The following is a 230,686-nucleotide window of genomic DNA, read 5'->3' as shown; positions in this document are numbered from 1 at the left end:
TTCGCGCTGATCAGCCACGCGCAGATCCGCAACGATATGAGCAATAAGAAGAAGGCCGAAGCGAAGCGGAAGCAGGAGGAAATGAGCCGACATTCAGCGAAGAGCGGAAAATGTGACGGGTAAATTGTTCATCTTCCAGGCAAACGGACCGCCAACCCCTTAACCTGCCTCGAAAAGCGGGTATACTACGCCCGCCGCGTTCCCTTAGTTAAATGGATATAACGAGCCCCTCCTAAGGGCTAGTTGCAGGTTCGATTCCTGCAGGGAACGCCATTATATTTCACCTTTCTGCTCTGCCTTTCTTTCAAACTCGTCATTAAAAATACCTTCTGCTATCAATGCAGTGAGCTTTGCATATCCACAGCATGGAATCACCGGAAGCATTAAGGATATAATCCCGTCAACGATCCCTCAGCAGTCGAAAAGAACATGACAAAACTTACGTTACAAGAGCAGATGCTCAAAGCAGGCCTGGTCAGCAGCAAAAAAGTGGCTAAAGTGCAGCGCACCGCGAAGAAATCACGCGTGCAGGCTCGTGAAGCTCGGGAAGCCGTGGAAGCCAACAAACAGGCTCAGGTTGAGCGCGATAAAGAACTCAGCGAACAGCAAAAGCAGGCCACTTTAGCCAAAGAATATAAGGCGCAGATCAAGCAGTTGATCGAAATGAACCGCATTGTTATTTCGAAGGGTGATATCGGCTATAACTTCACGGACAATAATTTAATTAAAAAAGTGTACGTCGATAAGGTGGCCCAGACGCAGTTGATCAAAGGCCGCCTGGCCATTGCCCGCCTGATTTCAGATAAAAACCCTGAAGGTGAATACGCCATTATTCCCGCAGGCGTTGCCGATAAAATTAAACAGCGCGATGCCAGCTTTATCGTGCTGAGCAGCGACCTGGCGCCAGAAGACAAAGACGAAGACGATCCGTATGCGGACTTCGTGGTGCCTGATGATTTGATGTGGTAACGATTCATTGCGTTAAGGCAGCCTGGTTTTGCCGGGCCGCCTGGTTAATTTTTTTCAATCATATTGAGGATCAAATCAAGCGGGAAGATTATTTCACTGGTCTGTCTGAGTTCTTCCGTTGTCCACCAGCGGTGCTCCCGAATGACTTTCTTTTCGTTGTCAGTCCACCTCGCACGGTCAATATCTGATTTATCCACATGAAGGGTAAAGAAACGCTCTGCCGCAAGAACCGTTTCACCGCTGGGCAGCATCATTTCGAAGTTTCTGGCTGCTACCTGCTGCCCTGCCGTGGTTCTTGTTAACCCCGTTTCCTCAAAGAGTTCTCGCAAAGCGGCCTGTTCATATGATTCACCGTGTTCAAGCCCTCCGCCCGGCGTTGCCCAGTATGATTTTCCACGCAAAGCATCCTCTGTATGGCAGAAATTAAACAGCAAGACATGATTTTCTGGGGAAATAACTATCCAGCGAGAGGATGGTCGAATACGCACAAAACCCCCTGATACAGGTTATTCATCATTATTTGAAAGTGGACTTAGAATCGTGCATAGATTTACGGCAATATAATATCAGAAATGAGGCAGTTAGCCGGAAATCATCCCGTTCCCCCCGCCCTTACATATTTTTATATCCAGTGATTTTACTGTTACGGCGGTCTGCTGACTGAATACCTCTTTCTGCATAAAGCGGGGGAAAGCACTGCCGGACGGGATCAAAGAGGCAGATCCGCACCCGGTCGTTTTAAAATTGACTACAAAACCTTATGTTTGAAGCGAGCAGGACGATAGCTTGCAGGAATCTCTTCGCGCCTGCCGTCGCGTATTTCTTCAGCAACCAGTCGTCCTATTGTCGCCGCGCAGGTCACCGCCGGATGCATAACAGCGACATACACTCCCCGGCTCTCGTCAGTAAAACCAAGCACTGGATGCCCATCCTGAGGCACAGGGCGCTCTCCCACCGAGTAATGCATCAAAGAGGCCGATTCTGCCCCCCGGAGATGCTTTCTGACTGAGGCCTGAGCGGCGCTCACGGTTTCTGTCACCTGGCCGCTTTCCGGATAATCCTCGGCGGCCAGGAGATCTCCGTTGTGGGCATGCCTGACTTCTATCTCGTTCCCGGCGATTAGCGTGTTGACTACCCGTTGAGGGACGGCAAACCGCAGCAATATAGCGGGGGATGTCAGAACGGGGACGGGAATTCCCACCCGCTGGGCCAGCTCGGGAATTCCCGCGCCACAGGCCAGTACCACACAATCTGCCTCCCATTGTCCCTGACTGGTCTGAACGCCTGTTACTTTACCTTCGGTGGTGCAGATAGCCGTCACGGTCGTTTGCTTGTGCAGGACGACGCCCATCCTACAGGCATGTTCCAGTATGGCACGCGTCGCCTCGGCGGCATCCACGGTTCCGTCTTTTGCTGCATAGCGGGCTTCAGGGGGAGGACATACCATCGCAGGTTCAAGGCTGGCTATTTCAGACCTGTCGACCAGGCGTTCTCCCGGTAAGCAGGCCTGAGGGGCTGAGTCGTATTTCAACGAACCACTCCAGCTAATCTGCAGGTCAGGAATTTGGGCCTGCAGTCTGCGCCAGTCGGCAAATGCGGCTCGCCGGAGAAACACATCCGCCGCATCATCACTGACCGCACCGGTCAGCCAGCCAAACGCGCTGCCTGTCGCCCCGGAGGCAGGCTCATTTTGTTCAATCAGAGTGACGTCAAATTCAAGACGGGCCAAATGCCATGCGATTGAAGCCCCGACGATCCCGGCCCCCACTACAACTATTCTTTTTTTGCTTCCGACCACGCCGGCCTTCTCCTGAGGGTAAGAAATTCAGGCCATGATGCGAAATTTAGGGGGTACGGGCAAGCTACCAGAATTGCGGCCCGTTACCCTCGAGATAAACCGGGCCTGAAAACAACAGCAAATTAAAGATTCGCGCTGCGTAAAGCGGTGCAAAAGGCGCAATTGCAGCCCGCAATCGGGATGATTTTGGTGATGTCGTAATTGGCTTCGGAGGGAATCGCATGCCCATTGGCGGCGTTATTGTTCACATTCGCCGTCTGTTCAGGGTGAACCGAGGAACTAGAAACGAATGCCGAGGCATGGAATGAGGTCGCTAACAGCGTTGCACCGACGATACTTAATACTTTCATTTTGCCACCCACGCTAAAAACCAGACCATCACTCTAACGTGGGCAGATTTTGAACACCAGATGCCACGACTGAAATAAAGTGTGCATATTTATGTCTAAACGCCCAGCCCTGCACCACGTCGATTAATACCATTAATATTAATGACTTACCATAAAAACAACTCATCACATTTCTGCAAATAAGCGCTGTCAGCTGCGTAAATCCCGCCGCAGCGGGAGTTTTAATATCATGCTGTTTTTATTCGGCAAATTTCAATAATGCCTCACCATCCAGGCGGTAACGAACCCATTCCGATTGCGGCAACGCCCCGATGCTCAGATAAAAATCGATCGCGGGCTGGTTCCAGTCCAGGACAGACCATTCCAGACGACCACACTGCCGCTGCACCGCACACTGCGCGATATATTTCAGTAACGACCTTCCCGCGCCCCTGCCGCGATACTCAGGAGAGATGTATAAATCCTCCATGTAGATACCGTTCCGCCCAAGCCAGGTTGAGTAGCTGGTGAAGAAAACGGCGTAACCGATAATTTTGCCTTCTGTCTCGCAGATCAACGCTTCAGTTTTACTGCCTGCGTCAAACAGCGTCGCCCGGATCTCCTCTGGCGTGGTGATCACTTCCTGGGGGGCTTTTTCATACACGGCCAGCTCATAGATCATGTCGTAAATAGCCTGAGCGTCTTCCGGGCGGGCCTGACGAATCGTCATACTCATTGGTTTTCCTGTTATTTCTGAATGGCGTTAACGTTGCTGGCCCCAAGCATAAAGGTTATTGTCAGGCGAATTAAGTGCAATGAAATCACCAGATGATGAATATTATGCATCCAACCTTAAGGCGGCTGGATTTAAACCTTCTGCCTGTTTTTGACGCAATTTATCGCCATCGATCCGTCCGTCTGGCGGCGGATGAACTGGCGATGAGCACATCGGCGCTTAGCCACGCGCTGTCGAGACTGAGAGTCTCACTCAATGACCCGCTGTTTTATCGGGAAGGGCACCGGATGTGCCCCAGCGTGTACGCCACGCAGCTCGCCCCTGCTATTGCTTCGGCGTTGAAATATCTGGATCACGAGCTGACTCAGCAGCCGGAGTTTGACGCTTCCCGTACGACAGAGCGCCTGCAGATAGCGATTACGGATTTTACCGCTTTTTGCATTTTCCCTGCCCTGATGCACAAACTGCAGCATGAAGCGCCCGGCCTGAGCTTCGAGTTACTTTACTTGCCTCATACCCCGGCACTGACGGAGCTTCTGGCGGGCGAAGTGGATTTGGCGCTGGGGTTCAGTACGTCTGAAGACATCCGGCATCCGGAACTGGAAGAAATCGGATGGTTTACAGATGAGTATGTCGTCATCAGTCACCCAAGCCGGACACGGCTGACATTTGAGGATTATCTCGCCGCAAGGCACATCGTTGTCACGCCGTGGAATGAGAAGCAAGGTGTGTTGGACAGGCAGCTTGAGCAAATGGGTTACACACGGCAAATAGCCATCAAGACGCCATCTATGCTTAGCGCGCCGTTTATTGTGGCAGAAAGCAATCTGCTAATGGCGCTGCCGCGCTTTGCCGCTGAAAAACTGATGCCGGCCACGAATATAAAGATTTTTTCATTACCGTTCGAAATACGTCCGTTTGAAATAAAAATTTATTCACACAAACGAAGCGGGAAGCGGAGCGCGACCAACTGGCTGAAATCGAGGCTGCAAACGCTGGCGAAGGAGATAAACACCGGGCAGTGAAAGCTGTTCGGCGTTTAGCTCATCCCGCTTTACGCAGTCGGGTTACCAGGGCCTGAACCGCCGGGGACGTTTTTCCTGCCGAAGAACACACCAGGCCAAACTCGCGATGAAGCCCCGGCGTCAGAGGCACCACGCACAGGCCGCGCATATCTTCAGGCAGCGTGGACGCAGGCACTATTGCCACACCCATGTCTTCGCGCACCAGCATACAGGCGCTGACCCAGTCCCGGACCGTGACGCGAACGTCAGACAAGCGCAAACCGGCCTCTGCCATTAAACTGCCGCCGTTTACCACACAGCCTCCAGTCGCCAGCACGAAGGGCTGTCCCGCCAACGCTTCAAGGGTTATTCCCCGGGATCTGGCCCCACGCGCCATGGCGTGGCTGGCAGGCAGCACCGCCATCCAGGCATCCTGTCCGAGAATAACGTCAGCCCGGCCGGGAGCGGGGTTCATCACCACACCCAGTTCGACGGTATCTGCGGCAATCCACTGCTCGACTTCTTCATCAATGCCTTCGAGCACCACGACCTCAATGCCGGGATGCAAACGCCTGAAGTCCCGCAGCAGGCCGGGCAGCAGCGTCGATGTCACCGACGGGAAGCTGCCGAGGCGAATACGGCTCCCGCTTAAGTCCCGACACGACTCGGTCAGCGAGCGGATCTCCTCGAGATGCCGCTGCATACTTCTGGCATGAGCGATGACCTGCTCCCCCAGCGCGGTAACGCCAATGTTCCTGCGCTCGCGGGTAAAAACCGGGAACCCCAGGGAAGCTTCAAGCTGCGCGATGGCCTGGCTGGCACCTGACTGAGTCATGCCCACCTCCTCCGCCGCACGGGAAATGTTGCGGGCATCGGCCACCGCGACCAGCAACCGCCAGTGCAAAAGGTTCATCATCGTTATCAGTAGCTCAACTAATAGTTATTTAATGAATGATTAATTTTACAGAGATAATGGGCTAAATCATAGTGCATCCAGGCGCCGGGTCGCGCGCTGTACAGCTGTTTTTAATTTGTAGGAGATGCCATGAAACTGTATTACGCCCCAAAAGCTTGTTCGCTCTCGCCCCACATTGTCCTGCGTGAATTAGAGCTGGAATTCGAACTCATCAAAGTGGATAACAAAACTAAGCTCACCGCCGACGGGCGAGACTTTTTCACCGTCACGCCCAAAGGCTATGTTGCCGCGCTGGAGCTGGACAACGGGGAGATCCTGACGGAAGGCACGGCTATCGTGCAGTACCTGGCCGATCTCCGGCCGGAAAAAGGGCTAGCGCCTCTGGCAGGAAGCTGGGCACGGGTGAGATTGCAGGAGTGGCTGAACTTCATTACCAGCGAACTTCATACCGCGTCTGCCCCGCTGTTCAACGCTTCGCTGCCGGAAGAGGTTAAAGCCATCTTCCGCGAAAAATTCTTCAAGCGGCTCGATTTTGTTCAGGATGCGCTCTCGAAAACTGTGTACCTGACCGGCGCCACTTTTAGCGTGGCTGATGCCTATCTTTATACCGTCCTGAGCTGGGGCAAAATGTTATCAATCGAACTAAACCAGTGGCCCGCTATTGCCAGCTATATGGCCGCAATAAACGCGCGGCCAGCGGTGCAGGAAGCCCTGCGTGTGGAAGAAACTCACTGATTCTTTTCGGCGGGTTAACAGCCCGCCTCAGCCTTAAAGCCCTTCTGATTTTCGTTCTGCAAAATACTGCGCTGGCGTGCTGCCCATGGTCTTTTTAAACATGGTGATAAACGCATTCACGGATTCGTAGCCCAACTGCGCCGCTACGTTTTGCACAGCTACGCCGCTGGCCAGCTCCTTAAGCGCAATAATCAAATGCAGCTGCTGTCGCCAGCGGCCAAAAGTCAGCCCTGTTTCATGCACCATCAGCCGGGCCAGGGAGCGTTCACTGAGCGCCAGCCGTTTTGCCCATGCTTTTAAGGTGCTTCGATCCTCAGGCTGGCTGACCAGCGCGTCAGCCATTGCGCGTATTTTGAGATTAGCCGAAACGGGTAGGCTGAAATTCTGCTGCGGCATCGTCGCTAATTCATCGAGTGTTACTCTGGCAAGGCGGGCTGCGTGGCTGTCGGGGGCATATTCCTCGCTCTCGCTGGTTAAGCGCCCAACCAGGGCTTTGATCAGCGGGGAAATCGCTAAAGTGCAGCATTTCGCCGGCAGCGCAACGGCTCCCGGCTCTACGAACAAATAATCCAGATGTGCGTTCCAGGTCGCTTTGGCGCTGTGGGGGACCCCATCGGGGATCCAAACCCCGCAATCGGGCGGTACTATCCATATCTCATTTTCAGCCCGGCAAATCACCGCCCCATAAAGCGCAATAATGAGCTGCCCCTTCCGGTGGACGTGAACCGGCACCTCCTCTCCGTAATCAACAAAATCGAGACGGCGCGCTATCGCCGGGCTTTGCGCGGGATCGGGATCGTACAGGCTCGTGGCGGGCAGTGGCTTCATGCTGATTGGCAACATTTAGGGATTTTTTGACAGAATAGGATATTTAGCGATAGCTGTAACGCGGCAATAATGGCCGCCATGAACAAAATAAACGCCTGCCACCTTCCTCCTATGTGGGGAAAGCATGTGGCCCCTGGTCTGGTGAATGACGCTAACGCCCTGCTTTATGCAGCCAAAAGCTTCGCGGCTGCCATGCTGGCTTATTACCTCGCTTTGTCTAACGGGCTGGGGACGCCTTCCTGGGCCATCGTTACCGTCTACATCGTTTCACAAACAACGGTGGGTGCCTCGCTGAGCAAAGGGGTTTATCGTCTGGCGGGCACGGTTGTCGGTGCCGCAGCGACCGTTTTAATCGTGCCGACGTTTGTGAATATGCCGATTCTGTGCAGCGTGGTACTCAGCGGCTGGATCGCCCTGTGTCTTTATTTCTCGCTGCTTGAGCGCACACCCCGCGCCTACGCCTTTGTGCTAGCAGGCTACACGGCAAGTCTGATCGGCTTCCCTGCCCTGCATGACCCCGGTTCAATTTTCGATACGGCCATCACCCGCGTGCAGGAGATTTCGCTGGGCATACTCTGCGCGAGCCTCGTTCACCGCTATGTTTTACCGAAGCGAATCGCCGGGCTGTTTAACGCCAAAGTCTTAGAAACGCTGAGCTCGGCGCGGCTGGCCGTGGCGACTTCATTGAGCGACGGGCCGTCTTCAGGCTTTAAACATCTGCACATGGCCCTGCCGCTACAGCTTTTGCAGAGCCTCAACCACCATGTTCCCTTTGACTTTGCCCTTTCCGCGCCCATCGGCCAGGCCAGAAAAAAACTGCACGATAAGTTTGCTCGTCTGTTGGTGGTGAACAGCGAACTGAGCGAACGCCGGCAGATGATAAACACTCTGCATCCGCAGTTGCTGAGGCTGGAGGAAAAAGTCCGAAGCTGGCTGAACGGTGAGCCTGAAATCACGGGCGAAGCACTGGAAAAACAAAGCTCGGCGTTAGCGAAAATGTTATCTGCAGCAGCGCGCCAGCCAGAAGATATGCTGCAGGCGAGTTTTGCCGCCTACCTTTGTGAAGCCATCACTCTTCTGCTGCAGTGCGAGAGATTGCACCAGGCGCTCGCACAGTCACCCCAATCCCAGGTGCTGGCAGACGAACCGCCAGCCAAAGGCTATGTGCTGCATCGCGACGGTCTGGCCGCGGCTAAGACCGCGCTGGGCGCTTTCACTCTGGTATTAGTCGGATGCCTGGTGTGGATTTATTCTGCCTGGCCGGACGGGGCCACGGCTGTATCGGTAATTGGGGTCTGCTGTACGCTGTTTGGCAGTTTCGATACGCCCGCGCCTCATCTCATTAAATATGTCATTGGTTCGCTCTACGGCGTGGCGATAAGCCTGCTCTACAGCTTTGCGATTTTGCCGCAAATCACCACTTTTAGCGTGCTGGCCGCCGTGCTGGCACCCGTCTATTTGCTGGCAGGATCGCTGCAGGCCAGGCCCCCGACGACGTTTATGGCTATGGGCATCACGCTCACGCTCCCCATTTTATCTGGTCTGGGCCCTTATTACGGTGGTGACTTCGCTGTGGCGCTCAATACAGCCACTGCATTATTCATTGCTATCGGCTTTGCCGTATTCGGCATGAGTCTACTGCAAACCGTGCAGGCCGACGCGGCGATAGATCGCCTGCTTCAACTCTGCCGCCGCGACGTCAAACTCAGTGCCAAAGGCGCTTTCATCCCGGATGAAGTGGCGTGGACCAACCTGATGATCGACAGAACGGCGCTACTGCTGCCGCGCCTGCAGCGCAGCGAACAGTCCGCAGAGCAAATTCTTAACAAAATGCTGCACTACCTGCGTGCCGGGCTGGCCACAATGCACCTGAGACAGTTGCTGATTCATCTCCAGCGAGAAAGCGCCGCACAGGTTCATGAAGTGCTTGGCATGTTGTCCCGCGAATCAGACGTTCAAAAAATTCAGGCAAAGGTTTTATCGCTGATAAACGCGCATTCTCCGGCGTCGGATGCTCTGACCCAGCGTCTTAATCGCGGGCTAATAGATTTGTACTGTGCACTGAATATTTCAGGTAAGGAGTCGGCCGATGATCGGTGACGTGAATATTGGCGGGGTTTATCTCCCTGGCCTGCTGGTCATCGCGCTTGTCGCGTTGCTCTGCACTCTTTTTCTGCTTTCGCGGCTGATGCTCAGCGGGGTTTACCGCCGCCTGCCCTGTCGGCCACTGATTGATTTCGCTGCTTATATTTTTACCGCATTCCTGCTGCTGCAGGGGCTGAACGCCCAGGGGTTTATCGTATGAAATCATTACTGGCTCTGACAGGCCGCTACGCGCTGACGTTTCTCGCCACCGCCGCGGCCCTGTTTATCGCTTTTACGATGTGGAAGCATGAATCACAAAAGCCCTGGACCAGAGATGGCCGGGTTCGCGCCGACGTGGTGCAGATTGCGCCGGATGTCTCTGGCCCGGTGAGCAGCGTGACCGTGAAGGACAACCAGTGGGTGAACCGCGGCGATATTCTCTACGCCATTGACCCACGCTGGCTGAAGCTCGCTGTCAGCAGCGCCCAGTCAGAAGTTGAGGTAAAGCGTCACGAAATGCTAATGCGCCAGGATTCTGCCGCGCGGCGCACCCAGCTGCAGAGCGTGATATCTAAAGAAGATTTACAGCAAACCCGCAGTGCGGCAAACGTGGCCGTCGCCAACTACCAGGGGGCGCTGGCGGCGCTGGAGCTTGCGCAGCTCAATTTAGCTCATGCCATTGTTAAAGCCCCGGTGGCGGGCTACGTGACGCATCTCAGGCTCAGCCCTGGAGACTACGCCAGCGCAGGCGTGACGAAAGTTGCCATCATTGATGCAAAAAGCTTCTGGATTGTCGGTTATTTTGAGGAGACAAAACTGCGACACATCCGCGTGGGAAACCGCGCGCAGATAGCGCTGATGGGCTTCGACGCAGTGATACCCGGCCATGTGGAAAGCATCGGCCACGGTATCGGCGACAGCAACGATGATACCGGCGATCTCGGTCTGCCGGACGTTAGCCCTACCTTTAGCTGGGTGCGCCTTGCTCAGCGGGTTCCGGTACGCATTCATATCGACAGGCTACCGGCAGGCGTTGAGTTAGTGGCAGGCTTATCCGCGAGTATTTCCGTCACGCCTTAGCGCGCTGAATCTGGCTGAACAATGCTATTATCGCGGCCAGGCTAACAAACCCAGAGATAACCATGAACAACGAAATCGACCTGAAATATTACGACATCGCGGACGAGTACTCGACGGAAGCGGCAAAACCCGTTGCCGAGGATGAGCGTGATGCCGTGGCGCACTATTTCCAGCTGCTGATTACCCGCTTAATGAATAACGAAGAAATCAGCGAGGAAGCGCAGGGCGAGATGGCCGTTGAGGCTGGCCTTGCCGAACAGCGGATTGACGAAATTGCTGAGTTTCTGAATCAGTGGGGCAACGAGTAATTTCTGCCGCGATGCATTTCCCCGTCAGAACGGGCTGCCGCATCTGGCAGCCACCGGTTCGCCGCTGACGGGGTGAACAAAATGCAGTTCGCTGGCATGCAGCATCAGCCGCGGTGCTCGTTCAGTGCCAGGCAACGCCAGCCCGCCATACAGATCGCAGCCCAGAATCGGGTGGCCAAGATATTGCGCATGGATGCGCAGCTGGTGGGTTCGCCCGGTTTCAGGCGCAAGCTGTACCCTCGTTAACGGCAGCCGAGCACCATTTTCAAGTTCCCGATAAAACCGCTCAATCACCTTGTAACGCGAGCGAGCAGGTTTGCCGCTGACGGCGCAAATAGACATCAGTGGAAACAGTGCCGGATCTTTGGCAATCGCCGCGTCGATTATCCCTTCTTCTTTTTCAAGATGCCCGCAAAGCAGCGCGGTATACACCTTGGCAACAGATCGCTGGCTGAACTGCTGGCTGAGCAACGCATTGATCGCCTTATTCAGCGCAATCACCATCAGCCCGGACGTGCCGAAATCCAGACGATGCACCAGCGTGCAACCGGGGAATATCTGCACCAGCCGATGATGTACCGAGTCAAGATTCTGCGGATTTTTCCCTGAAAGGCTGAGCAAGCCGGAAGGTTTATTGATCAACGCCAGATGCTCGTCCTGATAAAGAATCTCTATCTCATCAAAGCAAGGCGGGGCAATAAACGTATCAATAATCGTAGACATTGGGCTGCCCGGCTGGAGAGTGGAGCCGGATGATAGCGAATTTCACGAAGTATTGCTCAATTATGGCAGCCTGTGCTGCCGGATTATTGCTCCATGGAAACGAGAAAGAGATAATTTTTATACATTCAGGAAAACGTGAAGCCCGAGCATGGAGTGCTTATTTATGCCTGTCATACTAAGAATTAAAGGGTATAGTTTCTTCTTCTATTCGAATGAAGGAGCGCCTCTCGAGCCGCAACACATTCATGTGCGAAACTCAGAGGCCGAAGCTAAATTCTGGCTATGTCCTTTTATTACGCTTGCACGTAATGATGGTTTCAGTTCCAGACAACTTACTGAACTGGAAGGTTACGTTAAACATCACCGGAAATTATTTACAGAGGCATGGTATGGCTATTTCGGCTAAACACCTGAGCTTTGATGAGCAAAAAATGTGGGTTGAACTGAGCGATGGGCGCACATTAGGCGTGCCATTGGAATGGTTTCCAAAGTTGCTCCATGCCGATCGGGTGCAGCGTGCCAATTATGAATTAAGCGCACGCGGTATTCATTGGGATACGCTAAATGAAGACATCTCGATTGAAGGGCTGCTCGCCGGTCGCGGCGATACAACCTTTCGCCCTCATGACGCGGCCTGAAAAGAAATGAAATTCAACTTCACGCGCCAAAAATATGGGGCCATTAAGGCCCCTGTTTAAACTTATCTGGCTGAACTATTTGCCCTCGCCGGTTATCTTCTTCACCTCAGCTTCGGTTGCCGCAGGCGCACCGTTACCCCAGGAACCACGCACGTAGTTCACCACGTCGGTCATCTCTTTTTCCGACAGCACGCCTTTGTAGCCGGGCATCATGAACGGGATAGTGCCCTGGGTTTGCGGCGTATGCGCCCCGTCGGCGATCACGCGGATAAGCGAGGACGGATCTTTCGCCATCACCGCCGAGTTGCCCACCAACGATGGCACGTTAAAGTCAGTCCCCTTCCCGTCCGGGCTGTGGCAGGTTGAGCAGTAGCGCATGTAGAGGGTTTTACCGTCGGACGGCTGAGAAACCACGGCAGCATTCACCGGCGTGGCGGCTGGTTTTTGCGGCTTGAAGTTGGCGATATACAGCGCGATAGCTTCCAGGTCGGCATCCGTCAGGTACTGGGTACTTTGGGTGACCACTTCCCCCATTGGCCCGGCAATAGCGTGATGCTGGCTGCGGCCTTTGCTCAGCAAGTCTTTCACTTCCTGGGTGGACATATTCATGCCGCGCAGGGAAGGCGCATACCAGCCGTCGATCATCGCCCCGCTCAGGAATTCCGGGCTGGAATCATCGTAGCCTTTCTCCTGCATCGCCATGCCGCGCGGAGTATGGCAGGCACCGCAGTGGCCAGGCCCCTGCACCAGATAAGCCCCACGTTTAATTTTCTCCGCGTTATCCCCGCGGGCCTCAACCACCACGCCGCCGGATTTCACGTCATCCACGAACAGGCCGTTCCACACGCGCAGCGGCCAGCGGGCCGACAGCAGCAGCGGAATATCATTCTCTTTATTGGCGATCGCCGCCGGGGCAACGTCCTTCATAAAGTAGTCGTACAGCGCCTTCACGTCTTCATCGGTCATCCTGGCGTAGGAAGGATAAGGCATCGCCGGGTAAAGGGCATGGCCATCTTTGGCTATCCCCTGGCGAACCGCCTTCTCGAAATCTTCGTAGCTGTAATCGCCAATGCCGTGGGTTTTGTCCGGCGTGATGTTGGTGGAGTAGATATCCCCCACCGGCGTGGAAAACTTTTTGCCTCCCGCCATCGGCTGGCCGCCGTCTACAGTGTGGCAGGCGACGCAGTCTGACGCGCGCGCCACATACTCACCTTGCGACACGGCAGCGTAACCGCTGGCAGAAAAGAGGATCGAGATAGCCGCTAAAATACGTTTCATTTCCTGGTTACCCCATCGCCACAAGTTCGTTGACCGCACGCCATGCCTGGTCGATAGCCGCGTGGGCGTAAGCGCTCCAGTCTGAGTCAGAGTTAGCAATCGTGATGCGGCCTATCGGCTGGCGGGCACGGTTGATAATTTCCGGCATTTTCTCCATGTCATCGCTCAGGGCGTTAGCATAGTAGGCATAGCCGTGCGCCCAGCGGTTGACCGTGATGGCCGCAATATCGCGTTCGTGGTCAAAGCCGGTGTGGCCCAGCATCTCCTGCAGCTGAGAGCGGATCATCTGCTCGTGGGCTTCAAAGGTAGAACCCAGCAGGAATGCACGGCCCCGGCGGAACTGCTCGCGCGGAGACATGTTGCTGCCCGGATAAGTCGGCACATAGACCATGTGGATACACATCGGGTCGTCCGGCGTTTGCGGGTGATGGTAGTCGCCCATGCTGACCGGGTAATCAAGCTTCACGCGGCTGTACGGCGCTGCCGGGGAATAGAATTCATGCACGCCGGTGTTTTTGAAAGCACGCCAGTTGTTGACCACCACGTTGGTGTAGACCAGCGGCGCTTTGACGTTGAGACGCAGATCTTCTTTCTGCTGCTCCGGCGCCTCCGGCACGATGTACGGGATCATCATGTTGTAGCCCGCCATGATGGCGTTACGGCTCTTCACGCGGTGCAGCTTGCCGCTCTGATTGTTGATATAGCTGACCACCACGCCGTTATCGGCATTGGCGGCGTTAATCACGCTGCTGTTGAGGCGAATGCGGGTACCGTTTTCCGGCCTGTCCAGCAGCTCGTAGTGCAGCCTTGCGGTGACGGAATCTTCCATCGTACTGCCCGGCAGCGCGTCAGGAATCAGTTTGCGCACCATCAGGCGCGTCAGCCCGGCGTTGCCGTCCGGGAAGTGGTAGGTGTACGGCTCTTCAAGGTCGGCCAGCGCTTCGCCATCCAGCGGCGGCAACCCCATTGCCTCCATGCCCGGCAGCGCACAGGCGCGCGCGTCGCTGCAGCTCACGCCTTCAATCCCGATGGCAAAAAAGTCGTTGGTGCGCTGCTGGAAGTACATCAGCGCCATTTTGCTTAAGCCAACTTTCTGCTCGAGGAACTCATGATAGCTGTGGACATCCAGCCATTCGCTTTTCTGCTCGACCGTCATGCCCGGCAGGTAATCGGCAGGGTTGACGTGCAGATCCAGCAGCGCCTTGCGGTCTGCCTCGCTCAGCGGGAAGTTATTGATAAAGGCTTCGATGCTGCGGCCATTGAGCCTGTCCGGCGGAATATCGTCCGACACCGCGCGCCCCGGGTCGCCGCTGACGATTTTGGTTTCACCGAAGTTCTTTTTGTCGAAGAACACGCCGCGGCTCAGGTTCTGGTCCGGGTAGAAAGTGGCGTCAAAGCTGCTTTTCATTCGCGTGATGCTGACGCCCAGGGAATCCATCAGGCCGTGAACCACCGGGCTGAAGTTGCTGTTCGGCGACTGGAATGATTCGCTGCCGCCGTAGCCCAGCAGCGTTTTGCCGCCGACGTTGAACTGATTGCGCTTGGCGTGCCCGCCGAAGTCGTCATGGTTGTCGAGGATCAGGATTTTGGCCTCCTTCCCCATTTTTTCGCGCCAGAAGCAGGCTGCCGCCAGGCCGCTGATCCCGCCTCCAACCACCACCAGGTCGTACTCTTCTTCTACCGGCAGCTTCCCGAAGTCGAATTTTTCGTGCTCGCGCCCAAGGGCGTGCGCCATTTCGAACGAGCCAGGGTGGTTGCCGCGCAGACCCGTTAGCCCCGGCGGATAGTAATCTGCATTTATCACGGCGCTGCCGGGTGCTTTGCCGTTTGCCCTCACCAGTTCCAGAGGCGTTAAACCAGAGACAATTGCAATTGCCATCCCGTTAAGAAAGTCACGTCGGGTAATAGACATAGATAACCTTTTTTATCAGTCTGTTAGACATATTATTCACTAAATGATAACAAACTCACTGCCGCTTCGCTACGCGATAAGCCTGTTAACTATAGTGTCTTTTCTGGTAACGGGTTGCCGGTGTGCCGCCCGCTGGTAACGACCAGCAAGCGACGTGCTGCGGGCTATTGCCGAGGTTTGAGCTCTTCGTCGAGTTTCTTCGAGTCGTAGTAATCGCCCTGCCAGGTAATTTTGCCGTGGCTGACTTTGATAAAGCTCACGCCTTCAAACTTGATCGGGTTGTTGGTTGCCGGGCTGCCGCCCCACTCGCCGCTGTTGGTGCCGGTGAACGTCCAGCGGAAAGCGATGGTGTCGTGGTTATAAACCGGCTCGCTGGTCATCTGCCAGTGCAGATCCGGCACCGCTTTAATAAACGCGCCAATCACCTCTTTCTCGGCTTTTTCTTTCCCTTCAACCGGTGTGCCGACGGCGGCGTCGTAATAAACCATGTCGCTGGCAAGATACTGGGCCGCCTGCCCGGCCTGATGGGCATTCCATGCGGCCATATAATTTTTCACGACGGAAAGCGGAGCGCTTTCGGCCAGCGCCAGGGTTGAAAAGAAAAACAGCGACAGCGCAACAACATTAACTCTTTTCATCGCAGGGATCCTTATTCAGTGATATCGCACATGATGTGTTTGATGCGGGTGTATTCGTCGAGGGAGTAAGACGAAAGGTCTTTGCCGTAGCCGGACTTTTTAAATCCGCCGTGGGGCATTTCCGCGCACAGCGGGATATGGTTGTTGATCCACACGGTGCCGAAATCGAGACGGGTGCTAAAACGCTGCGCCCGGCTGTGGCTGCTGGTCCAGACGCTTGCCGCCAGGCCGTATTCCACGTCGTTGGCTCTGCTGAGCGCCTCTTCTTCGCTGCTGAATGACTGGATAGTCATCACCGGGCCAAAAACTTCATGCTGGATGGCCTCATCGCGCTGCTTCAGCCCGGAAATGATCGTCGGCTCAAAGTAGTAGCCGGGACCCGCGCCCTTTTTGCCGCCGGTTTCAATTTTTGCATGGGCAGGAAGCCGTTCAATAAAGCCCGTCACCTGCTCCAGCTGGTTGCGGCTGTTGAGGGCGCCATACAAAGCCTCGCGATCGTCCGGCTCGCCGAAGGTGATTGATTTGGTTTTCTGAATCAGCTTTTCAAGGAAAGCGTCGTAGGCGGAGGCTTCAACGATGATACGCGTGGCAGCGGTGCAATCCTGCCCGGCATTAGAGAAACCGGCAGCGGTTATCACCTCGACCGCTTTGTTCATGTCCGCATCGGCAAACACCACCACCGGCGCTTTGCCACCTAATTCGAGGTGCGCTTTGGTCAGGTTGGCAGCAGCAGAGGCGGCAACCTGCAGCCCGGCGCGAACGGAACCGGTGATCGACACCAACGAGGCTTCCGGGTTGGATACCACCAGCGAGCCCGTCCCCGCTTTGCCCAGCACCACGTTGAATGCGCCTTGTGGGAACAAAGGTGCCGCAATTTCGGCCAGAATCAGCGTGCTGATAGGCGTCGTATCGCTCGGTTTCAGCACCACGGTGTTGCCCGCCGCAAGCGCCGGAGCGATTTTCCAAACAGCCATCATGAATGGGTAGTTCCAGGGCGTCACCTGCCCGACAATCCCCAGCGGTTCACGGCGAATGGTTGAGGTAAACCCGGCGGCATATTCGCCGGAAGCTTTTCCCTCAAGGCAACGGGCCGCCCCGGCAAAGAAGCGGATAGCGTCGCAGGACGCCGCGATTTCATCGCGCTCGATAAAGTGTTTAAGCTGCCCCGTTTCCTGACTTTGCACCTCCACAATCCGCGCGGCATTACGTTCAATTTCATCGGCAAGTTTCAGCAAGGCACGCTGCCGCTCGGACGGCAGGGAATGTTTCCATTCCGCGAACGCCGCTTTTGCCGCCGCGTAAGCCAGGTTAACTTCTTCCGCGCCGCCGTCAGGGGATTGCGCATAAACCTCGCCGTTGACCGGGCTGACCAGGTCAAACAATGTGGCTGGCTGGCCCGCCACATAGTGCCCGTTGATAAAATGCTTCAGGGTTTGCATCGCCTTCTCCTCAGATTAAACATAAACAATATTATGTAATATCTTTTGAGTGACGACTTTTCAATCTGCGCTTGATAGCAACATGATCAACCCCACAATTTAACAACATTTTTACATTGCAATGCCGGACAAGCGGTGAAAACCGCCGTTTCTGGTAGCCCGTCGATGCCTTTCTTAAAGGCCCGGGCTGTGCTATCAATAACCGTTGATTCAGGGAATTTTAATCAGAGAGCACTATGATTACTCATGCAGTAATATTCGCACCTATAGGACAGGCAAGTCGATCCGATCAAATTGTGCAGCGGCTTTCAAATGCAATTATTACTGGTTTGCTTGAGGCAAATGAGCAGCTTCCTAATGAAGCCGACCTTGCCAAAATGATGGGCGTTTCCCACATAACAATACGCGAAGCCTTAAATACTCTGCGCGCGAATAATTTAATCCACACCGTTCGTGGGCGAAATGGCGGCAGCTTTGTTTGCGAAAATAGCGGCGAATTTCAGACGCCGCTCCACCCTTTTAAGACCATCAGCTCAGACTATATTTCTGACCTCGGCGAAATGCATTGCGCCATAATTAGCCACAGCGCAAAGCTGGCTTCCAGACGCATGACCAGCGCGGATATCACCCGGCTACGGGAGTTTGTTGCCGCACTGAAATCGGCCAGCACGCCGGAGCTAAAAACTCAGGCAGATATGCGCTGCCTGCTGGCACTTTCCGCCAGTTCTCAGTCCGCAAGGCTTGCCAACCAGGAACTGCTGCTGCAGGCCGAATGGGCTTCACTGGTGGCCATTCTTTACCGTGATGAAGCCATTCATCGGGAAGTGATTGATGTTTATACCGAATTGATCGCCGCGCTAGAAACCCATCACGAGCAGGAGGCGGTGCGATTAGCCACGCAACTCATCGATACCTTCACCTTCTATCTCATTGAAAGTAAATTAAAATATAAATAAAACTGACACAACAACACGGGCATCGCCATGAATGTACCTGCAAGCCTCATCCCTTTTACCCGTAAGATTGACGACATCATTACCACCACCATCCAGGCAACCATTGCGCTTGCCGGGCAGGTTGAGTCCACGCTGGCAGCGTTTCACGGCGGCGATCATAAATTGCTGCTGGATCCCGCGGTAAAACGAGCCATCCAGGAACACATCAAAGAGACGCTGAACGAAACGCCTTACTGCTCAGGCTCTGGCTTTGCCAGCCACATTGCAGGCAGCACGGAAGAGAAAGAGTACTGGCTGCTGGAGTGGTGGTACAAAAAGGCCGACGGCGTGAAAAAGGTGAATCTCGACCTGGATCAGGCCACCCAGCAGCGGCTGGATTTCAGGACCTTTGAGTGGTTTAAAGATGCTCAGGAAAACGGCCAGGCGTATATTCACGGCCCTTATGTCGATTACGTTTGTAATACGTCTTATACCTTAACGTCTGCGATGCCGGTTTATTTGCACCAGCGTTTCATCGGCGTGGCGGCAATTGATGTGCTGGTCAGTGAAGTCGAGGAAGAATTACTTCCGCTGTTCAATAACCACAGAGTTATGCTGACTAATTTAGATAAGCGGATTATTTTCTCTACTTATCCTAAATACCGCGTCGGTGAATTACTGAATACCGCTGAGGCGGCTGAAGTCTATAACACAGAATACTGCACGTTATATGAGCTGATTAAAAAAGGGTCATAAGACCCTTTAATACTGTGGATAAATGCATACAAAAAAAAGGGCCATAAGGCCCTTTGGATTAATACTCGCGGGAAAGATTTAGCCGTTTGGCGTATTCAATGGCGTCATTTTCAGGCGCATCAGAATGGCCGAACGGTCTGGCAATCGTCATGTAAACCAGCCCCGAGCCGATGACCAACGCCAGGCCAATCAGCACCGTCCAGCGGTCAATAAAGGTTGCGCTGTCCGCAGGCTGGGCCAACAGCCAGATCCCGCCGATACCGTAGGCCAGCGCCAGCACGTTCACCAGCGTGCCCCATGCCCCCAGCGTCCATTCTCCCGCAGGCTTCCAGCCCTTAAGGCGCTGGCGCAGCGCGGCCAGAACCACCATCTGGAAGGAGACGTATATCCCTATCACGGCAAACGCGGTGATGCGAGCAAGGTTATCCGGCTGGAAGTAGACCCAGACGCAAATCACCATCGGCAGCAGGCAGCTTACCAACATCGCGTTGTCCGGCACGCTATGCTTCGAGATCTTCGCCATCCACTCGCTGCCAGGCAGCATTTTGTCGCGGGAGAACGAGAAGATCAGGCGGCTCAGCGCGGCCTGAAGCGACAGAATGCAGGAGAGCATCGCCACAATGGCAATCACGATAAACAGCGTGGCGCCCTTCTCGCCCAGCGCATCGTTCAGAATCGCCGGGATCGGATCGGCTATTTTGCCGTTCACAATGTTCATCAGATCCGGGGATGACAGCAGGTAACCCAGAATGGAGATCACCGCAGAGATCGCGCCGAAAACGATACTAAGGATCATCGCCACCGGGATCTTACGCCCCGGGTTTTTCACCTCTTCCGCCACGTTGCCGCAGGCTTCAAAGCCGAAGAACATAAACAGCCCCATCAGCGACGCCGACATAAAGGCCGTGCCGTAGCTGCCGTCTTTTGCCAGCGCGCCCATGGCGTCAAACACCACGGAGAAAGGCTGATTGCGGTGGAAAATCAGCAGATAAATACCGAGCGCAATCACGCTGATAATTTCGCACCAGAAGCCGAAGCGGGCGACCCTCGCCAGATTTTTCGTCCCGGACATGTTGACGCCCATCATGATGGTGAGCAGCACCACGGAAGTGAGCAACATCGCAAACGGCGTATCGCCGTAATGGAAAAGCGAGGCGACGAAGGTGGAGGTGTATTCCACAATAGACGTGATGGTCACCACCAGCGCCCAGAGGTAAATCCACGCGGCAATCCAGGCGTATTTCTTCCCCCACAGCCTTCTGGCCCACGGATATAGCCCGCCGGTGATGGGATATTGCGAAGCCACCTCGCCAAACACTAAGGCAACCAGCAGCTGCCCGCAGGCGGCAATCAGGATCCACCAGATGGCTGGCGGCCCGGCGAGGGTTATCGCCAGCGCAAACAGGGAATACACGGCGGTCAACGGCGAGAGGTAGGTAAAGCCGAGCGCAAAGTTAGACACCAGGCCGATGGAGCGGTTGAACTGCTGGCCCTTCTCCGGCTGGGAATCGGTACTTTTTGTAGCAGATGTCTGTTCCATATGTCTTTCTCTTTAGGGGGCATAGTTGCAGGCAATAGCTACATTTTATAAAACATATTAAGTTATATGTATATTGTACTTTGTCACAATTTTGTTAGATACAATGTTATTGTATTGTTAATAACAAAAGGCGGAAGAAGAGCGAATGACAGCAATTTCAGAGGTGGAAAAAGCGCCAGCCACAATGTTCGCGGAGAGCCGGTCACCCCGCACTCCGCCTGCAGCGCAAAACGCGTTTATCTGGCAAAAGCCTGCACCTCTATTTCCTGAGAAATAAACAGATTGCGGATTGCCTGCGCCATAGCAAGCGCCCCCGCGCTATCGCCGTGCACACAAATGGAGTCGGCCTGGATGGGGGTAAATACGCCTTCGATTGACTCCACGCCACCCTCAGTAATCAGCTGCAGCATACGTGCGGCAACCTGTCCGGCATCGTGTAACACGGCACCAGGTTCACGTCTTGACACCAGAGAACCATCAGCATGATAGGCCCGGTCGGCAAAGGCTTCGCTGACGGTCGCCACCCCTTTTTGCTGTGCCCATGCCAGCAGGGGCGAGCCCGCCAACACCACCAGCGGCAAGGAAGCGTCAAACGCCAGAATGGCATCCAGCACCGCTTCGGCCTGGCGCTTGTCATGCGCGATGGTGTTATACAGCGCCCCATGCGGTTTCACATACCGGACGCGCGTACCCACTGCCTGTGCCAGCCCCTGTAGCGCGCCAATCTGGTAAATGACGTCCGCCGTCAGTTCGTCGCTGGCAATATCCATATTGCGCCGCCCAAACCCGACGAGATCCGGATACGCCACGTGCGCGCCCACGGCAACGCCCTGAGCTTTTGCGGCGCGAAGTGTTTCGAGTATGCCCGCAGGCGATCCGGCGTGAAAACCACAGGCCACGTTGGCACTGCTGACAATTTGCAGGATCGCGGCATCATCCCCCATTGTCCACTGCCCGAAGCTTTCACCTAAATCACTGTTTAAATCGATGTTTTTTTTCATAGTCAGCCTTTACGCAGCGGCTCATTTTTCATCAGCAGCGCGAGGACAAAGCCCAGCACCACAACGCCCGCCGAAATTATAAACACGGAATGAATCGCTGAGCCAAAAGCCTGCAGATAATCGTTACGGATCGCCACGGGCAGTTCGTGTACCGCCTGCGCGCCAAGCTGGCGCGGCAATTGAGTCCCCTCCGGGATCAACGTCTCAAGATTACTGCGCAGCACGGAGGTAAAAACCGCGCCAAACGCAGCCACGCCAATTGAACCACCGATGGAGCGAAACAGCGTCGCGCTTGAGGTCGCTACCCCGATAAGTTTTATTTCCACGCTGTTCTGCACGGCCAGCACCAATACCTGCATCACCATGCCGAGTCCCAGTCCTAAAAGACCAACGTACAGATAAAGCGTGGTCAGCGGCGTCTCCAGCTTTAGCGTACCGAGCAGCGCCATCGCAATAAAACTTAACAGCGTTCCGATAATGGGAAAAATGCGGTAGCGGCCTATTTTACTGATAATGCGCCCGCTGATGATTGAGGTCAGGATAAGTCCACCCATCAGCGGCAGCATTTGCATCCCCGCCTGGGACGGCGTTGAGAACTTTACCACCTGCAGGTAAAGGGGCAAAAAGGTCATCGAGCCAAACAGCGACATGCCGATAATAAACCCAATCAGGCAGCTCAATAAGAAAGTGCGGTTACGGAACAGGTGCAGCGGGATCATCGGCTCAATCGCCAGCCGTTCTTCATAGATAAATCCCATCAGCGCCACGACAAAGAACGCGAAGATGCACCACAGCTGCGGATCGGACCACGCCATGACCGTGCCGCCTTCGCTGGTGAATAAAATCAGGCAGGTCAGTGAAATTGTCAGGTAGCCCGCGCCAAGAAAATCAATTTGATGCCTAATTCGCGCCGTCTGGGATTTCAGCACCGCGCCGATAACCAGCAGGGCAAAAATCCCCAGCGGCAGGTTGATATAGAAAATCCAACGCCAGGAAAAATGTTCAACCAGAAAACCGCCAATCAGCGGGCCAATGACCGTCGCCAGGCCAAAAACACCGCCAAAAAGCCCCTGGTATTTACCGCGTTCGGCGGGCGGGATCACGTCGCCCACCGCCGCCATGGTGACCACCAGCAGCCCGCCGCCGCCCAGTCCCTGCAGCGCGCGCATTAAAATAAGCTGCGTCATGTTTTGCGCGAGGCCGCACAGCGCGGAGCCAAGAAGAAAGACCACAATCGCCGTTTGCAATACAACTTTGCGCCCGAGCAGGTCGCCAAACTTGCCGTAGAGCGGCACGACTATCGTGGAAGCCAGTAGATACGCAGTGACAACCCAGGAAAGCCTGTCCAGGCCGCCCAGTTCACCCACAATAGTCGGCAAAGCCGTAGAAACGATGGTTTGGTCCAGCGCGGCCAGCAGCATGGCTAGCATAAGCGCCGCGAACAGCAGGCGGACGGAGGTTGTTTGCGGCGAGCCAGATGAAGCAGTTTCGGTCGTTGTCATGGTCGTTTTCATTAAGGGGAATAAGTTCGCCCTGGCGATTTGCTGAAAGTGTAAAGATACCTGCTTAATCGCCGCCTGAATTGCATCCAAACTCTGAAAAGCGCGATTAATCCGTTACTGGCAAATTCACCCTGTCGCCTCGGGTCGTCGGCTGCGAGATAACAAGAAATTCAACCTCGTTATCGGAATCATTGCGAGCCTGATGTTTTGCCTGCGGCGGAATCGGGATCCCCTTCCCCGCGGGCACAACGTAGCGCTCTCCTTCCAGCTCCATCGTCAATGCCCCGGTTAACACAAAAAAGAATTGCTGCGCCACGGAATGGTAGTGCCTTTGTTCCGTCCGCCCCGGCGGCATACGTTCATGAATCACGCTTAAAGCAGGATCTTTTAACAGATGCCATCCATCACAGTCTGTTCCCCACAGATAGTGTTCCGCATTTTCTTTTGAGACGATCATCTTTCCCCCCTGTTCAGCGAAAAAAATTAATAAAATTTAGCGTAAGCAAAAATACTTATTTTTAGACGAAAAATATCACTAAAAATGCGATATATCTTAATGTTTTTAATAAAGTAAATAAGGGATCACCCACACCTAATTAAAGTTCAAAAAACAGACAACTGTCACAATTTTGAGACACTTGTTTTCATTTTTAATTTGGGAGTACATTAGCGCCGTCCGGGTAAGGTTTTACCTCCGAATACCAGATGAAGCGGCACCCTAAAAGCAGTTTGCGGCTTCAGCTTATTATGTACCTGTTGAGATGCGCGTCAGCGCGGAGCGATGTGAAGTGAAATATTTTCTGATGGGTATTTCTGTGATTGTTGTGTTGTGGGCCGGCACCTTCTTCCTGATGGTTGAATAAGCCTTCACAAACAGCAGCGCAAAAAGAACAGGAGCCAAAGGGCTCCTGTTTTCGTTTCATTATTCGGCGTTTTCCGCAGCGTTTTTCGGCAGCGGTGGCAGCAGCCCGTCAGCCCTGAACATCGCCTTAATACCGCGCACGGCCTGACGGATACGATCCCGGTTTTCAATCAGCGCGAAGCGAACGTGAGTGTCGCCGTAGTCGCCGAAGCCAATCCCCGGTGAAACGCAGACTTTCGCTTCCTGCAGCAGCTTTTTGGCGAACTCCAGCGAACCCATCGCCGCATAGTGTTCAGGAATTTTTGCCCATACGTACATGGACGCTTTCGGGCATTCCACCATCCAGCCCGCTTCATGTAACCCTTTTACCAGTACGTCCCGACGGCGTTTGTATTGCTCTGCGATATCACGCACGCACTGCTGATCGCCTTCAAGGGCAGCAATCGCCGCCACCTGCAGCGGTGTAAAGGTGCCGTAATCGTGGTAGCTCTTAATACGCGCCAGCGCGCTGACCAGTTCCTGGTTACCGACCATAAAGCCGATCCGCCAGCCCGCCATGTTGTAGCTTTTTGACAGCGTGAAGAACTCAACGGCCACGTCGCGCGCGCCGGGCACTTCCATAATGGAAGGCGCTTTCCAGCCGTCATAGACAATATCGGCGTAGGCCAGATCATGAATCACCAGCACGTCGTACTGCTTCGCCAGGGCAACAACCTTCTCGAAAAACTCCAGCTCCACGCACTGGGCGGTTGGGTTAGACGGAAAGCCGAGGATCATCATCTTCGGTTTCGGGTAACTTTCGCGAATCGCCCTCTCCAGCTCGGCAAAGAAGTCCACGCCTTCCACCAGCGGCACGGAGCGAACCTGCGCCCCGGCGATCACCGCCCCGTAAATATGAATCGGGTAGCTTGGGTTCGGCACCAGCACGGTATCCCCGTGATCCAGCGTCGCCAGCATCAGGTGCGCCAGCCCTTCCTTCGAGCCAATGGTCACAATGGCTTCGCTTTCCGGGTCAATATCCACGTCGTAGCGATCTTTGTACCAGCGAGAAATGGCGCGGCGCAGACGAGGAATACCACGCGAAGTGGAATACCCGTGCGTGTCTTCACGCTGGGCCACGGTGCAAAGTTTCTCGACGATGTGCGGCGGTGTCGCTCCGTCCGGGTTGCCCATGCTGAAATCAATAATGTCTTCGCCGCGGCGTCGCGCAGCCATTTTCAGCTCGGCAGTAATGTTAAAAACGTAAGGGGGTAAGCGATCGATACGCGAAAAACGACGTTTTGGACTGGAGTCAGCCATAAATTCCTCAGAGTAACGTGAGCGCCCGGACCGTCCGAGCGACGCTGCCACGTGATGTGGCCTGTTTTGAACATAGCCTGAATAAAAATCGCCTGTCGAGGGGGAAATGAAAATATTTTTTCCGCGACATAAAACGGGAAGTTTCGAATGAAACATATCACTATTTCATTTAATAATTCAGGCATACATTAACCAGGTAGCAACAACTCAGTAACTTATTCTCTGAAAGAGGGCGTCACCTATGCACCTGGACATTAACGATCTGCCAAAAGCTATCCGCGAGATAAAACAAAAGCTGCGCCGCGATCTGCCCCACTATCAATCGGCGTTTACCGAACTTGAAGCCAATATTCGCCAGCAGATCGAAACGATCCGCGAAGAAATGGCGCGCGGCGAGAACCCTGTTCCGCAGCTCGACGCCGACGACATTCTTCAGGGCCGCGTGAGCGAGCAACAAAAAGCGCTGATTCGCCAGCGCGGCTGCTGCACGATCCGGGGCGTTTTCCCGCAGGAACAAGCTCGTGGCTGGAATGAAGAGATCGGCAATTATCTGGCACGAAATCATTTTGTTGAACGCCTGAAAAATGCGGCGGAAGACAACTATTTCGGCACGCTTACCGACAGTAAGCCGCAGATTTACGGCATTTACTGGTCTAAACCGCAAACCGAAGCCCGCCAGCATGAGCGTATGAAAGCGGTGCAGGTGTTCCTCAATAATCTGTGGCAAACGGAAAGCCACGGCAGGCAACACTTCGATCCAAATCGCGTCGTTTCTTACGCGGATCGCACTCGCCGCCGCCCGCCCCGCTCAAGCTCGCTGGGGCTTTCTCCGCACGTTGACGGCGGCTCGGTTGAGCGCTGGCTGGACGAGAACTTCCGCCACGTTTACCGCCACGTATTTTCCGGTAACTGGAAAGATTACGACCCGTTTGCCGCCGAAGGCAGAACGGAAGTAAGGGAGTTCCCGTCCCCTGCGGTCTGTTCGATGTTCCGTACTTTCCAGGGCTGGACGGCGCTCACGCCCCAGCGCAAACACGGCGGCACGCTAAATTTGCTGCCGGTGGCTAATGCCATGGCCTGGATCCTGCTGCGGGCGCTGCAGGACGATGTACCAGAGGAATCGTTGTGCGAAGCTAAGCCAGGCAGAGCATTATCCATTAACAAAGAGTGGCATCCCCTTTTACTGACTGGGATTTCCTCAATTCCCGATATGGAGCCGGGCGATACCGTTTTCTGGCACTGCGATGTGATTCATGCCGTCGAAAACGAGCACCTCGGTGAGTTCGATAGCAACGTGATGTACATCGCCGCCGCGCCGTGGTGCGAGAAGAATGCCGGGTATCTGCCGCGCCAGTGGGACGCGTTTGTTGAGGGCAAAACGCCGCCGGATTTCGCAGCAGATGATTTTGAGGTGGATTTTGCTGGCCGTGCGACCACGCAGGATTTGACGCCTGCTGGGCGGGAACAGCTTGGCGGGAAGTAATGCCCCTCCTCTGGAAGGACTGCCTCCTGGTCATAAATATCGACGATTATGCAGGCCTGGATAATATTCCGTTCACTTCCAGCCCTGTTTTATATGTCATCACAGAGTCAGTGAACGTCTCAGGGGAATCACCGTCATTCCCCTGAGAACCCGGACTCCCGGCCAAATAAATCGACCGCTGAAGCGGCAGACCTCCGTTTTATCTCCCAGTCCTGGGTCGGCTGAGATGCGTTCCCGACGCTCTCAGCCTCCGGCCGTTCCCGATGCCCGGCCCCTGGCCAGTCGGAGAGAAAACGGAGGCGATTTAGCCGGAACCGTGCCTCGCTGTATTTCCTGGCCTGACTTAACCTGCAGAATGGCTTCCGGTTTTTTACCCTCACCCTAACCCTCTCCCTGGAAAGGAGAGGGAATAGATTGTGTTTTGTTCTGACCTGGTATTTTCTCCCTCGCCCCCCTGGGGAGAGGGCCGGGGTGAGGGGTGTCCTCAACTGGAAACCCCCGCCAAATTTCCTTATCATTGGCGCTTCCCCTCTGAGCCACGCGAGTGACCCGTGCACGAAATTTTTACTATGCTGCTGGCGGTGTTCGATCGCGCGGCGCTGATGCTTATTTGCCTTTTCTTCCTGATTCGAATTCGTCTGTTCCGCGAATTGCTGCACAAAAGCGCCCATACGCCTAAAGAGCTGCTGGCGGTCACCGCTATTTTCTCAATGTTTGCGTTGTTCAGTACCTGGTCAGGCGTGCCGGTTGAAGGCTCGCTGGTCAACGTGCGTATTATCGCGGTGATGTCCGGTGGGATCCTGTTTGGCCCCTGGGTGGGGATTATTACCGGGCTTATCGCCGGGACACACCGCTACCTGATTGATATCGGCGGCATCACCGCTATCCCCTGCTTTATCACCAGCATCCTGGCCGGGATAATGTCCGGCTGGATCAACCGCAAAGTGCCGAAAGAGAAGCACTGGCGGGTCGGTATCATCGGCGGCATGATCTGTGAAACGATGACCATGATTCTGGTGGTGCTCTGGGCGCCAAGCACCGCGCTCGGCCTTGATATCGTGTCCAAAATCGGCGTGCCGATGATCCTCGGCTCGGTGTCAATCGGCTTTATTATCCTGCTGGTGCAAAGCGTCGAGGGCGAGAAAGAGGCCAGCGCCGCCCGACAGGCCAAGCTGGCGCTGGATATCGCCAACAAAACGCTGCCACTGTTTCGCAAGGTTAACAGCGAGTCGCTACGCCAGGTTTGCCAGATTATTCGCCACGATATCGATGCGGATGCGGTGGCCATTACCGATACCGAAAAAGTGCTGGCCTACGTCGGGCTGGGGGAAAATAACTATCACGAGAACGACCAGGCTTTCAGCCCGCGCACCCGTCAGGCACTGAAAGAGGGGCGCATCATCATTCGCAACGATGACGAAGCCTGGCGAACGCCGGAAATTCACTCCTTAATCATCATCCCGCTGTGGGAAAAAGGCGTGGTGACCGGCACCCTGAAAATCTATTACCGCCATGCCCACCAGATCACCTCCACGCTGCAGGAAATGGCGGTTGGCCTGTCGCAGATTATTTCTACCCAGCTTGAGGTTTCCCGCGCGGAGCAGCTGCGCGAAATGGCCAACAAAGCCGAACTCCGGGCGCTGCAAAGCAAGATAAACCCGCATTTCCTGTTCAATGCGCTGAATGCGATATCCTCCTCAATCCGTATGAACCCGGACACTGCCCGCCAGCTTATCGTCAACCTGTCACGCTACCTGCGCTATAACATCGAGCTGAACGACGACGAGCAGATTGATATCCGCAAGGAGCTGTATCAAATCAAGGATTACATTGCCATTGAGCAGGCGCGCTTTGGCGACAAGCTGACGGTGATTTATAACATTGATGAAGAGGTCAACTGCCGCATTCCCAGCCTGCTTATCCAGCCTCTGGTGGAAAATGCCATTGTGCATGGCATTCAGCCCTGTAAAGGTAAGGGTGTGGTGACGATAAGCATTGAAGAGAGCGGCAACCGGGTGCGCATTGCCGTGCGCGATACCGGCCACGGGATCGATCCTAAAGTGGTCGAGCGCGTGGAGAATAACGAAATGCCGGGGAATAAAATTGGGCTGCTGAACGTGCATCACCGAGTGCAGTTGCTCTACGGCGAAGGGCTGATCATCCGCCGCCTGGAGCCGGGGACCGAAATCGCCTTTTACGTGCCGCGCTATGTCCCCACCGCCGCGCCGCGCCCACTGGAAGGGAGAGAAGCATGAAGGTCATTATCGTAGAGGATGAGTTTCTGGCGCAGCAGGAGCTGAGCTGGCTCATCAAAAACCACAGCGAAATGGAGATTGTCGCCTCTTTCGACGATGGTATGGATGTGCTGAAGTATTTGCAGCACCATGAAGTGGACGCCATTTTCCTCGACATCAATATTCCGTCGCTGGACGGCGTGCTGCTGGCGCAGAACATCAGCAAATTTGCCCACAGGCCATTCATCGTGTTTATTACCGCCTGGAAAGAGCATGCGGTGGAAGCTTTTGAGCTGGAAGCGTTTGACTACATTCTGAAGCCGTATCAGGAGTCACGCATTATTGGCATGCTGCAAAAACTCGAGGCGGCTTATCAGCAGCAAACCTCTCAGCCTGCCGCCAGCCATGAAAACCGCGACGCCACGACGATTAACCTGATCAAAGACGAGCGAATTATCGTTACCGACATCAACGATATTTACTACGCGGAAGCTCACGAGAAGATGACCTTCGTCTATACGCGCCGTGAGTCTTACGTCATGCCGATGAACATCACCGAATTCTGCAGCCGCCTGCCGGAGAGCCATTTCTTCCGCTGCCACCGCTCTTATGTGGTGAACCTGAGCAAAATCCGTGAAATAGAGCCGTGGTTTAACAATACCTATATTCTGCGCCTGCGAGATCTCGATTTTCAGGTGCCGGTGAGCCGCAGTAAGGTGAAAGAGTTCCGGCAGCTGATGCGCCTGTAGAGAAGGGAAACTGGCGGGCGCAATCGCAGTGCGCCCGCGCGGTATTACAGGACGTGGCCCAGCGTCTGACGCAGGTGTGCCCCGGCGCCCAGCAGCCCAGGCTGATCGTGCACGATGAGATAAACGGGAATATCCTTCACGAACGCTTTGAAGCGGCCTTTGTCTTCAAACCCGCCGCGGAAGCCCGAAGCCTTAAAGAACTCCAGGAAGCGCGGCACGATACCGCCGGCGATATACACGCCGCCAAACGTACTCATGTTCAGCGCCAGGTTGCCGCCGAAACGCCCCAGGATCACGCAGAACAGCGACAGCGCGCGGCGACAGTCGGTGCAGGTATCGTCCACGGCTTTCTCGGTGATGTCCTTCGGCTGGTAGTTTTCCGGCTCACGGCCATCGGCCTTAACGATGGCGCGGTAGAGATTCAGCAGACCTGGCCCGGAGAGAATGCGCTCGTTGGAGACGTGCCCAAGTTCATTGCGCAGCTGCTCCAGGATAATGCCCTCTTCTTCGCTGTTCGCCGCGAAATCTGAGTGGCCGCCCTCGCCCGGCAGGCTGATCCAGCGTTTGTCGACGTGCACCAGGTGAGAAACGCCCAGTCCGGTGCCCGCACCGTACACCACCACCGGTTTGCCAGCCACAGGCTCGCCACCGCCGAACTGAATCAGATGCTCTTTTTTCAGCGCCGGGATGGCCATGGAAACGCCGGTAAAGTCGTTGATAATTTCCAGATGATCGAAGCCCAGGTTTTGCTTCATTTCGGCGGTGGAAAACGCCCAGGTGTGGTTGGTCATTTCCACCCAGTCCCCGTTTATCGGGCAGGCAATCGCCACGCAACCTGACTGCACGCTGATATTATGTTCTTTGAGGTAGTGCTGAATCACCGCTTCCAGGCTTGGAAAATCAAGGCCGGAGTAAGTCTTTGCCTGTGAAATATCACCCGTGTTCAAATCGCATAGCGCCAGACGTGCATTGGTGCCGCCGACATCTCCCACCAAAGCATATTTTGTCATTCTCAAACAGCTCCGCTAAAGTCAGAATAAGTTCTGGCAACACTGTAAAATTAGCCAGCCGAAACAACAACGACCATCATCCAGGTGCGGCGCGATTGTTGAACCAGGTCACATTCTGGCTTTACCGTTTCAGCTCTATTTGCAATGCGGCTTAAGACTTTCCGTTTTTGCGCCGTGCGACTTCCTATTGTAAGGATTGACTATGCTCCATCCGCGAGCCAGAACAATGCTGGTACTTTCCATTCCGGCTCTGATTATCGGCGTCTTATCCAGCCTGGTATTAATTGTCGTTATGAAGGTTGCCGCTGCGCTGCAGGAATATCTGTGGGCCACACTGCCAGCGGCGCACGGGTACGATCCCCAGTCCCCGTTTTGGATACTGCTTATTTTGACCCTGACCGGCGTCGCGGTTGGGCTCGTTATCCGCTATTTACCTGGCCACGGTGGGCCCGATCCCGCGACCGAACCGCTTATCGGGGCGCCCGTGCCAACGATGGCTATTCCTGGCCTGGTGATGGCGCTGGTGATTGGCCTTGCCGGCGGCGTGAGCCTGGGGCCGGAGCACCCGATTATGGCGGTGAATATTGCGCTCGCGGTGGCGCTTGGCGCCCGCGTTTTGCCGAAGGTCAGCCCGCTTGACTGGACTATTCTCGCCGCTGCGGGCACCGTCGGCGCTTTATTCGGCACGCCGGTGGCCGCGGCGCTGATCTTTTCGCAAACCCTGGGCGGAAATAATGAAGTCCCGCTGTGGGACAGACTGTTCGCGCCATTGATGGCCGCATCCGCCGGGGCGCTCACCACCAGCATTTTCTTTCAGCCGCACTTTGCACTGCCTGTTGCCAGCTATCCCGAAATGCACATTGAAGACCTGTTCAGCGGGGCGGTTGTCGCGGCTATCGCCATTGCGATGGGCATGGTGGGCGTCTGGTGTCTGCCAAGGCTGCACCGCCTGATGCACCAGCTCAAACATCCGGTGCTTATACTCGGTGCAGGCGGTTTTTTGCTAGGCCTGCTGGGGGTAATCGGCGGTGAGGTGACAATGTTTAAAGGCCTGGATGAAATGCGGCAGCTGGCTATAGCCGACTTCTCGGTGTCGTCGCTGCTGCTGTTTGCCGTGGTGAAGCTGGCCGCGTTGATTATTGCGGCCGCCAGCGGTTTTCGGGGCGGGCGTATTTTCCCGGCAGTGTTTGTGGGCGTGGCGTTAGGCATGATGCTGCACCAGCACGTTGAGGCGGTCCCTGCCGCGATTACCCTCTCCTGCGCCGTCCTTGGCATGGTGCTGGTGGTCACGCGCGACGGTTGGCTGAGCCTGTTTATGGCGATGGCCGTGGTACCGGACGTCAAACTCCTGCCCTTGCTGTGCATCGTGATGTTACCCGCCTGGCTCCTGCTGGCGGGTAAACCGCTGATGATGGCCGGGCGGCCAAACCGCTAATTAATGTTCCATTTCCGAGTTGCGTTTACCCAGCGAGGTGGTGACGGCTCTGAGCAGCTCGGGAATGTCCTGCTTAGGCAGCACCACTTCCACCAGCGCCAGCCTCTCCGGGCTGGCCAGTTTTTCCAGCACGGCAGCAAGCTGTGATGTTTCGGTGACGCGCCAGCATTCGGCCAGGCTATCCACGTTCATTGCCTGCGGCAGGCGGGTCCAGTCCCACGCGGCGATATCGTTGTAGCGCTGTTCAGGGCCATGGATCGCGCGCTCAACCGTGTAGCCATCGTTATTCAGCACCATGACCACCGGCTTCTGGCCGTCACGCTGCATGCTACCCAGTTCCTGAATAGTCAGTTGGGCGGAGCCGTCGCCTATCAGCAGAAGCACACGCCTGTTCGGCCATGCGGTTTGCGCGCCAAATGCCGCAGGCAGCGTAAAACCAATCGATCCCCACAGCGGCTGGACGATAAAGGTCACACCTGCGGGCAGCGTTAAGGCCGCGGCACCAAAGGCCGCCGTGCCCTGGTCGGCCAGAATGATATCGCCGGGCTGTAAGGCGTCCTGCAGGGTTTGCCAGAAAGCGTGCTGGTCCAGTCGGTCGGTGTCGCAAACGGGAAGCTGCGGTGGCCTTTGCGTGGCCTCCGGCCAGGACGCAGCCTGTTGAGCACACATCGGCTGCAAAATGGCGATGGCCTGCGCCATCGAGATCCCGCTAAACCAGCGCTCGCCTACCCGCACCGCCTCCGGCTGAACCTCAATTGTCTGCTGCTGACTTAGCTTCTGGCTGAAACCGGCGGTGATGGTATCGGTAAACTTCACGCCCACGCAGATAACCAGCTCCGCGCTCTCAATCCCCTGCTTCACCTGCGGCGGGCTGGCCGCCCCGCTGTAGGTACCCAGAAAACCAGGCTGGCTTTCATCAAACAACCCTTTCCCCATCAGCAGCGAAGCGTGGGGGATGGGCGTGCTCACCATCCACTGCTGGAGCGTTTTTTGCTGCCCATAACGCAGGGCTAGAAAATCGGCCAGCAGCGCTACGCTTCGACTTTCGGCAATTTTTGCCTGCGCACAATGACGAAACGCTTCCAGCGTTGCCGGTTCAGCCACCGTTTCAGGAGCCATTAGTCGTTTTGAAGGCCGCGTTGCTGGCGCCTCCGCCACATCACTCGGCAATAACAGGTAACCGGGGCGCTGCTGCTTGAGCGCTTCAAGAATTACGCGATCAATTTCGCTGCAGGCATTGGCGGGGGTGAGCGAAGCCTGTGCCACGGAAACTTCTTCGGCAATACGCAGGAAATGGCGGAAATCCCCGTCGCCTAATGTGTGATGAAGCAGTTCACCGCGCTGCTGGGCGCGGCTATTCGGCGCGCCAACAATATGAATGACAGGAAGATGTTCGGCATAGCTGCCCGCTACGCCATTCAGCGCGCTCAGTTCGCCCACGCCAAACGTGGTCAGCAGCGCCGCCGCGCCTTTGCAGCGGGCATACCCGTCGGCGGCGTAGGCTGCGTTCAGTTCGTTGGCGCAGCCCACCCAGGCAAGCCTCGGATGCGCAATCACGTGATCCAGGAAAACAAGGTTGTAGTCACCGGGGACGCCGAAGAGGTGCTCGATCCCGCCTTCGTTGAGCCGGTCAACAAGATAGTCTGCCACACTGTAGCGCATAGGATTTTCCTTCTATGAGGGCTTGCTGTGAGTATTAAGTAACCGGGATCGGTGTCGAGAATATATCCGATTTAAGGGATGGCACGTGGAATTTACAGTGAAATACGGCGTATTCTGGGCTGTGAAAACGTATACACTGATTTCTCTGTTACCTGTAAGGATGACAATAATGAACTGGCAGCCCAACCCTGAACGCTATTCGTCTATGGAGTACCGTCGCTGCGGCCGCAGCGGCCTGAAACTGCCCGCCATCTCTCTTGGCCTTTGGCACAATTTTGGCGATGAAACGCTGCTGGAAACCAGCCGCCAGCTGCTGAGAAAGGCTTTCGATCTGGGCATTACCCATTTTGACCTTGCCAATAATTACGGGCCACCGCCTGGGTCAGCGGAAGCCAACTTTGGGCGCATTTTGCGGGAAGATTTTCAGGCCTGGCGCGACGAGCTGATTATCTCCACTAAAGCGGGTTACACCATGTGGGACGGGCCTTACGGCGACTGGGGTTCACGCAAATATCTGATTTCAAGTCTCGACCAGAGTCTGAAGCGCACGGGGCTGGAGTATGTCGATATCTTTTATCATCACCGCCCGGATCCTGACACGCCGCTGGAAGAGACCATGCGCGCCCTCGACCATGTGGTGCGCCAGGGCAAAGCGCTGTATGTCGGGATCTCAAACTACCCGGCCGATCGGGCGGAGAAAGCCATTGATATCCTGAACGATCTCGGTACGCCTTGCCTGATCCACCAGCCGCGTTATTCCCTGTTTGAGCGCTGGGTTGAAGGTAGCCTGCTGGATCTGCTGCAGGAAAAAGGCGTAGGCAGCATCGCTTTTTCCCCGCTTGCCGGGGGCCAGCTAACCGACCGCTATCTGAGCGGCATCCCTGCGGATTCACGCGCTGCCAGCGGCAGCCGTTTCCTGAACCCCGATCAGATTACGGCAGAGAAGCTGGCAAAAGTACGGCAGCTCAACGCACTGGCGGAGAAACGCGGGCAAAAGCTGTCGCAGATGGCGCTGGCCTGGGTACTCCGCGATGAAAAAGTGACTTCGGTGCTTATTGGCGCGAGTAAAACCAGCCAGATAGAGGACGCCGTGGGCATGCTAAGCCAGCGCCATTTCAGCGAACAGGAACGAGCAGAAATCGAGGCGATCTTAGTGTAAACGTTTAACTTTCCCTCCGGGTTCACGCCAGGACTTGTGCAAAAAGTGCGATGGCCGATGATTTAGGAATTGTGTAATTCATCAGCCCGGTTGTCGGTTTGTAAGATTGTGTTAACAAGCCGCAACACGGCTCTGAGAACCAGGGAGAGAAAGTATGTTCAGGTCACTAATGCTTGCCCTTGCCTTACTGGCCGCGGCGCCGATGGTCGCAAACGCGGGTGAAATCACCCTGCTGCCGTCGGTGAAATTACAGATTGGCGATCAAGATTATCGCGGTAATTACTGGGACGGCGGCAGATGGCGCGACCGTGATTATTGGCACCGCAATTATGAATGGCGCGATCGCGGCTGGCATCGCCACCGTGGCTGGGATCGAGGCTGGGACCGCGGACGAAATAGCTATGAACGCGGCTATCGCGAAGGCTGGAACGACCGCGACGACCATCGCGGCAGAGGTCACGGACACCGTCATTAAATAAAAAAGGGCTGGATAATCCAGCCCTTCTCACTTTCTTTGGCAAGATTAGTTGCCAAACAGCGTACTAAAAATCAACCACAGGTTGAGCGCCACCACCACCGCGACTATCGCCCAGCCAACCAGCTTAACCCAGCGCACGTTAACCAAATCACCCATCAGCTTTTTATCGCTGGTAAACACCAGCAGCGGCACCAGCGCCAGCGCAATCCCGAAGCTCAACAGCACCTGGCTCATGACCAGAATACGCGTTGGGTCGAGCCCCATCATGATGACCACGAAGGACGGCGCCATGGTAATCGCCCGGCGAACCCACAGCGGAATATAAAAACGTACAAACCCCTGCATCACCACCTGCCCGGCAAGCGTGCCCACCACCGTGGATGACAAACCGGCCGCCACCAGGCTAAGCCCGAAAATCGTGGCTGCGGCATGGCTCAACAGCGGTTCCAGCGTTTTATAGGCATCTTCCAGCTCGGCAACGCCGGTATGACCGGTGAAGTGAAACGCCGCTGCGGCGGTGGCCATCATCGCCAGGTTGACGAAGCCGGCAATCGTCATCGCTATCGCCACGTCCCATTTAGTGGCGGAATAGCGTTCTGACCGGTTGCCCGCATGCAGGTGCTGAGTCAGAGAAGAGTGCAGGTAAATCACGTGCGGCATGATTGTCGCGCCCAGAACGCCAGCGGCAAGGTAGACCGCCTCGGACGTCGGCAGACTTGGGATCAGCATCCCTTTGCCCAGCTCAGCTACCTTCGGCTGGGAAAAAATAAGCTCAACGATGTAGGCCGCCGCCACAAACAGCAGCAGCCCGCCGATAACTTTTTCCAGCGGCTTTTGCCCACGGCTTTGCAGCATCAGAATCAGGAAAGTGGCTATCCCGGTGAGCACCGCTCCCTGGAGCAAAGAGACGCCCAGAATCAGCTTGAAGCCAATGGCCGCCCCGATAAACTCCGCGAGGTCCGTCGCCATGGCGATAATTTCCGCCTGAACCCAGTAAATCCACACCAGCGGGCGCGGGTAATGATCGCGGATTTGCTCGGCGAGGTTCTTGCCGGTGGCGATCCCCAGCTTGGCTGAGAGTACCTGAATCAGCGCCGCCATCAGGTTTGCCCACACCACCACCCACAGCAGTTGATAGCCATAACTCGCCCCGGCCTGGATATTGGTCGCGAAGTTACCGGGGTCGATGTAGCCGATAGCGGCGATAAACGCTGGCCCCATCAACGCCAGCCGCAGCTTACGCGCGGTGCGTCCGGTATTGCTGTCAATGCGACTGCTTGTCATCTTCTGCCTCTGAGATATAGCCTTTGCTATGTTTTATGCTATCAAAATGAGAATGGTTATCAAGTTCATTTAGTGCGGGGAAATTGATTTCTCTGATAGCTGAAAACGATGTGCAGGAGGCGTGAGATAGTGAATCTGGATGCCGGTTAACGGATTAACATTTGGCCAACGTGTAAACTGCCGATGAGCCATCTTAACGTAACTTTTAGCTTCTTTACTTAACATAGCAGAAATGTATGGTGGATCACTATTTTTGCGTTCCGTCACAGCTCATCACTATAGTGTGGAATTGATCTCGTTTTCTTATTGCTTGTTACATAGAATGTGCAACGAAATTAAACCTGCCTCATATTTGGAGCAAATATGTCCCGCGTTTTGCACTTTGTTTTAGCGCTTGCTGTGGTCGCGCTGCTGGCTTTGCTGGTTAGCCCTAACCGCAAGCAAATTCGTATTCGCTTTGTCATTCAGCTGTTGGTGATCGAAGTGTTACTGGCCTGGTTCTTCCTGACCTCCGACGTCGGCCTGGGCTTCGTAAAAGGTTTCTCCGAAATGTTCGAGAAACTGCTCGGTTTCGCTAACGAAGGGACAAACTTTGTCTTCGGCAAAATGAACGATGAAGGCCTGGCTTTCTTCTTCCTGAAGGTGCTGTGCCCTATCGTGTTCATTTCTGCGCTGATCGGTATTCTGCAGCACATTCGCATTCTGCCTATTGTTATCCGCGCTATCGGTACCGTGCTTTCTAAAGTCAACGGTATGGGTAAGCTGGAATCCTTTAACGCCGTAAGCTCGCTGATTCTGGGACAGTCAGAAAACTTCATCGCCTATAAGGATATTCTCGGCAAGATGTCGCGCAACCGCATGTACACCATGGCGGCGACCGCTATGTCTACCGTGTCCATGTCAATCGTAGGTGCGTACATGACGATGCTGCAGCCAAAATACGTGGTTGCCGCACTGGTGCTGAACATGTTCAGTACCTTTATCGTGTTGTCGCTGATCAATCCGTACCGCGTGGATGAGAAAGAAGAAAATCTGCAGATGACTAACCTGCATGAAGGTCAAAGCTTCTTCGAAATGCTCGGCGAGTACATTCTGGCAGGTTTCAAAGTGGCGATTATCGTTGCCGCCATGCTGATCGGCTTCATCGCCCTGATTTCTGGCCTGAATGCGCTGTTCGCTGCCGTGCTGGGTATCTCCTTCCAGGGCATTCTGGGCTATATCTTCTACCCGGTTGCCTGGGTGATGGGCGTGCCGTCCGCAGAAGCGCTGCAGGTCGGCAGTATCATGGCGACTAAACTGGTGTCTAACGAATTCGTTGCGATGATGGATCTGCAGAAGATTGCCGGCAGCCTGTCACCACGCGCCGAAGGCATCCTGTCCGTGTTCCTGGTCTCCTTCGCTAACTTCTCTTCTATCGGTATTATCGCCGGGGCCATTAAAGGCCTGAACGAAGAGCAAGGCAACGTGGTTTCCCGCTTCGGCCTGAAGCTGGTTTACGGCTCTACGCTGGTGAGTATCCTGTCGGCATCTATCGCCGCGCTGGTTATCTAATTTTTGCGTATTAAAAAGCCGGTGCTGGTCACCGGCTTTTTTTATGCCTGCGATTCAGCCTCGCCGCCCCAACACACTCTGTTTCTCCCCTGCTGTTTCGCCCTATACAGGCGAATATCCGCCTGACTCTGGATGTCTTCCAGGTCACCGTCTGGGGCTTCTTCATGGGAAGCCACACCCAGCGAGGCCGTCACCAGCAGTTCAGACTCGTCCTCCAGCCTGAGCGGCGTGTTCACCAGCATTTTGCGCACCCGCTGCGCCACGGCAATCGCCGCATGCAGATCGGTATCAGGCAGGTAGATACAAAACTCTTCGCCGCCGATACGCCCGACAATGTCCTGGGTGCGGATCGCCTGCTGGATGCAGCGCGTGGCGTGAATAAGCACCCGGTCGCCAACCTGATGCCCGAAGCGGTCATTCACTTTTTTGAAATGATCGAGATCCAGCTGAATCAGGGAGTAATCCACGTACTGCGGGCTGATACGCCCGGTAGTTTCAAAGAAGCCACGGCGATTTAGAACGCCGGTCAGATCATCGTGCAGCGCATGCCTGTGCATTTCCTGCTGCAAATGGCCCATGTTGCGAATCAGCCGGCAAATCATGCGGTGTGAACCAAACAGAATGAGAATCACCGTCAGCCACATCACTACCAGCAGCACGCTAAAACGCCCAAAGTCCTCGTGTAGCCCCTGCCGGATGGTCTGGACGCTGACAAGGATTGCCCCCGTCCCCGTGACATGGCCGAAAGTGGCATAAGCATAGCCAAAACGTAAGGTGCCCCGGGATTCATCGACCAACTTTTCAAGAATTGCCTGTCGCTGCTTCTCGCTGAGGCGATAGCCATTCTGCGAGCCAACGGGGCGAGTCAGCGGGTTCATCTGCTCATCAAAAAGCAGATAGGCGCTTTGCGTGTCCTCTGGCAAAGCGCTGGAGAGAAACAGCCGAAGCGTTTCGGTGGTGACCGCGATACCAAACAGCCCAATCCACCGATCGTCAAAGTCCACCGGAAGAGAGCCATTAATCAGCGTTTTGCCGGTATCTGCGATATTTTGCCGGGTCCAGAACGGATCGCGGCGCGGGTTCAACAGCGGAGAACCAAGCACAAACGATCCCTGCATCGCCAGCGGGTTAGCACTTTCGATAAGCAGTTTGTTCACATCAGGGGAGAGCGACGCAATAAATGCCCCGGAGCGCGACATGTAGTAAATGCTGGACGAGAGACGGTTGCTCCCGCCTGCCAGCGGAAAGAGATCCTGAATGTCGCGCAGGGCCTGATATTCCCGCTGCGTAAGTTTTTCCCTTTCCTCTTTCGGCTTGTTTTTAAAAGGCTGAACGCTGTCGGGGATCGGCAGGCTTTGGATATGCAGCGGCGACAGCATCTCTTTATTGCTGGCCCGGGAAGCCAGCTGCGAGATCGGCGTGAACTGCGGCTCATTCAGCGTTTCAATGAACATGCGGCGGAGATAACGCAGGTTATCCATCTGATATTCAGATTTGCTTTCAAGCCTGGCGATCACGCTTTCGAGGTGGCTAAGTTGGCTGGTGCGATAGCCGTGATTGAACAGCTCCCCCTGCTGCCAGAAAAGAAAGGTGATCAGCAAAAAGAGCGACAGAAAGCACACATGGGTGATGCGCAGTGTTTTTACCATCGGCAGACGAATATGGCTAATCAGCGACGTGCTCACGGTGATTCCTTTTTAGGGTGCAAAGGAGAGCGTCAGTGCTTAAGCTGCTGCAAAGGCTCGGGTCTCCCCACCAGATACCCCTGCAGGTATTGGACGCCAAGCTGCAGCAGGATGTCGCGCTGCTCTTCCGTTTCGACATACTCTGCGACGACGCTGAGCTCTCTGGCCGCCGCCAGTTCGCAAATGGACTTCACGATAAGCTTATCCATCACATCGCCGGTGATATCGCGGACAAAGCAACCATCTATCTTAATGATATCCGCCTGCAGCTTCTTCAGGCGCTCATAGTTAGCGTAGCCTGTTCCAAAGTCATCAATAGCAATCTTAAAACCTTTCTCACGCAGCAGGGCAATATTTTGGTTAGAGGTTTCTGAGTTTGAAAATGCCTGCTCTTCCGTCACTTCAATGACGACCGCGCTGGTCGGCACCTTGTAAACGTCAAACAGGGCAATAATCTGCTGGGCAATCTCTTTTTGCATTAGCGTGAGCGGCATCAGATTGACCGAAAAGCGCGTCTGCTGCACGTTGCCAGGGTGCTTTGCAAGCCAGGTCAGCAGCATCTTCATCACCATCATGTCAAAACGGGTGCTGAGGTTAAATTCGGCAACAATCGGAATAAATTTATCCGGGGTGATGTGTTGCCCATCAATCACCAGGCGGCTGAGGATTTCGTGATAGCCCTTCCCTTCGCAGTCGACAATGGGCTGCGCGTAGAGCTGAAAGGCTTCTTCGTCTATTGCCTGCTTAATCTTTTGCAGCAGCAGCACCCGCTCGGTTGTTTGCCCGGAGACTGCCTGCAGCCTGGCATCAAGGCCAAGTACGCGCTGCGTGTCGCTGGCTTTTTCAGCCAGATAGCTTAATTGCCCAAGCATGCGCTGCAGCTCTTTCGGTGAATCCACAATGCCCCAGGAGGCCCCATATTCAATTTCAAGGGTAACATTGTGCCAGGGGATTTTCTTATTATTCAGGTGTTCAACAAAATAGGTAAGCCGGGCTTCTGTTTCGCCTTCCCGTAAAAACAGAAGCAGCTCACTGCCCGGCAGCTGAAATATTTTTTCCCCTTCCAGCAGCCAGGGTTGTAATTCTCTGGCAATGGTTTTCTTGCAGTAAACACGCATCATCATGCCGTAATGTCGGCTAAGAAACTCAAAGTTCGCCATTCTCAGGCAGCAAAGTGCACCGGTTGGCCAGGTCTGAATATGTTCTTCAAGCGCGCGTAAATTTGGTAATTGCGTTAATGGATCGGTCTGCGCCTGGAGATGATAAACACGCTTCATCCATTCATTTTTATGGTATGAAGTGGCCATATACAACAGACACACGGTAAAGGAGATAAAGACTGACAGAATAAAGGAAAGAGCATATTGCGTATTTACGCCCTGCAAAAAACCCGTGTTGTAAGTCAATAATACCCATGCCGAAATCCCCCACAACAGAGAAACAGGCCTCGCTCCAAGGCGACGGATCCCCAGGGTAAGCAGCACAAAGACCAGCGGAACCAGATAGCCGGCAATCAGTTCGCTATGCCACGGCGAACACATCAGCAGCAAATACACCATCCAGACAACCAGCCAAATCGGCGTATAGAAACGGTTTTTATCCTGCCTGTAGTGCCGGACACAGCGCCGCCAGAAACCGACCGCAAAATGCGGGTTCAACAGCATACGCAGCGGGTAATAGAAAAGCGTTGTAAAGATGAGCGAGGCCACGACAAGGTTCAGCACATCAACAATCATGTAGATAACGGAACCGCCACCAAAGAATGGCGCCAGTTCAGGTGGGTACTCAATCAGATTGCCTGTGAGGTACATCAGCAGTTTGATGGTAAACGGGGCGACAAAACCAAGCCAAAAAATACGCTGCCCCATGCCTCTATTGGGCAACCCAAAACGCCAGCGATGGCCCACGTAGCGGCGGGTAATTAAACTGGCAATCAATAAGGGGAATAGCAGACAGAAAATAAAAGCAACCAGCGGCACAACGGCTAAATCAAGCAGCCAGCTGTAAATAACCAGCGACCCTAGCGTGAGCGGAATAATCGCAGACCGGCCATAAATAATAATCATTGCCATTATAAAGCTGAGGGGCAGATAGGCGAGGTAGGTTTTATGTCCATCAACAACGGTTGTCGGTGAAATATAACGAGAAAAGGGAATGAGAAGTAAACACAGCGCCAGGGCAACCGCTATTTTTTTTATCATCTTGTAAATAATCATAGGCCCTGGTGTTAATTTTATGTGATTGCTTAAAAAGGGTTTTTCGCTGGCAAGGTTACGTTTATTTATTGAGCGAATCAAGTTTCAGGCCTGCACAAAAGCAGAACTTACCCTACAGCAGAAATAATAGAACAAGCGGACATAAGTTGAGGTTTTTTTACCGAGGGTAGCCAAAAGCAGGTGTGCTGGAGTCTGAAAAGCAAAAACCCCCGCCGAAGCGAGGGTTCAAATTTTGGTGGAGCTAAGCGGGATCGAACCGCTGACCTCTTGCATGCCATGCAAGCGCTCTCCCAGCTGAGCTATAGCCCCACTGACAGGTGCTGATTTTACGGTACCAAATCTGCTGGTGAAGATTTGGTGGAGCTAAGCGGGATCGAACCGCTGACCTCTTGCATGCCATGCAAGCGCTCTCCCAGCTGAGCTATAGCCCCAAACCGTAAAGACCTTGTCGTGTTGACGGGCGGCATAATATGAAACCCCACATAGCGTGTCAACGGCAATTTGTTCTTCCGCGATCAATCGCCTAAAAAGCCATCGCCTTCGGCAATTCTCGGTTGCATATCATCCCGTTGTAGTTAATTCTGTCACAGTTTCGCGTTAGTCAGTTCAATAAAATGAACCACTAATAAAGCCGTTTCGGCCGCAATGAAAAGGAATCACTGTGCTCAAGGAAAGAATGACACCAGAAGAACTGGCCGTGATCACCGGCTACAGCCGCCAGACCATCAATAAGTGGGTGCGTAAAGAAAATTGGGAGACCTCACCTAAACCCGGCGTTCAGGGAGGAAAAGCGAGGCTTATCCATATAGATGAGCAGGTCAGGGAATTTATCAATAGCACCCGACGAGTGACGGAAAATACAGCCCGCTACAGCACAACGGACGCCTCCCTGGAAAATCTACTGCTCAACTCAGTTCAGCAAATGTCCGACAGCGAACAGAAAAAGATGTCTGCCATGCTGCTGCGGGACGGGATTGCCGGTTTACTTGCGCGGTTGGGGATCAGCGATAGCGAATAATTGCCCGGCTATTGTCTGTCGGCGTCAGGAAAAATAAAGGATTACTGATGTTCAAGGAAAAAATGACCGCCGATGAACTGGCGGAGATGACGGGTTACACCCGCCAGACAATTAATAAATGGGTACTGAAACATAACTGGGAAACCAGTAAGAAACGAGGCGTACCGGGTGGTAAAGCAAGATTTGTTTATATCTCCGAGCCGGTGAAAACGTTTCTCTCCAACACCAGCAAAATGAGTGAGAGAGTGGCATCTTATAGCGTCCTTCGAACGCCGCTGGAACAGCTGATGCTCAACACCCTGCGTACCTTATCCGAAGAAGAACAGCATAAAATGACCGAGATCCTTGAGAGTGAAGGCAGCGAAGGTCTGCTCAAGCGACTCGGAATTCAAAAGAATAAGTAAATAAAAAAGCCGGTGACTGAGCACCGGCTTTTTGCATCTACATTTGCGATGTTTACTGCTGAGCTTCACGCTCGCTGATGAAATCGAGCGCTTTATTAATGCGCGCCACGGAGCGCTGTTTGCCAATGGCATGCACCGTAACATCAAGGCCAGGAGACTGACCAGCCCCGGTCACGGCGACACGCAGTGGCATCCCCACTTTCCCCATCCCAACTTCCAGCTCATCAGCAGTAGCCTGTATAGCGTGATGAACGTTTTCTGCAGTCCAGTCGCTCAGCGCTGCCAGCTTGTCACGCACCACTTCCAGCGGCTGACGCGCTACCGGACGCAGGTGTTTCTTCGCCGCATCGGCATCAAACTCGCTGAAATCTTCGTAGAAGTAGCGGCAGGTCTGCGCCATCTCTTTCAGGGTTTTACAGCGTTCGCCCAGCAGTTTCACCAGCTCAGACAGCTGCGGGCCGTTACGGGTATCAATATTTTCCTGCTCGATGTGCCATTGCAGGTGCGTTGCCACGTACTCTGGCTCCAGCGTATTGATGTAATGGTGGTTCAGCCACTGCAGCTTTTCAGTATTGAAGGCGCTGGCAGACTTGCTTACCGCGTTCAGGCTGAACATCTCAATCATCTCTTCGCGGGAGAAGATTTCCTGGTCACCGTGGGACCAGCCCAGACGCACCAGATAATTGAGCAGCGCTTCCGGCAGGTAGCCGTCGTCGCGGTACTGCATCACACTCACCGCCCCGTGACGTTTAGACAGCTTTTTACCGTCGTCGCCGTTGATCATAGAAACGTGGGCATAAAGCGGAACCGGCGCGTTCAGCGCCTTCAGGATGTTGATCTGGCGCGGCGTGTTGTTGATATGGTCTTCACCACGGATCACGTGGGTGATCTCCATATCCCAGTCGTCCACCACTACGCAGAAGTTATAAGTTGGGGAGCCATCGGTACGGCGAATGATCAGATCGTCCAGTTCCTGGTTACTGAATTCGATCGGGCCACGGATCTGATCATCAAAGATGACGGAACCTTCCTGAGGGTTGGCAAAACGCACAACGCACGGTTCGTCATCAGCATGGTGCTCATGGCTATGGCGGCAGCGACCGTCATAACGAGGTTTCTCGTTATTGGCCATTTGCTCTTCACGCAATGCCTCAAGGCGCTCTTTAGAGCAATAGCACTTATACGCCGTGCCCGCAGCCAGCATTTCGTCGATGGCCTGGTTGTATCGATCAAAACGCTTGGTCTGATAGTACGGGCCCTCATCCCACTGCAGGCTCAGCCAGTTCATCCCGTCCATAATCGCTTCGATGGCTTCCGGAGTTGAACGCTCGAGGTCGGTGTCTTCTATACGCAGCACGAACTCGCCTTTGTTATGACGAGCAAACAGCCAGGAGTAGAGAGCAGTACGGGCACCGCCAACGTGCAGATAGCCTGTTGGGCTTGGCGCAAAGCGAGTTTTGATTTTCATTAAACGGCCTTAGTTACACATATTTGCCGGCAAAGCGGCAATTGCCAGGGAAAATTAACAGGCAACATTCTATCACTGTGCGCTAATTCCTCAATGTTGATGCCTGTAGATAGCGGTAAAGCAGAGAATTTGATGATAAATCAAACGCCAATGCCTGTTTCTTGATCGCATCGTTTAATTTTAAGACGAACGAATAAAAACTTTAGAAAATGCGTTGACTCATTTTCAACTGTCCCTATAATGCGACTCCACAAACCGGGGGTGATTAGCTCAGTTGGTAGAGCATCTCCTTTACACGGAGGGGGTCGGCGGTTCGAGCCCGTCATCACCCACCACTCTTTAGAGTGACCCGGAATGTGAAGTAAGAGATTTAGAGATGGGTGATTAGCTCAGTTGGTAGAGCATCTCCTTTACACGGAGGGGGTCGGCGGTTCGAGCCCGTCATCACCCACCATCTCCTCTTACGAAATTAGCAGTACCGAAGTTTGGGTGATTAGCTCAGTTGGTAGAGCACCTCCTTTACACGGAGGGGGTCGGCGGTTCGAGCCCGTCATCACCCACCATCGGGTCGTTAGCTCAGTTGGTAGAGCAGTTGACTTTTAATCAATTGGTCGCAGGTTCGAATCCTGCACGACCCACCAATGTAGAAAGGCGCCCTAAAGGCGCCTTTTTGCTATCTGCGGTATCTGAAAATCCCATCGTCAAAAAATTATCAACTTCCTCGCCGCCAGGCCGATAACTCCCTTACCATTCCATCAAAGGAGTTATGATGACTACAATATCCAGTAATGCTCTTCAGGGCTCTCAGCTGACCACCGGCACAGCTACCGGGTCCTCTTCTGCCTCCGGCGGCACTGATAACAGCACAGCCTCACAGATTGCCCAAATAAGCAAAAAAATTACCCAGCTGACGGAGAAACTGAGAGAAGTCTCCAGCACGCCGGATCGTCCAGCGGAAGAGAAAAAGAAACAGGTCGAGTTACTTCAGACCGAGATTAAAATGCTGCAGGCCCAGCTGGCGCAGCTTCAGCGCAAGCAGGCTGAAGAAGCCCAGCAGAAGCAGGAACAGCAGCAGATCAAGGCCACAGGCGTGAACAAACCTTCCGACGATCACCAGATTGATATTTATATCTAGTCGTCCATAAATAGCGGGTCGCCAATCCGGGCCAGGGTTAACAGCCTGGCCTGTTCCCGCACCTCCTGCCAGATAGCTTCCGCCGCACGGGAAAGCGATCGATTCTTTCGCCTGACCAGCATCAGCTGTCGGTTTATGACCGGCGTTAACCGCTTCACCACCAGCGGTCTCCCTTGTGGCAAAGGCAGCGCCAACGCGGGCAACACGCTTAAACCAATCCCAGCTTCTACCATCGGGTACAGCGTTGCTGGGTGCCCAATCTGCTGAACAACGTTCACCTCGATCCCCTGCCGGACAAAAGCCTCATCAATCAACGGGCGGCTGCCCGAGGCATAATCTTGCAGCACCAGCTTTTGCCCCTGTAGCGCCTGCCAGTCAACCTGTTCCACTTTAGCAAATGGATGATCGCTGCGGCACAGCAGCAGAAAAGGCTCAGCCAACACCGTTTCACACTCCAGATCGCTAGCCTGAACCGGATCGATTACTACGCCAAAATCAACTTCGCCCTGGCGGATACTCTGCAAAACCCACTGCTGGGAAGCATCATGCAGCATAAATCGAATATTCGGATAAGCCTCCGCACTGACAGCGATAGATTGCGGCATCAGGTGCGCGGATAGCGTCTGGCTGGCGGCCACGCGAACCGTACCGCTAAGCTGATGCCCAACCACGCGAGCATCCAGTAACGTTGTGGTCAGCTCTTCCAGCAGCCGCTCAAGGCGAGGAGCCAGCAACTCTCCCGCAGGCGTAAGCACCACTTCCCTGGTAGTACGGTCAAGCAGCTTCACGCCCAGCTCGGCTTCCAGCTCCTTCAGGCTGTGGCTTACGGCTGACTGGCTAAGACCAATACTCTCCCCTGCCCGACTGAAACTGCCGGCATGGGCTACGGCCACGAACACGCGAAGCTGACGCAGGGAATAATTCATCTATTTTCTTCATCAATGCATTTAATAAATCAATTTTATTTCTGAAATTAGCAGAAACACAATAGCGCCCTTCACCTTTGAGGAATGGCTATGAAATTGCTCCGCATTGTCGACCCCTTTACGTTAACGCTGGTTTGTACCGTCCTGCTGGCCTCTTTCTTCCCGGCACAAGGCAGTTTTGTCGGTTTCTTCGAGGGGCTGACCACCGCCGCCATCGCCTTATTGTTCTTTATGCATGGCGCCAAACTGTCTCGCGAGGCGGTGATCTCCGGCGGCAGCCACTGGCGGCTTCATCTGTGGGTGATGTGCAGCACATTCGTCCTGTTCCCGGTGCTTGCCGTGTTGTTTAGCTGGTGGAAACCGGTCAATGTCAGCCCCGAACTTTACAGCGGGTTCCTTTATCTTTGTATTTTGCCCGCCACGGTACAATCGGCCATCGCTTTTACCTCTATTGCCGGGGGCAACGTCGCGGCGGCTATTTGTTCAGCCTCGGCATCAAGCCTGCTGGGCATTTTTCTTTCGCCATTGCTGGTTGGCCTGGTGATGCACGTTCAGGGTGCAAGCGGCAGCCTGCATCAGGTGGGCAGCATTATGCTACAACTCCTGGTGCCGTTCGTGGCCGGGCATCTGATGCGGCCCTGGATTGGTGCCTGGGTGGCAAAAAACAAGAAATGGATCGGCAAAACTGACCAGACTTCGATTCTTCTGGTGGTCTATTCCGCCTTTAGTGAAGCCGTGACGCACGGCATCTGGCATAAGGTTGGCGCGGGTTCACTGCTGTTTATCGTGGCTTCCAGCCTCGTGCTGCTGGCCATTGTGATAGCGGTAAATATCTTTGTGGCGAGGCGCTTTGGCTTTAGCAAGGCGGATGAAATTACGATTGTTTTCTGCGGATCGAAAAAGAGCCTGGCCAACGGGATCCCGATGGCTAATATTCTATTTCCGGTTGCTGCCGTGGGAATGATGGTGCTGCCACTGATGATCTTCCATCAGATCCAGCTGATGATATGCGCCGGTATGGCCCGGCGTTACCAAAGAAAAGCGGCTGCAGCCGGTGAAACACAGGCCGCAGCCATCAGAACCTAGTGCCGCTTGAGGGGCCGGACCAGGTTGTCCAGCCCTTCCACTTTAATCAGCAGCGTCAGGGCCATCAGCTCACCGAGATGGCCCGCGGGGAATTCCCCTTTGCGGGAAAACCACAGCAAATACTCTTCCGGTAAATCAATCAGCATCCGGCCTTTGTATTTACCAAAGGGCATGGCCGTGTTGGCTATCTCAATAAGCTGTTCTTTGTCCATTTAGTCACCCAGCAAACGAATCATTTCCGCTTCGTCAATAACCTGAATGCCCAGCTCCTGCGCCTTGACAAGCTTGGAGCCGGCCGCTTCCCCGGCTATGACAAGATCGGTTTTTTTCGACACGCTTCCGGCCACTTTTGCACCGAGCGCGGTCAGCCGGTCTTTGGCTTCGTCACGGGAAAGAATGCTCAGCGAGCCGGTGAGCACCACGGTTTTCCCGGCAAACGGGCTGTCGATCTCTTCCGCTTTGACGACCACTGGCGCAGGCCAGTGAACCCCGGCCTCTTCGGTAAGCTGACGGATAACATCCCGGTTGCTCTCTTCGGCAAAGAAGTTAAAGGTATGCGTCGCCACAACAATGCCGACATCCGGCACTTTTTGCAGCTCCTCAATGCTGGCCGAGATAAGCGCATCCAGCGTGCCGAAGTGCGCGGCCAGCCCTGCGGCGGTGGCTTCTCCGACTTCACGAATACCTAAGGCATACAGGAAGCGAGCAAAAGTTGTCTCTTTGGCTTTTTCCAGCGCATCCACAACGTTTTGTGCCGATTTAGGCCCCATGCGATCCAGTCCGGTAAGCTTACCCGCCGTCAGCTTGAACAGATCGGCTGGCGTGTGAACGTACTCTTTCTCCACCAGTTGATCGATGATTTTGTCGCCCATACCGTCAACGTCCATCGCACGGCGGGACACAAAGTGCTTCAGCGCCTCTTTGCGTTGGGCGCCGCAGATCAGGCCCCCGGTACAGCGGGCCACGGCTTCGCCTTCCACACGCTCAACGTCTGAACCGCAAACCGGACACTGCGCAGGAAAGATAATTTCCTGGGTATCTTCCGGGCGTTCAGACTCCACCACGCCAACAACCTGCGGGATAACATCCCCGGCGCGACGGATCACAACTCTGTCACCAATGCGCAGGCCAAGACGCTCTATTTCATCGGCATTGTGCAACGTCGCGTTGCTCACCAGCACTCCGGCAACCTGCACCGGCTCCAGGCGAGCGACGGGCGTAATTGCGCCGGTACGCCCTACCTGGAACTCCACGTCTCGCACGGTGGTCATCTGTTCCTGCGCCGGAAACTTAAACGCAACGGCCCAGCGCGGCGCTCTCGCCACAAAGCCCAGCGTTTCCTGCAGCGCAAGCGAGTCAACTTTGATAACCACGCCGTCAATATCAAAGCCCAGCGTTGGGCGATCGGCCTCTACCTGATGATAAAACGCCAGCACTTCTTCCGGGGTGCTGCACAGACGGATGCGGTCGCTGACCGGCAGTCCCCAGGCCTTAAACTGTTGCAAACGCGCCATGTGGCTGGCTGGCAGCTCACCGCCTTCGAGCAGCCCAACACCGTAGCAGAAGAAGGTCAGCGGGCGTTTAGCGGTAATGCGCGGATCTAACTGGCGCAGCGAGCCTGCCGCCGCATTGCGAGGGTTGGCAAACACTTTCCCGCCAGTACGGCGAGCTTCTTCGTTGATTTTTTCGAATCCTGCCTGCGGCAAGAAAACTTCTCCACGCACCTCAAGGCGACGAGGAATATTGTCTCCGTGGAGTTTAAGCGGTATCGCACGAATGGTTCGGACGTTAGACGTGATATTTTCACCGGTTGTGCCGTCACCGCGTGTCGCGGCCCGCACAAGAACACCGTCTTCATACAGCAGGCTTACCGCCAGACCATCCAGTTTTAGTTCACAGCAAAACGTCAGAGCATCGCTGCTTTTCAGCCTGTCCAGCACGCGTTTGTTGAACGCCAGGTAGCTTGCTTCATCGAAAACGTTATCGAGGGACAGCATCGGCACTTCATGGCGTACCTGGGTGAACTCGCTCAGCGGCGCAGCACCGACTCGCTGGGTCGGTGAATCCTGGGTAATCAATTCCGGATGCGCTTCTTCAAGCGCACGGAGTTCGCGCATCAGCCTGTCGTATTCCGCATCGGGAATTTCGGGATTATCCTGCACATGGTACAGATATTCATGATGGCGAAGCGTGGTTCGCAGGTGGTTAAGTTGTTGTTCGATTGAGTCCATATCGCACCATCAATGATAAAAAACCCCCGACAGGCGGGGGTTTAGGGGGAAGATTCAGGCCGGGATTCAGGCGTTGGCTTCAACAACCTCGCGGATCCTGTCCTGGTACTCGCGCAGCTTTTGCGGAGTCATCATGCGACGCTGATCGTCGAGCACCACGCCACCGACTTCATCGGCGATGTGCTGCGCAGACTGCAGCATCAGCTTAAAGTTTTGCGCTGCATTGCCGTAGGACGGCACCTGCATAAAGATAGTCACGCCTGGCGTAGCGAAATCTGCCATGTTCTCAGGATCGAAAGACCCAGGTTTAACCATATTCGCCAGGCTAAACAGAACCGGACCGCTGCCATCAGGGCTAAGATGGCGGTGGAAAATATTCATTTCACCAAACTTGAAACCGGCCTGCTGAATGCTGTTCAACAGCAACTCGCCGTTTAACATCGTGCCAGCGTGGGCAGCGACGTTCATCACGATCACTGTCTCTTTTTTCACCGGTGCAGGCTGCGGCACTGGTTCAGCAGCCACAGGCTCTGGCGTTGGTTCCGCAGTGAGCTGTGGTGCAGGCTGAACGGGAGCGACCGGCTGTGGCTCAGGCACTGCCGCCGGTGCTGGCGCAGAAGGTGCGACAGGACGCACTGGTTCCACATGCTGAGGCGCGGGCTCAACGTGGTGCTGAGTAACCGGCTCAGGCTGTCGCGATTGCGGGGCAGGACGAGGTTCTGCTGACGCATACGGCGGCTCATAGTTGTGCTGAGGTGCCTGAGGCTGACGTGGCGCATTCGCTTCACGAGAGGCAGATTCCGGCACGGGCGCAGTACGACGCACGCGCACCTCACCGACGCCTTCTTCTTCCTCATCATCCTCTTCTTCGTATTCGTCACGCTTCGACTTCATACGTTTCAAAGGGCGATCGCGGAACACGGAAGAGCGTTCCTTACGACTGGTCCACAGACCGTGAACCAGTAAGGCTATTATGGCGATTGCGCCAACAATGATTAATATCAGACGCAAATCCTGCATCATTATATTCTCTGTTGTTCTAACACCTTGCCACCGCGGCAAACATTTACTCACTAAGAGTATTTGCCCATCTGCTCAAGTGCAAGTGCGAGCACGGTTTTCTCACCATAAAGATAGCGTAAGCGCACCTTTTAGCTGATTTTTCGACCAATTCCTGGCAAGTTTTTCTGAATGCAGTCAGTTATGATAGCGAAGCAGCTAACTGCATTGACCTGATAAGGAGTCTGCTCAGATTATGGTTTCATCTTCCGGAACCCCGCCGCGCAGTGGCGTGTATTATTTTTCCCAGGGCTGGAAACTGGTCCGCGAACCCGGCATCAAGCGTTTCGTCGTGCTTCCGCTGTTGGTCAATATCATCTTGCTTGGCGGCGCTTTTTGGTGGTTATTCGCGCGTCTTGATGTCTGGATCCCGTCGATGATGAGCCACGTGCCAGACTGGCTACAATGGCTAAGTTACGTACTCTGGCCACTGGTAACGCTCTCGGTGTTATTGGTGTTTGGTTACTTCTTTTCGACAATCGCAAACTTGATTGCCGCGCCGTTTAGCGGCCTGCTGGCAGAGCAGCTTGAAGCTCGCCTTACGGGCGCAACGCCGCCGGATACGGGCGTGCTCGATATAATGAAAGATCTGCCACGCATCATGAAGCGTGAGTGGCAAAAGCTAGCCTGGTATCTGCCGCGCGCGCTAGTCCTGCTTCTGCTCTACTTTATTCCCGGCATTGGCCAAACCGTCGCCCCGGTCTTGTGGTTCTTATTCAGCGCATGGATGTTGGCGATTCAATACTGCGACTACCCTTTTGATAACCATAAAGTGCCGTTCAAACAGATGCGAGTGGCGCTTCGCGAGCAAAAGGTCGTCAACATGCAGTTTGGCGCGCTGGTGAGCCTGTTCACGCTGATCCCGGTTCTGAACCTGTTTATCATGCCAGTTGCCGTCTGCGGCGCGACGGCCATGTGGGTGGACTGCTATCGGGCAAAACACGCCATGTGGAAATAATGTTCTCAGGAAGGGAAGCGGCTTATGCCATGGCTTATTCCATGTTGCATTGGCTTATTTCCCTTCCACATATAGATATGCTATTTCCTTACTTCCGCATATTTCCTGAGCGGGTATGCTGGACCGGTATCCCAAAATTCAGACAGTTAAGGACGAGCCATGAGCAAAATTTATGAAGACAACTCCCTGACAATCGGCCACACGCCGCTGGTTCGCCTGAACCGTATCGGCAACGGACGCATTCTGGCTAAGGTGGAGTCCCGTAACCCAAGCTTTAGCGTCAAATGCCGTATTGGTGCCAACATGATTTGGGATGCCGAAAAACGCGGCGTGCTGAAGCCTGGCGTGGAGTTAGTCGAACCTACCAGTGGCAACACCGGTATCGCTCTGGCCTATGTCGCGGCTGCGCGCGGCTACAAGCTGACGCTGACCATGCCGGAAACCATGAGTATCGAACGCCGTAAGCTGTTAAAAGCGCTGGGTGCAAACCTGGTGCTGACCGAAGGCGCTAAAGGCATGAAAGGTGCCATCCAGAAAGCCGAAGAAATCGTCGCCAGCGACCCGGCTAAATACTTACTGCTTCAGCAGTTCAGCAACCCGGCAAACCCGGAAATTCACGAAAAAACCACCGGCCCGGAAATCTGGGAAGATACCGATGGTGAAGTGGATGTGTTTATCGCCGGCGTCGGTACCGGCGGTACGCTGACGGGCGTCAGCCGCTACATCAAAAATACCAAAGGCAAAACCTCGCTCATTAGCGTGGCGGTAGAGCCAACGGATTCTCCGGTAATTACTCAAGCGCTGGCGGGTGAAGAACTGAAGCCTGGTCCGCATAAAATTCAGGGTATCGGGGCCGGATTTATCCCTGGTAACCTCGATCTGAAGCTTATCGACAAAGTGGTCACGATCAGCAACGACGACGCCATTGCGACCGCTCGCCGCCTGATGGATGAAGAAGGTATTCTCGCGGGTATCTCTTCCGGTGCCGCCGTGGCTGCCGCACTGAAACTTCAGGAAGACGAAGCCTTTACCAATAAGAATATTGTGGTTATCCTTCCGTCCTCCGGGGAGCGCTATTTGAGTACTGCTTTGTTTGCCGATCTGTTCACTGAGAAAGAACTGCAACAGTAATGCCAGTATTTGATATATGCTTAAAAAAGCACCCGTGAGGGTGCTTTTTTGTGGCCTGCATCAAACTTTCACCCTCATCGGCATTGCGCTTACCCCCGCAGGTCTGGTATTTAACCAGCAATTATTTTGATGCGCGAAATTAATCAAGCTGTGAGATGCGCCTGCTGAATCGATTTAACGATTTGGTGCCTATCTGGTTTTCACGGCATAATGATGAAGAATCTGTGAAACGCTGTTGGCGTTTTTTTCACGGTTCCCATGCATCCAGTGCCTCGTTCCTTTGACGATGGCGCTAACGATACAGGCTAAAGTGTGGCCGCCAGGCTAGACTTTAGTTCCACAACACTAAACCTATAAGTTGGGGAAATACAATGTTCCAGCAAGAAGTAACTATTACCGCTCCGAACGGTCTGCATACCCGCCCTGCTGCTCAGTTTGTTAAAGAAGCTAAAGGCTTCACTTCCGAAATCACTGTGACTTCCAACGGCAAAAGCGCCAGCGCCAAGAGCCTGTTCAAACTGCAAACTCTGGGCCTGACTCAGGGTACCGTAGTGACGCTCTCCGCCGAAGGTGAAGATGAGCAGAAAGCCGTTGAGCATTTAGTAAAACTGATGGCTGAACTCGAGTAAGTTCTGGGTTCTTCGTAAATATCAGTCACAAGTAAGGTAGGGTTATGATTTCAGGCATTTTAGCATCCCCGGGTATCGCTTTCGGCAAAGCACTTTTGCTGAAAGAAGATGAAATTGTCATCGACCGGAAGAAAATTTCTGCCGACAAAGTTGAGCAGGAAGTTGAACGTTTCCTCAGCGGACGCGCCAAAGCATCCGAGCAGTTAGAAGCGATCAAAATTAAAGCTGGCGAGACCTTCGGTGAAGAAAAGGAAGCTATCTTCGAAGGCCACATTATGTTGCTGGAAGACGAAGAGCTCGAGCAGGAAATCATAGCCCTTATCAAAGACAAGCTGGTCACGGCGGACGCTGCGGCGTACGAAGTGATTGAAGGCCAGGCAACGGCTCTGGAAGAGCTGGATGACGAATACCTGAAAGAACGTGCGGCTGACGTACGTGACATCGGTAAGCGTCTGCTGCAGAACATTCTCGGCCTGAACATTATCGATTTAAGCGCAATTAAGGATGAAGTTATCCTGGTTGCCAAAGATCTGACCCCGTCTGAAACCGCACAGCTGAACCTGAAAAAGGTGCTGGGTTTCATCACCGACATCGGCGGCCGTACCTCCCACACCTCCATCATGGCGCGCTCCCTTGAGCTGCCAGCGATTGTGGGCACCGGTAGCGTCACCTCCGACGTGAAAAACGACGACTATCTGATCCTCGACGCGGTTAACAACAAAGTTTACGTTAACCCAACCAACGAGCAGATCGAAGAGCTGCGCGCCGTTCAACAGCAGGTTGCCTCTGAAAAAGCAGAGCTGGCTAAGCTGAAAGACCTGCCAGCCATCACCCTCGACGGCCACCAGGTCGAAGTGTGTGCCAACATTGGTACCGTGCGTGACATCGACGGTGCTGAGCGTAACGGCGCTGAAGGTGTGGGTCTGTATCGTACCGAATTCCTGTTCATGGACCGTGACTCACTGCCAACCGAAGAAGAGCAGTTTGCCGCGTACAAAGCCGTGGCTGAAGCCTGTGGCTCTCAGGCGGTTATCGTCCGTACCATGGACATCGGCGGCGACAAAGAGCTGCCGTACATGAACTTCCCTAAAGAAGAGAACCCGTTCCTGGGCTGGCGTGCCATTCGTATCGCCATGGATCGCAAAGAGATCCTGCGTGACCAGGTTCGCGCTATTCTGCGTGCCTCTGCTTTTGGCAAGCTGCGCATTATGTTCCCGATGATCATCTCTGTTGAAGAAGTGCGTGCCCTGAGAAAAGAGATTGAGATCTTCAAGCAGGAACTGCGTGACGAAGGTAAAGCATTCGATGAATCTATCGAAATCGGCGTGATGGTCGAAACCCCTGCGGCCGCGACGATTGCTCGTCATCTGGCCAAAGAAGTCGACTTCTTCAGCATCGGCACCAACGATTTAACTCAGTACACCCTGGCAGTTGACCGCGGTAATGATATGATTTCACATCTTTACCAGCCGATGTCACCGTCCGTACTGACTCTGATTAAGCAAGTTATTGATGCTTCTCATGCAGAAGGTAAATGGACCGGTATGTGTGGTGAGCTTGCGGGCGACGAACGTGCTACACTTCTGTTGCTTGGGATGGGCCTGGACGAATTCAGTATGAGCGCCATTTCTATCCCACGTATCAAGAAGATTATTCGTAACACGAACTTCGAAGATGCGAAAGTGTTAGCAGAGCAGGCTCTTGCTCAACCGACAACGGACGAGTTAATGACGCTGGTTAACAAGTTCATTGAAGAAAAAACAATCTGCTAATTCACGAGATGCTGCCCAAATTACTGCTTAGGAGAGAAGGCTAATGGGGTTATTTAGTAAACTGTTCGGTGACAAAGGCAATAGCGACACCGGAACCATTGAGATCGTTGCTCCACTGTCTGGCGAAATCGTTAACATTGAAGACGTGCCGGACGTCGTGTTTGCTGAAAAAATCGTTGGTGATGGGATCGCTATCAAACCAACCGGCAACAAAATGGTTGCTCCGGTTGACGGCACCATCGGTAAAATCTTTGAAACCAACCATGCCTTCTCTATCGAATCCGATAGCGGCATTGAGCTGTTTGTTCACTTTGGTATCGACACCGTTGAGCTGAAAGGCGAAGGCTTTAAGCGCATCGCTGAAGAAGGCCAGCGCGTGAAGAAAGGCGACGTGGTTATTGAGTTCGACCTGCCGCTGCTGGAAGAGAAAGCCAAGTCTACCCTGACACCGGTTGTTATCTCCAACATGGACGAAATCAAAGAGCTGATCAAACTGACAGGTAGCGTGACCGTGGGCGAAACCCCGGTTATCCGCATCAAGAAGTAAGATTCATGCAGAGAAAAAGGCACCCTGGGGTGCCTTTTTTATTGGCTGCGATTCAGCGAGGAAGTATCAGTTCATCTGAGCGCTGCCCCTGAGTCCAGGTCATCACTTCAAACACCCGATGCGCGGCTTCTCCTGCGGCAACCGCCACCTGCTTGCCTGCAAGTATTCGGCTTACCAGCTCGGCGCAGAACAAATCCCCGGTGCCTTTCAGGTCGGTCACCACGCGAGCGTGGCTGGTCACATCGGCTTCATCAGCGGTCACCGTCACCACGGAAATAGTATCCGCGCAGTTCCCCGGCGCACTGGTTATTACCACCCAGCGCAGCGTTTCAGAGAGAAGACTTCTGGCCGCCATCACCGCCTGCTCCAGCGTATCGCAGGGCATTCCGGTCAGAATATGCAGTTCAAAGAGATTAGGCGTGATCCCCTGTGCATGAGGCAGCAGCGCCGTGCGATAAGCTTCAGGAATACCCGCCTTGACGTAAACACCGCTGTCGGTGTCCCCCATTACCGGATCGACAAGTATCAACAGCTCAGGATGGCTTTTGCGTCTTTGGCGCAGCCACTCCGCCAGCAGATGGATTTGCTCCGCACTGCCCATGTAACCCGTCGTCACGGCCTTCAGTTCGCGCAACGCATCCCGTTCTTCGAGTGCTCGCAGATAGCCGCTAAACCAGTCCGCCGGGATCACGCCGCCATAAAACGTATCGTAATGCGGCGTGTTGCTGAATAACACCGTTGGCACCGCCATCACCCGCCAGCCATGCTGCCGAATCGCCGGAACCGCGATACTGTTCCCGACGCTGCCGTAAACGACCTGAGATTGCACCGCCACAATATCGGCCTGCAGCGCCCGGCCTGCATCGTGGAACAGTACAGACTGTATATCGTTATCCTGACTCATATTTTCCCCTTGCCCGCCAGACAGCTAAGGTCTGAATTGCGAAGCGGCCATTATAGCCAGACCCGGGCGGTACAACCATGCTCAGAGCGCCCTCTTTATTCCGGCAATAGCAGAGATACAGCTACCATCCTTCAGATTTATCGAATGAACGATAAAAGTAATATTTTCTTTCAGCCGTTACACCTTGAAGATGTATCACCTGAATGATGAAGAAAACATTATTACCGATTAGTGCTGGATACCTGGAAATTAATAACCACCACTTAAACATTGCATCAACGAAATATCCATTACATTATGAGGATATATCTTCACCATCCTCTGTTTACATTGTCGACTCATGCCTGCCTTACAATTCCACAAGGTCAAACTCCATAAGTTCACCTATAACAAAAGTTCCCTCCGGAGAATAAACCTCACTCTGCATGAATATAAGGAAGCTATTATATGAAAGATATATCCAGAAGAAGCTTCATGGCCTTTGCCGCAGGCGGTACCGTCGTATTAGCCGCTGGGCAGGCCCATGCCCACGATGACAAAGTAAAATCCTACCCGGCAAGCGTGCGCGATCCGGGCCCTCACGACCCCATCCGGGAAGCTGAAAACCCTGACATTGTTAACCCGCCCGCTACCGACAGCGGCACGTTGCCGAACCTGCGCTACTCCTTCAGCGATGCCCATGTCAGAAAAGGCACCGGCGGCTGGACCCGACAAGTCACCAAGCGGGAGCTGGGGATTTCAACCACCATCGCCGGGGTGGATATGCGCCTTAATGCCGGAGGCATCCGCGAGCTTCACTGGCACAAAGAGGGTGAATGGGCCTACATGACCTACGGCAATGCGCGGGTAACGGCCTTCGATGCAAAAGGAGGCTGGTTTGTGGATGATATCGGCGTCGGTGATTTATGGTATTTCCCGCCCGGCATTCCTCACTCCATTCAGGGTATCGGGCCAGACGGCTGTGAATTTCTTTTGGCCTTCGACGACGGCGGATTTGATGAAGACAGTACGTTCCTGTTATCCGACTGGTTTAAACATATCCCTCCGGAGATATTAGCAAAAAACTTCCAGGTGCCCGTGTCTACATTTTCTAAACTGCCTTCACCTGCTGATGAATATATTTTCGCGGGTACAGTACCCGGTAGCCTTGCCTCAGACAGTATTAATGGCGCAGCTAAATCAGAGATTAATTTCACCCACCATATGCTGGCTCAGGATCCGATCAAAGCCCCTGGCGGCACCGTCAGAATAACGGATTCATCTAATTTCCCGGTGTCGAAGACTATTGCGGCAGCCCTGGTGGAAATAGAGCCCGGCGGGCTGAGAGAACTTCACTGGCACCCAAATAACGATGAATGGCAGTATTATCTTGAAGGGGAAGGCAGAATGGGCGTTTTCGCCTCTTCGGGCCAGGCCAGAACCTTCGATTACCGCGCCGGGGATGTCGGCTACGTTCCCTTTGCGATGGGGCATTATATCGAGAATACCGGCACCACAACCCTGCGTTTCCTGGAACTGTTTAAAAGTGACTATTACGCGGATATTTCGCTTAACCAGTGGCTGGCCAGCACGCCGCCTGAGCTGGTGAAACAGCATTTACAGCTTGACGATACCTTTATGAAGGCGTTGAACCTGCATAAAAACCCGGTTGTGAAGTAAGCCTGCTCTCAGGAAAAGATCGCCTCAGGCGACCTTTTCCTGGCTTACAGCGTCAGATGCCTGCGCCCTGAACGTAGCTCTCTTCCCCGAACACGCCGGTAGAAAGATAGCGATCGCCTCTGTCGCAAATAATAGCGACCACTACGGCCCCCGGATTTGCTTTGGCTACGCGCAACGCACCCGCCACTGCCCCGCCGGAACTTACGCCGCAGAAAATCCCCTCTTCCATCGCCAGGCGGCGCATCGTCTGCTCAGCTTCGGTCTGTGCCATGTCGATGACTTCATCCACCAGTGTCGGATTGAAAATTTTCGGCAACCACTCTTCTGGCCAGCGGCGGATCCCCGGGATGCTGCTGCCCTCTTCCGGCTGCAGCCCGACAATTCTCACCGGCTTGCTTTGCTCGCGCATAAAACGACTCACGCCGGTAATCGTGCCCGTCGTGCCCATGCTGGAGACAAAATGCGTGATTCGCCCTTCGGTTTGCCGCCAGATCTCCGGCCCGGTCGTCGTGTAATGCGCCAGCGGGTTATCCGGGTTATTAAACTGATCGAGGATCTTGCCTTCGCCACGGTCGGCCATTTGCTGAGCCAGCTCACGCGCGCCTTCCATGCCCTGAGCTTTACTGACCAGAATCAGCTCCGCGCCGTAAGCCTGCATCGCCGCCTTGCGCTCCATGCTCATGTTGTCCGGCATCAGCAGCTTAATACGGTAGCCTTTGAGCGCAGAGATCATCGCCAGCGCAATGCCGGTATTGCCGCTGGTTGCCTCAATCAGCGTATCGCCAGGTTGTATTTCCCCTCGCTTTTCCGCCTGAACAATCATCGACAGCGCCGCGCGATCTTTAACCGAACCTGCCGGGTTATTCCCTTCAAGTTTGACCCAAATCTCGCTGCCGTTCGTCAGCCCGCTGCGCTGCAGCCGGACCAGAGGAGTATTGCCAATAGTGCTTTCTAAAGTGATCACTTGCCTGCCCGCAATAAATGAAAAAGCGGCCTCGGTGGGCCGCTAGTGCGTGTCCTGTCGGGGTAAATTATCAGGCGGACTGCGCCAGGTCTACACCCTGAATACGGTTGGCACCTTCATACAGGCGCGCGTTTTGTAATCCCACAAACAGACGCTCACCGCGCTGCGGAATTTGCTGTTCCTTCAGAACCACCGTCAGCGGTTCGTCATACCAGCCCAGCGGCTGCACAACCAGCTGCATGTAATGCCCGCGAGGGCTGACTTCCAGCACCTGCACCGGCAGAGGTGAATCTAGATTCGTGCGGCGGCTGACGTCCACTTCCCACGGACGCAGGAACAAATCAACATCCCCCTGATGGGCCGGAGTGAACCCCAGCGGCCAACGATGCGCGCCGACGTGGAACTGGCTCCCACGGATCACGCCTTTCAGGCGGTTAACTTCGCCGAGGAACTCCAGCACGAAGCGGGTCGCGGGCTCACGCCAGACCTGCTCAGGCGTATCGACCTGCTCGATATTGCCCTGGCTCATCACCACCACGCGGTCGGCAACTTCCATCGCTTCTTCCTGATCGTGCGTCACAAACACGCTGGTGAACTTTAACTCTTCGTGCAGCTCGCGCAGCCAGCGGCGCAGCTCTTTACGAACCTGTGCGTCCAGAGCGCCAAACGGTTCATCCAGTAGCAGGATTTGCGGCTCCACCGCCAGCGCACGCGCCAGGGCAACGCGCTGCTTCTGCCCGCCGGACAACTGCGCCGGGTAGCGGTCGGCCAGATGGGAAAGCTGCACCATTTCCAGCAGTTTCGTCACTTTCTGTTTGATCGCAGAGGCGGAAGGCCGTTCGCGACGCGGCAGCACCGTTAAGCCAAAGGCGATATTGTCGAATACCGACATATGGCGGAACAGCGCATAGTGCTGAAACACAAAGCCGACTTTGCGATCGCGGGCATGCATCCGGCTGACGTCGGTGCCGTGGAAGCTGATGCGACCGCTGTTCTGGTGCTCCAGCCCGGCAATAATACGCAGCAGCGTAGTTTTACCAGAGCCGGACGGACCAAGCAGCGCCACCATCTGACCAGAAGGGATATCCAGCGAGATATCGTTCAGCACCTGGGTGCGTCCAAATGACTTCTTAATATTCGCAATATCAATGCTCATGATTTTCCTCCTGCTTCAGGCGTTTTTCCTGATTATTCAGACGCCACTGCACCGCACTCTTTAAGAACAAGGTCAGGACTGCCATCAGGGTCAACAACGCCGCGGCGGTAAACGAACCAACGGTGTTGTAATCCTGCTGCAGTAACTCAATCTGTAACGGCAGCGAGAACGTCTCGCCGCGAATCGAACCGGACACCACCGACACCGCGCCAAACTCGCCGATGGCGCGGGCATTGGTCAGCACCACGCCATAAAGCAGCGCCCAGCGAATATTGGGCAGCGTCACTCGGCGGAACATCTGCCAGCCGGAAGCGCCCAGTAAAATCGCGGCTTCATCTTCCTGGCTGCCCTGGCTTAGCATCACCGGCACCAGCTCACGCACCACAAACGGGCAGGTGACGAAGATAGTCACCAGCACCATGCCCGGCCAGGCAAACATGATTTGCAGGTTGTGGGCATCCAGGAACCCCGCCAGCGGGCCGTTAGAACCATAAAACAGCAGGTAAACCAGGCCTGCAACCACCGGGGAAACGGCAAACGGGATATCCAGCAGCGTCAGCAACAATTGGCGGCCAGGGAAGTTAAAACGCGTCACCAGCCAGGCCAGCAGCGTGCCGAACACCAGGTTTACCGGCACGGTAATCAGGGCAATCATCACCGTCAGCCAGATGGCGTGCAGCATGTCCGGGTTAGCGATATTTTGCAGCGCGGGCATCAGCCCTTTGGAAAAGGCTTCTACAAAAATAGACGCGACCGGCACCACCAGAATCAGGAAAGAGACGAGCACACCGATGGCGATCAGCGCCCATTTTCCCCAGTTAATGCGGGAGCGGGTATAGTTTTTCAAAGCAGTGACGTCCGTCATCAGTGACCTACCACGCGTCGACCAAAGCGACTCTGCAACGTGTTAATGGTGAACAGCAGCAGCAGCGATGCCGCCAGAATCACTGACGCAATGGCGCTGGCCGCCGGATAATCAAACTCCTGCAGGCGCACGAAGATCATCAGCGAGGTGACTTCCGTCTTCCAGGCGATGTTCCCGGCGATAAAGATAACCGCGCCAAACTCCCCCAGACTGCGGGTGAAGGAGAGCGCCACGCCCGCCATCAGCGCCGGAGAAAGCTCCGGCAGCACCACGCGGCGGAAGCTCTGCCAGCGAGTCGCGCCGAGCGTTTCAGCGGCTTCTTCGTATTCTGGCCCCAGTTCTTCCAGCACGGGCTGAACAGTGCGCACCACAAACGGAATGCTGGTAAACGCCATCGCGACGGCAATCCCCAGCCAGGTGTAAGTCACCTTAATGCCAAACTGCGCCAGCCACTCGCCGTACCAGCCGTTGACAGAAAACAGCCCGGCGAGGGTTAAACCCGCTACCGCAGTGGGCAGCGCAAAGGGTAAATCCATCAGCGCATCTAGCAGGCTGCGCCCCGGAAACTGATAACGCGTCAGGATCCACGCCATTAACAGGCCGAACACGCCGTTAAACACGGAAGCCAGCGCGGCGGAAAGCAGCGTGACTTTATAGGCAGCTACCACCTGCGGGTTGGTAATCACGTCCCAGTACTGGGAGAACGACATTTGTGCCAGCTGCATCACCAGCGCGCTCAGCGGCAGCAGCAGGATCAGGCAAACAAACAGCAGGCTGGTGCCGAGGCTTAGCGTAAACCCCGGTAATACGCGTTTTGAACGGCTGGCAAACATCAACTACGCCCCGCCGCTAACAGCTTGTCCAGCTCCCCGCCGGTGGCAAAATGCGTTTTCATCACTGCCGGCCAGCCGCCGAACGCATCTTCCACGCGGAACAGCTCGGTCTGTGGGAATTTATCTTTCAGCTTATCCATTACCTGCGGGTTATTCACGCGGTAGTAGTAATCGGTAATGATGGTCTGCGCCTGAGGGCTATAGAGATAGTTCAGGTAGGCTTTGGCCGCTTTTTCCGTGCCGTTGGCCTTCACGTTTTTATCCACCCAGGCAACCGGGAACTCGGCCAGAATGTTGACCTTCGGCACTACGACTTCATAACCGTCTTTGGCGTACTGGTTGCGGATATTGTTCACTTCTGATTCAAAAGAGATCAACACGTCGCCCAGCCCACGCTCGACAAAGGAGGTTGTCGCCCCGCGGCCGCCGGTATCAAACACTTCGACGTTTTTCAGGAATTGCGTCATGTACTGCTCGGTTTTGGCTTTATCGCCGCCGTCAGCTTTGTCTGCCGCACCCCAGGCTGCAAGATAGGTATAACGAGCGTTACCAGAAGTTTTCGGATTCGGGAAAATGAGCTTCACGTCCGGGCGCACAAGATCGCTCCAGTCGTGGATGTTCTTCGGGTTGCCCTTGCGCACCAGGAAAGCCATGGTGGAGTAGAAAGGCGAGCTGTTGTTCCCCAGACGGCTCTGCCAGTCCGCAGGGATCAGGTTGCCTTTGTCGTGCAGGATCTGCACATCGGTCACCTGGTTATAAGTTACAACGTCAGCTTTTAAGCCCTGCAAAATGGCCAGCGCCTGTTTTGATGACCCGGCATGAGATTGTTTTATCGTCAGCTTGTCGCCGTTATTCTCCTGCGCCCACTGTTTTTCAAACGGCGGGTTAAGCGCGGCAAACAGCTCGCGGGACACATCATAAGAGCTATTCAGCAGCTCGGTTGCATGGGCAGAGCCTGCCAGCAGCAAAGAGACAGCGAGCGCGTTCCATACTTTTTTAACTGACCTGATTGCCATGCTTCGCCCTTATAAATGTGATGAATGCCATAAAGTCATGACAGTCAGTGTATTTATAACGAGCGATAAAGCTGTAACGCTTTTATATACCGTTTGGCGATTTACAAGAAGAAAGGGATATAAGAAAGCGGCGTAGCAAACGCTACGCCGGAGGGGATTACAGGCTCAGTAATTTATCGAGCGACGGCGCAAAGTAGTAACCGCCGGTGACCGGCTTAGTGAAGCGCAGCATACCGTCACGCTTCCCGTCAGCGTCGCCAAACATGCTCAACAGCTGCTGTTCAATGTTATGCAAACGCGCGCAATAGGCGATGAAATAGAGACCGTGCACGCCGCTGGCGGTGCCATAAGGCAGGCTCTGACGCACAATTTTCAGCCCCTTGCCGTCTTCTTTCAGATCGACTCGGCTCAGGTGAGAAGTGGCTGGCCGCGCGTCGCCGTCAATCTCTTCGTTTTCCTGTTTGGTACGGCCGAAGATCATCTCCTGGTCGTGCACGCTCAGGCGGTTAAGCTGCTTGAGGTTGTGTTCCCAGCGCTGAACCAGCACATAGCTGCCCCCGGCATCCACACCTTCGTTGATCACCGCCACCTGGCGACGATTCTCTTCGCCCTGTGGATTTTCGGTCCCGTCAACGAAGCCGCTGAGATCGCGCTCTTCTACCCAGCGGAAACCGTGAATCTCTTCTTCAATTTTCAGCGCATCGCCAAACGCGGCCAGCGCGGCCTGAGCCACGGAGAAGTTCACGTCATGGCGCAGAGAAAGAATGTGGATCATCACATCGTGCTGGGTCGCGGGCGCCAGGCCTTTGCCTAGTGGCGTAAAGTTTTTCAGCTCTGCGGCACCTTCGCCTTTGCTGAGGTCGCGCCACAGGTCGTGCCCGAAGCCAACGGTGGCACCCAGCATCGCGTCAGGGAATTGTTCCTGGAAAGCATTCAACGCTTCAATAAAGGTTTTGCACCCTGCGCTCAGCGCGCTGAAGTCGCCCTGGACAGAAGCTTCCAGCCAAACGGCGGCACGACAATGTTCCGGCAGAATGCCGCTTTGAACCCGAGACATGATTCCTCCTGAAAAAAATGCCACCAAAGGTGGCACATAACTATGATGACTCCGAACGGAGGCATTTATCGGGCTATTCTAACCTGATTTATTCACGCCGACTTGCGACGGCGCAAACCCGGCGCAAATTTTATCGACGCCAGATAATTTTGTTAAGCGTCCATTTCTTCAGCGTATCATCCGACGGCATCAATCCTTCCGGCCCGTGCCACTCGCCTGTAAACAGATAGCTGATGTGCTGGCTGTTCGGCGCCTGGCAGAGAACGCCTGCCGCATCGTCGCCGGTCGCTTTTTCGCAGACCCCAAACGCTTTCTGATACAGATCGCTGAAAGGCGTGCCGATTTTCACACCGCTGGCGGTTTTGATGTCAGCATCCATCACATCTACGCGACTCACGGTGCCTTTTTCGCCGTTCACCACCAGCTTAACGTCTTTGTCTTTCATCGCCTCAAAGTAGCGCACGATGGTGCCGTTTTCAGTTTTCATGCCGCTGCGCAGACGATAATTGTCATTCAACCCCTCGCTCACGGCCTTCTCATCCATCGCGGTGGCTGAAGTCAGTTTCCCCACGCCCTGCTCGCTCACCTCAACGGAAGAGCCAAACCAGTTCCACGGATAAGCTGCAGACCAGTTAACGGAGGACAGCGTGGAACACCCGCTCAGAACCAGCGACAGGCCTAGCATCATCAGGCGTAGAAATTTCATTGATCATTCCTTTTCAAAAAATGGTAACGGCCCTTGGAGTGCGGGGATGTCAAAAAGTGCCGCTTAACTCGTTTTTCAGGGCAAAGTAATCCCGCAGCCGGCGGTTAGTCAGCAGCCACCAAAGCGCGAACAGATCGATAATCAGCAGAACAAGGGTGGTACCGGTTAGCGTTTCATCCCCGGCCAGCAGCGCCAGTTGCCACGCCAGCAGCCCAACCTGGGCGGCAATCAATATCCAGCGAAACGCCCGCCAGAACCGGGGCCAAAGGTGGCGACGTCCGCTGAGCAAAAAGGCCAGCGCAGCCGGAATACCGAGGATCAGCCCCAGCCAGAAGTTATCGCGATCGGGATAAAACAGGCCCAGCAGCGCATCGCCCTGCTGACGAGAAGCCCCCGCCAGCACCAGCAAAACCCAGGTGCGGGCCTGTAACAACAACACCGCCCAGAACAGCAGCGGTGCTTTTAAGTTGCCCTGTGAATCATAATCAGCAGGCAAATACATGGCATGAACACATTTGAAAATTAATATTCCTGATCTTCTATCAGCCGTTTGCCGAGCAAAATGGTGTCCTGATGCTCGTAATCGAGCTTTTCATAAAGGCCGATAACCAGATCGTTCTCTTCGCGCACCATGATGTGGATCTTCGGGCAACCGCGGGCAATCAGCTTCTTTTCCAGCCGGTTCAGCAAGGCGTTAGCAATGCCGCGGCCCCGAAACTCCGGGTGCACGCCCAGGTAATAGGCTGACCCCCGATGGCCGTCATACCCGCCCATCAACGAACCGACGATCTCGCCGCCCACCTCAGCGACTAAAAACAGGTCCGCATCGTGATGCAGCTTACGTTCAATGTCCATTTCCGGGTCATTCCATGGGCGCAGTAAATCGCAGCGCTCCCAAAGGGTAATGACCTCTTCGAAATCTTCCTGGCGAAAAACGCGAATTTCCATGGTATTAGCCACCTTAAGCCGTAAAAGGTTGATTATGGCGTTAACCGTCCGTTAAGCCAATAACTGCCGCAAAAGCGCGAAAAAAATGGCATAATCTCCGACCAGTCATGAAATGAAACGAATGGATATACATTTCTGACGCCAGAGTGTCGTTTGCATGAAGCCGATACGTTATAACTTCCCATCTGGACTCCATAAGATAAATAATTCATCCGCATGAGCAAAATTAAATCGCTAACGCAACTTACGACGCGCCGCCAGGTCCTGCTCACAGGTTTAGCAGCGTTGACGCTAACCGGTATGAACCAAGCGCTGGCAAAGGAAGAAGCCAAATCGCTGAAAACCACCAATTCCCACAGTAAAGTGGCCAAAAAATCCGGGGCAAAACGCATTGTTATGCTCGACCCGGGCCACGGTGGGATTGATACCGGCGCCATCGGCCACAACGGATCGAAAGAAAAACACGTGGTGCTGGCCATTGCCAAAAACGTGCGCAGCATCCTGCGCAGCAACGGGATCGATGCCAGGCTGACCCGCACCACGGACGAATTTATTCCGCTGTACGATCGCGTTGAAATCGCCCACCAGCACGGCGCAGATCTGTTTATGTCGATCCACGCGGATGGCTTCACCAGTCCAACCGCCGCAGGTGCCTCCGTATTCGCCCTGTCTAACCGAGGCGCAAGTAGCGCCATGGCGAAATATCTTTCAGACAGAGAGAACGCCGCGGATGACGTAGCGGGCAGCAAAGTGAAAGACAAAGATCACTACCTGCAGCAGGTACTGTTTGATCTGGTGCAGACCGACACGATTAAAAACAGCCTGACGCTCGGCTCGCATATTCTGAAACAGATAAAGCCGGTGCATAAGCTGCACAGCCGCAACACGGAACAGGCAGCCTTCGTCGTTCTGAAGTCGCCGTCTATTCCGTCCGTGCTGGTTGAAACGTCGTTCATCACCAACCCGGGCGAAGAAAAGCTGCTCGGCACCACCGCCTTCCGCCAGAAGATTGCCACCGCCATCGCCTCCGGCGTGATGAGCTATTTCAACTGGTTTGATAACCATAAAGTCCACGGTAAGAAGCGTTAATTTTTATGACTGAGCCCGATATCCACGCCGTAAAACAGTTCCTGCTCTCCCTGCAGGACAAAATATGCCAGCAGCTTTCCGCCCTTGATGGCGCCGTCTTCCAGGAAGACAACTGGCAGCGAGAAGGCGGCGGCGGCGGGCGCAGTCGGGTTTTACGCGGCGGCGCGGTGTTTGAACAGGCTGGCGTGAACTTTTCTCACGTTCACGGCGACGCCATGCCGGCATCGGCCACGGCCCACCGTCCGGAACTGGCGGGCAGAAGCTTTCAGGCCATGGGCGTTTCGCTGGTGGTACACCCGAACAACCCTTATGTGCCGACCAGCCACGCCAACGTACGTTTCTTTATTGCTGAAAAACCGGGTGCCGATCCGGTCTGGTGGTTTGGCGGCGGCTTCGACTTAACGCCTTACTACGGCTTCGAAGAAGATGCGGTGCACTGGCACCGCACCGCGCGCGACCTGTGTCAGCCGTTTGGTGATGACGTTTTCCCGCGTTATAAAAAGTGGTGCGATGACTACTTCTTTATCAGACACCGCAACGAGCAGCGCGGTATCGGCGGGCTGTTCTTCGACGATCTGAACAAGCCAGACTTTGACTACGGCTTCCGCTTTATCCAGGCCGTCGGGCAGGGATTCCTGGACGCTTATCTGCCGATTGTTGAACGCCGCAAGGATCATCCCTTCGGCGAGCGCGAGCGTGACTTCCAGCTGTATCGCCGTGGGCGCTACGTTGAGTTCAACCTGGTGTGGGATCGCGGCACGCTGTTTGGCCTGCAAACCGGTGGACGCACCGAATCGATTTTAATGTCGATGCCGCCGCTGGTGCGCTGGGAGTATGACTATCAGCCAGAAGAAGGCAGCCCGGAGGCTGCCCTGTATTGTGATTTCCTGCCAGTGAAGGAGTGGGTGTAGCTTTCGCGTTTTTACCCTCACCCTAACCCTCTCCCTAAAAGGGAGAGGGGATTTTTAGTGCTCGCTGTACCCCATATCCCTTTGGGGAAAGATGACTCTATTATCCGCTTTACTCGGTTTTCCCCCTCGCCCCTCCGGGGAGAGGGCCGGGGTAAGGGGGAGTTCAATCACAGCGGCGCGGTTTGCGCCTCCACAACCGCCAGCGCCACCATATTCACAATGCGACGCACAGAGGCAATCGGCGTCAATACGTGAACTGGCTTCGCCACGCCCATCAGGACCGGCCCAACGGTTACTCCTTCAGAGCTCGACACGCGCAGCAGGTTATAGCTAATACGCGCCGCCTCAACGTTCGGCATGATCAGGATGTTGGCAGAGCCTTTCAGCGGGCTGTCCGGCATACGCTCATGGCGAATACTTTCAACCAGCGCGGCGTCTCCGTGCATCTCCCCGTCAATTTCCAGGTCAGGCGCACGCTCGCGCACCAGATCCAGCGTTTTGCGCATTTTGCAGGCGGCTTTGCTGTTGGAAGAACCGTAGTTGGAGTGGGAAAGCAGCGCGACTTTCGGCTCAATGCCGAAGCGGCGCACCGTTTCCGCCGCCAGCAGCGTGATTTCCGTCAGTTCTTCCGGCGTAGGGTCATCGTTCACATAGGTATCCGCGATGAAGGTGTTGCCGCTCGGCAGCAGCAGCGCGTTCATCGCCCCGGCAGCCTTCACGCCTTCGCGGTAGCCAAACAGCTTCTCTACCACGTCAAAGTGCTCGTGATATTCGCCGATTGTCCCGCATATCAGCGCATCCGCTTCACCACGGTGCACCATGATCGCCCCGATCACAGTCGTGTTGCTGATCACCGCCCGCTGCGCCTGCTCCTGAGTGATCCCACGGCGCTTCATGATGTTGTAGTACTCGTGCCAGTACTCTTTGAAACGCGGATCGGATTCGTTATTCACGATCTCAAAATCTTTGCCCGGCTGAATTTGCAGGCCCAGCTTTTTGATACGCATTTCGATAACGCTTGGACGACCAATCAGGATAGGCTTCGCCAGTCCCAAAGTGATCAGCTCCTGTGTGGCATGCAGCACGCGCGCTTCTTCCCCTTCACTTAACACCACGCGCTTCGGCTCTTTGCGCGCCTGGGAGAAGATCGGCTTCATAAACAGGTTAGTTTTGTAGACAAACTCTTCCAGCTTCTCGCTGTAAGCATTGAAATCCTGAATCGGGCGCGTGGCAACGCCGGAGTCCATCGCTGCTTTGGCTACCGCCGGGGCAATTTTCACGATCAGGCGCGGGTCAAATGGCTTAGGAATAATGTATTCCGGGCCGAACGTCAGTTCCTGCTCGCCGTAGGCAGAGGCCACCACATCGCTTTGTTCGGCGTGAGCCAGTTCGGCTATCGCATGCACGGCAGCCAGCTTCATCTCTTCGTTAATCGCCGTGGCGCCCACGTCCAGCGCGCCACGGAAGATGAACGGGAAGCACAGCACGTTGTTCACCTGGTTCGGGTAGTCCGAACGGCCGGTACAGATAATGGCTTCCGGACGCACCTCTTTCGCCAGCGGCGGCAGAATTTCAGGCTCAGGGTTAGCCAGCGCCAGAATCAGCGGCGCTTTGCCCATTTTCTTCACCATTTCCTGGGTCAGCACTTTCGGGCCGGAGCAGCCGAGGAAGATGTCCGCGCCTTCAATCACGTCGTCCAGCGTCCGCTTGCCGCTGTCTTCTACGGCATAGGCGGCTTTGGTTTCGGCCATGTTCTCTTCGCGGCCTTTATAAATAACGCCCTTCGAGTCACAAACCACGATGTTGTGTTTTTGCATTCCCAGCGCGACCAGCAGGTTCATACAGGCGATTGCCGAAGCCCCCGCGCCGGAAACTACCAGCCGTACATCGGTAATGTTCTTTTCAACCACGCGCAGGCCGTTCAGCACCGCGGCGGTACAAATAATCGCGGTGCCGTGCTGGTCGTCGTGGAACACCGGAATGTTCATGCGCTCGCGCAGCTTCTGCTCTATGTAGAAACACTCCGGTGCCTTGATATCTTCCAGGTTAATGCCGCCGAAAGTGGGTTCCAGCGCGGCCACCACGTCGATAAGCTTGTCCGGATCCATCTCATCAATTTCGATATCGAAGACATCGATACCGGCGAATTTTTTAAACAGGACGCCCTTACCTTCCATGACCGGCTTGCCTGCCAGCGCGCCGATATTGCCTAGCCCGAGCACCGCGGTACCGTTAGAAACCACGCCCACAAGGTTGCCGCGCGCGGTGTATTTGTAGGCGGCGAGCGGGTCCTTTTCAATTTCAAGGCAAGGTGCCGCTACGCCCGGCGAATACGCCAGCGCCAGGTCACGCTGGGTAGCAAGGGGTTTGGTCGGAGAAACCTGGATTTTCCCCGGAATTGGAAACTCATGGAAATCGAGGGCACTTTGCTTCAGTTGTTCATCCATTGCATCGTTCCTTTTTGGGTCTTCTTTATTGTTACGTCAGCCGCCTAGTATCACGCGGGCACGTTTCGCAAACTTTGAAGGTAGCCATACTATTAAGATTAGGCGTGATTATTGTTAGCTAACTATAGAACCAATGTTAGTGGCTGCCCCGTCATCGCCCCCATCTGCTATGCTTTTGGGTTATGCAAAGCGTAAATTTTCACGGCGAGCGACACGGAACGCTCAGGTAAGACGTTGCTTTTTCAAGGAGATAGTAATGAATCAGCTAGACAGCATTAAACAGTACACCACCGTGGTTGCCGACAGCGGTGATATCGACTCTATTCGCCACTACCAGCCTGAAGACGCCACCACCAACCCTTCATTGTTGTTAAAAGCCGCGGGGCTTGAGCAATATCAGCCGCTGATTGATGACGCGCTGGCCTACGGCAAACAGCGCGGCGGCAGCAGGGAACAAATTGTGGCCGAAGCCAGTGACAAACTGGCGGTCAATGTCGGTGCGGAAATTCTGAAAAGCATTCCAGGTCGCGTGTCTACCGAAGTGGATGCCCGTCTCTCCTACGACAAAGAAAAGAGCATCAGCAAGGCTCGTCGCCTGGTGGACCTGTACGCCGAACAGGGGATCGATAAATCCCGCATTCTCATCAAGCTGGCGTCAACCTGGGAAGGCATCCGCGCGGCGGAAGAGCTGCAAAAAGAAGGCATCAACTGCAACCTGACACTGCTGTTCTCTTTTGCTCAGGCGCGTGCCTGTGCGGAAGCGGGCGTTTTCCTGATTTCCCCGTTCGTGGGCCGTATTTACGACTGGTATCAGGCGCGTAAACCGATGGATCCGTATATCGTTGAAGAAGATCCGGGCGTGAAATCCGTGCGCAATATCTACGACTACTTCAAGCAACATAACTATGAAACCATCGTCATGGGCGCCAGCTTCCGCCGTAAAGAACAAATCCTCGCCCTGGCGGGCTGCGACCGGCTGACCATCGCCCCTAACCTGCTGCAGCAGCTGCAGGACAGTGAAGAAGAAGTTATCCGTAAATTGATCCCATTCTCACAGGGCTTCCGCCGTCCGGCCCCCATGAGCGAAGCGGAATTCCGTTGGGAACATAGCCAGGATGCTATGGCCGTGGAAAAACTGGCCGAAGGGATCCGCCTGTTCGCCATAGATCAACGCAAACTGGAAGACCTGCTCGCCGCCAAACTTTAACAAGACCTGGAGTGAAACATGTCATCACGTAAAGAGCTTGCCAACGCCATTCGCGCCCTCAGTATGGATGCGGTCCAGAAAGCCAATTCCGGCCACCCCGGAGCGCCCATGGGCATGGCCGATATCGCCGAGGTGCTGTGGAATGATTTCCTCAGCCATAACCCGTCTAACCCGCACTGGGCCAACCGCGACCGCTTCGTGCTGTCGAACGGCCATGCGTCGATGCTGCTTTACAGCCTGCTGCACCTGAGCGGCTATGACCTGCCGCTGGAGGAGTTGAAAAACTTCCGCCAGCTTCACTCCAAAACGCCCGGCCACCCGGAAGTGGGCTATACCCCCGGCGTGGAAACCACCACCGGCCCGCTGGGCCAGGGGTTAGCCAACGCCGTGGGGATGGCGATTGCCGAGCGCACGCTGGCCGCGCAGTTTAACCAGCCGGGCCATGACATCGTTGACCACTACACCTATGTGTTCATGGGCGACGGCTGCCTGATGGAGGGCATTTCCCATGAGGTATCTTCCCTTGCCGGGACGCTGGGTTTAGGCAAGCTGATCGGCTTCTATGACCATAACGGGATTTCCATCGACGGGGAAACCGATGGCTGGTTTACCGACGACACGGCCAAACGCTTCGAGGCCTATCACTGGCACGTGATCCATGAGATTGACGGCCACGACCCGGCAGCGCTGAAAAAAGCCATCAAAGAAGCCCAGAGCGTGAAGGACAAACCGTCCCTCATCATCTGCCGCACCGTGATCGGCTTTGGTTCGCCAAACAAAGCGGGCAAGGAAGAGGCTCACGGCGCACCGCTGGGTGAAGAAGAAGTCGCCCTGGCGCGCAAGCAGCTCGGCTGGAAATACCCGCCGTTTGAGATCCCAAAAGAGGTCTATCACGCCTGGGACGCCAAAGAGGCAGGCGAAAAAGCGGAGGCCGCCTGGAAAGAGAAGTTTGCCGCTTACGCAAAGGCTCACCCTACCCTGAGCGCCGAATTTAAACGCCGTACGGAAGGTAAACTGCCGGATAACTGGCAGAAAACAGCCCAAAGCTACATTGAACAACTGCAGGCGAACCCGGACAAAATCGCCACCCGCAAAGCCTCGCAGAATACCCTTAACGCCTTTGGTCCGTCGCTGCCGGAACTGCTTGGCGGCTCCGCCGATCTGGCCCCAAGTAACCTGACCATCTGGAAAGGCTCGAGGTCGATTAAAGAGGACACCGCCGGGAATTATATCCACTACGGCGTACGCGAATTCGGTATGACCGCCATTGCCAACGGCATCGCCCTGCACGGCGGCTTTATCCCTTACACCGCCACTTTTCTGATGTTTGTGGAATACGCCCGTAACGCGGCACGCATGGCGGCGCTGATGAAGGCGCGGCAGATCATGGTTTATACCCATGATTCCATCGGCCTTGGGGAAGATGGCCCGACACACCAGGCCGTCGAGCAGCTAGCCAGCCTGCGCCTGACGCCCAACTTCAGCACCTGGCGGCCTTGCGATCAGGTTGAGGCCGCAGTGGCCTGGAAATCCGCGCTTGAGCGCCAGACCGGCCCAACTGCGCTGATCCTGTCTCGCCAGAATCTGGCCCAGATGGACCGTACGCCTGAGCAACTGAAAGCGATCGGCCGAGGGGGTTATATTCTGAAGGACAGCGACGGCAAACCAGACCTCATCCTGATTGCCACAGGCTCTGAGATTGAAATCACCGTCGAGGCCGCGGCAGCATTGAGCAAAGAGGGGCATAAGATTCGCGTCGTGTCGATGCCGTCCACCGACGTTTTCGATGCTCAGGATGAGGCGTATCAGGAATCCGTCCTGCCTTATGCCGTGCGGGCTCGAGTGGCGGTAGAGGCCGGTATTGCCGATTACTGGTATAAATACGTCGGTCTCAAAGGCGGGATTGTGGGTATGACCACTTTCGGCGAATCCGCCCCTGCCGGGAAACTGTTCCCGTTCTTTGGCTTCACGGTAGAAAACATCGTAGCCGTAGCGAAAAAATCACTCGGCAAGAAATAGCCCACGCTGCCAGCCCTCTCCTTGCGGGGAGAGGGTTCTCTTTTATTCAGTGAATCCCAACTATTTGGTAACCCACAGCGTCGGCCAGCCACCCGCTTTATGCCAGCTATCACAGGCAGATTCAGCGGCATAACGCACAAGCCGGAAGCGCTGTCCGTCATAGCGCCAGCGCGTGGCCACGCCGCAGTCGCCAGGCCCACGCCCTTTCGCCAGGGTAGTTAACACTTTATCGTGCTCATCAAATCCCGCGTTCATTAGCTCCAGCTCAGCGCTGCCGCCGTCCGGTATAAAGGGTAATCGCAGGTGAATCGTCCTGGCGACAAACGGCTTTTGCCGGGAGATGACCCAGGCCAGATAAACCACGTTATAGGCACCTGCTTCACAGCTGGTAAGCATCAAGGCTTTATCGTCAGTCAGAGGGAAAACGCGCACTTCCCGGCGCTGCGGATCGAGCGAACACTGGCTGTTATTCATCCGCCATGTGCCGTAATCCAACAGGTCGTTCAGTTCATCGTGTGAGAGCGGCGTTGATGGTGCCGTAGCTGCAGCCACTTCTTTGAGCGGTGGAGCCGGAGGCACGCTGAGCGGAGGTCCGTCGCCTTTTTTAATCCATGCGGTTTCGCTGCCGATACGCTTTTGCTGGCTGTCGATAAAGAGCAGCGCCGCTTTGAGCCCGCTGAGTGAAATGATGCCCCTGCCGTCGGCAAGGGTAATTTTATCGCCGTTCATAACAGCGTCTAGCAGGCCGTTTATCGCCTCCGGATTATTGGTCATCAAATGATGAGGCGACACTTTCCAATCGCTGGGCTGGATAGCAAGTGGCGCGTCGTCGAGCCGCAGCCTCGGTGCTACAGGCGAGACTTTAACGTCCGCACTCTCCATATTCCCCAGGTCGATGCGCAAACTGGCGTCAGTGCGGGCCCCGGCACCCCGGGTAATCGTCATCACCAACCCCTGATGCAGTCCGGTATTTCTGGTGCTGCAAAAGTTCTGGTTATTGCAGGTCACCTGCCAGTCGGAAAACTGCTTTTGCGCTGGCGCGGCAAATGCAGAATTGGCTACCAGCAATGCAAGCATAAGCAAGGAAGATGTCCGATAGAACATTGAAGGCTGCCCTAAAAAGCGAAGCGTGAAAAACGTACGATGGTGCGACGTATCTTCGGCCCACGAGACAGCCTGCTCAATCGGATTTGTCGGATAGCTTTATATCAATATTAAAAATCGCAATAACATGATTTTATGGATTTTTACCCCATAATATTGCGCAACTGTAGCTGTTGAAGCAGGATCACTGTCTTCCCGTCGCGAATGTCCCCATTCTTCACCATCGCCATTGCCTGGCTAAACGGGATTTCCAGCACGTCGATATCTTCATCTTCCACGCCGCCGCCGGCGCCTTCTCGCTGAGAATCACTGTATTCTGCCAGATAGAAGTAAATGATTTCGGTCACGCCACCGGGCGACATATACAACTCAAAGACTTTCTCAACCTCTCCTACCTGAAAGCCCGTTTCTTCCATCGCCTCTTTGCGGGCGCAGACTTCTGGCTCGTCGGCATCCAGCAGCCCGGCACAGGCTTCTATCAGCATGCCATCTTCATTCCCGTTAACCCAGGTCGCGACGCGGAACTGGCGTGTTAGCACCACGCTTTTCTTTTCGCGGTTATAAAGCAGGATAGTTGCGCCATTGCCCCGGTCATAAACCTCACGCTTATGGCGAACGCTTTCAGCCCCGTTACGAGACAGGTCATAGGTAATATTGCGCAGGATGAAGTAGTTATCAGACAGGACTTTATCTTTGATGACTTCGATATGTAACGACATACGGTCTCCACAAGGCGGTAAGGGAGCCGACAATCATATGCCGTTCTGTGAGCGTTGTCGCGTGGCGTTAAGTTTGTTTTTTGGGTGTGATTTTATTTATGTTGACCAGATGGTGGTTCCGTTCACTTCCAGCCCTTTTTTATATGCAGCCCCCGCACCGGTGAACGTCTCAGGGGAGTCACCGTCACTCCCCTGAGAACCCGGACTCCCGGCCAAATAAATCGACCGCTGAAGCGGCAGACCTCCGTTTTATCTCCCAGTCCTGGGTCGGCTGAGATGCGTTCCCGACGCTCTCAGCCTCCGGCCGTTCCCGACGCCCGGACCCTGGCCAGTCGGAGAGAAAACGGAGGCGATTTAAGCCGGAACCGAGCCTCGCTTCAAGCTCATAGCCACACGGAACGTTAACGTTGCTGCAAGTCCTACAGCCATGCCCTTGTTCCCGGCTCTCATCGCCCCCGGGTATGACCCAACTCAGGCGGGGTTGAGCTGTCGGGAACAGCGAAAGAGAGCGATCGTCGGGAACGAATCGCGAACGACCCCGAATGTTTGGGTGATAGCCGGTGGGTTTACCGCTTCTGCGGCGATGAGCTCGCCGGGCGCCAGGGTTGTCAGGGAGATGGCGTTATCTCCCTGACACGTTCACCGTGCTCTGAACGTGCAGGGAAAATCGATCTACGGGTGAACGGAAATATGCCTGGCTTACAGAAGTAAGAAATCCAGAACATTGATCAAAACCCCGCCTCAACCTCTCGCATATCCGGCAGCTTATGCGCTATGCCTTTATGGCAATCAATACAGGTTTTTCCGTCTTTGATCGCCTCATCGTGCATTTTGGCCGCCACGGTTTTCTGCGCGGTGAAATCCATATAGTCGAAGTTATGGCAGTTTCGACACTCCTGGGAGTTATTGTTTTTCATCCGCCGCCACTCGTTTTGCGCCATCGCCAGGCGGTGATCGTCAAACTTCTGCGGCGTGTCTATCAGTCCAAAGGCCTTGGCGTACAGCTCCTTGCTGGCCTGAATTTTACGGATCATTTTCGGCACCCATTCGTGCGGCACATGGCAATCCGGGCAAGTCGCACGCACGCCACTGCGGTTGTTGTAATGCACCGTGCCCATGTATTCCTCATACACGTTATTGCGCATTTCATGGCAGCCGATGCAGAACTCTTCGCGGTTGGACATTTCCATCCCGGTGTTGAAACCGCCCCAAAAAATTATCCCGGCAGCAAAGCCAATCAGCAGCAACGTGCCTAGCGCTAACCGGCTCGGCCTGCGCCACCACTGCCACACGCGTTTAATGATGCCGGGTCGACGAGTTGATTTATCCATAACTTATTTCCCAAACCCTTTGGATGGCTCGAAGGTATTTTCAACAATCGGGGCAACATCCGCCTGGGGCACGTGGCATTGCAGGCAGAAATAGCGGCGAGGCGCCACGTTCGAAAGCACCTTGCCGTCGCTATCCATAAAGTGCGTTGGGCTGACGCGCGGAGCCCCCGTGGTGCGGTAACTTTCAACGCCGTGGCACTGCAGGCAGCGGTTGCTGGTCGTCGTGACCTGGTAGCCGTCCACGCTATGCGGGATCATCGGCGGCTGGTTAACGTAGTTCAGCGCCATCCGCTGCTGCTGCTTTGGCATCAGCACAGCCCCTTCCGGGGTGCCGGACACTTCAGGCGATTGCTTAAGATCCACGCCGGTTGCCGCCCAAAGCGCACCGCTGACCACCAGAGTGAATGCCGCTCCCCATTGAAACAACGCCTTCATCAGGCCTTGGTTATTCATGATTTAGCTCCCAGGCTCCATCGAATTGTTATTCTGAAAACACCCTCCGGGCACTTAGCGATGCCGCGACCAAAGGGCATTGCGCGTTACACCTTCGCCAGCTTTACGGCGCACTTCTTGAAATCCGCCTCTTTGGAGAGCGGGTCGGTGGCGTCGAGCGTCAGGTTATTCACAAGCTGCGCGGCGTCGAAGAACGGCATGTAGACCAGGCCTCGGGGCGGCTTATTGCGGCCACGGGTTTCGACGATGGAAACCACTTCTCCACGGCGAGAAATCACCTTCACCTTGTCGCCACGGCGCAGGCCGCGCGCCTGGGCATCCAGCGGATGCACAAACGTGACGGCCTCGGGGAAGGCACGATGCAGCTCCGGCACGCGGCGCGTCATGCTGCCGGTATGCCAGTGCTCGAGCACACGCCCGGTAGATAGCCACAGGTCGTACTCCTGGTCCGGGGCTTCTGCCGCCGGCTCGAACGGCAGTGCGAAGATCACCGCTTTCCCGTCCGGTTTACCGTAGAACTTGAAGCCTTCCCCGGCCTTAACGTACGGATCGTGGCCCTCGCTGTAGCGCCACTGGGTTTCTTTCCCGTCGACCACCGGCCAGCGTAAGCCCCGGGCTTTGTGGTACTCATCAAACGGGGCCAGATCGTGCCCGTGCCCGCGGCCAAAGCTGGCGTATTCCTCAAACAGGCCTTTTTGCAGGTAGAAGCCCAGCTCGCGGGATTCGTCGTTTAGCTGCTCTGCTGCCAGTTCGGTCACCGGGAACTTGCGGACCGCATCGCTGGCAAACAGCACGTCGAACAAGGTTTTGCCCCGGTATTCTGGTTTTTTCTCGAGAAGCTCAGTAGGCCAGACATCCTCGACCTTGAAGCGTTTCGCGAAGGTCACAAGTTGCCAGAGATCGGACTTCGCCTCGCCCGGCGCGCTCACCTGCTGACGCCAGAACTGCGTACGGCGCTCGGCGTTACCGTAGGCGCCCTCTTTCTCAACCCACATTGCCGTCGGCAGGATCAGGTCCGCCGTTAACGCGCTGATGGTCGGATAAGGATCGGAGACGATGATGAAATTACGCGGATCGCGCCAGCCCGGCATACGCTCTTCGGTGATATTCGGCCCGGCCTGCATGTTGTTGTTGCACATCACCCAGTACACGTTGAGCTTGCCGTCTTTCAGCGCCCTGTCCTGCGCCACTGCGTGTAAACCCACTTTGGCTGGAATGGTGCCGGCAGGCAGTTGCCAGGTTTTTTCGACGATCTCCCGGTGCTTTTCGTTAGTGACAACCATGTCTGCCGGTAAGCGGTGAGCAAAAGTGCCCACTTCACGCGCGGTGCCGCAGGCGGACGGCTGCCCGGTCAGCGAGAATGGCCCGCAGCCTGGCTGAGAGATTTTCCCGGTCAGAAGGTGCAGGTTGTAAACCAGGTTATTCGCCCAGACGCCGCGCACGTGCTGGTTAAAGCCCATCGTCCAGTAGGAAATCACTTTCTTATTCGGGTCAGCGTAGAGCTTCGCGAGCGCTTCAAGCTGGTCTTTCGGCACCCCGCTCATTGCAGCGGTTTTCTCCAGCGTGTACTCGGCGACAAACGTTTTGTATTCGTCGAAGCTCATCGGCTCGGAAGCGTCAGATCCCGGATTCTTCGCGGCCTTTTCCAGCGGGTGCGTCGGGCGCAGCCCATAGCCAATATCCGTCACGCCACGGCGCAGGTTAACGTGCTGCTTAAAGAACGACTCGTTCACCGCGTTGTTCTGAATAATGTAGTTGGCGATGTAGTTCAGGATCGCCAGATCGCTTTGCGGCGTGAAGACCATACCGTTGTCCGCCAGCTCGAAGCTGCGGTGCTGGAAGGTCGAAAGCACGGCAACCTTGACGTTTTCATCGGACAGGCGGCGGTTAGCGATGCGTGACCAGAGCACCGGATGCATCTCCGCCATGTTGGAGCCCCAAAGCACAAAGGCGTCCGCCTGCTCAATATCGTCATAGCAGCCCATCGGCTCATCCATGCCGAAGGTGCGCATAAAGCCCACTACGGCAGACGCCATGCAGTGACGAGCGTTCGGATCGATGTTGTTAGAACGGAAGCCCGCCTTAAACAACTTCGCGGCGGCGTAGCCTTCCCACACCGTCCACTGGCCGGAGCCAAACATGCCGATGCCGTCCGGGCCTTTCTCTTTCAGGGTGTTCTTGAATTTATCTTCCATCACGTCGAAGGCTTTTTCCCAGCTTATCGGCTGGAACTCGCCCTCTTTGTGGTACTGCCCGTCTTTCATGCGCAGCAGCGGCTGGGTGAGACGATCTTTTCCGTACATGATCTTTGGCAGGAAGTAGCCCTTAATGCAATTCAGCCCTCGGTTGACCGGCGCTTCCGGGTCGCCCTGGCTTGCGACGACGCGGCCGTTTTGGGTCCCCACCAGCACGCCGCAGCCGGTACCGCAGAAGCGGCACGGCGCTTTGTCCCATTTAATGGCATCGGGTTTGCCGACCACAGCACGAGCCACGCCCGGAGCGCTGAGGCCCGCCGCCGCGGCAGCTGCGGCAACGGCATTCGCTTTCATAAAGCTACGACGACTGAGTTTCATGGTGCTTCCTCACCTTGTTCATTCTGCTGGTGATAAACCAGCGACACCGCCAGCACGCCGGAGATATTGCGTGCCCGCTCAATTTGTTCCAGCAGCGTGTTGCTTTCGGCGGCTTCAATAACCACCGCAAGTTTGCCGCTGTCGATATCGTCAACCGCAACCTCGCTGCCGGGCAGCGAGTTGATCGCGCTGCGTACGGCAGCAACATGTTCAGGTCTGGCCTGAACCACCAGGCCGCATACGTGCCAGTCAGTGTGCATTTTGTGGCCTCAGGGTGATGGCTGACGTTGGGCACCCGGCAACACAAGCGCCGCAGCCGTGACAGGCAGACAAAGAAATCTGTGGACGGGAAACATCCTGCAGAGTGGGGATGAACCGGATGGCCTGCGGTTCACAGGCATCTTCGCAGCTGCGACATTCCACCTGATGCCAGGCCAGACAGGTTTCGCCGAGCTGTAAAGTCAGTGCCCAGGGTTGCGCTGATTGCGGTGCAAAAAGCCGCTGAGGGCAGGCGTCCGCGCACGCGTAGCAGAAGGTGCACTCGCCCCGGCTAAAGTCGATTTCGGGGTAGCCGCCCTGGCCACGGCGAAGCACCCGGCTCTGACAGGCGGTCACGCAGCTATCGCAGCGCGTGCAGTCCAGAAGAAAATGGTTTTCATCGCCGCTCCACGGAGGGCGAATAGCGGGAGTAGAACTGTGCCAGCCCCCGGTCAGCAGGCCGCGACGGGTCAGTTTAGCCATTGGGCAGATCCTTGCTCAAAATGCCCGGCCAGGTCGCCACCGGGTAGAAACGTCATTCTTTTTATCCGCGTGTTCTCTGCGGTTTTTACGGCACTTAAGGTATGTGACGAGGGGTTACAAAAGCATCCCCATAAAGGGGTAAATGCCGTTGTCGGATCAAAGAGGTGCACGGTTTCGGCGTGACGAGGAGGAATCAGCAGATGTAAGGCAGACGTTATGCTGTCGCAAAGCTTGCGTTAAATACGACTGCATTTTTCGCGCTGGGGCGAAAAAGTCACCGCCAGGCGTTTGCGTCTCAGGCAGATTCTGGTAGGTTTCGCTCCACCGCATACTTTAAAGGGTTATTCCCCCGTGACAGTCAAACGCTCGGTCTCCACCAGCCTTGCCCGCGCTTTCTTTTCGATTGTTTTACTGTCATTGCTTTCCACCGGCATCGCGATGCTGACGCTCGCCAGCAGCCTGAAAGACGCAGAAGCGGTGAATATTGCGGGCTCGCTGCGTATGCAGAGCTACCGCCTGGGCTACGATCTTCAGAGTGACCCCAGGGCTATTGCGGTACATTTACAGCAGTATCAACAGTCGCTGAACGCCCCAACATTGCAGCAGCTTAACCGGTTTTGGGTGCCTGCTGAGGTGCAAGCCCGCTATAACGCCCTGCAGCATGCCTGGCAGCAAATGCAACAGCATATTCAGAACGAAGACATCGACTGGTACCGCTATAACATTGCCGCCTACGTGGAACAAATCGACCTGTTTGTGCTGGCGCTGCAGCATTATGCCGAGCGAAAAATGATGCAGGTTGTCGCGGCTTCGGTGGTCGGTTTTATCGCTATTTTTACCCTGGTATTCTTCACTTTGCGCCGCATCCGCCAGCAGGTGGTCATGCCGCTCAATACCATGGTGGAAGCGAGTAAAGCTATTGAGCGCGGCGAATTTACCCTCCCGAACCTTGACCGCTCTCTGCCCAATGAGCTGGGCGCCCTGGCACAGGCATTTATCCGCATGGCGGATGAGCTGCAAAAACTTTATCGTTCCTTAGAGCAGCAGGTGGAGCAAAAGACCCTGCGCCTGCAGGAAGCCAACCGCATGCTCGAAGTGCTGTACAGCTGCTCCCAGGCGCTGAACGTCAGCACCATCAATCGCGACTGCTTCGTGCAGATCCTGCAGATCATCCACCAGCATGAGGCGGTCAGCGCCCTGGAAATGCAGGTGGGTGAAAACTGGCGGCTGACGGAAGGCTCCCCGGTGGCGGACGAAAAATGGCATACCCTGCCGCTGGTTCAGCAGGACAGCGCTTTTGGCACGCTGCGCTGGCAGTCACAGGGGAAACCCCCTTCCCCACAGCTGATGAAAAGCGTGGCCACCATGCTGGGGCGAGGCGTGTACTTTAATCAGGCACAAAAACACTACCAGCAACTGCTGTTGATGGAGGAACGGGCTACGATTGCCCGCGAGCTGCATGACTCTCTGGCCCAGGTGCTCTCTTATCTTCGTATCCAGCTGACGCTGCTCAAGCGCGCGGTGCCTGAAGAAAGCCATCCCGCACAGCGAATTGTCGGGGATTTTTCCCAGGCCTTAAACGACGCCTATCGCCAGCTACGCGAGCTGCTCACCACCTTCCGCCTGACGCTGCAGCAGGCAGATTTACCCGCCGCGCTGCAGGAGCTGCTTGAACCGCTGCGCGAGCAAACCCAGGCAGAAATTAGCCTGAAATGCAGCATGCCGACTCAGGTTCTGGACGCTTCGCAGCAAATCCACCTGCTGCAAATCATCCGGGAGGCGGTACTGAATGCGATTAAACACGCCAATGCGAGCCATATTGAGGTGGTTTGCCGCTCAGAAAGCGGCGGCGAGCATTTCGCTTCGGTATTTGACAACGGACACGGGATTGCCAGCCTTGAAGAGCCGGAAGGTCACTACGGGCTGAATATCATGCACGAACGCGCAGGCCGGCTTGGCGGCCAGCTGACAATATCCCGTCCGCCAGAGGGCGGAACGCGAGTAGAAGTCCACTTTACCTCTGCGCCTCCGGCTGACGCCGGGAGCCATAACAATAATTAGCTTTATTCAGGAGTTAGCAATGTCTGAGAAAACGGTATACCAGGTTTTAATCGTGGACGATCACCCGCTTATGCGGCGTGGAGTGCGCCAGTTGCTTGAGCTGGACAGCACGTTTACGGTCGTCGGTGAAGCCAGCAGCGGTGCGGAGGCCATCAGTTTAGCGAATCGCCTGTCACCGGATTTGATTCTGCTCGACCTGAACATGAAGGGCCTGAGCGGCCTCGATACGCTCAACGCCCTGCGCCGGGACGGGATCAGCGCCCGCGTGGTTATCCTGACCGTGTCAGACGCCCGCAGCGATATCTTTACGCTGATTGATGCCGGGGCCGATGGTTACCTGCTGAAAGACAGCGATCCGGAGGTTTTATTACAGGACATTCACCGCTGCCTGACGGGTGAAAAAGCATTTAGCGAGCAGGTACGCGAGTACCTGACCAACCGTGGGAGTGAGCGGCAGAGCAGCGATCCGTTTGCTATTCTCACTGAGCGTGAGCTGGACGTGCTGTCAGAGGTGGCCCGTGGGCTGTCAAATAAGCAAATTGCCAGCGGGCTACATATTTCAGAAGAGACGGTAAAAGTGCATATCCGTAACCTGCTTCGTAAGCTGCAGGTGAGGTCACGCGTCGCGGCCACGGTATTATTTTTGGAAAGCCGGGGTTAAAACGACCCAATAAACGGTATGGTTACAAATCCTGCCAATTCCAAAGCATATTTACACTATCTCCTAGATTTCTCCACGTTTGACTAAGCGGTTAAAGCTACAGTGATGCGGTTATTGATAACAATTAGAAGCTTTTAAGGGGTCCTGACCGCATGGCGAATTTTTTCATTTCTCGCCCCATTTTTGCCTGGGTGCTGGCAATTTTACTTTGCCTGACCGGGGCACTGGCTATTTTTTCACTGCCCGTCGAACAATATCCCGATCTTGCGCCACCCAACGTAAGGATCACCGCCAACTATCCAGGCGCTTCCGCGCAAACTCTGGAAAACACCGTCACGCAGGTGATAGAGCAAAGCATGACCGGCCTGGACAACATGATGTACATGTCGTCCCAAAGCAGCAGTGCCGGTCAGGCCACCATTACCCTGAGCTTTAAGGCCGGGACGGACCCGGACTCTGCGGTACAGCAGGTGCAAAACCAGCTGCAGTCTGCGGTAAGAAAGCTGCCGCAGGACGTGCAGACTCAGGGCGTCACGGTGAACAAAACCGGTGACACCAATATTCTGATGGTGGCCTTTGTTTCCACCGACGGCAGCATGGATAAGCAGGACATCGCTGACTACGTGGCCAGTAACGTACAGGACCCGATGAGCCGCGTGAACGGCGTCGGCAGCGTCGATGCTTACGGCTCGCAGTATTCCATGCGTATCTGGCTCGACCCGAATAAGCTCATCAACTACCAGATGACCACTCAGGACGTAGTCACCGCCATCAAATCCCAGAATGCGCAAATTGCCGTGGGCCAGCTTGGCGGCACGCCGTCGCTGGACAAACAGGCGCTGAACGCCACCATCAACGCCCAGTCGCTCCTGCAAACACCGCAGCAGTTCAAAGACATTACGCTGAGGGTGAATCAGGACGGTTCGCTGGTCACGCTGGGGGACGTGGCAGACGTTGAGATGGGAGCGGAGAAGTATGACTTCCTGAGCACCTACAACGGGCAGCCCGCTTCGGGGCTTGGCATTAAGCTGGCTTCCGGTGCCAACGAAATGGAAACCGACAAGCTGGCCCGCGCCAAAATCGAAGAGCTTTCGCAGTTTTTCCCACACGGTCTGGAAGCTAAAGTTGCCTACGAAACCTCCCCGTTCGTTAAAGCCTCAATCACCGACGTGGTGAAAACGCTGCTGGAAGCGATTCTGCTGGTGTTCCTGGTGATGTACCTGTTCCTGCAAAACTTCCGCGCCACGCTTATCCCGACGATTGCCGTGCCGGTGGTGCTGCTCGGCACCTTTGCCGTGCTGTATGTCTTCGGCTATAGCATTAACACGCTGACGATGTTCGCCACCGTACTGGCTATCGGCCTGCTGGTGGATGACGCCATCGTGGTGGTAGAAAACGTCGAGCGAATTATGAGCGAGGAAGGTCTCTCCCCTCGGGAGGCGACACGCAAATCCATGGGCCAAATCCAGGGCGCGCTGGTCGGCATCGCCATGGTGCTCTCCGCCGTGTTCGTGCCGATGGCGTTCTTTGGCGGCACAACCGGGGCGATTTACCGTCAGTTCTCGGTCACTATCGTCGCCGCCATGGTGCTCTCGGTGCTGGTGGCGATGATCCTCACCCCAGCCCTGTGTGCAACCATTCTTAAGCCGCTGCATAAAGGTGAGCATCACGGCCAGAAAGGCTTCTTTGGTTGGTTTAACCGCACCTTTAACCGCAGCGCCGAACGCTACGAAAACGGCGTGGCAAGAATCCTCTCCCGCAGCCTACGCTGGATGCTGATTTATGCCCTGCTGCTTGGCGGCATGGTGTTCCTGTTCCTCAAACTGCCGACGTCATTCCTGCCCCAGGAAGACCGCGGCGTGTTCACCACCTCAGTACAGCTTCCGAGCGGCGCAACGCAGCAGCAGACAACCAAAGTGGTGCAGCAGGTGGAGCAGTATTACCTCACCAAAGAGAAAGACAACGTCGTGTCGGTGTTCTCCACCATTGGCGCAGGCCCAGGCGGGAACGGGCAAAACGTCGCGCGCATGTTTATTCGCCTGAAGGACTGGGACGAACGCAACGCCGACGGCAGTTCGTTTGCCATCATTGAACGGGCCACCAAAGCCTTTAATAAGATCAAAGAAGCGCGCGTCATTGCCAGCAGCCCGCCAGCGATTAACGGTTTGGGCAACGCCGCAGGCTTTGATATGGAGCTGCAGGATCATGCCGGCGCTGGGCACGATGCGCTCATGCAGGCGCGTGACCAGCTGTTGGAAATGGCCGGCAATAACCCGCAGCTCACGCGAGTGCGCCACAACGGCCTGGACGACAGCCCGCAGCTGCAAATCGATATCGACCAGCGTAAGGCTCAGGCGCTGGGCGTCTCCATCGATGATATCAACAACACCCTGCAAACGGCCTGGGGCTCAAGCTATGTGAATGACTTTATGGATCGCGGGCGCGTGAAGAAAGTGTATGTCCAGGCTGCGGCCAAGTACCGCATGCTGCCGGACGATATCAATAGCTGGTACGTGCGTAATAAAACAGGCGGCATGGTGCCGTTCTCCGCCTTTGCCACTTCCCGGTGGGAAACAGGCTCGCCTCGCCTGGAGCGATACAACGGCTATTCCGCGCTGGAAATTGTCGGGGAAGCGGCACCTGGGTTAAGTACCGGTACCGCCATGGACATTATGGAAGATCTGGTCAGCAAGCTGCCGAACGGCTTTGGTCTCGAGTGGACGGGCATGTCCTACCAGGAACGCCTCTCCGGCGCGCAGGCCCCTGCCCTGTATGCCATTTCATTGCTGGTCGTATTTCTGTGCCTTGCGGCGCTGTACGAGAGCTGGTCCGTGCCGTTCTCTGTCATGCTGGTGGTACCACTTGGGGTGATTGGCGCCCTGCTCGCCACCTGGATGCGAGGCCTTGAGAATGACGTTTACTTCCAGGTCGGGCTGCTAACGGTGATCGGGCTTTCGGCGAAAAACGCCATTTTGATCGTCGAATTTGCCAACGACCTGAACGCCAAAGGCCAGGACCTGGTTGCCGCCACGCTTGAGGCCTGCCGCCAGCGACTGCGCCCGATATTAATGACGTCCCTGGCGTTTATTTTCGGGGTTCTGCCGATGGCGACCAGTACCGGGGCAGGCTCCGGCAGCCAGCATGCGGTAGGCACCGGCGTGATGGGCGGGATGCTCTCCGCCACCGTGCTGGCCATCTTCTTTGTGCCGCTGTTCTTTGTCCTGGTACGCAGACGCTTCCCGCTCAAAGAGCACCACGACTAAACTCTCGGGCAATAAGCCACAAAAAAGGCGGCCTTTTCAGGTCGCCTTTTTGCTGATGTTCGCAGAGTATTCAGTACCAGAATATCGCGCCGTTGCTTTTTATGCCGGAACGCTTATTTGCGCAACATACCTTCGATGAAGTCTTTCCACTGCCCTAATTCGTGCTCGATCATAACCGCCTCTCTTGATGTTGGCGCAAGTATACGCGGATATATCCTGCAGTTGAACCTTTTTTGAGCGGTCAACTATTGAGCGCTATCACAAATATATCGTTAGCAGAATAACGGTTTAGCACTGAATCGTGGCTCGATAATTCCCCTCACCTGCGGCAGAATGGTTCCCCTCTGGCAAACTAAAACGGAACAGACCGCCACTATGATCACCATGTACGGCATTAAAAATTGCGACACCATCAAAAAGGCGCGCCGCTTTTTAGAAGCTCAGGGCGTGGAATACCAGTTTCACGACTATCGAGCTGACGGGCTGGATGCCTCGCTGCTGAACAGTTTTATCTCTGAGCTTGGTTGGGAAGCGCTGCTAAATACGCGGGGCACAACGTGGCGCAAGCTGGATGAGGCCCATCGCGCATCCATTAATGACGCACAAAGCGCGGCGGCGCTGATGCTGGAGATGCCGGCAATCATCAAACGCCCATTGCTCTGCGCGCCCGGTCAGCCTATGCTGCTGGGTTTCAACGAAACTCATTATCAGCAGTTTATCAACGAGGTATAGTCCTATGTCCTGCCCGGTTATTGAGCTGACGCAACAGCTTATTCGTCGTCCTTCCCTGAGCCCCGATGATGCCGGTTGCCAGGCGCTGCTGATTGAGCGCCTGCGCGCGATTGGTTTTACCGTTGAACACATGGATTTTGGCGACACCCAGAACTTCTGGGCCTGGCGCGGGCAGGGTGAGACGCTGGCGTTTGCCGGGCACACCGACGTGGTGCCATCAGGGGATGCCGATCGTTGGATTAACCCGCCGTTTGAGCCCACAATTCGCGACGGAATGCTGTTTGGTCGTGGCGCGGCGGACATGAAAGGTTCGCTGGCGGCGATGGTGGTAGCGGCTGAACGTTTTGTCGCCCAGCACCCCAATCATAAAGGCCGTCTGGCATTCCTGATTACCTCCGACGAAGAAGCCAGCGCAGCCAACGGCACCGTGAAGGTTGTGGAAGCGCTGATGGCGCGCCGCGAGCGTCTGGATTACTGCCTGGTTGGCGAGCCGTCCAGTACCGAAATCGTTGGCGACGTGGTGAAAAATGGCCGTCGCGGCTCCCTGACCTGTAACCTGACCATTCACGGTGTCCAGGGCCACGTTGCCTACCCGCATCTGGCTGATAACCCGGTACATCGCGCAGCGCCAATGCTGGCAGAGCTGACGGGTATTGAGTGGGATAAGGGCAACGAGTTCTTCCCGGCCACCAGCATGCAGATTGCCAACGTGAAGGCCGGCACCGGCAGCAACAACGTTATTCCGGGTGATATGTTTGTGCAGTTTAACTTCCGCTTCAGCACCGAGCTGACCGATGAAGACATCAAGCAGCGCGTCGTCGCCCTGCTGGACAAACACGATCTGCGTTATACCGTTGAATGGTGGCTCTCCGGCCAGCCGTTCCTGACGTCACGCGGTAAGCTGGTCGATGCGGTAGTGAACGCCGTTGAGCACTATAATGAAATTAAACCGCAGCTGTTAACCACGGGCGGTACATCTGACGGGCGCTTTATCGCGCGCATGGGTGCTCAGGTTGTTGAGCTGGGGCCGGTGAATGCCACCATTCATAAAATCAATGAATGCGTCAACGCCGCTGACCTGCAGCTGCTGGCCCGGATGTATCAGCGCATTATGGAACAGCTTGTCGCCTGACGGGCAGTCAACTGAAGAGGTATCAGCATGGAATGGCTATCGCATTACTGGTGGATTATCGTCCTGGTGTTATTGCTGGGGATTTTTATTAACGTCATTAAAGACCTGAACCGAATCGACCCGAAGAAGTACATGGCAGACAAGCCTGAGCTTCCGCCACATCGTGATTTTAACGATAAGTGGGATGACGAGGACGACTGGCCTAAGAAGAAATAGCAGTCTGCCTCACTCCGGGCGAGTCCGGAGTGAGGCAGATATTTACAGCAGCTCTATCAGATCATCATCTTTCGGTGCCGCGCCACCGCTCAAAGCCTCATCGAAATAGTGCTTCGGCACGGTGTAACGCAGGTGATCCAGCGCCGCCTTCATGCTGCGGTCATCGATCGCATGCCCCAGATCGTCAATCAAATCCAGCGTCACGTCCCCGCCCAGGCTAAGTAACTTCTCTGCGGCGTCCACCGCATGTGTCGCATGGATCACTTTGTCGTTATCGCCGTGGATCAGATGGATCGTTGTGCTGGTAGAGGCCTGCTGCGGCAGCTCTGCATAACGCCCGCTAAAAGCAACGACCCGAGCCGCAAGACCCGGCTGAGCCTTAATGCTCTCCAGCGCCATAATGGCCCCCTGAGAGAAGCCAATCAGCGCCGTCGCCGTGGGCGGTACACCGCTTTGCCGCTGCCAGCCACGCACGGCTTCAATAAATCCAGGCATAGCGGCATCCACCCGCTGCTGACGGTTTTCTTCCGTTACGCCTGCCACCGAAAACCACTCCCGACCTGCGCCACTTTGATTCGGCCCGCTAATACTGACCACCAGAGCATCAGGAAATTCTGGTGCAAACCAGCTCCCGATTTCGCCCATGGCTTGAGCCGTGTCGCCTACGCCGTGGAACAGCAGTATCAGCTGGCTGGCTGGCGCGACGGGGCTTTGGACAACAAAATGGTCATGTTTCATGGTTTTCTCCTGGTTAATGGAGATAACTATACGCCGCTGCATGGGGATGACCATGCCGTTTCATTGAACAAGTTAGTGGAATTTTTGCAATTGCATAATGCCGTGGTGCAGCTCAGCCGTACGATCCCGATCGAGATTTTCCAACGCACTTTGGGCTTCCTCACGCATCAGTGCAAGCAAGGCTTTTTTGCCAGAAAGCCCCAGCCGCTGGCTGAGCGTCTCGCTGTTCTCACGTTGCTGCAGCCGCCCGCGAAGCGCATGCAGCGGTAAAACGGACGCCAGCAAAAGGCGATTCAACGTCCCCAGACAGGCTTCCAACGGACGATGGGCAAAGGTAAAACCGGATAACTCTTCCCAGTCTTCGGCCAACAGTTCTGTAGGACAATCCTCGGTAAGAGGCAAAGACAATTCCAGCCAGTCTTTTTGCCACGGCCAGTCTCGCCGTAGCCGCCGCCGCTCATTTTCTGCCAGCAACCTGCCTTCGGGCGTCAGAGGCAAGAGTGCCATAGCGCTGTAGCAGCCGCTGCTGGCCTCTTTGTGGCTTCCGATTCGCACCAGCTCAAAACCACAGCGTTGCCAGAAGCGCCACAGTTCATCGGTATAGCCGAAGCTGACCGAAAGATAATCACATTGATGATTCACCGCCTGCCGCGCACGTTCAATCATGCTGGCACCAATATGCTCGCGCTGACGCAGAGGATGAACCGCAATGCGGCTGATACGCAGCCCGCGAAGCGTAGCGGCCAATGGGCTTCCGCCATGTGCCGCCAGCGATTGTGCCACCAGATTGCCTCTCGGGCGCCGGAACCCGGCCCACACGCAACGGCTTAGCGTTGCATCGAGTCCACCTTCTTCAACCAGCCACAAAGCTCCTGCACACTGCTCTTTGATAATGGCCGTGATAAAATGCTGGCCGGGCGCATCAAGCATCCGCCGCCAGTCGAGCGGCGAGGTACGGTAATGTGCGCCCGAAAGCAGCCGATACATTTGCTTTAATTGCTCAGGGTTACTAAGCCAGTCTGCCTGCTCAACAACCTGTAAAACGGGATTGCCTTGCGGGAATTGCTCCAGAGCCGGCTCATCAAAAAGCATGATCCTGTCAATCACCTGCTCCAGCGGATCGTTCGGCGCCCAGCGGATCGGCGTATTCAGCGTGAAAAGCTTGAGGGACGGAAATGCCGCACAGAATTTCAGTAAAAATCCGCGCCCCGTTCCCTCGTACCCCTGCACCGTCGTGGTCAGTAAAACGCGGGGGAAACGCTCTATTAGCTGGCGTAGCAGCGGGGTCGGAATAGCGGCTGCCTCGTCCACAATCAGCCAGTCATATGCCGCTAATTCGCGCTCTGCGGCCAGCGCGTCCGGGGCCATAAACTGAAATAATTCGCCCGCATAGCTTGCCAGCACGTCGGTGGCAGCCTTCGCAGGCGCAGTCACGAGACAAGCACCTGGTGCCCGGTCAACCAGCATGCCCGCGAGCGCAGATTTCCCCCGGCCTCTGGCCGCCGTTACTACCGCCACGCCGCGCGCCATCCTGGACAAATTATCAAGGATAGCGGCCTGCTCTTGCTCCGGCGCACCGCTGGCGGGCAGCCAGACCGGGCGGTGAGCAAAAGGATTCAGGGTGAATGATTCATGCTGCTGCCACAGCACGGCTTCTGAATCTTGCCGTATGCAGCGCTGAAGATGGGAAACAAAATGGGGGGTCGGAATCGCCTGTGGCGCATCGCTCCAGCGGCCGGAATCTTCATCCGGAAGCGAAGCCCAGCGCGACCACTCAGGCGTCAACAGCAGCAACCAACTGCCCGCTTTGAGCATCCCGGAAAGCGCAGCGAAGGCGGCGGCATCCAGGCCTCGCCTGGCATCAAAAACGGCATGCTGAAACTCACGCCCAAGCATGCTGCGCACCGCCGAGGGCGCGCAATGCAAAGGCAACTCAGGGGAAGAGCCAACCCACAGCCAGTCTCCGGGTAAAGAAGTCGACAGCGTTGCAACCTGCTCGCTGCTCCACAGGCTATCACCGGCCAGCACCATCAACCGGCGGATGCCCGTCTGCCGCATATGCGCCGTTGCCTGCTGCATCGGCGCGATGAAAGTTGCTGCGGTCATCGATTAACGGAGCGTATTGCCGAAGGTGTTGCACTGGGCCGGATCGCCGCTGTCAAAACCCCGTTTGAACCAGGTATAGCGCTGCTCGGAAGTGCCGTGGGTAAAACTGTCCGGCACCACTCGGCCCTGGCTTTGCTGCTGCAGGCGGTCGTCCCCAATGGCTTCGGCAGCATTGAGCGCTTCTTTCAGGTCACCTGAATCAAGCACCTGCTGTTTCTGCATGCTGTTCCCCCAGACGCCGGCGAAGCAGTCGGCCTGAAGTTCCATTTTCACCGACAGGCGATTAGCTTCGGCCTGAGAAGCATTCTGCTGCATCTGGCGCACTTTAGGCTCGATGCCCAACAGCTTCTGCACGTGATGGCCAACTTCATGGGCAATGACGTAGCCCTGGGCAAAGTCGCCGCCCGCCCCAAGTTTGTTGCGCATATCATCGTAGAAGGAGAGGTCGATATAAACGGTGCTGTCCACCGGGCAATAGAACGGCCCCATCACGGACTGGCCGGTACCGCAGCCGGTGCGCGTTGCCCCGCGGTACATCACCAGCTTAGGCTGCTGGTAGGTACGCCCCATCTTCTGGAAAATTTCACCCCATGTATCTTCGGTTGTCGCCAAAATGACCGAGGTAAATTTGGCGGCTTCGTCGTCTTTCGGGCTGATGGAGCGCTGCTGGGAAGACTGCTGAGAAACCTGCGGCTCGCCGGACAGGAAGGAAGTAAGATCGACGCCGTAATAGCTTGCCACAATGACCACGACCAGCAGCACCAGGCCCCCTTTTCCGCGTGGGATGCGAAAACCACCGCCGCCCATGCTCATTCCAGGGCCAGAGGCGTCATTGCGCCTGTCTTCTACATTGTCGCTTTCGCGACGTCCTTGCCAACGCATACGCTCGTCCTCATTCACAACCTGTAATGGAATACTCGTTATACTTCAAGCCACAGCTGCGTTGGCCGCACCCGTTCACCTCAGTCACATAGTTAGCTATGCTCCTGAGGACTCACGGCCTTGCCGCGTGATTCAGCACTATGGCCTCACCCCTTTGGGGCCAGCGCAAGCGCTGTTCAAAACGACCACGCGTTTTGTGCTACAACTTGAATTATTTAGAGTATAGATCGTAGGTGGTTACCGGCAGGATTACCATAAGAACAGACAGCGAAAAAACAGGGTGCGCAAAAACGCACCCCATTGCGCAACGTAAACGATTGCGTAGTTAGTCTAATTTAACGCCGAGACGGTGAGCAACTTCCTCATACGCTTCAATCAGGCCACCCAGACTCTGGCGGAAACGGTCTTTGTCCATTTTATCAAGCGTTTGCTTGTCCCACAGGCGGCTGCCATCCGGGGAAAATTCGTCACCCAGCACCACTTCGCCTTTGAACAGCCCAAACTCCAGCTTGAAGTCAACGAGGATCAGGCCAGCGTCATCAAACAGTTTGCTCAGTACGTCGTTAGCTTTGTAGCTCAGTTCACGCATGCGGGCCAGATTCTCTTTGCTCACCCAGCCAAAGGTTTCGCAGTAAGATTCATTGACCATCGGGTCATGCATGGCGTCGTTTTTCAGGAACAGATCGAACAGCGGCGGGTTCAGCTCAATACCTTCTTCAATACCAAGGCGCTTCACCAGCGAACCCGCGGCGCGGTTACGAATCACGCACTCTACCGGCACCATGTCGAGCTTCTTCACCAGCACTTCGTTGTCAGAAAGCAGCGCTTCCATCTGAGTCGGGATACCCGCTTCTTCCAGTTTGGCCATAATGAAATGGTTAAACTTGTTGTTTACCATGCCTTTACGGTCGAACTGCTCGATGCGCGCCCCGTCACCTGCTGACGTATCGTTACGGAATTCGAGCACCAACAGATCCGGATTTTCGGTACTGTAAACGGTCTTCGCTTTGCCGCGATACAACTCAGCTTGCTTTTGCATCTTTCTTACTCCAGGTATAACGATCGCTTGCGCAATCGAAGGGTTTTACCCGTCATACTTCAAGCTGCATGTGCGTTGGTTGCACCTGCTAACTCCGGTCACATAGTTAGCTATGCTCCCGGAGATTTCCAGGCTTACCGCCTTCCTGCAGCTCGAATTATTTAGGGTATCTACATAGGCCTAAATAAGAAGGGCCGGAATTAACCGGCCCTGCTGTGTTACTTGCTGAATGCTGCCTGGAAGACAGCGACCAGTGCATCGTTCTGAGACTGCGTCAGCGGGTGCCCTTTCGGATCGATGAACTGCAGGCTGCTGCGGTTATCGAGGTCGCCAACCTGCAGCTTATAGTCGCCGTTGGTGAGTCCAGGATCTTTCGCCCCCAGATCACTCCAGCTGCTGTCAGACAGCGCTTTGTAGGTTACCGCGATATTGCCCTGAGAGCGGGTTGTATCGGTGACCTTCATGCCCACTTTTTCAAGCGCGGCCGGCAGGCGGTTCCACACGACGTTGAACGGCGCACGAACGACCAGCATTGGCAGCCCGGTATCATCCGCGGCACTCTGCACGTCAAGCTGCGCTGAGCTGCGGTTGTCCTGCGCATTCTGGCGGGTCGTTTCAGACTTATCGAGACCGGCACTGATGATGTTCAGCATTTGCGCGCTATAGCGCTGCAGAGATGAAGCATCCGCCACCGGCTTGCCGCCCTGCTCCAGGTTCAGTAGCTTAACAACGACTGACTGCTGGTAGCCCTGAGGCTGCACGCTAATCTGGTAGCGGCCACGATACTGGACGTCTTCGTCAGCGCGGTTCCACTGAACCCAGTCGGTTGTCAGGGTCTGGCTGGCATCGTTGCGCTGGGCAATAGCGTAGTTCCCGGCCTGCAGGATACTGACCACCTGAGGCCACAGGCCGCTTGCCTTGTTAGCTTCAACCTGCAGCGTGGCGGTATCACCGGTGAACTGAGTACGAGCCCCGTTCACCAATGCCAGCGCCTGCGCCGGTGGGCGAATATCCAGCTGCTTGCCTACAGCACCGCTGCCGTTGGTGACCGGAATGTTGTAGTCGCCATTCTGAATCGGCAGGATCATCCCGGCCGGAGAGTGGATTTCCGCAAGTGGGGTCGCATCCAGGTAGGACTCATCGCCGCTAACCTGACGCTTGTAACGCTGATCGGAACTGCACGCCGCTAACAGCATGGCGAGCGAAACAACAGCAACTTTTGCCACCGTCGACTTCTGTACTGAGTAAGCCATCAAATCTCCCTAAGCTTTACAGCAGACCGGCATGCTTAAGCGCGCTGATAATCACCGGGCGACTGGCGTCGGTCAGCGGCGTCATCGGCAGGCGTAAGGTGTCGGTTGCCACAAGACCTAACTCCCTCGCGGCCCATTTCACCGGGATAGGGTTAGGTTCTACAAACAATTTATGGTGCAGCGGCATCAGACGCTGGTTAATTTCGCGAGCCTGTGCAAATTGCCCTGAGGTGGCAAGTTTACACATTTCTGCCATTTCACGCGCGGCTACGTTTGCCGTCACGGAAATCACGCCGTGACCGCCAAGCTGAATGAAGTCCAGCGAGCTGGCGTCATCACCGCTCACCAGGATGAAGTCATCTTCAACCAGCTCTTTGATCTGGTTTACGCGGCTTAAGTTCCCGGTGGCTTCTTTGATACCGATAATATTTTTGATTTTCGCCAGGCGGCCAACGGTTTCCGGCAACATGTCACAGCCGGTACGCGACGGCACGTTATACAACATCTGCGGCAGATGGGTGCTTTCAGCAATCGCTTTAAAGTGCTGGAACAGGCCTTCCTGAGTAGGACGGTTGTAATACGGGGTGACCGTCAGGCAGCCCACAATGCCGCTGTCCTGCAGGTGATGCGTCAGGGAAATCGCTTCGGAAGTGGCGTTAGCCCCGGTACCGGCAATGATCGGGATACGCCCGTCCGCCAGTTCCACGGTAAGCTTCACTACGTCGACGTGTTCGTCGTGGCTTAAGGTAGCCGATTCGCCGGTAGTCCCTACCGAGACAATCGCCGATGTTCCGCTGGCGACATGGTAATCAATCAGTTTTTTCAGGCTGGACCGGCAGACATTACCTTTCTCATCCATCGGCGTAATTATCGCGACAACACTTCCCGTAAACATTAGCCACCCTCTGTGCAAACATGTTCTCCAATGTTACGTTTGGTGCCATAGCAAAAGCAAGCCGCCAGAAGGCGCTAAGCGGTTGGCAGCATACTTTTTTTATGCTTTCCTAATGTGAATCTCACCGATTGACAGGAAGAACACGTTTGACACCCTCATCACACCATTATTTGGTTATCACAGCCCTGGGAGCGGACCGTCCGGGTATCGTCAATACCATCACACGTCACGTAAGCAGCTGCGGCTGTAATATCGAAGACAGCCGGCTGGCGATGCTGGGTGAAGAGTTCACCTTTATCATGCTGCTTTCCGGCACCTGGAACGCGATAACCCTGATCGAATCCACTCTGCCGCTAAAGGGCGCCGAACTCGATCTGTTAATTGTGATGAAACGCACAACCGCGCAGGAAAGACCGGCCACGCCGGCCACGGTTTGGGTGCAGGTTGAAGTGGCAGACTCGCCGCACCTGATTGAGCGATTTACCCATCTGTTTGATACCCATCAAATGAACATTGCCGAGCTTGTTTCCCGCACTCAGCCCGCTGAAAACGGCGTGGGGCCACGTCTGTATATTCAGATCACGGCCCACAGCCCCGGTTCACAGGATGCGACAATTATCGAGCAAGCGTTTAAAGCCCTATGTACAGAACTGAAAGCAGAAGGCACTATTAACGTGGTTAACCCACAGCAAGATGATTAAAGACGGAGAGTAGTGATGAGCCCACTGAAAGCCGGTGATATTGCACCGAAATTTAGCTTGCCCGATCAGGACGGCGAACAAGTAAATTTAACCGACTTCCAGGGACAGAGAGTTCTGGTTTATTTCTATCCAAAAGCGATGACACCAGGCTGCACCGTGCAGGCATGTGGTTTGCGCGACAACATGGATGAGTTGAAAAAGCGTGGCGTGGAAGTGCTGGGCATCAGCACCGACAAGCCGGAAAAACTTTCCCGTTTTGCCGAGAAAGAGCTGCTTAACTTCACCCTGCTTTCTGATGAAGACCACGAGGTTTGCAATCAGTTTGGCGTGTGGGGCGAGAAATCTTTTATGGGTAAAACCTACGACGGCATTCACCGCATCAGCTTCCTGCTGGACGGCGACGGTAAAGTGGAAAAGGTGTTTGACGATTTCAAAACCAGCAACCACCACGATATCGTTGTGAACTGGCTGACCGAAAACGCCTAAGTACAGATAAAGAACAGATAAAAAAGCCGACATCTTAGTCGGCTTTTTTCTTCGTGTTACTCCCGGCTCGTCGCGTCATCCACCGCTGAAGCATCCGGCCAGGCGTGAACCACGGCTTTAATAAGCGTTGCCAGCGGGATTGCAAAGAACACGCCCCAGAATCCCCACAGCCCGCCAAAAATCACCACTGACAGAATAATCACCAGCGGATGAAGATTCACCGCCTCCGAGAACAGCACCGGCACCAGCAGGTTGCCGTCCAGCGCCTGAATAATCAGATACACGCCAAAGAGCGTCCAAAACTCAGTGCCCAGACCAAACTGGAACAGCGCCACGCAAATCACCGGAATAGTGACCACAAACGCGCCGATGTAAGGAATTAGCACCGAGAAGCCAACCAGCACTGCCAGTAGCAGCGAGTAATTCAGCCCGAAAATAATAAAGCCGATATAGGTCGCCACGCCCACGACAATCATCTCCAGCACTTTGCCGCGAATATAGTTGGTGATTTGCTGGTTCATCTCCAGCCAGACTTGCCCGGCCAGACCGCGGTTGCGCGGCAGAACACGGCGCACGGCATTCAGCATCTGCTCTTTGTCCTTCACCAGGAAGAACACCATTAGCGGCACCAGAATCAGGTAAATAGCCAATGTCAGCAACCCAACCAGCGACGCCAGCGAGAATTTCACCACCTGGTCGCCCATGCCGGAAAGCCGACTGCGAACGTTTTCGGCCATGGCGTCAATAATGCCCGCATCCACCAGCGCCGGATAACGCTTCGGCAATGTGGCAGCAAAATCGGAAAGTTTGTTGAGCATCCCAGGCATATCACGAATCAGGTTGATGCCCTGCTGCCAGGCGACAGGCGCCACAAACAGCACCATCAGCAGCAAAATGCCGACAAACAGCACCAGCACAATGGTGGTGGCCCACGTTCGGGAACAACCGATACGCTCGAGGCGCACCGTAGGCCACTCAAGCAAATAGGCCAGAACGATGGCAACCAGCAGCGGTGCCAGCAGACCGTGCAGGAAGAACAGGATGCAAAAACCCGCCACCAGAATAACCAACAGGGCAATCGCCTCCGGGTCGCTGAAGCGACGGCGATACCACTGCAACAACATGTCGAGCATACATCCCTTCCGTGAAGTTTTTTTTGATGCCGAATTGTATCGAAATGTCACCGCAAAGACTTTGCTTTTTACGGCGGATTACAAAGGAGAATCCACCAAATAAAATCTTCGCAGCTTCAACGCCCTACAGTACACTTCTTTAAGCGAACAAACTTGTACTCATCGTGTCAAAATCTGACAACGACTAAACGGGACAGTAGTTATGGTTAGGCAGTTGAAAAAGACCCTGATTGCAACACTTACGGCCTCGCTGCTGGTAGGAACCCTACTGCCAGCGCGCGCGGATGTGACTGACCAACTCCCAGATATGGGAACATCCGCGGGCAGCACGCTGTCTATCGCGCAGGAAATGCAGATGGGCGATTTTTACGTCCGCCAGCTGCGCGGTAGCGCCCCGCTGATTAACGATCCGCTGCTGACGCAGTACATCAACTCACTGGGCATGAGGCTGGTTAGCCACGCCAATTCGGTGAAGACCCCGTTCCACTTCTTCCTGATCAACAACGACGAAATCAACGCCTTCGCCTTCTTCGGCGGCAATGTGGTACTGCACTCGGCGCTGTTCCGTTATGCCGATACGGAAAGCCAGCTGGCTTCTGTTATGGCTCACGAAATCTCCCACGTCACCCAGCGTCACCTCGCGCGTGCAATGGAAGATCAAAAGAAAAATGCGCCCCTGACCTGGGTGGGAGCCTTAGGCTCAATTCTGCTGGCAATGGCCAGCCCCCAGGCCGGGATGGCCGCCCTGTCCGGGACGCTGGCCGGGACGCAACAGGGCATGATCAGCTTTACGCAGCAGAATGAGCAGGAAGCTGACCGCATCGGTATTCAGGTACTCCAGCGTTCGGGCTTTGATCCTCAGGCGATGCCAGGCTTCCTCGAAAAGCTGCTCGATCAGGCCCGCTACTCCTCTCGTCCACCGGAAATTCTGCTGACCCACCCATTGCCGGAAAGCCGCCTGGCGGATGCCCGCAACCGCGCCAACCAAATGCGCCCGGTGGTGGTTCAGTCCTCGGAAAATTTCTACATGGCAAAGGTTCGCACCCTGGGGATGTATAACTCGGGCCGCAATCAGCTAACCCCGGATCTGCTGGATGCCTGGTCAAAAGGCAACGTGCGTGAGCAAAACGCGGCGCAATATGGTCGCGCGCTGCAGGCTTTGCAGGCGGATAAATACGACGAGGCGAGAAAAGCGCTTCAGCCACTCATTAGCGCCCAGCCGGGCAACCCGTGGTATCTCGATCTGGCCACCGATATCGATCTCGGCCAGCACAAAGCCAACGACGCGATCAACCGGCTGAAAAACGCCCCGGACCTGAAGAATAACCCGGTGCTGCAGCTGAACCTCGCCAATGCTTACCTGGAAGGCGGGCAGACCGCCGAGGCAGCAACGCAGCTTAATCGCTACACGTTCGCTCACCCTGACGACACCAACGGCTGGGATTTATTGGCCCAGGCTCAGGGGAAACTGGGCAACCGCGATCAGGAGTTAGCGGCTCGCGCCGAAGTCATGGCGCTCAATGGCCGCCTGGATCAGGCCATTTCAATGCTCAGTAGCGCCAGCTCGCAGGTGAAACTCGGCAGTCTGCAGCAGGCGAGGTACGACGCCCGGATCGATCAGCTGCGACAGCTTCAGCAGCGCTTTAAACCTTATATGAAGATGTAACAGGAGTCCGTATGTCCACGAAGGTCGAAATTTATCACAACCCGCGCTGCTCCAAGAGCCGTGAAACGCTGAACCTGTTGAAGGAAAAGGGCGTCGAGCCAGAAGTGGTGCTCTACCTGGAAACGCCGCCTGACGCAGCTACCGTCAAATCGCTGCTGAAGAAACTGGGCTTTACCAGCGCCCGGGAGCTGATGCGCCGTAAAGAAGACTTGTACAAAGAACTGAAGCTGGACGACGCCAGCCTCAGCGAAGAAGCGCTCATTCAGGCGATGATTGAGCACCCGAAACTCATCGAGCGACCAATCGTACTGGCCAACGGCAAAGCCCGCATTGGCCGCCCGCCGGAACAGGTGCTCGAGATCCTCTGACCTGCCCCGCCCGTTCCCTCTCCGGGAACGGGTTAGCCGCTCACCGGCACAATTTTCAGCTCCGCCAGCCCCACGCCAATCTTACGCGGTTCATGCCCCAGAATATTGCCTTCGTTGGACAACTGCGGCTTCGGTGGTGCAATGGTCAGCGCTTTACTGCCAGCCGGGTTATCAAAACGCAGCGTGACGGTAGAAAGCTGGTCGCCAAAAGTAATGGTTTGCTCTTCATCCCCCACCTTCACCGAAACCGGCTCGCCGACGTTTGGCCCAAAGGCTTTGGCCACCAGCACCAGATCAAACGTGGTCGGCAGCGGATCCTGATACTCAATGGTCACCACGGGCGCCATATTGGCGTTTGACCAGCGGCCCCAGGCTTCCGGGCGTGAAATGCCGCTGAACTGCTTCACGCTTTGCGGCGCCCCAGCCACGTTAAAGATAAAGCTGTCCGCCTGGTAGCGAATACTGTTCTCATCCGCCTTCAGCAGAGCCACATTATTTTTGAAACGCTCGTGACTCAGCGTTTGTCCGTCAAACTGCACGTTGTATTCATCCAGCGGTTTGTCCACCAGCCGTACCGTTGGCTCTCCACCAAGCTGCCCCTGGGCTACGCACAAGCCAGTAGAAAGCGCGAGCTGCGGCTCCCACAGGCGCGCCATTTTGTAGCACCGGTCAGCCCAGATAAACCTGTCATCGCTTTTAAAATCCGCCAGCTGATAGCGCAGCGGCGCGGAGTACTCGCTTTCCGGCAGCGGTTCAATTTTGCCTTTGCCGATTTTCAGCAATAGCGGCAGCTTGAAGTGCGCACCAGAATAACTGAACGTGTTCTTCTTCTGATCGATGCTGTAGCGGCTGATGGTTTTCGGGAAGTTCCACAGATCGATCACGTCCGGCTTCCACTCGGTAACCTTCTCTTTCAGGTTGGTAAAGACCATCGACAGAGACTCGCCCGACAGGCTGCTGCGCCCCAGGCCGATGTAGTTCCCCCCGCCGAGGATATCAAGCACCGTCGCGCCGTTATCCATCGTGTTACGCTTCACGGCTTTTATTTCCGCCTGCGGTTTATCGCCGCGAATGACAAAGAACAGGTTCTGCCTGTCCTGCTTCGTCAGGTATTTATACGCCGTGTTGTTCATCGCCAGATGGTCGGAAGAGACCACGATCACCGTGTTACGGAAATACGGCGAGGCTTTGATTTTGTCTATCAGCGCCGCGATATGCTCCTGGCTGCAGGAAACGGCGCTGAAAGATCGGTTTTCTTTGCCCTCATAGCTGTAGCTGCGGCGGTTACAGGTTCTCGAGATAAAGCCATCGGGATGATGGGTATCGACCGTCAGGGTAAACAGCGAGAAGCGCTTCCCGGCTTTAGAAAGCTCCATAAACTTGTCATAAGCTTCGTCCAGCACCGTATCGTCGTAAAAGCCCCAGTTATTCCGGTAATTCGGGTCGGCCACCATTCCCTCCAGCTCCTGCGCGCCGTACATATGCTCGAAGCCGTGGGACTGCAGGAAGATGTCTTTGCCCGCAAAGCGCAGGTCCGCGCCCTGGATAAAGTAGTTTTGATAGCCGGATGCCTTAAGAATATCCCCGAGGCAGATGTTCTTCGGGAAGAAGCTCGACATTGACGCCGAGGAGTTCCCCTCGAAAGGTGCAAACAGCGGGATACCGCACTGCGAGGCCACAATGCCCGCAATGGTGTAGTCCATCCCCGCCATTTGCCCGGTATGGCTGAAATCTATTGCCTGGCTTTTCAGAGCGTTCAGCTCGGGCGCTAAGCCAGGAAACGTCTGCTCATCAAAATAGGTGCGTTCCAGACTTTCGCCGTAGATATAAACCAGGTTGAGCTTCGGCTGTTTAATGGTGCCTTCCGGGACTTTATACCAGTCGGCAAAGTCAGACGTGCCGGTGCGGGTCTGGGATTTAATCAGCGACACCACCTGCTGGTAGGCAGGCGTTGTTTTGATTGAAAACAGGGCCAGAAACAGCGCCAGGGCACTGTAGCCCAAATGATGAGGATGGTTCTTCCGGCGTAAAATCCAGGTCAGACCGCCAAAAATCGCAATCAACCCGACGGCGAGGCCCAGCCCAGGCAGAATGTATTTGCCGACGCCCGCACCTGTCATGCTACTGGTGAGCGTATAGAGCACCGCGTCGTTAATGCCTTCGCCGGTAAAATAATTACTGGCCAGCAACGTCACGTTAAGCACGATAAACAGCCCGAGCATCAGTAAGATGACCGACAGCCACCAGATATTTCGACCGGCCTTTACCGCATATACGGCAATAGCCGCCAAAAACAGCACCAAAGAAAGCAATTCGGACAATGCCAATACCTCAACCCTCGCGCGGCCTGGCGCGATTATTCATGCAGAAAAATAACAGCCGGTAATTTAACCTTACCGTCATATAGCTGCAATTCCCCTGACATTACTTTGCTCACCACCTCGACTTTTCAGAATATCCCGCGAATTTTAGGACTGATGACCTTTAATAGTTTTCAACGATTACAACCATCGCTACTACAACGAACCGGGGAATTGACCTTTTTAACGCTAAAGTGCTGTAATTTCGCCGCTGTTATAATTTTTTAAAGTGGAATTGTAACGCGCAACACCGGCCACCCCCGCAACGGGTGGCCTTTTTTATGCCCCCCGCATAGCTGTTAGGAAATACCTCTTGATTCAATAAAGCCTACCCATTAGTGACGCAGTTCAAAATTCGGTACCTTTCTCCCATCGCAAAACGGAGGAAGTTTAGATGTCTTTAATTAATACCAAAATCAAACCATTCAAAAACCAGGCTTTTAAAAACGGCGAATTCGTTGAAGTTACGGAAAAAGATACCGAAGGCCGCTGGAGCGTTTTCTTCTTCTACCCGGCTGACTTCACTTTCGTTTGCCCGACCGAACTGGGCGACGTGGCTGACCATTACGAAGAACTGCAGAAACTGGGCGTAGACGTGTATTCCGTTTCTACCGACACCCATTTCACCCACAAAGCGTGGCACGGCAGCTCTGAAACCATCGCTAAAATCAAATACGCGATGATCGGCGACCCAACCGGCGCGCTGACCCGTAACTTCGAAAACATGCGTGAAGACGAAGGTCTGGCAGACCGCGCTACCTTCGTGGTTGACCCACAGGGCATCATCCAGGCTATCGAAGTGACCGCCGAAGGCATTGGCCGTGACGCGTCTGACCTGCTGCGTAAAGTGAAAGCGGCTCAGTACGTCGCTTCTCACCCAGGCGAAGTTTGCCCGGCTAAATGGAAAGAAGGCGAAGCGACTCTGGCTCCATCTCTGGACCTGGTCGGCAAAATCTAAGTTTTACCCGCGTTACCCTCTTTTATTTTACGGCTACTCGTTTGGTAGCCGTTTTTTTCTCGCCACCAGGGAGACTGACCATGCTCGACACAACAATGAAAACCCAGCTCAAAGCCTATCTTGAGAGACTAACGAAACCTGTTGAGTTGATTGCCACGCTGGACGACGGCGCGAAATCATCTGAAGTAAAAGAACTGCTGGCAGACATCGCTGAGTTATCCGACAAAGTTTCTTTCAGCATTAATAACGACCTGCCGGTGCGCAAACCGTCGTTTTTAATCACTAACCCAGGCTCAAGCCAGGGCCCGCGCTTTGCCGGCTCCCCGCTGGGTCACGAATTCACTTCCCTGGTGCTGGCTTTGCTCCAGGTCGGCGGTCATCCGTCCAAAGAATCTCAGGATCTGCTGGCGCAAATCCGTGAGATCGACGGCGACTTCCACTTTGAAACCTATTATTCCCTCTCCTGCCACAACTGCCCGGACGTTGTGCAGGCGCTGAACCTGATGAGCGTGCTGAATCCGCGCATCACCCATACTGCTATCGACGGCGGCGTTTACCAGAATGAAATTCAAGAACGCAACGTGATGGGCGTGCCTGCCGTGTTCCTGAACGGCAAAGAATTTGGTCAGGGCCGCATGACGCTGGCTGAAATCGTGGGCAAAATTGATACCGGCGCAGAAAAACGCGCGGCGGAAGCGCTGAACCAGCGTGAGGCTTATGACGTGCTGATCGTCGGCAGCGGCCCTGCGGGCGCGGCGGCGGCGGTCTATGCGGCGCGTAAAGGCATCCGTACCGGCCTGATGGGCGAACGCTTCGGCGGCCAGGTGCTGGATACCGTGGATATCGAAAACTACATTTCCGTGCCGAAAACCGAAGGCCAGAAGCTGGCGGGCGCGCTGAAAGCCCACGTGGATGACTATGACGTGGACGTGATCGACACCCAAAGCGCCAGCAAGCTTATCCCGGCGAAAACCGAAGGCGGCCTGCACCAGATCCAAACGGCATCAGGCGCCACGCTGAAAGCACGCAGCATTATCGTGGCGACCGGCGCAAAATGGCGCAACATGAACGTGCCGGGCGAAGATCAGTACCGCACCAAAGGCGTGACCTACTGCCCACACTGCGACGGCCCGTTGTTCAAAGGCAAGCGCGTGGCGGTCATCGGCGGCGGGAACTCCGGCGTGGAAGCGGCCATTGACCTGGCGGGTATCGTTGAGCACGTCACCCTGCTGGAATTTGCCCCGGAAATGAAGGCCGATCAGGTTCTGCAGAACAAAGTACGCAGCCTGAAAAACGTCGACATCGTGCTGAACGCCCAGACGCTGGAAGTGAAAGGCGACGGCAGCAAAGTGACCGGCCTGCAGTATAAAGACCGCGTGACCGAAAGCGTGCATGACGTTGCCCTGGCCGGCATCTTCGTGCAAATCGGCCTGCTGCCAAACACCACCTGGCTGGAAGGCAGCGTGGAGCGCAATCGCATGGGTGAAATTATCATCGACGCGAAATGCGAAACCACCGTGAAAGGCGTATTCGCCGCGGGCGACTGCACCACCGTGCCTTACAAACAGATCATCATCGCCACCGGCGAAGGCGCGAAAGCCTCCCTGAGCGCGTTTGATTACCTGATTCGCACCTCAGCCCCGGAATAAAGCACCTGCCAATAAGGCCGAGCCACAGCGGCCAGCCATAAAAAAAGCGGCTCATTGAGCCGCTTTTTCACGTTCAAAATGTTACTTACGACGCCAGGTCGTGCCACCCGCGCCATCTTCCAGCACAATGCCCATCTCGTTCAGACGGTCGCGCGCCTGGTCCGCCAGCGCCCAGTCTTTCGACTGACGCGCATCGTTACGCTGCTTGATCAGCGCTTCGATTTCCGCCACTTCGCCGTCGTCCGCCTGCGCGCCGCCCTGCAGGAACTGCTCCGGATCCTGCTCCAGCAGGCCCAGAATTGCGGAGAGCTTACGCAGCGCCGCCGCCAGTCCGTTTGCCGCCGCAAGATCTTCCGCTTTAAGGCGGTTCACTTCGCGGGCCATATCGAACAGCACGGAGTAGGCTTCCGGGGTGTTGAAGTCATCGTCCATCGCTTCACGGAAGCGGGATTCGAAGGCTTCGCCCCCGGCTGGGGCGACATTGCTGTCGGTGCCGCGCAGCGAGGTGTACAGACGCTCCAGCGCCGAGCGAGCCTGTTTCAGGTTCTCTTCGCTGTAGTTGAGCTGGCTGCGGTAGTGGCCGGACATCAGGAAGTAACGCACGGTTTCCGCGTCGTAATACTTCAGCACGTCACGCACGGTAAAGAAGTTGCCCAGGGATTTGGACATCTTCTCGCGGTCAACCATCACCATCCCGGAGTGCATCCAGGTGTTGACGTACTCGCCGTCGTGGGCACAGGTAGACTGCGCGATTTCGTTCTCGTGGTGCGGGAACATCAGGTCAGAACCGCCGCCGTGAATATCAAAGTGGTTGCCCAGCTCTTTGCAGTTCATCGCGGAACATTCGATATGCCAGCCGGGACGGCCTTCGCCCCACGGAGAAGTCCACGCGGGTTCGCCCGGCTTGGACATTTTCCACAGCACGAAGTCCATCGGGTTGCGCTTCACGTCAACCACGTCCACGCGCGCACCGGCCTGAAGCTGATCCAGATCCTGGCGAGACAGCAGGCCATAATTCGGGTCGGTCAGCACCGAGAACATCACATCGCCGTTTTCCGCCACATAGGCGTGATCGCGAGCCAGCAGCTGTTCAACAATTTCGATGATTTCCGGAATGTGTTTGGTCGCACGCGGCTCGCTGTTCGGGCGTGAAATGTTCAGCGCGTCGAAATCTTTGTGCATTTCGACGACCATGCGGTCAACCAGCGCCACAAAGTCTTCGCCATTTTCATGGGCGCGCTTAATGATTTTATCGTCGATGTCGGTGATGTTACGCACGTAGTTCAGCTCATAGCCGAGGGAACGCAGGTAGCGCGCCACCACGTCAAACGCAACAAAAGTACGGCCATGGCCGATGTGACAGAGATCGTAAACGGTGATACCACACACGTACATGCCTACCTTTCCGGCATGAATAGGTTTGAATTCCTCTTTTTGGCGAGTCAGTGTATTAAATATTTTTAACATCAGGGGATTCCATGTAAGCGTGTGGAAGAATACTCCCGGTTATCTTACCCGATTATTTTCCCCGACGGCAGTCTGCTTTGCATTACTGACTATGATGTAGCGTTATGCTATAACAGCGTGCTGGTACGACGGCACCGTTTGCCGCCGTACTCTCTGACACTCATAGGATGCAAGCATGGTTACTTTTCACACTAATCACGGCGACATCGTCATCAAAACTTTTGATGATAAAGCGCCTGTTACCGTTAAAAACTTCCTGGACTACTGCCGCGAAGGCTTCTACAACAACACCATTTTCCACCGTGTGATCAACGGCTTTATGATCCAGGGCGGCGGTTTCGAACCGGGTATGAAGCAGAAAGCGACCAAAGACACCATTCAGAACGAAGCGAATAACGGCCTGAAAAACACCCGTGGTACGCTGGCAATGGCTCGTACCCAGGCTCCGCACTCTGCTACCGCACAGTTCTTCATCAACGTGGCCGACAACGACTTCCTGAACTTCAGCGGCGAAAGCCTGCAGGGTTGGGGCTACTGCGTGTTCGCAGAAGTGGTTGAAGGGATGGACGTGGTTGAGAAAATCAAAGCCGTTTCCACCGGCCGCAGCGGTATGCACCAGGATGTACCGAAAGAAGACGTTATTATCGAAAGCGTGACCGTCAGCGAATAATGTCGACGCTGTTTATTGCAGATTTACACCTCTGCCCAGAAGAACCGGCGATCACCGCCGGTTTTCTGCGTTTCTTAGCCGGTGAAGCCCGCCAGGCGGATGCGCTCTACATTCTTGGCGATCTGTTCGAAGCCTGGATTGGCGACGACGCCCCGGAGCCGCTCTACCAGCAAATCGCCGCAGCGATTAAAGCGGTGGTTGATGCCGGCATTCCCTGCTATTTCATTCACGGCAACCGGGACTTTTTACTCGGCAAGCGCTACGCCAAAGCCAGCGGCATGACGCTGCTGCCGGAAGAAAAACTCCTCGATGTTTATGGCCGAAAAATACTGATCATGCACGGCGACACGCTGTGTACCGACGACGAAGGCTACCAGGCGTTTCGCCGCAAGGTTCATCAGCCGTGGCTGCAGAAGCTCTACCTTGCCCTGCCGCTGTTTATTCGCCAGCGTATCGCCGACCGTATGCGCGCCGACAGCCAGGCGGCGAATAATATGAAGTCGCTGGAGATCATGGATGTGAACCCGCAGGCTGTGGTCGACACCCTCACCCGCCACAATGTTCAATGGCTGATTCATGGGCATACTCATCGCCCGGCGATTCACGAACTTGAGGCTAACGGGCAACCCGCTTTCCGCTGCGTGTTAGGCGCGTGGCATAAAGAAGGGTCGATGATCAAAGTCACGCCGGAAAACGTCGAGCTGATTCATTTTCCTTTCTGACCTAAAAGCCCGCTTTTTTGCCGATTCGTTAACCACGCAACCGTTTTCCTTGCCGGAAGTTCGTGCTATTCTCTGAGCCCTTCTGAACGGGCGCCCGTCGCCCGATGATGTCTGCACACCCACAGGAGTTTTGAGACGCATGTCTTCTGAGCACACCCCGGCGCGTATCGCCATTGTTATGGGTTCCAAAAGTGACTGGGCCACCATGCAGTTCGCCGCTGAAATCCTTACCGCCCTGAATGTCCCTCACCATGTCGAAGTCGTCTCCGCCCACCGCACGCCGGATAAGCTTTTCAGCTTTGCCGAGCAGGCCGAAGCCAATGGCTACCAGGTGATTATCGCCGGAGCCGGTGGCGCAGCGCACCTGCCGGGTATGCTGGCCGCGAAAACCCTGGTCCCGGTGCTGGGTGTGCCGGTTCAAAGCGCTGCTCTGAGCGGCGTGGACAGCCTGTATTCTATCGTCCAGATGCCGCGCGGCATTCCTGTCGGCACGCTGGCCATCGGTAAAGCCGGAGCCGCCAACGCCGCCCTGCTGGCCGCGCAGATCCTGGCCCTGCATGACGCAGAACTGAGCCAGCGCCTGGCAACCTGGCGTCAGACCCAGACCGACGAAGTGCTGGATAATCCGGATCCACGGAGTGAAGCATGAAGCGCGTTTGTGTCTTAGGTAACGGCCAGCTGGGACGCATGCTCCGCCAGGCCGGTGAGCCGCTGGGCATCGCCGTTTACCCTGTTGGCCTGGACGCCGAGCCGGAAGCCGTGCCGTTCGCCCAAAGCGTGATCACCGCCGAGATTGAGCGCTGGCCAGAAACCGCGCTCACCCGCGAACTGGCGCGCCATAACGCCTTCGTTAACCGCGATATCTTCCCGATCATCGCCGACCGCCTGACGCAAAAGCAGCTGTTCGATAAGCTCGGCCTGGCCACTGCGCCCTGGCAGTTGCTTTCCGGCAGCCATGAATGGCAGGACGTGTTCAGTCAGCTGGGTTCTCTGGCTATCGTGAAGCGCCGCGTGGGCGGCTACGATGGCCGCGGCCAGTGGCGCTTACGTGCCGATGAAACCGACCAGTTACCGGAAGAGTGCTACGGCGAATGCATCGTCGAGCAGGGCATTAACTTCTCCGGCGAAGTTTCTCTGGTGGGCGCGCGCGGCCACGACGGCAGCACGGTGTTCTACCCGCTGACCCACAACCTGCACCAGGACGGCATTCTGCGCACCAGCGTTGCCTTCCCGCAGGCCAATGCCGACCAGCAGCGCCAGGCCGAAACCATGCTCACCGCCATCATGAACGAGCTGGGCTACGTCGGGGTGATGGCGATGGAGTGCTTCGTCACGCCAGCCGGCCTGCTGATCAACGAGCTGGCCCCGCGCGTACACAACAGTGGGCACTGGACGCAAAACGGCGCTTCCATCAGCCAGTTCGAGCTGCACCTGCGCGCCATCGTGGATTTACCGCTGCCGCAGCCTGTCGTTAATGCCCCGTCGGTGATGGTGAACCTGATCGGCACCGACCTGAACTATGCCTGGCTGAAGCTGCCGCTGGTGCACCTGCACTGGTACGACAAAGACGTTCGTCCGGGCCGCAAAGTCGGGCATCTCAACCTGAACGACAGCGACACCGGCCGCCTGAGCGCCTCGCTGGAAGCTCTGGTTCCCCTGCTCCCGGCCGAATACGCCAGCGGCATTGCCTGGGCGCAGAGCAAACTGGTGAAGTAAAACCGCACCTCATCTGACCCTCTGTTTGACTTTAGAGGGTCAGACCATTTTCCCCCTTCCCCTTTCCTTTGCCCGACCAGAAGCGCACAATTCCCCCGTTTCGCCGCTTCAGACTAAGGTTATGCCATGGAAAAACGCCCCAACACGCAGGACTACGACCGCCTGCTGCTCAACGACATCCCGCTGATTGACGTTCGCGCCCCGGTAGAGTTCGCTCAGGGTTCAATGCCCGCCGCCCATAACTTACCGCTGATGCTGGACGATGAACGTGCGCAAGTCGGGACGTGCTATAAGCGGCAGGGCCAGCAGGCCGCCGTCGAACTGGGGCACCGGCTGGTCAGCGGCGAGCGAAAAGCCAGCCGAATCGAACGCTGGCTGGAAAGCTGCCGCCAGCAGCCCGAGGGCTATTTATGCTGCGCCAGAGGCGGGATGCGCAGCCACATCGTGCAGCAGTGGCTGCGGGAAAACGGCCTCGAGTACCCGCTGGTCACCGGCGGCTACAAAGCCCTGCGCCAGCATGCCATGCAGGTAATCGACACCCGTTCGAAGTGGCCGATGATTATCGTCAGCGGCAATACCGGCTGTGGCAAAACTGTCCTGATCCGCTCGCTGCCGACGGGCGTTGACCTTGAAGGCCTGGCGCACCATCGCGGCTCCTCGTTCGGCCGCACGATTGTGGCCCAGCCTTCTCAGGCCAGCTTCGAAAACAACCTCGCCGTCACCCTGCTGAAAATCAGCCCGACCGAGCCCCAAACGCTGGTTGTGGAAGATGAAGGCCGGATGATTGGCTCCCGCCATATCCCCGAAGCCTTCAGGGAACAGATGCTGCGCTCGCCGATTGTGGCCATCGACGATCCGTTCGAGCTGCGGCTGGAGCGCCTCCAACACGAATACTTCCGGCAGATGAGCGAGGCGTTTTTATCCGTCAGCGAGGAAGAAACCGCGTGGCGCGATTACGCCGAATACCTGCACCACGGCCTGTTTGCCATCCGCCGCCGCCTGGGCATGGAACGCTTTCAGCAGTTCACCGCCAGGCTGGACGAAGCCTTGTTAACCCAGCGGAAAACCGGCTCCTGCGAAGGCCATCTGGCCTGGCTGTCGCCGCTGCTGAAAGAGTATTACGACCCGATGTATCGCTATCAGCTCAGCCAGAAGGCCGACCAGATCGTCTTCCGGGGGGATTATCAGCAGGTCGAAGCCTGGCTGCGCAACGTTAACGAGTAGTCGATTTTTCCCCGGCGGCGAGCGTCAACCCGAGTCCGGTCACCGCCAGTCCAACCAATGGAATGCCCACCGCCCAGGGCAACGTAAACGCCAGCGCGAACAGTGCCGTGCCGGTCGCTGGCCCCACCGAGCCCTGCAGATCGCTCACTACCGAAAGCGCCGCCATGTAGGTCGCGCGCAGCCGCGCCGGGGCTAACTTGTTCACCGCCGTCGGGATCAGCGGGCCGGTCATCATCTGGGACAGAGAATAAAGGCAGACCGCCATCACCAGCGTGACGACGTGTGGATGAGCCAATAGCAAAACAAAGGCAGCGATCAGCGCCAAACCCGCACTGAGCGTGATAAACAATGCAGAGCGTCGGGCAAACAGCTTCGTTAAGGCCAGCTGGCCGACCGTGTTGATCCCCGCCCCGAACGCGAACAGATAACCGATGCTGGCCGCGCTCATTCCCATCTGATTGCTGGCATACAGCGGCATAACGGCCTCCACCCAGCTCCCGGCCACGCCCAGCAGCAGCACCCAAATCAACAGCCCGGCCAGACGGCGATCCCGGAACGCGGGCAGCAGCGCGCTGAGCCCCTCTTCATCGTCGGCCTCATCGTCCATTCCAGCGGCCAGCGGACGCGTTTCCGCCAGAGAGATCGCCAGCATCAGGCCACCGGCCACCATTACCGAACCTCCGGCCAGAAAAACGTAGCCCAGCCCCTCTTGCACCAGCACCGTCCCCAGCAGCGGCCCGGCAATCGCGCCCGCCCCGGAACACACGCGCATGATGCTGAACTGGCGGCGGTGCTCCGAGGCTGGCGTGGCGTCCGCCACCACGGTGTAGATAGTCGGGTGCAGCACCGATTCAAACAGGCCAATAACGATCAGCACGGCGGCGGCGTCAAACACGCCGTGCGCAAAGAACAGCGCGATAAAGCCCGCCCCGACGCCGGTCGCCGAAATAATCAACACGGGCCTTCTGCCCACGCGGTCGGCAATCCCGCCGATAAACGGCGCGGCCAGCAGCTCGCCCCCGGCATAGCAGCCGAAGAGCAGGCCAATAAACTCCACCGGGATAGCGGCAGACTGCTGCGCCCACAGCGGGAAAAACGGCACAATGGCGCCATCGACCAGGCCGACAATGAAATAGAGGATAAAGCCCAGAACGTGGGGCTTGCGGTACGAAGCAACGGGGGATGCGAATAGTGCCATGATATTACCCAAGTACAATTACCCCGAATGCCGGGGAGAATATGTACGTTGGATAACGTTAACGTTTACGACTTGCGAGAAGCTGGAGCGATACTAGCCAATCGCCGGGGAAAGGGCAACTGCGGGTTTTGGGGGCTGGTGGTGGGTGGGGAGTTGGGGTAGTTTTGGGTTTGGGGAATTTGTTGAACAATTGGCACTTAAAAAGTATTTACTTGTAGATAGTTTTTTAGTCTGTTTAGTGCAAGGAGTGGGTGGTATTGATATATTATACGTTCGACAGTTACAGCTGTTTGAATCACGAAGGGTAGTTGCAGTGTATGTGAAGATCAGATATCTGCAGGTGACGCAAGTGCTTCGTTCATTATCACGCTTCAGAGGTGGGTTAAGGCATATTTATCAAAAAATCACGCAATTTCATAAATTACCTCAATCTTAAAATAAATCGAAAAGGGCTTAAAAAGATATGACTATGAAAGAGTTAAACGTTTCTTCGTTAAAGCTCTACCCCTGAAAATGCTTCGAACTTGCGTTAAGGTTGCATATGAACATCCTTATCACGGATTAACAATTAATTTTTGTATAAATGATGCATAAATCCTCCCACTAGAAATAATTCAGCAATAGTTTATTACCTTTTATGTGCTTAACTAATCTAGAATAATTCTGCTTTGATCCTTTATTAACCATTATGGAATATAAAATGGCCACACCATACGATTTAACACAATTAGATTCATATTCTTTTGAACATATGGTTAACTTTCTAGCTATGAAAGTTTTAGGCAACGGTATCACAGGATTCGCGACAGGCCCTGATGGAGGCCGAGATGGATATTTGAAGGGAAAAGCACCATATCCTTCAATGACAGATAACTGGGAAGGAATATGGTATATCCAATCTAAATTTCATAAGCCGACAACGAATTCAAACTCACAAAAATGGCTAGTAAGAGAAGTTGTTAAAGAAATCAAAGCATTCAGTGAAAATGATGAAAGAAAAATGCCAGATATATGGATTATAGCTTCTAATGTAGAGCCCAGTGGCGTGCCTCAGACTGGAGCTTATGATAAGATAATTGGTCTGGTAAAAAAGTATTATCCAAATATCAAGGTCGATGTGTGGGGTGGAAGAAAAATATTAGACTTCCTTGTCGAACATCCCGTCGTGGCAAAAGAGTATGGTCATTTCTTAACACCAGGTCATATTATAACTGAATTATATAATTCGCTAACGGAAAAAAATTTCAATATTAAATCTTTAATTGATCACTTTATGATTAACCAATTTAAAGATTTAAGTTATACAAAGTTGGAACAAGCAGGTTCAAATAATGATCACAAACCAAAAATCCATGAATTATTCAGAGACCTGCCCATCAAATGTACCGACTTACAAAGTGACTTTAATATTATGGAGTCATTAGTATCATCCTCATGCAATGTACATAAAATCAGCACATGGTTGAATTTTGGTACGAACTGGAAAGCTTGGGCCAAAAATCCAAGAAGAACAAGGATTGTACTATTAAAAGGTGGGCCAGGTCAGGGAAAGTCAACGGTTGGTCAATATTTCGCACAAATTCAAAGAGCTGCTTTTATTCTATCTAAGAATGCACCTACAGTTACACCTCAAGTTAAAGAGATTGCAGTAGAATTAAAAGAACAAGCTTTAAAAGATGGTTATTGGCCAAAACTACCAAGAATTCCAATTTTTATTGAACTAAAAGATTATGCGAACTGGTACATTACAAAGGACGAATTCTCTCCCAAAAATATCATTGAATATATTTGTGACAAAATTAATTACAGAATATCTTTTGTTATAGACTCAAATGATCTCAGGAAAATCTTATCTCAAAATACATGCTTCATAAATTTTGATGGTCTTGATGAGGTTCCTAATGACCTTAAAGATCATATAGCAAATGAGGTAATAACCTTCTCTAACGAATTTTTACCAAGTATTGATTCTGATTCTCTTATTCTGTGCACAACTAGGCCACAGGGTTATTCTGGCCAGTTTGATGATCTTGATGCGTCAGTATGCACTCTCCAGCCATTGCCAGAGAAGGTGGCGTTATCCTGTGCTGAACCAATACTTAGATTTAATCGTAGCGAAGAAGATGGAAATAACTCATTGAGTATTTTAGCCTCAGCCATGCTTTCTCCTCAGGTGAAAGAAATTATGGCGACTCCATTACAGTCCCATATAATAGCCGTACTTGTTCGCGATGGAGGCCGTCCACCAGAAAAAAGATGGGAACTTTTTAATAACTTTTATGTTGTAATGAAGAAGAGAGAAACTTTAAAAAATTTCCCTGACCCTAAAATATCGGCATTATTACAAGAAAAAGACCAATTACTTAAAGCTATTCATGACCGTTTGGGCATTTGCCTCCATGTTCGAGCTGAGTATAGTGATGGTGCAGAAACTGCTATGCCCAAAAGTGAATTTAGACAATTAGCTTTCTCAACGACAGAAATGTTAATAGATGGAAATGTCGAAGAAACAGTTAAGTTGCTAATGGAAGCCGCCATTGAGAGGCTGGTCTTTGTTAATACGCCCGATAGCACGGAGTATGTTAGATTTGATATAAGGCAGCTACAAGAATTTTTTGCTGCCGAATTCATTCATAATGAAGTTACTGATCAAGTTTTGCTTGAAAGACTATCAATTATTTGTAGTGATGCGCATTGGCGTGAAGTTGTCCACTTTGTTTTGAGTGCGCTTATACACTATAAACGAAAAACAGCTCTAATTTTAGTATCTTCATTGTTGCAGCAGGTGGATGACAATGATGATAATAGAGATTTAAGATATTTTAGTAAACGGAGCTCTATTGGCTCTCTATTAGTACTTCGCCTTGTGGAAGAAGGGCTTCTAGAACAAGATAAGAGAATACGGTCTTTATTTAACAAGTGTCTGCCTTCGCTATGGTCGTGCCCTGACTTTGATGTTTTTAAAAAAATCCCCACATTAAGAATGGAACAATCTAAAAGTTGGTTGCTTAACAATATGATTGATACTTTTTTAACTGTTGATTATAGCGAAACTATAGCCTGCGGGTTACTTTTTACCGTAATGCTGCCAAAAAACAATGAAAGATTTGATGAGGTTATTGATAGATTAAATTGCGCGCCAATATATTACTGGAAAGCTATTTTAACAGCATCAAATATAGAGTTTCATCATACTCATAATAATATCCTACACCCATGGTTTATTAAAGTTATTGTAGACAAGTATTTCGCTCATGATACTGATAATGAAATCCTTTACTTGATTGATAGGTATCTAAAAATGCTCATGTCAGTTAATCCAAAAACTATATTTATGCCCGAAATTTGTGAGAAACAAAAATCTTTCTTAAGAGAAAATTTCGACATGAGGTCGAGACGTATGATATCAGCTAACATCTCTGAATCTAAATACTGCTTTGTGAAACTTGTTAATCATTATAAAATTCTTAAAGATGGTGATTCATTGTTAAATCCGGTTGATTTTTTTGATTCGATTTATTCATATCCTGTGGAAATATTTAAGTCCATCTATGAATACGTCCTATCACAAAATATTGATAGCTTACGTAAAACCCTTGACATGATTAAATCCAATGACTATGAAATACGCTGCATCCCAGCATCAATACTCGCCATGATCCCATTAAACTTCGATGATGAGTCCTACTCTGAGCATATATGCCGCCTGTTAGATTTTAATGACATTGAACTTCGATCATATACTAATAATAACGTCATTGATGGTCAGAAAATTCTTCCCGGATACGAATTCGTTGGATATGAACGAATCCCTTTCGATGCAAATAAATGGCGCGCTCTATGTAATGATTATCCAGAACTCGCATTAGAAACCTTAGTTTCACCTTATTTTGAGCGTGAAGACATTGAGGACGCACTAAAAGAAAACAGACGTGACATTATGTTAGCCGTTTCAGAAATAGCTATCAATAAACCAAATGTCTTTGCAAAATATTATTTACTATGGAATGAGGTTTTTTCTGTTTCCCCAGACTCCGAAAATCATATTAAAAACACTTTAATCTCACTAAGCGATGCCTACAAATATAAATTAATCCATGGCTCAACCACTCTATCTTTATATAAAATAAACTATCCATCTGAAAAAAAACTTATACCATTTTTAAGTTACTCATTGATTTCATCAAAACCAACAATTGATAAGATAAAGAAAGAAAACAATGACAACTTTAATAATGGAATCATAGGGCATATAGGCCTCACTGAGGACGGATTATTAAGTGACTGCCTTGACTTAAATGAAAGCATTAACTTCAGAGCTTCATGCCTTGCTTTGCTTTTATTTAATTTAAACTTTGATAAATCCAACGCAATTGATTACTTCTTTAAAAATGAACTTGACAAAATATGCATTTCATTATATTGCAATGAGTCAAGCAAAATATTAACTTACGTCATTTACAACTTACTTCATGATGTAAGCAATATTGATGTCAGATTACAGGAGTTCTTAGGTAAATATTCTTACCTGACTCGTCATGATATTAATTGCAGATACATGCTTCAGAATATATATAATAAATGGCGTGAAAGAAGTGGTTCTGTAGTTAATGATACTAAAGCATTAGACAAATGGCTTGAAAGTTAATTAATATAGTGCAGGCTTTTTTATTGTAGAGCCTGTACATTTTTATAGTCGTTATGACTAGTAACTATCCGCTAAGTAAAGGTGTTTTAGCTATGATGTAAATCGCCACAGTTTCGATAGAAGTCATTTAAGTAGCCTGTCATGAAAATTAATGATAATTCGCAGCTTATGCTATTCGCTCAAAACCGCCTTCCCCCACCAGGTAGAAGGCGGCAATTTAATACCAACAAAACATCAATGAACCAAATTCAAAACCCCGCCCGGAATCATCGCCAAACTACCGTCCACCGAGCGAACAAACCTTGGCGCTTTTAAATCTTCGGCCAGCACGGTGAGCAGCTCATACAGGATCCCGGCCATCTGCTGCCTTTGCTCCGGGGATTCCTGGTGGTTCAGCAGGACGATGGTTAACGCCGCGCAGTACTCGCGGAGCGGTTCGGAGTCTGTTGCCATCGGGTTGTAACAAATGCTGGCTTCGCTCTCTTTGAGCGTCAGCTTCTCTATCAGGTAGTCCGGCAGTGGGGCTTTGAGCACGCTTTTCAGGACTTCCAGCCCGGCGAGCAGGCGGCCGCAGAGCGCCATGCGTTCCGTATGATTCTGGTTTTCAAGTAAATGCTCGGCGTACTGCTCGCAAATATCGAGCACCTGGAAGAGATCCATCGCTGCGCCCTGCGGCTTTTCTAGCAGGGTTGCGATATCGCCCGCAAATGCCGGGTCGTGTGGGGTGATTTCAGGGCGAGCCTGTGTGTTACTATCAGCGTTAGCCATAGCTGTTACCTCGTATAACGGTTGTGGTCAGCCCCCGTCTGGTGTTCCACCACCCTTCGGGGGCGCTTCTTTTTCCGGCTTTGACCGGGTTTATCTCTTGCGCATCCCTCCGATCATACTGGATGGCTGCACAGTGACATAGCTTAAAAATTGGGCAGATTGGCAAACTTCGAGGCGGCTCGCAGGAATGATGAAACGCTTTGGTGAATTGCAGATTGGGGGTTTATCAGGAAGAAAGCCGCCAGGAAATTAGCCTCTCCGGCAGCTAAACATCATGCTGGCCGAACGAATGCCCGGCCAGAAAGAAGGTTAATGCCTGTCGCGCTTGTCCGCGCGTTTGGCGAGATAGTCGCCAAACATTTGCACGATTTGCACCAGCACAATCAGTGCCACAACCGTGACCACCATGACCTGGGTTTCGTAGCGGTAATAGCCGAAGCGGATCGCGAGGTCACCCACGCCGCCGCCGCCGACAATCCCCGCCATCGCCGAGTAACCGATCAGGCTGACCAGGGTTATGGTTAACCCACGCAGCAAACCGGCGCTGGCTTCCGGCAGCAGCACGGTGCAGATGATGCGCATCGGGCTGGCGCCAAAGGCCTCAGCGGCTTCGATAATGCCTTTGTCCACTTCCCGCAGCGCGCCGTCCACCAGGCGGGCATAAAACGCAATCGCCGCCACCGACAGCGGCACGGACGCGGCGATCGGCCCGATGGTGTTGCCGAGCAGGAACTGCGTCAGCGGCAACAGCAGCACCAGCAGAATGACGAACGGCACCGAGCGCACGATGTTCACCAGCACCGAGCTGATGATGTTCAGCGAACGGTTCTGCCAGAACAGATTGCGATCGGTGACGAAGATCAAAAAGCCCAACGGCAGGCCGCCGATAATCGCCAGCAGCGTGGAAATGCCCAGCATCTGGAAGGTTTCGCCAAAGGCAATCGTCAGGTCCGCGACTAAATCATCCATTCAGCACCTCCACACAGGCCGTATGTTTCCGAATATGGTCGATGGCATCCCCCACCGCCGCCGGGTTGCCTGGCGCGGTGATCGCCACCACCAGAATGCCCAGCGCGCGGTCGCTGATGTACTCAATCTTGCCGTGCAGAATGTTCACCGCCACGCCGTATTTCACCGCCGCGAAGGAGAGCACCGGCTGTTCGGCCGAGTCGCCAACGAACATGATTTTCAGCAGCGCGCCACGCATGTTGTCCAGCAGGCGCACCGGTAGCGTCAGGTTCAGCGTGTGGGACACCAGCTGGCGGGTAAATTCATGCTGTGGATGAGCGAAGATGTCGAACACCTCGCCGGACTCCACCACTTCCCCGCCGGACATCACCGCCACGCGGTCGCAAATCGTCTTGATCACGTTCATCTCGTGGGTGATCAGCACGATGGTGATCCCCAGTTGCTGGTTGATCTTCTTCAGCAGCGCCAGAATGGTGGCCGACGTTTCCAGATCCAGCGCGGAAGTCGGTTCATCACAGAGTAAAACATCCGGGTGGTTAGCGATGGCGCGCGCAATGCCCACGCGCTGTTTCTGCCCGCCGCTCAGCTGCACCGGGTAGCGGTTGGCTTTGTCGGCCAGGCCCACCAGCTCAAGAATTTCATCCACGCGCGGGCCGATTTTACTGCGTTCCCAGCCTGCGGCTTTGAGGCTGAAAGCCACGTTCTGCCTGACCGTCCGGGTATGCATCAAATTGAAGTGCTGGAAAATCATGCCGATACGCTGACGCGCTTTGCGCAGCTCGGCCCCCTGCAGCGCGGTGATCTCAGTCCCACCGATTTTTACGCGGCCCTCACTCGGGCGCTGGAGCGCGTTCAGGGTACGTAATAAGGTACTTTTCCCCGCCCCGCTGGTGCCGACAATGCCAAAAATCTCACCCGCGCCAATGTGCAGCGAAACATCGTTCACCGCCCGGCTGGTCTGGCTCCGGCCCGTGGGGAAGTCCACGCAGACCTTTTCAATCTCAATCATGACAACCTCAAATCAGCGACAAAAGGCAGGCATCCCGCCTGCTCGCTTTGCTCTATTACTTTTTATCGGCGGCAACCATCCAGTCCGGTTTCTGGAAGGCGTTGAAAATATTCTGCGGATCGTCGATCGCTTTTTCGTAGGCCGGGGATTTCACGGTCTCCACGATGTCTTTGGCGAACGGTTTATCCGCATCTTCGGCACGCACCGCGATGATGTTTTTGAGGTTCTCGTCCAGGTGTTCCTGTTTGAGCGCGGAAGAGAGTTTTAGCCCGGCGGCAATGGCAAAGTTACCGTTGACCAGCGCGGCGCTGGCGCTGTCCAGCGTGCGCGGCAGCTGTGCGGCTTCCAGCGATTTAAACACCAGGCCTTTCGGGTTGGTGGCGATATCGCGCTCGGAGGCTTTGGTCGGGTCAATGTTCTCTTTGATGGTGATAAGCTCCATCGACTGCAGGAAGCGCAGCCCACGGGCGAGGTTGGTCGGGTCGTTAGACAGGGTGACAATGTCGCCCTGCTTCAGCTCGTCCAGGCTTTTGACTTTATGGGAATAAATGCCCATCCCGGCGGTTGGCACGGTGATAAGTTTCGCCAGCTTGAGGTTTTTGTCGGCGGTGAATTTGTCGAAGTACAGCGAGTGCTGGAACAGGTTGGCGTCGATGCTGCCGTTGGCCAGCGCCATGTTGGGCTGCACGTAGTCGCTGAACTCGCGCACCACGACTTTATAGCCTTTCTCTTTTAACGACGGGGCGATGGCCTGTTTGACCATGTCTCCGTATGGCCCCGGCGCTACGCCGAAGACAATGGTGTGCGGGTCGCTGTTGGCCTGAGCAAACTGCAGGCCGCTGGCCAGAAGTAAAGCGCCGGTCGCCACGCGCCAGCCGAAATGATTTCCCATGGGTATTCTCCCTTACAGAATGATGTGTGGTGTCCTGAGGCGAGCCTCTTTCACGGGCCGCTTACTAAGTCGTTGATCCAACTGGACAGAATAAGATGGCACATTCCGTTAACAGGGTTAATTGAAAATATTTCATCTTGCTCGCGGGAGAAGGCGCGGCGGGCGTGAACAGGGCTTTTGCGAATAACAACCAAGCAAAGCGGAAAACCCGCTTTGCATTGGGATGAGCTTAATCAGCGCAGGATGCCGCCCGTTTGCGCCTAACGTTTGTTTTGACATTGAACAGCAAATAGCTCGCCAGCGACAAACAGCCCACGCCTACTGCGCCGTAGGCCAGCACGCCGGAAAAACCGTTATTCAGCGCCTGAATAATCATGTCGCTGCTGAGAGCGGCTCTCGTCCCGCCGGCTATTTGTTCTGCCAGAGCATACCTTTCGCTCACGCTGTCGATATGACTCTGTAAGCTTTCGGCTATCCCCGCCACCAGCAGGCTCCCCATTAACGCAATATTGATGGCGAGGGTAATTAGGCGTGAACTGATATCAATCCCGGAAGCCATGCCCACGCGATTAGCGCCCACGGAGCCGGTGGTGGTGTTGGTGACCGGGGTATTGATTAACCCCAGCGCCATGCCCGAGAGTATTGCGCCCGGCAGCAAACTGACGTGATAGATAACGCCCAATCTCATCAGCACAAATCCCAGGCCAATAGCAAAAAGCCCAAGCGGGATGATGCGTGCGGCCCCAAAGCGCAGCACGAGTTTTTCACCGACCGGCGGCATTAATAGCGTGGGCAAAGTGTAGGCCAGTAGCGCCATGCCGGTCTCCATAATGCTGTAGCCCTTCCCTATCTGGTAATAAACCGGCAGATAAATCATCAGCGGCCAGAAGCTGAAATTCATCCCCACAGATCCCATCAGCGCGCCGGAGAAAGGCCTGATCCGAAAGACGGAGAAATCAAACATAGGATGTGGGTGGCGTAACTCAATAATGACGAACAGCGCCAGGCTGATAAACGTGCCCAGTAGGATGAACTGAGCTTCATGACTGGTCCAGCCAATGCTCCCGCCCTGGGTGATGAGCCAGGTTGCCCCCACCACGCCCACGCTCAACGTCATCAGGCCAGCGACATCCAGCGGTTTCGTGGTGTTTTCGCGCGACTCGATAACATTTTTCAGCGTCAGGACCAGGGTGAGCAGCGCAATAACGCCGTGGATCAGAAATACCCATTGCCAGCTAAACCACGCCTCCAGCACGCCGCCGATGACGGGGCCAAAGCCCAGCCCAAAGCCAAATGTGATCCCCCAGGCGGAAAACGCCCGGCTGCGCGCTTTTCCTTCCGGAAACTGAACCGACAAGATGGCAATCAGGCTGGTTAACATCGCCCCGCCGCTCAGTCCCTGCAAAAAGCGCCCCACAATAAGCCATTCCGGCGTCCGGGACAGGCCACAGAGGATCGACGTCAGGCCAAATCCAACAATGCTGATAATAAAAATACGCTTGCGGCCATATTTATCCGCCAGCGTCCCCGTGGCCATCAGCACCGCCGTGCAGGAGAGCGTGTAAGCATTCATGATCCACTGCAGTTCGCGGAAATTGGCCTGCATCTGCTTTTCCAGCACCGGCAGGATAACCGGGACGCTGGATATTTCCAGGCCCGACATCAACGCGGCTAAGCAGACCGCCATCAACGCTAAGAGATTTTTCATACTGATTTCCTGCCAAACGTTAAGAAGGTGCCAGCATGAAAGATTCGGGGTGGAGTAGAAATCGACGCTCAGGTCAGATATCGTCAAGATCGTGCCATTTTTAGAGACAGGACAACCATGCCAGGCATCTCTCCAGATCAAGACCGCACTTTTAGACCGAAAAATCGACGGCTGGTTGTGCTGGCCTATCAGTGTCTCTGCACTTTTGAGTTCGGGATTGCCGTCGAAGCTTTTGGCCGCGTGGACGAAGTGCTCGGCCAGCCTCTCTATGACTTGCGCGTCGCGTCTTTAGAGAACGGCGTTTTTGACGCTCAGGGCGGCGTGCGTTTAGTGGTGGATGGCGGACTGGAGCTGCTGGAAGACGCAGGAACCATTGTCATCCCCGGCTGGCGCAATGTTTTTGAACCGGCCCCGGAGCCGCTGATTGCTGCCTTACAACGCGCCCATCAAAACGGTTCCCGCATAGTGTCGATTTGCGCCGGCAGTTTTATTCTCTGCGAAACAGGATTACTGGACGGCAAGCGAGCCACCGCCCACTGGAACAGCACCGAGATCCTCGCGAACAGGTTCCCTGCGGTACAGGTGGAGCACAGCATGATCTACGTCGATGAGGGCAGCCTGATCACCTCCGCAGGCGGTGCCGCCGGGGTCGATCTCTGCCTGCATCTTATTCGTCGTGATTACGGGATTGAAATCGCCAACCGGACTGCGCGGCGCATGATTACGCCCCCGTTACGGGAAGGCAACCAGGCACAGTGGGTCCAACAACCCGTTCCTAAACGCAGCACCAAAAGTCTGGCGCCGTTGCTGGACGATCTGCGCCACCATCTCAATGCGCCCCTGGTGATTGAGCAGTTAGCCAGGCAAGCGGGCATGAGCCGCCGCACCTTCATCCGCCGGTTCAAAGATGCCACCGGCACCACGCCGGGCGAGTGGATGCTCAGCCTCCGGCTGGAAAAGGCTTGTGCGCTGCTGGAAAGCGAGAAATTCAGCATTGACCAGGTGGCAGAGCAGTCTGGATTCGGCTCAGCGGAAACACTCCGGCATCATTTCAGGCTGCGTTTTAAAACCACGCCCACACAGTGGCGCAAAGCCTTCAGGGCCCGAACATGCTTACCCGTTTCTGAATAGATAAAAAATAAGGCAGGAAACGCTGAATGAGGCGGGCAGCAAGGCTGCCACCCGCCAGAGGCACGATTAGAAATCGTAGCGCAGACGAACCAGGTTCATGTCGCCCAGGTTGTCGGTGCTGGAGGTGAAGACGTGCTCGTAGTCCACCTGGAAGCCGTAATCCAGCTTGAAGCTCACGCCCAAACCGTTGTCGATGCGCTGGTAGCTGCGGCCGGTCACGTACTGCAGACGGTCACCCATGAAATATGGCTGCACGGATTTCACCGCGTACTGGCCAACCGGGATGGTGTAACCCGCGAAGTACTCGATGCCCCACGCGTCGCCGGAGAAGTAGTTGTTCACGTCTTTCAGCTTGGTGGTCAGGAAGTTCTGGTACCAGCCGCCGCCGAAGCTGAACGTCCAGTTGTCCGGTTTCCAGCTCAGCGCCGTACCGTAGATGTTCTGGTTGTAAGACTTGCTGTCGCCGTCGGTCGGGTTACGCATGTCGGCACGGGTGTAGTTCCATGCGGTACCCCAGGTCAGGTCTTTGGTGATGTGGTAATCCACGCCCAGAGAGCCGCCGCCTTTACGCTTGTAGCGCATGCCGTTGGTGGCACGGATGTCGTGATCTTCAAACAGGTAAGAAGCGTACACGTCCGCATCGCCGAAGGTGTTTTTGTACTTCAGCATGTTGCGGGAACGGTAAGAACCGTCGTAGTCGCCGTTCATGCCGTTACCTGGAGCCTGACCGATCATGTCGTAGTCCCAGATATCGGTTTTAGCGCCAACCACATCATAGTAGATGCTGTTTTGCTGGCCGTAGGTCAGCTGACCCCAGGTTTTGCTTTTCAGACCGGTGTACAGCATACGGCGAGTAGTATTGTTCGCGCCTTCTGCATAGTGGTTGTCCCACTCGAAGACCGCCGGAATATTCACGCCCAGCTCGTAATAGCTGATCCAGCTAATATCATCGAACAGATAATAATCAGCCGCGAAGCGGAAACGGGTGCCGCCATCAAAGCCATTACGTTTGTAAGAGCCTTTGTCGCCGTCGCCGGACATCATATTAAACTGTGGACGAATACTGCCGCCCACGGTGAAATTGAGGCGGCTGAGCGGGTTACCGGCCTGCGGATCTTGCTTCAGGACGGTGATTTCTGCGTTAGCAGCGAAAGATGCCATACCTGCAAGCAGGCCGGCCCCAATCAGTAATGGTAAAGCGCGCAAATTTGCTTTCATGTGGATCCCTAGTAACCATATTTATTATAAGCGGGGGCATATTAACGCTTATTAAGTCCGATTTCTGAGGGATTTTTATTAATTCGTGCGGTTATCCATCAGTCTTTTCTTAATAGATATTAAAAAAACACCAATGAATGCAGAAAATATGTTCTAACGCAATAAATAGCGAAATATAACAAAGTTTATAGCGGTAGGCAGGGCATCCCTGCCCGGCCTCCTCAGACAACAAACTGGCGGAACAGCGCCTTCCCTTTAAGCAAACGAACGCCCAGCCAGCCGCCGCAAAGCGACAGCAATACCGCCCCGGTGACCGGCAGCACGATCCACAGGCGCAAATCTGGCTCCCACGGGAAGTCGAACACTCGCGTTTGCAGTACGCCCAGCGCCGTTTCCGCGCCGATGGCCGCCACCAGACCGGACACCAGCCCCAGCACGGCAAACTCGCACCACAGCGTGGTTCTGAGCAGCTTTTTACCCGCGCCCAGCGTGCGGTAAACCACCAGCTCCTGATGACGCTGGCGCATACCCACCTGTACCTGGGCCAACAGCAGCAGCAGACCGCAGGCGGTCACCAGCACCACCATCACCTCAAGCGCGCGGCTGACCTGCTCCAGCACCTGGCCGATTTGTTTCAGGATAGCCCCGATATCCAGCAGGCTGACGGTCGGGAACTCGCGGTTAAGCTGGGTCAGCAGGCCGTTATTCCCCTCCCAGCGGAAGCTGGTGAGCCAGCTCTGCGGCTGCCCGTCCAGCGCGCCCGGCGGGAAGATAAAGTAGAAGTTTGGCCGCAGACTTTCCCAGTCCACCTTGCGCAGGCTGGTGACCTTCGCGGTAAAATCCCGGGTATCGCCCATAAAGGTCACGCTGTCGCCGAGTTTAATGTTCAGGCGTTTCGCCACGCCATCGTCCATCGACACTTCCCCGGCCTTCGGCGGCCAGCTTCCCGCCAGGATAGGGTTATGATCCGGCTTCTGGCTCTGCCAGGTCAGATTCAGCTCGCGGTTCAGCGCCTCATCCGGGTTGCCCTCGGTGGACTGACCGTTAATCGCCGTCATGCGCGCCCGCACAATCGGATAGAACGACTCCGGGATCACCTGATGGTCGGCAAGGAAGGTTTTCACCGGCTGAACCTGCTCCGGCGCAATGTTCACCAGGAAGTAGTTCGGGCTTTCCGGCGGCAGCTGCTGCTGCCATCTGTCCAGCAAATCCCCCCGCAGCACTAACAGCAATGCCAGTAGCATAAACGACAGCGAGAACGCCGCCAGCTGGCTGAGCGTCGCCCACGGCTGGCGCAGCAGGCGGTTAACCGCCAGGCGCAGGGCCAGGTTTTTCAGCGTCAGCTTTTTCAGCAGCTTCAGGACGCCCCAGCCGACGAGGCCACACAGCGCCGCCAGCACCAACGTGCCCGCCAGCACCGCCCAAAGCAGCGAACTGCCGCCCATTAACAACGCGAGCAGCGCCACTACCACTACGCTGATGACCGGCAAATAAATTTTCAGCGGCCAGACGTTGGCTACGGCGTCACGGCGCAGCACGCGCAATGGCTGAGTGGCCAATAGCAGCCGGTACGGGCGCAGCCCCACCAGCACGGAGATTGTCACCATCGCGCCAATAGCCCACACCCACGGCCACAGGCTCGCTGGCGGCAGCGCGGCAGGCAGCACCGGCTTCAATAGTTGCATCAGCGCGGCTTCGAACAGCAGCCCAACGGCACCTCCGGCAATGGCCGAGAGCAGCAGCACCATCAGCCACTGGCCGATAATCAGCTTGCGGAGAGCCGCCCTGCCCGCGCCCAGCGTTTTCAGGATCGCCACCAGGTCATAGCGGCTGCGGCAGTAATGGCTCATCGCCACGGCAATCGCCGCCACGGCCAGCAGCAGCGTCAGCAGCGCAGAAAGCAGCAGGAACTGCTGCGAACGCTCCAGGGATTTGCCCAGCGCGCCTTCGTCCTGCTCCATGCCGATCCAGCGCTGCTCCGGCTTTAGCTTAGGCAGCAGGTAGTTTTCATACTGCTGGAGCTGCTGGGGATTACCACCAAACTTGTAGCGCCAGCTAATACGGCTGCCGGGCTGCACCGCCCCGGTTTTCTCGACGTCGGCCAGGTTCATCATCAGGCGCGGCGCAATCTGGAACGGGTTAAATCCGGCGTCCGGTTCCTGAATCACCAGCCCGACAATACGCAGCGTGGCGTCGCCCACGTCAATGTTGTCGCCCACTTTCAGGTTAAGCAAAGCCAGCAGGCGCGGCGCAAGCAGCGCGGTGCCCGGCTCAGGCTTCAGGCCCGGCGGGTCGGTTTCCAGCTCGCCGTACATCGGGTACACACCGTCGACCGCTTTCACATCGGCCAGCTGCGGCGTGTCCCCGGCAAAAGTCATGGTGGCGAAGCTCAGCTGTTTGCCGACCTTTAAGCCATCGCTTTGGGCCTGAGTCAGCCACTCGTCCGGTACGGCGCGGGCGCTGCGCAACGTCCGGTCGCCCGCCATGTATTCGCGGCTTTGCTGGCTGAGCCCTTTTTCCATTCTGTCGCTGATGCTGCCAAGCGCCAGCACGCAGGCTACCGCCAGACTAAGCGCCAGCCAGACAATCAGCAGCGAGGGAGAGCGCAACTCACGCCAGAACCAGCGGGCTATCATGCTTCCTCCCACAGTTTGCCTTCGCGCAGCCGCAGGCGGCGGTCGCAGCGTGCCGCCAGCTGTTCGTCGTGGGTGACGAGGATCAGCGTGGTGGCGAAATCACGGTTGAGGGAAAACAACAGGTCGGCAATGCGATCGCCGGTTTGCCTGTCGAGGTTGCCGGTGGGCTCATCGGCAAACAGCACGCCCGGCTTGCCGTTAAACGCGCGAGCCAGCGCCACGCGCTGCTGCTCCCCGCCAGATAGCTGAGCTGGCAGGTGATCGAGGCGTTTGCCTAAGCCCAGCTGTTCCAGCAGCGCTTTAGCCTGCGCCCGGCTGGCCGAACTGTTTTCGCCGCGCAGCAGCGAGGGAAGTTCCACGTTTTCCAGAGCATTAAGGGTGGGCACCAGCATAAAGGACTGAAACACAAAGCCAACGTTCTTCGCGCGCAGCGCCGCCCGGGCCTCTTCATCCATGCTGTGCAGCGGCTGCCCGCAAAGGTGGACCTCGCCGTCCGTGCCGTCATCAAGCCCGGCCAGAATCGCCAGCAGCGTGGACTTGCCCGATCCTGACTCGCCAATCAGGGCGATGGTTTCGGCCGGTTTGACAACCAGCTCAACTCCGGTAAGGATGGAAAGCTCGTGTTCACCCTGACCCACGGACTTACTAAGATGATGAACTTCAACAATGTTTTCCGCTGGCATTTGCCCTTCCTGTTTCTGGCTTTGATGACTTTCCGCGCCGCCGCGGCGGACACGCTATTGATTTTAGGCGATAGCCTGAGCGCCGGTTACCGTATGGCGGCCACCAGCGCCTGGCCCGCCCTGCTGGATGCCAAATGGCAGCCGCAGGGTACAAAAGTCGTGAATGCGAGCATCAGCGGCGATACCGCGGCGCAGGGCCTGGCTCGCCTGCCGGCGCTGTTAAAACAGCACCAGCCCCGCTGGGTTTTAGTGGAGCTTGGCGGCAACGACGGCCTGCGTGGGTTCCAGCCTCAGGAGGTAGAAAAAACCCTCAACCAGGTTATCACCGACGTGAAGGCTGCCGGTGCGCAGCCGATGCTGATGCAAATTCGCCTGCCCGCCAACTACGGACGCCGCTATAATGAGGCGTTTAGCGCTATTTATCCGCAGCTTGCCAAAGCGTTTGATATTCCCCTGCTCCCGTTCTTTATGGAGGAGGTGTATCTGAAACCGCAATGGATGCAGGATGACGGCATTCACCCTAATCGGGATGCTCAGCCGTTTATCGCCGACTGGATGGCGACGCGGCTGACTCCGCTACTCTCTAAATAACCGGCACAGCCGCGTCGGATACAACGAGATAGTTAAACACGACTGATAAATAATCGGGGCGCCCTTCGGGTAAAGTTATGCAAAAATCCGTTTTAATTACAGGCTGCTCCAGCGGGATTGGCTTAGCCAGCGCGCAGGAGCTACAGAAGCTTGGCTATAACATTCTCGCCGCCTGCCGCAAACCAGCCGATGTAGAGCGCATGAATCAGCTTGGGTTTACCGGCATTGAGCTCGATCTTGACGATGCGGAAAGCGTCCAACGCGCAGCTGCCGAAGTGATTGCCATCACCGGCAACCGCCTGTACGGGCTGTTTAATAACGGTGGCTACGGCGTGTATGGCCCGCTGAACGCCATTTCCCGCGAACAGCTTGAGCAACAATTTTCCACCAACTTCTTCGGCACGCACCAGCTCACCATGCTGCTGCTGCCGGCCATGCAGCCTCATCAGGAAGGCCGCATCGTGATGACCAGCTCGGTGATGGGGCTGATTTCCACGCCGGGTCGTGGGGCCTACGCCGCCAGTAAATATGCACTTGAAGCGTGGTCCGACGCGCTGCGCATGGAGCTTCGCCACAGCGGGATTAAAGTCAGCCTGATTGAGCCGGGGCCGATCCGCACCCGCTTTACCGATAACGTCAATCAAACCCAAAGCGACAAACCGGTAGAGAATCCGGGGATTGCCGCACGGTTTACCCTCGGCCCGGAGGCTGTGGTAGCGAAAGTACGCCATGCTTTTGAAAGCCCAAGGCCGAAGCTGCGCTATCCTGTGACCGTGGTCACTCACGTGATTACCGTGCTCCGCCGCCTGCTGCCAGCGTGCGCAATGGACAAAATTTTACGGCGCTGAGTTGAAGTCCCGGCCTCAGCCCCCATGTAAAAAAACAAATGCTTAACAGAGAATCGCCCATGTCCGCAGAAAACATTATTAACATTACCGAAGCGAACCTGCATCAGACGCTGGAACAGTCTATGGCTAAGCCGGTGCTGTTTTATTTCTGGTCTGCCCGCAGCCAGCATTGCGAGCAGTTAACGCCGATCCTGGACAGGCTCGCGGCCCAATACAACGGCCAGTTTATTCTCGCCAAAGTTGACTGCGACGCCGAGCAGATGGTGGCTTCTCAGTTTGGCCTGCGCTCCATTCCTACCGTCTATCTGTTCCAGAATGGTCAGCCGGTGGACGGTTTCCAGGGGCCGCAGCCGGAAGAAGCGATTCGCGCCCTGCTCGACAAAGTGCTGCCGCGTGAAGAAGAGCTGAAAGCCCAGCAGGCCGTAGAGCTGATGCAGGAAGGCAAGCACGCCGAAGCCCTGCCGCTGCTGAAAGATGCGTGGCAGCTGTCCGGTCAGAACAGCGAAATTGGCCTGCTGCTGGCGGAAGTGCAGATTGCCCTGAACCGCAGCGAAGACGCCGAAGCGGTGTTGAAAACCGTGCCTCTGCAGGACCAGGACACCCGCTATCAGGCGCTGGTTTCCCAGATTGAACTACTGAAACAAGCCGCCGACACGCCGGAAATTCAACAGTTGCAGCAGCAGGTGCAAAACGAGCCGGACAACGCCCAGCTTGCCAGCCAGCTCGCGCTGCAGCTGCATCAGGTTGGCCGGAACGAAGAAGCACTGGAGCTGCTTTATACCCACCTGAAAAAAGACCTGGGTGCCGCCGACGGCCAGGCACGCAAAATGATGATGGAGATTCTGGCCGCACTGGGCACCGGCGACGCGCTGGCGTCTAAATACCGCCGTCAGATTTATGCGTTGATGTATTAATCAGTGAGAACGAAAAAGGCCGGATATTCCGGCCTTTTGTTTATCGGTAAACGCGGATCCCGCCGTCCACTCCATTGGGGCTCAGCAGCACCTGCCAAAGCTGAATATTCCTCGCGCGAAATGCGCCCGCGCAGGCGTTCAAATAATAACTAAACATCCGCTTAAACCGCTCGTCATAATTACGCGAGATATTAGGCCAGCAGCGGAGGAAATTATCGTACCAGGCCATCAGCGTTCTGTCGTAATCCGCCCCGATATTGTGCCAGTCCTCCATAATAAAATGTTTTTCACTGGCGCTGGCAATGTGGCGCACCGAGGGCAAACAGCCGTTAGGGAAGATGTATTTGTTGATCCACGGATCGACGTTTAAATCCGTTTCATTCGACCCTATGGTATGCAGCAGGAACAGGCCATCAGGTTTTAAATTGCGGGCTGCAACTTCAAAATAGGTATTGTAGTTTTTTGGCCCGACGTGCTCGAACATGCCTACGGAAACAATGCGATCAAATTGGCTGTTGAGGTCGCGATAATCCTGCAGCAGGATCTCGACGTCCAGGTCCCGGCAGCGATCCTGCGCCATTTTTTGCTGTTCCGCCGAGATGGTCACACCGACGACGGAGACGCCATATTCCTGCGCGGCATACTGCGCCAGCCCACCCCAGCCGCAGCCGATATCCAGCAGCTTCATGCCCGCTTTGAGCTGCAGTTTTTCGCAGATCATATGCAGCTTGTTACGCTGGGCCTCTGCCAGATTTCCCGCCTCTTTCCAGTAGCCGCAGGAATACTGCATCCAGGGATCGAGCATAGCGGCAAACAGATCGTTACCAATATCGTAATGTTCTTTGCCGACTATCCAGGCGCGTTTACGGGATTGCAAATTAAAGACTCTGGCCCCGGCAATACGCAGCAGGTCGGAGAAATGCTTCGGCATTTTGCTGTCCAGGCCGTGGCGCAAAATATGGGTAAATAAAATATCCAGCCGGTCGCAGTCCCACCAGCCATCCATATAACTTTCCCCCAGACCGAGAGAACCTTCCTGTAATATTCGCTTGAAGAAGTCTTGATTGTTTACCCGAATATCTGCCGGGCCGTTGCCGTCAATATCAATCGCCATAGGTGAAATTAATTCTTCCACAATTTTCCGCCAGTGGCTGTTATTCGCCTGCTGCTGCTCAGCTATTATTGTTCCCATTGCTTCCTCACCGGGATAAGCGTTCTTGCCAAATACCGCCCGCCTGATAGCGCGGACCGCCGAAGTATTCGATACTACGCCTGCCGACAGAATGCGTGAAATGAACTTACTCCATGAAAATCATTCCATTTTGGAATAATAAAATTAAAAGCGACAATTAATTCTCATCGGACATAGGGATGTTGCTGAATGTTTCAGGTTAAGCGGTTAGACTGAATGCAAAACAAACAGGAGGTTTTTAATGCTTATCGTGATCCCCGTATTAATTCTCGTGGCGCTGGTGATTGTGGCTGCCGGGGTAAAAATCGTGCCCCAGGGCTTCCAGTGGACCGTCGAACGCTTTGGCCGCTACACCAAAACCCTGATGCCAGGCCTGAATCTTGTGGTGCCGTTTATGGATCGCGTAGGCCGCAAAATCAACATGATGGAACAGGTGCTCGACATCCCTTCTCAGGAAGTCATTTCCAAAGACAACGCCAACGTCGCCATTGACGCCGTGTGCTTTATTCAGGTGGTTGATGCCCCGCGCGCCGCCTATGAAGTCAGCAACCTTGAGCTGGCGATCATCAACCTGACGATGACCAACATCCGTACCGTGCTCGGCTCGATGGAGCTGGATGAGATGCTGTCCCAGCGCGACAACATCAACACCCGCCTGCTGCACATCGTGGATGAAGCCACCAACCCGTGGGGCATTAAAATCACCCGTATCGAAATCCGTGACGTGCGCCCACCGGCCGAGCTGATTGATGCGATGAACGCCCAGATGAAAGCTGAACGTACCAAGCGCGCCTATATTCTTGAGGCCGAAGGGATCCGCCAGGCGGAAATCGTCAAAGCCGAAGGTGAAAAGCAGTCGAAGATCCTGAAAGCTGAGGGTGAGCGTCAGTCTGCTTTCCTTGAGGCGGAGGCCCGCGAGCGTAGCGCTGAAGCAGAAGCCCGCGCCACGCAGATGGTGTCCGAAGCTATCGCCAAAGGGGATATTCAGGCGGTGAACTACTTCGTGGCCCAGAAATACACCGACGCGCTGCAGCAAATCGGGTCGGCCAATAACAGCAAAGTGGTGCTGATGCCGCTGGATGCCTCCAGCCTGATGGGCTCCATCGCCGGAATCAGCGAACTTATTGCCCAGAGCGGCACCGAGCGTAAAAAATGATCGACAGCATTCTCGCGCACCCACACGTCTTCTGGCTTGCGCTTGGCGGACTGCTGCTGGCGGCGGAGATGCTCGGCGCCAGCGGCTATCTGCTGTGGAGCGGCGTGGCGGCGGTAATCACCGGCCTGCTGGTCTGGCTGCTGCCGCTTGGCTGGGAAACGCAGGGCGTCTGCTTTGCCCTGCTGACGCTGGTCGCCGCCTTTCTCTGGTGGCGCTGGCTGTCCAGCCGCAGGCAGCAAATTCCAGGTGAAGTGCTGAATCAGCGCGGGCAGCAACTGGTTGGCCGCCGTTTCCGTCTTGAAGCGGCACTGGTTAATGGCCGGGGACATGTTCGCGTGGCCGACAGCAGCTGGCCTGTGACCGCCGATGAAGATCTCCCGGCGGGCTGTGAAGTTGTGGTGCTGGCCGTGGAAGGCATAACGCTCAAAATTAAAGCGGTTTAGTTTATCTCGTGGCGATGGCAGCAGCCGGAAAGATTGTCGATGATCGGGCAATCGGCGCTGTCATCACCCGGGCAGGCCTCTGCCAGCGTGAGCAAATGCTGGCGCATGTTCTGCAGCTCAATAATGTGCCGCTCGATATCCGCGACTTTCTGCAAAGTGCGGGCTTTTACGTCCGCGCTATGCCGGGCCGGATCGTTAAACAGGCTCACCAGCTCTTTGCACTCTTCCAGATTAAACCCAACCTGACGGGCCTGGCGCAGCAGCGTCAGCTCATCGAGATGCTTTTGCGTATAGCTGCGGTAGCCATTGTCGGCGCGAAACGGCGGCGTGACCAGCCCTTTCTCTTCGTAAAAACGAATCGCCTTGCTGGTTAGCCCGGTTTTTTTCGCCACATCGCTAATATTCATTTTTGCTCCTTGACCTTCCCCTTGATGGAAGGTTTAACCTCTTTCATAGTTAACCGAATCATCCTTTCGGTCAATATTTCACCTCACCATCATACAGGAGTCTCGCGATGTCACACATTGTGGATCTGAATCTGGATGGCCTGACCTGCGGCCATTGTGTTAAACGCGTCAAAGAGAGCCTCGAGCAGCGTGCAGACGTTGAGCAGGCTGAAGTCACCCAAACCCACGCCCGCGTTACCGGCAGCGCCACGCCGGAAGCGTTAGTGGAAACTGTCCAACAAGCGGGATACGGCGCAGAAGTCGCCAGCCACCCAAAGGCTGAACCGCTGGCAGAGTCATCAACTCCGTCGGAAGCACTGACAGCGGTCGCCCCTTCGCTTCCGGCAGCCTCTACCGACGATGACAGCCAGCAGTTGCTGATCGGCGGTATGAGCTGCGCCAGCTGCGTCTCCCGGGTGCAAAATGCCTTACAAAATGTACCGGGCGTCAGCCAGGCACGGGTTAACCTTGCGGAGCGCAGTGCGCTGGTGATGGGCACCGCCTCCGCAGAATCGCTGGTCAAAGCCGTGGAAAGTGCCGGCTACGGTGCCGAAGCGATTGAAGACGATCGGAAACGCCGCGAGCGCCAGCAAGAAACAGCGAACGCCGCCATGAAGCGCTTCCGCTGGCAGGCGATTGTCGCCCTTGCCGTCGGGATCCCGGTGATGGTCTGGGGCATGATCGGCGACAACATGATGGTCACCGAGAGCAACCGCTCCCTGTGGCTGACCATCGGTATTATTACCCTTGCGGTGATGGTCTTTGCCGGCGGTCATTTTTACCGTAGCGCCTGGCGCAGCCTGATGAACCGCGCGGCCACCATGGACACGCTCGTCGCCCTCGGCACCGGCGCGGCCTGGCTCTATTCGATTACCGTGAATATCTGGCCACAGCACTTCCCGATGGAAGCCCGCCACCTCTACTACGAGGCCAGCGCGATGATCATCGGCCTGATAAACCTCGGCCATATGCTGGAACAGCGTGCCCGTCAGCGCTCTTCTAAAGCACTTGAACGCCTGCTCGACTTAACGCCGCCGACCGCGCGAGTAGTGACGGAAGAAGGCGAGAAAACTTTACCGCTGGCGGAAGTCACCGCCGGAATGACGCTGCGCCTGACCACCGGCGACCGCGTACCGGTTGACGGGGAAATCACCCAGGGCGAAGCCTGGTTCGACGAAGCGATGCTGACCGGCGAACCGGTGCCGATGCAAAAATCAAACGGCGACGGGATTCACGCCGGGACCGTAGTGCAGGACGGCAGCGTGCTGTTCACCGCCACCGCCACCGGCAGCCACACCACGCTGTCGCGCATTATCCGCATGGTTCGCCAGGCGCAGAGCAGCAAGCCGGAAATCGGCCAGCTTGCCGATAAAATTTCCGCCGTATTTGTGCCGGTCGTCGTCGCTATCGCGCTGATCAGTGCCGCCATCTGGTACTTCTTCGGCCCTGCACCGCAAATTGTTTACACCCTGGTCATTGCCACCACGGTGCTGATTATCGCCTGCCCTTGCGCCCTGGGCCTTGCCACGCCGATGTCGATTATTTCAGGCGTGGGCCGTGCCGCCGAGTTTGGCGTTCTGGTTCGTGATGCCGATGCCCTGCAGCGCGCCAGCACGCTGGATACCGTGGTCTTTGACAAAACGGGCACGCTGACCGAAGGCAAACCGCAGGTGGTCGCCGTGGAAACCCGCGCCGGCGTGGACGAGGTGCAAGCGATACGCCTTGCAGCCGCGCTTGAGCAGGGTTCAAGCCACCCGCTTGCTCGCGCCATTATTGAAAAAGCAGGCAGTTCAACGCTGCCGGAAGTGACGTCGTTCCGTACTTTGCGCGGGCTGGGAGTCAGCGGTGAGGTGGACGGTCATAAACTGCTGCTGGGCAACAAAGCGCTGCTCGACGAGCAGGGCGTGGGCACTCAGCCGCTTGCCGACAGCATTGATGCTCAGGCTCGCCTGGGCGCAACCCCGGTGCTGCTTGCCGTAGATGGTCAGCTCATGGCGCTGTTAGCCATCCGCGACCCGCTTCGCAGCGACAGCGTCAGTGCGCTCCAGCGCCTGCACCGTAACGGCTACCGCCTGGTCATGCTCACCGGCGATAACCCGGTGACCGCCAACGCTATCGCCAAAGAAGTCGGCATTGATGAAGTGATTGCGGGCGTGCTGCCGGACGGCAAAGCTGACGCTATCAAACGGCTGCAGCAGCAGGGCCGCCAGGTGGCGATGGTCGGCGACGGCATTAACGATGCCCCGGCGCTGGCTCAGGCCGAGGTAGGGATTGCGATGGGCGGCGGTAGCGACGTAGCCATTGAAACTGCCGCCATTACGCTGATGCGTCACAGCCTGGTGGGCGTTGCCGATGCGCTGGCCATTTCCAAAGCCACGCTGCGAAACATGAAGCAAAACCTGATGGGAGCCTTCGTGTACAACTCGCTTGGCATTCCGATTGCCGCGGGCGTACTCTACCCGCTGACCGGCACGCTACTCAACCCGGTGGTTGCCGGTGCCGCGATGGCGCTGTCTTCCATCACCGTGGTGAGCAACGCCAACCGCCTGCTGCGCTTTAAACCGAAAGACTAGCCTCTCTGCGGCCTTCCCTTCTCCTTTTGAGCGGAAGGCCGACTTTTTCCTTTCCCCTTCCAGCCCAGGGCGTTAGCATGGCTTTTTAGCCAGGGAATCGCGATATGGGTTTGTTCCAACGTCTTAGCGCACTGCTTTCCAGCCTGACAGCCTCTGGTTATCCCTGGCCTGCCCTTGATATCACGCTCCCCGGCAAGCGCTATTTGCACCTCGTGGGCAGCATTCATATGGGTACCCGGGACATGGCTCCGCTTTCCTCACGCCTGGTGGACAAACTTCGCGCGGCAGATGCACTGATCGTCGAGGCAGATATCCGCTCTGGCGATTCGCCGTTCAGCGAAATAGTGGAGGACATCGAACTGGAGGCTCGTCTGGCTCCAGACGATTACCAGCAGGTGCTGAGCCTGTGCAGCGAGTTAGGTATTTCACTGAGCAGCATTGAGCACCAGCCAGCCTGGCAGGTGGCACTGATTTTACAGGCACATCAGGCACAGCGGCTTGGCCTTCGCCCTGACTACGGCATCGACTATCAGCTTCTGGAAGCCGCACAGCGCTACGGCGTGCCGGTCACCGAGCTTGAAGGCGCGCAAAGCCAGATAGAATTATTGAAGGGGTTGCCTGACGGTGGGCTGCCGCTGCTGAACGACACGCTGGAGCACTGGCACACCAACGCGCGGCTGCTGCAGATAATGATTGGCTGGTGGCTGGAAACACCGCCGCAGCAGGGCAATATTGCGCTACCGAACACCTTTGGCGATGCGCTGTATGACGTGTTGATGCATCAGCGAAACCGCCAGTGGCAGGCGTTTCTGCAGCAGCTGCCCGCCGGGCGCTATGTGGTTGCGGTCGGCGCGTTGCACCTTTACGGCGAAGGTAACCTGCCAGAAATGCTGAAAAAAGGATAAAAAAATGGCCAATATTTCTATTGGCCCGTCAAAGAGGAATTTCATTTATTATTCTGTTTATCCCGGCTGCCGAAGCAACCGAAGCTGAATTGTCGCTTAATGTGATGGTTTACGCCATCACTATTATGTAGCGCTATATTACTCGTCAAGTATATCACTATGATTACTATTTTGTGCGTTTTCAAAACAACGAATAAAGAAGGAAACCATGACTCCCGCGGTAAAACTCCTCGAAAAGAACAAAATCAGCTTTCAAATTCATGCCTATGAGCACGATCCGCTGGAAACCAACTTTGGTGACGAAGTGGTCCGTAAGCTGGGGCTAAATGCCGACCAGGTCTATAAAACGCTGCTGGTGGCGCTGAATGGCGACATGAAACACCTCGCCGTGGCGGTGACGCCGGTTGCCGGGCAGCTTGATCTGAAAAAGGTCGCTAAGGCGCTGGGCGTGAAGAAGGTTGAAATGGCGGACCCGATGGTCGCGCAGCGAATCACCGGTTATCTGGTGGGCGGCATTAGCCCGCTGGGGCAGAAAAAACGCCTGCCAACGGTGATTGATGCTCCGGCACAGGAGTTTGCCAGCATCTACATTTCCGGCGGCAAGCGCGGGCTGGATATTGAACTCGCGGCAAGCGATCTGGCGAAACTGCTGGATGCCAGCTTCGCCGATATCGCCCGCCGCGATTAACGCTTAGTTCCAGCTTACCTCGCCCTTAGGTTGGTAAGCATTTACGTCCAGCGGGGAGTTCTGTTCGATGTACTGCTTCAGGACTTCCGCATCGACAAATCCGGTGTTGACGTAGCCCGGCTTTTTATCGATTTCCGGGTAACCATCGCCGCCGGTGCCGTTGAAGCTCAGCGTGGCCATGCGGTAGGTTTTGGCCGGATCAATCGGCTGGTCTTTGATTTTCAGGTTACTTAGCTTGCCGCCGGTTGAGGTGAAGCTAACGTTAGAGAACTGCGGGTAAGCGCCGGAGTCCGGCGTTTTCTGCGCCACCGCCGTCAGGTATTCCTCTACATCTTTACCGTTCATGTCGATATAAACCACGGTGTTGCCGAACGGTTGCACCTTGAGCACATCTTTATAGGTAATGTTACCGGCTTCGATAGAATCTCGCACGCCGCCGCCGCTCATCACCGCAAAGTCCGCGCTGGTTCGCGCCATTTGTGCCGCCAGCAATACGCGCGCCAGGTTAGTCTGCACAAAGCGCACTTTGCTACGATCCCCTTCCAGATGCCCGTTCACGCTGCCCACTTTCACCTTCAGCGCGGCCTGACCTTTGTTCTGGAACGGCGTCAGCAGGGAGAGCATCTGCTGGCTTTCGGCGATTTCTGGCGTGTAAAGTACGCGCTCACTTTGCCCGTTATCGTAGGTGATTTTCTTTTTCAGGTTGATGGGGATCAGCTGATAGTGCACCAGCTTCATCTCGCCGTTACGGAACTCAAAATCTGCCCGCCCGACGTATTTGCCCCACTCATGCGCCTGCACAATCCAGGTGCCATTTTGCCTGTCCGGCGCGCAAGGTGTGCCCGGCACATAATCTTTCTGCTTCTGGTTTTCCTGCGCCATGCAGACCGGATCCTGTGAGTGACCGCCCACAATCATCGTCAGCGCGCCTTCCGGCAGGCTTCTTGCCATTTCGACATCGCCCGGCGCATTTGAGCCGTGGTTGCCGTTATCGTAGTGGCCCATATGGGTCGCGGCGATGATCACGTCCGGTTTTTCGGTGCCCTGCAGCTCCTGGATCACCAGTTTGGCTTCCTCTGCAGGTTTGCGGAATTCGATGTCGGTGAAGTATTCCGGGTTGCCGATTTTAGCCGTATCGTCGGTGGTCAGGCCGATAACCGCCACTTTAATGCCCTGGGGTTTAAAAATCGCGTAGGGCTTAAACAGGCGCTCACCGGTGCTTTTTTGATAAATGTTGGCGGACAGCAGCGGGAACTTCGCCCACTTTTCCTGCTGGCGCAGCACGGACAGCGGATTGTCGAATTCGTGGTTGCCGACGGCCATGGCGTCATAGCCAATCAGGCTCATGCCGCGAAAATCCGGTTCAGCATCCTGCAGGTCTGATTCCGGCACGCCGGTGTTGATATCCCCGCCGGACAACAGCAGCACGCTGCCGCCTTCCGCCGCGACTTCTTTACGCACGCTGTCTACCAGCGTTTTTTGCGCTGCCAGCCCGTATTCTCCATACTCATTCCGCCAGAAGTGACCATGGTGGTCGTTAGTATGAAGAATGGTAATTTTATAGGTCTTGTCTTTTTCCCAGGCCAGCGCTGAAGCGCTGGTTAAACTCAATGCCACCAGCAGCGCCGTGGTTATTGTTTTCGCAGCAAACCGCATTGCAAATCTCCATGTCAAAATGTAACTGCGCAGAAATAACAGATAGCTTTCAGGATAGACAGCTATCTTTTCCGAAATGCGACTTTCTTCAAATCCCCCGCGCGAGTATGTTAGCAGGGTAAGAATTTCTTCCGGGCGATTTCCTGCGTCGCCCGCTCTAAAAACAATAACCGTTCGTACAGGTAATTATGGCAAGCTCTCAAACCCTCACCCAGCCGGGTACGCCCCCGGAGCAAAAAAAAGCGCGCACCGCATTTGGGATCCTCGGCGCTATAAGCCTCTCCCACCTGCTTAACGACATGATTCAGTCGCTGATTCTGGCTATTTACCCGCTGCTACAGGCCGAATTCTCCCTAAGCTTTATGCAAATCGGGATGATTACCCTGACCTTCCAGCTCTCTTCATCGCTGCTACAGCCGCTGGTGGGCTACTACACCGACAAATACCCGATGCCGTGGTCATTGCCGATCGGCATGTGCTTTACCCTTTGCGGCCTGGTGCTGCTGGCGCTGGCGGGCAGCTTCCCGGCTGTTCTGGTCGCCGCCGCGCTGGTGGGGACCGGTTCGTCCGTCTTCCACCCTGAGTCCTCACGCGTGGCGCGTATGGCATCCGGTGGCCGTCACGGGCTTGCGCAGTCGCTGTTCCAGGTGGGCGGTAACTTCGGCAGCTCCCTCGGGCCATTGCTGGCGGCTATTATTATCGCGCCTTACGGCAAAGGTAACGTGGCGTGGTTCGTGCTCGCCGCTCTGCTGGCTATCGTGGTTCTGCTGCAAATCAGCCGCTGGTACGCCGCTCAGCATAAAATCGCCAAAAGCCGCCCTGCCGTGCCGGTGGTCAACCCGCTGCCGCGCAACAAAGTGATTCTGGCGGTCTCGATTTTGCTGCTGCTGATCTTCTCTAAATACTTTTATATGGCGAGCATCAGCAGCTACTTCACTTTCTACCTGATGCAAAAATTCGGATTATCCGTACAAAACGCCCAGATTCACCTGTTCGCTTTCCTGTTTGCCGTCGCGGCAGGCACGGTGATTGGTGGCCCCGTGGGGGATAAGATTGGCAGAAAATACGTAATTTGGGGCTCTATCCTCGGTGTGGCGCCATTTACCCTTGTTTTACCCTACGCATCACTTTACTGGACGGGCGTCCTGACGGTGATCATTGGCTTTATTTTGGCCTCAGCGTTCTCCGCCATCCTGGTGTATGCCCAGGAGCTACTTCCTGGCCGTATCGGTATGGTTTCCGGGCTATTTTTCGGATTTGCCTTTGGGATGGGTGGCCTGGGTGCAGCCGTGCTCGGGTTAATTGCTGACCACACCAGCATCGAGTTGGTCTACAAAATATGTGCCTTCCTGCCGTTACTCGGCATTATGACAATATTCCTGCCCGATAATCGCCACAAAGCGTAGATTTTAGCGGCCAAAGTATTGCTTTGGCCGCATCCTGTCTCCATACCCTTCTGGCAATCGCCCCAGATAACTGAGTTAAATGCTACTCAGAGCCTATTTTTTATCGAAATGCGCTTTTTATTCAAAATTCAACAATTATTCATAAACGCCGATAAAGAATTTGTCATAAACTGTGTAACAGAACGTTTTGGAACATCGGCCAACCAAAGGAGACGGAATGCATCACGCCACACCGCTTATCACCACCATTGTTGGTGGTCTCGTGCTCGCTTTTTTACTGGGTATGCTGGCTAACAAGCTGCGCATATCTCCGCTGGTGGGCTATTTATTAGCTGGCGTGCTGGCGGGGCCTTTTACCCCTGGTTTTGTTGCTGATACCAAACTTGCCCCTGAGCTGGCGGAGTTAGGCGTGATTCTGCTGATGTTCGGCGTCGGGCTGCATTTTTCATTGAAGGATTTGATGGCGGTAAAGGCCATCGCCATCCCCGGCGCCATCGCGCAAATAGGCGTCGCGACGCTGCTGGGCATGGCGCTTTCCTGGCTGATGGGCTGGTCGGTGATGACCGGTATCGTCTTTGGGCTTTGTTTATCGACGGCAAGCACCGTCGTGCTGCTGCGCGCGCTTGAAGAAAGGCAGCTAATTGACACTCAGCGAGGGCAAATAGCCATTGGCTGGCTGATTGTCGAAGATCTGGTGATGGTGCTGACTCTGGTGCTGCTGCCAGCCGTCGCCGGCATGATGGAAAAAGGCAACGTTGGGCTGGTTTCCCTGAGCCTGGATATGGCTATCACCATCGGGAAGGTCGCGGCGTTTATCGCCCTGATGATGCTGGTAGGCCGCCGCCTTGTGCCGTGGATTCTGGCTCGCAGCGCAGCGACAGGTTCCCGTGAGCTGTTTACCCTTTCCGTGCTGGCGCTGGCCTTGGGCATCGCATTCGGCGCGGTTGAATTGTTTGATGTCTCCTTTGCGCTGGGTGCCTTCTTTGCCGGTATGGTGCTGAATGAGTCAGAGCTAAGCCACCGCGCGGCACACGACACCCTGCCGCTGCGCGATGCGTTTGCGGTGCTGTTCTTTGTTTCCGTCGGCATGCTGTTTGATCCGCTGATCCTGATTCAGGAACCGCTGGCGGTACTGGGCACGCTGGCCATCATCATCTTCGGTAAATCCCTGGCGGCGTTCCTGCTGGTGCGCATGTTTGGTCACTCCCAGCGGACCGCGCTGACCATCGCCACCAGCCTCGCGCAGATCGGTGAGTTCGCCTTTATTCTGGCCGGCCTCGGCATGGCGCTGAACCTGTTGCCACAAACGGGGCAGAATTTGGTGCTGGCTGGCGCAATTCTGTCGATTATGCTGAACCCAATTCTGTTTGCCGTGCTTGAGCGCTACCTCGAGAAAACCGAAACGCTGGACGAGCAAACCCTGGAAGAAGCCATCGAAGAAGAAAAACAAATCCCGGTGGATATCTGCAACCACGCTCTGCTGGTGGGGTATGGCCGCGTCGGTAGCCTGCTTGGCGAGAAGCTTATTGCCGAAGGTGTGCCATTGGTGGTGATCGAAACCTCCCGCAGCCGGGTGGATGAGCTGCGCGAACGCGGGATCCGCGCCGTGCTGGGCAATGCTGCTAACGAAGAGATCATGAGTCTGGCCCATCTGGACTGCGCCCGCTGGCTGCTGTTGACCATTCCTAACGGCTACGAAGCCGGTGAAATCGTCGCGACGGCCAGAGCAAAATGCCCGGATATCGAAATCATCGCTCGCGCACATTACGACGACGAAGTGGATTACATCACCGAGCGTGGCGCTAATCAGGTTGTGATGGGAGAAAGAGAGATTGCCAATACCATGCTTGGGCTGCTGGTGCCGCCGGTCACACAGGAAGCGGTGACGGGTTAATTCTATTTTAGGGCAGGTCTGACACCTGCCCACGCGCAAAAAAGCTGAGCCTTCAGGCTCAGCTTTTCAGCTTAACGTTCCCAGTAAGACTCTTCGAGGCTGTCTTCCCGCTCAGGCAGGCCGCGCGTCAGGCGCGGAGAATGCTGGTTCAGAACCTGATAGCTCACGCGGTTGGCGTATTTGCATACCTGGGCCAGCGAGGAATAAGTCAGCCAGGTCAGCTTGTGTTTGCTTGAATTCGGCACGTTACTGCGGTGGTAATTGTTCGCAGTGATATCGTGCAACAGCGCCGCAAGCGCCCCGTCTCCCGCGCCGTTGGTGTTCATGATCTTCTCCGGGCCACCCATGTATGGCGCGATGTGGGAGTAGATTCGCAGCGGCTCAGCACAGTCTTTCAGGCGCATCGCGCGGCTAAATTCGAACTGGTTAAATTCGGCAATCGCACCAGGCAGAAGTGGGTGCTGTGTTTTACGCTTCGCGGTCTCTTCGGTATAACCCGCCATATAAAGGCCTACCGGCCCGGCGGTGCAAAGCACCAGGTCAACCCAGTCCAGGGCCTTGTCGGCGGCCAGCAGCGGATCGCTTTCACCGGTTAGCGCTTCACCCTCTTCTTCGTTCATTGCCAGGATCGAAACGTGCTCACTCAGGAAGGCCTGCCACCAGGTCGGGTTTTCGGCAATCACGTATTTGGTGCCCAGAGTCAGTACCACCGGCACGTTGTGTTTCTTCGCCCAGGCAATCGCCTGCATAGTGGCCTCCGGCATCGGTTCGCCCGGCTTGCAGCGCACCAGATAAGAGGTCAGCACCAGCGCGGATGCCCCGGCAATCACTTCTTCCGGAATGCTATCCGCACGTAGCTGGTTCATGTGGCCCGGGCTGATGGCAAAAGTACGCTCGCCCTGGTCGCCAATCAGCGTAAAGCAACGGCCAATCGGGCCATCAACGCCCTGCAAATAGTTAAGGTCGGTCCGGCTGGAGGTATTGCAGAGGTAGCGGTAAGCGTAGCTGCCAATCTCGACATTGCGGCACATCACGCCGAGCAGCACCGAGCGGTCATCGGCCAGCACCGAGTAATTGTGCATGGTGTTGCCGATGGTGCCCCCGGCAAACTGGTGGGTAATCAGGTTGTTGTCGACCAGCTCTTTGTAGAGCGCGTCGGCCACATCATCCTCAATCACCAGAGAATGGCCAAAACTCAGCCCGTAGCGCTGTACAAACTCATCGTCCACTTTGGCTTCAATGTCGACCAGCGTTTGGTCGATGCCGACCACCCAGGAAGAGCCGCTTTCTGCTTCAGGCTGAGTTTGCTGTAAGAGCGGGTCGCGGGCGCTGACGGGGAAGTAGTGTTTGGATTTGCGTTTACCGGGAAATTTCATGGTGTCGTTACGGGGCTGGATAATAAGGCGGAGAATAGTAGCATTCCCCGCCTCAGGTTTCTATTTGCGATACCGCTCCACCAGATTCATCATCATCGCGATATGGGCCGGATCGTCATTCAGCGCCGGAATGTACTCGTATTTCGTCCCGCCCGCCTCGATAAACACTTCCCGGTTCTGGACCGCCATCTCTTCCAGCGTTTCCAGGCAGTCAGCGGAGAACCCCGGGCACATCACCTGAATATGCTTCACGCCCTTTTCGGCCAGCATTTTCAACGTTTCGTCGGTGTACGGCATCAGCCAGGGTTCGCGGCCAAAGCGGGACTGGTAGGTCATCATCACTTTTTCCGGCGGCAGCTCAAGGGCGCTCAGCAGTTCGCGGGTGGTGTCGCGGCAGCGCTGCGGGTAATCATCGCCTTCATTCGCGTAGCGCTGCGGAATGCCGTGATAAGAGAGCAGTAGCACGTCCGGCTCGCCGTGTTCGGCAAAAGAGCGTTTGACCGAGGCCGCCAGCGCGTTGATGTAAGCCGGCTCTGTCGCGTAGTCGCGAATCAGGGAAATAGAAGGCAGACTGCGGTAATCGGCAAAGATTCGCCCCAGCTCGTCCCATACCGCCGCCACGGTTGAGCAGGAAAACTGCGGATAAAGCGGCAGCACCACAATGTGCGTCACGTTCTGCGCCAGGAGGTCGTCCACGGCGCTTTTGAGCGACGGTTCGCCGTAGCTCATCCCCAGCGCAACCGGCGTGTCCGGCAGCTGCTGCGCCAGCGCTTTTTCCTGCCGACGGCTGTATACCATCAAGGGCGAGCCCTCTTCCATCCAGATGGACTGATAGAGTTTGGCGACACGCGGTGAACGGATCGGCAGAATGACGCCGCGCAGCAGCGGCCACCAAAGCAGGCGGGGCGTATCCACCACGCGCTTATCGCTCAGGAACTGACGAAGATAGCGGTTGACCGCCGCCGGCGTCGGGGCGCTCGGCGTACCAAGGTTAGCCAGTAAGATGCCAATTTTTTCCTGATTCATTCCCACCCCTTATCTGTAAATTGCCGTCAATTGTAACGTAAAAGAGCGAAACGAGAACCGATTACAGTGAAAGGGGAAAATAGGGGCAAAAAAATACCAGGGCATGCCCTGGTATTTTTTGCCGCTGCGGGAAATTATCCGAGGATTTTTTCCAGTTCAGCGCGCACGTCAGACACGGCCTGGGTGCCGTCAACTTTAGCGTATTGGGTATTACCCGCCTGCGCTTCTTTAGAGTAGTAGCCGATCAGCGGCGCGGTCATCTGATGGTATTCCACCAGGCGTTTACGCACGGTTTCTTCCTGATCGTCTTTACGGGTAGTCAGCTCTTCGCCGGTCACGTCGTCCTTACCTTCAACCTTAGGCGGGTTGAATTTGATGTGATAAACGCGGCCGGAAGCAGCGTGCACGCGGCGCCCTACGATGCGGTCAACGATCAACTCGTCAGGTACGTCGAACTCCAGCACGAAGTCAACCTTGATGCCCGCTTCTTTCATGGCGTCTGCCTGCGGGATAGTGCGTGGGAAACCGTCCAGCAGGAAACCGTTACGGCAGTCTTCCTGCGCAATGCGCTCTTTAACCAGGGCGATAACCAGCTCATCGGTCACCAGTTTGCCAGCATCCATGATATCTTTGGCCTGTTTACCCAGTTCTGAACCAGATTTAACCGCAGCACGCAGCATATCACCGGTGGAGATTTGCGGAATGCCGTATTTCTCCATGATGAACTGAGCCTGAGTCCCTTTACCTGCGCCCGGCGCGCCGAGCAGAATGATACGCATTGCGTAATTCCCCATACATTTAATTATTCAATCGAATTTGAGGCGAAAACCATACCACTAAAGGCGGTATCATCACAAGGAAGGGAGGCGCTCAGGCTGAAGCCCCGAGCCTCGATTCCGCCTGAATCCCGACCACTTTTCGCCCCTGACTGAAGCCAGAATCGGTTCAGCCAGGGAGCATTTTTATTTTTATAGCAGCTGACTTATCCCTTATATCACCAAGGAATAATAAGGTCTTCGTCTGGTAATTTATGAACCGTCAGGCTGGCTGAAAAAGGCCCGCTATATAGATTAGGTTTATGTACAACAATTATAATGACGGCCAACACAGCCTGCCGACGCTGTTTGGCGTCAGGCTGTTAACCAGGAGATCTATTTTGCTAAAAGGAAGAGCGCCCGCCATGAATAAGCCCTTAATTGCCATTATCTGTTGTTTGCTGCTAAGCGGGTGCACATCTCAGTGGGTAAAAACCCGCAGTAACGCGCAGGAGTACACCAGCGCACGAGGAGACTGTGAAACCCAGTCCCAGCAGGCTTTTCCGGTAAGGAATGAGGTTGCACAGCGTACTAAGTACACCACTTACTACGAAGCCTGTACTAAAAAAGATGAGTGTGATGGCGAGAAAACCCGGGCGGTAAAAAAGCCAGAAATTGAAAGCTATGTGATGGACGTGAATAGCGAAAGCCGGGACCGGTTATTTAATCAGTGCATGGAACTGAAAGGTTGGGAAAGCAAAATAAAGTGGCTGTAATATCTGAAATTCAACATCCATAGCCCGTATTCCGACAGAAAAATAACCTTACTTTTTAAAGCATGAAATTTTCTGCAGTTACTGTCCCTGAATATTTTAGTGAAAAAAAACCACCTGTCTATACAGGTGGTTTTGTCAGATAATCAATCGGACTTAAGAAACCAGCAGCTGGTTCATGCGGCGGATGAACTGGTTAGGATCTTCCAGCTGGCCGCGCTCAGCTAACAGCGCCTGGTCAAGCAGCAACTCAACCCACTCGCTAAACTGCGCGTCATCCTGCGTATCCGCAGCGCGTTTCACCAGTGCATGCTCCGGGTTAAGCTCGAAGATGTACTTCACTTCCGGCACTTCCTGGCCCGCAGCGGCAAACAGTTTCGCCATCTGGGTGCTCATGTCGTTGCTGTCGGTGGTGACGATCGCCGGGGTATCGGTCAGGCGATGCGTCAGACGCACTTCCTTCACTCGCTCGCCCAGCAGGGTTTTCACGCGGTCCACGAACGGCTCCAGCGCCTTCTCAGCTTCTTTCGCTTCTTCGGTCTCTTCGTCCGTCAGCTTATCCAGCGATTCATCCGTCTTGCTGACTGACTGGAATGCTTTCCCGTCGAATTCGGTCAGGTAGCTCATCATCCACTCATCGATGCGATCGGAAAGCAGCAGAACCTCGATGCCTTTCTTACGCAGCAGTTCCAGATGCGGGCTGCTCTTCGCCGCCGCGTAGCTGTCTGCGGTGATGTAGTAGATCTTCTCCTGACCTTCTTTCATGCGGGAGACATACTCTTCCAGCGACACGGTCTGTGCCGAGGAGTCGTTGTGCGTGGTCGCGAAGCGCAGCAGTTTAGCGATAGCCTCCTGGTTCGCGTTATCTTCCGCCGGGCCTTCTTTCAACACCAGGCCAAAGTTTTTCCAGAAGGTCTGGTATTTCTCAGCATCGTCTTTCGCCAGCTTGTCCAGCATCTGCAGCACACGTTTGGTCAGCGCGCTGCGCAGGTTCTGGGTCACGCGGCTGTCCTGCAGGATTTCACGGGAAACGTTCAGCGGCAGATCGTTAGAATCTATCAGGCCACGCACGAAGCGCAGGTAGTTCGGCATGAACTGCTCGGCATCGTCCATGATAAACACGCGCTGCACGTAGAGTTTCAGCCCGTGTTTGTGGTCACGGTTCCACATATCCCACGGAGCCTGTGCAGGGATGTACAGCAGGCTGGTGTACTCCTGCTTCCCTTCTACGCGGTTGTGGCTCCAGGCCAGCGGGTCGGTAAAGTCGTGGGCGATGTGCTTGTAGAACTCTTTGTATTCGTCATCGCTAACTTCGGATTTGCTGCGGGTCCACAGCGCCTGAGCTTTGTTGATTTTTTCCCAGCTAACGATGGTTTCACCGTCTTTTTCTTCCTGCTGTTCAATCTCAACCGGCAGAGCGATGTGGTCAGAATATTTGCTGATGATGGAGCGAACTCGCCAGTCGTCGAGGAACTCATCTTCGCCTTCACGCAGATGCAGCGTGATTTCGGTACCACGATCGACTTTCTCAATGTCGGCCACGGTGTATTCACCCGCGCCTTCAGATTCCCAGAACACGCCCTGCTCCGCGCTGGCACCGGCAGCGCGAGTGCGAACGGTGACTTTGTCCGCCACGATAAACGCAGAATAGAAGCCGACGCCGAACTGGCCGATAAGCTGGCTGTCTTTCGCCTGGTCAGAACCCATGGACTCGAGGAAAGCCTTGGTGCCGGATTTAGCAATGGTGCCCAGATGATCGATAACTTCATCACGGGTCATGCCGATGCCGTTATCGGCAATAGTCAGGGTACGGTTGTCTTTGTTAAAAGAGACACGAACGCGCAGTTCACCGTCACCTTCGTAAAGGCTGGCGTTAGACAGGGCGCGGAAGCGCAGCTTGTCTGCCGCATCGGAGGCGTTGGAGATCAGCTCACGCAGGAAGATTTCTTTGTTTGAATAGAGAGAATGGATCATCAGGTGCAGAAGCTGTTTTACCTCTGACTGAAAACCGCGGGTCTCTTGTCCTTTCATGGTCATTGATACCTCAACAAAATCATACGGGATGAAGAAAACGTTGAGGGGGATATGGTAGCGATTTGTGCCTTTTCAAGCTGGAGGAGGCAAAAACCTCCCCCAACCGATTAAAAATTAATCTTATGGCGACCCAGCAGCGAGTGTGAAAGCGTGGTGCCATCCACCATTTCCAGCTCGCCGCCCACCGGCACCCCGTGGGCGATACGGCTGGCTTCAACGCCGTACTGCGCGCACAGCTCGGCAATGTAGTTCGCCGTGGCTTCGCCTTCTACCGTCGGATTAGTGGCAAGAATAACTTCTTTCATCGGCTCGCTGGCAAGGCGCTGCTCAAGGCGATCCAGTCCAATATCGTTCGGGCCAATGCCGTCCAGCGGCGAGAGGTGCCCCATTAAGACAAAGTAGCGGCCTGAAAACTGGCCGGTTTGCTCGATGGCGTGAATATCCGCCGGGCTCTCCACCACGCAAATCTGGCCGTTTTCCTGGCGACGTGGATTGGAGCAAATGGAGCAAACTTCCTGCTCGGTAAAGGTACGGCAATCCGCACAGTGGCCAATCTCGGACATGGCGCGGGTCAGCGCCTGAGCCAGACGCATGCCGCCGCTGCGGTCGCGCTGCAGCAGGGCAAACGCCATACGCTGGGCGGATTTCGGGCCAACGCCGGGCAGGCAGCGCAGGGATTCCATAAGGGCTGAGAGTAAAGGACTGGTTTGCATCGCTCGGGCTTGTGAGAAAAAAGTGGGCTATAGCCTAACATTAGCCCCGCGGATGGGTATAGGAAAAGATATCCCCCGCGCGAAGGCTCGCCGGGGGATAAAGTTTACGCGATGTCTTTGCCGAAACGGCCCTGGTTAAAATCATCGATAGCCTGATGAATTTCCTCTTTGGTGTTCATCACGAACGGGCCGTGGCCAACCACAGGCTCATTCAATGGCTCACCGCTGAGCAGCAGTACCACCGCGTCATTATTGGCTTCGAGGGTCACGCTTTCGCCTTTGGCATCCAGCACTACCAGCTGTGCTTCACGCGCCACCTCTTCACCGTTGACCAGCACCGTGCCTTTCAACACCACCAGCGCCGTGTTCCAGCCGTCTTTCACCGCCAACTGCGTAACGCCTTGTGGGTTCAGGCGCAAATCCCAAATGCTGATTGGCGAGAAGGTCCTGGCCGGGCCTTTGGTTCCGTCAAACTCACCGGCAATCACGCGAACCTTACCGGCATTGTCCGGCAAATCGACCACCGGAATATCGCCGTCGGTAATCGGCTGATAGTCAGGCGCGGTCATTTTGTCTTTGGCAGGCAGGTTAACCCACAGCTGCACCATTTCCAGGCTGCCGCCCGCTTCGCTGAATGCCGGAGAATGGTATTCCTCGTGAAGGATGCCGCTCCCGGCGGTCATCCACTGCACGTCGCCCGGGCCAATCACGTCGCCGTTACCCGCGTTATCGCGATGCGCCACTTCGCCTTTGTAGACGATGGTCACGGTTTCAAAGCCGCGATGCGGGTGCTGATCCACTCCGCGCTGGCCTTTATTGCTCGGCTTAAATTCCGCCGGGCCCGCGTAGTCCAGCAGCAGGAACGGGCTAAGCTGCTCGGCAAATTTTGAGTACGAAAACAGCGACCGAACCGGGAAGCCATCCCCCACCCAATGGGAAGCCGGTGCGGTGTAGACGCCAAGAATTGATTTCATGATTCTCTCCACAAGGATTGTTTCTGATGGGATAAAGCTTACTCGTCAGACGCTCAGCCCGGTAGAGTGCTAAAATGGACTCAGTGTTCCATAATCAGGACAATAGAAATGCAGGACCTAAACGATCTGTGGTACTTCGTGCAGGTGGTAGACCACGGCGGTTTTTCCCCCGCCAGCCGGGTTATCGACATTCCAAAGTCCCGCCTGAGCCGCCGCATTGCGCTGCTGGAAGAGCGGCTTGAAACCCGCCTGCTGCAGCGCTCGACGCGGAGCTTCACGGTCACCGAAGCCGGGCAGATTTTCTACCGCCACTGCAAGGCAATGATGATTGAAGCGGAAGCTGCGCAGGAAGCCATCGACACGCTCAAGTCAGAGCCGCGAGGGCTGATCCGCCTCACCTGCCCGATAGCGCTGCTGCATGTCCACGTCGGCGATATGCTGGCGCGCTTTATGCAGCTTTATCCGCAGATTGTGATTCAGCTTGAGGAAACCAACCGCCGCGTGGACGTACTGAATGAAAACGTTGATTTAGCTATTCGCGTGCGCCCTTTGCCGCTGGAAGACAGCGACCTGGTGATGCGCAAGCTGGCCACCCGCAGCATGTGCCTGGTCGCCAGCCCCGATCTGGTCGCCCGCCAGGGCATGCCTGCGGCACCTACAGATCTCGCCCACTGGCCAAGCCTGGCGCTGGACAGGCCGCAGCAAACTTATCGCTGGTGCCTGTTTGGCCCGGAACAGCAGGAGGTGATTGTTCACCACAAGCCCCGCTATGTGACGACGGATATGATCGCGCTGCGTACCGCGGCGCTGAACGGGATTGGCGTCGTGCAGCTCCCGAAGCTGATGCTTAACGACGCGCTGGCGCAGGGCAAGCTGGTTCACGTGTTGCCAGAATGGCGAGCAAGAATGGAGATCGTGCATGCGGTCTTCCCTTCACGACGAGGGCAGTTACCGGCGGTGCGGGCGTTGATTGATTTTCTGGCGGAGAGCTATCAGGCGCTGGACGAGGAGTAAGAAAACGGCCTTCTCCCGGGCGGGAGAAGGCGGAAAAGCATCAGAATGGCATTTTGAAGCCCGGTGGCAACTGCATGCCGTTGGACACCCCAGCCATTTTTTCTTTCTGCGCTTCGCCGATACGGCGAGCGGCATCGTTGAAGGCTGCGGCAACCAGGTCTTCAACCATTTCTTTGTCATCTTCCATCAGGCTTGGGTCGATTTCGACACGGCGGCAGTTGTGCGCCCCGTTGATGGTGACTTTCACCAGGCCCGCGCCGGACTCGCCGGTGACTTCCATGTTGGCGATTTCTTCCTGAGCCTGGGCCATTTTTTCCTGCATCTGCTGGGCCTGCTTCATCAGGTTACCCAGACCGCCTTTTCCAAACATAATCTTCTCTCTTTCATCGGGCCAGCCCTCACAGAATGCGAGAGTGGCTATCAGGGTTTCACACTATGCCGCGCCAGGCGAGGCATATCAAACAGGGCGAATACTATCTTCATCCAGCTCTGCATCAAAGAACCTTTGCAGAGTCTGAATATTGCTGTCGTTGCTCATCGCCTCGCGCGCCTGCGCCAGCTTCTTTTCGTAGATAGCCTGACGCCACTCCAGCGGCGTGCGGCGAGCCAGATTATCATCTTCAATAATAGTCAGTTCTATCGCTTCGCCATGGTGCGAACTCAGGGCATCTGACAGCGTTTTTTGCGCCGATGGCGAATTCAGGTGGCGCTGGCCAGGACGCAAATGCAGGCAAACCCGGTTCCCGTCCACCTCTTTCCAGGCGTTAAGCGCCAGCTGTTGCACCAGCTTTGGCAGCACCAGTTGATTGATTTCCGCCGCCCATTCATCGCGCTCGATAGCCTCTTCGGCCAGCTTCTGCGCCAGCTCCGGCGTTTTTTCATGCTCAAGCGCTTTTTTCAGCGCCTTGGGCGTAGCGACCGGCTCAGGGGCGACTTCCGTCGGATTTTGTGCCTTCCAGCGATAGGCTTCAGGCTTCGCTGGTTTTTCCAGCGCCGTCGGCGCAGGGCGCGCCTGAACGCGTTCGGTCACCGAGGCCAAACGTTCCAGCGCGGAGCTTTTTGCCGGCCGCGCTAGTCGTTGCGCTGCCGGCTCATTCTTTTTTGCTTTATCAGCCTCCTGCTGGCGCATCAGTTGGCTGCGCGCCTGGAGGATCTGGCTGGTGGCATCCGGCAGCGGAGGGGCTTCCCTGTCCGGCGGCGGTGCCGCCTGCTGCTGCCTTACCGCTGGCTGGTGTGAAACCGGGTTAATCACGGGAATGCTTGCCGCCTGGCGAGGTACTTCCGGCTCAGGCAGCGGCTTGCGCGGATGGAAAGCCAGCGCGCGCAGCAGCGTCATTTCTACGCCCATACGGCGATCCGGCGCCCACGGCAGCTCTTTGCGGCCAATCAGCAATGTCTGGTAATAAATCTGCACGTCGGCCGGAGGAACAACGCGGGCAAGCTCTCGCATGCGCTGTTCGATGGCTGCCATATCGCTGCCAAGGGCAGACGGAGAAAGCTGAACCATCGCCACGCGGTGCAGCAGCGCGGACATTTCTACCAGCAGTGCTTCCCACTCCACGCCGCGCGCGGCCGCATCGTTCAGCAAGGCCATGACTCGCTGGCCGTCAGCCTGGACGACAGCTTCAATCAGCGACAGCGCCTGGTCATCATCCAGCGTGCCGAGCATAGCGCTGACGGCGGCGGTGGTGACCTGCCCGTCGCCGCTGGCAATCGCCTGGTCGGTGAGGCTCAGCGCATCACGCAGGCTGCCGTCCGCCGCGCGGGCTAACAGCTGCAGCGCGCGGGGCTCGCTCACGACCTTCTCTTCACCAAGAATATGCTCCAACTGATGGCGGATCTGTTCGACGTCCAGCGCTTTCAGGTGGAATTGCAGGCAGCGAGAAAGAATGGTCACCGGCAGCTTTTGCGGATCGGTGGTGGCCAGCAGGAATTTTACGTGCGGAGGCGGCTCTTCCAGCGTCTTAAGCAGCGCGTTAAAGCTGTGGCGCGAGAGCATGTGCACTTCGTCAATAAGGTAGACTTTAAAGCGGCCACGCGCGGGGGCGTACTGCACGTTGTCCAGCAGATCGCGAGTGTCTTCTACTTTGGTGCGCGAGGCGGCGTCTATCTCAATCAGGTCGACAAAGCGGCCCTGTTCTATTTCACGGCAGTTATCGCAGACGCCACAAGGGGTCGCGGTAATACCGGTTTCGCAATTCAGCCCTTTCGCCAGCAGACGGGCGATTGAGGTTTTCCCCACCCCACGCGTGCCGGAAAAAAGATACGCATGGTGGATGCGGCCCAGCGACAAACCATTAGCCAGCGCGGTCAGTACGTGTTGCTGGCCGACAACATCAGCAAAAGTTTGGGGGCGCCATTTGCGGGCTAAGACCTGGTAGCTCATCTGGAGTTAGGCTCTGGTTCGCGGGAAAGGGGAATCGAGAAGGTAATGCTAACATAAGCCCCGCCCGCTGGGCGAGGCTTGTGATATCTGACTGGATATTGACGCTTTAAAAGCATTCTCTTCGCCTCAAAAAAGCAAAGGATATGAACTTTTGACTTGCCCAAACGCCTAAAAACCACGTTTTTTGGGCGTTTGTCTCTAAACTAAAGCCCCGCCCGCTGGGCGAGGCCTGTAGCTCGAAGAAGCTTAATGGCCCGGGAATGGCACCAGGCAGAAGCTTTTCACGCCCATGTTTTCCAGACGCTGCTCGCCACCGAGGTCAAACAGGTTGATAACGAAAGCGGCATCAGTCACTTCCCCACCGAGGCGGCGAATCAGTTTCACCGTCGCTTCAATGGTCCCGCCGGTAGCCAGCAGATCGTCCACGACCAGCACTTTATCGCCCGGTTTGATGGCATCTACGTGGATTTCAAGGCTATCGGTGCCGTATTCCAGCTCGTAGCTTTCGGCGATGGTTTCGCGCGGCAGCTTACGAGGTTTGCGCACGGGAATGAACCCAACGCCCAGCTCCAGCGCAACCGGGGCGCCAAACAGGAAGCCACGTGCCTCGGTGCCCACCACTTTGGTGATACCGGCGTCTTTGAAACGAGAAACTAACAGCGCAATGCTGGTGGCATATGCTTTCGGATCTTCCAGCAAGCTGGTCACGTCACGGAACAGAATTCCTGGTTTTGGGTAATCAGGAACGCTTTTAATGCTGTTTTTGAGATATTCAAGCTGCTGCGCAGTCGCGGTCATCGGTTTATGCCTGCTAAAAACATGATACTAAACAGAGTACCTGTGGGTTCAAATGTGAACCACTGGTTAACGGTTAACCAGCTGTACCCGTGCTCGAAAACGCTCGAATTTACTGGCTGGACGCGACAATTGCAACAGCTTCTGCTGCGGTTTATCGCTTTTGTTGCGCTTCATCAACCACCGGAATGCGCCACATAAAGATCAACAGCGCACAAAGTATCACCAGCAGCAAAATTCTAACCCACACTATCTTCACCAGCCATAGCGAAAGCGCGAAGGTGACGAGAATAAACAGGATAGCTTTTGGCTTTGCGCCCCGGGGCATCGCGCGGTGCGTTTGCCAGTGCCGCAGATAGCTGCCAAACCACGAACGGTACAGCAGCCAGTGGTGAAAACGCGGCGACGAGCGGGCAAAACACCACGCGGCCAGCAGCAAAAATGGCGTGGTCGGCAACAGCGGTAATATCACGCCCAGCGTCGCAAGCACTACCGCCAGCCAGCCGATGATGAGTAGAATAAGACGCTTCATGCTGTAACCTCTGACAATCCCTGGAGAGCCATTCTGTGAAAACCGCTTCGCTGTTACAAGCCCTGGAAACCCGGGTCGCCGAGCTGGCCGCCGCCGTTGAGCCGGTCGCCCTGCTTCGGGCAAGCCAGGCGCGCTTCGACCGCAAGCTTTTCCATACCCACAGCACGCAGCTGAAAGATTATCTCCAGGAAGCTCAGGCTAATCTCGCCCAACTTCAGCTTAGCGTCAGCCACGGTAAAACAGAGCAGGTGGCGTTTATCGCAGAAAAGCTGGTGGCGCAGATCGCCGCGCTACAGCGGGAATTGGCCACAGCGCATTTACGCCAAAGCGAGCCTCAGCAAAAGGTGCAGGAAAATCTGTACGAAAAACTGGCCACCCATCAGGATTACGAACGCAGGCTGCTGGCAATGGTGAGCGATCGCGACAGCCAGCTTTCCCTGCAAACCACGCTTGCTGGCCAGCAAAAGCTTCAGCGAGAACTGGCCGCGCTGGAAGGCCGCCTGCAGCGCTGCCGTCAGGCCTTGACCCGCATAGAGAAAGCCATTGAAAGACGCGAGCGCGGGCTGAGTTAACCCCCAACTAAGGAGCAGGAATGTCGCTGGATAACGCCCCGGACGAGGTCAAACTGGCCGTCGATTTAATCATGCTGCTGGAGCAGCACCAGATCCCAACGGACACCGCCCTCGCGGCGCTGGACATTGTCCGTCAGGATTTTCTGCGTAAACAGCTGGAAGCACAAACGCCTCCCGCCGGCGACTAAGGCTGGCTGGTCGGCGGCAGCAGACCGCCGTTTTTGCCCAAATCACGCTTCACTTCCGTCAGTTCATCGCCTTTTTCATTGTGCAGATGCACTTCAAGCTGGTTGAAGGCGATGTTGATATTGTTTTCACGGCACAGTCTGTCAATGGCGCGGTTCAGCTCATCCACGGTAATGCTGCGGTCGCGTAGCTCACGGACATACAGACGCAGCTCATGGTCAAGCGTGCTGGCGCCAAACGTGGTGAAGTACACCGCCGGTTCCGGGTCGTGCATCACCCTCGGATGTTCCATCGCGGCCTTCAGCAAGATCGCTTTCACTTTATCGAGATCGGATCCATACGCCACGCCGAGCTTGATCACCACGCGGGTGATCGTGTCCGTCAGCGACCAGTTGATCAGTCGTTCGGTCACAAACGCTTTGTTCGGAATGATCACTTCTTTACGGTCAAAGTCGGTGATTGTCGTCGCACGGATGCGGATCTTACTGACGCTACCGGAGAATGTCCCGATGGTAACGGTATCGCCGATGCGGACCGGGCGTTCAAACAGGATGATCAGGCCGGAAACGAAGTTACCGAAGATCTCTTGCAAACCAAAGCCCAGGCCCACCGACAGTGCCGCCGCCAGCCACTGAAGTTTGTCCCACGACACGCCCAGCGAGCCAAACACCGTCATCGCTCCAATCACGATAATGGCGTAGTTGAGGATGGTCGTAATGGCGTAAGAGGCGCCCTGGCGCATTTTCAGCCGCGACAGAACCAGCACTTCCAGCAGGCCCGGCAAGTTTCGAATCAGCGCCCAGGCGACCATAGTCGCCACTATCGCGAACAAGATGCTGCCCATCGTAACGTTTTTCATCACCGCGGCGCCGGCTTCGCTGCCGGTGTAATGCCACAGCACGATGCTGTCGAGATAGGCAAAGACGGTAATTAAATCCGACCAGATGGCGTAGAACACCACGCCGAACAGGGCGAACATCAGCAGCATGGTCAAACGCATGGTCTGCTGGTTGATCTGATCCAGCGCCAGCGGCGGCTCTTCTACCGGCTCTGCGCCCTCTGCCCCCTCTTTAACCATATTCTGGCGGCGAGCCAGCGCACGGCGGTAGGCAATACGGCGCGCCGCAACGCTCAGGCCACGGATCACCGTCTGGTGAATCAGGTTCCAGATAATCACCAGGTAAACCGTGTCTATCCAGCGGTTAGCCAGGCGCAGCGTGGTATAGAAATAGCCTGTCGCCGTCAGCACCAGCAGCGCTAGCGGCACAATGGAGAGCACCGTGATGGTCAACAGACGCATCGGATGGGACTCTTTATCCCGCCAGTTGTCGCGGCACATCGGGATAACCAGGGCGGTGATCAGCAGCAGGTTAAGGAAGATCATAAACTGCCCGAGCACATCGTCCATCAGGTTCAGCGGCGACATCTCGCCGACGACAGACCAGAACAGCAGCGGCAGCAAAGCAAAGCTGATGCGCACGATTTGGCGACGATAATGACGGGTCAGGTGCTCCGGCATGTTAAACCAGATCACGGCCAGACCGCGGCTGCTCAGAATGCGCCAGGCCATGCCAAACACCAGCCAGAACAGCGCCAGCTCTTTGGCAAACGCCCACAGCAGCTCACTGATATTGAGCTGCATAAACAGCAATACCAGCCCCACCGAGAGAATGGCCATCGTCAGCGGCAGCACTTTCAGGAAGTTGAGCAGAATCGCCTTAGGCGTGTTGAGCTGGGTATCCGTGCGCAGCTGCCCGACCTCCGAGGCAAGCTTAGCCAGCTGCCTGTCGATCCACTTGTAGCGCCAGCGCAGCAGCCCGGCCAGCAGCATCAACGGCAGCGCGGTGAACAGCGACATAAATAGCCCATCCAGCACTTTGTGCCAGCTGATATCCAGCTTCATGCCTTTGATTTGGTCGTGCAGCGCGCCCGGGAAGGATTTGATCCACTCCCAGTTCATCGGTTTGTTACTGTTCACCCAGAAGATTTGCTGGGTCAGCATTTTCTTCAGGCTGCTGCTGACGCTCATCAGCTGCTGTTGGTTAATCTGCAGGTTAATCGCCATCATCAGCTGGTTGCCCAACTGCTTGTTGAGCTGGTCCAGCAGCTCACGACGCATGTCCACCACCTGCATCAGCGCGTCGTGAACTTCGTCGTTAACCTCGTTTTTATGCCCTTCGACAATCTTGTCGACGTAGCTGTCGCTTTGGAACAGCGCATCACGCTGCTGGTTGATGTCGAACTGCTCCAGGCGCAGGTCGGCGATGCGGTTGGTGAGGTCTTCCAGGTCGTCGGCTGACGGCAGCGTTTGCTGCTGCTGATAAAGAATGCGCGACAGCAAAAGGCTGCCCTTCAGCACCGAGATTTGTTCTTTCAGATTACGCTCGGACTGCAGCGCACGATCGAGCCAGTTTTTGACGCGGATATTCCGCTGGACCAGCTCATTTCCGCTTTGAGTGGCGTTGATCAGCCGCTGGCTGAGCTGGTGGTTAACGTCCAGCTCCTGACGCACCAGCGGATTGTTCTGCACCGCGCTGGCGTCAGCGTCGTCCGGCGTGACGGCTTCCTGCGCCGTTTTTTCCGTCAGCGTTAAGCGTTTACTGTTAACCGCTTCCTGCAGCAGCTGAAGCGTGTGCTCAAGCTGCCCGATATTGGCGTTGGTGTAATCGCGCTGTTTTTGCAGCGCATCCTGCAAAACGGTATTGCCTTCCAGGCTTTTCCGCTGCTGTTCAATTTGGGTATTCAACAGCGCCTGCTGCACCAGCAGCAAGTTTTGCTGGCTTGGACGGAGAGTGGCTTCCCCCGGCGTGGTGCCGTTCAGCCTGTTACGCACCTGCAGAAGCTGCTGAGAGGCGCTGTACATGGCATTCTGCACGCGCTCAGGCTGGGTTTGCAGCGACACCAGCTGACTGTTCAGCGTGGATAAGTCGTTGTTTGCCGACTGCAGCTGATCCAGCACGCTGGTCAACCGGGCCTCCAGCTGGCGAAGGGAAAGCGAACCCAGCGTTTTACGCGTGGCTTCGTCATCCGCTGGCGTGCTCAGCGAATTCAGCGCGTCGGTGGCCTGTTTTAGCTTGTCCGGCGCCTGGGCAACCGTGGTTTTAAGCTGTGCCGTTTCCTGCTTCACGCGGTCGAGCTTGTCCAGCATCTCAAGCGTTTCCGTGAGATCTTTTTGGGTAAGCTTATCGTCCGGAGTCAGCGTTTTTTGCTTGTTCAGCGAGTCCAGCTGCGACTGCACCTCTGCCTTTGTAGGCAAATCGCCATTGCCTGCCGCCGCCTGGGCCACAGAAAAAGGCAGCAGGACGGAAACACACAAAAACAGGAAAAGAATCAATGCGGAACGGGAAGTCCGCGACAGAGCGTTGGGCTGGGTAGTCATGGTTGAGTCATTACGGTGCTGTGCATGATAAGTGCCAGCTAAAAGTAAAAGGCCACGGAAGACGCGCAGAATAACACGGCTTCAGGGCGCAGAATAGCAATCGCCCTCGGAGGAATCTCAAATGATTTATCGGGTGAATGGTAGCCGAAAGTTACGCCGGTTTGTTCAGCGTGGGGCTAAGCTGGAACATCTCCAGCAGGACGGCGACAAAGTCTGGCGCTTTAGCATGTAAATCAAAGGTTTCCGGAGCCACTAGCCAGTTCTCAATCAGCCCGGTAATGTAGCTGCGCATCAGCGTGACGGCGAGGGAAAGGCGCAGGCCTGCAGGGAGTTTCCCGGCGTCGATACAGCGCTGTAAAGCGGCTTCGATACGCTCATTTCCTTCCATATAAAGCGTGCGTCTGGCCTGCTGCAAAACCTCAAGTTCGCCGACAAACTCACACTTGTGGAAAATGATTTCGGTCATCAGGCGCCGGCGCTCTTCTGTCACCGTTGCCTGTAGGATATAAATGAGTAATTCTCTTATCACCGAGAGTGGATCGTCTGGATATTTTGCCCGATACTCAATCTCTAAGTCACCAATACTGGATTCGGTTAGCTCCCAGATCTCACTAAACAATTCCGACTTATTTTTGAAATGCCAGTAAATTGCACCACGTGTTACCCCGGCAGCCTGCGCGATATCCGCGAGCGAAGTCGCAGAGACGCCCTGTTGTGAAAACAGGCGAATCGCAACGTCGAGGATGTGCTGGCGGGTTTCAAGCGCCTGAGCTTTAGTTTTTCGTGCCATAAGTGAGTGAATTTACTTTAGTCAGATTTACATACATTTGTGAACGTATGTACCATAGCACGACGATAATATAAACACAGCAATGGGTTTGTGGACATTTGATCCATTGAACAACTTTGAAATCGGACACTCGAGGTTTACATATGAACAAAAACAGAGGGTTTACGCCTCTGGCGGCCGTTCTGATGCTCTCAGGCAGCTTAGCGCTTACAGGATGTAACGAGAAAGAGACTCAGCAGAGTGCGCCGCACGCCCCGGAAGTGGGTGTAGTGACTCTGAAGAGCGCGCCATTGCAGATTACTACTGAGCTTCCAGGACGCACCAACGCCTTCCGCATCGCAGAAGTTCGTCCTCAGGTTAGCGGCATTATTCTGAAGCGTAACTTCACTGAAGGGAGCGACATTCAGGCCGGTGTTTCGCTGTATCAGATCGATCCTGCCACCTATCAGGCTGCCTACGACAGCGCGAAAGGCGACCTGGCGAAAGCCCAGTCCAGCGCGAATCTTGCACAGCTGACCGTCAAACGTTACCAGAAACTGCTGGGCACCAAGTACATCAGCCAGTCTGACTACGATACGGCTGCGGCAACCGCACAGCAGGCAAACGCTGACGTCGTCGCAGCAAAAGCCGCGGTGGAAACTGCTCGTATCAACCTGGCCTACACCAAAGTCACTTCGCCTATCAGCGGCCGCATCGGGAAATCCGCGGTCACCGAAGGTGCGCTGGTTACCAGCGGGCAAACCACTGCCCTCGCCACCGTCCAGCAGCTTGACCCGATTTATGTGGATGTGACCCAATCCAGCGATGACTTCCTGCGCCTGAAGCAGGAGCTGGCCGACGGCAAACTGAAACAGGAAAACGGTAAAGCGAAAGTCCAGCTGACGATGAACAACGGCGTTGCCTACCCTCAGGAAGGCTCGCTGGAATTCTCTGAAGTGACCGTTGACCAGACCACCGGGTCTATCACCCTGCGCGCTATCTTCCCTAACCCGGACAAAACCCTGCTGCCAGGAATGTTTGTTCGCGCCAAACTGGAAGAAGGCGTTAACCCGAATGCCATCCTGGTTCCGCAGCAGGGGGTAACTCGTACTCCACGCGGTGATGCTTCAGCGATGGTTGTTGGGAAGGATGACAAAGTTGAAGTTCGCCAGCTGCAAACCAGCCAGGCGATTGGCGACAAATGGCTGGTTACCGATGGGTTACAAACAGGCGATCGCGTGATTGTTACCGGCCTACAGAAAGTAAAACCGGGTGTTCAGGTAAAAGCGCAGGAAGTTGCGGAAGACAATAAAGGCCAACAGCAACCCGCCGCAGGCGCGCAGTCAGAACAACCGAAGTCTTAACTTAAACAGGAGCCGTTAAGACATGTCTAAGTTTTTTATCGATCGCCCCATCTTTGCCTGGGTAATCGCCATCATTATTATGTTGGCGGGTGCGCTTGCGATCATGAAATTGCCTATCGCGCAGTATCCTACGATCGCGCCACCGGCAATTCAGATCTCAGCTAACTACCCGGGTGCAGATGCGAAAACGGTACAGGATTCAGTAACCCAGGTTATCGAACAGAATATGAACGGTATCGATGGCCTGTTATACATGTCCTCTACCAGTGATTCCTCTGGTACCGTTCAAATCACCATCACCTTCGATTCCGGCACCGATGCCGATATCGCACAGGTTCAGGTGCAGAACAAACTGCAATTGGCTATGCCGCTGCTGCCGCAGGAAGTACAGCAGCAAGGGGTTAGCGTTGAGAAGTCCTCAAGCAGCTTCCTGATGGTACTGGGTATGATCAGCACCGACGGTTCTATGAACCAGCAGGATATTGCGGACTACGTTGGCGCAACCATTAAAGACCCGGTCAGCCGTACCCACGGTGTCGGTGACGTTCAGCTGTTTGGTGCTCAGTACGCGATGCGTATCTGGATGGATCCGAACAAACTGAACAACTACCAGCTGACGCCGGTGGATGTGATCAACGCTATCAAGGCACAAAACGCCCAGGTAGCAGCGGGCCAGCTCGGCGGAACGCCGCCGGTCAAAGGTCAGCAGTTGAACGCCTCCATCATTGCGCAAACCCGTCTGAAATCAGCAGAAGAGTTCAGCAAAATCCTGATGAAAGTGAATCAGGATGGATCTCGCGTACTGCTGAAAGACGTGGCAAAAGTTGAGCTGGGCGGCGAAAGCTATGACGTTATCGCTCGCTATAACGGCCAGCCTGCTGCCGGTCTGGGTGTAAAACTGGCAACAGGTGCTAACGCCCTGGATACCGCCGAAGCGGTACGCGCCACGGTAGAAAAACTTCAGCCTTACTTCCCGGCAGGCCTGAAAGTTGTATACCCGTACGACACCACGCCGTTCGTTAAAATCTCCATTAACGAAGTAGTAAAAACGCTGGTCGAAGCTATCGTGCTGGTGTTCCTGGTTATGTATCTGTTCCTGCAGAACTTCCGGGCAACGCTGATTCCAACCATTGCGGTACCGGTGGTACTGCTGGGCACGTTCGCTATCCTTGCCGCCTTTGGCTACTCGATAAACACCCTGACGATGTTCGGCATGGTGCTGGCGATAGGCCTGTTGGTGGATGACGCCATCGTTGTGGTTGAGAACGTCGAGCGCGTGATGGTGGAAGATGGACTGCCACCGAAGGAAGCCACGCGTAAATCCATGGGTCAGATTCAGGGCGCACTGGTCGGTATCGCGATGGTACTGTCTGCAGTGTTTGTCCCAATGGCCTTCTTCGGCGGCTCTACCGGTGCCATCTATCGTCAGTTCTCGATTACTATCGTTTCGGCGATGGTGCTGTCGGTACTGGTCGCGATGATCCTGACTCCTGCACTCTGTGCAACCATGCTTAAGCCAATCCCGAAAGGTCATCACGATGACAAGAAAGGGTTCTTCGGCTGGTTCAACAGAATGTTCGACAAGAGCACGCACCACTACACCGACAGTGTCGGTAACATTCTGCGCAGCACCGGCCGCTATCTGGTGGTGTATTTGCTGATTGTTGTCGGCATGGCAGTTCTGTTTGTTCGTCTGCCAAGCTCGTTCTTGCCGGATGAAGACCAGGGCGTGCTGTTAGCCATGGCGCAGCTGCCTGCGGGGGCAACCCAGGAACGTACGCAGAAAGTGCTGGATGAAGTCACGGATTACTTCCTGACGAAAGAGAAAGCCAACGTTAACTCAGTGTTTACCGTTAACGGCTTCGGCTTCTCCGGTCGTGGTCAGAACACCGGTCTGGCGTTCGTGTCGCTTAAAGACTGGAGTGAGCGCTCTGGAGAAGAGAACAAAGTTCCGGCAATTGCAGGCCGTGCGATGGGCACCTTCTCGCAGATTAAAGATGCAATGGTCTTTGCCTTTAACCTGCCGGCGATTGTCGAGCTGGGTACCGCAACCGGCTTTGACTTCCAGCTGATTGACCAGGCAAACCTTGGCCACGAGCAGCTCACTCAGGCTCGTAACCAGCTGTTCGGCATGATTGCCCAGCACCCTGACCTGCTGGTTGGCGTGCGTCCGAACGGTCTGGAAGATACACCGCAATTCAAAATCGATATCGATCAGGAAAAAGCACAGGCGCTGGGGGTATCCATTAGCGATATCAATACCACGCTGGGCGCAGCCTGGGGCGGCAGCTACGTCAATGACTTCATCGACCGTGGCCGCGTGAAGAAAGTGTACGTCATGGCAGAAGCGCCATACCGTATGCTGCCAAGCGACATCGGTAACTGGTACGTGCGTGGCTCTTCCGGCCAGATGGTACCGTTCTCCGCGTTCTCTACCTCACGCTGGGAATACGGCTCACCGCGTCTGGAACGTTACAATGGCTTGCCGTCCATGGAAATTCTTGGCCAGGCAGCACCGGGTAAAAGTACCGGTGAAGCAATGGACATGATGGAACAGCTTGCGTCGAAATTGCCAACCGGCATTGGCTTTGACTGGACGGGCATGTCCTACCAGGAACGCCTGTCCGGCAACCAGGCCCCTGCCCTGTACGCCATCTCGCTGATTGTGGTGTTCCTGTGTCTGGCGGCGCTGTATGAGAGCTGGTCAATTCCGTTCTCGGTCATGCTGGTTGTTCCGCTTGGCGTATTCGGTGCCCTGCTGGCGGCAACGATGCGTGGCCTCACCAACGACGTTTACTTCCAGGTTGGCCTGCTAACAACCATTGGCCTGTCGGCGAAGAACGCGATACTTATCGTTGAATTCGCCAAAGATCTGATGGAGAAAGAAGGCAAAGGTCTGATTGAAGCGACGCTGGAAGCCGTGCGTATGCGTCTGCGTCCGATTCTGATGACTTCTCTGGCGTTTATCCTCGGGGTAATGCCGCTGGTTATCAGTACCGGTGCGGGCAGTGGCGCGCAGAACGCCGTAGGTACCGGTGTAATGGGCGGTATGGTGACCGCGACCGTGCTGGCTATCTTCTTCGTGCCGGTGTTCTTCGTGGTGGTACGCCGCCGCTTTAGCCGCAAGAGTGAAGATATTGAACATGCGCATGCGGTAGAGCATCACCAGTAAGCCGTTCAATCACATAACAAAAGGCCGCGTAATGCGGCCTTTTTTATGAATGCAGAAACCGGTTTCAGTATTGTTAATTCAGATTTCTTATTTCCACATTCACTTCTCTCTTCCGCATTATCTTCAACATAAATGCCGCCTCATTTCGGAAAAAATAACGCTTAAATGCTCGTTTATCCATGATTAACGAAACAACAAAAACCGAAGTGTTACATTTATTTGGGAATATTCTTACAAATTAACGCCTGATTTTTAGCCGGATACAGAATAGTCTTATAGATGGATTAACCAGCTGAAAGTTATAAATATTACCGATTATGAGTTAATGACTGCCTGAGAATTTAAGTTAAAATTCATACTAAAGTTTTAATTCACATTTAGTAACGTATCCTCCTTTTTAACTTAATTGTAATTTTTCGTTAGAGCCGCATGAAATCCAGGCAATATTGATTTATAGTTACAGCACATGTAATAATCGTGGCAACAGTTCTTCACCTCATCAGGTGTGTCCACCCCAACCCGTTGTGTTTATCATTTGGTTTACCGATAAAAGGGGCAGCACTATGGACGAATACTCACCAAAGCGGCACGACATCGCGCAGCTTAAGTTCCTCTGTGAGAGTCTGTATCACGATTGTCTGACCAATCTTGGTGAGAGCAATCATGGGTGGGTTAATGACCCTACGTCGGCCATTAATCTGCAGTTGAATGAATTGATTGAGCACATTGCAGCATCGGCGCTTAATTATAAGATTAAGTATCCAGATGAGAGCAAATTGATTGAACAGATTGATGAATACCTGGACGATACTTTCATGTTATTTAGCAATTACGGCATTAACGCACAGGACTTGCAGCGGTGGCGTAAATCAGGGAATCGCTTGTTCAGATGTTTCATCAGTGAGAGTCGCGCTAACCCAGTAAGCCACTCGTTCTAAAAATATTAAAATACTTAAGGCGAATTTATGACTACCAAGCTCACTAAGACCGATTATTTGATGCGCCTGCGGCGTTGTCAGACAATTGATACGCTGGAACGCGTAATAGAAAAAAATAAATATGAATTATCAGATAACGAACTGGCGGTATTTTATTCAGCAGCCGACCACCGTCTTGCAGAACTGACGATGAATAAACTGTATGATAAAATCCCACCTTCAGTGTGGAAATTTATTCGTTAATAGTTGTCTTATTAAATAATATTTAAAATCACATTTTATCTTCTGTTATTGTCTGGTTTGTCTCAGTCGATGTTACACAGGTTTGGATTAACGCCCGTTAACCAGCCAGCGAAATACCGCCAGCACTCCTCAACGCTAACCTTCCGCGCCGCAGTTTGCGACGTGAGGTCCGTCACGCTCAGGGAACGATACCCACTCTTTTCTTCCGAAATTCAGGTAGCCTTGCAGGCCACTGAAGAGGGAACCCGTGATGAGTGAAGAAAAGCGTAAAATGATTGCCGGAGAGCTGTACCGGCCTGGAGACGAAACCCTGCAGCTGGAGAGCCACAAAGCACGCCAACTGCTGCATCGCTACAACCAAAGTTCGCCCGACGAACAGGCGTACCGCGATGAGATCCTCGCCGAGCTGCTTGGCCAGAGCGAGGGGGCTTACATCGAACCCACTTTCCGCTGCGACTATGGCTACAACATCTACCTGGGTAAAAACTTCTACGCCAATTTTGAATGCGTCATGCTGGACCCTTGTCCTATTCGCATTGGTGACAACTGTATGCTGGCACCTGGCGTTCATATTTATACCGCGACCCATCCCCTGGATGCAGAAACACGAAATAGCGGCGTCGAACTTGGCAAGCCGGTGACAATTGGCAATAACGTCTGGATTGGCGGACGCGCGGTTATTAATCCGGGCGTCACCATTGGTGATAATGTGGTGGTGGGTTCAGGCTCGGTAGTGACCAGAGATATTCCAGCCAACTGCGTTGTGGTGGGTAACCCGGCCCGTATCATTAAGACGCTTTAAGTCGGTCAGGCTTGTTAACTGTTATGGTTATTTTTGGCTTATCTGTTACTTTTTTGCCTGGCCCCTGGTTCTTAAAATAGTCTGGCCACGCGTACAACCGAAACAGAGAACTTAGAAGGCACACCATGTCAGAAATTCAGCGCCTGCTTACCAATACCATTGAACATCTGAATGAAACTGAAAAGCGCGATAACCGCCCGCGCTTCAGTATCAGTTTTATCCGCAAGCATCCCGGATTATTTATCGGCATGTATATCGGCTGGTTTGCCACAATGTGGGTAATGCTGGAATCAGAAACCCTGGCGGGCTCAGTATGGCTGCTGGTCGTGCTGTTCGCGCTGATGAACGCGTTTTTCTTCTTTGACGTCAACCCTCGCTACCGCTACAGCGATATTGACGTTCTCGACCTGCGCGTTTGCTATAACGGCGAATGGTACAACACCCGCAACGTGCCCACGGCGCTGATCGATGAAATTCTTAACTCCCCAGGCGTGGATGAAGAGCAAAAATCTTTGTTGCACAAAATGCTCAACCGCAAAGGGGAACTGTCGTTTTATGATGTCTTCTCACTCACCCGCCAGCAACCTGCGGGTGAGCGATAACCGCTAGCGACGTTTCTTCCGTCCCTGCACCGCTTTAAAACGCGGATTAGATTTGCAAATCACATACAGCCGCCCCTTACGCTTCACAATCTGGCAATCGGGGTGGCGCTGTTTTGCACTGCGAAGTGAATTCAATACCTGCATTTCTTAAGACTCCTTCCCGCCAAAGAACTTGCCAAAACGCTGCTGGAAGCGCGCCGGGCCGCCTTCATTGACGAAGACTTTCTGTTTGCCGGTGTAATGAGGATGTGAAGCAGAAGAGACTTCGATCGTCACGTAGGGGTAAGTCACCCCGTCCAGCTCAATCTCGCGGTCGGTTTTGATCGTCGAGCCCACTTTAAAATATTCATTTACGCTGGTGTCGTGAAACACCACGGTCCGGTAAAACGGATGGATATCGCGCTGCATAAAAATCATTCCGATATGTTATAACGTAACAACAAAATAAAAGATGATTGGGCAAATTGCAAGCGGGGTTTCAACGGGGAGGTAGGGCAAAAAGAAACGGGCACCGCCTGGGTGCCCGCTGTGATTAGAGTTTAAATCCGGCGACGACACGCTCAAGCTGAATGGATTGTTCCGCCATCGAATGCGAGGCGGAAGAGACTTCCTGGACCAGCACGGCGTTCTGCTGCGTGGTGCTATCCAGCTGATTAATCGCCAGATTCACCTGCTCAATGCCGGTGCTTTGCTCGCGGCTGGAAGACATAATTTCGGCCATCAGCGTCGTCACGTTACGCACGCCCTGAGTCAGCTCTTCCATGGTGCTGCCAGCCTGATTAACCAGCTCAGTCCCCAGATTCACATTGCTCACCGAATTTTCGATCAGCGCTTTAATTTCCCGTGCCGATTGCGCAGAGCGCTGAGCCAGGCTGCGAACCTCAGAAGCCACAACCGCAAAACCTCTGCCCTGCTCACCGGCTCGGGCGGCCTCAACAGCGGCGTTGAGCGCCAGGATATTGGTCTGGAAAGCGATGCTGTCAATCACGCTGATAATATCCACCACTTTGCCGGAAGAAGTCTGAATAGCATTCATCGTGCTGACGACCTGCTTCACCACTTCTCCCCCTTTCACCGCCACGCTGGACGCTTCGCGCGCCAGCTCGTTGGCGTGGGCGGCGTTGTCGGCATTCTGGCGAACGGTGCTGGTCAGCTCCTCCATCGAGGCCGCCGTTTGCTCAATCGAACTGGCCTGATCTTCGGTGCGGGCGGACAGATCCTGGTTGCCCGTCGCAATCTGATGAGAGGCCGAAGAAATGGCCCTGGCGCTATCCCCAACCTGCCGCAGCATGGTTTGCAGGTAACTAATCACGCCGTTAAAACTGTCGATAATGGCGTTAAATTCCGGGCTGCTGGTGGGCTCAAGGCGCTGCGTCAGGTCAGCACCACCGGCAGACAGGCGGCTGATGTTGTGGTTAAGATCGCCCAGGCGGCGCATCATATTGCGAACAAACAGCACCAGGATCCCGAGCAAAACGATCGCCATCGGGATCTGCACCATGCCAAGGCGCAGCAGAATCGCGTCCGTTTGTTTGGTCAGCAGCGCAGTTGGCAGGTCAACCGCCAGAATCCACGGGCTGCCTTTTACCGTCTGTAAAATAACGGTGTGCGAAGTGCCGTCGTTATCGTATTCATTCTCACCGCTCTGGCTGGCATTGAAACCGGGCAACATTCCCTGAACCGCTTTCGCCATTGGCAGCGAGCCGCTCAGCTCAGAAAGATTTTTTAAGCTCGCCGTTTTGCCAATCTGATCCGCGTTGCCGACGACCTTCCCGTCGGCTTCGATGATCAGCACCTGGCCTTTCACCGCCTCGCTCATCTGTTTGGCCAACTGATTAAAGAAGCCCAGCGTCACGTCGATGGTTGCCACACCCCACGGCTGCCCCTCTTTGGTAATCGCCATGGCGCAGTTAGTTCGCGGCTGCGGGCTGGCGTCATCCTGGTAGGCGTTTGCCCAAGCACATTGCCCTGCCGGAGAAGCCAGCCCGGCTTTGTACCACACCTGCTCGTAGTAGTTAGGCGCGGCATCCGAGTTCCAGTAGGTGTTTTCTTCAAGTTTATTGCTGCCGTTGCGGGCAAAGAAAGTGCTGAACTTATTGCGCCCCGCCTCGCGTTTTTCCGGCAGAGGCCAGATGCCGCCGCCAAACACATTCACATCCTGGTACTGATCCACCAGCGTCGGTAATAACTTATTGATATCATCGCTTTGCATCGCAGCCACGGACTGGGTAATGCTGCGCATCTGCGCCTGTACCCGGTTCATCTGCTCGGTAATATTGACCGCCACGTTATCCACTTCGAAGCGAATCAGCTGGGTTTCGTTGCGCTTCAGCTGCGGCGTCACAAAAAAGTGAATCACCAGCGAAGTGACCGCAATTAACAACATGAAAAACAAACATAAAGAGGTAATAAATCGGGATTGTGTAGTTTTTAGCATGATGAAGATACCTGGGGGTAGAAAGCGAAACGCTTAGCAACCTCTTCGGCATAAAACCCATAAACTTAACTGCCGCCATAACTTAACTGCTCGTTAACTATTTCTAAATGTAATTAAGCCTCAGTGAAATCCATAAGTTACCCCTATCCATTGAAATATTTTGCAATGATTAGACTTTTCTCGTTTCCGCAAATGCTTAGAACCCCACCGGGTCATACCTTAGAAGATAACAATATTGGGCGAGGTTTTTTGATTGCGGCAAGGTAAGCGCTAACGCTACCCGACCGTATCCAGAAGGACATTGCCATGATGCTGTGCCGCTGTTGTGCCGAACTCAACCCGACCGCCTTTTCTAAGACTTTATTGACCGGAGTAAACTATGAGCACCAATCCAGGCCTGGCACTGCCGATTCTTGACCTGTCCCAGCTGAGCGGCAGTGAAACTGACCGTTCAGCCTTCCTCAGCCAGCTGCGCTACGCCGCGCGAGAAATTGGCTTTTTCTACCTGATCAACCACGGTATCAGCCCTGACCTGCAGCAGGCGGTCCAGGACGAAGCCCGCAGCTTCTTTGCCCTCCCCGACGATGAAAAACAGCAGGTGGCGATGATCCATTCGCCGCATTTCCGTGGCTACAACCGCGCCGCCAGCGAACTTACCCGCGGCCAGCCCGACTGGCGCGAACAGTTTGACCTCGGCGCAGAACGCCAGGCATTGCCGCCGGATGAATATGCCCCGGCGTGGCGTCGCCTGCAGGGGCCAAACCTCTGGCCGACCGCCAGACCTGAACTCAAGCCCACGCTTTTACGGTGGCAAAGCGAAATGACCGCGGTGGCGTTAAAACTGCTGCGCACCTTTGCCGAAGCCCTTAGCCTGCCGGCCGATGCCTTTGACGACCTTTACGGCAACCTGCCCAACGAACACATCAAACTGATTCGCTATCCCGGGCAGTCTGCCACGCAGAGCAGCCAGGGCGTGGGCGCTCACAAAGACTCCGGCTTCCTGAGCTTCCTGCTGCAGGACGAGAAAAAAGGCCTGCAGGTCGAAGTCTCACCGGACAACTGGGTCGATGCCCAGCCGCTGCCGGGCAGCTTTGTGGTCAACATTGGCGAACTGCTGGAGCTGGCGACCAACGGCTATCTGCGGGCTACCGTTCACCGCGTAGTTTCTCCTCCTCAGGATGAAGAACGCCTGTCCATCGCCTTCTTCCTCGGCGCGCAGCTCAACGCCGTGGTGCCGGTTTATCAGCTCCCGGAATCGCTGGCCCGCGAAGCCCAGGGGCCAGAAAGCGACCCGCAAAACCCGCTGCTGCGCGACGTGGGCTGGAACTATCTGAAAGGCCGCCTGCGCTCGCACCCTGACGTGGCGGAGCGCTATTACCCGGATGTCCTTCGTAACAGCAGTGAACTAATCGCTTAATAACCCATTAAAAAAAAGGAAAATAATGATGAAAAAGACCGCTTTTAAATTGGCTGGCGTTGCGCTGTCACTGTCTCTGGCTTTCGCGGCACAGGCCGCAGATGCGCTGCGCGTCGCGGCAGATCCGGTCCCGCATGCGGAAATCCTCGCCTTTGTGCAAAAACTCGACCCTAACCTCAAGCTGAAGGTCGTCGAACTGAGCAACGGGGTTAACGCCAACGAACTGCTGGCGAACGGCGACGTCGATGCCAACTACTTCCAGCATGTGCCTTATCTACGTGACCAGGAGAAAGCGCTCGGCAAGAAATTTGTCGTCGCCGCAACGGTACATATCGAACCGCTGGGCATCTACTCGCACAAATACAAAGACCTGAAATCCATCCCGGAAGGCACAACCATCGCGGTGCCGAACAACGTCACCAACCTCAGTCGTGCCCTTTACCTGCTCCAGGACAAAGGCCTGATCGCCCTCAAACCGGAATTTAAGGACGCCGCCACCAACCAGGCAACGCCCAAAGACATCGCCAGCAACCCGAAGAAGCTGAAAATACTGGAAGTTGAATCCCCGCAGATTCCCCGTTCGCTGGATGACGTAGGCCTGGGCGTGATCAACGGCAACTATGCGCTGGAAGCCGGACTCAGCCCGGCCAAAGACTCCCTTGGTCTGGAAAGCGCCACCCATAACCCTTACGCCAACATTCTGGTCACCAACCCGAATCTGGAAAACGACCCGCGCATAAAACAGCTGGCGAAAGACCTTGAATCCCCTCAGGTGGCCGAGTTCATTCGCAAGCAGTACAACGGCTCGGTGATCCCGGTAGAGACTAAGTCATGATCGCCCTTGAGCGGCTGAGCAAAGTGTACGCCGGAGAAGGCCGACCGGCGCTGGATGACATTAACCTTGCGATCCCGGATGGCGCTATTTACGGCATTCTGGGCCGCAGCGGCGCCGGGAAAAGTACGCTTATTCGCTGTCTCAATCTGCTGGAGCGGCCCACCTCGGGCCGCATTATCATGAATGACCGGGACATCACCACTTTTAACCAGCGCGAGCTGCGCCAGCACCGCCAGCGCACCGGCATGGTGTTCCAGCATTTCAACCTTATTCACGCCCGCAGCGTGGAGGACAACGTTGCCGTGCCGCTGGAAATCTCCGGCACACCGCGTGAGGCTCGCCAAAAGCGCGTTGCCGAGCTGCTCAATCTTGTGGGCCTGAGCGACAAAGCCAAAGCCTTTCCGTCCCAGCTTTCCGGCGGGCAAAAACAGCGTGTTGGCATTGCCCGGGCGCTGGCCGCCCACCCGGAAATCCTGCTCTGCGATGAGGCCACCAGCGCGCTGGATCCTGACACGACCGCGTCAATTCTGGCCCTGCTGGCGGACATCAACCGCCAGCTTGGGCTGACGATCGTACTGATCACCCATCAACTGGAAGTCGTCAAAGCCATCTGCGATCACGCGGCGCTGCTGGAGCACGGCAAATTAATCGAAAGCGGCCCGCTGTCTGAACGATTAGTAGACCCGTTCTCCAGATTACGCACTTCGCTGCTGCACGACGCAGAGGCCGAACGCGAGTTCTTACGCCGCCACGGCGTGGAAGGGAGAGTCTTATGCGAAGTAGCATGAGTTGGGAAGATCTTTGGCCGCTGCTGCTGGACGGCACCCTCGACACGCTTTACATGGTGGGCCTGGCCGGGCTGTTTACCGTACTGATTGGGCTGCCGCTCGGCGTCCTGCTGTTCCTGACTCGCCGGGATGCAGTATTGCCCGCGCCCCGCCTGAATCAGGTACTCGGCAGCATCATTAACGTGGGGCGCTCGTTGCCGTTTATTGTCCTGCTTATCGCGCTGATCCCGCTGACCCGCATTATCGTCGGCACCACGCTCGGCAGCACTGCGGCTGTGGTGCCCATCACCATCGGCGCCTTCCCCTTCTTCGCCCGCGTGGTCGAAAGCGCGCTGGATGAGGTGGACAAAGGCCGGATTGAAGCCATTCTGTCGATGGGCGGCAACGCCTGGCACGTGGTGAGTAAAGTGCTGCTGCCCGAGGCGCTCCCTGCCATTCTGGCGGGCATCACGCTGACAATAGTGATGCTGATCGGCTTCTCCTCAATGGCCGGCGTTATCGGCGGCGGCGGTCTGGGCGACCTGGCGATTCGCTACGGCTACCAGCGTTTTAACAACCAGGTCATGGTCGGGACCGTCATCATCCTGATTGTAATGGTGCATCTGGTGCAAAGCCTCGGCGACCATTTAGTTCGCCGCCTGGCCCACCGCCGCTGATCCGCCCTGATGAACGCCCGATGCCCTGCATCGGGCCTCCCTCTAATTTCCCCCTTTCGCTGATGATCCAATCTGGATCACAAAACCACATTGTTAACGTTAACTATTGCGATTAACATCACATTTATGAAGCTTACTCTCTTCTCCCACTTAAAAGTTAACGTTAACAATACGGCCATTCAAGCATTCAGAGACTGCACACATGGCACTGACCAAACGCAATAAACACCACTATCTGATCCTGAGCGGGCTGCTGTTTACCTTTTTCTGGACCTGGTCATCGGCGTTTTCACTGATCGCCCTCTGGCTGAACCAGAAAATCGGCCTGAAAGGAGCGGAAACCGGGCTGATCTTCTCCATCATCGCCTTTACCGCCCTGTGTGCCCAGCCGCTGTACGGCTTTGTTCAGGACAAACTGGGGCTTCGTAAATCGCTGCTGTGGGTGATAGGCGTCCTGCTTCTGATAAGCGGCCCCTGGTTTATCTTCGTTTGCACGCCCTTACTCCAGATAAATATTGTCTCAGGTGCTATCAGCGTCGGGCTTTATGTCGGGGCAACCTTCTTCGCCGGGATTGGTGCGCTGGAGTCCTACACCGAGCGCGTCAGCCGCATCGTTGGCTTTGAATACGGCAAGTCACGCATGTGGGGATCTTTAGGCTGGGCTGGCGCCACATTTTTTGCCGGGCTGCTCTTTAATCTCGATCCACAGCTGAATTTTTGGATGGGTAGCGCCTCTGCCTGCCTGTTTCTGCTGCTGCTGTGGCGCATGCGCGATATGCAACCCAACGCCCTCAGCGAACTGGAATACGGCAAAGCCAGCGCCCTTACGCTGGCCGATGCTTTCGGGCTGCTGAAGCTCTCTCGCTTCTGGGCGCTGGTCCTTTTCGTTTGCGGCGTGAGCGTCTACAACGTTTACGATCAGCAGTTCCCGGTTTATTTCGCCTCGCTGTTTAACGACGTACAGCGCGGCAACGAAATGTTTGGTTTTCTCAACTCCTTCCAGGTCTTTCTGGAAGCGGGCGGAATGTTTCTCGCCCCAATGCTGGTCAACCGCATTGGGGCCAAACGCGGGTTGCTGCTCAGCGGCCTGATCATGGCCATGCGTATTTTTGGCTCCGGGATGGCAAGCGATCCGCTGACCATCTCCTGCATGAAGCTATTGCACGCCGTTGAGCTTCCTATCCTGCTGATTTCAATGTTTAAGTACATCACCACGCAGTTCGATCAGCGACTCTCCGCCACGCTGTATCTGGTGGGCTTCCAGTTTATAACGTCAATCTGCGCCACCGTACTTTCTCCGCTGGTGGGGCGCGGCTACGACCAGCTAGGCTTCGCGGACACCTACATGATTCTGGCCGGACTGGTTCTGGCACTCACGCTGATATCCGCTTTTCTGCTCAAAGACTCGCCCCCCGGGAACGAACATCCTCCTTTAAATCTGACCACCAGGTAATGCTATGAATACCCCACTGAACAAGGCGCAATCCGCCTTAGAAACTCTGCAAACAGCGCGCGGCAATGCCTTTTATCCGCTTTATCATCTGGCCCCACCCGCGGGCTGGATGAACGATCCTAACGGCCTGATTTATCACAATGGGCTTTACCACGCCTTCTATCAGCACCATCCGTTCGATGAAAACTGGGGGCCAATGCACTGGGGGCATGCCACCAGCCGGGATATGGTTCGCTGGGAACATCAGCCCATTGCGCTGGCGCCGGGGGACGAATGGGATCTTGATGGCTGCTTCTCAGGCAGCGCGGTGGACGATAACGGCGTGCTCTCGCTGATTTACACCGGACATATCTGGCTGGAAGGTGCGGGCAATGACAGCGCTATACGCCAGGTGCAATGCCTCGCCACCAGCGAAGACGGAGTTCACTTTAAGAAACAGGGCGTCATTCTCACCCCACCGCCCGGCATCATGCATTTCCGCGATCCGAAGGTATGGCAACAGGATGGCGTCTGGTGGATGGTCATTGGTGCCCGGGACGAGCACGATCGAGGCAAAGTATTACTTTATCGAGGCAATTCACTTCGTGACTGGCAGTTAGATCGCATTCTCGCAGAAGCCAACGCGGATATGGGTTATATGTGGGAATGCCCGGACTTCTTCCCGCTTGGAAACAGCCAGATCCTGATGTTTTCCCCGCAGGGCATCAAGGCTAAAGGCCTGGCTTATCAGAACCTGTTCCAGAGCGGCTATTTGCGCGGGCGATGGCAACCGGGGAAAGGCTTCACCGTTTATCAGCCGTTTGAAGAGATGGATCACGGCCACGATTTTTACGCCCCGCAGTCCTTTGTCGCCGAAGATGGCCGCCGCATCGTGCTGGGATGGATGGACATGTGGGAATCTCCCATGCCTTCTAAACGCGAAGGCTGGGCGGGTTGCCTTACCGTGCCGCGCGAGCTGTGCATGATGCCCAACGGCAAACTCTACCAAAATCCGGTTCACGAACTGGCAACGCTCCGCACCGGGGAGCAATTAGTGCTGCCCTGCGTGCTGAACACGCAAGAGCAGATGCTGCACCCGAATGCAGAAGCCGTGGAGTTAGAGATAGCCTGGGAAGCCGGGCAAAGCACGGCTGAACGCTACGGTATTCGCCTTGGACAAGGTTGTGAGCTGTTTGTAGATGCGTTGACGCAGCGTCTGGTGCTGTCACGCGGCTATCAGGACGCGCAGTTGGACGGCGATCGCAGCGTGCCGTTATCAGAAAACGCCGACCTGCATCTGCGGATTTTTATCGATCGCTCTTCCATCGAAGTCTTTGTTAACCAGGGCGAATATTGTCTCAGCAGCCGCCTCTACCCGCAGCCAGGGGAACGTCAGCTGGAACTGTTTGCCAGCCACGGGAAAGCCTTATGCCGGGGCGGCACGCTGTGGCAATTGAACGCGCTATAGCGAAACGCGCTTGACCAGCGGGCAAGGCAGCCGCTGGATGCCGCTGCGGGTCAACCCGTCAATTAAATGCAATGCCGCCTGGCGACCAATCGCGTCATGCGGCAACTGAACCGTCGTCAGCGGCGGCAGGAACAAATCACCGATCCCTATCTGGTTATCGAATCCAAGCACAGCCACCTGCTCAGGAATTGCCACGCCCTGCGCCAACAGCGTCTGCCAGGCCACAAAAGCGATGCGGTCATTACCGCACACCAGCACATCGAAATCCGCTTTTCCCTGCTGGCAATGTGCCAGAACAAGCCCAGCCAATTCAGGATAATGGCTATCGCCCCACTGCATGTGATACTGCATCACCGTCTCAACGTCGAGCCCGGCTTCGCGCCAGGCCTGCTCGAATCCATCCTGACGAGAACGGCTGGCAAGCGCTTCTTCGGGCAGCCACAGGCAAAGCGGACGGCGGTATCCCCGCTCAATCAGATGGCGAGTGGCCTGGTACTGCCCGTTAAAATCATCCGGAATGTAACTCGGTAAATCAGCATCATCACTAATACAGTTGGCCAGCACCACCCGGTGGTTTTTTAGTACCGCAGGGAGCTCAACGTGCCGCAGCCCCATCGTGGTAAAAATGATGCCGTCCGGCCGCTGGGCCAGGAGCTGATTGACCGCCCGCTCGGCGTCGTCAGCAGAAAGGATATTAATGAGAAAACTGTTCCAGCCTCGCTCACGTGCAGTCTGCTCAATGGCCAACAGTATTTCTACAGAATAGGGCGTGGTGGCGGTGTCCAGCGCCAGAATACCGATTGTCGATGCTTTAACGCCTTTGCTTCGAATCTTCCTGGCGGAATAGTCCGGCACATAATTCAGCTCATCAATGGCCCGCTGTACCCGCTCCCGGGTCGCCGGGCTAACGTGTTCAGCCTGATTAATGACCCTGGAAACGGTCATCAGCGACACGCCCGCCAGGGTTGCAACATCTTTCAGAGAAGCCATATCCAATCATTCAGCACGAGAGAAAAACCGATAGTAGCGGTTTTTACACGCTTTTTCTCGACGAGAATGCGTTTGTCTCTTTCTCACGCACCAGCACGGTGGTCAGCGCGAAAGAAAGTCCCAGCGCCAGCGCCACGCCCAGCAGGGCAAAGATAAAGTACGGCCCAATATAAGCGGGCAGACTAAAAATGCTCGACAGAATATAGCCGTACAGCCGCACGCCGAAGAACGCGATGAAGGCCGACGCAATCGAACTGGCAACCGTGGCGGCAATAAACGCTTTCTTGTAGCGGGTTAACACGCCAAACAGCGCCGGTTCGGTAATCCCCAGCAGCGCGGAGATCCCGGCAGAGAGCACCACCGAACGATCCGCCTTCGACTTGCTCTGCCGCCAGATGGCAAACGTCGCCCCCGCGATAGCCATGTTGGCCATAAACATCATCGGCATCAGCATGTCATAGCCGCGATCGGTAAAGTTCTGCAGCGCAATCGGCGTCATGGCGTGGTGCATTCCGGTCAGAATCGCTATCGGGCGAATGGCGCCCACCACCAGCCCGGCGAAGCTCGCGGAAATCCCGAACAGCCCTTCAATAAACCAGGCCAGCCCTTTCCCCAGATAAATCCCCAGCGGGCCGATCACCACCAGCGCCACCAGCGCGGAGATGAATAACGTCAGTGTCGGGGTGAACACCGTTTTCAGCACGTCAGGCATGATGCTGTCCACCCAGCGATGGATGTAGCTCAGCGCCAGCACCGAGAAAATAACCGGGATCACGCTGGAGGCGTAGTTAAACACCGAAACCGGGATCGCATTCAGAAAATAGAAAGCATCCACCGCGCCCGCCTGATGCGCGGCCAGCGCTTTCGCAGCCTCAATCAGCGACGGATACATGAAGCAGGCCGCCACCGCCGCCGCGAGGTATTCGTTAGTTTTAAACATTCTTGCCGCGGAGATCGCGAGGAAAAACGGCAGGAAATAAAACACGCCGCTGGCGATGAGATCGATAACGATCACCGTATCGCTTTTGGCCGAGATCAGCTTGAGCGCCACCAGCCCGGCCAGCAGGCCTTTGATCATCCCCGCCCCGGCTATCGCCGGGACAATCGGGCCAAAAACGCCGGAAACCGTGTCCATAAACAGCGACACCAGGCTCTTACGCTCTTTCTTGCCAGTAGAAGCGGCAGGTGCCTCTTTTGCGCCGCCAAGCAGCGCAGTCAGTTGCTCATACCAGCTGTTCACCTGCGGGCCGATGATTATCTGAAACTGATCGCTTTGTGTCTGCGCGCCCAGCACGCCGGGCAGCTTTTTGATATCCGCCTGGTTCACTTTATTCTCATCAATTAAATCGAAACGCAGACGCGTCATGCAGTGCCAGACTTTATTAATATTATCCGTCCCGCCGACCAGACGAATAATAGAAGCAATGACGTCACGACTCCCCATGAATAACTCCCCGGTGTTGGTTTATTGTTATGTGTTGCTGCGCCGATGGTAGAGAATCGAAAAATCAAAAACAAACCAATGAAACATGACAATCGTCACAAATAGCCAAAACAAAAGAACAACAACAGCAATTGGTACGGTTTTATGGCCTTTAAAAGTGAAATAACTGACCAATAAAAAAGAGTCAAAAAAGCGTTTACCCGCGGGGAAAAATAGGGTGATAGTAATAGCAGAACTTAATTCACTGCGTTTATCTCAGCCTGACGGTGGAGCTTTCTCGTGCTACCCACAATTATCGAAAATATTGAATGTTTTATTACTAAACCGGACCGGCACAACCTGGTCACGGTCCGCGTCACCACTCACAAAGGCGTCATCGGCCTGGGGTGCGCCACCTTCCAGCAGCGGCCGCTGGCAGTAAAAACCCTGGTCGATGAATACCTCAAGCCGCTGTTAATTGGCCGCGACGCCAACCACATTGAAGACCTGTGGCAGATGATGACCGTCAACGCCTACTGGCGAAACGGCCCGGTCATGAACAACGCCATCGCCGGCGTGGATATGGCGCTGTGGGACATCAAAGGCCAGCTGGCGAATATGCCGCTTTACCAGCTTTTGGGCGGCAAATCGAAAGATGCCATCGCCGTTTACAGCCACGCCGTCAGTGAAACGCTTGCAGGGCTTTATCAGGAAGTGGATAAGCTGCTGGCGCAAGGATACCGCTACATCCGCTGCCAGCTTGGGTTCTATGGCGGCACGCCTCAGAGTATGCACCAGACCAAAAATCCCACGCCCGGCGCGTATTACGACCAGGACGAATACATGGCTAACACGGTGGAAATGTTCCGCGCATTGCGTGAGAAATACGGCCACCGCTTCCATATCCTGCACGACGTTCACGAGCGGTTATTCCCCCAGCAGGCCATTCAACTGGCGAAAGCGCTGGAGCCTTACCAGCCGTGGTTTATCGAAGATATTCTGCCGCCGCAGCAAAGCGCGTGGCTGGAACAGGTGCGCCAGCACTCCTCCGTACCGCTGGCGATGGGCGAACTGTTCAACAACCCGGCGGAATGGCATGACCTGATCGTGAACCGCCGCATCGATTTTATTCGCTGCCACGTTTCGCAGATCGGCGGGATCACCCCGGCGCTAAAACTGGCGGTGCTCTGCCAGGCCTTTGGCGTGCGCCTCGCCTGGCACGGGCCACCGGACATGACGCCGATTGCGGTTGCGGTGAATACTCACCTGAACATTCACCTGCATAACGCGGCGATTCAGGAGTTTATTCCCGTCAAAGAGAACACCGCAGCCGTCTTCCCCGGTGCCCCGGCTGCGGAAAAAGGCTATATGTATCCGCTGGAAAAATCGGGCATTGGCGTGGGCTTTGACCAGCTACAGGCGGAACGCTTCCCGGTGGAATATCGCCCGCACGAATGGACGCAAAGCCGCCTGCCCAACGGCGCGATCCACACGCCTTAAGACGTTTTACGCCGGGCGAGATTAGCTTGGTTGAAGGGGATGACATAGGTGCAGGAATAGTTGATATCGACGATATCGCTGATTTCAAACACCCGTCCCCCTTCCAGAATGCCACGGTTGCTGATTTGCATCGCGGGCTGGCCCTTCTTACATTCGAGCAGTTGGGCCTGCTCTTTATTGACCGCAACGGCCTGGTAGCGGGTCAGTAAATGCGAAATACGAAACCCCTTGCTCAGGACATATTGCTGCAAAGAGCTTTCTATCGCCTTCTGGTTGAGGTCGGGGAAATCTTTAGCCGGCAGGCGCGACGTTTCAATCTGTACTTTCTGGCCATCCACCAGGCGCAGGCGGCAAAACTGCCAGATAAACTCCCCGGCGCCGAGGCCAAAAACCTGCTGTTCGTCGCGGTCGGGCAGCTTTTTATGCAGGCTAATCAGCCGAAACGTAATGCGATCGAAAGACTTTTCGGTAATCGAGTTATACACCAGCGGACTGCTGCGGGCCTGCTCGTTAATCCAGATCCCGGACCCTTGAATAATGGAAACCACGCCAATGCTGACCAGTTTTTCCAGCGCCTGTCGAATGGTAAAGCGTGAAACCCCATATTCTTCGGCCAGCTGCCGCTCAGGCGGCAATTTGCGCGGGCCAGGTTCGCTGTGCTGATAAATTTTGCTCAGTAAATCCTGGGTCACAAAGTCTTTCTTTTTCATCGCGGGCTCCTAACCTTTGCGCTGAAACATAACATTCCTGTGCCCGGTGAACTATGCTGGCAGGTAAATTATCCCTGACATTTATCCCCTTACGCCGGAACCCACTTATGACAAGCCAAAAAAGGGTCACCCTCGTCAATGGCGTACTGATCGTGGCAGTGCTGCTGCCCATCTTGCTTAGCATTTATCTGGCCCATAACAAAGCCGAGAAAAACTTCCATAACGAGCTTGAAAATTACGCCGATCGTGGGATGGTCCGCAGCGACAAAGTTATTAGCCAGGCCAACATGGCGCTCAGGCAAATCAACGCTTTTCGCGGTCAGCACTGCTCTGCCAGCCACCTGGATGCCATGCGCCGTGTCGCTTTTGATTATCTCTACATCCAGGAAGTCGTCTATCTCGTCGGCGACCGGGCCGTATGTTCTTCCCTTGAAGCAGCACACCATGGCATTAAGCTTGGCCCACCCGATACGCAAAGCACACGGGGCTTCTTCGCCTGGTACACCGACGTCACCGATCTGGGTTTTCAGCGCCCAATGATATACATCGGTAACCAGGATCATGTGGTGGTTATCGATCCGCAGGCCTTCATTGACGTCATTCCTCTTGGCAATACGCCGGTCAACGTTGCCCTGGTTGGCCTGGCGCGTAATCGACTGATTGCCAGTAACGCCGGGTTGCCCAACAACAGCTGGGAAAGTCAGGTAGCAAAGGGCGCGACAACTTACTCCGACGGGAAAAACGACTATGTCATTCTCCGCTCTCCGGCGTCCGGGTTGGCCCTGATAACCTGGGCGTCCAGTGCCCCGCTGCAAACGGCCTGGTATAAGCAACTGGTCATCTGGCTGCCAATAGGTATTCTCGTTAGCCTTAGCGCAGGCTGGTTCATCACTCGCCTGCTGCGCCGTCTTGAATCCCCGCAGGCGCGTATTCAGGACGCCATCAAAGGCCGGGAATTTAGCCTCGAATATCAGCCCATCGTTGATTTAAAAACCGGTGAAGGCGTAGGTGCAGAAGCGCTGCTTCGCTGGCGCTTACCGGACGGGAGTTTCATCAGCCCGGACATCTTCATTCCCATTGCCGAGCAGACCGGGCTTATTTCGCAGATCACCGAGCTGGTGATTAAAAAGACTTTCGCCGATCTCGGTGACTGGCTGCACGCCCACCCTCAGCACCATATTTCAATCAATCTCTCCCCGAGCGACGTGCTTAACGACAGGGTGCTGCTGGCTATCAGGCCGCTGCTGCTGAAGTATCAGGTCAAAGCGGAACAAATAGCGCTGGAGATTACCGAGCGAGGCTTTGCCAATCCTAAGGTGAGCGCCCCGATTGTGGCGAAATACCGCGAAGCGGGCCACCCGATCTACCTGGATGACTTTGGCACCGGCTATTCCAGCCTCAGCTACCTGCAGGATCTCGACGTCGATATCCTGAAAATAGACAAATCGTTCGTTGACGCGCTGGAGTACAAAAACGTCACGCCGTACATCATTGAAATGGCGAAAACGCTTCATCTGGCAACGCTCGCGGAAGGGATTGAAACGGCGGCGCAGGCGGCGTGGCTGCGGGAACACGGCGTCGCCTGGGGGCAGGGCTGGCTTTACAGCAAAGCCCTGCCGAAACAGGCTTTTATCGACTGGATTGCCCGCAACCGCATTGTGAACTGATCACTTCCGCAACAGCTGCTGGAGGCGCTGCTGCTGGCGTTTCTCCAGCCAGCCCTTCAGCAGGAACAGGCGCAGGCCGCCCATCACAAGCAGCGCCCCCCAAATCAGCGTTGCCCACTGGAACCAATAGTGGCCCGGCGAAGTCAGCCAGTTAATAACGGCCAGGCCAGTACACACAATCGCCCACACCAGCACGGAACGGTAGAAGCGATACTCGCGAGCCACGCGGCGCTTAGCTTCAAGAATGCGCGTATTGAGCGCATCCTCAGGTTCACCGTCCGGCTCATTGTCGTCGTACAAATCCGTCACCTTGAGATCGAACGCCGCCGCAATCGCGCTCATGGTTTCCAGGCTCGCCTGCCCGCCATTTTCAATACGCTGAATAGTTCTGACGCTCAGGGAAGAGAGTTCGGCCAGCTGCTCCTGGGACCAGGCGCGGGACAAACGCAACGCTTTAATGTTGTTACTCATGGCTGAAGATCCTCAAATGATTTAACCCGCCCTGACTATGGCTCAGCCCGCGCCACTTCAACACGACAGCGACACGACATCAACCCGACAGCAACCTGACAGCCCTAATGCGCCGCTTTTCGCCGGGCAAAAGCAAAGCAGATAATCGGCAGAGGCAAAGTGAACAGCAGCAGCAGCCATACCAAAGTATAAACCGCATCCACGCCGTCGTTTTGCAGATTGGTATACAGCTTGACGGGGATCCCCTGAGGGAACCAGGCAAAAATCATCACGATGCCAAATTCACCGATGGCCCGAACCCAGGCCACGGCAAGCGCCGACGCAAGTCCCGGCGCGGACATCGGCAAAGCAAGGCGCAGGAAGCGCTGCCAGGGCGAGGCCCCAAGCGTGCGCCCGGCTTCAAGAATCTCTTTCGGCACCGCGGCAAACGCGGAACGGGCGGCGGTAATAAAGTAAGGCAGCGCGCCGTAAACCTGAGCCAGCACGAAAGCCCCGGGGTTATTCACCAGCGTCAGCCCGAAGCGGGACAGCCACTCCCCCGCCAGGCTATACGGCCCCCAGGCGGAAATCAGCAAAATCCCCATCGCCAGCGGCGGCGTAAGCAGGGGAAGCAACACCAGTACCTCAACCAGCAGTCGACGCCGGCCTTTGGCCCAGGCCAGCCACCATGCCACCGGCAGCCCCAGCGCGACAACAATCATCAGCGCCAGGCCGCCCAGCCCAAGGGAAACGGCAATCGCGCTACCGTCTCCCCAGGCCAAATGAAACCCGTGCCACGGCGTGACGCCCAGCAAAGTCGCAAACGGAATCGCCAGCAGAAGCAGTGCCGGGAGCGACAGCCACATTGCCGGGCTACGCATCATTGCGCGTAAATCGCCTGGCCTTTAGGTGCCGCATAGCCATTCGCTTTAAACAGCTTCTGGCCTTCGGCGCTGCGCATAAAGTCGATAAACTTCTGCCCCTGCGGCACGCCGTTCGGGGCGTTTTTCAGCACGGCAGCGTAATAGACCAGCGGCTGGGTATGCAGCACCTGATCTTTCCCGGCGCTGTCCTTGATGGTGAAGCTCACGGTGTCGTACCACTGTTTGGCTTCATCAGGGTTGCTGAGGTTTATCTCATCCGGCAGCGCGATGTACGGCAGTTTGGCGGAAATCACTTCGCTTTCGTACCCGGCGGCGGCGTCAACCTGCCCGCTCTCCAGCCGCGTCAGCAGCCCACCTTCCAGGCTGACCTGGGCAGGGTTTTGTACTTCCCCCATCACCTGCTTCGCCACGCCCGGCTGCTGGTAATATTTTTCCGCCAGCAGCAGCGTAAAGACAATATTCTGTCCTTTAGGATCGTTATACGGATCGGTACGGCCAAACTTCAGCCCCGGCGTCGCCAGCACTTTCAGCCAGCTGGCGTCTTTCCCGTTCGCGGCGGCAAACTGCGGCGCGTATTTTCCTTTCGGGCTATAGGCGATAACCATGCTGGTGCTGGCCACCGGCACGGCATCGTCAATCAGCCCGGCATCTTTCAGGATTTGCATAGGGCCGGGGGTGATAGAGACAAACACATCGGCGGTAATTTTCTTGCTGGCGAGCAGCCGCGCCATTCCGTAAGCGCCTTGCCCCTGCCCCTGGTAATCACCGTGGTTTTCTTTCGCGAAGGCCGGGCCGAGGGACTGGTCCATGACCTTGCCCATCGAACCTGCATAGGTGACGCGAATATCGGCAGAAGCCAGCGCCGAGGCGCTGAAAATAAGTGAGCAAAGCGCCAGGGCGCCCGCGCTGCGTGCTGAAGTCAAAGCCATAGCATCCTCGTTATATATAAAAATACACAGCGATTATCCGCGCCGCTTCGCCGCTAAACAACGAGTTTGTATGATGAATTTATCTGCGGTTGAAGTTAAGAGGTACTCCCTTGGGATGATTTCACTCCCAGCCGCTTCGCCAGCCGGTGGAGGTTGGCCACATCGACGCCGAGCTGCCGGGCGCTGGCCGCCCAGTTATTGCCGTTACGGGCAAGCGCTTCCCTAACCTGGCCGCGCTGAAACGCATCGGTCGCTTCTCGCAGGCTGGCAATAGGGGGTTCTACAGGTGGCGTTTCTGGCTCGTGGGCTACCACATCCAACTGGCCAGCAAGCTGGAAATGTTGAGGCTGAAGCACAAGCTCGCCCTGCGGGTAACCGGCGCGGGCCAGCACAATCGCGCGATAAATGGCGTGTTCCAGCTCGCGGATATTTCCCGGCCAGCCATACTGCGCCAGAAGCATCCGAGCCGATTCACTCAGCCCAACCTGCTTCAGCCCCATCTTCACGCGGCTTTGCTCGCAGAAAAAACCGGCCAGCAGCGCAATGTCCTCTCCCCGCTCGCGCAACGGTGGAATGTGCAGCGGAAAAACGCTCAGGCGGTGAAACAGGTCGGCGCGAAACTCGCCGGCCAGTACCTGCTGGCGCAGATCGCGGTTAGTCGCGGCCAATACCCGAACATCCACGCGCTGGCTGCGATCGTCCCCTACCCGCTGAATATCACCGTACTGCAACACGCGCAGCAGCTTGGCCTGCAGCGCCAGCGGTAATTCACCGATTTCATCGAGAAACAGTGTGCCGTTATCCGCCATTTCAAACTTGCCGGTGCGGTGATGAATCGCCCCGGTAAAAGCGCCCTTCACATGGCCGAACAGCTCACTTTCCGCCACGCTTTCCGGCAGCGCGGCGCAGTTAAGGTAAACCAGCGAACTTGCCACCCTGGCCGATCCGGCGTGAATCGCCCGCGCTACCAGCTCTTTCCCCACGCCAGTCTCGCCGGTGATCAGCACGTTTAGATCGGAACTGGCAACGATATCAATCTCTTTTTTCAGCTGGATGATGCCCGGCGAGCGGCCAATCATCTCCCCGGCGGCCTCCCGCGCAATAGCGGGCTGCACCGTGCCTTCCGGCGTTTGTTTTTCAAGCTGTTCCAGCAGCAAAGCATTGTTCAGCGCCCCGGACGCCAGTACGCCAATCAGCCTGAGCTCCTCATCGCTGAAGCTGTCGAACTGATAAGGATCCATGCCGTCCACGGTCAGCGCCCCGATGAGCGTCTGGTCGGCAAACAGCGGCAGCCCCAGGCAGGCGTGAACTTTGAGTTCTTCATGGTCTGGAATCAGGCCGTCATACGGGTCGGGCAGCTCGCTGTCGGCCGGGAAACGCACCACGTCACCCGCGCGGGCAATGGCCTCCAGTCGCGGATGAGCGTCCACGGCAAAGCGCCGCCCCAGCACATCGATGGCAAGGCCGTCTATCGCCAGCGGGTAAAAATGCCGCGACTCGTAGCGCAGCAGCGCCGTGGCATCACCGCCGAGCAGCTTTCTCAGGGTTCGGATAACGCGGGTAAAGCGATCGGAATGGCTGATGCCGCTCTGCAGTTCGATTGCAATGGCGGCGAGAGAAGACATCGACAGGCTCATAGGGAGGCTCCTGGAACGCGAGGCGTTCAGCTTACGCCTGAGTAGTCAAAATGACAAACATCAGAGTCATTATGACCAAAAATAACAATGTCATTATGACAATAAAAAGAACACAAAAACAACAAACAATTAAAAAATCAATAAATTATAAAACTGGCACGATACTCGCAATAACACCGTCATTGAAGTACTTAACGCTATGACATCAATGAGGTTCTCAATGGCTATTCAGGTTAAAAACAACATTCAGTGGGTTGGGCAACGTGACTGGGAAGTGCGTGATTTTCACGGCACGGAATATAAAACGCTGCGCGGCAGCAGCTACAACAGCTACCTCATTCGCGAAGAGAAAACTGTCCTGATCGACACTGTAGACCACAAGTTCAGCCGCGAGTTTGTGCAAAACCTTGAGCGTGAAATCGACCTTAACACGCTCGACTACATCATTATCAACCACGCGGAAGAAGACCACGCGGGGGCGCTGACCGAGCTAATGTCACGCATCCCGCACACGCCAATCTACTGCACCGCTAACGGCATCGACTCCATTAATGGTCACCACCATCACCCGGAGTGGAACTTTAAGGTGGTGAAAACCGGCGACAGCCTGGACATCGGCAATGGCAAACAGCTGATCTTCGTTGAAACGCCAATGCTGCACTGGCCGGACAGCATGATGACCTACCTGACCGGCGACGCGGTGCTGTTCAGCAACGACGCCTTCGGCCAGCATTACTGCGACGAGCATCTGTTTAACGACGAAGTGGATCAGACCGAGCTGTTCGAACAGTGCCAGCGCTACTACGCCAACATCCTGACGCCGTTCAGCCGCCTGGTAACGCCAAAAATTACCGAAATCCTCGGCTTCAACCTGCCGGTGGAGATGATTGCCACTTCCCACGGCGTGGTCTGGCGCGACAACCCGACGCAAATCGTTGAGCTGTACCTGAAATGGGCCGCCGATTACCAGGAAGACCGCATCACGCTGTTCTACGACACCATGTCGAACAACACCCGCATGATGGCGGACGCCATTGCCCAGGGCATTCACGAAGTTGACCCGCGCGTGGCGGTGAAAATCTTCAACGTGGCGCGCAGCGATAAAAACGAAATTCTGACCAACGTGTTCCGCTCCAAAGGCGTGCTGGTCGGCACCTCCACCATGAACAACGTGATGATGCCGAAAATCGCCGGGCTGGTGGAGGAGATAACCGGGCTGCGCTTCCGTAACAAACGCGCCAGCGCCTTCGGCTCCCACGGCTGGAGCGGCGGCGCGGTCGATCGCCTTTCCACCCGCCTGCAGGACGCCGGGTTTGAAATGTCCCTCAGCCTGAAGGCGAAATGGCGTCCGGACGGCAACGCCCTGGAGCTTTGCCGCGAACACGGTCGCGAAATCGCCCGCCAGTGGGCGCTCTCCCCGCTGCCGGTGGCTCAGGCTTCAATCACCGTCGCTCCGCTAGCCGAAGAAGCAAAAGCAGAATCCACCGGCGCCGACCTCGGCCCCTGCATGCAGTGCAGCGTTTGCCAGTGGATTTACGATCCAGCCCAGGGCGAACCGATGCAGGCCGTTGAGCCAGGCACACCATGGAGCGAAGTGCCTGACAGTTTCTTGTGCCCTGAATGTTCGCTGGGCAAAGACGTCTTCGACGAACTGGCAACGGAGGCCAAATGAACAACGGCATTGTAATAGTCGGCTCGGGCTTTGCCGCCCGCCAGTTGGTGAAAAATATCCGCAAACACAGCGCAGACGTACCCATCCGGCTGATTGCCGCCGACAGCGCCGACGAGTACAACAAACCGGGCCTGAGCCACGTCATCAGCTTAAACCAGCGGGCCGAAACGATGACCCGCCAGCAGGCTGGCGCGTTTGCGGAGCAGTTCAACCTGACGCTGCACGCCAATAGCTGGGTCAGCAGCCTTGACCCAAAAAATAAACGGGTCAACTGCGGCGAGCAGCAATGGCACTACGACAAGCTGGTGCTGGCGACCGGCTCTTCTGCCCTGCTGCCGCCCGTTGCCGGCAAAGAGCTGATGACGACGCTCAACAGCCAGCAGGAGTATCAGGCCTGTGAAACCCGGCTGCGCGACGCGCGGCGGGTGATGATCCTCGGCGGCGGGCTGATCGGCAGCGAGCTGGCGATGGACTTCTGCCGTGCGGGCAAAGAGGTTGTGCTGGTGGATAACGCCAGCCACCTGATGGCGTCGCTGCTTCCGGCAGAGGTTAGCGGCCGCCTGCAATCCCGCCTGAACCAGATGGGCGTCGAGCTGCTGTTCAACCAGCGTCTGGAAGCGGTGAGCCAGGCGGAGTCAGGGCTGTCCGCCACGCTTAACAACGGACGTGAGCTGCAAGTTGATGCGGTAGTGTCCGCCATCGGCCTGCGCCCGAACGTTGGGCTGGCCCAGCATGCAGGGCTTGAGGTTAACCGGGGCGTCAAGGTGAACAGCCAGCTGCAAACATCCGATCCGGATATTTACGCCCTCGGCGACTGCGCAGAAATCGATGGCAAAGTGCTACCGTTCCTGCAGCCAATTCAGCTCAGCGCCATGACGCTGGCGAAAAACCTGCTCGGGGCGAGCGACGCGCTTTCCCTTCCGGCGATGCTGGTCAAGGTGAAAACGCCGGAGATGCCGCTGCACCTGGCCGGTGAAACCCAGCGCCGCGACCTGACCTGGCAGATTAGCGCCAGCCCGCAAGGGCTGATTGCCAAAGGAATGGACGCTGCGCAGCAGCTAAGGGCGTTTATCGTCAGCGAGGAGCATATGAAGCAGGCGTTTAGTTTGGTGCGGGAGCTGCAGTTAGGCTGAAGGGCAATGAGCGTAGGGAGCAATTTTTTCCCTCACCCCGACCCTCTCCCAAAAGGGGCGAGGGAGAAAAAACGACATGCAATCCTGTCTATTCCCTCTCCCTCAGGAAAAGGGTAGAAAGAAAGTTTTCGTACCTGGTTTTATCCCCTCCTCCTTCTGGGGGAGAGGGTTGAAAGAAAGTTTCCGTACCTGGTTTTATCCCCTCCTCCTTCTGGGGAGAGGGTTGAAAGAAAGTTTTCGTACCTGGTTTTATCCCCTCTCCCCTATGGGGAGAGGGTTAGGGTGAGGGGCAAATATTTACCACGCCTCAACCTTCTCCAGCGCCGCCAGCAAACTCTCCGGCGACAGCGCCACCGGAAGCGCATGAATGGACTCCCCGGCCTGTAAAGTACGGGCAATCACCTTATCCAGGTCGGCACGATTACGGATATCTACATCCAGCTGCACCAGTTTTGTTGGCAGATTGAAACGCTTATAGGCCTGCGTCAGCTGCGCCAGAACATCGTCCTGCCCCAGCAGTGCGCTCTGCACCAGAATCCCGTAGGCCACTTTCGTGCCGTGCAGGAAGCGGTCGGTTTGCGGCAGCGTCGTCAGGCCATTATGAACGGCATGCGCGGCGGCAACGCGGGTGTAACGTTCGCCCAGGCCCCCCACCATCCCGCCCCCGGCAATAATCGCCTCGACCACGTCCAGAAACGCCTGGCTTAACTTGCCCTGACGCTGATCTTCCAGCGCCTGCTCGCTGCGCTCCAGCAAAACATCGCGGATCGCCAGCGCCGCACCAATACCGAGGCGCACGGTCAGCGGCAGATTTTCCGGCTGCGGGCTAAGCACCACCGCTTCGTACCACTTCGCCAGCGTGTCACCGACGCCGGCCAGCAGATATTCCTGCGGCGCACGCAGGATAATTTCCGGCTCCACCAGCACCAGATGGTTAGCATCGTTGAAAATCTCGAAGCGCAGCGCCTGCCCGGCGTCGTTGTACCACACGGACAGCGGCGTCCAGGCCGCGCAGGTTGCCGCGATGGTCGGGATCGCCACCACTGGCGCATTCAGCCGACGAGCAACCACTTTGACCGTATCCAGCAGCGCTCCACCGCCGAGGCCGATCACCACCTGACGTTCACCAGACTCCGCCACCAGCCTCTGCACGTCGCTTTCGCTGCAGTGCCCTCCAAACTGAATATGCTTCGCGCCGGGCAACGAAAACGCCTCCGGCAGGAAAGGCCGGGCCGCCGCAAACGCACGTTCGCCGTAGATCCAGACCGCGTTATTCAGCTGATCTTCGCTGTAAAACTCAGTCAGACGGGCAAGGCTGCCGGGGTGTGAATAGTAATTCGCGGGGCCGGTAACCACGCGGATAGCGGTGCTGGTCATGATGCATTTCCTTTTCTTCGCTGGCGGGATATATTCTATGCCGATGATATGTCCAGACATCTGGACGGCTAATATCATTTTGCTTTATCTTATGTCTTTTCGTTCATTGCCCGCAACCGAGAAGGCCGTTAAAAATTCGACAGATCAATTCATTAAACCCGGAAGCCGCCGCCGCTATGACCACGCTTAACCGCCTTGAGATGCGAGAAATCTCTATCGCCTTCGCGGGCTTTAACGCGCTGAGCCAGGTGAATTTCCGGCTGGAGGGCGGCTCGGTACATGCTTTAACCGGCGCAAACGGTGCGGGTAAATCCACGTTGATGGCGGTACTTTCCGGCGCGCACGAGGGTTACCAGGGCGAAATCCTGATCGACGGTGAAACGGTGACGATCCGCAGCCCGCGTGACGCCAAACTGCTGGGGATCCATCTGGTGCAGCAGGAAGTGGACGTTGCCCTGGTGCCGGGCCTGAGCGTGGCGGAAAACATCATGCTCGATAAGCTGGCCGAAACGGGGCATGTCTACCGCTGGTCGAAAATTTACCGGCAGGCTCGCGAAGCGCTGGCGCAGCTCGACGTGGAGATCGACGTCAAAAAACGTATTGAGCAATGCACCCTGGCGGAAAAACAGCAAATCCTGCTGGCGCGGGCGCTCTCACATCATTGCCGTTTTCTGATCCTCGACGAACCCACCGCCCCGCTGGACAGCCAGGAAAGCGAACATCTTTTCCGCGTCGTGCAGCGACTACAAAGCGGTGGCATTGGCGTGGTGTTTATCTCCCACCGCATCCATGAACTGAAAGCCATTTGCGACCAGATGACGGTGCTGCGCGACGGCAAGCTGGTGGACAGCGGCCCTATGGGGCATCTCAGTGGCGAAGAGATTGTCGAGAAAATGCTGGGCCACCAGCTGGACGATATTTATCCCCCTCACCGCCCGCCGGTTGAGGGCGACACGCTGCTGGCAGTGGAAGGTCTGCATGACGACGCGCTGCTGCGCGACATCACGTTGTGCCTGCGCAAAGGCGAAATTCTGGGCATTGCGGGCCTCGCCGGAGCGGGGAAAACCGAGCTGTGCAAAGCGCTGTTCGGCGCCACCCGCAGCACGCTTGATCGCGGCGAATTAAAAGGCAAGGCCTGGCGCCCGACCGACCCGGCGGATTCCGTCACTCGCGGCGTTGTGCTGGTGCCGGAGGAGCGCCGCAAAGAAGGCATTTTTATCGACGAGTCGGTCACCATGAATCTCGCCGTCAGCGCCGACAGCCAGTTTACCCGCTGGGGGCTGTTCGACTACCGCAAAGCCAGGCGTTGGGCGGAGGAGACCATTCAGCAGTTGGGCATTCGCACCAGCGGCCCGGCACAAACGCTGCGCCGCCTGTCCGGCGGCAATCAGCAAAAAGTGGCCATCGGCAAATGGCTGCGCAACGAAGCCGACGTACTGATTTTTGATGAGCCAACCAAAGGCGTAGACATCAAAGCCAAAACCGACCTCTTCGTGCTGATTGACAAGCTGGCCCGCCGTGGCAAAGGGGTGATTTACGCCTCGGGCGAATTTGCCGAGCTGGTCGGGCTGTGCGATCGCATCTGCGTGCTGTGGGACGGGCGCATCGTCGCTGAACTGGACGGCCACCAGGCTACCGAAGAAACCTTATTACTCTACTCCACCGGAGGAACCCCCGCGTGAGCAAAGCATTATCCCTTAAGGCCAGCGCGTCAGGCCGCCAGCAGTTCTTTGACTTTCTCTACAAATGGGGGATGTTGCTCACCGTGGTGGCCCTGGTGGCGCTGTTCGGTATCGCGTCCGACAGTTTCCTTGAGCCGAACAACATCATCAATATTCTGCGCTCCATCGCCATCGTGACGGTGATCGCCATCGGCGTGTCAATCTCGCTCACCGTAGGCGGGTTTGATTTGTCCGTCGGCTCGACCGCCTCGCTGGCAAACGCGCTGGTGATTTCGCTGTTCGTCTGGCACGGCTTCGGCACCACCGAAGCGATTCTTATTACCCTGGTGCTGTGCACGCTGGTCGGGCTATTCAACGCCTTCCTGATCGTGGTGCTGAAAATTCCCGACATGCTTGCCACGCTTGCCAGCCTGTTTGTGATTCAGGGCGTGGCGATGACCTACAGCTACGGTGGCTCGATCACCGAAAACATGGTGCTGCCGAGCGGCGACATGGCGGAAGGGACGATTCCCGCCGCCTTTGGCCTGCTCGGGCAGGTGCCGACCATCGTCATCATCATGCTGGTGGTCACGCTGGTCGCACAGCTCGCGCTCTCTCTGACCAAACATGGCCGCCGGATGTACGCCATCGGCGGCAACCCGGAGGCGGCTCGCCTGTCCGGCATTCGCACCACCCGTTACCGCGTGGCGGCCTACGTGCTGGCCTCGCTGCTGGCAGGTTTGGGCGGCATTCTGCTGGCCTCACGTATTGGCTCGTCACAGGTTAACGCCGGTGGCGGCTACCTGATGGATGCCGTGGCTGCCGCCTGGATTGGTTTTTCTCTGGCAGGTTCCGGTAAACCTAACGCGCTCGGCACGCTGGTAGGCGCGGTGATTCTGGGCGTGCTGCAAAACGGGCTGGTGATGCTCTCCGTGCCCTATTACGCGATGGACATTATTAAAGGCCTGGTGCTGGCTGCCGCACTGGCAATTACTTACATACAACGACGCTAAAACAACAACTTCACACAGGGTAACGACCATGAAAAAACTGACAACTTCACTGCTGGCGCTTAGCCTGCTTGCCGCTCTGCCGGGCCACGCCGCTACGCCATCGCCGGTGCCGGAAAAAATCGCCGCCCACGACGGTCCAATCCGCATCGCCGTGATCCGCAACCTGGGCTCCGACGACAACACCACGCAGTTTGTCGCAGGGGCGGTTCAACAGGCTAAAAAGCTGGGCTTCAAGGTCAGCACGTTCCTGAGCAACGGCGACGACGCCCGCTTCCAGGACTTTGTGAACCAGGCGATCAGCCAGAAGTATGACGGGATTATTCTTTCTCAGGGTCGCGATCCTTACTCCACCGAACTGGTGAAAAAAGCCGTAGCCGCAGGTATTGCGGTGTCGGTCTTTGATACCGCCGTAAACGGCACCATTCCCGGCGTGACCGTCACCCAGCAGGACGACGCCTCGCTGACCAGCCTCTCCTTCGGCCAGTTGGTCAAAGACTTCAACGGCAAAGCCAACATCATCAAGCTGTGGGTGGCCGGTTTCCCACCGATGGAACGCCGCCAGGCCGCCTATCAGGAACTGCTGAAAGCCAACCCGGGCATTAAAGAGCTGGAGTCCATCGGCGCGGTTTCTTCCGACGTGCAGGGCGACACCGCCAACAAAGTGGGCGCAGTGCTGGCGAAGTACCCGAAAGGCAAAATCGACGCCATCTGGGGCACCTGGGATGCCTTCAGCCAGGGCGCCTATAAAGCGCTGCAGGAAAACGGCCGTACCGAAATTAAGCTCTATAGCATCGACGTTTCCAACCAGGACATTCAGCTGATGCGCGAAGCCAACAGCCCGTGGAAAGTCAGCGTGGCGGTCGATCCGAAGCTGATCGGTGCCACCAACGTGCGCCTGGTGGCCTACAAGATCGCCGGGGAACAAACGCCTGCGACCTACGACTTTAAAGCCGCAGCCATTCCGCAGGCTCTGCTAGCCAGCCAGCCTGGCCCGGTCAACGTCACTTCGTTGGGCAAAATCATTCCAGGCTGGGGCCAGACCGACGACTTTATCGCGCCGTGGTTCGCCACGCTCGAAGCGAAAAATAAATAAGGAGTTCCGCAATGGCACTGCCACAACCCGAATACAGCCGCAATATGCGGCTGATCGGCCATAGCGATCAGGGAGGAAAACCGGACGGCGTGCAGCTAATGGTGCACCGGGGCTATGCGTATATCGGCCATATGGTGTCGCAGGGTTTTTCGATTGTGGACGTCCGCGATCCTAAAAACCCGAAAGCGGCGGGCTTCGTGCCCGCGCCGCCGGGTACCTGGAATATTCATCTGCAGGCGCACGACGACCTATTGCTGGTGATTAACGCCCGGGATCTGTTTGCCGACGTGCGCTTCGCCGATGAGAAGGTTTACTACACCAAATCGGTTGGTGAAACGGTTCGCGACGTGCAGGACAAAGGCTGGAGCGCCGGATTACGCATTTTTGATATCTCCACGCCGGATAAACCCAAAGAAATCAGCTTCCTGTCGCTGAGCGGCATCGGCATCCACCGCTGCTGGTACGTGGGCGGCCGCTGGGCCTATGTTTCCGCGCTGATCGATGGGTTTAGCGATTATATCTTCCTGACTATCGACCTCGCCGACCCGCGCAATCCGCAGGTGGCAGGCAACTGGTGGCTGCCGGGCATGAACACTGCCGCAGGCGAGCAGCCCACCTGGCCGGAAGGCAAACGCTATGCGCTACACCACGCGATTATCAGCGGCGACACGGCGTATGCCAGCTGGCGCGACGGCGGCCTGACGCTGCTGGACGTTTCCGATCGCGCTCAGCCGCAGCTCATCAGCCACCGTAACTGGAGCCCGCCGTTTGGCGGCGGCACCCATACGGCGCTGCCGCTGCCGAATCGCGATCTGTTGGTAGTACTCGACGAAGCGGTGCTGGACAATCAGGAGGACGGCGAGAAGCTGATTTGGCTGTTCGATATTCGCGACCCGTCGAACCCGGTCAGCATCTCCACGTTCCCGCAGCCGGATGAGATTGATTATGTGGCGAAAGGCGCGCATTTCGGCCCGCATAATCTGCACGAAAACCGCCCAGGTAGTTTTATCAGCGATACGCTAATTTTTGCGACGTATCAGAACGCTGGCGTGCGAGCCTACGATATTTCCAACCCGTACCGCCCGGTAGAAACAGGTGCGCTGGTACCTGCCGCCCCGGAAAAGATGATGGATACTCGTCCTGGCCGCCCGCAGGTGATCCAGTCCTGTGATATCTTTGTCGACGCTCAGGGGATTGTGTACAGCACGGATTATAACGGCGGGTTGTCGATTATTGAGTATTTGGGGTAGCCCTACGATTTACTTTCTCGTACTCCTATAATTGCCTCTAATACAGATCTTTCTTTTATCATTTCGAAAAGAAGGATCTGCCAGCAAGCAGTTTTCCGTTCACCCATCCGACAAGTTATCTTTGCCACCGCAGCAAACGGTGAACGTGTCCGGGGGATAACGCCATCCCCCGAACAGCCCCGGCGCCCGGCGAGCTCATCGCCGCTGAAGCGGTAAACCCACCGGCTATCACCGGGGGCGCTGAGAGCCGGGGACAAATCTCCCCTCACCCCGGCCCTCTCCCCAAAGGGGCGAGGGAGAAAACAAAATCCACGAGAAACATTGTTTATTCCCTCTCCCTTCCAGGGAGAGGGTTAGGGTGAGGGTAAAAGAAGCAGAAACGTTGTGGCCGGGAGTCCGGGTTCTTAGGGGGGTGACGGTGGCTCCCCTAAGACGTTCACTGGTGCGGGGGCTGCATGTAAATTTGTGCTTGAGGTGAACGGAACCTTTCGCCAGCCCCGCATAGATCCTATTTAAATCGAACGCAGCAGAAACCTCACCCCTTCTGCCGAACTCTGGCAATAAACTCATCCACCGAATTCACCTGCCCGGCGATCAGAATCAAAAACTTGCCCAGCTCAATCGCGTGGCTGACGCAGGCCAGGCGCGCCGCCTCATCCTCAATACTTTCCAGATCGGCAACGTGCGACAAACCAACCGAGCGGCGAATCAGTTCGGTGCCGCAGAAGCCTACCGCATCAACCCACACTTTTTGCAGGTAATGCTCAACGTAGCCTTCCGTTGCCAGCGCCGCGTCGCGTGTTTTCTCGCGGGCAAGCGCCGTAAAGCGCTCTGAGAAGCTCAGCCACAGTTCCTGAATATCCTTCAGACGCTGTTCACGCTGGCTGGCTGCATCCCGTGGACCAAAATGCCCCGGCAGCGCGCAGTAGTTCAGCAGCAGGTTGCCGATGGCGGTCCCAAGATCAAACCCGGCCGGGCCCACGTAACCAAATTCAGCGTCGATCGCTTTCAGGCTACCTTCCGCAACGAAAATCGACCCGCTGTGGATATCGCCGTGCAGCAGCGCTTCCGCGCTGGAAAAGAATTTATGCTTCAACAACGCCACGGCCAGCTTCAGGTCGCTGTCGCTTCGCAGCGCGGCAACCTGTTGTTCCAGCGCGGCCGGGTAGTTATTTCGCTCGTGGATCTGATACGGATCGTTAAAGAACAGATCTTCGGTGATTTCGCACATTTCCGGATTGATAAAGCGGGCAACCAGCGCCTTCTTATCGTGCGGATGCAGATAAAAATCTGACGTGTGGAACAGCGCTTTTGCCAGATACTCACCAAGCTGGCTGGCCGCCTGAGGATAATAAACGCCCTGCACCAACTCGCCGCGCCAGATGCGATGGCTGGAGAGATCTTCCATCACCATCACCGCCAACGCTGGGTCGTAATGCACCACGTTGACCGTGTGTTCCGGGCTGTGCTGGTAGTGCTCCACCAGAGTTTGCGCCTCAAGGCGAGCGCGATCCAGCGTCAGCGGCCAGGACTCGCCCACGCAGCGCACATACGGCAGCGCCTGCTTCACGATAGTCCGGCTGACGCCCTGAGTATCAAAGATTTTAAACACCAGATTGAGGTTGCCGTCGCCCACTTCCTGCGCCTCCACCAGCTCAGACGGCGTCTGCAGCCCGCCAAACTGTTGAGCATAGGCCACTGCGTCAGCGGCGGTAAAAGTGCGGTATTGCGACATGGCGATCCTCTCAGAAAATAAAATTAATTAAGACGTTTGGACGTCTATACATCTGGAAGTCATGTTGGCACAATATACCGCAACAACGCAACATGGAATTAACACGAATGCATAATTTAAAAACCACCAGCCTTGAAGTGCGTGATAACCAGCTTTGGATCCTTGACCAGCAGGCGCTGCCGCAGCAGAAAAACTGGCTCCCGGCGCACACCGTGTCACAGCTGGTCGCGCATATTCACGCCCTCAGCGTACGCGGCGCGCCGCTCATCGGCCTTTCCGCCAGCCTGCTGCTGGCGCTGTTGGCGGAGCAAGGGCTGACAAAAGCTCAGCTCGCTGAAGCCCTGGAAACCCTGCGGGCGTCCCGCCCGACGGCGGTAAACCTGATGAATAACCTTGACCGTATGAAGCAGGCGCTGGCTCAGGAAAATGTTGTGGCTGCGCTCGAAGAAGAGGCGCTGCGGCTGGTGGCAGAAGATAAAGTGCTGTGCGATAACATCGCCCAGGCGGGCGCGGCGCTGGTTAAACCCGGTAGCCGCCTGCTGACCCACTGCAATACCGGCGGGCTGGCTACCGCAGGCGTCGGCACCGCGCTGGGCGTTATTCAGCGGGCATTTAACGAAGGGAACGTCGCCAGCGTTTGGGTGGACGAAACCCGCCCGCTGCTGCAGGGCGGCAGGCTAACGGCGTGGGAATTAGGGGAGCTGGGTATTCCTTACCAGCTGATTTGCGATTCCATGGCCGCCAGCCTGATGGCGAAAAAGCAGGTGGACGCCATCTGGGTGGGCGCGGACCGCATCGCCGCGAACGGTGACGTGGCCAATAAGATCGGCACCTACAGCCTGGCCGTGCTGGCGCATTACCACGGCATTCCATTCTACGTTGCCGCGCCTCATACCACGCTCGACAGAAACTGTCCGAACGGCGAAGCCATTCCGATTGAGCAGCGTGCCGCCAGGGAAGTGACCGGCGTGGCGGGCAGCTTTGGCAGCGTGCAGTGGGCGCCAGACAACGCAAGCGTGTATAACCCGGCGTTTGACGTTACCCCGGCAGAATTAATTAGCGGCTGGATTTTGGATACGGGCGTGGTGACGCCGGAACAGGTTCGGGATGGGGTATTTTTACCGAAGAAATAATGCCCCTCATCCTGACCTTCTCCCCAAAGGGGAGAAGGAAAAGAACGCACTACAGATTCACAATTTTCCCCCTCTCCTTTGCCAGGAGAGGGTCAATCACAGCCTACGGCAAACGTGGATAAGCATCGGCAATTGCATCGCCGGTAAAGTGCGCCACCCAGCCTTCCGGGTTATCAAAAATACGAATCGCGGTGAAATGCGGCTCTGACCCCATATCAAACCAGTGCGGTGTCCCGGCCGGGACGGAAATCAGGTCGTTCTTCTCGCAGAGGATCTGATAGACCTTGTCGTCCAGATGCAGGCAGAACAGCCCCGCGCCTTCGACGAAGAAACGCACTTCATCTTCGCCGTGGGTATGTTCGGACAGGAATTTGGTCCGCAGCACGTCTTTCTGCGGGTTATCCGCCCGCAGGCTGATCACATCCCAACTCTGATAGCCTTTCTCCGCCACCAGCTTGTCGATAGCATGCTGATAAGCGTGGATCACCGTTTCCGGCGTTGGGTCGTTGCCTAAATCCTGGTTCGCTTCCCAGCGTTCAAAACGCACGTCTTTGGCGTTCAACTGCTCGCGAATTTCTTGCGCGTCCGTGCTGTGCCATACCGGCTCCTTTGCTTCGGTATCGGTAAAAATGGTCAATGCGCTCATGAAAAAAACGACTCCAGATTGATGTGGTCGAAACGGTTTACCTGGCGATGGCGGCTGACGTCATCCGCCTCGCCGCGAATAAGCTGCACGGTTTGCCAACCGGCTTCCCGTGCGGCATCCAGCTCCTGGTGAATATCTGACAAGAACAGCAGCGACTCAGGTGCCACGCCGATCTCCGCCGCGATGTTGCGGTAGGACTGCGCTTCACGCTTGGCCCCCACGTGGGTATCAAAATAGCCGCTGAACAACTCAGTAATATTCCCGGCATCGCTGTAGCCAAAAAGCAGCTTCTGCGCCGCCACCGAGCCGGATGAATAGACATACAGGGCAATGCCCTGCTGTTTCCAGGCCTTGAGCGCGGGCAGAACGTCATCATAGAGATGGCCGGTGAAGTCTCCATTCACGTAGCCATCCCGCCAGATAAGGCCCTGCAGCGCTTTTAGCGCGGTAGATTTACGATCTACATCCATGAAGCTAAACAACGTCTCAATCAGCCGTTCAATATCCGCCTGCGGTTCATTAATTTCCGCCCGCAGGTCGTTGAGTATTGGGGCTATTTCATTTTGCTGCTCGCGAACAAAACCCGCGAGGCGTTCGCGGGCATAAGGGAACAGGATGTTGTGCACAAAGCGAATGTCGCTGGTGGTGCCTTCAATATCGGTAACAATGGCGCGAATCATCATCTCTCCAGCCGTTAACGCTGCGTTATGTTTGCAACTGAGGTCATTATTATTTAGACGTCTAAGCGTCTTGATTGCTAAATCTTAACATCGTGTTATAGTCCCGGCAACACAGGGAAACATACGCACCACGTTAAGGTCGAAGAATAATGAGCCACTCCCCTTTGATTCCAGAAAGCAAACTGCCGGCGCTCGGCACGACTATTTTCACGCAAATGAGCGCCCTCGCGCAGCAGCACAATGCGATTAACCTTTCCCAGGGCTTCCCGGATTTTGACGGCCCGCGCTACCTGCAGGAACGCCTGGCGTTTCACGTCAGCCAGGGCGCAAACCAGTACGCCCCGATGACCGGCGTTCCAGCCCTGCGCGAAGCCATCGCCGAGAAAACCGAAGCGCTGTACGGCCACAAGCCGGATGCCAATACCGATATTACGGTCACCGCTGGTGCCACCGAAGCACTTTATGCCGCCATCACCGCGCTGGTTCGCCCGGGCGATGAAGTGATTTGCTTTGACCCGAGCTATGACAGCTATGCTCCAGCCGTGACGCTTTCCGGCGGCATTCTGAAACGTATTGCCCTCCAGCCGCCGCACTTCCGCGTCGACTGGCAAGAATTTACTGCCCTGCTAAGCGACAAAACTCGCCTCGTCATTCTTAACACACCGCACAATCCGTCCGCTACCGTCTGGCGCAAAAGTGATTTTGCCGCGCTGTGGCAGGCCATTGCGCAGCACGAAGTCTACGTGCTGAGCGACGAAGTGTACGAGCATATCTGCTTCGACGAAGAAGGCCACGCCAGCGTACTGGCCCACCCGCAGCTGCGCGAGCGCGCTATCTCTGTGTCCTCTTTCGGCAAAACGTTCCATATGACGGGCTGGAAAGTGGGCTACTGCGTGGCACCGGCGGCCATCAGCGCGGAGCTGCGTAAAGTTCACCAGTATCTGACGTTCGCGGTGAATACCCCGGCGCAGCTTGCGATTGCCGACATGCTGCGTGCCGAACCGGAACATTATCGTGAACTGCCGGAGTTTTACCGCGCGCGCCGCGACCGCTTTGTTGAAGCGCTGGCGGACAGCCGGTTTGAAATTCTGCCCTGCGAAGGGACTTACTTCCTGCTGGCCGACTACAGCGCAATCTCCGATCTCGACGACGTGAGTTTCTGCCAGTGGCTGACCAAAGAAGTAGGTGTGGCGGCAATTCCGCTGTCGGTGTTCTGCGCGGATGCTTTCCCGCATAAGCTGATTCGCCTGTGCTTTGCCAAGCAGGAAGCGACGCTGGACGCTGCGGCAGAAAGATTACGCCAGGTATAAAGCGACGTTCCCCGTCGGCGGACGGGGAAAACTACAGGCTGAGGATCTCTTTGACGAACGGAATAGTGAGTTTGCGCTGGGCGGTAATCGAGGCGTGATCGAGCTGATCGAGCGTCATAAACAGGGTTCGCATTTCGCGATCGAGGCGTTTTAACAGGAAACGCCCCACGTCTTCCGGCAGCTCAAACCCCCGCAACCGGGAGCGCAGCTGCAGCGCCTGCAGCTTGTCGTCATCGGAAAGCGGCTGCAGCTTGTAAATCTGCCCCCAATCGAGGCGGGAAGCCAGGTCAGGCAACTGCAGATTGAGCTGGCGAGGCGGCCTGTCACCTGTGATCAGCAGGCGCGTTTTCCCGGATTCCAGAATGCGATTATAAAGATTGAAGATCGCCATTTCCCACGGCTCATCCCCGGCCACGCATTCGATATTGTCGATGCAAACCAGCGACAGCTGCTCCATCCCGTCGAGCACTTCCGGCACAAACCAGGTGCGCTTATCCAGCGGCACATAGCCCACGGCTTCACCGCGCTGGGAAAGCTCTGCGCAGGCCGCATGCAGCAAATGGCTGCGCCCGCCGCCTTCACGCGACCAGAAATAGATGTACCCGCTGTGATCCTGACGGAGTACCGCCTGCAGGGCGGCTAGTAAAGAAGGGTTGTCACCCGGCCAGAAACTCGCAAAGGTTTCGTCGTCGGGAAGATAGAGTGGCAGTGAGAGCTGTGCCGGCGTATTCAGAAGTACCTCAACCATAACAGGCAGAAAATCGAAACGAGTCTAACACAGAATGGCTGAGGTTTAGAACCGGGCGAGGATCCGCCCGGCGAGGAAACGATCAGGCCTGCGCGTCGTTGTCTTTCGCGTCAAGCACGACTTCTTCCGGGCGCAGTATGCTGATAAGTTTGAAAATAAGGCTCAGGCCCACGCCGACGATGGTCGCCAGCGCCATGCCTTTCAGCTCTGCCGCACCAATGTGCACCTTCGCCCCGCTCACCCCGATGATCAGGATCACGGAGGTCAGGATCAGGTTTTGCGCTTTGCTGTAATCCACTTTGGATTCGATCAGCACGCGAATACCGGAGGCGCCGATCACTCCGTACAGCAACAGAGAAACACCGCCCATCACCGGCACCGGAATGATTTGAATCGCCGCCGCCAGTTTGCCGACGCAGGAAAGCAGAATGGCAATAATTGCCGCGCCGCCGATAACCCAGGTCGAATACACGCGGGTGATCGCCATGACGCCGATGTTCTCACCGTAGGTGGTGTTTGGCGTGGAGCCAAAGAAGCCGGAGAACACGGTAGAAATGCCGTTGGCAAACATTGAACGGTGCAGGCCCGGGTCGCGAATCAGGTCTTTTTTCACGATATTCGCGGTGACCACAAGGTGGCCCACGTGTTCGGCAATAACCACCAGCGCCGCAGGCAGAATGGTGAAGATAGCGAACCATTCAAAGCGAGGCGTATAGAAGGTTGGCAGCGCGAACCAGTGCGCTTCGCGGATGGGTGTCACGTCTACCACGCCCATGGCGAAGGAGAGCGCGTAACCCGCCAGCACGCCGATGAGAATCGGGATAATGGCCATAAAACCACGGAACAGCACGGAACCAAACACCGTGACCGCCAGCGTCACCAGCGAGATAATAATGGTGGTGGAATCCGGGGATGCGCCATCCGCAGGCAACAGTCCGGCCATGTTAGCCGCCACGCCCGCCAGCTCAAGGCCGATAACCGCAACAATCGCGCCCATCGCCGCCGGAGGGAACATCACGTCCAGCCAGCCGGTACCGGCTTTTTTCACAATCAGCGCCACGATGCAGAACAGCACGCCGCACATGATAAATCCGCCGAGCGCCACTTCATATCCCAGCGGCAGCAGCAGCAATACCGGAGAGATAAACGCGAAGCTGGACCCGAGATAAGCCGGGATTTTGCCTTTACAGATGAACAGATAAAGCAAGGTGCCAATGCCGTTAAACAGCAACACCGTAGCCGGGTTGATGTGGAACAGGATCGGCACCAGCACGGTTGCGCCGAACATGGCGAACAGATGCTGCAGGCTCAACGGAATCGTTTGCAGTAAGGGCGGGCGTTCACTTACCCCAATGGCGCGGCGGGTCATGTTGTTTTCCTCTAAGTGTTATTTTTAACGAACGGTGTTTGCTTCAATCAAAAAAAAGCCGACTTTCAAAGTCGGCTGATGAATCTTATTTTGTTCCGAATATCTTATCGCCCGCATCACCGAGGCCAGGAATAATGTACCCGTGCTCGTTGAGGCCCTGATCGATAGAAGCGGTGTACAGCTCGACGTCCGGGTGCACTTTTTCCAGCGCGGCGATGCCTTCCGGCGCGGCAACCAGCACCAGTACCTTAATGCTGGTACAGCCCGCCTTTTTCAGCAGGTCGATGGTGGCAATCATAGAGCCGCCGGTCGCCAGCATCGGGTCAACCACCAGCGCCATACGTTCTTCTATATTAGAAACCAGCTTCTGGAAGTAAGGCACCGGCTGCAGGGTTTCTTCATCGCGGTAAACGCCAACGACGCTGATACGCGCGCTTGGTACGTTTTCCAGAACGCCTTCCATCATGCCAAGGCCAGCACGCAGAATTGGCACAACGGTAATTTTCTTGCCTTTGATCTGGTCGATTTCCACCGGGCCGTTCCAGCCTTCGATGGTGACTTTCTCGGTTTCCAGGTCCGCAGTGGCTTCATAGGTAAGCAGGCTGCCTACTTCAGAGGCGAGTTCACGAAAGCGCTTGGTGCTGATGTCTTGCTCGCGCATCAGGCCCAGCTTGTGTTTGACGAGTGGGTGTTTCACTTCCACGATCTTCATACTCTTTCTCCCCCGAGATAGTTGGCTACCACAAAAAAAATCGCCGGATTATACCGCTTTTTTGCCGCTGCGCTACAGCTAATGGGATGATCGAGATCAACCGGACTGGATTGAGTCTATCTCAGGAATTCTTTTCTTGCCGATAACAAGAGGCTCGCAAACGTTTGCCTGCACTGTTAGAATTGCCGCGTTTTTCTTATATACCACCCGTGGGGAACGAGCAGTGACCGATAAAACCTCTCTCAGCTATAAAGATGCCGGTGTAGATATTGATGCTGGTAACGCTCTGGTCGACAGAATTAAAGGCGTAGTGAAAAAGACCCGCCGCCCGGAAGTGATGGGTGGACTGGGCGGTTTCGGTGCGCTGTGCGCGTTGCCTCAGAAATATCGTGAACCGGTTCTGGTTTCCGGCACCGACGGTGTGGGCACCAAGCTGCGTCTGGCTATGGATTTAAAGCGCCACGACGCGATCGGCATTGACCTGGTCGCCATGTGCGTGAACGACCTGGTGGTTCAGGGCGCCGAGCCGCTGTTCTTCCTCGACTACTACGCCACCGGCAAGCTGGACGTGGATACTGCCGCCAGCGTTATCACCGGCATCGCCGAAGGCTGCCTGCAGTCAGGCTGCTCGCTGGTCGGCGGTGAAACCGCTGAAATGCCAGGCATGTACCACGGGGAAGACTACGACGTGGCCGGGTTCTGCGTGGGCGTGGTTGAGAAGTCTGAAATCATCGACGGGTCTAAAGTTGCCGATGGCGATGTCCTGATTGCACTGGGTTCTAGCGGCCCACACTCCAACGGCTACTCGCTGGTGCGCAAAGTGCTGGAAGTGAGCGGCACCGACCCGCTGACCACCGAACTGGAAGGGAAACCTCTGGCGGATCACCTGCTCGAGCCAACCCGCATTTACGTGAAAAACATCCTTGAGCTGATTGAAAACGTGGATGTTCACGCCATCGCCCACCTGACCGGTGGCGGCTTCTGGGAAAACATTCCGCGCGTACTGCCGGACAACACCCAGGCCGTTATCACCGAATCTTCCTGGCAGTGGCCAGCCGTCTTCAACTGGCTGCAGCAGGCCGGCAACATCAGCCGCCACGAAATGTACCGCACCTTTAACTGCGGCGTGGGCATGGTCATTGCGCTGCCGGCGGCAGAAGCGGATAAAGCCGTTGCGCTGATGCAGGCCAAAGGTGAAAAGGCGTGGAAAATCGGTATCATCAAGGCATCTGATTCCGAAGAGCGCGTGGTTATTGAGTAATGAAACACATTGTGGTGCTGATTTCCGGTAACGGAAGCAATCTGCAGGCGATCATTGACGCCTGCCAGCAGAAGAAGATTAACGGCACCATCAGCGCGGTGTTCAGCAATAAGGCCGACGCATTCGGCCTTGAGCGAGCCCGCGAAGCCGGGATCCCGACCCACGCGCTGGCGGCAAGCGAGTTTGCCAGCCGCGAGGCGTTCGATCGCCAGCTGATGCAGGAGATTGACGCCTACGCGCCGGACGTCGTGGTGCTGGCGGGTTATATGCGCATTCTCAGCCCGGCCTTTGTGGCGCGCTACAGCGGTCGTTTACTCAACATTCACCCTTCCCTGCTGCCGAAATATCCCGGTCTGCATACCCACCGCCAGGTGCTGGAAAACGGCGATGAAGAGCACGGCACCTCCGTGCATTTTGTCACTGACGAACTGGACGGCGGCCCGGTCATTTTGCAGGCCAAAGTGCCGGTATTTGAAGGGGATGATGAGGACGAAATCACCGCTCGCGTTCAGCACCAGGAACACGCGATTTACCCGCTGGTCGTCAGCTGGTTCCTCGACGATCGACTAAAAATGCGCCAAAACGCCGCCTGGCTTGATGGCGTACAGCTGCCCCCGCAGGGACATGCAGCAGAATAATTTAACTAAAAAGGGCTTCGGCCCTTTTTTTGTGTCTGTCTCTCATAAAGTTGTCATGGTCAGATGAGAGAGTTTCATCTGCATAGTTGGACATTCTCCGCTAAAGCTCGCCATAATAACTGACGTGACGGTGACGGCATTGCCACGTCCACGAAAACGGAGTGTGAGGACTAATGGGTCAGGATAAGCTGTATATCGAAAAAGAACTGAGCTGGTTGTCTTTTAACGAACGCGTTCTGCAGGAAGCGGCGGACAAGCTCAACCCGTTGATTGAAAGGATGCGTTTTCTCGGCATCTATTCCAATAACCTTGATGAATTCTATAAAGTGCGTTTCGCCGAACTGAAGCGCCGCATTTTAATCAGTGAAGAACAGGGTTCTCCTTCCAACCAGCGCCACCTGCTGAACAAGATTCAGGCTCGGGTGCTGAAGGCCGATCAGGAATTTGACAGCCTGTATAACGAGCTGCTGCTGGAGATGGCCCGCAACCAAATCTTCCTGATTAACGAACGTCAGCTTTCCGAAAATCAGCAAAGCTGGCTGCGCAGCTACTTCAAGCATCAGCTTCGCCCGCACATCACGCCGATTTTGATCAACCGCGATACCGACCTGGTGCAGTTCCTGAAGGACGATTACACCTACCTGGCGGTCGAAATCATTCGTGGGGACAGCATTCGCTACGCGCTGCTGGAGATCCCGTCTGACAAAGTGCCGCGGTTTGTTAACCTGCCACCGGAAGCACCACGTCGCCGCAAGCCGATGATCCTGCTGGATAACATCCTGCGCTATTGCCTGGACGAGATCTTCAAAGGGTTCTTCGACTACGACGCGCTCAACGCCTATTCGATGAAGATGACGCGTGACGCCGAGTACGACCTGGTCACCGAAATGGAATCAAGCCTGCTGGAACTGATGTCCTCCAGCCTGAAACAGCGCCTGACCGCTGAGCCGGTGCGCTTTGTTTATCAGCGCGATATGCCGGACGCGATGGTGGAGATGCTGCGCGACAAGCTGACCATTTCCAACTACGACTCGATCATTCCCGGCGGGCGCTACCACAACTTCAAAGACTTTATTGGCTTCCCGAACGTCGGGAAAGCTAACCTGGTGAACAAGCCGCTGCCGCGCCTGCGCCATATCTGGTTCGATAAATTCCGTAACGGGTTCGACGCCATCCGCGAGCGTGACGTCCTGCTTTACTACCCGTACCACACCTTCGAACACGTTCTTGAGCTGCTGCGCCAGGCCTCCTTCGACCCGAGCGTGCTGGCGATTAAAATCAATATCTACCGCGTGGCAAAAGACTCACGCATTATTGATGCCATGATCCACGCCGCCCATAACGGCAAGAAAGTCACCGTGGTGGTCGAGCTGCAGGCACGTTTTGACGAAGAAGCGAATATCCACTGGGCGAAGCGCCTTACCGAGGCGGGCGTGCACGTTATCTTCTCCGCGCCGGGACTGAAAATTCACGCCAAGCTGTTCCTTATTTCCCGCATGGAAGGCGAAGAGATTGTGCGTTATGCGCATATTGGGACCGGTAACTTTAACGAGAAAACCGCCCGTCTCTACACGGACTATTCCCTGTTAACCGCCGACGCGCGTATCACCAACGAAGTGCGTCGCGTGTTCAACTTTATCGAAAATCCGTACCGCCCGGTGACCTTCGACTATCTGCTGGTGTCGCCGCAGAACTCGCGTCGCCTGTTGTACGATTTGGTCGATCGCGAAATCAAAAATGCCCAGAACGGGCAGCCTGCCGGGATCACGCTGAAGCTGAATAACCTGGTAGACAAAGGCCTGGTGGACAGACTTTATGCGGCCTCCAGCGCGGGCGTGAAGGTGAACCTGCTGATACGCGGCATGTGTTCGCTGATTCCAGAACTCGACGGGATCAGCGATAATATCCGCGTGCAGAGTATCGTTGACCGCTACCTCGAGCACGACCGGGTCTATATTTTTGAAAACGGTGGCGATAAAAAAGTCTTCCTCTCCTCAGCCGACTGGATGACCCGTAACATCGACTATCGCATTGAAGTGGCCGTCCCGGTCCTCGATCCGCGCCTGAAGCAGCGTATGCTCGATATCATTGATATCCAGCTGAACGACACGGTGAAAGCGCGCATCATCGACAAAGAACTGAGTAATCGCTATGTGCCGCGCGGCAACCGCCGGAAAGTGCGTTCGCAACTGGCGATCTACGATTATATTAAAACTCTGGAACAACCTGACTAACGCTCTCAGGCGAAGATAAAATTATGCCGATATCAAACCATGCTCCACGGCCGCAGGAATTTGCTGCGGTCGACCTCGGCTCGAACAGCTTCCACATGGTCATTGCCCGTGTGGTGGATGGCGCCATGCAAATCATTGGCCGCCTGAAGCAGCGCGTGCACCTCGCGGATGGCCTCGGGCCCGATAACAAATTAAGCGAGGAGGCCATGGAGCGTGGGCTCTCCTGCCTGGCGCTGTTTGCCGAACGCCTGCAGGGATTTGCAGCAGACAACGTGTGCATTGTGGGCACCCACTCGCTTCGCGAGGCCACCAATGCCGCCGAGTTTCTGAAACGCGCGGAGAAAGTGATCCCCTACCCGATCGAAATCATTCCCGGGAACGAAGAGGCCCGTCTGATTTTTATGGGCGTGGAACACACTCAGCCGGAGAAAGGCCGCAAGCTGGTGATTGATATCGGCGGGGGCTCCACCGAACTGGTGATCGGCGAAGATTTTGAGCCAATGCTGGTGGAGAGTCGCCGTATGGGCTGCGTCAGCTTCGCGCAAAACTTCTTCCCCGGCGGCGTCATCAGCCCGGAAAGCTTCAAGCGCGCCCGCATGGCGGCAATCCAAAAACTGGAAACCCTTGCCTGGCAATATCGCCTGCAGGGCTGGAAAGTCGCACTGGGCGCTTCTGGCTCCATCAAAGCGGCGCATGAAGTGTTGATTGAGATGGGCGAAAAAGACGGGATTATTACCCCGGAACGCCTGGACATGCTGCAGCAGGAAGTGCTGAAGTTTAAAACCTTCGACGCCCTGAGCCTGCCGGGCCTGTCCGAAGAGCGTAAAGCGGTGTTTGTGCCTGGGCTGGCCATTCTGTGCGGCGTGTTTGATGCGCTCGCCATCCGCGAGCTGCGCCTGTCTGACGGTGCGCTGCGCGAAGGCGTGCTGTACGAAATGGAAGGCCGTTTCCGCCATCAGGATATTCGTATTCGCACCGCGCAAAGCCTGGCGGAGCAATACCACATCGACAGCGATCAGGCTCGTCGGGTACTGGAAACCGTTGAACTGCTGTACCAGCAGTGGGAAAAACAGAACCACAAGCTGGCTAACCCGCAGATGGCCGCGCTGCTGAAGTGGGCCGCGATGCTGCATGAAGTCGGGCTGGGCATCAACCACAGCGGGATGCACCGCCACTCGGCCTACATTCTGCAAAACAGCAACCTGCCGGGCTTCAACCAGGAGCAGCAGGTGCTTATGGCTTCCCTGGTGCGCTACCACCGCAAGGCCATCAAGCTGGACGATCTGCCGCGCTTCACGCTGTTTAAGAAGAAACAGTTCCTGCCGCTGATTCAGCTGATTCGTCTGGCCACGCTGCTGAATAACCAGCGCCAGGCGACAACCACCCCGCCGACGCTGGTGCTGGAAACCGACGACAACCACTGGACGCTGCGCTTCCCGCACGACTGGTTCAGCCAGAACACGCTGGTTCAGCTGGATTTGGAGCGCGAACAGCTGTATTGGGAAAGCATGACCGGCTGGAAGCTGACCATCGAAGAAGAGGCCGAAGCGGCGCTCTCCGCCTGATTTACTCCATCAGCCCCTTTGCGTCTCCCGGTGCAGAGGGGCTTTGTTCTTCAGCAAGGCTCTCCAGCGGCTGAGGGCGACCAATCAAATATCCCTGCACATAATCCATGCCCATCGCCCGGACGGCATCTTTGAGCGCCTGCGTTTCGACATATTCCGCCACAACCTGCATCTTCTTCATTCTTGCCAGCTGGCATATCGAGCTCACCACCTGGTAATCCAGGCTGCTGGTTAAAATATTGCGGATAAAGCTGCCGTCAATTTTAAGGATGTCTGCGCTCAGCTCTTTCAGACGCGCATAGCTGGCATAGCCGGTGCCAAAGTCGTCGATAGCCACCCGGCAACCCATGCGCTGCAGCATCTTCAGCGTCAAATTGGCCTGTTCAAGGTTGGTTAAAGAATGGCTTTCTGTCACTTCAAAAACCAGCTGCCACGGCTCAATGCGGTACTTCGTCAGCAAATGCTGCACATCCCCCGGAAGCTGGGCCTGACATACTGAGGCGGGCGTCAGGTTAATGGCGAGCCTGCAGCCGGGCAAACTGTCGCGGTGCTTATCCATAAACTGCAGGGCGGCATTCAGCACCCAGCGGTCAATGCGGGATGAAAGCCCAAACTCATGGGCGACGGGCAAAAAGATATCCGGTGACAGCAGTTCGCCTTTATCGTCGCGCATCCGCAGCAGCACCTCGTAGTACGCGTCGCCCCGTAACCCTTCAATACGCTGCGCCATCAGCACAAACAGGTCCTGATCGAGCGCATGCTGTAGGCGGTTCATCATTTCAACTTTGCGTTTGACCGCATTCTGAATGTGATTGGAGCCTTTTTGCTGCAGGCTTTCGGGCTGTTGCGTAGAGAGCGATACCCCGGCCATGGTGCTTAACTCGCCGAGCAATAAGTAGAGATGGGACACCGGGTGGCGCACAAAGCAATAGCTGATGCCGATTTGCGGCTGCAGCGGCATCCCGTCCCACATAAAGCGGAACCGTCGGGCATGGGCGTGCAGAGACTCAATTTTAGCCTGATGAGATTCATAATTGAGGCGCAGGGCGAGATCGTGCCCGGAAAGGTTGTACACCCTCTCGCCGGGCGACAGCTGGCCGCGCAAATATTCCGCCAGCTGCTGCTTGTATTGAATGCGCAGCAAAACGCCGTAGTTTCGCCCCAGCAGCTCCAGCTCGGGAATCGACAAAAATCCCAGCGCGGACCAGGGCGTATTCCCAAGGTCGCGAGATAACGCGCGTAGATTTGGCATCTGCATCATCGGGTCGATGAACGCCACGCGGCGTGCTTTATAGTGCAAGAAGCGCTGTCGGGTGGTCACCGCCGCCATTAAATAGATGGTGATGGAGAACACCGCATAGCAGGACGACGCAATGGCCAAATGCAGCTGAAAGCCCATATCCGGCGGCAGGTAATTATGGAACCCGCCGCAGAGAATAATCAGTACCACGGTCCAGGCGTTGGTAATAAACAAGAAGCCAAAACGCATCGCCCCCCATAGCATAACGGGCAGAATAAGCGTCAGCGTGTAATCGGTATTAAAAATAGTTTTGTTTTGGCTAATCGGGTACAGCAGCAGCCAAATAAGCAGGCCAACGAGCGCGGCCCACAGCAGCATTTCACTTCGCGTCACGCCCTTCTGCCGCTGTCCCCGCATGCGGGACCAGAAGCTTTTGATAAAGCGCGGGTGCACTATCATTCTTAAAATAAAATAGAAGAACGGCAGCCCGGTTAATCCCCCCACCAGCACGGCCTGGAAATTAATTAATGTTCTGGCGCTCCACGGCGTGGCGGACAGAATAGAAAAGCTGCGATCGTACCAGCCTAAAAATAACGCTATCTCGTAGAACACCAGAAATAGCCCGGCGTTAACCAGCACCAGCCAAAACATACGCTGAGCGGTGAGCTGAATCAGGCCGAAGGTCACCGCGCTGCGTCGCGACACAAAATAGCGATAGCAGCACGAACTGACCGTAATCGGCACGATAAAGTGCAGGACGGCCAGCAACGAAATCCACACGCCCTCTGAGGGCAGATAGCGAATCAGCAATGCCAGAACAATGCCCGGAATAGCCGCGCGCCCAAACAGTACGATGCAGGCGGTTAGCAGCGGGAGCGACATGTAAAGCAGGAAAACTCGCCCGCCATCCAGTACCGTCTGCGCGTTAAACGTTGCCACCAGCGGCAGCAGCAGGCTGGGGAGAATCAGGGGCAGTGCCCACCATTTACTTTTTGATTGTTTATACCAGCTAGCCAGTTGCATACATCTTCGCCAAAATCCCTGTTCCTCTTCGGGTATCTTCCGGATATCCTTTCCGGTTCGTTACGGCCCATCTTCCGTCACTGCGGGGGACAAATTTTAGTTCGCCAACATTAAGAATAATTGATGCATATCAGTATCAGTTCAATGAATCACCGCTGAGGTAAAATTCAGACTGAATATGATTCATATTAGTTCACAACAAATTCACCTCATGAATGAAATGCCCATGAATCATTCATTCAGGCCGTTTTTACATGATGAATAATTGACCTGAGTGGTTCTGTGTGACTAAATAGCCCCGTCGCCCGCATCGCCGGGCCAATCTTAAGGACCCCTGCGTGACACAGGTTACGACTATGCAAAGACGAAACCGTTTTAATAATCGCATGACCCGCATTATTCTGCTCATCAGTTTTCTGTTCTTTTTTGGTCGCTTTATTTATTCCTCCATCGGAGCCTGGTACCACCATCAGGATAAAAAAGCAGAAACCCAACAAAGCAGCCAGCAGGTGGACAGCGCTAACCGCTAGTCCGTCGGTTCCCCCTCGCGCTCTTTTAATTTCCTACCACTTGTTCAAAAATGCTCAAGCGCCCCGTTTGCTGGCCCCTCGCCTTGACCTGAAGTTAACTTGAGGTTGTAAAGTCACGCCATCAAAAACAGCTGAATGGGCAGACTATGGAACAGATTGATGTCGGCTTTACCCACGTCGCATTTATGGTGAAGGATCTGGATAAAAGCGTCGATTTCTACCTCCGCTATACCGCAATGAAAGTGATTCACCAGCGCGAACCCAACCTGCCGGACGCACGCAAGGTGGCCTGGCTAAGCGATCGCACCCGGCCTTTTGCGCTGGTTCTGGTGCAGGCAGACAACAACACCGACACGCCGCTGGGAAATTTTGGTCACCTGGGCGTGGCCTGCGCAACCAAAGAAGAAATTGATCGCAAGACGGAAACAGCGAGAGCCGAAGGCGTGCTGCGCCGAGAACCAGAGCAGCTTGGCGACCCGGTGGGTTACTTCGTGTTCTTTGCCGATCCGGACGGTAACACGCTGGAACTCTCCTACGGCCAGCGGGTTGGCATTGAGTCAATGTAAAGCCTGAATGGCGGCCAAAAGCCGCCCTTTTCTGCCTTTATGCCGCTACGCCCCTCTGCCTTTATTCTCTCTTTCTGTTTAAGCATTTTATGTTCTAAGCATAGCTATTTATATTCCTATGGGCTTTAGCGGCGACGATTTACTCTCTGCTCAAATCAACGATTAATTGCGGGCAGTGATAAGTTAAATGAGTGGCAGAGCGTCGGTCTATTTACATGAAGAACAACGGGAATTTGTCAGTAAACTACGGCGTTCGTGGCTGTGGCGCACGGAGCTGCCCACCTGGCTGCTGATTATCACGATTTACGGCGGCTGGTTTGCCACCGTGGCGTGGTGGAAAACCATTGGCCTCTTCCCGGCAACGCTGCTGCTCATCTGGTTAGCCACCTGGTATATGTCGCTGCAGCATGAGCTTTTGCACGGCCACCCGACGCGCTTCCCACGCCTGAACCAGCTGTTCGGGCTGATCCCTTTTTCTATCTGGTATCCGTACGGCACTTATCGCGATCTGCATCTGAAACATCACCAGGATGAAGATCTGACCGTGCCGGAAACTGACCCGGAAAGTTACTACTTTACCCGCCGCCGCTGGCAGCATTTTAGCGGCGTTCAGCGTCTGCTGGTGCGCCTGCGTAATACCTTCCCTGGCCGTCTATTACTGACGCCGGTGCTGACCATGCGCTGGACAGTAGTCAATATCTGGGAAACTTTCCGCGGCGGCAATCGCCCGGCGATGGCGATGTGGACGGTACATCTGCTGCTGCTTATCCCGGTGCTCGGCTGGCTGGTGAAGCATGATTTCTCGGTGGTTTACTACCTGCTGGTCGTCACCTGGCCGATGCTGGCGATGACCAAAGTCCGCTCTTTCTTCGAACACCGCGCGGCGGAAGATCCCGAGGCTCGGACGGTGATTAACGAAGCAGGCATGTTCTGGCGTCTGCTGTTCTTGAATCTGAACTATCACTCAGTGCACCACGATCTCCCCGGCATTCCGTGGTACGGGCTGCCAACCGTTTACCGCGCGTATAAAGAGGAATACCTGCAGCGGAACCAGGGCTTCTTTGTGAACGGTTACGGCGAGCTGATGCGCGAGCATCTGATTAAACCGATCCAGGTGGAAATTAACCCGTTCTTCCCGGACGGCCGCCTGGCGCAGGACGCGGTGCCGCAGGAGAAAGCCCATGAGTAAGCTTATCTCGCTGCCGATGTACGACGTGCATCACCCGGATACCGAAGCGCTGTTAGCCACCTTGCGCCTGCTACTGAGCGAAGAAGGGCTGGACAGTGACAGCTTGATTTATAGCGAACCCGAAGATCGCCTGAGCCACTGGCAAGACTCGCGGCTGCTGCTCAGCCAGACCTGCGGTTATCCCCTACGCGCCCTGCTGCCTAACGTGCAGGTCGTCGGTACGTTTCATTATCAGGCGACAGGCTGCGAAGGGTTTCACTACTGCAGCCAGCTGATTGTTCGTGAAGCCGACGCGGGAAAAACGCTGGCAGATTTCCGGGGCAAGCGCGTCGTCTGCAACAGCGACGACTCCCAGTCCGGCTATCACGGCCTGCGCAGCCTGATTGCCCCGCTGCAAAAAGACGGGAAGTTCTTCTCAGACATCGCCTTTAGCGGCAGCCACCGCCAGTCGCTGGCGGAGGTGCAGGCCGGCACGAGCGACATTGCCGCCATTGATGCAGTCACTCTCGCGCTGGTTGCTCATCACGAACCGGAACGCGTTGCAGGCCTGGTTTCTATCGGCACAACGGCGCTGGCACCGGGTTTACCGATAATCACCTCGGCGCAAACTTCAGCCGTGGAACTGGCGCATCTGCGCCGCGCGTTGAAACGGCTGGTGAGCGAGCCTGAGTGGCGAGCCGTGCGCGAAGCACTGCTGATTGAGGATTTCACTGCGACGCGGCGTGAAGATTATCAGACGATTAGCGATGCGGCGCAGAAAGCTGCTGCTAGTGGTTTGGTGACACTTTAGGTTACGGCTTTTTTACCCTCACCCCGGCCCTCTCCCTGAGGGAGAGGGAGTATTCGTTATTCCCTGCATCTCTAGTCCCCTCTTCCAAAAGGAGAAGGTGTATTCGTTATTACCTGCATTTCTGATCCCCTCTTCCAAAAGGAGAAGGTGTATTCGTTATTACCTGCATTTCTGATCCCCTCTCCCAAAAGGAGAAGGTGTATTCGTTATTCCCTGCGTTTCTGGTCCCCTCTTCCAAAAGGAGAAGGTGTATTCGTTATTCCCTGCGTTTCTGGTCCCCTCTCCCCCGTGGGGAGAGGGTTAGGGTGAGGGGCGAACTTGTCACCCACGCTTCAACTGATTCCCCACCGGCGGCAACCCCAACTTCTCACGCAGCGTACCTGGCCGGTAAGCCTGCTGCATCACCCCGCTCTCTTTCAAAATCGGCGCCACCTGGTCGACAAAATTATCGAAATCCACCGGCAGGAACGGGAACATCAGGTTGTAGCCGTCCACGGCCCCGGCATGAAACGCCTCGCTCAGCGTGTCGGCGACTTCCTGCGCCGTACCAATGACCAGCCAGCTGTCGGAGCTTTGAAGCAGTAACCGGCCCAGCTCCAGCACCGTCAGGGCGGGATCGTAACCCTTGATGATCTGCAGCGCGGTTCTCAGCCCGTCAAAGCCTTGTACGTCCGGCAAAGGCGGCAGCGGCGCGTGGCGATCGTATTCCCCCATATCCATCCGCAGATAGGTACTGAGGAGATCCAGCGCCATCTGGTCGTTCATCAGCGTCTGAATCAGCGCCCGGCGCTGCTCCTTTTCTTCCGGCGTGTTCACCACCACCGGCAGCACACCGCCGAGGATTTTAAAGTGCTCCGGCTCGCGCCCATTTTCACGCAGGCGTTTATTCATATCCTCGCGATAGGCCAGCCCTTTCTCAATGTTGCTCATAAACACAAAGTGAATATCGGCCTGGGCCGCCGCCAGCGCTTTGCCGGATTCGGAGGAGCCTGCCTGCACCACAATCGGATGTCCCTGCAGCGGACGCGGCACGTTCAGCGGGCCACGCACCTTAAAGAATTCGCCTGCGTGGTTGAGCGGATGTACTCGATCTGGATCGGCAAAATAGCCGCTTTGCTTATCGATCAGCACGGCTTCCTCTTCCCAGGAATCCCACAGTTTTCTGACAACTGCGATAAACTCGGCGGCGCGTTCGTAACGCCTGCCGTGCTCCGGCAGGGTATCCAGCCCGTAGTTGGCCGCTTCTTCCGGCAGCCAGGACGTGACAACGTTCCAGCTCGCTCGCCCCCCGCTCAAATGGTCAAGCGAGGCAAAATAGCGCGCCAGATTATAAGGTTCAGTGTAGGACGTTGAAGCCGTCGCCATCAGGCCGATGTTTTCGGTCACCGCCGACAGCGCGGCCAGCAGGGTGATTGGCTCAAGCCGCGGGTTAGCGTAATGCGGCACTCCGCTCGGCACCGTGTCCCAAATAGCAACATGGTCGGCGATAAAAATGTTATCCAGCGCGACGGCTTCGGCCCTGCGCGCCAGGTCGGCGTAAAACTTCAGGGTAAAAATCTCTTTGCCCGGCGCGTCCGGATGGCGCCAGGAAAAGCGATAATCGCCCTGCGGGTTGAAGAAGAACAGGTTAAAAATGGCGGTTGCTTGCGGCATGGCGGGATACTCGTTGTGAAATGGCCCTCCCTGGCCGGGGACTCATTATTTAGCGGCCAGTTTTTCTTTTACCCACTGGTCGGCAACTTTAGCCGGATCTTTATGATCGACGTCCACCAACTTGTTCAGCTGGATCAAATCTTTAGTGGTTAACTTGGCGGAGATATCGTTGAGCACTTCCTCCACTTTCGGCGAAACAGCGCCTTTGTGCACCAGCGGGACCAGGTTCTGAGCCGGCTGCTCGTGTTTGTCATCCTCCAGCACCACCCACTTCTCTTTCAGCAGATCGCCCTGGGTCGACACCAGCGTCGCTACGTCGATTTTGCCGGAGTTCAGCGCCAGGCGGCTCAGCGGGCCACCGATATCCAGCGACTTAAAGGATTTGAATTTGATGCCATACACGCGCTCCAGCCCCGGCAGACCAAGGGCGCGGGTCGCCACTTCCGGCGGGCCACCGACCACAAGCTCAGGGGCAACCCTCGCCAGGTCGGACAGGGTTTTCAGGTTATATTTTTTGGCCGTCTCTTCACGCACGCCCCATGCGGTAATGGAGGCCGCCGAGGACGGTTTCAGTAACGCCAGATCCGCCGGTAGCGCCTGCTGCAGTTCGGCAGAGACTTCCTGTTCGGTCGTCGCTTTACTGCCGCCGTGGTAGTAGTTCAGCAACGCGCCGAGATACTCCGGCACCACGTCCAGCTCGCCGGATTTCAGTGCCGGAATGATAATTTCGCGGTTGCCCAGGTTGAGGCGTGTTTTCACCTCGATGCCCTGCTGCTTTAATGCGCTGGCGTAGATGTTGGCCAGGATCGTTTGTTCTGAGTAGTTTGCGCCGCCAATCGTGACGGTTTCCGCATGCGCCGCAAATCCTACGCTTGCCAGCCCTGCCGCCAGTAAAGTCAGTTGGAATCTTTTGCTCGCCGTTGTCAGCCAATTTTTCATCATCATCACCCTTCTCTGTTTTATGTTGTGTTGTGCGCAAGTTCTAACCTGCGGTTGGTATTGCAAACTTGAGCCAGCGCTTAGCCACCTGCGACATCAGCAGCTCGCAGCCGACGGCCAGCAGGGAAATCACCACTGACCCGGCGATCACCTGCGGATAGTCGCGCTGCCCCAGGCCGTCGATCAGGAAGCGTCCGAGGCCATCTAGCCCGGCGTAGGCGGCAACCACCGCCGTCGCAATTAGCTGCAGCAGCGAGGTTCGGATGCCGGCAAAAATCAGCGGCATCGCCAGCGGAATACGCACTTTGATCAGACTTTGCAGCGGCGTCATACCCATCGCTTTGGCCGCATCGCACAGCGTTTGATCTGCGTGGCTGATGCCGACGTAGGTGTTGGTCAGCATCGGTGGAATCGCCAGCGCGACGAGGGCGATAAACACCGGCACATCGTTAAAACCCAGCAGCATGATGCACAGCAGGATTATCCCCAGCGAAGGGAATGCCTGGCCGATGTTGAACAGGTTGATGGCTAAAAACGCCCCGCGCCGCCAGTAGCCGAGCAGAATGCCAAGCGGCTGGGCGATCAGTGCCCCGAGCAGCAGGCTTATCAGTACGTAATAAAGATGCTCGCCAAAGCGGTGCCAGATGCCGAGATCGCCGCCCCAGTGGTCGGCCTGCAAAAACCAAAGCCAGGTTTGCTGAACGATCTCCATCAGCGCGTCCACCCCGTCAGGCTATAGCCGAGACGCGCGATCAGCAGGTCAAGCCCCAGCGACAACACCAGGCTCAGCGCCAGGCTGACCAGAATCGGCGTTAAAAAGTTTTGGTTGAACCCCAGGATCATGAGCTGCCCCAGCCCGCCCTGACCTATCAGCGCGGTGACGATCACTAACCCCACCAGCGTCACGGAAGCGATACGCAGCCCGGCAAACAGCGCGGGCAGAATCAGAAACAGCTCCACGTCGATAAAGCGGCCAAAGCGCGTGTAGCCCAGCGCCCGGCCAGACTCCAGCACGTCGGCGGGCAGTTTTTGCATACCCGCCAGCACGTTGCGCAGCAGGATCAGCAGCGAATAAAGCGTCAGACCAATCACCGCCGTGGTGACAGACAGCCCGGTCCAAGGCAGCAGCAGAATAAACAGCGCTAGCGACGGAATGGTAAACAGCACCCCGCTCAGTGAAATCAGCGGGCCGGCCAGCGCCGGCCAGACGATGGACAGTAAAAGCATCCCGGCGGTCAGCAACGTCCCCATCGCCAGGGACAGCAGCACCATCTGCAAATGCTGCAGCATCAGCTCGCCTATCATGTCGAGATTGTCGCTCACCCATTGCCAGTCAATCATTGCGGTGCAGCTCCTGATGCCGGTTAAGCGCATCGCTCAACAGAGCGCTGTCCACGGCTCCGGCGTAGTGCCCTTCGGCGGTGACGCGCACCAGCACGCCCTGCGGGACGTCGAGCAAGGCGCTGTAAACGTGGCGCAGGGACTCACTTTCTTTGGCAATACGAACCGGCAACTGCTGCCCGTTTTCCTGCCAGTGCTGAGGCCGCCCTTCGGCGTCCAGAACCAGCGCACGCTGCCCGTGGAGCAAGGCAGGGTCGGCGGATGCTGGCTCATCATGTGTGAAGACCGGCACATCCCGGCGCGGCAGATCGCCCACGCGCATCATGCCGAGGCGCTTGAGATTAGGTTCAGGGCCAATAAAGTCACGCACAAAATCGCTGGCTGGCCAGGAGAGAATATTGTCCGGAGTATCAAACTGCTCGAGGTGCCCGCCTTCGCGGAAAATGGCAATGCGGTCGCCGAGGCGAATCGCCTCGTTGATGTCGTGGGTCACCAGAATAATGGTTTTATGCAGCCGGGCCTGCAGCGCCAGAAGCTCACCTTGCAGCCTGTCGCGCACGACGGGATCGATGGCGGCAAAAGGCTCGTCCATCAGCAAAATCGGCGGATCGGCCGCAAGGGCGCGGGCGATAGACACCCGGCTTTGCTGCCCGCCGGAGAGCTGATGGGGATAGCGCTTCAGCACCAGCGGGTTCAGGGACATCAGCGCCACCAGCTCGTCGATGCGGCGGGAAATGGCTCGCTTGTCCCAGCCTAAAAGACGCGGCACGGTAGCGATATTTTCCGCGACGGTACGATGTGGAAACAGCGCCGGGCTTTGCATCACAAAGCCAATTTTGCGGCGAATCTGAATGATATCGGCACGGGAGAGCGGCTCTCCCTGAATATAGACTTCACCGCTGTCCGGGATATCCAGGCGGTTTATCATTCGCAGCGTGGTGGTTTTCCCGCAGCCGCTGGGGCCAACAAAGGTGCAAAACTCCCCTTCGTGGATGGTCATATTCAGCGAGTTGATCGCGTGCTGTACATTGCCCGGATAGATCTTATTGATGTTTTCGAGTTGAATCATGATGCTTCTGCACTTCCCCATACCGCGCAATCTTGCCCTTCGGACTTATACGTTTCAGCACACGCCGGGGCAGTATTGCAGAGGAAAAAGGGTTCACAAATTCAACATGATGCTAAGCGTTGCCGGAAAATAACTATCAGCAATCATCGGGTTATTTCTTATAAAAACAACAAATAAGGTAGCTATTTAAAAGCCATTTCTCGCGCTACTATCGTTAAGTACGCGACAAAACGCGCCTGATAATTCCTCCTACAGAAAGCTTATCCGATGAACCAAATACACTTTATTGAAGGCCCGGTTGGTGCGGGTAAATCGACCTACGCTAAGGCCCTGGCCAAAACCGACGGGTTTACCCATATCGCGCTGGACGAGTGGTTCGTGCGGCTTTATAGCCCCGACCGTCCGGCCGGGAATTTTGTGCCCTGGTATGTGGAACGCAAAGACCGGCTGATTGAGCTTATCCTGAGCTATGCCCGCACGGTGCTTGCCACCAACAGCATTGCGCTGGAGCTGGGCCTAATTCAGCAAGGTCCAAGGTTAGCCCTGCTCCGCCAGCTGCAGGAAGAAGGTATTCCGTTCTGTGTGCACGTCCTCGACGCGCCCAAAAGCGTTCGCCGCGAGCGCGTGCAGCGCCGCAATACCGAGCAAGGCGAAACGTTCTCGATGGTGGTACCGGACGAGATCTTTGAAATCGCCAGCAGCCTGTGGGAAGCGCCCGATGAGTTTGAACAGGAAGAGTTTGAGTTTGTTTTCCCGGCTACCGCCAGCCGCTAACTGACCCACAGGGAGAAGTCGCCATGCCGCAGATTTATGCTCGCCCATTAACGGCGGGGGACACGATAGCCGTGTTTTCCCCCTCATCGGCGGCCACCACGTTTGCCCCACAGCGCTACCAAAGGGCGAAAGCTTTTATTGAGTCGAAAGGATTCTGTCTACAGGAAGGCAGCCTGACGGGCAAAAAGGATTACTGGCGTTCTGGCTCCATTCGCGAGCGGGCGGATGAATTTAATGCCCTTTTGCATGACCCGAACGTGCGCTGCATTATTTCGGCCATCGGCGGCTTAAACAGCAACTCGCTGCTGCCTTATATTGACTACGCGCAGCTGATGAAAGATCCCAAAATCATCATCGGCTATTCGGACGTAACCGCGCTGCTGGCGGGTATTTATCAAAGAACTGGGCTGATTACCTTTTATGGCCCGGCGGTGGTGGCTTCTTTAGGTGAATTCCCTCCGCTGGTCGACATCACGTTTGACTATTTCCTCAATATTCTCAGCCGGCCTCAGGCACTGCCTTACACGCTGAGCCAGCCGGCAGCGTGGACCGAGGAAATGCTCGACTGGGAAACACAATCCCGGGCGAAAACTCTGCGTCCGGGCAGCTGGTGCTTCGAGGGCACAGGCAAGGTAGAAGGCCGCGTCATTGGCGGCAATCTGAATACGCTTTACGGCATCTGGGGCAGCGAATACATGCCCGATATCAACCGGGGCGATATTCTGTTTATCGAGGACAGCCTGCACAGCGCGGCGGAGCTGGAGAGGGAGTTTTCCCATCTTTTACTGTGCGGCGTGTTCGACCGCATCGCCGCCATTGTGCTCGGCAGACACGAGCTGTTTGACGACCAGGGCAGCGGAAAAACGCCGCTGCAAATCCTGAGGGAAGTGCTGAACGGTCGCGAGATCCCCATCGTCTCTGATTTTGACTGCTGCCACACGCACCCGATGCTGACGCTCCCGCTCGGCGTGCGGATGCGCATCGACTTTGACACGCAGACCATGTCGCTGACCAGCCAGTGGCTGGCATAAAACGAAGGCGTCGCAATGATGACTGAAGAACTCATCCAGACAGGGGAAAGCAAAGTGCTCTGTTTTGCTGAGCAAGGCACCACGTTTGATGACGAAGCGGTGCGGGAAGGCATCAGCCAGGCCATTGAGCGGCAGGCGGAGTGGATCGCCCTCCCCATCAAGCGGCTCCCCGACAGCTTTTTCGATTTGCGTACCGGCGTGGCGGGACTTTGGCTACAAAAGCTGGTGAATTACCGGCTTGGGCTGGCGATCCTCGGGGACGTTGAACCCTGGCAAAGGAAGAGCAAGGCACTCGAAGCGCTGATCGTGGAATGCAATCGCGGCAAAAGCTGCTGGTTTTTACCGGATCTTGCGAGCCTTCAGGCTCGCCTGGCAAAAGACCTTCAGTAATCGAAGGCCAGCATCCCCGGATTATGGTTACTCAAAACGCCGTAGTTCTCGGGGTAAGTGGCTAAGCAGTTCGTAGCCGTCATCGGTGATGAGCAGCATATCTTCCAGCATGATAGCACCGACGCCGATGCCGTAGTAAGGCGTCTCAACGCTAAAGACCATGCCCGGCTCAAAGGTTTCGGTTGCCGCTGCACTTACGAAAGGTGCCTCTTCCAGGCCTAAGAACAACCCATCCCCATGCCCTAAATGACCCCGATTGTAATGGGGTAAGCCATGGGATTTAATTTTGCTCATCGTGTCGTTAAACACGTGGCTGAGCTTCACGCCCGGGCCAATCAGACTGAGCATGTGCTCGTGGCCCTGCAGAATGGTTTGGTAGATCCGCTCCGCCATTGCCGTGGGTTGCCCAAACACCACCGTGCGCGCTAAATCCGCCCCGTATCCGGCGACATCCACGCCGCAGTCAAATTTGATTAAATCCCCGGATTTAACGGGTTCACGGCTCGGGATAAGTTTGGGGGCAAAATCGTCGCCCACCGAGATCAAGTGGAAGCGCGAAAGGTTGGTCTCCGGGTGCTGCATAATGGCCGCTTTGTAGGCGGCCGTGAGATCCCACGCTGAGCAACCCGCGCCAATCGCCTTAAAGGCTTCACTGATGCCGTACTCGGTTACCTGCGCGCTTTTACGCAGGAAGGCTATCTCCCACGGGCTTTTGACCATCCTCAGTTCATTGAAGATTGGCGTGGAATCCACCAGCCGTAAATTCGGGATCACCTTATCCAGCGTTTGTTTGCCGCCATTGCTCATCGCATTCAGCTCGATAGCGATGCTTTTATCCAGCACGCCCGCGTCCGCTAGCGTGGACTTGAGGAGAGAGAAAACCGCCTCAACCGGCGGGCCAATCGGCCGCTCTTTCACCACCCGCTGCGGGTTGAAAGGTTCATCCACATCCACCCAAACCGGGAAGGTCTTCAGCTCATAGTTCGCCAGTTCAAACTGCAGCCCGGCCGCCTCAAACTCGTTCATCACGATCAAAGATGGCAGCTTTTCATCCCGGAAAATGACCGCCAGCGCCGCGCCGGTATGGCGAAAGGTGTACATAAAGAAGCTGGCAAACCCGGTGACATGGCAAAAGTTGTCCGGGGTGGTCACCACCAAAGCCTCTATATTATGACGAGCCATAATAGCCCTGGCTTTGGCCGTGACCGCTTGTAGATGATCTGCTTTATTCATGGTGTTCTTTAATCTCCGGACACGCCTGTGATTCAGGCGTGAGTTTACATTCGTTAATCCAACGGGTAGCGCCAGGGGCCGTTCACTTTTTGTATGATTAACCGATAGCGGGCAACCGGCTGGATCCCCATCAATAGTCGAAGGCCAGCATCCCCGAACGCCAGACGCTGGTGGCGCGAATCAGTGCTTTATCACGCAGGAAATTAATCAGCGTGGCGATCACTTTGTCGTGGCGCAGTTCAGGCCGAGTGACGATAAATAAGTGGCGGCGTAATGGCTGGGGCAAATCCAGAATACGCATATTCTCCGGCACCGGCAGCACCGACAGCCACGGCATGATTGAGAACCCCAGCCCCTGATTGACCAGCCCAACGATGCCGCTGTCGCTGGTCAGTTTGTGGACAACTTCGTTACGCAGGCCCATTTCGCGACAGCGCTCTACGGCAGGACTGAGCGTATTGGCATTCGGCTGGATAAACGGCAGCTTTTCCAGCTGATGCCAGTTAAAAGACTGCTGTAACCGGAAGCTGCGCGGCAGCATCAGCACATAGGGATCGCTGATGTAAGGCACGCCGTGCAGTGATTCAGGATAGCCCTGAATAGTGATGCCGATGTCCGCTCGCCCGGAGAGAACGGCGTCGTTGAGATGATGGTATTCCGTCGCGCTGTCATCAATATCCAGATGGATATCGGGCAAGGTGTTGGCCAGCGCCTCAAAGTAAGGCGGCAGCAGGTTCGCCGTCGCACTGCGGAAGCAGGCCACCCGTACCCGGCCGGCTAGCTGAGGCGCTTCCGCCGCCGTCTGCTCAATGCCGTCCAGCAGTAGCATGATTTTTTTCGCATCTTTAAGGATCTGCGTGCAGGCCACGGTGGGGATACAGCCGCTGCGAGAGCGGTGCAACAGGCGCACCTTCAGGTGCAGCTCCAGCTCGGCAATCGCATGGCTGATGCGTGACTGAGTACAGCCCAATATTGCCGCCGCAGCGCTAAAACCATTATTTTCAACTACAGCTATCAGCATCTCCAGCTGATTAAGCTTTATTCCGGCCATTTTTACCGTCAATTATAGGATTAATCGCGCTTCGACAAATCGAATTTCTTCATAGACCAGGAAAACATATCACGGTTTTCGGTTGCCGCCTACCGACCCTCTTCCCATCATATAGCCAGCCATTACGGCATATAAAAGCCAAAGCACAAGATCTGACACCTGCACTTTTAAGGAAAACCTGAGCATGCCCGGCATCATCCACTACGGAACCTTCGTTCTCTCTTTCATTCTGCTGTTAATCATTCCCGGCCCCGGTAACCTGATCCTGATCACCAGCGCCAGCAAGGGCGGCGCGCGCAGCGGCTATCTCTGCCTGATGGGCATTTTGCTGGGCGACCAGGTGCTGCTGTGGCTCGCTATCGCGGGCGTGGCGGCGCTGCTCGAGTCCTCGCCTCATGTTTTCCTGGTCATTAAGTGGTTGGGTGCGGCTTACCTGCTGTGGATGGGCGCCCAGCTGCTGATGAAGGCCAAAACCGGTGCCCCACCGCCGCCGACCCCCCATAGAAGAACGCCTTTTCTGCAGGGCATGTTTATCACTCTGATGAATCCTAAACCGATCCTGTTTTACGTGATGTTCCTGCCGCTGTTTATCGACCCGGCGCGCAGCCTGGGCATTCCCACTTTCGCTATTCTGGCGGGTACCGCCGCTGCGCTGACCTTTATCTACTGCACAATTATGATCTTCCTGACCACCTCCCTCGCCGAGAAGGTCCGCGCCCGTCCCGGCATAGTTTTCCTGCTGGAGAAAATCGTTGGGTTATGCCTGGCCATTTTTGCCGTTAAGCTAGCGTTTTTTAGCTAATCAGCACGTGGGGGATAAACAATATTTACCCCCCAGGGCCGGCATTCAGCATGACTTCAAAAATCGCACTCAATGGCACAATTAACGCTTCTTCATCGGTGGTAAGTGGCGTCAGGCCAACGGTTTGCCGCATAAGCTGAAATCCGGCAATGAAAGACAGAATTATGGCCGCATTTTGTGCCGCGCTGGGCCCGCCAATAACCTGAGCCAATGTTCTGAGCTGGTGTTTTTCAATTTGCGCACGTGATATCTGCGCGGCTTTTTCACTGGCGGCAGAGCGCAGCATTATCTGGAACCCCTCCAGAGGCAGCGCACCATTTCTGGTAATAGCTAACAGCACCCTGGCAATATCCTTTCCGGACTCCGGCTTTTTAAGCAGCTCGGGCATCACCACGGAGGTGGTCGCTATTGATTCGGCCAGAACCTCTGAAAATAAGCCCTCTTTAGAACCAAAGTAGCGATTGATCAGCATCGCTGTCACCCCGGCTCCGGCGGCGATATCACGCACACCGGCCCCCTCATAACCACGCTCGGCAAATGCCCGGCGGGCAGACGCTAAGATAGCCAGCCGCGTTGAGGAAGCATCGCGCTTACGCGTTGGAGATGGATCGGATTTGGCCATAATTATACACCTGTAGACATTTCGATCTGATTGCAATAGTCTACACTTGTATACATTCAAATACCAACCCGACCATCGCTGCTCAGGCCCTGAAACAATCCATTTGGTATTGCGGGGCGGCAACTTCATGAGGACATTAAACAATGGCAGATACCGTTCTGGTGACCGGTGGCAGCGGATTTATTGCCCGCTGGATAATCATCCGATTACTGCAGTCTGGTTTTCGCGTCCGGGCCACGCTGCGCAAAATTGAGGATGCAGCGGAAATTAAAGCCTCACTGGCTCCGATTATCCGGGATCTGACGGACTTGTCCTTTGTTGTCGCAGAGTTAACACGCGATGAAGGCTGGGATGAAGTGATGCAGGGTTGCCGCTACGTTCAGCACGTCGCTTCGCCACTGAGGATCGACGGAAAAAGCACGCATCATGAGATGCTGCAAGCCGCACAGGAAGGAACGCTCCGTATTTTGGATGCCGCCATCAAGGCCGGGGTGGAACGCGTGGTCTTTACCTCTGCGGCGGCAACGGCAACGCCGCCAATGGAAAGTGCGGCCAGCAGCCTCAGCGATGAGAGCGTCTGGTTTGATCCAGGCGAAAGGCAGGTCGATATTTATCGCCTGTCGAAAAGGCGAGCCGAACGTTCCGCGTGGGATTATCTCGCCCAGGAAGGGAAAACATCTCTGCTGACCACGATACTCCCCGGCGCCGTTTTTGGCCCGGTGCTGACCAGAAAAAACCTGGGTTCGGTGCAGGTCATTGACCGCCTGCTAAACGGTAAAATGCCCGCCACCCCGCGCCTGGGTTTCGAAATCGTTGACGTGCGCGATCTGGCCCGCCTGCACGTCGAGGCCATGACTCACGACGCAGCGGCGGGGGAACGCTTTCTGGCCGTGGGTGAATTCAAATGGCTGCATGATATCGCTCTCCTGTTGAGAACACTGCCGGGTGTCAAACCCGAAAAGATCTCCCTCCGGGTGATGCCGGACACGATCTACCGTCTGCTTTCGCTGTTTCAACCCACGCTGAAAGCGATGCGGACCAGACTGGGGAAAAAACATCTCCACACATCCCGTAAAGCAAACATGCTTTTTGGCTGGGAACCCCGTAGCACGCGTGAAACGCTGGCCGACTGCGTGCATTCACTGTTAGTCACAAAAGGCGCGGAAAAATAGCGACTAACTGATGGGAGACTCTGCCTGTGAAAAATAAACGTTTATTCGTCAGAATGTTGGCCGGAACCGTTGGATTGGGCGTGCTGACGACTTTTATCCTCGCCGGGATTGTGTCATGCGCGGGCTATGATGCTTTTGGTGCAAAACCTTCCAACTCACGCCTGGCGCAGATTGAACATTCCCCCCAATGGCACGACGGGCAATTTGTTAACCCGCAGCCGCAATGGCAGAACGGTTTAGGGGCATGGCGTGATTTTCTGTTCGGCGACAGCGTTAAAGGAGCGGTTCCGGAAGAGCCAGTGCCTACGGTGAAACCCAACCCCGCCCTGCTCTCTTCTCCTTCGCAAAGCGGCCTGCGCGTGACATGGTTTGGGCACTCATCGCTGCTGGTACAGCTTGCGGATAAAAATATTCTGATCGATCCACTGTGGGGAAAACGCTTCTCACCGATCTCTTTTGCCGGACCGGCGCCATGGTACCCCCCAGGGATTGAACTCAAGGATTTACCGCCGGTGGATGCGGTTTTGATTTCTCACGATCATTACGATCACCTTGATTATGCTACGGTCATGGCCCTGAAATCAGGGGCGACACGTTTTATCGTTCCCCCCGGCGTTGGCGCACACCTCGAGTCCTGGGGCATAGCGGAAAATCGCATCATTGAACTTGACTGGTGGCAAAGCGTCGCGCTGGGAGAGGTCACTATCACCGCCACACCGGCACGGCATAAATCCGGCCGCTTCTTTGGCCAGGCAAATAAAACGCTGTGGGCCGGATATGCCCTCAGCAGCACGAAAAATCGGGTCTGGTATTCCGGAGACACAGGTTTTCATAACGATTTAGCCACTATTGGCGAACGACTCGGCCCATTTGATTTAACCCTGATCGATGCAGGCCAGTACGATGCGAACTGGCCGGATACGCACTTAGGCCCTGAACTTGCCGTGCTGGCACATCGTCTGGTTAGAGGAAAGAAAATGATGCCGGTTCATTGGGGACTTATCCAGGAAGCCCGTCACCCCTGGACGGAGCCGGCCGAGCGTGTCATTGCGGCCGCGCGCTGCCAGAAGGTGAGCGTTCTTATCCCGCGTCCAGGCGAGAGTATTGAGCCCTCCCTTACCGCAGCCACTGAGCGTTGGTGGCCCCATCAGCGCTGGCACTCTGCTAAAGAACATCCGGTCATCGCCACGGAAAACGGCGATCCAGATCGGCGGGTGGTTGCCCCAACCTGTTCTTCCATCTGAAAGGCCATGACCGTCGAGATTATCCCGCTCCTCCCCGTGGAGAAGCGGGATAAAGTTAGCTAAACAGCGATTGCGCCTCCAGATATGCCTCAAGCCCCTGGACGCCCATCTCTCGACCGAGGCCGGATTGCTTGCACCCGCCCGCGGGGATCCCCGCCTCATCCAACAGATCGAAGGTTTTATTCACCATCACAATCCCGGCCTGAATCGCGTCGGCAACCCGTTGTCCTCGCGCCGTGTCGCCGCAGCTAACCCAGCCCATTAAGCCATATGTGGTGTCATTGGCTATGTGGATAGCCTCTTCTTCACTGCGATAGGTCAGCACACACAATACCGGCCCAAAGATTTCCTCCCGGGCAATCTTCATTTGGTTATTCACGTTCACGAAGATCGTTGGCCGCGTAAACCAGCCACCTTCCAGCCCTTCAGGACTGCCTTCTCCCCCCGCCAGCAGCACGGCACCCTCTTTTATTCCGTGGGCAATATAGCCCTGAACTTTTTGGAACTGCTGCTCGTTCACTAGCGGCCCGAGACGAGTCTCCGCCGCCTCTGGCAGCCCAACTTTCCACTCCGGCAGGGCGCGAAGAAGGGCCTGTTTCATTGCCTCGAACTGGTGCTCAGCCACCAGCAGGCGGCTGCCTGCGATACAGGCCTGCCCGTTGTTGCGAAAGGCGGCTTCGATCGCAAATTGCGCGGCCTTATCAAGGTCGGCGTCGTCCAGCACGATATGCGGAGATTTCCCCCCCAGCTCAAGGGTCAATCGTTTAAATGTCTCGGCGGCATGACGCATAATAACCCGCCCGGTTAACGTGGAGCCGGTGAACGAGATCTTCGCCACATGAGGGCTTTTGGCCAGCTCTGCGCCGGCCACGCTACCCAGGCCATGAACAAGGTTCACCACCCCTGGCGGCAAACCTGCGGCATCAATACATTCAGCCAGCAGCTGAGACTGAAGCGGGCTGAACTCGCTGATTTTAATCACGGACGTACAACCGGCGGCGATGGCAGGCGCAAGCTTATTGCACACGGTAAATAGCACGGCGTTCCACGGCGCAATCAGGCCACAAACGCCCACCGGCTTCATTGTCACCCTTGCCGCGCCCACCGGCTGGCTAAATTCATAGCTCAGCAGCGTCCGTTTCATATTCAGCAGCAGTTTAGCCGCCCCCTGGATCGAATACTTATTGTGCAGCGGCGGGCTACCGTACTCCAGCGTTCTGACCGCAACGTGCTCGCTTTCACGGGCCAGAATGGCGTCATGCAGACGCTGAAGATATTCAGCACGCTCTTCGACGCTTGACCGGGAGAAACTCGGGAAGGCAACGTTTGCCGCCTCAATGGCTTCGCGTACATCCTGTTCATTGCCCAGCGTCAGCTGCGCAATGGGCTCCTTAGTGGATGGATTGACCACCACCATCGTTTGCTTCCCACGCGAGTCGGTAAAACGGCCATTAATATAGTGCTGAGTAATAAACTTCATGTTGACTCCTGTTTTTGGGCCGACGCCAGCGCAGCCGTGCGGCTAACCGTCCTGGCGAAGTGTTGGCGGCAATGCCAGAGGGTAATGGCAGCCAGGCTGCCGAGTAGCAAATAGGTCACGCCAATGGCGCTTCCCAGGTCGTTTGTAAAAAGGTAGGCCTGAATTATCACCACCAGCCCCGGCCCGATGGCCATCCCGGCGGCGTTGTAGCACATGATAAAAAGTGCAGAGATGCGGCCGCGATAGCGCTCGGGTGTGGCGATTTGTAGCGCGGCGCCAGCCACGCCGGAGAAGGGCTGTATAAACTGGATAGCAGCGTAGCAAACCACCGGCACCAGCAAGCTTGTACCGGTTAAAAAAGCGCTCCCACCCAGGACCGCCATCACCGAAGCAACGATGAAAAAATGGCGTAAATGCGCATCACGCCTGCCGCGCAGCCAGGCGCGATCCACCCACCATCCGGAGAAAATCAGCCCTGCGGCACAAACGGGAAACTGCATAAAAGCCATCAGCATGCCTGCCTCATGAATCGCCATGCCGTGCGTCCTCATCAGCCATGTCGGCATCCAGGCCGCAGCGCCATGTATCATCGAGGCAAGCAGGCTAAAACCAACAAAGTGCGTGAGTAAAAAACGGCGGTTTTCCGCCAGAAACTGGCGAAAATGAGTGACATCAGGCGAATGCGAGACAGGAGAA

209 protein-coding genes, 7 tRNA genes and 1 other annotated feature (2 of these 217 only partly in view) are annotated in these 230,686 nt (G+C 55.5%); of the genes, 108 read left to right on the top strand and 108 right to left on the bottom strand.

Annotated features, from left to right (window positions below; genetic code table 11):
* From F3J28_RS01625 to F3J28_RS01615, 3 genes are all read left to right on the top strand, one after another.
* A protein-coding gene (locus tag F3J28_RS01625; protein WP_166872105.1) for a formate/nitrite transporter family protein crosses the window boundary here: on the top strand, positions 1–123 show its final stretch. It extends 819 nt beyond the left edge of the window; only the last 123 of its 942 coding nucleotides appear in the window; the start codon falls outside the window, past its left edge; it ends in the stop codon at positions 121–123.
* Between the two features lie 75 nt (positions 124–198).
* A tRNA-Arg gene (locus F3J28_RS01620) sits at positions 199–273 on the top strand.
* A gap of 156 nt (positions 274–429) precedes the next feature.
* On the top strand, positions 430–969 hold the full coding sequence (locus tag F3J28_RS01615; protein WP_166872102.1) for a DUF2058 domain-containing protein: 540 nt from the start codon (positions 430–432) through the stop codon (positions 967–969).
* A 44-nt stretch (positions 970–1,013) separates the two neighbouring features.
* Here F3J28_RS01615 and F3J28_RS01610 read toward each other — a convergent pair whose 3' ends face one another.
* The 4 genes from F3J28_RS01610 to F3J28_RS01595 all read right to left on the bottom strand — a co-directional run bounded on the left by F3J28_RS01610 (position 1,014) and on the right by F3J28_RS01595 (position 3,832).
* On the bottom strand, positions 1,014–1,457 hold the full coding sequence (locus tag F3J28_RS01610) for an NUDIX hydrolase (RefSeq protein ID WP_166872099.1): 444 nt from the start codon (positions 1,455–1,457) through the stop codon (positions 1,014–1,016).
* A gap of 260 nt (positions 1,458–1,717) precedes the next feature.
* Positions 1,718–2,767, bottom strand: coding sequence for an NAD(P)/FAD-dependent oxidoreductase (locus tag F3J28_RS01605; RefSeq protein WP_166872098.1), 1,050 nt, complete (start codon positions 2,765–2,767; stop codon positions 1,718–1,720).
* A 122-nt stretch (positions 2,768–2,889) separates the two neighbouring features.
* Positions 2,890–3,117, bottom strand: coding sequence for a hypothetical protein (locus tag F3J28_RS01600; RefSeq protein WP_166872095.1), 228 nt, complete (start codon positions 3,115–3,117; stop codon positions 2,890–2,892).
* Positions 3,118–3,355: 238 nt separating this feature from the next.
* On the bottom strand, positions 3,356–3,832 hold the full coding sequence (locus tag F3J28_RS01595) for a GNAT family N-acetyltransferase (RefSeq protein WP_166872092.1): 477 nt from the start codon (positions 3,830–3,832) through the stop codon (positions 3,356–3,358).
* A 92-nt stretch (positions 3,833–3,924) separates the two neighbouring features.
* Here F3J28_RS01595 and F3J28_RS01590 point away from each other — a divergent pair, with 92 nt between their 5' ends.
* Entirely contained in the window at positions 3,925–4,857 is a 933-nt protein-coding gene (locus tag F3J28_RS01590; RefSeq protein ID WP_166872089.1) for a LysR family transcriptional regulator, read from the top strand.
* A gap of 19 nt (positions 4,858–4,876) precedes the next feature.
* On the opposite strand, the gene F3J28_RS01585 is transcribed toward F3J28_RS01590, so the two are convergent.
* Positions 4,877–5,752: a LysR family transcriptional regulator gene (locus tag F3J28_RS01585; protein WP_166872086.1), complete on the bottom strand. Its 876-nt coding sequence runs from the start codon at positions 5,750–5,752 to the stop codon at positions 4,877–4,879.
* A gap of 129 nt (positions 5,753–5,881) precedes the next feature.
* On the opposite strand from F3J28_RS01585, the gene gstA reads away from it, so the two are divergent.
* Positions 5,882–6,487 carry a glutathione transferase GstA gene (gstA, locus tag F3J28_RS01580; protein ID WP_166872083.1) on the top strand — a complete coding sequence of 202 codons (606 nt, stop codon included), beginning with the start codon at positions 5,882–5,884 and terminating at the stop codon, positions 6,485–6,487.
* 33 nt (positions 6,488–6,520) lie between these two features.
* Here gstA and F3J28_RS01575 read toward each other — a convergent pair whose 3' ends face one another.
* On the bottom strand, positions 6,521–7,315 hold the full coding sequence (locus F3J28_RS01575; RefSeq protein ID WP_166872080.1) for an AraC family transcriptional regulator: 795 nt from the start codon (positions 7,313–7,315) through the stop codon (positions 6,521–6,523).
* A gap of 78 nt (positions 7,316–7,393) precedes the next feature.
* Here F3J28_RS01575 and F3J28_RS01570 point away from each other — a divergent pair, with 78 nt between their 5' ends.
* From F3J28_RS01570 to F3J28_RS01555, 4 genes are all read left to right on the top strand, one after another.
* Positions 7,394–9,415 carry an FUSC family protein gene (locus F3J28_RS01570; protein ID WP_166872079.1) on the top strand — a complete coding sequence of 674 codons (2,022 nt, stop codon included), beginning with the start codon at positions 7,394–7,396 and terminating at the stop codon, positions 9,413–9,415.
* Positions 9,405–9,620, top strand: coding sequence for a DUF1656 domain-containing protein (locus tag F3J28_RS01565; protein WP_166872076.1), 216 nt, complete (start codon positions 9,405–9,407; stop codon positions 9,618–9,620). Before F3J28_RS01570 ends, F3J28_RS01565 begins: the two co-directional genes overlap by 11 nt.
* Positions 9,617–10,480, top strand: coding sequence for an efflux RND transporter periplasmic adaptor subunit (locus F3J28_RS01560; RefSeq protein ID WP_166872073.1), 864 nt, complete (start codon positions 9,617–9,619; stop codon positions 10,478–10,480). Before F3J28_RS01565 ends, F3J28_RS01560 begins: the two co-directional genes overlap by 4 nt.
* 62 nt (positions 10,481–10,542) lie before the next feature.
* The gene (locus tag F3J28_RS01555; RefSeq protein WP_008459646.1) at positions 10,543–10,788 is read left to right on the top strand and encodes a DUF2543 family protein; all 246 of its coding nucleotides are present in this window, start codon (positions 10,543–10,545) and stop codon (positions 10,786–10,788) included.
* Positions 10,789–10,812: 24 nt separating this feature from the next.
* Here the strand turns inward: F3J28_RS01555 and F3J28_RS01550 are convergent, their stop codons facing one another.
* A complete protein-coding gene (locus F3J28_RS01550) occupies positions 10,813–11,511 on the bottom strand; it encodes an RluA family pseudouridine synthase (RefSeq protein WP_166872070.1) in 699 nt (232 codons plus the stop codon).
* A gap of 163 nt (positions 11,512–11,674) precedes the next feature.
* Between F3J28_RS01550 and F3J28_RS01545 the strand changes: the two genes are divergently transcribed.
* Together F3J28_RS01545 and F3J28_RS01540 are read left to right on the top strand one after the other, a co-directional pair.
* Positions 11,675–11,917, top strand: coding sequence for a DUF4160 domain-containing protein (locus tag F3J28_RS01545; RefSeq protein ID WP_166872067.1), 243 nt, complete (start codon positions 11,675–11,677; stop codon positions 11,915–11,917).
* The gene (locus F3J28_RS01540; protein ID WP_166872063.1) at positions 11,901–12,149 is read left to right on the top strand and encodes a DUF2442 domain-containing protein; all 249 of its coding nucleotides are present in this window, start codon (positions 11,901–11,903) and stop codon (positions 12,147–12,149) included. The genes F3J28_RS01545 and F3J28_RS01540 overlap by 17 nt, the downstream gene beginning before the upstream one ends.
* Before the next feature lie 75 nt (positions 12,150–12,224).
* Here the strand turns inward: F3J28_RS01540 and F3J28_RS01535 are convergent, their stop codons facing one another.
* The 4 genes from F3J28_RS01535 to F3J28_RS01520 form a co-directional block, all read right to left on the bottom strand.
* A complete protein-coding gene (locus F3J28_RS01535) occupies positions 12,225–13,427 on the bottom strand; it encodes a cytochrome c (protein WP_166872059.1) in 1,203 nt (400 codons plus the stop codon).
* A 7-nt stretch (positions 13,428–13,434) separates the two neighbouring features.
* The gene (locus F3J28_RS01530) at positions 13,435–15,339 is read right to left on the bottom strand and encodes an NAD(P)-binding protein (protein WP_166872057.1); all 1,905 of its coding nucleotides are present in this window, start codon (positions 15,337–15,339) and stop codon (positions 13,435–13,437) included.
* Positions 15,340–15,503: 164 nt separating this feature from the next.
* Positions 15,504–15,977, bottom strand: a complete 474-nt coding sequence (locus tag F3J28_RS01525; RefSeq protein ID WP_166872054.1) for an ester cyclase — start codon at positions 15,975–15,977, stop codon at positions 15,504–15,506.
* Positions 15,978–15,988: 11 nt separating this feature from the next.
* Complete coding sequence (locus F3J28_RS01520) at positions 15,989–17,416, bottom strand: gamma-aminobutyraldehyde dehydrogenase (RefSeq protein WP_166872051.1); 1,428 nt, start codon at positions 17,414–17,416, stop codon at positions 15,989–15,991.
* 236 nt (positions 17,417–17,652) lie between these two features.
* On the opposite strand from F3J28_RS01520, the gene F3J28_RS01515 reads away from it, so the two are divergent.
* Positions 17,653–18,372, top strand: coding sequence for a FadR/GntR family transcriptional regulator (locus F3J28_RS01515; protein WP_166872048.1), 720 nt, complete (start codon positions 17,653–17,655; stop codon positions 18,370–18,372).
* A 27-nt stretch (positions 18,373–18,399) separates the two neighbouring features.
* Entirely contained in the window at positions 18,400–19,107 is a 708-nt protein-coding gene (locus tag F3J28_RS01510; RefSeq protein WP_166872045.1) for a cache domain-containing protein, read from the top strand.
* 58 nt (positions 19,108–19,165) lie between these two features.
* Here F3J28_RS01510 and F3J28_RS01505 read toward each other — a convergent pair whose 3' ends face one another.
* From F3J28_RS01505 to F3J28_RS01490, 4 genes are all read right to left on the bottom strand, one after another.
* Positions 19,166–20,647, bottom strand: a complete 1,482-nt coding sequence (locus tag F3J28_RS01505) for an APC family permease (protein WP_166872042.1) — start codon at positions 20,645–20,647, stop codon at positions 19,166–19,168.
* Between the two features lie 236 nt (positions 20,648–20,883).
* Positions 20,884–21,648 (bottom strand): LamB/YcsF family protein, encoded by a 765-nt coding sequence (locus tag F3J28_RS01500; RefSeq protein ID WP_166872039.1) that lies wholly within the window; start codon positions 21,646–21,648, stop codon positions 20,884–20,886.
* 2 nt (positions 21,649–21,650) lie between these two features.
* Positions 21,651–23,150, bottom strand: coding sequence for an MDR family MFS transporter (locus tag F3J28_RS01495; RefSeq protein ID WP_166872037.1), 1,500 nt, complete (start codon positions 23,148–23,150; stop codon positions 21,651–21,653).
* Between the two features lie 106 nt (positions 23,151–23,256).
* Complete coding sequence (locus F3J28_RS01490; protein WP_008459634.1) at positions 23,257–23,607, bottom strand: cupin domain-containing protein; 351 nt, start codon at positions 23,605–23,607, stop codon at positions 23,257–23,259.
* A 304-nt stretch (positions 23,608–23,911) separates the two neighbouring features.
* Here F3J28_RS01490 and ypdK point away from each other — a divergent pair, with 304 nt between their 5' ends.
* The gene (gene ypdK / locus F3J28_RS22535) at positions 23,912–24,013 is read left to right on the top strand and encodes a membrane protein YpdK (RefSeq protein ID WP_034809579.1); all 102 of its coding nucleotides are present in this window, start codon (positions 23,912–23,914) and stop codon (positions 24,011–24,013) included.
* 59 nt (positions 24,014–24,072) lie between these two features.
* Here the strand turns inward: ypdK and alaC are convergent, their stop codons facing one another.
* Positions 24,073–25,311 (bottom strand): alanine transaminase, encoded by a 1,239-nt coding sequence (gene alaC, locus F3J28_RS01480; protein ID WP_039295735.1) that lies wholly within the window; start codon positions 25,309–25,311, stop codon positions 24,073–24,075.
* Positions 25,312–25,552: 241 nt separating this feature from the next.
* Between alaC and F3J28_RS01475 the strand changes: the two genes are divergently transcribed.
* From F3J28_RS01475 to F3J28_RS01465, 3 genes are all read left to right on the top strand, one after another.
* Positions 25,553–26,794 (top strand): DUF1479 domain-containing protein, encoded by a 1,242-nt coding sequence (locus F3J28_RS01475; RefSeq protein WP_166872034.1) that lies wholly within the window; start codon positions 25,553–25,555, stop codon positions 26,792–26,794.
* Between the two features lie 551 nt (positions 26,795–27,345).
* On the top strand, positions 27,346–29,049 hold the full coding sequence (locus F3J28_RS01470; RefSeq protein ID WP_166872031.1) for a LytS/YhcK type 5TM receptor domain-containing protein: 1,704 nt from the start codon (positions 27,346–27,348) through the stop codon (positions 29,047–29,049).
* On the top strand, positions 29,046–29,777 hold the full coding sequence (locus F3J28_RS01465) for a LytR/AlgR family response regulator transcription factor (RefSeq protein ID WP_039305288.1): 732 nt from the start codon (positions 29,046–29,048) through the stop codon (positions 29,775–29,777). The genes F3J28_RS01470 and F3J28_RS01465 overlap by 4 nt, the downstream gene beginning before the upstream one ends.
* Before the next feature lie 44 nt (positions 29,778–29,821).
* Here F3J28_RS01465 and glk read toward each other — a convergent pair whose 3' ends face one another.
* Positions 29,822–30,787 (bottom strand): glucokinase, encoded by a 966-nt coding sequence (gene glk, locus F3J28_RS01460; RefSeq protein ID WP_008459625.1) that lies wholly within the window; start codon positions 30,785–30,787, stop codon positions 29,822–29,824.
* 202 nt (positions 30,788–30,989) lie between these two features.
* Between glk and F3J28_RS01455 the strand changes: the two genes are divergently transcribed.
* On the top strand, positions 30,990–32,222 hold the full coding sequence (locus F3J28_RS01455) for an ion channel protein (RefSeq protein WP_166872028.1): 1,233 nt from the start codon (positions 30,990–30,992) through the stop codon (positions 32,220–32,222).
* Here F3J28_RS01455 and F3J28_RS01450 read toward each other — a convergent pair whose 3' ends face one another.
* A complete protein-coding gene (locus tag F3J28_RS01450; protein ID WP_166872026.1) occupies positions 32,223–33,884 on the bottom strand; it encodes an alpha-keto acid decarboxylase family protein in 1,662 nt (553 codons plus the stop codon).
* Between the two features lie 169 nt (positions 33,885–34,053).
* On the opposite strand from F3J28_RS01450, the gene mgrA reads away from it, so the two are divergent.
* Together mgrA and F3J28_RS01440 are read left to right on the top strand one after the other, a co-directional pair.
* The gene (gene mgrA / locus F3J28_RS01445) at positions 34,054–35,043 is read left to right on the top strand and encodes an L-glyceraldehyde 3-phosphate reductase (RefSeq protein ID WP_166872023.1); all 990 of its coding nucleotides are present in this window, start codon (positions 34,054–34,056) and stop codon (positions 35,041–35,043) included.
* A 154-nt stretch (positions 35,044–35,197) separates the two neighbouring features.
* Positions 35,198–35,518, top strand: coding sequence for a DUF2502 domain-containing protein (locus F3J28_RS01440; RefSeq protein WP_008459618.1), 321 nt, complete (start codon positions 35,198–35,200; stop codon positions 35,516–35,518).
* Between the two features lie 48 nt (positions 35,519–35,566).
* Here the strand turns inward: F3J28_RS01440 and F3J28_RS01435 are convergent, their stop codons facing one another.
* Complete coding sequence (locus tag F3J28_RS01435) at positions 35,567–36,823, bottom strand: Nramp family divalent metal transporter (RefSeq protein ID WP_353620572.1); 1,257 nt, start codon at positions 36,821–36,823, stop codon at positions 35,567–35,569.
* 345 nt (positions 36,824–37,168) lie between these two features.
* Between F3J28_RS01435 and F3J28_RS01430 the strand changes: the two genes are divergently transcribed.
* A complete protein-coding gene (locus F3J28_RS01430) occupies positions 37,169–38,356 on the top strand; it encodes a NupC/NupG family nucleoside CNT transporter (RefSeq protein ID WP_008459614.1) in 1,188 nt (395 codons plus the stop codon).
* A gap of 41 nt (positions 38,357–38,397) precedes the next feature.
* Here F3J28_RS01430 and F3J28_RS01425 read toward each other — a convergent pair whose 3' ends face one another.
* From F3J28_RS01425 to F3J28_RS01410, 4 genes are all read right to left on the bottom strand, one after another.
* Positions 38,398–40,041 carry a diguanylate cyclase gene (locus F3J28_RS01425; RefSeq protein WP_166872017.1) on the bottom strand — a complete coding sequence of 548 codons (1,644 nt, stop codon included), beginning with the start codon at positions 40,039–40,041 and terminating at the stop codon, positions 38,398–38,400.
* A 32-nt stretch (positions 40,042–40,073) separates the two neighbouring features.
* A complete protein-coding gene (locus tag F3J28_RS01420) occupies positions 40,074–42,242 on the bottom strand; it encodes an EAL domain-containing protein (RefSeq protein ID WP_502706862.1) in 2,169 nt (722 codons plus the stop codon).
* Positions 42,243–42,490: 248 nt separating this feature from the next.
* Positions 42,491–42,566: transfer RNA gene (locus F3J28_RS01415), tRNA-Ala, on the bottom strand.
* Between the two features lie 46 nt (positions 42,567–42,612).
* A tRNA-Ala gene (locus F3J28_RS01410) sits at positions 42,613–42,688 on the bottom strand.
* Between the two features lie 230 nt (positions 42,689–42,918).
* Between F3J28_RS01410 and F3J28_RS01405 the strand changes: the two genes are divergently transcribed.
* Positions 42,919–43,275: a YfeC-like transcriptional regulator gene (locus F3J28_RS01405; protein ID WP_166872011.1), complete on the top strand. Its 357-nt coding sequence runs from the start codon at positions 42,919–42,921 to the stop codon at positions 43,273–43,275.
* A gap of 47 nt (positions 43,276–43,322) precedes the next feature.
* On the top strand, positions 43,323–43,679 hold the full coding sequence (locus F3J28_RS01400) for a YfeC-like transcriptional regulator (RefSeq protein WP_008459606.1): 357 nt from the start codon (positions 43,323–43,325) through the stop codon (positions 43,677–43,679).
* A gap of 52 nt (positions 43,680–43,731) precedes the next feature.
* Here F3J28_RS01400 and gltX read toward each other — a convergent pair whose 3' ends face one another.
* Positions 43,732–45,147: a glutamate--tRNA ligase gene (gene gltX / locus F3J28_RS01395; protein ID WP_008459604.1), complete on the bottom strand. Its 1,416-nt coding sequence runs from the start codon at positions 45,145–45,147 to the stop codon at positions 43,732–43,734.
* Positions 45,148–45,406: 259 nt separating this feature from the next.
* On the opposite strand from gltX, the gene F3J28_RS01390 reads away from it, so the two are divergent.
* From F3J28_RS01390 to F3J28_RS01370, 5 genes are all read left to right on the top strand, one after another.
* Positions 45,407–45,482: transfer RNA gene (locus F3J28_RS01390), tRNA-Val, on the top strand.
* A gap of 43 nt (positions 45,483–45,525) precedes the next feature.
* A tRNA-Val gene (locus F3J28_RS01385) sits at positions 45,526–45,601 on the top strand.
* A 33-nt stretch (positions 45,602–45,634) separates the two neighbouring features.
* Positions 45,635–45,710, top strand: a tRNA-Val gene (locus tag F3J28_RS01380).
* A 2-nt stretch (positions 45,711–45,712) separates the two neighbouring features.
* A tRNA-Lys gene (locus F3J28_RS01375) sits at positions 45,713–45,788 on the top strand.
* Between the two features lie 128 nt (positions 45,789–45,916).
* Positions 45,917–46,282 (top strand): FlxA-like family protein, encoded by a 366-nt coding sequence (locus F3J28_RS01370; RefSeq protein WP_008459602.1) that lies wholly within the window; start codon positions 45,917–45,919, stop codon positions 46,280–46,282.
* Here the strand turns inward: F3J28_RS01370 and F3J28_RS01365 are convergent.
* Entirely contained in the window at positions 46,279–47,208 is a 930-nt protein-coding gene (locus F3J28_RS01365) for a LysR family transcriptional regulator (protein WP_166872008.1), read from the bottom strand. The genes F3J28_RS01370 and F3J28_RS01365 overlap by 4 nt on opposite strands.
* A gap of 90 nt (positions 47,209–47,298) precedes the next feature.
* On the opposite strand from F3J28_RS01365, the gene F3J28_RS01360 reads away from it, so the two are divergent.
* A complete protein-coding gene (locus tag F3J28_RS01360) occupies positions 47,299–48,294 on the top strand; it encodes a bile acid:sodium symporter family protein (protein ID WP_166872005.1) in 996 nt (331 codons plus the stop codon).
* Here the strand turns inward: F3J28_RS01360 and F3J28_RS01355 are convergent.
* The 3 genes from F3J28_RS01355 to zipA form a co-directional block, all read right to left on the bottom strand.
* Positions 48,291–48,506 carry a DUF3820 family protein gene (locus F3J28_RS01355; protein WP_039295779.1) on the bottom strand — a complete coding sequence of 72 codons (216 nt, stop codon included), beginning with the start codon at positions 48,504–48,506 and terminating at the stop codon, positions 48,291–48,293. The genes F3J28_RS01360 and F3J28_RS01355 overlap by 4 nt on opposite strands.
* The gene (gene ligA / locus F3J28_RS01350) at positions 48,507–50,525 is read right to left on the bottom strand and encodes an NAD-dependent DNA ligase LigA (protein ID WP_166872002.1); all 2,019 of its coding nucleotides are present in this window, start codon (positions 50,523–50,525) and stop codon (positions 48,507–48,509) included.
* Between the two features lie 66 nt (positions 50,526–50,591).
* A complete protein-coding gene (zipA, locus tag F3J28_RS01345) occupies positions 50,592–51,548 on the bottom strand; it encodes a cell division protein ZipA (RefSeq protein ID WP_205247059.1) in 957 nt (318 codons plus the stop codon).
* A 232-nt stretch (positions 51,549–51,780) separates the two neighbouring features.
* Here zipA and cysZ point away from each other — a divergent pair, with 232 nt between their 5' ends.
* The 5 genes from cysZ (at position 51,781) to crr (ending at position 56,621) form a co-directional block, all read left to right on the top strand.
* Positions 51,781–52,542: a sulfate transporter CysZ gene (gene cysZ, locus F3J28_RS01340; protein ID WP_166871996.1), complete on the top strand. Its 762-nt coding sequence runs from the start codon at positions 51,781–51,783 to the stop codon at positions 52,540–52,542.
* A 159-nt stretch (positions 52,543–52,701) separates the two neighbouring features.
* The gene (cysK, locus tag F3J28_RS01335) at positions 52,702–53,673 is read left to right on the top strand and encodes a cysteine synthase A (protein WP_008459590.1); all 972 of its coding nucleotides are present in this window, start codon (positions 52,702–52,704) and stop codon (positions 53,671–53,673) included.
* Between the two features lie 371 nt (positions 53,674–54,044).
* The gene (gene ptsH, locus F3J28_RS01330) at positions 54,045–54,302 is read left to right on the top strand and encodes a phosphocarrier protein Hpr (protein ID WP_002913505.1); all 258 of its coding nucleotides are present in this window, start codon (positions 54,045–54,047) and stop codon (positions 54,300–54,302) included.
* Between the two features lie 44 nt (positions 54,303–54,346).
* Positions 54,347–56,074 carry a phosphoenolpyruvate-protein phosphotransferase PtsI gene (gene ptsI, locus F3J28_RS01325; RefSeq protein ID WP_045783391.1) on the top strand — a complete coding sequence of 576 codons (1,728 nt, stop codon included), beginning with the start codon at positions 54,347–54,349 and terminating at the stop codon, positions 56,072–56,074.
* Positions 56,075–56,117: 43 nt separating this feature from the next.
* Positions 56,118–56,621, top strand: a complete 504-nt coding sequence (crr, locus tag F3J28_RS01320; protein ID WP_008459580.1) for a PTS glucose transporter subunit IIA — start codon at positions 56,118–56,120, stop codon at positions 56,619–56,621.
* A gap of 52 nt (positions 56,622–56,673) precedes the next feature.
* Here crr and pdxK read toward each other — a convergent pair whose 3' ends face one another.
* Positions 56,674–57,525: a pyridoxine/pyridoxal/pyridoxamine kinase gene (gene pdxK / locus F3J28_RS01315; protein ID WP_166871993.1), complete on the bottom strand. Its 852-nt coding sequence runs from the start codon at positions 57,523–57,525 to the stop codon at positions 56,674–56,676.
* Positions 57,526–57,972: 447 nt separating this feature from the next.
* Here pdxK and F3J28_RS01310 point away from each other — a divergent pair, with 447 nt between their 5' ends.
* Positions 57,973–59,184, top strand: a complete 1,212-nt coding sequence (locus F3J28_RS01310; protein WP_039305338.1) for an oxalate decarboxylase family bicupin — start codon at positions 57,973–57,975, stop codon at positions 59,182–59,184.
* Between the two features lie 52 nt (positions 59,185–59,236).
* On the opposite strand, the gene cysM is transcribed toward F3J28_RS01310, so the two are convergent.
* The 9 genes from cysM to F3J28_RS01265 all read right to left on the bottom strand — a co-directional run bounded on the left by cysM (position 59,237) and on the right by F3J28_RS01265 (position 66,729).
* Positions 59,237–60,148: a cysteine synthase CysM gene (cysM, locus tag F3J28_RS01305; protein ID WP_039295805.1), complete on the bottom strand. Its 912-nt coding sequence runs from the start codon at positions 60,146–60,148 to the stop codon at positions 59,237–59,239.
* 70 nt (positions 60,149–60,218) lie between these two features.
* Positions 60,219–61,304 carry a sulfate/thiosulfate ABC transporter ATP-binding protein CysA gene (gene cysA / locus F3J28_RS01300; protein ID WP_008459576.1) on the bottom strand — a complete coding sequence of 362 codons (1,086 nt, stop codon included), beginning with the start codon at positions 61,302–61,304 and terminating at the stop codon, positions 60,219–60,221.
* Positions 61,294–62,169, bottom strand: a complete 876-nt coding sequence (gene cysW / locus F3J28_RS01295; protein ID WP_008459574.1) for a sulfate/thiosulfate ABC transporter permease CysW — start codon at positions 62,167–62,169, stop codon at positions 61,294–61,296. The genes cysA and cysW overlap by 11 nt, the downstream gene beginning before the upstream one ends.
* Positions 62,169–63,002, bottom strand: coding sequence for a sulfate/thiosulfate ABC transporter permease CysT (gene cysT / locus F3J28_RS01290; protein WP_008459572.1), 834 nt, complete (start codon positions 63,000–63,002; stop codon positions 62,169–62,171). The genes cysW and cysT overlap by 1 nt, the downstream gene beginning before the upstream one ends.
* Positions 63,002–64,018 (bottom strand): sulfate ABC transporter substrate-binding protein, encoded by a 1,017-nt coding sequence (locus F3J28_RS01285; protein ID WP_166871990.1) that lies wholly within the window; start codon positions 64,016–64,018, stop codon positions 63,002–63,004. Before F3J28_RS01285 ends, cysT begins: the two co-directional genes overlap by 1 nt.
* Before the next feature lie 157 nt (positions 64,019–64,175).
* On the bottom strand, positions 64,176–65,075 hold the full coding sequence (locus tag F3J28_RS01280) for a Dyp-type peroxidase (RefSeq protein ID WP_166871987.1): 900 nt from the start codon (positions 65,073–65,075) through the stop codon (positions 64,176–64,178).
* Between the two features lie 130 nt (positions 65,076–65,205).
* A complete protein-coding gene (locus tag F3J28_RS01275; RefSeq protein ID WP_166871984.1) occupies positions 65,206–65,781 on the bottom strand; it encodes an RpoE-regulated lipoprotein in 576 nt (191 codons plus the stop codon).
* 49 nt (positions 65,782–65,830) lie between these two features.
* The gene (locus F3J28_RS01270; protein WP_166871981.1) at positions 65,831–66,283 is read right to left on the bottom strand and encodes a DUF2919 domain-containing protein; all 453 of its coding nucleotides are present in this window, start codon (positions 66,281–66,283) and stop codon (positions 65,831–65,833) included.
* 20 nt (positions 66,284–66,303) lie between these two features.
* Entirely contained in the window at positions 66,304–66,729 is a 426-nt protein-coding gene (locus F3J28_RS01265) for a GNAT family acetyltransferase (protein WP_008459564.1), read from the bottom strand.
* A 216-nt stretch (positions 66,730–66,945) separates the two neighbouring features.
* Here F3J28_RS01265 and amiA point away from each other — a divergent pair, with 216 nt between their 5' ends.
* Positions 66,946–67,818, top strand: coding sequence for an N-acetylmuramoyl-L-alanine amidase AmiA (amiA, locus tag F3J28_RS01260; RefSeq protein ID WP_008459562.1), 873 nt, complete (start codon positions 66,946–66,948; stop codon positions 67,816–67,818).
* 5 nt (positions 67,819–67,823) lie between these two features.
* Positions 67,824–68,729 (top strand): oxygen-dependent coproporphyrinogen oxidase, encoded by a 906-nt coding sequence (gene hemF / locus F3J28_RS01255; RefSeq protein WP_166871978.1) that lies wholly within the window; start codon positions 67,824–67,826, stop codon positions 68,727–68,729.
* Between the two features lie 167 nt (positions 68,730–68,896).
* Here hemF and maeB read toward each other — a convergent pair whose 3' ends face one another.
* On the bottom strand, positions 68,897–71,176 hold the full coding sequence (gene maeB / locus F3J28_RS01250; protein ID WP_008459558.1) for an NADP-dependent oxaloacetate-decarboxylating malate dehydrogenase: 2,280 nt from the start codon (positions 71,174–71,176) through the stop codon (positions 68,897–68,899).
* Positions 71,177–71,432: 256 nt separating this feature from the next.
* Here maeB and tal point away from each other — a divergent pair, with 256 nt between their 5' ends.
* Entirely contained in the window at positions 71,433–72,383 is a 951-nt protein-coding gene (gene tal, locus F3J28_RS01245; protein WP_166871975.1) for a transaldolase, read from the top strand.
* 18 nt (positions 72,384–72,401) lie between these two features.
* Entirely contained in the window at positions 72,402–74,402 is a 2,001-nt protein-coding gene (gene tkt / locus F3J28_RS01240) for a transketolase (RefSeq protein ID WP_166871972.1), read from the top strand.
* 60 nt (positions 74,403–74,462) lie between these two features.
* Here tkt and F3J28_RS01235 read toward each other — a convergent pair whose 3' ends face one another.
* From F3J28_RS01235 to napF, 7 genes are all read right to left on the bottom strand, one after another.
* On the bottom strand, positions 74,463–75,506 hold the full coding sequence (locus tag F3J28_RS01235) for a DUF1176 domain-containing protein (RefSeq protein ID WP_166871968.1): 1,044 nt from the start codon (positions 75,504–75,506) through the stop codon (positions 74,463–74,465).
* A gap of 143 nt (positions 75,507–75,649) precedes the next feature.
* A complete protein-coding gene (gene nudK / locus F3J28_RS01230) occupies positions 75,650–76,225 on the bottom strand; it encodes a GDP-mannose pyrophosphatase NudK (RefSeq protein WP_166871965.1) in 576 nt (191 codons plus the stop codon).
* A 728-nt stretch (positions 76,226–76,953) separates the two neighbouring features.
* A complete protein-coding gene (gene napC / locus F3J28_RS01225; RefSeq protein ID WP_166871963.1) occupies positions 76,954–77,556 on the bottom strand; it encodes a cytochrome c-type protein NapC in 603 nt (200 codons plus the stop codon).
* A 3-nt stretch (positions 77,557–77,559) separates the two neighbouring features.
* Complete coding sequence (gene napB, locus F3J28_RS01220) at positions 77,560–78,009, bottom strand: nitrate reductase cytochrome c-type subunit (RefSeq protein WP_166871960.1); 450 nt, start codon at positions 78,007–78,009, stop codon at positions 77,560–77,562.
* Positions 78,010–78,095: 86 nt separating this feature from the next.
* The gene (gene napA / locus F3J28_RS01215) at positions 78,096–80,582 is read right to left on the bottom strand and encodes a nitrate reductase catalytic subunit NapA (RefSeq protein WP_166871957.1); all 2,487 of its coding nucleotides are present in this window, start codon (positions 80,580–80,582) and stop codon (positions 78,096–78,098) included.
* The gene (gene napD / locus F3J28_RS01210) at positions 80,579–80,842 is read right to left on the bottom strand and encodes a chaperone NapD (RefSeq protein ID WP_039295845.1); all 264 of its coding nucleotides are present in this window, start codon (positions 80,840–80,842) and stop codon (positions 80,579–80,581) included. The genes napA and napD overlap by 4 nt, the downstream gene beginning before the upstream one ends.
* A complete protein-coding gene (napF, locus tag F3J28_RS01205; RefSeq protein WP_166871954.1) occupies positions 80,832–81,323 on the bottom strand; it encodes a ferredoxin-type protein NapF in 492 nt (163 codons plus the stop codon). The genes napD and napF overlap by 11 nt, the downstream gene beginning before the upstream one ends.
* Before the next feature lie 351 nt (positions 81,324–81,674).
* On the opposite strand from napF, the gene narQ reads away from it, so the two are divergent.
* The 3 genes from narQ (at position 81,675) to acrD (ending at position 87,308) form a co-directional block, all read left to right on the top strand.
* Positions 81,675–83,384, top strand: coding sequence for a nitrate/nitrite two-component system sensor histidine kinase NarQ (gene narQ, locus F3J28_RS01200; RefSeq protein WP_166871951.1), 1,710 nt, complete (start codon positions 81,675–81,677; stop codon positions 83,382–83,384).
* Positions 83,385–83,403: 19 nt separating this feature from the next.
* Positions 83,404–84,045: a nitrate/nitrite response regulator protein NarP gene (gene narP / locus F3J28_RS01195; protein WP_166871949.1), complete on the top strand. Its 642-nt coding sequence runs from the start codon at positions 83,404–83,406 to the stop codon at positions 84,043–84,045.
* Between the two features lie 152 nt (positions 84,046–84,197).
* Positions 84,198–87,308, top strand: a complete 3,111-nt coding sequence (gene acrD / locus F3J28_RS01190) for a multidrug efflux RND transporter permease AcrD (RefSeq protein WP_166871946.1) — start codon at positions 84,198–84,200, stop codon at positions 87,306–87,308.
* 113 nt (positions 87,309–87,421) lie between these two features.
* On the opposite strand, the gene ypfM is transcribed toward acrD, so the two are convergent.
* Positions 87,422–87,481 (bottom strand): protein YpfM, encoded by a 60-nt coding sequence (gene ypfM / locus F3J28_RS01185; protein WP_139827443.1) that lies wholly within the window; start codon positions 87,479–87,481, stop codon positions 87,422–87,424.
* A 202-nt stretch (positions 87,482–87,683) separates the two neighbouring features.
* Here ypfM and F3J28_RS01180 point away from each other — a divergent pair, with 202 nt between their 5' ends.
* The 3 genes from F3J28_RS01180 to F3J28_RS01170 are packed head-to-tail and all read left to right on the top strand — an operon-like array spanning position 87,684 to position 89,388.
* On the top strand, positions 87,684–88,040 hold the full coding sequence (locus F3J28_RS01180) for an ArsC family reductase (protein WP_166871943.1): 357 nt from the start codon (positions 87,684–87,686) through the stop codon (positions 88,038–88,040).
* Between the two features lie 4 nt (positions 88,041–88,044).
* On the top strand, positions 88,045–89,172 hold the full coding sequence (dapE, locus tag F3J28_RS01175) for a succinyl-diaminopimelate desuccinylase (protein WP_166871940.1): 1,128 nt from the start codon (positions 88,045–88,047) through the stop codon (positions 89,170–89,172).
* Between the two features lie 27 nt (positions 89,173–89,199).
* Entirely contained in the window at positions 89,200–89,388 is a 189-nt protein-coding gene (locus F3J28_RS01170; RefSeq protein WP_008460189.1) for a YpfN family protein, read from the top strand.
* A gap of 42 nt (positions 89,389–89,430) precedes the next feature.
* Here F3J28_RS01170 and ypfH read toward each other — a convergent pair whose 3' ends face one another.
* The 6 genes from ypfH to dapA form a co-directional block, all read right to left on the bottom strand.
* Positions 89,431–90,126 carry an esterase gene (gene ypfH, locus F3J28_RS01165; protein WP_166871937.1) on the bottom strand — a complete coding sequence of 232 codons (696 nt, stop codon included), beginning with the start codon at positions 90,124–90,126 and terminating at the stop codon, positions 89,431–89,433.
* Between the two features lie 72 nt (positions 90,127–90,198).
* A complete protein-coding gene (locus tag F3J28_RS01160) occupies positions 90,199–92,232 on the bottom strand; it encodes a tRNA(Met) cytidine acetyltransferase TmcA (protein WP_286177857.1) in 2,034 nt (677 codons plus the stop codon).
* Positions 92,233–92,235: 3 nt separating this feature from the next.
* A complete protein-coding gene (ypfJ, locus tag F3J28_RS01155) occupies positions 92,236–93,114 on the bottom strand; it encodes a KPN_02809 family neutral zinc metallopeptidase (protein WP_166871934.1) in 879 nt (292 codons plus the stop codon).
* 325 nt (positions 93,115–93,439) lie between these two features.
* A complete protein-coding gene (gene purC, locus F3J28_RS01150; RefSeq protein WP_008460193.1) occupies positions 93,440–94,153 on the bottom strand; it encodes a phosphoribosylaminoimidazolesuccinocarboxamide synthase in 714 nt (237 codons plus the stop codon).
* Positions 94,154–94,371: 218 nt separating this feature from the next.
* Positions 94,372–95,406: an outer membrane protein assembly factor BamC gene (bamC, locus tag F3J28_RS01145; protein ID WP_166871932.1), complete on the bottom strand. Its 1,035-nt coding sequence runs from the start codon at positions 95,404–95,406 to the stop codon at positions 94,372–94,374.
* Positions 95,407–95,422: 16 nt separating this feature from the next.
* On the bottom strand, positions 95,423–96,301 hold the full coding sequence (dapA, locus tag F3J28_RS01140) for a 4-hydroxy-tetrahydrodipicolinate synthase (protein ID WP_008460195.1): 879 nt from the start codon (positions 96,299–96,301) through the stop codon (positions 95,423–95,425).
* Positions 96,302–96,447: 146 nt separating this feature from the next.
* Here dapA and F3J28_RS01135 point away from each other — a divergent pair, with 146 nt between their 5' ends.
* Positions 96,448–97,002 carry a glycine cleavage system transcriptional repressor gene (locus tag F3J28_RS01135; protein WP_008460196.1) on the top strand — a complete coding sequence of 185 codons (555 nt, stop codon included), beginning with the start codon at positions 96,448–96,450 and terminating at the stop codon, positions 97,000–97,002.
* A gap of 15 nt (positions 97,003–97,017) precedes the next feature.
* On the top strand, positions 97,018–97,488 hold the full coding sequence (gene bcp, locus F3J28_RS01130; RefSeq protein WP_008460197.1) for a thioredoxin-dependent thiol peroxidase: 471 nt from the start codon (positions 97,018–97,020) through the stop codon (positions 97,486–97,488).
* Between the two features lie 56 nt (positions 97,489–97,544).
* Here the strand turns inward: bcp and F3J28_RS01125 are convergent, their stop codons facing one another.
* The gene (locus F3J28_RS01125; protein WP_008460198.1) at positions 97,545–98,621 is read right to left on the bottom strand and encodes an AI-2E family transporter; all 1,077 of its coding nucleotides are present in this window, start codon (positions 98,619–98,621) and stop codon (positions 97,545–97,547) included.
* A gap of 202 nt (positions 98,622–98,823) precedes the next feature.
* Here F3J28_RS01125 and bepA point away from each other — a divergent pair, with 202 nt between their 5' ends.
* A complete protein-coding gene (bepA, locus tag F3J28_RS01120) occupies positions 98,824–100,287 on the top strand; it encodes a beta-barrel assembly-enhancing protease (RefSeq protein WP_166871929.1) in 1,464 nt (487 codons plus the stop codon).
* Between the two features lie 11 nt (positions 100,288–100,298).
* Positions 100,299–100,655, top strand: coding sequence for an arsenate reductase (glutaredoxin) (gene arsC / locus F3J28_RS01115; protein WP_085542492.1), 357 nt, complete (start codon positions 100,299–100,301; stop codon positions 100,653–100,655).
* A 32-nt stretch (positions 100,656–100,687) separates the two neighbouring features.
* On the opposite strand, the gene opgB is transcribed toward arsC, so the two are convergent.
* Positions 100,688–102,976, bottom strand: coding sequence for a phosphatidylglycerol--membrane-oligosaccharide glycerophosphotransferase (gene opgB / locus F3J28_RS01110; RefSeq protein WP_166871926.1), 2,289 nt, complete (start codon positions 102,974–102,976; stop codon positions 100,688–100,690).
* 433 nt (positions 102,977–103,409) lie between these two features.
* Here opgB and ahpC point away from each other — a divergent pair, with 433 nt between their 5' ends.
* The gene (gene ahpC / locus F3J28_RS01105; RefSeq protein ID WP_008460202.1) at positions 103,410–103,973 is read left to right on the top strand and encodes an alkyl hydroperoxide reductase subunit C; all 564 of its coding nucleotides are present in this window, start codon (positions 103,410–103,412) and stop codon (positions 103,971–103,973) included.
* Positions 103,974–104,053: 80 nt separating this feature from the next.
* Positions 104,054–105,622, top strand: a complete 1,569-nt coding sequence (gene ahpF / locus F3J28_RS01100; protein WP_085542494.1) for an alkyl hydroperoxide reductase subunit F — start codon at positions 104,054–104,056, stop codon at positions 105,620–105,622.
* An 81-nt stretch (positions 105,623–105,703) separates the two neighbouring features.
* On the opposite strand, the gene cysS is transcribed toward ahpF, so the two are convergent.
* Positions 105,704–107,089, bottom strand: coding sequence for a cysteine--tRNA ligase (gene cysS, locus F3J28_RS01095; protein WP_166871923.1), 1,386 nt, complete (start codon positions 107,087–107,089; stop codon positions 105,704–105,706).
* 175 nt (positions 107,090–107,264) lie between these two features.
* Between cysS and ppiB the strand changes: the two genes are divergently transcribed.
* The 5 genes from ppiB to mnmH all read left to right on the top strand — a co-directional run bounded on the left by ppiB (position 107,265) and on the right by mnmH (position 111,421).
* Positions 107,265–107,759, top strand: coding sequence for a peptidylprolyl isomerase B (gene ppiB, locus F3J28_RS01090; RefSeq protein WP_008460206.1), 495 nt, complete (start codon positions 107,265–107,267; stop codon positions 107,757–107,759).
* Entirely contained in the window at positions 107,759–108,481 is a 723-nt protein-coding gene (gene lpxH, locus F3J28_RS01085) for a UDP-2,3-diacylglucosamine diphosphatase (protein WP_166871920.1), read from the top strand. The genes ppiB and lpxH overlap by 1 nt, the downstream gene beginning before the upstream one ends.
* A gap of 139 nt (positions 108,482–108,620) precedes the next feature.
* The gene (gene purE, locus F3J28_RS01080; protein WP_045783434.1) at positions 108,621–109,130 is read left to right on the top strand and encodes a 5-(carboxyamino)imidazole ribonucleotide mutase; all 510 of its coding nucleotides are present in this window, start codon (positions 108,621–108,623) and stop codon (positions 109,128–109,130) included.
* Positions 109,127–110,197 carry a 5-(carboxyamino)imidazole ribonucleotide synthase gene (gene purK / locus F3J28_RS01075; protein ID WP_166871917.1) on the top strand — a complete coding sequence of 357 codons (1,071 nt, stop codon included), beginning with the start codon at positions 109,127–109,129 and terminating at the stop codon, positions 110,195–110,197. The genes purE and purK overlap by 4 nt, the downstream gene beginning before the upstream one ends.
* A gap of 126 nt (positions 110,198–110,323) precedes the next feature.
* Complete coding sequence (gene mnmH / locus F3J28_RS01070) at positions 110,324–111,421, top strand: tRNA 2-selenouridine(34) synthase MnmH (protein ID WP_166871914.1); 1,098 nt, start codon at positions 110,324–110,326, stop codon at positions 111,419–111,421.
* On the opposite strand, the gene F3J28_RS01065 is transcribed toward mnmH, so the two are convergent.
* Positions 111,411–112,619, bottom strand: coding sequence for an MFS transporter (locus F3J28_RS01065; RefSeq protein ID WP_166871911.1), 1,209 nt, complete (start codon positions 112,617–112,619; stop codon positions 111,411–111,413). The genes mnmH and F3J28_RS01065 overlap by 11 nt on opposite strands.
* 700 nt (positions 112,620–113,319) lie before the next feature.
* On the opposite strand from F3J28_RS01065, the gene F3J28_RS01060 reads away from it, so the two are divergent.
* Positions 113,320–117,267 carry an NACHT domain-containing protein gene (locus F3J28_RS01060; protein WP_166871908.1) on the top strand — a complete coding sequence of 1,316 codons (3,948 nt, stop codon included), beginning with the start codon at positions 113,320–113,322 and terminating at the stop codon, positions 117,265–117,267.
* A gap of 234 nt (positions 117,268–117,501) precedes the next feature.
* Here the strand turns inward: F3J28_RS01060 and F3J28_RS01055 are convergent, their stop codons facing one another.
* The 5 genes from F3J28_RS01055 to F3J28_RS01035 all read right to left on the bottom strand — a co-directional run bounded on the left by F3J28_RS01055 (position 117,502) and on the right by F3J28_RS01035 (position 122,613).
* Complete coding sequence (locus tag F3J28_RS01055; RefSeq protein WP_166871905.1) at positions 117,502–118,035, bottom strand: hypothetical protein; 534 nt, start codon at positions 118,033–118,035, stop codon at positions 117,502–117,504.
* 309 nt (positions 118,036–118,344) lie between these two features.
* A complete protein-coding gene (locus tag F3J28_RS01050; RefSeq protein ID WP_039295917.1) occupies positions 118,345–119,004 on the bottom strand; it encodes a methionine ABC transporter permease in 660 nt (219 codons plus the stop codon).
* On the bottom strand, positions 118,997–120,013 hold the full coding sequence (gene sfbB, locus F3J28_RS01045; protein WP_166871902.1) for a virulence-associated ABC transporter ATP-binding protein SfbB: 1,017 nt from the start codon (positions 120,011–120,013) through the stop codon (positions 118,997–118,999). The genes F3J28_RS01050 and sfbB overlap by 8 nt, the downstream gene beginning before the upstream one ends.
* Before the next feature lie 55 nt (positions 120,014–120,068).
* Positions 120,069–120,905 (bottom strand): MetQ/NlpA family ABC transporter substrate-binding protein, encoded by an 837-nt coding sequence (locus F3J28_RS01040; RefSeq protein WP_166871899.1) that lies wholly within the window; start codon positions 120,903–120,905, stop codon positions 120,069–120,071.
* A 229-nt stretch (positions 120,906–121,134) separates the two neighbouring features.
* Entirely contained in the window at positions 121,135–122,613 is a 1,479-nt protein-coding gene (locus F3J28_RS01035) for an MFS transporter (protein WP_166871898.1), read from the bottom strand.
* 117 nt (positions 122,614–122,730) lie between these two features.
* Here F3J28_RS01035 and F3J28_RS01030 point away from each other — a divergent pair, with 117 nt between their 5' ends.
* Positions 122,731–123,744: a helix-turn-helix domain-containing protein gene (locus F3J28_RS01030; protein WP_166871894.1), complete on the top strand. Its 1,014-nt coding sequence runs from the start codon at positions 122,731–122,733 to the stop codon at positions 123,742–123,744.
* A 66-nt stretch (positions 123,745–123,810) separates the two neighbouring features.
* Here the strand turns inward: F3J28_RS01030 and F3J28_RS01025 are convergent, their stop codons facing one another.
* From F3J28_RS01025 to ybbA, 3 genes are all read right to left on the bottom strand, one after another.
* The gene (locus tag F3J28_RS01025; protein ID WP_166871890.1) at positions 123,811–124,962 is read right to left on the bottom strand and encodes a porin; all 1,152 of its coding nucleotides are present in this window, start codon (positions 124,960–124,962) and stop codon (positions 123,811–123,813) included.
* Positions 124,963–125,183: 221 nt separating this feature from the next.
* Positions 125,184–127,598, bottom strand: coding sequence for a putative ABC transporter permease subunit YbbP (ybbP, locus tag F3J28_RS01020; RefSeq protein WP_166871888.1), 2,415 nt, complete (start codon positions 127,596–127,598; stop codon positions 125,184–125,186).
* Positions 127,595–128,281 (bottom strand): putative ABC transporter ATP-binding protein YbbA, encoded by a 687-nt coding sequence (ybbA, locus tag F3J28_RS01015; RefSeq protein WP_008460230.1) that lies wholly within the window; start codon positions 128,279–128,281, stop codon positions 127,595–127,597. Before ybbA ends, ybbP begins: the two co-directional genes overlap by 4 nt.
* On the opposite strand from ybbA, the gene tesA reads away from it, so the two are divergent.
* The 3 genes from tesA to F3J28_RS01000 all read left to right on the top strand — a co-directional run bounded on the left by tesA (position 128,252) and on the right by F3J28_RS01000 (position 130,634).
* Positions 128,252–128,872 (top strand): multifunctional acyl-CoA thioesterase I/protease I/lysophospholipase L1, encoded by a 621-nt coding sequence (tesA, locus tag F3J28_RS01010; RefSeq protein WP_166874358.1) that lies wholly within the window; start codon positions 128,252–128,254, stop codon positions 128,870–128,872. The genes ybbA and tesA overlap by 30 nt on opposite strands.
* 77 nt (positions 128,873–128,949) lie before the next feature.
* A complete protein-coding gene (locus F3J28_RS01005) occupies positions 128,950–129,720 on the top strand; it encodes an SDR family oxidoreductase (protein ID WP_166871885.1) in 771 nt (256 codons plus the stop codon).
* Positions 129,721–129,779: 59 nt separating this feature from the next.
* A complete protein-coding gene (locus F3J28_RS01000; RefSeq protein WP_166871882.1) occupies positions 129,780–130,634 on the top strand; it encodes a co-chaperone YbbN in 855 nt (284 codons plus the stop codon).
* Between the two features lie 40 nt (positions 130,635–130,674).
* On the opposite strand, the gene cfa is transcribed toward F3J28_RS01000, so the two are convergent.
* The gene (cfa, locus tag F3J28_RS00995; protein WP_166871879.1) at positions 130,675–131,826 is read right to left on the bottom strand and encodes a cyclopropane fatty acyl phospholipid synthase; all 1,152 of its coding nucleotides are present in this window, start codon (positions 131,824–131,826) and stop codon (positions 130,675–130,677) included.
* 241 nt (positions 131,827–132,067) lie between these two features.
* Between cfa and F3J28_RS00990 the strand changes: the two genes are divergently transcribed.
* Both F3J28_RS00990 and F3J28_RS00985 read left to right on the top strand, forming a co-directional pair.
* On the top strand, positions 132,068–132,982 hold the full coding sequence (locus tag F3J28_RS00990) for an SPFH domain-containing protein (protein ID WP_008460237.1): 915 nt from the start codon (positions 132,068–132,070) through the stop codon (positions 132,980–132,982).
* Positions 132,979–133,425: an NfeD family protein gene (locus F3J28_RS00985; protein ID WP_166871876.1), complete on the top strand. Its 447-nt coding sequence runs from the start codon at positions 132,979–132,981 to the stop codon at positions 133,423–133,425. The genes F3J28_RS00990 and F3J28_RS00985 overlap by 4 nt, the downstream gene beginning before the upstream one ends.
* On the opposite strand, the gene cueR is transcribed toward F3J28_RS00985, so the two are convergent.
* A complete protein-coding gene (gene cueR, locus F3J28_RS00980; protein ID WP_008460239.1) occupies positions 133,422–133,832 on the bottom strand; it encodes a Cu(I)-responsive transcriptional regulator in 411 nt (136 codons plus the stop codon). The genes F3J28_RS00985 and cueR overlap by 4 nt on opposite strands.
* Before the next feature lie 107 nt (positions 133,833–133,939).
* Here cueR and copA point away from each other — a divergent pair, with 107 nt between their 5' ends.
* The 3 genes from copA (at position 133,940) to ybaK (ending at position 138,037) form a co-directional block, all read left to right on the top strand.
* On the top strand, positions 133,940–136,444 hold the full coding sequence (gene copA, locus F3J28_RS00975; RefSeq protein ID WP_166871872.1) for a copper-exporting P-type ATPase CopA: 2,505 nt from the start codon (positions 133,940–133,942) through the stop codon (positions 136,442–136,444).
* A 104-nt stretch (positions 136,445–136,548) separates the two neighbouring features.
* Positions 136,549–137,349 carry a TraB/GumN family protein gene (locus F3J28_RS00970; protein WP_166871870.1) on the top strand — a complete coding sequence of 267 codons (801 nt, stop codon included), beginning with the start codon at positions 136,549–136,551 and terminating at the stop codon, positions 137,347–137,349.
* 208 nt (positions 137,350–137,557) lie between these two features.
* Positions 137,558–138,037 (top strand): Cys-tRNA(Pro)/Cys-tRNA(Cys) deacylase YbaK, encoded by a 480-nt coding sequence (gene ybaK / locus F3J28_RS00965; protein WP_008460244.1) that lies wholly within the window; start codon positions 137,558–137,560, stop codon positions 138,035–138,037.
* Between the two features lie 3 nt (positions 138,038–138,040).
* Here ybaK and ushA read toward each other — a convergent pair whose 3' ends face one another.
* Positions 138,041–139,693 carry a bifunctional UDP-sugar hydrolase/5'-nucleotidase UshA gene (gene ushA, locus F3J28_RS00960; protein ID WP_166871867.1) on the bottom strand — a complete coding sequence of 551 codons (1,653 nt, stop codon included), beginning with the start codon at positions 139,691–139,693 and terminating at the stop codon, positions 138,041–138,043.
* Between the two features lie 188 nt (positions 139,694–139,881).
* Between ushA and F3J28_RS00955 the strand changes: the two genes are divergently transcribed.
* Together F3J28_RS00955 and ybaL are read left to right on the top strand one after the other, a co-directional pair.
* A complete protein-coding gene (locus F3J28_RS00955; protein ID WP_008460246.1) occupies positions 139,882–141,099 on the top strand; it encodes an MFS transporter in 1,218 nt (405 codons plus the stop codon).
* A 217-nt stretch (positions 141,100–141,316) separates the two neighbouring features.
* Positions 141,317–142,993, top strand: coding sequence for a YbaL family putative K(+) efflux transporter (ybaL, locus tag F3J28_RS00950; RefSeq protein ID WP_008460247.1), 1,677 nt, complete (start codon positions 141,317–141,319; stop codon positions 142,991–142,993).
* Between the two features lie 71 nt (positions 142,994–143,064).
* Here ybaL and F3J28_RS00945 read toward each other — a convergent pair whose 3' ends face one another.
* The 3 genes from F3J28_RS00945 to adk form a co-directional block, all read right to left on the bottom strand.
* Positions 143,065–144,369 carry an inosine/guanosine kinase gene (locus F3J28_RS00945; RefSeq protein ID WP_008460248.1) on the bottom strand — a complete coding sequence of 435 codons (1,305 nt, stop codon included), beginning with the start codon at positions 144,367–144,369 and terminating at the stop codon, positions 143,065–143,067.
* Positions 144,370–144,429: 60 nt separating this feature from the next.
* A complete protein-coding gene (gene hemH / locus F3J28_RS00940) occupies positions 144,430–145,395 on the bottom strand; it encodes a ferrochelatase (protein ID WP_008460250.1) in 966 nt (321 codons plus the stop codon).
* Positions 145,396–145,529: 134 nt separating this feature from the next.
* On the bottom strand, positions 145,530–146,174 hold the full coding sequence (gene adk, locus F3J28_RS00935; protein ID WP_166871864.1) for an adenylate kinase: 645 nt from the start codon (positions 146,172–146,174) through the stop codon (positions 145,530–145,532).
* Between the two features lie 401 nt (positions 146,175–146,575).
* On the opposite strand from adk, the gene F3J28_RS00930 reads away from it, so the two are divergent.
* A complete protein-coding gene (locus tag F3J28_RS00930) occupies positions 146,576–146,926 on the top strand; it encodes a hypothetical protein (protein ID WP_008460252.1) in 351 nt (116 codons plus the stop codon).
* 153 nt (positions 146,927–147,079) lie between these two features.
* Here F3J28_RS00930 and htpG read toward each other — a convergent pair whose 3' ends face one another.
* From htpG to F3J28_RS00915, 3 genes are all read right to left on the bottom strand, one after another.
* On the bottom strand, positions 147,080–148,954 hold the full coding sequence (htpG, locus tag F3J28_RS00925; RefSeq protein ID WP_166871860.1) for a molecular chaperone HtpG: 1,875 nt from the start codon (positions 148,952–148,954) through the stop codon (positions 147,080–147,082).
* A 110-nt stretch (positions 148,955–149,064) separates the two neighbouring features.
* Entirely contained in the window at positions 149,065–149,670 is a 606-nt protein-coding gene (gene recR, locus F3J28_RS00920; protein WP_008460255.1) for a recombination mediator RecR, read from the bottom strand.
* 104 nt (positions 149,671–149,774) lie between these two features.
* Entirely contained in the window at positions 149,775–150,644 is an 870-nt protein-coding gene (locus F3J28_RS00915; RefSeq protein ID WP_166871857.1) for a pirin family protein, read from the bottom strand.
* Between the two features lie 108 nt (positions 150,645–150,752).
* Here F3J28_RS00915 and F3J28_RS00910 point away from each other — a divergent pair, with 108 nt between their 5' ends.
* On the top strand, positions 150,753–151,658 hold the full coding sequence (locus tag F3J28_RS00910; protein ID WP_166871854.1) for a LysR family transcriptional regulator: 906 nt from the start codon (positions 150,753–150,755) through the stop codon (positions 151,656–151,658).
* 40 nt (positions 151,659–151,698) lie between these two features.
* Here the strand turns inward: F3J28_RS00910 and F3J28_RS00905 are convergent, their stop codons facing one another.
* The 4 genes from F3J28_RS00905 to F3J28_RS00890 form a co-directional block, all read right to left on the bottom strand.
* Positions 151,699–152,028 carry a YbaB/EbfC family nucleoid-associated protein gene (locus F3J28_RS00905; RefSeq protein WP_008460260.1) on the bottom strand — a complete coding sequence of 110 codons (330 nt, stop codon included), beginning with the start codon at positions 152,026–152,028 and terminating at the stop codon, positions 151,699–151,701.
* An 87-nt stretch (positions 152,029–152,115) separates the two neighbouring features.
* The gene (gene dnaX, locus F3J28_RS00900; RefSeq protein WP_166871851.1) at positions 152,116–154,044 is read right to left on the bottom strand and encodes a DNA polymerase III subunit gamma/tau; all 1,929 of its coding nucleotides are present in this window, start codon (positions 154,042–154,044) and stop codon (positions 152,116–152,118) included.
* Positions 152,716–152,780 (bottom strand) — a sequence feature (DnaX frameshifting element). (Overlaps the previous gene by 65 nt.)
* Before the next feature lie 246 nt (positions 154,045–154,290).
* Complete coding sequence (gene apt, locus F3J28_RS00895; protein ID WP_008460281.1) at positions 154,291–154,842, bottom strand: adenine phosphoribosyltransferase; 552 nt, start codon at positions 154,840–154,842, stop codon at positions 154,291–154,293.
* 151 nt (positions 154,843–154,993) lie between these two features.
* Positions 154,994–155,371 (bottom strand): DUF454 family protein, encoded by a 378-nt coding sequence (locus F3J28_RS00890; protein ID WP_166871848.1) that lies wholly within the window; start codon positions 155,369–155,371, stop codon positions 154,994–154,996.
* Between the two features lie 35 nt (positions 155,372–155,406).
* Here F3J28_RS00890 and priC point away from each other — a divergent pair, with 35 nt between their 5' ends.
* Together priC and rsmS are read left to right on the top strand one after the other, a co-directional pair.
* Complete coding sequence (gene priC, locus F3J28_RS00885; RefSeq protein ID WP_166871845.1) at positions 155,407–155,943, top strand: primosomal replication protein PriC; 537 nt, start codon at positions 155,407–155,409, stop codon at positions 155,941–155,943.
* A 20-nt stretch (positions 155,944–155,963) separates the two neighbouring features.
* The gene (rsmS, locus tag F3J28_RS00880; protein ID WP_166871841.1) at positions 155,964–156,131 is read left to right on the top strand and encodes a pleiotropic regulatory protein RsmS; all 168 of its coding nucleotides are present in this window, start codon (positions 155,964–155,966) and stop codon (positions 156,129–156,131) included.
* Here the strand turns inward: rsmS and mscK are convergent.
* Both mscK and acrR read right to left on the bottom strand, forming a co-directional pair.
* Complete coding sequence (gene mscK / locus F3J28_RS00875) at positions 156,128–159,508, bottom strand: mechanosensitive channel MscK (protein WP_166871838.1); 3,381 nt, start codon at positions 159,506–159,508, stop codon at positions 156,128–156,130. The two genes, rsmS and mscK, sit on opposite strands and share 4 nt — an antisense overlap.
* A gap of 151 nt (positions 159,509–159,659) precedes the next feature.
* On the bottom strand, positions 159,660–160,298 hold the full coding sequence (gene acrR, locus F3J28_RS00870; protein ID WP_008460292.1) for a multidrug efflux transporter transcriptional repressor AcrR: 639 nt from the start codon (positions 160,296–160,298) through the stop codon (positions 159,660–159,662).
* Between the two features lie 143 nt (positions 160,299–160,441).
* Between acrR and F3J28_RS00865 the strand changes: the two genes are divergently transcribed.
* From F3J28_RS00865 to F3J28_RS00840, 6 genes are all read left to right on the top strand, one after another.
* Positions 160,442–161,641, top strand: a complete 1,200-nt coding sequence (locus tag F3J28_RS00865) for an efflux RND transporter periplasmic adaptor subunit (RefSeq protein WP_166871834.1) — start codon at positions 160,442–160,444, stop codon at positions 161,639–161,641.
* Between the two features lie 22 nt (positions 161,642–161,663).
* The gene (gene acrB, locus F3J28_RS00860) at positions 161,664–164,813 is read left to right on the top strand and encodes a multidrug efflux RND transporter permease subunit AcrB (RefSeq protein WP_166871832.1); all 3,150 of its coding nucleotides are present in this window, start codon (positions 161,664–161,666) and stop codon (positions 164,811–164,813) included.
* A gap of 563 nt (positions 164,814–165,376) precedes the next feature.
* Positions 165,377–165,751: an Hha toxicity modulator TomB gene (gene tomB / locus F3J28_RS00855; RefSeq protein ID WP_008460297.1), complete on the top strand. Its 375-nt coding sequence runs from the start codon at positions 165,377–165,379 to the stop codon at positions 165,749–165,751.
* A gap of 27 nt (positions 165,752–165,778) precedes the next feature.
* The gene (hha, locus tag F3J28_RS00850; protein WP_008460299.1) at positions 165,779–165,994 is read left to right on the top strand and encodes a hemolysin expression-modulating protein Hha; all 216 of its coding nucleotides are present in this window, start codon (positions 165,779–165,781) and stop codon (positions 165,992–165,994) included.
* Positions 165,995–166,244: 250 nt separating this feature from the next.
* Positions 166,245–166,796, top strand: coding sequence for a maltose O-acetyltransferase (gene maa / locus F3J28_RS00845; protein ID WP_008460300.1), 552 nt, complete (start codon positions 166,245–166,247; stop codon positions 166,794–166,796).
* A gap of 125 nt (positions 166,797–166,921) precedes the next feature.
* On the top strand, positions 166,922–167,398 hold the full coding sequence (locus F3J28_RS00840; RefSeq protein WP_008460303.1) for a YlaC family protein: 477 nt from the start codon (positions 166,922–166,924) through the stop codon (positions 167,396–167,398).
* A gap of 3 nt (positions 167,399–167,401) precedes the next feature.
* Here F3J28_RS00840 and ykgO read toward each other — a convergent pair whose 3' ends face one another.
* The 3 genes from ykgO to F3J28_RS00825 all read right to left on the bottom strand — a co-directional run bounded on the left by ykgO (position 167,402) and on the right by F3J28_RS00825 (position 169,835).
* Positions 167,402–167,542 (bottom strand): type B 50S ribosomal protein L36, encoded by a 141-nt coding sequence (gene ykgO / locus F3J28_RS00835; protein WP_003859006.1) that lies wholly within the window; start codon positions 167,540–167,542, stop codon positions 167,402–167,404.
* A gap of 3 nt (positions 167,543–167,545) precedes the next feature.
* The gene (locus F3J28_RS00830; RefSeq protein WP_008460319.1) at positions 167,546–167,806 is read right to left on the bottom strand and encodes a type B 50S ribosomal protein L31; all 261 of its coding nucleotides are present in this window, start codon (positions 167,804–167,806) and stop codon (positions 167,546–167,548) included.
* 124 nt (positions 167,807–167,930) lie between these two features.
* A complete protein-coding gene (locus F3J28_RS00825; protein WP_166871829.1) occupies positions 167,931–169,835 on the bottom strand; it encodes a methyl-accepting chemotaxis protein in 1,905 nt (634 codons plus the stop codon).
* A gap of 379 nt (positions 169,836–170,214) precedes the next feature.
* Here F3J28_RS00825 and F3J28_RS00820 point away from each other — a divergent pair, with 379 nt between their 5' ends.
* The 6 genes from F3J28_RS00820 (at position 170,215) to F3J28_RS00795 (ending at position 176,431) form a co-directional block, all read left to right on the top strand.
* Positions 170,215–171,252 carry an isopenicillin N synthase family dioxygenase gene (locus F3J28_RS00820; protein WP_166871826.1) on the top strand — a complete coding sequence of 346 codons (1,038 nt, stop codon included), beginning with the start codon at positions 170,215–170,217 and terminating at the stop codon, positions 171,250–171,252.
* A 28-nt stretch (positions 171,253–171,280) separates the two neighbouring features.
* The gene (locus F3J28_RS00815; protein ID WP_166874355.1) at positions 171,281–172,087 is read left to right on the top strand and encodes a MetQ/NlpA family ABC transporter substrate-binding protein; all 807 of its coding nucleotides are present in this window, start codon (positions 171,281–171,283) and stop codon (positions 172,085–172,087) included.
* Positions 172,084–172,875, top strand: coding sequence for a methionine ABC transporter ATP-binding protein (locus F3J28_RS00810; protein ID WP_166871823.1), 792 nt, complete (start codon positions 172,084–172,086; stop codon positions 172,873–172,875). The genes F3J28_RS00815 and F3J28_RS00810 overlap by 4 nt, the downstream gene beginning before the upstream one ends.
* Positions 172,872–173,531 carry a methionine ABC transporter permease gene (locus F3J28_RS00805; RefSeq protein WP_166864839.1) on the top strand — a complete coding sequence of 220 codons (660 nt, stop codon included), beginning with the start codon at positions 172,872–172,874 and terminating at the stop codon, positions 173,529–173,531. Before F3J28_RS00810 ends, F3J28_RS00805 begins: the two co-directional genes overlap by 4 nt.
* A gap of 202 nt (positions 173,532–173,733) precedes the next feature.
* Entirely contained in the window at positions 173,734–174,984 is a 1,251-nt protein-coding gene (locus tag F3J28_RS00800) for an oligosaccharide MFS transporter (protein ID WP_166871821.1), read from the top strand.
* 4 nt (positions 174,985–174,988) lie between these two features.
* The gene (locus tag F3J28_RS00795; protein ID WP_166871818.1) at positions 174,989–176,431 is read left to right on the top strand and encodes a glycoside hydrolase family 32 protein; all 1,443 of its coding nucleotides are present in this window, start codon (positions 174,989–174,991) and stop codon (positions 176,429–176,431) included.
* Here F3J28_RS00795 and F3J28_RS00790 read toward each other — a convergent pair.
* Together F3J28_RS00790 and F3J28_RS00785 are read right to left on the bottom strand one after the other, a co-directional pair.
* Positions 176,426–177,421 carry a LacI family DNA-binding transcriptional regulator gene (locus F3J28_RS00790; RefSeq protein ID WP_166871815.1) on the bottom strand — a complete coding sequence of 332 codons (996 nt, stop codon included), beginning with the start codon at positions 177,419–177,421 and terminating at the stop codon, positions 176,426–176,428. The genes F3J28_RS00795 and F3J28_RS00790 overlap by 6 nt on opposite strands.
* A 43-nt stretch (positions 177,422–177,464) precedes the next feature.
* The gene (locus F3J28_RS00785; protein ID WP_166871813.1) at positions 177,465–178,865 is read right to left on the bottom strand and encodes a PTS transporter subunit EIIC; all 1,401 of its coding nucleotides are present in this window, start codon (positions 178,863–178,865) and stop codon (positions 177,465–177,467) included.
* 279 nt (positions 178,866–179,144) lie between these two features.
* On the opposite strand from F3J28_RS00785, the gene F3J28_RS00780 reads away from it, so the two are divergent.
* Positions 179,145–180,344 carry an enolase C-terminal domain-like protein gene (locus tag F3J28_RS00780; protein ID WP_166871810.1) on the top strand — a complete coding sequence of 400 codons (1,200 nt, stop codon included), beginning with the start codon at positions 179,145–179,147 and terminating at the stop codon, positions 180,342–180,344.
* On the opposite strand, the gene F3J28_RS00775 is transcribed toward F3J28_RS00780, so the two are convergent.
* Positions 180,341–181,054: a GntR family transcriptional regulator gene (locus tag F3J28_RS00775; RefSeq protein WP_166871807.1), complete on the bottom strand. Its 714-nt coding sequence runs from the start codon at positions 181,052–181,054 to the stop codon at positions 180,341–180,343. The genes F3J28_RS00780 and F3J28_RS00775 overlap by 4 nt on opposite strands.
* Before the next feature lie 107 nt (positions 181,055–181,161).
* Here F3J28_RS00775 and pdeB point away from each other — a divergent pair, with 107 nt between their 5' ends.
* Positions 181,162–182,721, top strand: a complete 1,560-nt coding sequence (gene pdeB, locus F3J28_RS00770; RefSeq protein WP_166871805.1) for a cyclic di-3',5'-guanosine monophosphate phosphodiesterase PdeB — start codon at positions 181,162–181,164, stop codon at positions 182,719–182,721.
* Here the strand turns inward: pdeB and F3J28_RS00765 are convergent, their stop codons facing one another.
* The 4 genes from F3J28_RS00765 to norR all read right to left on the bottom strand — a co-directional run bounded on the left by F3J28_RS00765 (position 182,722) and on the right by norR (position 186,621).
* Positions 182,722–183,192, bottom strand: a complete 471-nt coding sequence (locus F3J28_RS00765; RefSeq protein WP_008460336.1) for a 2TM domain-containing protein — start codon at positions 183,190–183,192, stop codon at positions 182,722–182,724. It abuts the gene before it with no gap.
* A 104-nt stretch (positions 183,193–183,296) separates the two neighbouring features.
* The gene (locus F3J28_RS00760) at positions 183,297–184,055 is read right to left on the bottom strand and encodes a molybdate ABC transporter permease subunit (protein ID WP_166871802.1); all 759 of its coding nucleotides are present in this window, start codon (positions 184,053–184,055) and stop codon (positions 183,297–183,299) included.
* Positions 184,052–184,984, bottom strand: a complete 933-nt coding sequence (locus tag F3J28_RS00755) for an extracellular solute-binding protein (RefSeq protein WP_286177846.1) — start codon at positions 184,982–184,984, stop codon at positions 184,052–184,054. The genes F3J28_RS00760 and F3J28_RS00755 overlap by 4 nt, the downstream gene beginning before the upstream one ends.
* A 95-nt stretch (positions 184,985–185,079) precedes the next feature.
* Positions 185,080–186,621 carry a nitric oxide reductase transcriptional regulator NorR gene (norR, locus tag F3J28_RS00750; RefSeq protein ID WP_166871800.1) on the bottom strand — a complete coding sequence of 514 codons (1,542 nt, stop codon included), beginning with the start codon at positions 186,619–186,621 and terminating at the stop codon, positions 185,080–185,082.
* 220 nt (positions 186,622–186,841) lie between these two features.
* Between norR and norV the strand changes: the two genes are divergently transcribed.
* Both norV and norW read left to right on the top strand, forming a co-directional pair.
* Positions 186,842–188,293: an anaerobic nitric oxide reductase flavorubredoxin gene (norV, locus tag F3J28_RS00745; RefSeq protein ID WP_166871797.1), complete on the top strand. Its 1,452-nt coding sequence runs from the start codon at positions 186,842–186,844 to the stop codon at positions 188,291–188,293.
* Positions 188,290–189,426: an NADH:flavorubredoxin reductase NorW gene (gene norW / locus F3J28_RS00740; protein ID WP_166871794.1), complete on the top strand. Its 1,137-nt coding sequence runs from the start codon at positions 188,290–188,292 to the stop codon at positions 189,424–189,426. Before norV ends, norW begins: the two co-directional genes overlap by 4 nt.
* A 297-nt stretch (positions 189,427–189,723) precedes the next feature.
* On the opposite strand, the gene F3J28_RS00735 is transcribed toward norW, so the two are convergent.
* On the bottom strand, positions 189,724–190,803 hold the full coding sequence (locus F3J28_RS00735) for an oxidoreductase (protein WP_166871791.1): 1,080 nt from the start codon (positions 190,801–190,803) through the stop codon (positions 189,724–189,726).
* A 176-nt stretch (positions 190,804–190,979) separates the two neighbouring features.
* On the opposite strand from F3J28_RS00735, the gene F3J28_RS00730 reads away from it, so the two are divergent.
* From F3J28_RS00730 to F3J28_RS00715, 4 genes are read left to right on the top strand one after another with little or no spacing between them, the layout of a single operon-like run.
* Positions 190,980–192,485, top strand: a complete 1,506-nt coding sequence (locus tag F3J28_RS00730; RefSeq protein ID WP_166871788.1) for a sugar ABC transporter ATP-binding protein — start codon at positions 190,980–190,982, stop codon at positions 192,483–192,485.
* On the top strand, positions 192,482–193,477 hold the full coding sequence (locus tag F3J28_RS00725) for an ABC transporter permease (protein WP_008460348.1): 996 nt from the start codon (positions 192,482–192,484) through the stop codon (positions 193,475–193,477). The genes F3J28_RS00730 and F3J28_RS00725 overlap by 4 nt, the downstream gene beginning before the upstream one ends.
* A 28-nt stretch (positions 193,478–193,505) precedes the next feature.
* A complete protein-coding gene (locus F3J28_RS00720; RefSeq protein WP_008460349.1) occupies positions 193,506–194,570 on the top strand; it encodes a sugar ABC transporter substrate-binding protein in 1,065 nt (354 codons plus the stop codon).
* A gap of 11 nt (positions 194,571–194,581) precedes the next feature.
* On the top strand, positions 194,582–195,820 hold the full coding sequence (locus F3J28_RS00715) for an LVIVD repeat-containing protein (RefSeq protein WP_166871785.1): 1,239 nt from the start codon (positions 194,582–194,584) through the stop codon (positions 195,818–195,820).
* A gap of 535 nt (positions 195,821–196,355) precedes the next feature.
* Here the strand turns inward: F3J28_RS00715 and mtnK are convergent.
* The gene (gene mtnK / locus F3J28_RS00710; protein WP_166871782.1) at positions 196,356–197,555 is read right to left on the bottom strand and encodes an S-methyl-5-thioribose kinase; all 1,200 of its coding nucleotides are present in this window, start codon (positions 197,553–197,555) and stop codon (positions 196,356–196,358) included.
* Between the two features lie 107 nt (positions 197,556–197,662).
* Between mtnK and mtnA the strand changes: the two genes are divergently transcribed.
* A complete protein-coding gene (mtnA, locus tag F3J28_RS00705) occupies positions 197,663–198,688 on the top strand; it encodes an S-methyl-5-thioribose-1-phosphate isomerase (RefSeq protein ID WP_166871779.1) in 1,026 nt (341 codons plus the stop codon).
* Positions 198,689–198,791: 103 nt separating this feature from the next.
* On the opposite strand, the gene F3J28_RS00700 is transcribed toward mtnA, so the two are convergent.
* Together F3J28_RS00700 and mtnC are read right to left on the bottom strand one after the other, a co-directional pair.
* Positions 198,792–199,334: a 1,2-dihydroxy-3-keto-5-methylthiopentene dioxygenase gene (locus tag F3J28_RS00700; protein ID WP_008459357.1), complete on the bottom strand. Its 543-nt coding sequence runs from the start codon at positions 199,332–199,334 to the stop codon at positions 198,792–198,794.
* Entirely contained in the window at positions 199,331–200,014 is a 684-nt protein-coding gene (gene mtnC, locus F3J28_RS00695; protein WP_166874349.1) for an acireductone synthase, read from the bottom strand. The genes F3J28_RS00700 and mtnC overlap by 4 nt, the downstream gene beginning before the upstream one ends.
* Before the next feature lie 149 nt (positions 200,015–200,163).
* Between mtnC and F3J28_RS00690 the strand changes: the two genes are divergently transcribed.
* The gene (locus tag F3J28_RS00690) at positions 200,164–201,324 is read left to right on the top strand and encodes a pyridoxal phosphate-dependent aminotransferase (RefSeq protein ID WP_166871776.1); all 1,161 of its coding nucleotides are present in this window, start codon (positions 200,164–200,166) and stop codon (positions 201,322–201,324) included.
* A gap of 31 nt (positions 201,325–201,355) precedes the next feature.
* Here F3J28_RS00690 and F3J28_RS00685 read toward each other — a convergent pair whose 3' ends face one another.
* The 3 genes from F3J28_RS00685 to upp form a co-directional block, all read right to left on the bottom strand.
* Positions 201,356–202,057 (bottom strand): DnaA inactivator Hda, encoded by a 702-nt coding sequence (locus F3J28_RS00685; RefSeq protein ID WP_213715630.1) that lies wholly within the window; start codon positions 202,055–202,057, stop codon positions 201,356–201,358.
* Between the two features lie 97 nt (positions 202,058–202,154).
* Positions 202,155–203,441, bottom strand: a complete 1,287-nt coding sequence (uraA, locus tag F3J28_RS00680) for a uracil permease (protein ID WP_008459365.1) — start codon at positions 203,439–203,441, stop codon at positions 202,155–202,157.
* Between the two features lie 85 nt (positions 203,442–203,526).
* Entirely contained in the window at positions 203,527–204,153 is a 627-nt protein-coding gene (gene upp / locus F3J28_RS00675; protein ID WP_166871773.1) for a uracil phosphoribosyltransferase, read from the bottom strand.
* A 223-nt stretch (positions 204,154–204,376) separates the two neighbouring features.
* On the opposite strand from upp, the gene purM reads away from it, so the two are divergent.
* From purM to ppx, 4 genes are all read left to right on the top strand, one after another.
* Entirely contained in the window at positions 204,377–205,414 is a 1,038-nt protein-coding gene (gene purM / locus F3J28_RS00670) for a phosphoribosylformylglycinamidine cyclo-ligase (RefSeq protein ID WP_166871772.1), read from the top strand.
* On the top strand, positions 205,414–206,052 hold the full coding sequence (gene purN, locus F3J28_RS00665; RefSeq protein WP_039296046.1) for a phosphoribosylglycinamide formyltransferase: 639 nt from the start codon (positions 205,414–205,416) through the stop codon (positions 206,050–206,052). Before purM ends, purN begins: the two co-directional genes overlap by 1 nt.
* A gap of 173 nt (positions 206,053–206,225) precedes the next feature.
* Positions 206,226–208,286, top strand: coding sequence for a polyphosphate kinase 1 (gene ppk1, locus F3J28_RS00660; protein ID WP_166871768.1), 2,061 nt, complete (start codon positions 206,226–206,228; stop codon positions 208,284–208,286).
* Between the two features lie 23 nt (positions 208,287–208,309).
* Positions 208,310–209,851, top strand: a complete 1,542-nt coding sequence (gene ppx, locus F3J28_RS00655) for an exopolyphosphatase (protein WP_166871765.1) — start codon at positions 208,310–208,312, stop codon at positions 209,849–209,851.
* Between the two features lies 1 nt (position 209,852).
* Here ppx and F3J28_RS00650 read toward each other — a convergent pair whose 3' ends face one another.
* Complete coding sequence (locus F3J28_RS00650) at positions 209,853–212,114, bottom strand: sensor domain-containing phosphodiesterase (RefSeq protein ID WP_166871762.1); 2,262 nt, start codon at positions 212,112–212,114, stop codon at positions 209,853–209,855.
* Between the two features lie 356 nt (positions 212,115–212,470).
* Between F3J28_RS00650 and F3J28_RS00645 the strand changes: the two genes are divergently transcribed.
* The 4 genes from F3J28_RS00645 (at position 212,471) to F3J28_RS00630 (ending at position 215,189) form a co-directional block, all read left to right on the top strand.
* A complete protein-coding gene (locus F3J28_RS00645) occupies positions 212,471–212,644 on the top strand; it encodes a YfgG family protein (protein WP_034809523.1) in 174 nt (57 codons plus the stop codon).
* Between the two features lie 146 nt (positions 212,645–212,790).
* Complete coding sequence (locus F3J28_RS00640) at positions 212,791–213,210, top strand: VOC family protein (protein WP_166871759.1); 420 nt, start codon at positions 212,791–212,793, stop codon at positions 213,208–213,210.
* Positions 213,211–213,397: 187 nt separating this feature from the next.
* The gene (locus F3J28_RS00635) at positions 213,398–214,399 is read left to right on the top strand and encodes a fatty acid desaturase (RefSeq protein WP_166871756.1); all 1,002 of its coding nucleotides are present in this window, start codon (positions 213,398–213,400) and stop codon (positions 214,397–214,399) included.
* Complete coding sequence (locus F3J28_RS00630) at positions 214,392–215,189, top strand: phosphate/phosphite/phosphonate ABC transporter substrate-binding protein (RefSeq protein WP_166871753.1); 798 nt, start codon at positions 214,392–214,394, stop codon at positions 215,187–215,189. The genes F3J28_RS00635 and F3J28_RS00630 overlap by 8 nt, the downstream gene beginning before the upstream one ends.
* A 321-nt stretch (positions 215,190–215,510) precedes the next feature.
* On the opposite strand, the gene F3J28_RS00625 is transcribed toward F3J28_RS00630, so the two are convergent.
* From F3J28_RS00625 to F3J28_RS00605, 5 genes are read right to left on the bottom strand one after another with little or no spacing between them, the layout of a single operon-like run.
* Positions 215,511–216,842, bottom strand: a complete 1,332-nt coding sequence (locus F3J28_RS00625; protein WP_166871750.1) for an NtaA/DmoA family FMN-dependent monooxygenase — start codon at positions 216,840–216,842, stop codon at positions 215,511–215,513.
* Between the two features lie 45 nt (positions 216,843–216,887).
* On the bottom strand, positions 216,888–217,787 hold the full coding sequence (locus F3J28_RS00620) for an ABC transporter substrate-binding protein (protein WP_166871746.1): 900 nt from the start codon (positions 217,785–217,787) through the stop codon (positions 216,888–216,890).
* Positions 217,788–217,824: 37 nt separating this feature from the next.
* Positions 217,825–218,493, bottom strand: a complete 669-nt coding sequence (locus F3J28_RS00615) for an ABC transporter permease (RefSeq protein ID WP_166871743.1) — start codon at positions 218,491–218,493, stop codon at positions 217,825–217,827.
* Positions 218,493–219,122, bottom strand: a complete 630-nt coding sequence (locus F3J28_RS00610) for an ABC transporter permease (RefSeq protein WP_166871740.1) — start codon at positions 219,120–219,122, stop codon at positions 218,493–218,495. The genes F3J28_RS00615 and F3J28_RS00610 overlap by 1 nt, the downstream gene beginning before the upstream one ends.
* The gene (locus F3J28_RS00605) at positions 219,115–220,191 is read right to left on the bottom strand and encodes an ABC transporter ATP-binding protein (RefSeq protein ID WP_166871737.1); all 1,077 of its coding nucleotides are present in this window, start codon (positions 220,189–220,191) and stop codon (positions 219,115–219,117) included. The genes F3J28_RS00610 and F3J28_RS00605 overlap by 8 nt, the downstream gene beginning before the upstream one ends.
* A 267-nt stretch (positions 220,192–220,458) precedes the next feature.
* On the opposite strand from F3J28_RS00605, the gene F3J28_RS00600 reads away from it, so the two are divergent.
* From F3J28_RS00600 to F3J28_RS00590, 3 genes are read left to right on the top strand one after another with little or no spacing between them, the layout of a single operon-like run.
* Complete coding sequence (locus tag F3J28_RS00600) at positions 220,459–220,965, top strand: P-loop nucleotide/nucleoside kinase family protein (protein ID WP_166871735.1); 507 nt, start codon at positions 220,459–220,461, stop codon at positions 220,963–220,965.
* A gap of 23 nt (positions 220,966–220,988) precedes the next feature.
* Positions 220,989–221,996 carry a S66 family peptidase gene (locus F3J28_RS00595; RefSeq protein ID WP_166871731.1) on the top strand — a complete coding sequence of 336 codons (1,008 nt, stop codon included), beginning with the start codon at positions 220,989–220,991 and terminating at the stop codon, positions 221,994–221,996.
* A gap of 15 nt (positions 221,997–222,011) precedes the next feature.
* A complete protein-coding gene (locus F3J28_RS00590; RefSeq protein WP_166871728.1) occupies positions 222,012–222,386 on the top strand; it encodes a DUF4180 domain-containing protein in 375 nt (124 codons plus the stop codon).
* A 27-nt stretch (positions 222,387–222,413) separates the two neighbouring features.
* On the opposite strand, the gene F3J28_RS00585 is transcribed toward F3J28_RS00590, so the two are convergent.
* Positions 222,414–223,619 carry a M24 family metallopeptidase gene (locus F3J28_RS00585; protein WP_166871724.1) on the bottom strand — a complete coding sequence of 402 codons (1,206 nt, stop codon included), beginning with the start codon at positions 223,617–223,619 and terminating at the stop codon, positions 222,414–222,416.
* Positions 223,620–223,749: 130 nt separating this feature from the next.
* Positions 223,750–224,670, bottom strand: coding sequence for a LysR family transcriptional regulator (locus tag F3J28_RS00580; protein ID WP_166871722.1), 921 nt, complete (start codon positions 224,668–224,670; stop codon positions 223,750–223,752).
* Between the two features lie 184 nt (positions 224,671–224,854).
* Here F3J28_RS00580 and F3J28_RS00575 point away from each other — a divergent pair, with 184 nt between their 5' ends.
* Positions 224,855–225,472, top strand: a complete 618-nt coding sequence (locus F3J28_RS00575; RefSeq protein WP_166871720.1) for a LysE family transporter — start codon at positions 224,855–224,857, stop codon at positions 225,470–225,472.
* A gap of 25 nt (positions 225,473–225,497) precedes the next feature.
* On the opposite strand, the gene F3J28_RS00570 is transcribed toward F3J28_RS00575, so the two are convergent.
* Positions 225,498–226,094, bottom strand: coding sequence for a TetR/AcrR family transcriptional regulator (locus F3J28_RS00570; protein ID WP_166871717.1), 597 nt, complete (start codon positions 226,092–226,094; stop codon positions 225,498–225,500).
* A 143-nt stretch (positions 226,095–226,237) separates the two neighbouring features.
* Between F3J28_RS00570 and F3J28_RS00565 the strand changes: the two genes are divergently transcribed.
* On the top strand, positions 226,238–227,266 hold the full coding sequence (locus F3J28_RS00565) for an NAD-dependent epimerase/dehydratase family protein (RefSeq protein ID WP_166871714.1): 1,029 nt from the start codon (positions 226,238–226,240) through the stop codon (positions 227,264–227,266).
* 26 nt (positions 227,267–227,292) lie between these two features.
* A complete protein-coding gene (locus tag F3J28_RS00560; RefSeq protein WP_205247057.1) occupies positions 227,293–228,510 on the top strand; it encodes an MBL fold metallo-hydrolase in 1,218 nt (405 codons plus the stop codon).
* A 55-nt stretch (positions 228,511–228,565) separates the two neighbouring features.
* Here F3J28_RS00560 and F3J28_RS00555 read toward each other — a convergent pair whose 3' ends face one another.
* Entirely contained in the window at positions 228,566–229,990 is a 1,425-nt protein-coding gene (locus tag F3J28_RS00555; protein ID WP_166871711.1) for an aldehyde dehydrogenase family protein, read from the bottom strand.
* A protein-coding gene (locus F3J28_RS00550) for an MFS transporter (RefSeq protein WP_166871708.1) crosses the window boundary here: on the bottom strand, positions 229,987–230,686 show its 3' portion. Its footprint extends 656 nt past the window's final position; the window shows 700 of its 1,356 coding nt (coding positions 657–1,356); its start codon lies beyond the right edge, outside the window — the gene reads right to left on this strand; its stop codon occupies positions 229,987–229,989. Before F3J28_RS00550 ends, F3J28_RS00555 begins: the two co-directional genes overlap by 4 nt.

Origin of the sequence: Enterobacter sp. Ap-1006 (genome assembly GCF_011752835.1) — a bacterium.
Classification (GTDB): Bacteria; Pseudomonadota; Gammaproteobacteria; order Enterobacterales; family Enterobacteriaceae; genus Cedecea.
Note: the sequence above shows the minus strand (reverse complement) of the source record. Positions and strands in the feature narration are given on the sequence as shown.

Bases quoted from the DNA above. Each gene is read 5' to 3' on its own strand.
- mscK (WP_166871838.1), bottom strand. From the start codon at position 159,508: ATGACTACCCAGCCCAACGCTCTGTCGCGGACTTCCCGTTCCGCATTG.
- copA (WP_166871872.1), top strand. From the start codon at position 133,940: ATGTCACACATTGTGGATCTGAATCTGGATGGCCTGACCTGCGGCCAT.
- F3J28_RS01170 (WP_008460189.1), top strand. From the start codon at position 89,200: ATGGAATGGCTATCGCATTACTGGTGGATTATCGTCCTGGTGTTATTG.
- F3J28_RS01235 (WP_166871968.1), bottom strand. From the start codon at position 75,506: ATGTTCTATCGGACATCTTCCTTGCTTATGCTTGCATTGCTGGTAGCC.
- napF (WP_166871954.1), bottom strand. From the start codon at position 81,323: ATGGCTAAACTGACCCGTCGCGGCCTGCTGACCGGGGGCTGGCACAGT.
- F3J28_RS00590 (WP_166871728.1), top strand. From the start codon at position 222,012: ATGATGACTGAAGAACTCATCCAGACAGGGGAAAGCAAAGTGCTCTGT.
- F3J28_RS00775 (WP_166871807.1), bottom strand. From the start codon at position 181,054: ATGAAAAAGAAAGACTTTGTGACCCAGGATTTACTGAGCAAAATTTAT.
- F3J28_RS01550 (WP_166872070.1), bottom strand. From the start codon at position 11,511: ATGTCTACGATTATTGATACGTTTATTGCCCCGCCTTGCTTTGATGAG.
- mtnC (WP_166874349.1), bottom strand. From the start codon at position 200,014: ATGATTCGCGCCATTGTTACCGATATTGAAGGCACCACCAGCGACATT.
- recR (WP_008460255.1), bottom strand. From the start codon at position 149,670: ATGCAAACCAGTCCTTTACTCTCAGCCCTTATGGAATCCCTGCGCTGC.
- F3J28_RS00730 (WP_166871788.1), top strand. From the start codon at position 190,980: ATGACCACGCTTAACCGCCTTGAGATGCGAGAAATCTCTATCGCCTTC.
- ppx (WP_166871765.1), top strand. From the start codon at position 208,310: ATGCCGATATCAAACCATGCTCCACGGCCGCAGGAATTTGCTGCGGTC.
- ybaK (WP_008460244.1), top strand. From the start codon at position 137,558: ATGACTCCCGCGGTAAAACTCCTCGAAAAGAACAAAATCAGCTTTCAA.
- F3J28_RS01065 (WP_166871911.1), bottom strand. From the start codon at position 112,619: ATGGCACTATTCGCATCCCCCGTTGCTTCGTACCGCAAGCCCCACGTT.
- F3J28_RS00700 (WP_008459357.1), bottom strand. From the start codon at position 199,334: ATGAGCGCATTGACCATTTTTACCGATACCGAAGCAAAGGAGCCGGTA.
- F3J28_RS00985 (WP_166871876.1), top strand. From the start codon at position 132,979: ATGATCGACAGCATTCTCGCGCACCCACACGTCTTCTGGCTTGCGCTT.
- gltX (WP_008459604.1), bottom strand. From the start codon at position 45,147: ATGAAAATCAAAACTCGCTTTGCGCCAAGCCCAACAGGCTATCTGCAC.
- purN (WP_039296046.1), top strand. From the start codon at position 205,414: ATGAAACACATTGTGGTGCTGATTTCCGGTAACGGAAGCAATCTGCAG.
- bamC (WP_166871932.1), bottom strand. From the start codon at position 95,406: ATGGCTTACTCAGTACAGAAGTCGACGGTGGCAAAAGTTGCTGTTGTT.
- F3J28_RS00825 (WP_166871829.1), bottom strand. From the start codon at position 169,835: ATGCTAAAAACTACACAATCCCGATTTATTACCTCTTTATGTTTGTTT.
- alaC (WP_039295735.1), bottom strand. From the start codon at position 25,311: ATGGCTGACTCCAGTCCAAAACGTCGTTTTTCGCGTATCGATCGCTTA.
- uraA (WP_008459365.1), bottom strand. From the start codon at position 203,441: ATGACCCGCCGCGCCATTGGGGTAAGTGAACGCCCGCCCTTACTGCAA.
- lpxH (WP_166871920.1), top strand. From the start codon at position 107,759: ATGTCGACGCTGTTTATTGCAGATTTACACCTCTGCCCAGAAGAACCG.
- F3J28_RS01030 (WP_166871894.1), top strand. From the start codon at position 122,731: ATGCCAGGCATCTCTCCAGATCAAGACCGCACTTTTAGACCGAAAAAT.
- mnmH (WP_166871914.1), top strand. From the start codon at position 110,324: ATGGAAAAACGCCCCAACACGCAGGACTACGACCGCCTGCTGCTCAAC.
- F3J28_RS01360 (WP_166872005.1), top strand. From the start codon at position 47,299: ATGAAATTGCTCCGCATTGTCGACCCCTTTACGTTAACGCTGGTTTGT.
- F3J28_RS01555 (WP_008459646.1), top strand. From the start codon at position 10,543: ATGAACAACGAAATCGACCTGAAATATTACGACATCGCGGACGAGTAC.
- bepA (WP_166871929.1), top strand. From the start codon at position 98,824: ATGGTTAGGCAGTTGAAAAAGACCCTGATTGCAACACTTACGGCCTCG.
- F3J28_RS00625 (WP_166871750.1), bottom strand. From the start codon at position 216,842: ATGCCGCAAGCAACCGCCATTTTTAACCTGTTCTTCTTCAACCCGCAG.
- F3J28_RS01520 (WP_166872051.1), bottom strand. From the start codon at position 17,416: ATGCAAACCCTGAAGCATTTTATCAACGGGCACTATGTGGCGGGCCAG.
- F3J28_RS01285 (WP_166871990.1), bottom strand. From the start codon at position 64,018: ATGGCAATCAGGTCAGTTAAAAAAGTATGGAACGCGCTCGCTGTCTCT.
- rsmS (WP_166871841.1), top strand. From the start codon at position 155,964: ATGTCGCTGGATAACGCCCCGGACGAGGTCAAACTGGCCGTCGATTTA.
- cysW (WP_008459574.1), bottom strand. From the start codon at position 62,169: ATGACGGACGTCACTGCTTTGAAAAACTATACCCGCTCCCGCATTAAC.
- narP (WP_166871949.1), top strand. From the start codon at position 83,404: ATGTCTGAGAAAACGGTATACCAGGTTTTAATCGTGGACGATCACCCG.
- cysA (WP_008459576.1), bottom strand. From the start codon at position 61,304: ATGAGCATTGATATTGCGAATATTAAGAAGTCATTTGGACGCACCCAG.
- ybaL (WP_008460247.1), top strand. From the start codon at position 141,317: ATGCATCACGCCACACCGCTTATCACCACCATTGTTGGTGGTCTCGTG.
- F3J28_RS00600 (WP_166871735.1), top strand. From the start codon at position 220,459: ATGAACCAAATACACTTTATTGAAGGCCCGGTTGGTGCGGGTAAATCG.
- acrD (WP_166871946.1), top strand. From the start codon at position 84,198: ATGGCGAATTTTTTCATTTCTCGCCCCATTTTTGCCTGGGTGCTGGCA.
- F3J28_RS01545 (WP_166872067.1), top strand. From the start codon at position 11,675: ATGCCTGTCATACTAAGAATTAAAGGGTATAGTTTCTTCTTCTATTCG.
- F3J28_RS00910 (WP_166871854.1), top strand. From the start codon at position 150,753: ATGCAGGACCTAAACGATCTGTGGTACTTCGTGCAGGTGGTAGACCAC.
- F3J28_RS00970 (WP_166871870.1), top strand. From the start codon at position 136,549: ATGGGTTTGTTCCAACGTCTTAGCGCACTGCTTTCCAGCCTGACAGCC.
- cysS (WP_166871923.1), bottom strand. From the start codon at position 107,089: ATGTTAAAAATATTTAATACACTGACTCGCCAAAAAGAGGAATTCAAA.
- F3J28_RS00930 (WP_008460252.1), top strand. From the start codon at position 146,576: ATGAATAAGCCCTTAATTGCCATTATCTGTTGTTTGCTGCTAAGCGGG.
- F3J28_RS01430 (WP_008459614.1), top strand. From the start codon at position 37,169: ATGTCCCGCGTTTTGCACTTTGTTTTAGCGCTTGCTGTGGTCGCGCTG.
- tesA (WP_166874358.1), top strand. From the start codon at position 128,252: ATGAACTTCAACAATGTTTTCCGCTGGCATTTGCCCTTCCTGTTTCTG.
- F3J28_RS00630 (WP_166871753.1), top strand. From the start codon at position 214,392: ATGAGTAAGCTTATCTCGCTGCCGATGTACGACGTGCATCACCCGGAT.
- cysZ (WP_166871996.1), top strand. From the start codon at position 51,781: ATGGTTTCATCTTCCGGAACCCCGCCGCGCAGTGGCGTGTATTATTTT.
- F3J28_RS00690 (WP_166871776.1), top strand. From the start codon at position 200,164: ATGAGCCACTCCCCTTTGATTCCAGAAAGCAAACTGCCGGCGCTCGGC.
- F3J28_RS01515 (WP_166872048.1), top strand. From the start codon at position 17,653: ATGATTACTCATGCAGTAATATTCGCACCTATAGGACAGGCAAGTCGA.
- crr (WP_008459580.1), top strand. From the start codon at position 56,118: ATGGGGTTATTTAGTAAACTGTTCGGTGACAAAGGCAATAGCGACACC.
- maeB (WP_008459558.1), bottom strand. From the start codon at position 71,176: ATGGATGAACAACTGAAGCAAAGTGCCCTCGATTTCCATGAGTTTCCA.
- acrB (WP_166871832.1), top strand. From the start codon at position 161,664: ATGTCTAAGTTTTTTATCGATCGCCCCATCTTTGCCTGGGTAATCGCC.
- F3J28_RS01590 (WP_166872089.1), top strand. From the start codon at position 3,925: ATGATGAATATTATGCATCCAACCTTAAGGCGGCTGGATTTAAACCTT.
- F3J28_RS01600 (WP_166872095.1), bottom strand. From the start codon at position 3,117: ATGAAAGTATTAAGTATCGTCGGTGCAACGCTGTTAGCGACCTCATTC.
- F3J28_RS00715 (WP_166871785.1), top strand. From the start codon at position 194,582: ATGGCACTGCCACAACCCGAATACAGCCGCAATATGCGGCTGATCGGC.
- F3J28_RS01025 (WP_166871890.1), bottom strand. From the start codon at position 124,962: ATGAAAGCAAATTTGCGCGCTTTACCATTACTGATTGGGGCCGGCCTG.
- F3J28_RS00945 (WP_008460248.1), bottom strand. From the start codon at position 144,369: ATGAAATTTCCCGGTAAACGCAAATCCAAACACTACTTCCCCGTCAGC.
- F3J28_RS00955 (WP_008460246.1), top strand. From the start codon at position 139,882: ATGGCAAGCTCTCAAACCCTCACCCAGCCGGGTACGCCCCCGGAGCAA.
- pdxK (WP_166871993.1), bottom strand. From the start codon at position 57,525: ATGAGTCAGGATAACGATATACAGTCTGTACTGTTCCACGATGCAGGC.
- F3J28_RS00605 (WP_166871737.1), bottom strand. From the start codon at position 220,191: ATGATTCAACTCGAAAACATCAATAAGATCTATCCGGGCAATGTACAG.
- zipA (WP_205247059.1), bottom strand. From the start codon at position 51,548: ATGATGCAGGATTTGCGTCTGATATTAATCATTGTTGGCGCAATCGCC.
- F3J28_RS00785 (WP_166871813.1), bottom strand. From the start codon at position 178,865: ATGGGGAGTCGTGACGTCATTGCTTCTATTATTCGTCTGGTCGGCGGG.
- acrR (WP_008460292.1), bottom strand. From the start codon at position 160,298: ATGGCACGAAAAACTAAAGCTCAGGCGCTTGAAACCCGCCAGCACATC.
- F3J28_RS01275 (WP_166871984.1), bottom strand. From the start codon at position 65,781: ATGAAATTTCTACGCCTGATGATGCTAGGCCTGTCGCTGGTTCTGAGC.
- ppk1 (WP_166871768.1), top strand. From the start codon at position 206,226: ATGGGTCAGGATAAGCTGTATATCGAAAAAGAACTGAGCTGGTTGTCT.
- nudK (WP_166871965.1), bottom strand. From the start codon at position 76,225: ATGTCGTTACATATCGAAGTCATCAAAGATAAAGTCCTGTCTGATAAC.
- napB (WP_166871960.1), bottom strand. From the start codon at position 78,009: ATGAATAACCAAGGCCTGATGAAGGCGTTGTTTCAATGGGGAGCGGCA.
- F3J28_RS01370 (WP_008459602.1), top strand. From the start codon at position 45,917: ATGACTACAATATCCAGTAATGCTCTTCAGGGCTCTCAGCTGACCACC.
- F3J28_RS00615 (WP_166871743.1), bottom strand. From the start codon at position 218,493: ATGGAGATCGTTCAGCAAACCTGGCTTTGGTTTTTGCAGGCCGACCAC.
- F3J28_RS01540 (WP_166872063.1), top strand. From the start codon at position 11,901: ATGGCTATTTCGGCTAAACACCTGAGCTTTGATGAGCAAAAAATGTGG.
- F3J28_RS01050 (WP_039295917.1), bottom strand. From the start codon at position 119,004: ATGGATGATTTAGTCGCGGACCTGACGATTGCCTTTGGCGAAACCTTC.
- F3J28_RS00580 (WP_166871722.1), bottom strand. From the start codon at position 224,670: ATGGCCGGAATAAAGCTTAATCAGCTGGAGATGCTGATAGCTGTAGTT.
- cysT (WP_008459572.1), bottom strand. From the start codon at position 63,002: ATGTTTGCCAGCCGTTCAAAACGCGTATTACCGGGGTTTACGCTAAGC.
- F3J28_RS01270 (WP_166871981.1), bottom strand. From the start codon at position 66,283: ATGTATTTGCCTGCTGATTATGATTCACAGGGCAACTTAAAAGCACCG.
- F3J28_RS00585 (WP_166871724.1), bottom strand. From the start codon at position 223,619: ATGAATAAAGCAGATCATCTACAAGCGGTCACGGCCAAAGCCAGGGCT.
- norV (WP_166871797.1), top strand. From the start codon at position 186,842: ATGGCTATTCAGGTTAAAAACAACATTCAGTGGGTTGGGCAACGTGAC.
- F3J28_RS00905 (WP_008460260.1), bottom strand. From the start codon at position 152,028: ATGTTTGGAAAAGGCGGTCTGGGTAACCTGATGAAGCAGGCCCAGCAG.
- F3J28_RS01040 (WP_166871899.1), bottom strand. From the start codon at position 120,905: ATGGGAAATCATTTCGGCTGGCGCGTGGCGACCGGCGCTTTACTTCTG.
- F3J28_RS01595 (WP_166872092.1), bottom strand. From the start codon at position 3,832: ATGAGTATGACGATTCGTCAGGCCCGCCCGGAAGACGCTCAGGCTATT.
- F3J28_RS01420 (WP_502706862.1), bottom strand. From the start codon at position 42,242: ATGATAAAAAAAATAGCGGTTGCCCTGGCGCTGTGTTTACTTCTCATT.
- tomB (WP_008460297.1), top strand. From the start codon at position 165,377: ATGGACGAATACTCACCAAAGCGGCACGACATCGCGCAGCTTAAGTTC.
- tkt (WP_166871972.1), top strand. From the start codon at position 72,402: ATGTCATCACGTAAAGAGCTTGCCAACGCCATTCGCGCCCTCAGTATG.
- F3J28_RS01060 (WP_166871908.1), top strand. From the start codon at position 113,320: ATGGCCACACCATACGATTTAACACAATTAGATTCATATTCTTTTGAA.
- ypfH (WP_166871937.1), bottom strand. From the start codon at position 90,126: ATGAAACATGACCATTTTGTTGTCCAAAGCCCCGTCGCGCCAGCCAGC.
- F3J28_RS01615 (WP_166872102.1), top strand. From the start codon at position 430: ATGACAAAACTTACGTTACAAGAGCAGATGCTCAAAGCAGGCCTGGTC.
- hemH (WP_008460250.1), bottom strand. From the start codon at position 145,395: ATGAATCAGGAAAAAATTGGCATCTTACTGGCTAACCTTGGTACGCCG.
- mgrA (WP_166872023.1), top strand. From the start codon at position 34,054: ATGAACTGGCAGCCCAACCCTGAACGCTATTCGTCTATGGAGTACCGT.
- dapE (WP_166871940.1), top strand. From the start codon at position 88,045: ATGTCCTGCCCGGTTATTGAGCTGACGCAACAGCTTATTCGTCGTCCT.
- F3J28_RS00795 (WP_166871818.1), top strand. From the start codon at position 174,989: ATGAATACCCCACTGAACAAGGCGCAATCCGCCTTAGAAACTCTGCAA.
- F3J28_RS00755 (WP_286177846.1), bottom strand. From the start codon at position 184,984: ATGGCTTTGACTTCAGCACGCAGCGCGGGCGCCCTGGCGCTTTGCTCA.
- F3J28_RS00735 (WP_166871791.1), bottom strand. From the start codon at position 190,803: ATGACCAGCACCGCTATCCGCGTGGTTACCGGCCCCGCGAATTACTAT.
- napA (WP_166871957.1), bottom strand. From the start codon at position 80,582: ATGAAACTCAGTCGTCGTAGCTTTATGAAAGCGAATGCCGTTGCCGCA.
- F3J28_RS00990 (WP_008460237.1), top strand. From the start codon at position 132,068: ATGCTTATCGTGATCCCCGTATTAATTCTCGTGGCGCTGGTGATTGTG.
- F3J28_RS01570 (WP_166872079.1), top strand. From the start codon at position 7,394: ATGAACAAAATAAACGCCTGCCACCTTCCTCCTATGTGGGGAAAGCAT.
- F3J28_RS00840 (WP_008460303.1), top strand. From the start codon at position 166,922: ATGTCAGAAATTCAGCGCCTGCTTACCAATACCATTGAACATCTGAAT.
- F3J28_RS01265 (WP_008459564.1), bottom strand. From the start codon at position 66,729: ATGGAAATTCGCGTTTTTCGCCAGGAAGATTTCGAAGAGGTCATTACC.
- purE (WP_045783434.1), top strand. From the start codon at position 108,621: ATGTCTTCTGAGCACACCCCGGCGCGTATCGCCATTGTTATGGGTTCC.
- F3J28_RS01490 (WP_008459634.1), bottom strand. From the start codon at position 23,607: ATGATCGTCTCAAAAGAAAATGCGGAACACTATCTGTGGGGAACAGAC.
- mtnA (WP_166871779.1), top strand. From the start codon at position 197,663: ATGCATAATTTAAAAACCACCAGCCTTGAAGTGCGTGATAACCAGCTT.
- F3J28_RS00790 (WP_166871815.1), bottom strand. From the start codon at position 177,421: ATGGCTTCTCTGAAAGATGTTGCAACCCTGGCGGGCGTGTCGCTGATG.
- F3J28_RS01585 (WP_166872086.1), bottom strand. From the start codon at position 5,752: ATGATGAACCTTTTGCACTGGCGGTTGCTGGTCGCGGTGGCCGATGCC.
- F3J28_RS01455 (WP_166872028.1), top strand. From the start codon at position 30,990: ATGCTCCATCCGCGAGCCAGAACAATGCTGGTACTTTCCATTCCGGCT.
- F3J28_RS01575 (WP_166872080.1), bottom strand. From the start codon at position 7,315: ATGAAGCCACTGCCCGCCACGAGCCTGTACGATCCCGATCCCGCGCAA.
- napC (WP_166871963.1), bottom strand. From the start codon at position 77,556: ATGGATAAATCAACTCGTCGACCCGGCATCATTAAACGCGTGTGGCAG.
- F3J28_RS01310 (WP_039305338.1), top strand. From the start codon at position 57,973: ATGAAAGATATATCCAGAAGAAGCTTCATGGCCTTTGCCGCAGGCGGT.
- F3J28_RS01180 (WP_166871943.1), top strand. From the start codon at position 87,684: ATGATCACCATGTACGGCATTAAAAATTGCGACACCATCAAAAAGGCG.
- F3J28_RS01475 (WP_166872034.1), top strand. From the start codon at position 25,553: ATGCACCTGGACATTAACGATCTGCCAAAAGCTATCCGCGAGATAAAA.
- F3J28_RS00640 (WP_166871759.1), top strand. From the start codon at position 212,791: ATGGAACAGATTGATGTCGGCTTTACCCACGTCGCATTTATGGTGAAG.
- F3J28_RS01400 (WP_008459606.1), top strand. From the start codon at position 43,323: ATGTTCAAGGAAAAAATGACCGCCGATGAACTGGCGGAGATGACGGGT.
- adk (WP_166871864.1), bottom strand. From the start codon at position 146,174: ATGCGTATCATTCTGCTCGGCGCGCCGGGCGCAGGTAAAGGGACTCAG.
- tal (WP_166871975.1), top strand. From the start codon at position 71,433: ATGAATCAGCTAGACAGCATTAAACAGTACACCACCGTGGTTGCCGAC.
- F3J28_RS01450 (WP_166872026.1), bottom strand. From the start codon at position 33,884: ATGCGCTACAGTGTGGCAGACTATCTTGTTGACCGGCTCAACGAAGGC.
- ahpC (WP_008460202.1), top strand. From the start codon at position 103,410: ATGTCTTTAATTAATACCAAAATCAAACCATTCAAAAACCAGGCTTTT.
- F3J28_RS01505 (WP_166872042.1), bottom strand. From the start codon at position 20,647: ATGGAACAGACATCTGCTACAAAAAGTACCGATTCCCAGCCGGAGAAG.
- F3J28_RS00765 (WP_008460336.1), bottom strand. From the start codon at position 183,192: ATGAGTAACAACATTAAAGCGTTGCGTTTGTCCCGCGCCTGGTCCCAG.
- F3J28_RS01055 (WP_166871905.1), bottom strand. From the start codon at position 118,035: ATGGCTAACGCTGATAGTAACACACAGGCTCGCCCTGAAATCACCCCA.
- mtnK (WP_166871782.1), bottom strand. From the start codon at position 197,555: ATGTCGCAATACCGCACTTTTACCGCCGCTGACGCAGTGGCCTATGCT.
- cueR (WP_008460239.1), bottom strand. From the start codon at position 133,832: ATGAATATTAGCGATGTGGCGAAAAAAACCGGGCTAACCAGCAAGGCG.
- F3J28_RS00820 (WP_166871826.1), top strand. From the start codon at position 170,215: ATGAGCACCAATCCAGGCCTGGCACTGCCGATTCTTGACCTGTCCCAG.
- F3J28_RS00645 (WP_034809523.1), top strand. From the start codon at position 212,471: ATGCAAAGACGAAACCGTTTTAATAATCGCATGACCCGCATTATTCTG.
- hha (WP_008460299.1), top strand. From the start codon at position 165,779: ATGACTACCAAGCTCACTAAGACCGATTATTTGATGCGCCTGCGGCGT.
- F3J28_RS00830 (WP_008460319.1), bottom strand. From the start codon at position 167,806: ATGCAGCGCGATATCCATCCGTTTTACCGGACCGTGGTGTTTCACGAC.
- F3J28_RS01565 (WP_166872076.1), top strand. From the start codon at position 9,405: ATGATCGGTGACGTGAATATTGGCGGGGTTTATCTCCCTGGCCTGCTG.
- hemF (WP_166871978.1), top strand. From the start codon at position 67,824: ATGACTGAGCCCGATATCCACGCCGTAAAACAGTTCCTGCTCTCCCTG.
- F3J28_RS00555 (WP_166871711.1), bottom strand. From the start codon at position 229,990: ATGAAGTTTATTACTCAGCACTATATTAATGGCCGTTTTACCGACTCG.
- napD (WP_039295845.1), bottom strand. From the start codon at position 80,842: ATGCACACTGACTGGCACGTATGCGGCCTGGTGGTTCAGGCCAGACCT.
- ybbP (WP_166871888.1), bottom strand. From the start codon at position 127,598: ATGATAGCCCGCTGGTTCTGGCGTGAGTTGCGCTCTCCCTCGCTGCTG.
- ligA (WP_166872002.1), bottom strand. From the start codon at position 50,525: ATGGACTCAATCGAACAACAACTTAACCACCTGCGAACCACGCTTCGC.
- F3J28_RS00610 (WP_166871740.1), bottom strand. From the start codon at position 219,122: ATGATTGACTGGCAATGGGTGAGCGACAATCTCGACATGATAGGCGAG.
- F3J28_RS00815 (WP_166874355.1), top strand. From the start codon at position 171,281: ATGAAAAAGACCGCTTTTAAATTGGCTGGCGTTGCGCTGTCACTGTCT.
- F3J28_RS00890 (WP_166871848.1), bottom strand. From the start codon at position 155,371: ATGAAGCGTCTTATTCTACTCATCATCGGCTGGCTGGCGGTAGTGCTT.
- F3J28_RS00565 (WP_166871714.1), top strand. From the start codon at position 226,238: ATGGCAGATACCGTTCTGGTGACCGGTGGCAGCGGATTTATTGCCCGC.
- F3J28_RS00635 (WP_166871756.1), top strand. From the start codon at position 213,398: ATGAGTGGCAGAGCGTCGGTCTATTTACATGAAGAACAACGGGAATTT.
- ptsI (WP_045783391.1), top strand. From the start codon at position 54,347: ATGATTTCAGGCATTTTAGCATCCCCGGGTATCGCTTTCGGCAAAGCA.
- ypdK (WP_034809579.1), top strand. From the start codon at position 23,912: ATGCGCGTCAGCGCGGAGCGATGTGAAGTGAAATATTTTCTGATGGGT.
- ptsH (WP_002913505.1), top strand. From the start codon at position 54,045: ATGTTCCAGCAAGAAGTAACTATTACCGCTCCGAACGGTCTGCATACC.
- amiA (WP_008459562.1), top strand. From the start codon at position 66,946: ATGAGCAAAATTAAATCGCTAACGCAACTTACGACGCGCCGCCAGGTC.
- F3J28_RS01500 (WP_166872039.1), bottom strand. From the start codon at position 21,648: ATGAAAAAAAACATCGATTTAAACAGTGATTTAGGTGAAAGCTTCGGG.
- F3J28_RS00800 (WP_166871821.1), top strand. From the start codon at position 173,734: ATGGCACTGACCAAACGCAATAAACACCACTATCTGATCCTGAGCGGG.
- dapA (WP_008460195.1), bottom strand. From the start codon at position 96,301: ATGTTTACGGGAAGTGTTGTCGCGATAATTACGCCGATGGATGAGAAA.
- htpG (WP_166871860.1), bottom strand. From the start codon at position 148,954: ATGAAAGGACAAGAGACCCGCGGTTTTCAGTCAGAGGTAAAACAGCTT.
- F3J28_RS00915 (WP_166871857.1), bottom strand. From the start codon at position 150,644: ATGAAATCAATTCTTGGCGTCTACACCGCACCGGCTTCCCATTGGGTG.
- dnaX (WP_166871851.1), bottom strand. From the start codon at position 154,044: ATGAGCTACCAGGTCTTAGCCCGCAAATGGCGCCCCCAAACTTTTGCT.
- ppiB (WP_008460206.1), top strand. From the start codon at position 107,265: ATGGTTACTTTTCACACTAATCACGGCGACATCGTCATCAAAACTTTT.
- sfbB (WP_166871902.1), bottom strand. From the start codon at position 120,013: ATGATTGAGATTGAAAAGGTCTGCGTGGACTTCCCCACGGGCCGGAGC.
- F3J28_RS00595 (WP_166871731.1), top strand. From the start codon at position 220,989: ATGCCGCAGATTTATGCTCGCCCATTAACGGCGGGGGACACGATAGCC.
- F3J28_RS01005 (WP_166871885.1), top strand. From the start codon at position 128,950: ATGCAAAAATCCGTTTTAATTACAGGCTGCTCCAGCGGGATTGGCTTA.
- ykgO (WP_003859006.1), bottom strand. From the start codon at position 167,542: ATGCAGGTATTGAATTCACTTCGCAGTGCAAAACAGCGCCACCCCGAT.
- F3J28_RS01530 (WP_166872057.1), bottom strand. From the start codon at position 15,339: ATGTCTATTACCCGACGTGACTTTCTTAACGGGATGGCAATTGCAATT.
- cysK (WP_008459590.1), top strand. From the start codon at position 52,702: ATGAGCAAAATTTATGAAGACAACTCCCTGACAATCGGCCACACGCCG.
- arsC (WP_085542492.1), top strand. From the start codon at position 100,299: ATGTCCACGAAGGTCGAAATTTATCACAACCCGCGCTGCTCCAAGAGC.
- F3J28_RS01280 (WP_166871987.1), bottom strand. From the start codon at position 65,075: ATGTCTCGGGTTCAAAGCGGCATTCTGCCGGAACATTGTCGTGCCGCC.
- F3J28_RS01035 (WP_166871898.1), bottom strand. From the start codon at position 122,613: ATGAAAAATCTCTTAGCGTTGATGGCGGTCTGCTTAGCCGCGTTGATG.
- F3J28_RS00620 (WP_166871746.1), bottom strand. From the start codon at position 217,787: ATGATGATGAAAAATTGGCTGACAACGGCGAGCAAAAGATTCCAACTG.
- F3J28_RS01560 (WP_166872073.1), top strand. From the start codon at position 9,617: ATGAAATCATTACTGGCTCTGACAGGCCGCTACGCGCTGACGTTTCTC.
- F3J28_RS00810 (WP_166871823.1), top strand. From the start codon at position 172,084: ATGATCGCCCTTGAGCGGCTGAGCAAAGTGTACGCCGGAGAAGGCCGA.
- norR (WP_166871800.1), bottom strand. From the start codon at position 186,621: ATGAGCCTGTCGATGTCTTCTCTCGCCGCCATTGCAATCGAACTGCAG.
- F3J28_RS00650 (WP_166871762.1), bottom strand. From the start codon at position 212,114: ATGCAACTGGCTAGCTGGTATAAACAATCAAAAAGTAAATGGTGGGCA.
- F3J28_RS01000 (WP_166871882.1), top strand. From the start codon at position 129,780: ATGTCCGCAGAAAACATTATTAACATTACCGAAGCGAACCTGCATCAG.
- bcp (WP_008460197.1), top strand. From the start codon at position 97,018: ATGAGCCCACTGAAAGCCGGTGATATTGCACCGAAATTTAGCTTGCCC.
- F3J28_RS00760 (WP_166871802.1), bottom strand. From the start codon at position 184,055: ATGATGCGTAGCCCGGCAATGTGGCTGTCGCTCCCGGCACTGCTTCTG.
- purC (WP_008460193.1), bottom strand. From the start codon at position 94,153: ATGCAAAAGCAAGCTGAGTTGTATCGCGGCAAAGCGAAGACCGTTTAC.
- F3J28_RS01465 (WP_039305288.1), top strand. From the start codon at position 29,046: ATGAAGGTCATTATCGTAGAGGATGAGTTTCTGGCGCAGCAGGAGCTG.
- F3J28_RS01510 (WP_166872045.1), top strand. From the start codon at position 18,400: ATGAATGTACCTGCAAGCCTCATCCCTTTTACCCGTAAGATTGACGAC.
- norW (WP_166871794.1), top strand. From the start codon at position 188,290: ATGAACAACGGCATTGTAATAGTCGGCTCGGGCTTTGCCGCCCGCCAG.
- F3J28_RS01355 (WP_039295779.1), bottom strand. From the start codon at position 48,506: ATGGACAAAGAACAGCTTATTGAGATAGCCAACACGGCCATGCCCTTT.
- upp (WP_166871773.1), bottom strand. From the start codon at position 204,153: ATGAAGATCGTGGAAGTGAAACACCCACTCGTCAAACACAAGCTGGGC.
- cfa (WP_166871879.1), bottom strand. From the start codon at position 131,826: ATGGGAACAATAATAGCTGAGCAGCAGCAGGCGAATAACAGCCACTGG.
- ahpF (WP_085542494.1), top strand. From the start codon at position 104,054: ATGCTCGACACAACAATGAAAACCCAGCTCAAAGCCTATCTTGAGAGA.
- gstA (WP_166872083.1), top strand. From the start codon at position 5,882: ATGAAACTGTATTACGCCCCAAAAGCTTGTTCGCTCTCGCCCCACATT.
- glk (WP_008459625.1), bottom strand. From the start codon at position 30,787: ATGACAAAATATGCTTTGGTGGGAGATGTCGGCGGCACCAATGCACGT.
- ybbA (WP_008460230.1), bottom strand. From the start codon at position 128,281: ATGCCAGCGGAAAACATTGTTGAAGTTCATCATCTTAGTAAGTCCGTG.
- F3J28_RS00575 (WP_166871720.1), top strand. From the start codon at position 224,855: ATGCCCGGCATCATCCACTACGGAACCTTCGTTCTCTCTTTCATTCTG.
- F3J28_RS00805 (WP_166864839.1), top strand. From the start codon at position 172,872: ATGAGTTGGGAAGATCTTTGGCCGCTGCTGCTGGACGGCACCCTCGAC.
- F3J28_RS01160 (WP_286177857.1), bottom strand. From the start codon at position 92,232: ATGACCGCAGCAACTTTCATCGCGCCGATGCAGCAGGCAACGGCGCAT.
- maa (WP_008460300.1), top strand. From the start codon at position 166,245: ATGAGTGAAGAAAAGCGTAAAATGATTGCCGGAGAGCTGTACCGGCCT.
- F3J28_RS01440 (WP_008459618.1), top strand. From the start codon at position 35,198: ATGTTCAGGTCACTAATGCTTGCCCTTGCCTTACTGGCCGCGGCGCCG.
- F3J28_RS00865 (WP_166871834.1), top strand. From the start codon at position 160,442: ATGAACAAAAACAGAGGGTTTACGCCTCTGGCGGCCGTTCTGATGCTC.
- F3J28_RS01495 (WP_166872037.1), bottom strand. From the start codon at position 23,150: ATGACAACGACCGAAACTGCTTCATCTGGCTCGCCGCAAACAACCTCC.
- F3J28_RS01535 (WP_166872059.1), bottom strand. From the start codon at position 13,427: ATGAAACGTATTTTAGCGGCTATCTCGATCCTCTTTTCTGCCAGCGGT.
- F3J28_RS00720 (WP_008460349.1), top strand. From the start codon at position 193,506: ATGAAAAAACTGACAACTTCACTGCTGGCGCTTAGCCTGCTTGCCGCT.
- ushA (WP_166871867.1), bottom strand. From the start codon at position 139,693: ATGCGGTTTGCTGCGAAAACAATAACCACGGCGCTGCTGGTGGCATTG.
- apt (WP_008460281.1), bottom strand. From the start codon at position 154,842: ATGACCGCGACTGCGCAGCAGCTTGAATATCTCAAAAACAGCATTAAA.
- ypfJ (WP_166871934.1), bottom strand. From the start codon at position 93,114: ATGCGTTGGCAAGGACGTCGCGAAAGCGACAATGTAGAAGACAGGCGC.
- F3J28_RS01125 (WP_008460198.1), bottom strand. From the start codon at position 98,621: ATGCTCGACATGTTGTTGCAGTGGTATCGCCGTCGCTTCAGCGACCCG.
- F3J28_RS00570 (WP_166871717.1), bottom strand. From the start codon at position 226,094: ATGGCCAAATCCGATCCATCTCCAACGCGTAAGCGCGATGCTTCCTCA.
- purK (WP_166871917.1), top strand. From the start codon at position 109,127: ATGAAGCGCGTTTGTGTCTTAGGTAACGGCCAGCTGGGACGCATGCTC.
- F3J28_RS01365 (WP_166872008.1), bottom strand. From the start codon at position 47,208: ATGAATTATTCCCTGCGTCAGCTTCGCGTGTTCGTGGCCGTAGCCCAT.
- F3J28_RS01525 (WP_166872054.1), bottom strand. From the start codon at position 15,977: ATGAAAAGAGTTAATGTTGTTGCGCTGTCGCTGTTTTTCTTTTCAACC.
- pdeB (WP_166871805.1), top strand. From the start codon at position 181,162: ATGACAAGCCAAAAAAGGGTCACCCTCGTCAATGGCGTACTGATCGTG.